We start from the raw sequence: 198,078 nt of genomic DNA, 5'->3' as shown, positions 1-198,078 counted from the left end.
CCCAATTACGTATTATGTATTTAGTTACAATTTTAAGACTGCTAGTACCCCCACTTTTTGTTGTATATAAAAAGTGGGGGTTGTGCTCATTTATATTTATCCTTCCTTATATTCAAATACAGGAACTTCAATAATTTTTTCTGGTACTGCTTCATAAAAATATTCATCAAGCTTTAGCATAGTTTCTGCATCAAAATATTTTTCTCCACATTCTTTACACACCCATGCTGGAACATTTTCTACAACAATAAGTTTTCCATTAATCCATTTTTCGAGTGTAACTTTTGTTTTTATTAGTTCTTCACAACCACACTTAAAACATTTATTCATAATACTTGCCTCCTCTCGTTCTCTCGTCTATCCATATCCAGAAGTATCAAAAAAGATTTTTGAATGGGTATAAGAAAAGCGAATGCAAAATACCCCACTTTTGTATTAATTATAAAGTGGGGTTACAACTTAAACGTTAAAGAAATATTTTACACATTAAGTTCTTCTGGCTTACGTTTTAATATAAATTTTAATATGATGTAGTAAATTATTCCTATCAAAATCCATGCAGCTCCAAGGATTTTGGCATGTACATTAAGGCTTATCCATACATAGAAAATAACTAAAAAACCTAAAATTGGAGATATTAAGTGTTTCCATATATTGCTAGAATGATTCTTTATCATAAAATATGTTATAACAGTGATGTGAAGAACTAAAAACGAAGTTAAAGCTCCATTCTATAATGATGTATCATTCTTGTTTTCCATAGATTTTCCTCCCTTAGAACACTATGTTATAGCTATCCAATACCCAGTTTGGCAAACTAAAGCGTGCAGTTTTAAGTGGATCTACTACTTGTGAAATCTGTACATTTCCTGCTATGCTAAAAAGTGTAGCTATCTCCTCTATTGATAATTTGGTAAAACTTTGAAATAGATTTGCCATATCGTGAACTGCTATTTTTACTGCTTTATCCAAAGATTCATCTGATGCTATTGTTGCTGTTACCTCTGGTGTTTTTACGAGTGGATTTACAAGTTTTAAATTTTTTACAACTCTAACTTCTACTGTAACTGAGCCAGCTACTTCTACGCCTGATACACCTACTTCTCCATCTCCCATTACAGCGTGTAAGTCTCCCAAAGCTAACAACGCACCTTCTACAAATACGGGTAAATAAAGTTTTGAACCTTCACCAATAAGTGAAGTGTCCATATTTCCACCATGAGAACCAGGTGTTCCACAGTTTATATTGCCTTCTCTTGGTGAAACGCCAATTACTCCTATCATAGGTTTAATTGGAATAGAAATTTTTTCATCAAAAATAATTTTCCCATCTTTTATATTAACCACTCGGGAATACAGTCCATCCATTAAATCACCCAATACTCCTAGGTCTTTACCTGTTGCCACTACACCTTTATCAGCTATTTCAATATTTTTAATTGTGACTTCCAAAACATCTCCTTCTTTAGCTCCTTCAACATAAATAGGGCCTGTTGCAGGGTTTACTTTGTTCCAATCCATTTGTTCTAATTTATCCTCATTTGTTTGGATTTGATTTGAAAAGCAATCCAAAGTCTCAATTTCTATTTCGTCTCCATCTTTTACAAAAAGTGCAGTTTTATAGTCTTTTGAAAAACTAAATATGTGGTTTTCTTTAGATAATTTGTGTATCATATTCTCAATCCCCTTTTTTTAAATAAATCGTAAGAACATTATACTATCTGTGAAAACTCTTGCTCAAGTTATAACTTTTTATTTATTAAAAGCTTTTAGTATAATTACAAAAAATTTACATTTAAATACTAAGATAGATTTATTTTTTTGTGATATAATTTTAGTAAAATAAAAAGATAAAGTATTTTTTAAAGCTATCATGTAGGAGATGATGCTGTTGGATAATAAAGAAAAAGTGAAGAATATTCTAAATAAGCTGAATGAAATAGTAATTTACAGGAATGTTATTAATAACAGTTTGATAAGAAAAGCAATTAAAATTTTTCAAGAGCTATTAAAAGAAAAACCCTCTATTGAGCTTATTTATGCTGAATATAGCAGTTTTTACAAAGATATTACTGAATATGCTTTTAAAAAGAGAATTTATAAAAACATTTGGCCTACTTTTTTAGCAGAAGAAATTGCTTACGATGAAAACCCCTTTAGCCGTATTTCAGAAAAATATGGTTTTGATGCCGTAAGCGATTTAATGATTGAGGCTGTCGAAAAAGAAATAGGGATTTTAAAGGAATTTTGCTCTATAAACATAGCGGGAAGTGTAAATAATTTATTAAATACCGAATTGCCTGACTTTGAAAGGTATGTTGATGGGAGCTTTTTCAAGTCAAAGATTAGTTTCACGGAAAATGTCAACACTAGTCATACATTAGAGGATTTATGGGAACTGAAAAAAGATAAATTTGCTGAATATCTATCTGATTATTACCATTCAAACGGCTGTGGCATTTTTGGAAAGTATAAAGCTTTTCGATGGGTTACAGAAAATGGGTCAGGACAATTAAAAGGAATAGAAAATGTTGACCCTATAACCTTTGAGGATTTGATAGGATATGAAGAAGAACACAAAATAGTTATAGAAAATACGAAAGCTCTCTTAAAAGGTTTTCCTGCAAATAATGTGCTTTTATACGGCGATAAAGGTACTGGAAAGTCTTCTACTGTTAAGGCTTTGCTCAATGAATTTTACAAAGAAGGCTTGAGGCTTATTGAAATTAACAAAAATGATGTAAAAGATTTGTCATACATAATTGATATAATTAAAGACAGGGGAATGAAATTTATATTGTTTTTTGATGATTTATCTTTTGATGAAAGTGAAGTGGAATATAAAGAACTTAAGTCAGTATTAGAAGGTGGAGTAGAGATTTTACCTTCAAATGTAGTAATTTATGCGACGTCAAATAGGAGGCATATTGTCACAGAGAATATAGAAGACAATGAACTTCATAATACAGATGCAAGAGAAGAGAAACTTTCTTTAAGTGATAGATTTGGAATAACTGTTACGTTTGTTTCACCCAGCCAAGAAGAGTATTTAAAAATTGTTAAAGGATTAGCTCAAAAGCACAATATAGAAATAGAATGGAATCTATTAAAAGAAAAAGCATTACAATGGGCTATATGGCATAATGGAAGGTCTCCAAGAAGTGCAAAACAATTTATAGACCATTTAAGGTATGAAATATACAAGAAAAATACTGTTTGAGTTTTTGAAGGCTTGCTTTACAGATAAAATAAAATTGCATAACTATAAAGCATGGCTTTTAATTTTTTAAAGTTAGATATATAATAAAGGTAAATAAATTTGATAACGGAGGGATGAAGTGATGAAATTTTTTCTTGACACTGCAAATGTTGACGAAATAAGAGAAGCTAATGCATTAGGTGTAATATCAGGTGTTACTACAAACCCATCTCTTATTGCCAAAGAAGGAAGAGATTTTATTGAGGTAGTAAAAGAAATTACTCAAATTGTAGATGGTCCTATAAGTGCAGAAGTTATAAGCGATGACCATGAGGGTATGATTAAGGAAGCAAGAGAATTGGCAAAGATACATAAAAATATAGTAATAAAAATTCCTATGACGGCTGAAGGGTTGAAAGCAGTAAATGTTCTTTCCAAAGAAGGAATTAAAACAAATGTGACGCTAATATTTACAGCAAATCAAGCATTACTCGCAGCTCGTGCAGGTGCAACATATGTAAGTCCTTTTGTAGGAAGGCTTGATGATATAAATACAGATGGCTTGCAGATTATTGAGGATATTGTTACGATATTCAATAATTACGACATAGATACAGAGATAATAACTGCAAGTGTAAGACATCCTATACATGTTTTACAGGCGGCAAAACTAGGGGCACATATAGCGACAGTACCATATAAAGTGCTCATGCAGATGGTAAAACATCCGTTGACAGATGCGGGAATAGAAAGATTTAAAGAGGATTGGAGAAAAGCAGGGCTTAAAATATAAATTGATAAAAAAGCAGGGTAGAATTAGGAAATCTATCCTGCTTTTTAAGTTATTTAAGAGTAATTTTGAGAATATAGATAGTAAGAGGTGGTTAATGTGAGAAAGCCTTTTACTATTTTGTTATATTTGTTAGTGATATTTTTTCTTATATATTGGCCTTACTATATGAATCTTTATGAAAAAGAACAAATACAAGAAAAAAATCAGGTAGAAGAGGAGTTTAGAGGAATAATTACATTTTGGGATTTCCCTCATCCTTCAATTAAAGACCCAGGAGGATTTGAATTTATAAAAAAGAAAATAGAATTATTTCAGTACAAATACCCGGGTGTGGTAATAGATTTTGAACCTCTTTCATATAAAGACGGATATGAAAAAATGATTAACTCTTCTAAAGATGGCTCTTTGCCAGATATTTTACCTGTTGGGGCAGATTTTTATTTTATTTCAAATGATTATTTAAGCCCTATTAATAAATATGTAGATGAAGAGTTTAAGAAACAATACAAGGAAGGCGTTATTGATGCTATAAGTTATAAAGGCAATATTTATGGAATGCCTTTAGGAATGTATACTAATGTTCTTTTTTTAAATGTTGATATGTTTGCCGAAAAAGAAATTCAATTGCCTGAAAATGGGGAATGGAATTACGAAGAATTTGTTGATAGTATGACAAAACTCACCTACACTGAAGGAAAAAAGGATAAAAAATATTTTTATGGATTAGGTCTTTCTCTCGCGCTTGATAGCTATAATTTATGGGGATTTTTACTTTTAGATGGTGCGAAGGCTTTTGACAAAGAAAAGTATTCTTTTTTTGGCCCTCAAGCAGTTTCAGGGGTGCAAAAAGTTTTGGATTTATTCAATAAATATAAGGTGGTAAATCCTGTTTCACTTGAGGGGGACAGAGAAAAATTATGGCAAGACTTTATTACTACTAAAAACACTGCTGTATTAATAGAAGAAAGCTATAAAATAGCACAGCTTAAAAATTTACAATCAAAAGGAAAGCTGTTTGAGTTTGATGTAGCTATGTACCCTGAAGGTGAAAGTGGCATACCACTGACATTATCACCTAAAATATATGCCTATGGCATAAAGAAGGAAAAAGATGAAAAAAAGCTTGAGATGGAGTATAAATTTATAAGGTTTATTACAGAAGACCAACAAAAGGTGATTGAATTAGGTTATGTACCAGTTAAAAAACACAAAATTATTGAAGACGATAAAATGAAAAGAATTGAATTAGCTATTAATTATACAAATATCATCCCACAATTTGGCGGATGGAGAAAAATAAACAACACAGTGATGGCAAAAATAAAAGAAGGAATAAAAAATAGCAAAAATGCCTTTGATATAACAGAGGAAATAAAAAATAGTGTAAGTCAGTTGGTGCAGTACAAATAACGGGTATTATTATTTTTTACTTTTTTACTGTGTCATAATACCTAAGAGTATCTCTTAATATTTCCTGGGCTATTGGTGCGGCTACTTCTCCTCCCATATGACCATTTTGCGTTGGATTTTTAACAAGAACTAATACGGCAATTTTTGGGTTTTCAACTGGTGCAAATCCAGCAAATGATGCTACGTATTTTCCTGGAGCATAATTTTCCGTTGTACCTGTTTTTCCACCTACTGTATATCCAGGTACTTGTGCCGCTTGGCCGGTACCCTCTGTTACTGTTTTTTCAAGTATATACTTCATTGTATCGGAAGTTTTTTTAGAGATAACTTGTCTAACTATTTGAGGCTTATATTCTTTAATTATTTTATCGCCGTTTTCGATGTATTTTACAATATGTGGGACCATAAGGTTTCCACCATTTATCACGGCAGAAAAAGCCGTAATCATTTGGAGTGGAGTTACAGCGATTCCTTGTCCAAAGGACATAGTAGCGAGGTCGACAGGATATATCTTTGACTTTGGCAAAATCATTCCACTGGCTTCTCCAGGAAGCTCAATTCCTGTTGGAGTGCCGAAACCAAAAGCTTGTATGTATTTATAAAAGGCATCGACACCTAATCGTTCTACTACCTGCATAAAAACTGTGTCACTAGATTTTTCTATAGCTTCTTCGAAGTTTATCTTACCTAATTTTGTCCAGCTATTAATTCTATGCCCCGATACAATATAATAACCGGGGTCATCAAATTGCTCATCAGGTGTTACTACCGCTGATTCTAAAGCAGCAGAAGCAGTAATTACTTTAAAGACGGAACCAGGCTCATAAATGCTAGAGACTGCCGGGTTTGACCAATAGTCTTGTGAGGATATTTTTTGAGGATTATTAGGATCAAAATCAGGTATATTTGCCATTGCTAGAATTTCACCTGTTTTGGGATTCATGACTATTGCTGTTATACCATCTTGCGGTTTATACTTTTCATAGCCATTTTTTATGGCTTTTTCTGTATAACTTTGTATTACAGAATCAATTGTAAGGACAATATTATTACCATTTGTAGGTTTGTAAAGCTTGCTTGGGACTCCTACTTTTCTACCTTCTGCATCAACAAGAGAGATTTCACGACCAGGTACACCACTTAAGTATTTATCTAAAGAATATTCAAGGCCATACAAACCGTTGCCATCAATTCCTGCAAAACCTAATACTTGTGATAGCATTTTGCCGTTGGGATAGTTTCTCATAAAAGTATCTTCTACATATATGCCTGGTATGTTAAGACTTTTTATTTTGTTTATATTTTCTAGAGGAATGGACCTGCCAAGTACAGCCCATTCTGAGTTTTTATTTGAAAGAATTTTATAAAGTGAGTCTTTGTCCATATTTAAGTATTTATAGAGTTCTTCTGAAGCTTTTTCTGGATTTTTTATAAATTTAGGAGCCGCAAATACATCTCCTGCTGGAACATTACAGGCAAGGATATTCCCGTTTACATCATAAATATTGCCCCGTTGAGGCTTTAATATGATATCAGCAGTACTTTGCCTTTCGACTGCCATGGCAAGTTTTTCAGAGTTTATACCCTGTATCCATATAAGCCTTACGATAAGGGCGAAAATCATAATAGTAAAAAAGATAAATATAATAAAGGTTCGTTTTTTTACATATGATGTCAATTTTATTCTAACCCCTTTTTATAAAGATTTTGTTTATCCAATATAATTATACCATAGATATTTTGTGGGATAATTAGATAAAAAGATAAAAATAATTAAGATTTATTAAATGTTAAGCAAAAATCATAAATCCAAACCGAAAAACAGTCTTTAATATGTAGCCTTTTCACTTGTATTTTTGTTTAAAAAATGTATAATATTATTATAGAGAAAAGTTAAATAACGGTGATGAAGCTCACCTTATTGCCGTGAAGGCTAATGGCTTCTACGCGCTTTCGTAGAAGCCATTTTTGTTTATTTGACAAAAAAGAGAGGATGAGAATCTGCATGAAGTTAGAATTTATTCCATTGTATGAGGTTTTTGAAAAATATAAGGGAGGTTGTCCAATATGCAAGGTTATAAAAGACGAAGAAAAAGCCTATTGTGAGCATTTGTTTGAAGATGAGGTTTTAAAAGACCCTGAAATGTATGTCAAAATAAGAGAGACAAATTTTTGCCATTATCATTTGGAATTATTGAATAACTCATATGATAAATTAGGTTTGGCAATTGCATTAAAAGCAAATATCAGTTATAAATTGCAGCAGATTACAGACAAACGTAAGTCTTTAAAGAAAAAAAGAGGGAAAGAAACAAAAAACAAATGCCTTATTTGTGATTATTTAAGTGAAAGAGATAAATACCAGATGCATATATTGATAGATATTTTACATGCTGATAAAGATTTTGTTGAAAGGCACATTGAAGGCTTGTCTAGATTATGTTTCCACCACTTAAATATGCTTATGGAAAGTGCAAAGGATGTTACACCACAAATTGAGAAAATATTTAAAATAAATGAAGCTGCAATTGAAAAAAATATTAATGACCTCGAATGGTTTATAACAAAATTTGATTATAGATTTCATGATGAACCATGGTATGACTCTAAGGATTCGATTGAAAGAGCATTGAAACTATTGCGAGGTGGCTATTATGATTAGGATTTCTTTTGAAATTACTGATGAAAGCTTTGAAGAAATCAAAGAGTTAGTTGCTGATTTTGAAAAAGATGGTTTTACAGAAGAAGACGCATATAGAGCTATTTTTGAAATGGGGATTAAAGCATATCAAATAGAACGGGATAATCCTAATGAAGATGATTTAAGAAGACAGCTTATTTCTATGGCGTCTAAATACTCTGCAATGAAATTTAAAAATTTTCAGTTGATGCGTGACAACCAAACACTTGAAATAAGATTAAAAGGTTATGAGTCTGAAAATAGATATCTTAAAAAAACTTTAGGTATAAGGGTTGATGAATGATGAGATATATATGTCCTGTGTGTTTTAAAATAGCTGAAATTGGAGAAGAAAAGTGCTCAAATTGCGGATATGATTTTAAAAATATATCAGATGATGATTACAGTGAAAAACTTATAAAAGCCATAAATCATCCGGATTATAATGTCGCTTATATGGCAGCAAAAATAATTGGAGAACTTAAAATAAAGAAAGCAGAAAAAGTATTGATAGAACATTTACGCAATAATGGGGATAAAAAGGACCCATATATTGAACAGATTATTGTTTGGGCTCTTGGAGAGATTGGCGGAGAAGAGTCTCACAGGTTTCTTTTAGAAAACAAAGATAAATTCTCAATTTTAACAAAAAATATCATTGAAAATTCTTTGGAGAAAATTAAAACAAGAGTGGCAAATAAGGAAGGTGAGTCAATTGGAAAATAAAGAAATAAAAACAATGAGAATAATAACATTAAAGTCTTGGGTTGGGTTGCATTTTTTGGTGGATTAAGTCAGGATATGATTGTACCTATTTTGCCTACTTTTTATACGCAGATTCTAGGACTGAGTAAAGAAATGGTAGGTTTAATAGAGGGAAGTGTCACTACAGTTGTAAGCCTTATGAGAATAATATCCGGAATAATTTCAGATAAAATTGGAAAAAGGAAATCTATTGTGTTTATTGGATATCTATTCTCTGCCATTGGAAGAGTATTACTGCCATTGACGAATGGTGCTGCAATGGTTTTTGGGTTGAGACTGGTTGATGGTATTGGGAAAGGTACAAAAGATGCGCCGAGAGATGCACTTGTTGCAAAATCTTCTAAAATGAAAAATATGGGCTTTTCGTTTGGATTTCAAAGAATGCTTGACACATTAGGTTCTTTCCTTGGGCCATTGATTACTGCTGGTTTGATGCTCTTGTTTGCCAAATATACAGATTCTATAAAGTACAGATTAATATTTTTGATTGCTGGCCTTGTAGCTTTTATCACAATAATCCTCATAGGTTTATTTGTAGTGGAGCAAAAGGGCGAAAGAGTAAGTTCATCTTTCAAATTAGATTTGTCTGCTTTTAAGGGAAAATTTCTGCTGTTTTTCATTGTAATGCTGATATTTACGCTTGGCAACAGTAGTGATGCATTTTTGATTTTAAGAGCACGCAGTGTTGGTGTAAAAGATTCAACGATACCGATAATTATAGCTATGTTTAATCTGTTTTATGCTTTATTATCAGTACCAAGTGGAGTATTGTCTGACAAAATAGGAAGAGTTAATGTAATAAGGTTAGGTTGGATTATTTATGCAGTTACATATCTCGGTTTTGCATTAGCAAAATTGCCGTGGCATATTTGGGTTTTGTACGCGATATATGGGGTTTACTATTCAACAACGGAAGGTGTTGCAAAGTCTCTTGTTGCACATATAGTCGATGATAGTAATAGAGGAACTGCATTTGGGCTGTATAATGCATCGATGGGACTACTCGCACTTCCCGCAAGTTTTATTGCTGGATATTTGTGGGATAAAGTATCTCCTGCTGCACCCTTTTACTTTGGAGCATTATGTTCCATAATGGCAGTTGTTTTAATAACACTGTTTAAAATTGAAAAAAGTTAAAAGGGGGGTGAGAGAAATGCCGTCTGATATAGATTCCTGGGCAAGAAATGTGAAAGACTACAGTGAAATTCCAGAAATATTTAAATTTTACTATGATGAGAACTTTAAAGATTCAACCCAGTTTTTAAATGCTATATATGCTCCTGCTGATAGCTGGGGTAGAAGAAAGACAAACGATAAACTCATGTTCTTGTATGAAAATAATGTGGTTTTTCTCGAAAAAATGAAAAATAGTATTAATGCTGTTTCGTATCCTATTGAAAATATTAATTACATTGAAAATGGGTCTATATTGTTATATTCATGGCTAAAAATAAATGGGAACATAGAAGGTGAAACGAGGTCATTTGTGCTTGAGTACAACACTGTTGTCGAAAATATATTTAAGCCTATAATTGAAAAATTACGTATATTATTATGTGACATAGAAACGTCTGATAAGGAAAAAGAAATAGATGACTTTGATTGTTTGAGGGATATAAATTACAAATGCAAAAAAAGCTGTATTAAATGGCGAAAAAGTAATAGATTTTTTATATCAAGCTGATATAAAAGTTCCTTACTTTAAATTCTTCAAAAAATTAAAATCAACTTCTCATATGATTATATTTACAAATAAAGAATTAATAATATTACAAGAAGAAAATGCAAAGTCTATAAAAGATGTAAAATATGGTGGTATATGGATTTACATTCCTGTACATAAGATTTTAAATGCGTACATTGATGAGGAAGAAACTGGGTTTTTAAATTTATCTATTAATGTATCTGGCTCTAATGTTTTTAAGTCACGATTTGAATTTTCACAAAAGGAAAAGGTAGAACGATTAGTTGAACAAATTAACAAAATAGCAAGATACAATCTATTATAATATTAATAAGTTTCAAAAATGTCAACCGTATTATAAACGGTTGACATTTTATCAAAAAATTTATGTCAAACGGTTGACATATAAAAATTAATCAAGTATAATAAGAGTAAATCTAAAAAATTTAAAGAAAGGGGATTGTCATGAAGAGAAAAATTTTATCCATTATGTTGACGTTTGCATTGGTTTTTTCGCTCATGGCAGGCTGTGGTACAAAAAGCAGCGATAATGGAGAAAGTAATAGTACTGCCACGGCAACAAAGACTGTAAAAATTACTTTGCTAAATTCTAAGGGGGAAATTCAGGCTCAATTAGAAGATGCAGCTAAAGCTTTTACAAAAGAAAATCCGAATATTACTGTAGAAGTCATTCCTGCAGCAGCCGGTCAGTCACCTTTTGAAAAGGTTACCTCCATGTATGCATCTGGTAATGCACCGACAATGGCAATGTTAGATCCAGGTGATATAGCAAAATTCAAAGATAAATTCTTAGATTTAAGCAGTGAAAAGTGGGTTTCAGATGCAATAGATGGTGCTTTAAATGCAGCTACAGTGGATGGAAAGGTTATAGCGTTTCCGTTTGCTGTTGAAGGATATGGACTTATTTACAACAAGGCTGTACTGGACAAGGCTTATGGTGGAAACTTTGATCCGAGTTCTATAAAGACGAGAGATGCTTTAGAAGAAGCATTTAAAAAAGTAGAAGCAACAGGTGCTAAAGCACTAGAAATTTCTCCAATGGATTGGTCTTTAGGCGCACATTTCCTTTCAATAGCGTATGCGGATCAATCTAAAGATCCTGCTCAAGTAGCTCAATTTTTATCAGACTTAAAAGCGGGAAAAGTTGATTTAGCAAATAATAAAGTGTTTAATGGCTTAATGGATACTTTTGACATGATGAAAAAGTACAACATAGATAAAAATGATCCATTATCTCCGACTTATGATAGAGGACCAGAGCTTATTGGTAAAGGTGAAGTTGGATTTTGGTTTATGGGAAATTGGGCATGGCCACAGATAAAAGAATTTGATACTGCAAATGGACAATACGGCTTTATACCTGTACCAATCAGCAATAACCCAGATGACTATGGTAATTCAGGTATACCTGTAGGTGTAACAAAATTTATCGGCATAGATAAAACACAAAATAGTGCTGAGCAGCAAGATGCAGCTAAGAAATTTTTAGATTGGTTGGTATACAGCTCTACAGGTCAAGACATGCTTGTGAACAAACTTAACATTATACCTGCATTTAAAAATATAACTTTACAACCGCAAGATCCCCTTGCTAAATCTATTTTGCAGTATGTTAAGAGTGGTAATACTTTAGAGTTTATGACTACATTGCCACCTGACCACTGGTCAAAGTTAGGAGCTTCAATGCAAAAGTATTTGGCAGGGAAAATTGACAGAAAAGGATTGATTGATGAAATAGAAAATTATTGGAAAAATGTTCAATAATACGTAAGATTTGATTGAATAACGGATAGAATGTTATTGTCTATCCGTTATTCAATATAAAAGTGAAGGAGGATATGAGTGTGGAACAAGAAAAAACTTTGTTGGCTAAACTCAAAACGTACTTGATATTTGCAGGACCTACTACCTTTGCTTTTCTCACAGTAATAATACTACCGTTTTTATATGGAATATATTTAACTTTTACTGATTGGAATGGTATTTCTGCTACACATGCTTTTGTAGGTTTTTCAAATTATTTACAAGTATTTAAAGATAAAGTATTTTGGACATCTTTTTTATTGACACTAAAATATGTATTTTTCACAGTAATATTAATTAATGTCATAGCTTTTTTCTTGGCTTATATGTTAACGAGTGGCGTAAAAGGCCAAAATTTCTTTAGAGCAGGGTTTTTTACTCCCAATTTGATAGGCGGAATATTGTTAGGTTTTATATGGCAATTTATTTTTTCAAACATTTTAGTATATTTAGGAAAATCATATAATATACCAATTTTGTCAGGCTCTTGGTTGTCAGATCCTGACAAAGCTTTTTGGGCTTTGGTGATTGTGACAGTCTGGCAGTATACTGGTTATATGATGGTGATATATATTTCAGGTTTTATGAATATACCGAGAGATTTGTTAGAAGCAGCAAGTATAGACGGAGCAAATACTTATCAAAGACTAAAAAATGTGATACTTCCATTAATGGTGCCTTCTTTTACTATAAGTGTTTTTTTGACTTTACAAAGAGGGTTTATGGTTTACGATATAAACTTGGCTTTGACAAATGGAGGACCATATAAAAGCACCGAACTCATATCACTTCACATATATAACACTGCTTTTTTAAGTCAGCAGTATGGTATTGGTCAAGCAGAGGCGTTTTTTCTCTTTTTTGTGGTAGCGGCTGTCACGTTGCTTCAAGTGTATTTTAGCAAAAAGCTGGAGGTGGAAAATTGATGGAAAAGAATAATCGCCTACTTGGTGGAATAAAATTTTTTGCTTTAAGTATTTTTTTGGTACTTTATATATTTCCATTTTTTATAGTTTTAATTAATTCCTTTAAAGAGAGAAAGGAAATACTAGAAAACCCACTCAAGCTTCCGTCGGTGCTGAATTTAAGCAATTACATTGATGCTTTTACAAAAATGAATTATCTACATGCTTTTTTGAATTCTTTGATTATAACTGCTTTTAGTGTATTTTTGATTACATTGCTGTCATCAATGACTGCTTATATTTTTGTAAGAAAAAAGTGGAAATTCAATCAGTTTATGTTCTTTTTTATGGTGGCATCTATGATTATTCCTTTCCAAGGGATAATGATACCCCTTGTAAAAATATATGGTTCTATCGGCATGATGAATAGCAAATGGGCATTGATTTATATGTATGTAGGTTTTGGTGCATCTTTGGCCGTATTTATGTATCACGGTTTTATAAAGAGTATACCATTGGAATTAGAAGAGGCTGCTACTATTGATGGGTGCAGCCAGCTTCAGACTTTCTTTAAAATTGTTTTTCCGCTTTTGAAGCCAGTAACAACAACAATAGCTATATTGGATATTTTGTGGATATGGAATGACTTTCTATTGCCATATTTAGTACTCATGGCGCCAGAGCAGAGAACTTTACCGCTTTCTGTTTTCTATTTTTATGGAACTTACACGATTGAATATGGGCCTGCTATGGCAGCTCTTATGTTAGCTACAATTCCTGTAATAATTGCATATTTACTAATGCAAAAGCAGATTATAGAAGGCGTTTTAAAGGGTTCAATAAAATAAAGGTCTGGAGGTAGTAGAATTGGAATTGAGAAATATAAATGATGCAAATAAGTATATTCAAGCAAATAAGAGTAGATTAAATTTACAGTATAGATTGAAATACCATCTAATGGGTGAATATGGTTGGATTAATGACCCTAATGGATTTATATATTACAAAGGTAAATACCATTTGTTTTATCAGCACAACCCTTATGAAGCAGTTTGGGGTCCAATGCATTGGGGGCATGCGATTAGTAAGGATTTGGTTAAATGGACTTATCTTCCAATAGCGTTAGTGCCGGGAGATGATTTTGACAAAGATGGGTGTTTTTCAGGTAGTGCCATTGAAAAAGACGATATGTTATGTTTACTGTATACTGGACACATATATACAGGACCTGATAAGAGTAAAGATTATAAGCAGGTTCAAAATTTGGCTTACTCGAAAGATGGCATTAATTTCATAAAATACAGTAAAAATCCTGTAATTGGAGAAAAACAAATTCCAGAAGAAGCAAGTAAAAAGGATTTTAGAGACCCTAAAGTTTTTAAAAACGGACAATATTATTACATGATGTTAGGTTCAAATGATGGAAATGGACACGGGCAGGTATTATTGTATAAATCAACAAATTTAAAATATTGGAATTTTGTAAATATACTTGCAAGAGGGAATGAAAACACAGGTTACAATTGGGAATGTCCTGATTTATTTGAATTACAAGGTAAGTATGTACTGATGATATCTACAGAACATATAAAGACTAGAGGGAATGATTTCAATGGTATTCACTCATCTATATATTTTATTGGAGATTTAGACATAAACAAAGGGATATTTAAGTTTGATATTGATGGTTATCAACAGATTGACTATGGATTTGACTTTTATGCTCCACAAACTACTAGTGATAAATTGGGAAGAAGGCTTATGGTTGCATGGATGGATATGTGGGGGGAAGTTATGCCAACACAGGAAAGAGGCCATAATTGGGCTGGAGCCATGACATTACCAAGGGAAATTTTAATGGCTAATGGTAAATTATATTTTAGGCCGATTAAAGAAATAGAAAACTACAGAAAAAATCATTATAAGCTTACAAACTTAATGATAGATGGAGAAAAAAAGTTAGACACATATGGTGACTGTTATGAACTTGAAGTTGAATTTGAGGGGGGTAAAGCAGAGGAATTTGGTTTAAAAATAAGAAAAGGAGACAATGAAGAAACTATTTTATCATATAAAAGAGATGAATCATTATTTATATTTGACCGCAATAAATCAGGTATAGGACCTAAAGGAGAAAGGAAAATAAATGTAGCTTTAAAAAATAATAAACTTAAACTCAGAGTATTTGTAGATGTAAGTTCGGTTGAGATATTTATTAATGATGGGGAAAAAGTAATGAGTGGAAGGATATATCCTAGCAAAGATTCGGTAAATATATCTGTATATTCCAAAGGGGAATGCAAAATTAATTATTTAAATAAATGGGATATTGTTGTAGATTAAATTTACTGATAAATTTAAAGTGAGCGTTACCACAGTGTAAAGTAAAATCTGTGTGGGGTGATTATAATGTATGATGTTATAGCTTTAGGTGAGTTGCTGATTGATTTTACTCCTACAGGGTTTTCTGATAATGGAAATACACTATTTGAAATGAATCCTGGGGGAGCACCTGCAAATGTGTTAACTGCTGTTACAAAATTAGGAGGAAAAGGTGCTTTTATAGGTAAAGTAGGTGATGACCAATTTGGATATTTTTTAAAAAAAGTACTTGAAAATAATCAAATTAACACAGATGGTTTAAAATTTACTAAAAAAGCAAATACAACTCTTGCTTTTGTACATCTTGATGACAAAGGAGACAGAAGTTTTACTTTTTATCGAAATCCGGGAGCTGACACAATGTTGGAAGAAGAGGATATTGAACTGGATTTAATAGAAAAAGGAAAAATATTTCATTTTGGGTCTTTATCTATGACAGATGAACCCTCAAAAAGTGCCACATTGAAAGCTATTGAATATGCAAAACAAAATAAAAAAATTATTTCATATGACCCTAATTGGAGACCACCTTTATGGAAAAATGAAACTGTTGCGAAAAAAGAAATGGCTTTGGGATTACAATATGCAGATATAGTGAAATTATCTGAAGACGAACTACAATTTCTGACGGGAGAATCAAGCTTGGAATATGGCAGTAAAATATTATTTGATATGGGGATAAAACTAGTTTTAGTAACTTTAGGAGCAAAAGGTTGCTATTATAGACATGCATCGGGTACAGGACATATACCTGCATATCGTGTAAATGTGGTAGATACAACAGGAGCTGGAGATGCTTTTTTAGGAGGAGTTCTTTATAATATATCAAAAATAAATTATCCTTTAGAAAAAATAAAAACTCAAGAACTCGAAAAAATTATTGACTTTGCTAATGCTACCGGTGGACTATGCACAACTAAAAGAGGAGCAATTCCTGCAATGCCAACGTTAGAAGAGGTAAAATATTTACTAGTACATGGTGTAAAATCGTTGTAAAATATGCCATTATGAAGACTTTAATTGTAATTACGATAAAGGTATAATAGAAGAGGAGACAAAAAGTAGTAATAGAAGGTGATAGACATGCCAACTATAAAAGACGTAGCGAAAAAAGCAGGAGTTACAGTTACGACTGTATCGAGGGTTTTAAATAACAGAGGCTATATAAGCGAGGTAACGAGAAAAAAAGTTTATGAGGCGATGAAAGAGTTAAATTACCAGCCTAACGAGTTAGCAAGGTCCTTATACAGAAAAAAATCCTATTTAATAGGTTTATTAATTCCCAATGTAGCGCACCCTTTTTTTGCAGAATTGACCGGTTATATAGAATATTATGCTTATCAAGAAGGTTATAAAATTTTGTTGTGCAATTCTGGGCAAGATAGTAGCAAGGAAAAAGAGTATATAGATATGCTGAAAAGGCATCAAGTTGATGGTATAATTATTGGCAGTCATACCTTAGAAGCAGAGCAATATTTAAATGTGAAACTTCCTATTGTGGCAATTGATAGATATTATTCCAATATACCTTATGTAGCTTCAGACAATTATAAAGGTGGAATTTTGGCTACAAAACTTTTAATACAAAAGGGATGTAAAAAAATTGCTCACATAAGCGGCCCATTGATTTTGAATACACCGGCAAATAATCGTTATAAAGCGTTCAAAGAGGTAGCAACACAAGAGAATGTTGAGTATTTTGTTGTAGAAACAAAGTTAAACAGGTTTGAGATAGAAGAATATAAAAAAATAGTAAGAGGCCTTTTTAAAGAACATCCAGACATTGACGGTATATTTGCCAGTGGCGATTTAATCGCTGCTTCTGTAATAAGTGTGGCTAAAGAGTTAAATAAAAAAATACCTCAAGATTTGAAAATTGTAGGTTATGATGATATAAATGTCGCTAATTTGGTAGTTCCATCTTTAACAACCGTAAGACAACCAATTAAAGAAATAGCAAGAAAAGCTATTGAACTGATATTACGCCAAATAGATGGTGAAAAGGTGGAAAAAGAAAATATTTTGCCTATAACTCTGATAGAGAGGGAGACTACGTAATTTTGACCTCTCTTGACTTTTTTATTCAATTAAATGTATAATTTTATGTGCTGGCCTAAATATTGGCTTAAATGGAATATACCCCTGTATGGTATTTTGAAGGTGTAAAAAGCTTGTAGAAATACTATTATGGGGGTGAGAAGATGGAAAGTCTACAAGATATAGCGCACCAAATCTACCAAAGAACAGGGGTTATGACTTCCTCTAAGGATGTGGAAAAAATATTGTCAGCTGCTGCAGCAACTCCGCATTTTTGGGAGATTATAACTCTTTCACAAAAACCTTTTTCAGTTGTAGCAGAAATAATTGAGTTACTACGTCAAAAAAATTTGTTGGAAGTTGATAAAAATGGAGATATAAAATTTAATTCTAAAGGTTTAGAATATCTTGTGAGTCTTAAAATAGCTCCAAAAAGAACATATACTTGTCACGCGTGTGAAGGACGAGGGATAAACTTTTCTAAATTAGAAGACTTGATCAAAAAATTTGACCAAGTGACAGTAAATCGCCCAAAAGCTATTAGCGATTATGACCAAGGTTTTGTTACGACACAAACAGTGGTGGGCAGAATAGCTCTCCTGGCTGAAAGAGGAGATTTAGAGGGGAAAAAGCTTTTAGTTTTAGGTGATGATGACCTTGTAAGTATAGCAGCAGGACTTTCAGGTATGCCAACGGAAATTGTTGTGATGGAAATAGACGATAGACTAGTGGAATACATCAATGAGGTGGCAAATAAATATAATCTGCCTATAAAAGCCATGAAATACGATTTTAGAGACAAACTACCAGAGGAATATGTAGGGTATTTTGATACTTTTATTACTGACCCGCCAGAGACTATAGAAGCTTTGGAAATTTGCATAGGAAGAGGGATTTCTGCTCTTTCCAAAGAAGGGTGTGCGGGGTATTTTGGACTGACGTCGATAGAGGCCTCATTGGAAAAGTGGAATGTTTTCCAGCAAATTTTAGCAAGTAAATTTAAAGTGGTAGTGACAGATATTATCCATAACTTTAATCATTATGTAAATTGGGACTATCTTTTAAATACAGTAGGTAAACAATATGAATTTGTGCAAGTAGAGCCAAAACTTAATTGGTACCGGTCTTCTATGTATCGTATAGAGACCTTAAAAGATTCAAAAGGAATTGAAAATGAATATAAACCTTGTGAATTATACGTAGACGAAGAAGCTTTAATATACAGAGGAGACAAAGCATAGGCTTCCATACTAATGTGGAGGCCTATATTTATTATTCAGTACAAGCACAAGACAAACTATAAAATCATATGTAAAAATGAGTATATAAAATTTTATGAAAAGAGTGATCGCTATGAAAGAAGAAAAAGAAGGATTAAATGCTTATTTGCTTGTAATTGTACTTTCGTTGATTCTCTATTTCGGTTTGGGTTATGCAAAACCTGAAGAGCCAGCGATAATAATTTTTCCACTGCCAATAAGATGACATAAAAGTTATAGGGGGAGAAAATACATGTTTTCATCGGATAATTTAGAATCCCAATTGAAAGATTTGCTATTAAAGCTAGGATTAAGGGAAAATAGCGAAGAGAATGGTCAAAAAGAAAATAAGGAGGAGGATAAAGATGAAGAAGGTGGAGAACATCCTGATGTAGATGGAGGGAATGGTGATAAAGGGAATGGGGAAAATGGTGAAAAAGATAATACAGGTGGAAAAGGAGGAGATGAAAAAAAGAAGGGAGTCTTAACCCCTTCACAGATAATGGTTATTTTAGGTATACTTAGCGGAGCTTTGGAACCTATCTCAATAATTGTGGATAGAAATCAAAATGTGCAAATTGTTTTATCAGGTACATTGATAGAAAAAATAGAATCAAAAGAGGATACGCAACCCAAAGAAGGGGATTTTTTAGACAACGTAATAAAAGCTTTGTTTAAAAAGTGTAGTTCAAATATCATTTTTTAGCGCTTATTACTATGAAGGAGCCTTTGCCAAAGCCATATCTTACAGGTTCTTTTTCTTTTATTTCATCAAGTTTTTTAAAAATGGTCTGTGAGAAATTGAAATTTTTAAATCCTGCTTCGTAAAGCAATTCAACTATTTCACTTGTAGAATAAAACGTTGCTTCTTTGTAAAATAGACTTTTTTCTTTATTTGCTTGATATATTTTGCCAATTGTGCTCTCTCTATCTACAAAGCCTATTAAAATTGTACCGCTATTTTTAAGTACTCTAAAACATTCTTTGAAGGATTTTAGCACATCGTCTACAAAACATACAGTCGTCACCATTAAAACAAGGTCAAAAGAGTTGTCTTCAAACGGAAGATTTTCTGCTACTCCATCTACCACATTAAGACCCCGTTCTAAAGCAATTTTTCTCATTTGATAAGAAGGTTCTACTCCGCTTTTTATACCTAGAGGTACTGCAAACTTTCCAGTTCCGATTCCTACTTCCAACCCTTTTTCAAATTTCGGCATAAGCAATTTTACAGCATCTAATTCCGATTGATAGGCGTATTCATTTTTTTCAAACCATTCTTCATATCTGTCAAAATGTTTTTCAAAAGCAGATATTTTAGGCATAATTTTTCATCCTTTCTAAAACTTAAATTTTTATCCACTTTCCTATGCTTATTCTTTGAAAGTCACAGTTTAAAAGTCAAACACACTCTTTAATAAACCTCCCCTTGCTTTCATTATATCATATAACAAAAAATATAATGCACGCATATCTTTAGCTTTTACTATCTTGCAAAGTTTTTACATTTTGGGTATAATGATATTGACAATTGTATAAAAAGTGATGGAACTCACTTCAACCGCCGAAAGGCTGATAGTTCCTACTTGGTGTAAAAGCCAGTAGGAACTATTTTGCTTTTTAGGGGGTGATGGTAAGGTAAAAAATGTCACTCCATATCTGAATTTCGATTATACTGTTGATATGAGGTGAGCTAATGAAGGAGCAATATAACCAGATGAAAAGAAGCTTAGATGTGATATTTGAAAAAATAGAAAGAATATCAAAAGATATCAATATTAAAGCAGTAGGAGAAGCTGTTTCAGAAGTTAAAAATAAATTTTGCAATAATATTTTTTATCTTGTGATATTAGGACAATTTAAAAGAGGAAAATCAACATTTACTAATTATATGTTAGGAGCTGATATACTTCCAACAGGTGTTGTTCCTTTAACATCTGTTATAACAAAAATCCAATATAGCACTGATATATGGGCAAAAGTTCTATATGATGATGGCAGAAGTGAAAATATTGACATTAAAGAATTGGATTTGTATTGCACAGAAAAAAACAACCCTAAAAACATAAAAGGAGTCAAGGAAATACATATAGGATATCCTTTTGAGTTTATAAGTAATGACGTAGTAATCATAGATACACCGGGAATTGGTTCAGTCTATAAACATAATACAGATGTTGCATATAGTTATATAAATAAAGCTGATGCTGTGATTTTTTTGCTTTCAGTAGACCCTCCTATAAGTGAACTGGAAAAGGAGTTTTTGTCTAAAATATCTGAAAATGTTAATAAAATATTTTTGTTTTAAATAAAATTGACTATGTAAATGAAATGGAGTTAAAGGAAATAATCAATTTTAATGAAAATATTGTAAGAGAAATTACAAAGAATAATAACATTTCTATTTATCCAATTTCTGCTAAATTGGCATTAGAAGGCAAAATATCAAAAGATAATAAAGCAATTGAAAAGAGTGGAACTCAAAAGCTGGAAAATGATTTGCAGAATTTTTTAATAAAAGAAAAAGAAAAAGTGTTGCTTGAAAGCTATGCCAAAAATATTGAAAGAATTATTTCGATGTGCCAAACTTTTTTTGAAAGCAGTATAAAATTGAAACAAATTCCATTAGAGCGTCTTGAATCTAATATAAAATCTTTTGAGAACTTTATTAAAGAAGTTGAAAAAAGCAAAAAAGAAATATCCTTATTGTTTCAAGGTGATATGAAAAATATTTTACAGAATTTTGATAAAAAGATGGAAGAATATAAACAGTTTATCAGTATAAGAGTATCAGAAAAGATAAAAGGATATTACCACGGTATTCGTGACTTTAGTCGAATTAATCAGAAAAAAGAGCTTGAAAAGTACCTCGAAAGAGCTATTATAGAAGAATTTGAAAAATTAAAAGGTCATATTGAAAGGGATATTGAAGAACAATATAGTAAAGCTTTGTCTAATTATCTTTTAAGGCTCAATGCAGTCATTGATGAAGTAAAAACAGTAGCAAACGAATTGTTCGGCATAAATCTGGAATATTTTAAAAGCGTAGGTGGTATTACGGCAGAGAGTAAATTTACATACAAGATAGGATATGATGTTGGTGCATTGGAAATAGACCCTGTGTATTTTACCTATTTTTTGCCTAAAAAATTTGCTGGAAAAATTATTTTAAAAAGGATTTTAGATAGAGTAGACATTGATGTTGACAGAAACATAGGTCGCATTCGTTATGATTTATTAACAAGGATTGAAGAAAGTTTTAGTGAATTTGAAAAAGATATGAATTTTAAATTACAAACGATGTATGATACTGTAAAAGAACTACTTGCTAAGTCAATAAAGGATTATAAATTTGATAGAGATAGCTTCGAAAGAGAAAAAGCTTGTTATCAGACATTGCTAAAAGATATTGAAAAAATACGTGAAGAATTAGAGCATGTTTTAAATATGTTGAAATAATATAGTGAAGTATATAAGTGAAAGAATTTAAAAATTCAACAATAAAAAATATTTTTTTGGGTAAAATATTATTGACATAAGTCCATAACAGTGATATTATATAACTAGGTAATGGTCATATGACCAAAATAAAAGAGGAGGGATTGATATGCCAAGAGGAGATGGAACAGGTCCAATGGGTTTAGGCCCAAGAACAGGAAGAGGCTTAGGATATTGTTCAGGATATAATGTACCTGGTTATTTAAATCCTGTAGGAGCATACTGGGGATTTGGCAGAGGCTTCGGTTGGTTCGGCAGAGGAAGAGGATTTAGACATATGTACTATTTAACAGGACTTCCTGGTTGGGCAAGAGGATGGTATGGTTATGGGTATCCTCAATATCCTGGCTACAATATAAATGAAAAAGATGTTTTAAGTGCTGAAGCAAAATATTTGGAAGACCAATTAAAATATATAAAAGAAAGATTGGACCAATTAGAGAAAAAAGACGATAAAAAAGAGGAATAATTAGTTTTAAAAGTCGCAGTCACGCAAGTGGCTGCTTATTTTTATGCTTTAATTTGATATAATTTGGCTAAAGTGTTATAGTAAAACAGATTAAGTGCGCTTTTTGTTTAATAAATTTATTGACATATGACAAAAATAATAATATATTAATAAATGTAAGTAACATATGTCAATAATGAAATGGAGGATGCAATATGAAAATAGCTATTTCCTCAGAAGGAAAAACTCTTGAAGCTAAGGTGGATTCAAGATTTGGACGAGCTCAATATTTTATTATAGTTGATAGTGAGACGATGGATTATAAAGTTATTGACAACGCTGCAGTAGCCCAAAGCAGTGGTGCGGGCACTAAAGCGGCACAGACTCTTATAGATGAAGGCGTACAAGTTCTCATCTCAAGCAGTGTAGGACCAAACGCTATGGAAGTATTTAAAGCAGCAGAAATTCCAGTTTATAAAGCAATAGAAGGAGATGTAAAAACAAACATAGAGCTTTTTAAAAATGGAAGCCTTGAAAAGATAACAGAAGCGACAAATCAAGGACATCACCATCATTAAAAGGAGCATTGAAGATGAGAAGAGTCAAGATTTCTGTATTGAGTGGTAAAGGTGGGACAGGAAAAACAACTGTTTCTGTTAACCTTGCCAAAACTTTTAATAATAGCCTGTATGTTGATTGCGATGTAGAAGAGCCTAATGGCTATTTATTTTTAAATCCTCAAATAGAAGATGAAAAAACGGTTGAAGTCATAATACCTGAAATAAACTCCGACAAATGCACATTATGTGGTGAGTGTGTAAAAGCGTGTAGATTTGGAGCTTTAACAAAATTAATCAAAAAAATTCTCGTGTTTGACCACTTATGTCATTCCTGCGGAGCTTGTTTTGAGATGTGTCCTTATGATGCCATAGTAGAAAAATACAAACCTATTGGTACGATAAGGAAGGGCAAAGCCCAAAGCGTGGATTTTATAGACGGAAAATTAAATTATGGAGAAGCGACTGGAGTGCCTATTTTAAAAGAGATTAATAAATTGATTGAGAATGTAGATAAACCTGTAATAGTGGATAGCCCGCCAGGGACTTCTTGCCCAGTTATACATTCTATTGAAGGAAGTGATTTGTGCATTCTGGTTACAGAACCTACTCCTTATGGTTTGCACGACTTTGATTTAGCGGTACAGCTTGTAAAACAGATGGGCATTCCTATGGCCGCTGTCATTAATAAAGCTGGGGAAGGGGACAATATTATCGAGGAATACTGCGAAAAAGAAGGCATAAAAGTTTTAGCGAAGATTCCTTTTAAAAAAGAGTTTGCAGAGGCTTATTCAAAAGGGAAATTGTTGATTGAGGTTAATGAAGAGGTAAAAGGAATATTTGAGAAGTTGACGATTGATGCATTGGAGTTGATAAAAAAATGAAGCAGTTAGCAATTTTAAGCGGGAAAGGTGGTACAGGGAAGACAACAGTTGCCACTACTTTGAGCACCATTATTAAAAATAAGATTATGGCGGATTGTGACGTAGAAGCTCCTAACCTAAATATAGTTTTGCAAGGAGAAATAATAGAAAAGCAAGACTTTTACGGCAAAGAGACAGCAGTAATTGACAAAGACAAGTGTATTGAATGCGGACTTTGTGAAAGACTTTGCAGGTTTGATGCTATTTCAAATTTTGAGGTAAATCCTTATTATTGTGAAGGTTGTGGCCTTTGCATGTATAAATGCCCTGTTGAAGCGATTAAATTGGTAGAGGAAAAAACAGGCCATGTAGTATATGCCAAGACAAAGTCTGGAGAAAAAGTAGTATATGCAGAGCTTTTTCCTGGAGCAGATGGTTCAGGGAAATTGGTGACAGAGGTGAGAAAGAAGGCGAAGGAAGTAAGTGACGATAACGATGAGTATTTGATAATTGATGGCACTCCAGGAATAGGATGTCCTGTCCTTGCTTCTGCTACGGGTGCTGATTTGGTATTAATTGTTACAGAACCTACACTTTCTGGTTTTGCTGACATGAAGAGAGTGTTGTCAGCGATAGAAAGCTTTAAAGTTCCTTCCGTGGTGTGTGTCAATAAATGGGATTTAAATAAAGAAGTATCACAACAAATAGAAAAATATTGTGAGGAAAACAACATTGTGGTTGTTGGGAAAATAGATTTTGATGAAACAGTTGTAAAAGCTCTAAAAAATTTACAAAGCTTAAGTAGTTATCCTGACAGCACTGCTTACCAGCAAATTTATAAAATGTGGCTTAGGATTAAAGAAATTTTAGATGAAGGGGTGGAAAGTAAATGAAAATTGCTGTTGCTTCAGAAGGCGAAGAAGTTTCAATGCATTTTGGACATTGTGAAGGTTTTTGGATTTTTGATGTGGAGAATGGTAAAATAAAAGACTCTACTTTTTTACCTAATCCCGGTCATAGGCCAGGATTTCCCCCAGGGTTTTTAAAAGACAAAGGAGTTGATTGTATAATTTCTGGAGGTATGGGTACCAGTGCTATTGAGCTTTTTAATAGTTACGGAATAGATATAATAACTGGTGCTGAAGGAGATGCAAAAGAAGCAGTAGAGAAGTACATCAATGGTACTTTGACATCTTCTAACAGCCCTTGTGAAAAACACGAACATCATCACTAAAGAGGGGAGGAGAGAGTAATTGGAAATACAGGTGCTTATAGAAAATGTGGTGTTTAATAAAAATTTTGTAGCAGAACATGGATTATCAATTTTAGTAAAAAAAGATGATAAAGAAGTTTTGGTGGATACCGGCCAGAGTGAAAACTTTATGAAAAACTGTGGTTTAATGGGGATAGAAGTGGAAAGATTACAAAAAGTAGTGCTTACTCATGGACATTATGACCACATCGGAGGACTAAAAGGGTTACTTGAAAAGAATCCCAATGTAAAAATATATGCTCATAAGCGGATTTTAGATAAAAAATATGCATTGAGGGAAAATGGAAATATAGATGAGATAGGTTTTAACTTAGCAATTTACAATAAATACAAAAATAATTTTGTGCTAATAGAGGAAGATACAGAAGTAGAAAAAGATTTTTTTGTGATCACAAGCACTGACATAGTTTATGACAATGAATTCACTACTAAGAATTTTTTAATTGAAGAAAAAGGAGAAAAAATAAAGGATAATTTTTTAGATGAGGTTTTTGTGGTAGTAAAAGAGGAAGATGGAATTAATGTAATTACGGGATGTTCCCATGCAGGTATATTAAATATTTTGGGAACGGCAAAAAGGCGTTTTGAAGGAAGTTCTCTCAAGTCATTAATTGGAGGTTTTCATTTAAGAGGTATGCCAGAAGAAGAAATCATAGAAATAGCCAAAAAAATAGATAGCTATGGAATAGAGAAAATATATACAGGTCATTGCACGGGAATAGACGAATATGGAATCCTAAAATCTGTTTTAAAAGACAAACTATCTTATTTGACTACCAGTTCATCAATTATTGTTTAACAGATGAGGAGGACTTTTTGTGATAAAAGTAGCAATAGGCTCTAACGACAAGATACATTTATCAGATAAGCATTTTGGCATGAGCAAGTATTTTATAATCTTTGAAGTAGATGAAAATAATAGCTACAAAAAAGTTGAAGGAAGGGAAAATCCCTATGGGGGAGATAAACATAAACATGCTGAGACAGATGAGATAATGGAAGTTTTAAAGGACTGTCAAGTTTTTATTGGCAAGGCAATGGGTAAAGAGAGCCAAAGGAGAATAAAAGAAGAATGGAATAAAACTCCTATAGTAGCGAAAGATGTAGACACTGTTGAGGAAGCTATAGAACTTTATTCTAAAAAATTTTTGTAAAGAAAGGAACGATTGTTATTTAATATTTTTTTACGATAGCCTTTATCTTTTCCAATTGTCCTATTTTGGGATAAAATAAGCTTTTTGATATTTTCAAGGCTATTTACAGCTTCAGAGGGATTGTCAGGTACTTTTCCAGGATAAAGTTTATATAAATTTTTATACTCATCTATACCTATATTTGGCATTATTACATTAGCTCCACACTTTAGTCCTTTAATATAACCTGCTTTGTCTTTAACAGCCAAAGCAGTAGTAGCAGGTATGTTAATGTCAGGCAATAGTAGTCTTGATAAAGCCAACATTTTTAATACAATTTCCACATTGCCGCCTTTTTCCCTTTCTAAAGGTGTGTTTTCGCAAGGTATAAAAGGACCTATTCCTAGCATATCTGCATCTATTTTTTTAAAGAATATGAGGTCTTGTGCCAGCATTTCTAAAGTATAAAACAATTGTTAATAAAAAATCAATAAAATTGTTAAACTATTTTCTTAACAAATTTTTGATATTTTATTGACATAAGTTTATTATAATCCTATAATTTACGTAGAGGTACCCTACAGGGTAGGGGGTAGTTTCTAGCAAAATGCAAAATATAGGAGGTAATAGAAGTGATGGAAACTGATGTTTTGGTCATTGGAGGAAGCGCAGGTGGAATTTTAGCAGCTTTATCTGCTAAAAAAACTTACAAAGATAAGAAAGTTACTGTTGTAAGAATGGGAGAACGGGTAATGGTTCCTTGCGGTATTCCGTACATTTTTGGAACATTAAAAGACACATCTAAAAATGTTATACCCGATGCAATGCTTACCAATGCTGGTATTGATTTAATAATAGATGAAGTTCTTTCAATTGATAGGGAAAACAAAAAGTTAATGCTAAAAAGAGTGGAGAAATTTCCTACAAAAAACTAATTTTAGCGACAGGTTCTTTGCCAATAGTTCCTACTTTTATACCAGGGCATGACTTAGAAAATGTATTTACAATAAAAAAGACGAAGAATACTTAAAATTTGTTCAGCAAAAGATTAACGAGGCTCAGGATGTTGTAGTAATTGGCGGTGGATTTATTGGTGTTGAAATGGCAGAGCAGGTGCAACTTCTTGGCAAAAATGTAACAATAATTGAGGTTGCTGACAAGCTTTTGTGGCAAGCCTTTGACCCTGAATATAGTGATATGGCAGAAGCTACATTAAAAGAACATGGTATAACAATAAAAACAAATACAAAAGTTACAAAACTTATAGGGGATACAAAAGTAAAAGAAGTAGAACTGCATACAGGTGAAAGAATAAAAGCTGACGTTGTCATATTAGCTATGGGAGTGAAACCAAATACTAAGTTAGCTGAAGCTGCAGGTATAAAACTCAATGAAAGAGGAGCAATAACAGTTGATGAATACATGAGAACTAACGATCCAGATATATTTGCTGTTGGTGACTGTGCAGAAAAGAAGTGTTTCTTTACAAGAAAGAATGTTCCTATACTTCTTGCCTCTACTGCGGCTAATGAGGCAAAAATTGCAGGTGTAAATGTATTTCAATTAAGATTGGTTAGGGAAAATAAAGGTACAATAAGTGCTTTTTCTACAAAGATATACAATACTGCTTTTGCTGCTGCAGGTCTTACAGAAACGCAAGCAAAAGCTGAAGGCTTTGATATAGTAATCGGAGAATTTAGCACAATGGACAAACATCCTGGAACTTTGCCTAATGCAAAGAGTGTGAAGATAAAATTGATTTTCTCAAGATATTCTGGAGTCATATTAGGAGCTCAAATAGCAGGAGGAGAAAATGTTGGTGAAATGATTAATATTTTAAGTCTTGCAATACAAAAAGGAACAACAGCGTCAGAATTAAATACCTTCCAAGTGGCGACACATCCACTACTCACATCTTCTCCTGTGTCATACCCAATAAATTCAGCTGCTTTAGATGCTATGTCAAAGATATGAGAATTTTAAGAATTAAAAAACAGGCCAAATTTGGTCTGTTTTTTTAATGCCTATTGTTTTCGCTATTTTTTCGTGTTATAATTTTTAAAAAAGTAACACCGTATTATACTACTCGTATACATTATACATGGACCGATAATAGTAAAAATTTATTAATGGAGGGGTAATTAGTGTCAAAACAATTAAAAAAATTTAATGGAATAGTTGCTATTTTGTTAGTGATTGTCATTTCTTTGACAGCTTGTAGTAAAGCTTCACAAAATCAATCTCAAACTTCTCAAACTTCCAAGGAAACAGTTCAAACAGTTACAGATTTAGTTGGAAGACAGGTAGAGATAAAGACCCCAGTACATAAAGTTGTAGGGATAGGTCCAGGAGCTTTAAGACTTATAACCTATATAGATGGGATTGATAGAGTCGTAGGAGTAGAAAACATAGATAAAAAAGTTGTAAATGGTAGAACCTACAATATGATTTTTCAAGAGAAATTAGCTCAACTTCCTACTATTGGACAAGGTGGTCCTGATTCTACAGCAGATGCAGAGAAATTAGTTGAAGTAAATCCTGACGTTATTTTTGTGATATCTTTGCTTGATAAAGCCAAAGCTGATGACTTGCAGGCCAAAACAGGAATTCCTGTGGTAGTTTTAAGCTATGGCAAACTCGGGACTTTTGAAGAGGATGTATATACCTCATTAGAGATTATAGGAAAGATTATGGGAAAAGAGGATAGAGCTAAAGAAGTAGTTGACTACATCAAAGGAATTCAAAAAGATTTACAGGACAGGACAAAGGATATACCAGAGAATAAAAAGCCATCTGTCTATATAGGTGCGTTAGGATTTAAAGGTGCCCATGGCATAGAGAGTACACAAAGTAATTATCCTCCTTTTATGGCTGTAAATGCAAAAAATGTAGCTGATACTTTAGGGCAAAAAGGAAGCGTTATGATAGAAAGAGAGAAATTATTGGCTTGGAATCCTGATATAATGTTCATTGATGAAGGAAATTTTGACTTGGTAAAACAGGATTATCAGAAGAATCCTATCTTTTATAAAAGCTTAAAGGCAGTAAAAAATGGCAATGTATACGGCATTTTGCCGTACAATCAGTATAATACAAATATTGATACAGCTTTAGCAGATTCTTATTGGGTAGGAAAAGTCCTTTATCCTGAACAATTTAAAGATATTGACCCTGTAGAAAAGGCTAAGGAAATTTACACCTTATTTTTTGGAGAAGCTGGAAACGGCGTTTATGACAAGATGAAAGAAGTGTACGGTGGCTTTGAAAAAATTAAGTTTTAGTGGATAATAAAATTCCCCCACTAAAAGTGGGAGGAATTACAAAGATAAGGGGATGAAGCCTTGAGACAGTCATTTGTAGATACTGTACCGGATAGTTATAACAAATATATAAAAAGAAAAATATTGATTATATCTTTAACAGCTTTGGTTATACTTGTACTTGTAATATATGCTATAAATGCAGGCTCTGCTGGTATTGGTACTTATGATGTCATAAAAGCGTTATTAGGTAAGGGAGAAGAGAGATTTCATATCATAGTTTGGAACATTAGGATGCCAAGAATTTTATCAGCAATTGTGGCGGGAATTGGTTTATCTGTTGCAGGATGTGTAACCCAAAGCATTCTGAGAAACCCTTTAGCTTCTCCTTTTACTTTAGGTATTTCACAAGGGGCTGCTTTTGGAGCGGCAGTAGCTATCATTGTATTTGGAGCAGGTAGTACTACAAACCCTGATACTGTGATTATAAATAATCCATATTTGGTAGTTTTTTTTGCTTTTTTGGGTTCAATGGGTTCGACAATAGTCGTATTGATGTTGGCAAAAAGCTTTAGAGTAACTCCTGAAGCGATGGTTTTGGCAGGAGTAGCTTTAGGGTCTTTGTTTTCAGCTGTTACTATGATTTTGCAGTATTTTGCTGATGATGTAAAAGTGGCTTCTGTAGTTTTTTGGACATTTGGAGATATAGGAAGGGCATCATGGAAGGATTTGGGCATAATGTCTGTAGTTGTAGGTATTTCTCTGATACATTTTATGTTTAACAGATGGAACTATAATGCTTTAGACAGTGGAGAAGAAACGGCAAAAGGTCTTGGAGTTGACGTGGAAAGAGTAAGATTATTAGGCATGTTTGTCTCTTCTTTAATTGCTGCCGTTATTACCTCTTTTGTAGGAATTATAGGCTTTATTGGACTTGTTGGACCTCACATAATGAGGAGATTAATTGGAGGAGACCATAGATTTTTGATTCCTGCTTCTTCTGTAATGGGAGGTTTAATACTTTTAGCATCAGACACTTTAGGCAGAACTATTATTTCACCGGTAGTATTACCTGTGGGCGCTATAACCTCCTTTTTGGGAGCACCGGTTTTCCTCTATGTGCTTTCAAGGGGGTATAAGAGATGATTTTAGATATAGATGGTATTGAATTCAGTTATACCAGTGTACCCGTTTTAAAAGATGTTAAATTTACTCTTCAAAGAGGAGAGTTACTTTCTATTTTAGGAAACAATGGGGCGGGGAAATCTACTCTTTTGAAGTGTATAAATAAAATTCTAAAACCTCACAAAGGAGCAATATATATCGAAAAAGATGAAATTTCAAAATTAAGTAGAATAGAGGTAGCTAAAAGAATAGGATATGTGGCGCAAAGGAATGAGAATGGTCGATTTACTGTATTTGATGCGGTACTTTTAGGAAGAAAACCTCATATAAAGTGGGATGTGACTGAAAGGGATATAAAGATTGTAAATGAGGTATTAAAAAAATTTGACTTAGAAAAGTTATCACTGCGTTATTTAAGTGAGTTAAGTGGAGGAGAATTGCAAAAAGTGGTCATAGCAAGGGCATTGGCACAGCAACCTATTGTAATGCTTTTGGATGAGCCGACAAATAATTTGGATTTAAAAAACCAAATCGAGGTTTTAAGAATTGTGAAAGAGACAGTGAAAGAGCAAAATATAGCAGCAATTGTTATAATCCATGATTTAAATTTGGCACTTAGATTTTCTGATAAATTTTTACTTTTAAAAGATAATACCATTTTTGCCTATGGTGGGATAGAAGTCATGACTGAGGAAAATATAGAAGCTGTTTATGGTATACCTGTTGCAGTAGAAAAATGCCGTAATATACCAATAGTTATACCACTCTAAATTGTAGAAAAGAGTAGTTTAGATTGGATTTAATGCCAATACAGACAATACAGACAAGGGGGACGGTTCCTTCCGTCTGAGTTTTCGGACATGGGGAACCGTCCCTTCCGTCTGAACTTTCATTCCACTTTAACGGAAAGGAAGGGATAATTGCCGTGGAATTGATACCTATAGGTGTGATACACAGTCCCTATAAAAAGAGAGGGGAAGCGCCTCATCAAGGAAGGGTGAGCGATAAGGAAGCAGTGTTGGAAATATATCCTGAGTTTCAAGAAGGGCTTCAGGATATAGAGAGTAAAAAGCACATAATAGTTCTTTACTGGTGCCATTTAGGGAAAAGAGATGTCATAAAAACTGCCACTCCATGGGGGCCAGAGATAAAAGGAGTATTTGCCACTCGTTCTCCTTCAAGGCCAAACCCTATAGCTTTTTGTGTGGCTGACCTTGTAAAAATTGAAGGAAATAAACTTTATGTAAAAGGTGTGGATGCCTTAGATGGAAGTCCTATACTGGATATAAAGCCTTATGTTTATGAACTTGACAGCATAAAAGGTCCAGAGGATACATTGTAATATACCCTTCAATACAGTTAAAATATGTGGCAATACGCTGCGGAGAATGAGATAAGATTTAAAGACGGGAAAAAGGTCTGTATAGATTGCTTTGAAGAATAATCCCCTTGCACAGGGGAGAGGGATATGCTATAATTTTTTTAGCGAATATTGTATACAGTATACAAGAGGTGAATAAAATGAAGTCAATTTATACCTGTGGAGTATGTCCAAAAAAGCCTTGTGCTAAAGGGGAGGGGAATTTTCCCAAAAATTGTCCTACTATTGAAAAAAGAGATATTGTAGAACAGTCAGTTGCGATATACAAACAAGATGAAATGGTTCATAAGATAATGAACTTCGCCAATACTCTTCCTAAGAAGGAAAATGGAGAATTGAGAAGTAGGGCAGAAGAAATAATAGAGTTTATTAAGCAGATGGGATTTAAAACTATTGGCGTTGCATTTTGTTATTCTACGAGTAAAGAAGCGAAACAATTTGTAAAATTATTAGAACAATATGATTTAAAAATTGTTCCTGTTTGCTGTAAAGTCGGTTCTATTGATATAGAAGATATAGACATTCAAAAAGATAAAGAGGGATTTGTTGCTACTTGCAATCCTATAACACAGGCAGAGATAATGAACCAAGAAAATACAGAACTCAATGTAGTAATAGGTCTTTGCGTAGGCCATGACATACTTTTTAATAAATATTCTAAAGGGTTAGTCACAACACTGGTGGCAAAGGACAGAAAATACGCTCACTGTCCTGTAAAAGGATTAGAACTTGTTAATGTGTAATTTGGTATAAAGAGGCATTATACTTTTTGTATGAAGCCTCTTTTTTATTGACATATGAATTAGAAAAATAAAAATAGGTAATTTTCAATAAAGGAATGCAATTTAACTCGGTATTGGTGGATGAGATAAACAATGCCTTGTGGAATAAATGGGAAAAAATGTACTAATAATTATTGACATATGTCAATAAAATGTGTATATTTAAATTGAACATATGTTAAAAATATGGTGGTCTATGATGGATAAAAACAAAAACGATTTGATGTCATTAATAATAAAAACATTGAAAGCAAATGGCTTAAAGATAACTGAGAAACGCCAAATTTTAATAGAGGTATTTTTGAAGAGCCCTAATATTCACTTTGATTTTGATACACTCCTTGAGGAAGTTAGGAAAGAATGGCCCCATTATGGTGTAGCAACTCTTTATAGGAATTTAAGAATTTTTGTAGATAAGGGAATATTATCAGAAAATATAATAGGAAACAAAAAATACTATGAACTTAAAATGTTTAACAAAAAAAAGATTCACGCTCATTTAATTTGCAAATATTGTGGTAGTATAGACGAATATTATAGCCCAAATTTGGTAAAGTATATAAAAATGATAGATAAAAAATATGACTTTGATGTGTATTATGGAGAATTGAATTTTTATGGAATATGCAGTAATTGTAAAAGGGCTATAAAAAATGATTTAAAATAGGCAAAAATAATGGCCTATTTTATTTTTTATATTGACAATGCAAGAAAGCAGTGGTATACTACATGTTGATGATATTAATAAATAATATACTAGATTTTGTGCAAAATAGAATATACACAGATACAGGTGCCCAATTTCAAAGGGAAATTGGGTTAAAAGGGAAGCAGGTGAGAATCCTGCACGGTCCCGCCACTGTGATGGTGAGCTCTTTACAATATGCCACTGTCTGTTCAAACAAAAGGAACCGTCCCCGATGTTTGAAAGGTGGGAAGGCGTAAAGAGCGATGAACCTAAGTCAGGAGACCTGCCTGTATTTGGATTACACTTGCTCTACGGTCGATAGAGGAGGTGAGGTACTTTGCACACCTCTTAACTTGCCGTAGAAGTTAAGGGGTTTAATTATTTTTACAAAAGAATGGAGGTTTAAAATCATGAGAATTGCTATGAAGGTTATAAAAAGAGATGGAAGGGAAGTTGAGTTTGATAAGATAAAGATTGCAAATGCTATATACAAAGCTTTTAAGGCAGTGGAAGAAGGGGAATACAAAGATGCCCTTGAAATAGCAGATGAAGTGACAGAGTACGTAGAAAATAATTTAGAAGGAATAGCCAGTGTAGAGCAGATTCAAGATATTGTAGAGCAATACTTAATAAAGCATGGTCATGCTAAAGCGGCAAAGGCCTATATTTTGTACAGAAAACAGCATCAAGAGATAAGAGAATTTAAAAAAATGTTTATGGACATTGAAAAAATGGTGGATGAATACATAGGGAAACAAGATTGGAGAGTAAATGAAAATAGCAATATGAGTTATTCACTTCAAGGTTTAAATAATCATATCTCCAGTACGATAACAGCTCATTACTGGTTAAACAAAATATATCCTCCAGAAGTTAGAGATGCCCATGTAAATGGAGATTTGCACATTCATGACTTAGGCCTTTTATCTGTGTATTGCTGTGGATGGGATTTAAGGGATTTACTGCTTTCTGGATTTACAGGGGTAGAGGGGAAAGTTCAAAGCAAACCTCCAAAGCACTTTAGGTCCGCTCTTGGACAGATTGTCAATTTTTTCTATACACTTCAAGGGGAAGCAGCCGGTGCACAAGCTTTTTCTAATTTTGATACCTATTTGGCACCTTTTATATATTACGATAATCTTTCTTACAAAGAGGTTAAGCAAGCTTTACAGGAGTTTATATTTAACATAAATGTTCCAACTAGAGTGGGATTTCAAACTCCTTTTACAAACATAACTATGGATCTTGTGGTACCGGAGATTATGGCAGATGAACCTGTTATAATTGGTGGTCAATTGATGGATAAAACATATAAAGAATTTCAAAAAGAAATGGACATGTTAAATATAGCATTTGCAGAAGTTATGATGGAAGGAGATGCCAGCGGGAGGATATTTACTTTTCCAATACCTACTTATAATATAACTAAAAATTTTGACTGGAATAGTCCTGTCATAAATAAAATAATGGAAATGACTGCGAAGTATGGTTTACCCTATTTTAGCAATTTTGTAAATAGTGATTTAGATCCCAATGATGTGCGTAGTATGTGCTGTCGGCTAAGGTTGGACAACAGAGAATTAAGAAAGCGTGGAGGAGGGCTTTTTGGAGCGAATCCTCTTACAGGTTCAATAGGAGTTGTAACAATAAATATTCCAAGAATTGGATATTTATCTAAATCAAAAGAAGAGTTTTTCCAAAGGTTAGAAAGGCTTATGGATATTGCAAAAACAAGCCTTGAAATAAAGAGAGAAGTTTTAGAGAAAATGACTGAAATGGGATTGTATCCTTATTCAAAATTTTACTTAAGAGATATAAAAAAGAGATTTGGATTTTACTGGAAAAATCATTTTAACACGATAGGACTCATTGGAATGAATGAAGCACTATTAAATTTCATGGGAGTAAGCATAGCCAGTGAAGAGGGAAGGAAATTTGCACTTGAAGTATTAGATTTTATGAGGCATAAATTAGAACAATATCAATTAGAATCTAATTTCATGTACAATTTAGAAGCCTCCCCTGCAGAAGGAGCTTCCTATAGATTGGCTAAAAAAGATAAAGAATTATTCCCCGACATAATAACTGCAGGTAGCGATGTGCCTTACTATACTAATTCAACACAGCTTCCTGTAGACTTTACGGAAGATATATTTACTGCTTTAGACTTACAAGAAGAGTTACAAACAAAATACACAGGAGGTACAGTATTTCACGGATTTATTGGAGAGAGTATAAACGATGTGAACACCTGCAAAGCTCTAGTCAAAAAAATAGCTTATAATTATAGAATTCCTTATTACACTATAACTCCAACTTTTTCAATCTGTGAAGACCATGGGTATATTTCTGGGGAACATTTTGAATGTCCTTACTGTGGGAAAGAATGTGAGGTTTACAGCCGCGTAGTTGGATATTATAGGCCAGTAAAGAATTGGAATGAAGGGAAGAAAAAAGAGTTTAAGGACAGAAAGGAATTTGTTGTATGATGTACGATTTTATGCCTGTTTCTTTTGCTGATTTCCCAGGAAAAATTGCAGCCACTGTTTTTGTAAGTGGCTGCAATTTTAAGTGTCCTTACTGCCATAACTCTTATTTAATTCAAATAAGGGAAGGTATACGGAGTGAAAAGGAGTTTTTTGATTACCTTAAAAAGAGAGCAAATTTAATAGAAGGAGTGTGTATTACAGGCGGAGAACCTACTCTTTGGAAAGGATTAAAAGATTTTATAAAAAATATAAAGGATTTAAATTTTAGTGTTAAGCTTGACACTAATGGATCAAGGCCACAAGTGTTAGAAGATCTATTAGATGAAGGATTGCTCGATTATATAGCTATGGATATAAAAGCGCCAATAGAAAAATATGGCATATTTTTAAAAACAAAAAGATATAGATAATATTCAAAAAAGTGTAGAGATAGTTAAAAATTCTAATATAGATTACGAATTTAGAACTACTGTAAATGACAAACTACTTACTTTAGAAGATTTTGAGGCTTTAGCTGATTGGATTTCTCCTGCAAAAAGGTATGTTTTACAAAGGTACAAGTATGCTGAAGGAGTATTAGATAAGGAGAAAAGTGAAATTCAAGATTGTGATATTAGCTTTTTAAAAAAATAAAAGAAAAACTGAATGGAAATTTTGGCGAAATATTAATAAGAGAATGAGAGAGGCACCTCTCTCTTTTTATTTTTCGGAAAAATGAACTTGATAATGGACATAAATTAAAAATGGATTTATAATGTATTTAGAAACATTTGTTTTTCTAGGGAGAGAGGGAATAGGATGGCTAGCAATATACATATTTCAATAAATTACCAGATATTAATTTTGTTGATTTTAGCAATATTTTATTTATTAGTGCATAATGCAGGAAAGGAAAAATATATTCTATTTTGGGGAAGTGCATGGGGACTTGATTTAATAAGATACGCCATGGAATATGCAATAGAATATGGGGATATGCCTAATACATTTTTGATACAGGTGATAGTATATGGTTTGCTTGTAATAAGTTCTATATTGTTTACTTATGGTTTTCAATCTTTTTTTGAAGTAAATTTTTTGCAAAAGGGTTTATGGATTATTTCACTAAGTTTATGGTGGTATGCAGTAAATAAAATTTTAGGAAGTAGTAATTATATAGCTGTGATTCCAATGTATATTTTTTTAGGGGTTATGAGTATATTTTCTGGTACATTGATATTTAAAAATTTCAAATCCTCAAAAGTGATTTCTAGTTTAGTCATAGGAATATTACTTATTTTAATGGGCATTCGTGAGATTACATTTCCCATTATAAAACACTTTAATTTGATAAATTATTTAGTTGATTTTGACCTTTTGTATTCCTTAAAAGTTATATTAGCGATTGCTTTACTGATGCATTTCTATGAAATTGCAAGCAATATATTAGCTATTATTTTTCACAAACAAGAAGAACTTATGAAATCTTTGAATAAAGAAAAAGAATGGCTTCGTGTTACATTAAAGAGCATTGGAGACGGAGTTATTGCTACGGATGCAAACGGCAATATAGAGTTTATGAATCCTACTGCAGAAAAGCTTACAGGGTATAAAGAAGGAGAGGTATTAGGAAAGAGAATTGATGAGGTTTTTAATATAATCAATGAAGATACAAAAGAGAAGGTAGAAATTCCAATAGAAAAAGTTTTAAAAACTGGTGAAATTACAGGGCTTGCAAATCATACTGCTTTGATATCAAAAGATGCTCGTGTGATATCCATTGCCGATTCTGCTGCTCCCATAAAAGACTCAGAGGGAAATGTAATTGGGACAGTTATGGTTTTTAGAGACATAAGCGATAAAAGAGAGTATGAAAAGCTATTGAAACAGTATGAATTTATTGTAGAATCTTCTAATGAAGGAATTGGGAGTTTTGACCTTGAAGGCATTATTCAAACTTGGAATAAAGGATGTGAAAAAATATACGGCTATAAAGCTGATGAAATGATAGGCAAGAGCATATACACTTTGATGCCAGATTTTGAAAAAGAAAAAGTCAAAAATATTTTACAAAGATTGTTAAAAGGAGAAGAAATAAAAAGTTATGAAGGAATGCGGATTACAAAAGAGGGAAAAACTATACATGTGCTTGTTTCACTTGCTGGTTTAAAAGATGAGTTAGGTAGATATATTGGTATATCTTTTATTTCCCGTGATATTACAAAAAACAAAAAACCGAACAAATTTTAAGAAGATATAAACTGCTTTTTGACAATATAAATGACATAATTTTATTTGCAAGATATGAAGATGGCAAGATTATAGAGGTGAATAAAGCTGCAATAAAGGCTTATGGCTATGAAATGGAAGAACTTTTAAAGATGGATATTTTTGAGCTTTGTAATTGTGAGAAAGAGGAGTTGACTCAATTGTTAGATGTTGAAGCTGAAAGGGGTGTTTTGCTGAACTTACAACATAAGAGAAAAGACGGTAGCGAGTTTTATGTGGAGGCCAATGTAGTAAGTGTTGATTTTGAAAATGAAAAGCTTATTATGACGATAATAAGAGATATAACAGAAAGGAAGTTAGCGCAAGAGAAGCTTGAGCACTTGGGCACCCATGATATACTTACTGGCCTTTACAATAGAAACTTCTTTGAAGAAAAATTAGCTTTTGTTGATAAACAGAATATAGTGCCGACTGGTTTGATAATTTGTGATGTAGACGGATTAAAACTTATCAATGATACAATAGGACATAAGGCAGGAGACATGCTTTTAAAAACAGCGGCGGATGTGCTGAGAAAATGTTTTAGAGGACAGGACATTATCGCCCGAATAGGAGGAGATGAATTTGCTGTAATACTGCCTAACGCTAGCATTGAGATTGTAGAAGAAGCGGTTGATAGAATAAGAAAAATGGTTGAAAATAGTAAATTTACTTTTGAAAAAGAAAACATACCTTTAAGTATGTCAATAGGCTATGCAGTGAAGAATAATAGTTTTAAAAAAATTGAGGAAGTTTTTAAAGAAGCAGATAATAACATGTATAGAGAGAAGCTATTTCATAAAAGAAGCAGTTATAGAAAAGTATTAGATTCTATCTTAAAGATGTTTGAAATACGACAGCCTAAGCTACAAAAGCATCTAAATGCAGTCAAAGAAATTTTAGCAAACTTTGCCGAATATTTAAAACTTTCTCAAGTGCGGATAAAAAATTTAGAGCTTCTGGCTGAGTTTCATGATATTGGAATGATAGGAATTTCAGATAAAATACTAGATAAGGTAGATAACTTAAATGAAGAAGAAAAATTGGAATTTCAAAAACATTGTGAAATAGGTTATAGAATCGCCATGTCTTCCCCTGATTTAGCTCACCTTGCGGATATGATTTTAATGCATCATGAATGGTGGAATGGACAAGGTTATCCACTTGCTGTAAAAGGAGAGGATATTCCTTACGAATGTAGAATTTTGGCTATAGTAGATGCTTATGTGCAGATGATAGATGAAGAAGGGAAGGGGCTTTCTAAAGAGCAAGCGCTAAAAGAGATTAGAAAGATGGCGGGGATACAATTTGACCCTATTCTTGTTGAAAAATTTTTAGCCTTTATGAAGGATTGATATTTTTCTTTAAAAAGTATAAAATATTAAAGTAATCGTCATTTATTAAACAATAGGGTGTGATAAAATGCCAAGACCTCCAAAATGCAGATGGGTTAGAAGTGAACCAAATGTAACTCATTTTAAACCAGTAGGTGTGCCTATGTCTATGTTAGATGAAGTTATACTAACAGTAGAGGAATTAGAGGCTATAAGGCTTAAGGATTTGGAAGGTTTAGAGCAAGAAGAATGTGCTGATATGATGAAGGTGTCGAGACCCACCTTTTTTAGAATAATCAATTCAGCTAGACAAAAGGTAGCGGATGCTTTAGTCAATGGTAAAGCGATAAGAGTGGAAGGTGGAAATTACAGAGTTTATGAAGAAGAACAAAGAGGTCATAGAGGTATGCGACATAGACATGGCCACTGGGGTGGAGAAGATTAAAATTCTATTAAATTTTCATATTTTTTTACAAAACCTTTCATATATATAGTATAATTAATGCTGTGAATAAGAGTTACTATATATATGAAAGGATGAAGTAAATGGACCTTATAAAAAACTTCATTGATATTGTATTGCATCTTGATAAGTATTTAGGCAGTGTTATTCAAACTTATGGCACATATACTTACAGCATTTTGTTTTTTATTATTTTCCTTGAGACTGGCTTTGTGGTGACGCCTTTTTTGCCTGGAGATTCTCTTCTCTTTGCAGCAGGGACTTTTGCAGCAATTGGCAGTTTAAATATATTTTATGTCGTTATACTTTTGGCCTTTGCTGCCATATTAGGAGATACAATAAACTATCATATAGGGAAATTTGTGGGGGGAAAAATTTATGAAAGAGAAAACCTACGGTTAATAAAAAGAGAGCATTTGCTGGAAGCTCGTGACTTTTATGAAAAGTATGGTTCTATTACTATTGTTGTAGGAAGATTTATACCAATTATTAGAACTTTTGTCCCTTTTGTAGCGGGTATTGGACAAATGAGATATTTTAAGTTTTTATTTTACAATGCATTAGGAGGAACGCTGTGGGTTTTACTTTTTACTTTAGGTGGGTACTATTTTGGGAATTTGCAAATAGTGAGAGACCATTTTGGATTGGTGACAATTGCGATAATTGTCATATCGTTAATACCCGCAATTATAAGCTTTTTAAAAAGGAAAAAACGTTGATGCAGGAAGTTTTTTGATAAAATGTGTGCTGCTTCGATATAATATATTTAATATATTTTAAATTTTATGAAAGGGGAATATGGATTATGGGCCTGTTTGGAACTAAAGGTGAGACTATCGTTATAAATGTTAAAGGAATGTCATGCAATCATTGCAAAATGTCTGTCGAAACTGCACTAAAGAAATTAAATGGGGTATCGAAAGCTATTGTTGACCTTGACAAAGGTAATGTTACGGTAACATATGATCCTGCTAAAGTTTCTGTAGATGATATGAAAAAAGCAATTATTGATACCGGATATGAAGTGTAATACCTATTAAAAAATTTAAATGAAAGAAAAGCATTGAATGAAATATCAATGCTTCAGTTTGTTGACAAAGTCAATAAATTTTAAAATAGGATATTTTGCATCGTCACTCCGATGTTCCAAAGCGACAAAACTAAACTCGACCTTCGGGTTCCGGCAGGGTACCGGGCACATTCGACATCCCTGTCTTAGTGCCCGCCTCCGCCATCCGTGGCTACGGCCCTGCCTCCACCCTCGGTCTTGTTAAGTTTTGTTGACGCTTTGTCACAAGTCGTTCCTTATGCAAAATATCCTATTTTCGAAAGTTTGTCTACAGTCTGAAGCATTGAATGAAATATCAATGCTTTTCTTTGCGTTATCTTGGTTTAAATGTTGTGCATTCTGTTTCTGCACTAGTTTTTGCAGACATTACTTTTGAATTTATTTCAATCGATGGAGCATGACATTTCATATCTTTCCAGTAACTACAAGTATTTACTGAACATTTAACTACATTTTCTGCTGACATGTGACACACCTCGCTTTTTATTATCAAAAATAGTATTTGCATATATTATTTTATTATACCTTTCTGAAAACAAAATAACAGGGTGTTTTGCGCAGCTTAATGGCAATTCTTAAGAAAGAAAAAACATTAAAAATTAATGGTAATATTTATAAGAGTATTAAAACAAAAATAGCAAAAAGTTTATAAGCTTTTAAAAAATACATGAAAGTGCATAAAAAGACCCCGCATCAAATGGGGTCTTTATAAATATTAGAAATAATGATAATGCTAAACTAATTTTAAAAGGTTTGTTTAGCAGTATCAATGGTTATTTCTAGAATAGTTCTAAACCATGGAAATTTCTCTTTCCTCATGTCAAATGGGAACGTTCTTTTATGAATTTTGTAGTTCCAGTGTTCAAAAAACTTATTCCTTTGTATATTTTTCGCTGAACTATTCGATTCCAAATTGTCGATTTAACCCGATTGCTCATTTCTATCTTTTTTTCCGCCTTGTTCATTTACCGACAGGAATTAACGCCCAAGTGTAACATTGACATAGCTATTCCATGCATTAACAACATGAGGTTCATCTTCGCATTGGGTTACGATAAAATATCTATCTGGCCTTTCTAAATTACTCATGGAAGACTTTTGTATTAAAATGTTTTAGCAACTTCCTGAGCTCGTTTGGTTGCCTCTGACACTATTTTTTCTACATCTTCTCCTATTATATCCAGTCTTTCTGCTACTATAGTTTCTACTACTTCAATTCCCATAAAGGTAAGTATTGCCTTTATATATCTGTTTGCCATTTCAAATCCTGAAAAAGGTCCATGAGTGTATTCCCCGCCAGTGGCCATGATGTGGACAGCTTTTTTGCCCTTCATCAGCCCCACGGCCCCTTGCTCTGTATATTTGAATGTTATACCTGATACTGTTATATAGTCGATGTAGGCTTTTAAAATGGAGGGAATACCTAAGTTCCACATAGGAGCAGCTATGACGTACTTGTCAGCTTCTGCAAATTGATAAGCATATTTTAATATTGGATGATCCTTTGAGCTATCAGTTTTGGGTCCAAAAATGCTGTTGATGTCATCCAGTGTCAAAAAATGTATTTTTCTTTGTATAGATCCAAAGTGATTATCTCATCTTGAGGATTATATTCTTTATAGGTCTTTATAAATTGTTCAGATATCCTGAAAGTCCTTGATGCATCATCATTTTTGGGATTTGCTTTAATATACAATAATTTGCTCATATTTAGTCTCCTTTCGTGCGAAAAATTTTTGGTTAAAAAATTGACTTTTGAGCACTTGAATATGTATGCTGAATAAAAATCTTTTGCTATGCTCTATATAAAATACCTCAGAAAATGAATTGTCTACTGATTTATAATTATGTCGCTGGGCGTCTTTGAAATTCTGCATGGAGTTTTATACATTTTTAGTATTGAATGTTCACAAACAAAATATGTCTCCTTGTTCAGATGGAAGCTACTGTGGCTTTATCCAGTGCTTTCTATTAAGAAATTAAATATGTTTCTTATATTCCACCTCCAGGCATTGATGTTTTTTTGACGTTCGGGTAAAATAATATCAAATAAAATTTCTTTTCGCAAGTACAACAATTTTTCATACGTAGTATAAAAAAACGTACTAAAGGGGTGTAAAGATGGAATTAAGAAAAGGATTGTTAAATGTAAAATGTCCTATAGCTGTTACTCAATACGTGGTAGCTGGCAAATGGAAGCTGGTCATAATATGGCAGCTACGAGAAGGGCCTAAGCGTTTTAATGAGCTGAAAAGGCTTTTGCCTGATATAAGGCAGGGATACTTGACGCAGCAGCTAAGGGAATTAGAGAGGGATGGCCTTGTACACAGAGAAGTGTATAATGTGGTACCACCCAAAGTGGAATATTCACTGACTGAAATAGGTATTAAATTTCTAGAAGTCATGGATAAAATGCATGAATGGGGTAGTGAATACATTAAATTTTTAGAAGGGAAGATCGACTCGCAGCAAAATGCTACAGAATAACAGCATAACGTGAATATATCCATTGACATTAATTTAAGATTGTGATACTGTAGAAAAGAGAAAAATTATAAATTCATATCGAAATACTCGGAATTAAAAGGAGGCAAAAAGCTATGCCTGAAAGAGAAGACAAAATTTATGAGGATATAACCCAGCTTATAGGGAATACACCTATTGTTAGATTAAATAAAATTGTTCCAAAAGATGCAGCGGAGGTCATAGTAAAATTAGAGTCTTTTAACCCAGGTGGAAGTGTTAAGGACAGAATTGCATTAAATATGATAAAAAGAGCTGAGGAAGAAGGAAGATTAAAACCTGGTGGGACAATTGTTGAACCTACCAGTGGAAATACAGGCATTGGTCTTGCGATGGTTAGTGCTGTAAAAGGGTATAAGTTGATTCTTGTAATGCCTGATACGATGAGTATAGAACGACGAAATTTACTTTTGTCATATGGAGCAGAGCTTGTTTTAACACCCGGTGCAGAGGGCATGAAAGGAGCCATAAAAAAGGCACAAGAAATTTTGGAATTAAATCCTGATTATATAATTTTAGATCAGTTTAAAAATTCTGCGAATCCAGAAATACATGAGCTTACAACGGCAAAAGAAATATTAAAAGATACAAATGGAATAGTAGATGCATTTGTAGCAGGTGTAGGCACAGGGGGAACAATATCCGGAGTAGGGAAAGTTTTAAAGCAATATAACAAAAATATAAAGATTTTTGCAGTTGAACCGGAAGAATCTCCTGTATTGTCAGGCGGCAAACCTGGACCTCATAAGATACAAGGAATAGGAGCTGGATTTATTCCCGACACATTAAATCTTGACGTTATCGATGAAATTATAAAGGTAAAAGAGAGAGATGCTTTTGAGATGTCAATGAAACTTGCAAAACAAGAAGGAATTCTTTGTGGTATTTCTTCAGGCGCAAATGTTTTTGCGGCAATTGAAGTTGCAAATCGCCTCGGGAAAGGAAAACGGGTTGTAACTGTGTTGCCTGATACTGGGGAAAGATATTTAAGTATGCACAAAGTTTTTGAATAAAAAAAGCAGAATATGAACAGATACTAAGAAATAGAAAATAATAGAGAGAGGCGATTTTTGTGGATAGAATTTATTTAGACAATGCAGCGACTACTCCAGTTGATAAAAGGGTATTAGAGGCGATGTTACCATATTATAGTGATGTTTTTGGTAATCCATCTTCCACGTATTCACATGGTCAAGAGGCGAAAAAAGCTATTGAAGAAGCGAGGGAAAAAGTAGCAAAAGCGCTGGGGGCAGATGCTGAGGAAATATATTTTACTAGTGGAGGATCTGAGTCTGATAATTGGGCATTAAAAGGTGTAGCATATGCGTTAAAAAATAAGGGGAATCATATTATTACAACAGAAATTGAACATCATGCAGTGCTCCATACTTGCCGATATCTTGAAAAAGAAGGATTCAAAGTAACATATCTTCCAGTTGACGAATATGGACTTGTAAAACCTGAAGATTTAAAAAAGGCGATTACAGATAAAACAATCCTTGTTTCTATAATGTTTGCTAATAATGAGATAGGTACGATAGAGCCAATTGAGGAGCTTGTCAAAATAGCTCATGAGAAAAACATATATTTTCATACTGATGCTGTGCAAGCAGTTGGAAATGTACCGATAGATGTAAAAAAATTAGATGTTGATTTGTTATCTCTATCTGCCCATAAAATATATGGACCTAAAGGCGTGGGAGCATTATATATAAAGAAGGGTGTAAAGATTCATTCGCTTATACAGGGAGGAACACAGGAAAAAAATAGAAGAGCAGGTACTGAAAATGTTCCAGGAATAGTAGGACTGGGGGAAGCGATAGAGCTTATCACGAAAAATTTGGATTCTCATATAAATAAACTTACATTTTTAAGAGATAAACTTATAAATGGAATATTAGAAAAAATACCTTATACGAGGTTAAACGGGCATCCAACAAAAAGGCTTCCAGGCAATGTTAATGTATCATTTGAATTTATAGATGGCGAATCCCTTATTTTAAACTTAGATATGGCAGGAATATGTGCTTCAAGTGGTTCAGCATGCACTTCTGGTTCACTTGAGCCATCTCATGTGCTTCTGGCAATTGGGCTCTCAAAAGAATTAGCTCGAGGGTCTTTGAGACTTACAATAGGTAAAGATAACACTGAAGAAGATATAGATAAGGTTTTAGAAGTACTTCCACAAATTGTTAAAAGATTAAGGTCAATATCACAGATTGTATGAGAGAATCTACAAGGAGGTCAGAAAATTTTTTTATGAAAAAGAATAACAGAGTAGTTGTGGGAATGAGCGGAGGTGTTGATAGCTCTGTTTCAGCGTATCTTTTAAAAGAGCAGGGATTTGATGTTATAGGTGTTACGATGCAAATATGGCAGGACAAAGATGAGGAAGCCGTAAGAGTTGAAGGCGGCTGTTGTTCATTAAGTGCTGTTAATGACGCCAGAAGAGTAGCGAATAAGATTGGCATTAAATATTATGTAATGAATTTTAAGGATGTTTTTAAAGAAAAAGTAATAGATTACTTTGTAGATGAATATTTAAAAGGTAGGACTCCTAATCCATGTATTGCTTGCAATAAATATATAAAATTTGAAGAACTTTTAAAAAGAGCCTGGATGATAGATGCATATTATGTAGCAACAGGCCATTATGCGATTAAAGAGTACGATGAAGAAAGAAGAAGGTATTTATTAAAGAAATCTGTAGATACTTCAAAAGACCAGACTTATGTACTATATAATCTTACTCAAACTCAGCTTGAGCATATTTTGTTTCCACTGGGTAAATATAAAAAAGATGAGGTCAGAGAGTTAGCTAAAAATTTAGGCCTGCCTGTTGCATCAAAGCCAGACAGTCAAGAAATTTGTTTTGTAACTGATAATGATTATGGAAAATTTATTAGAGAAAATGCCAAAGAAGAGATAAAACCAGGAGAATTCCGCGATACGAGAGGTAGATTTTTGGGTTATCATAAGGGAATTATACATTATACAATAGGACAACGGAAAGGTTTAGGAATTTCTGTTGGCAAACCCCTCTATGTTGTCGATATTGATGCAGAAAATAATGTGGTAGTATTAGGATACGGTGACGAAGTATTTGGGGATGAACTCATTTCCTATAATAACAACTTTATTTCAATTGACAAACTTGAAGGAGAGATGAGAGTAAAAGCAAAGATACGGTACACTGCAAAAGAGCAGGATGCAGTAATACGACCACTTGAAGATGGGAGGGTTTTTGTGAAATTTGACAATCCACAAAGGGCTATTACACCAGGGCAGTCAGTAGTTTTTTATGATGGAGATATTGTTGTAGGAGGGGGAACAATAGAAAGAAAAGTTAGATAAAATTTCTGAATCTCCTTTTATGTGGAAGAATTTCCTATAAAAATACTGAGAGATGAAGAGGAGATGAAAATATGGCCGAAAAAGCTAATTTAAAAATAACAGGGATGTCTTGTGCAGCTTGTGCAACAAAAATAGAAAAAGGGCTTAAAAGCTTAGATGGAGTTTTAGATGCAAATGTAAATCTTGCGATTGAAAAAGCAACGGTTATATATGATCCAGATAAAATTAACATATGCGATATTGAGAAAAAATAGAAGATATAGGATATGGTGTAATAAAAGATAAAGCAGAGCTTGCACTTGTGGGTATGTCCTGCGCATCATGCGCTGCCAAAATCGAAAAAACCTTAAAAAACCTGCCTGGTGTAAGCAATGCATCAGTTAATTTTGCGACTGAGACAGCAATTGTCGAATATGATTCAAATGAAGTTGATACAGAAAAAATGATTAAAGCGATAAAAGATATAGGATATGATGCAAAGGAAAAAACTGGAGTAGGTATTGATACAGGAAAAGAGATAAAGGAGAGAGAAATAAATACATTAAGGAAACTTGTAATATATTCAGCGATTTTAACTGTGCCGTTAGTAATATCAATGGTTTTTAGAATGTTTAAAATTTCAGGAGGAATACTTGATAATCCGTGGTTACAGGTATTTTTATCTTCACCTGTTCAGTTTATCGTAGGTTTTAGATATTATAAGGGTGCGTGGAACAATTTAAAAAATATGACGGCAAATATGGATACTTTGGTAGCTATGGGAACATCTGCAGCGTATTTTTATAGTTTGTACAATGTATTTACCAAACCCTCTCATGAGATACACAATTACTTGTATTTTGAGGCATCAGCAGTTATTATAACGCTTGTAACATTGGGTAAACTGCTTGAAGCTACAGCCAAGGGGAAAACATCTGAAGCAATAAAAAACCTTATGGGACTACAAGCAAAGACCGCAAGAGTGATAAGGGATGGGCAAGAATTAGATATACCTATTGAAGAAGTCAAAGTTGGGGATATCGTTGTTGTAAGGCCGGGTGAAAAAATACCAGTTGACGGAAAAATAGTTGAGGGTAGTTCCACAATAGATGAATCTATGATAACTGGTGAATCTATTCCTGTAGAAAAAGGCGTTGGTGATGAAGTAATTGGTGCTACGATAAATAAAACAGGAACGTTTAAATTTGAAGCGACAAAAGTGGGTAAAGATACGGTACTATCGCAAATTATTAAAATGGTGGAAGACGCCCAAGGTTCCAAAGCGCCAATTCAACAAATTGCTGATAAAATCTCTGGTATTTTTGTACCCACAGTTATGGGTATAGCTGCTACCACCTTTTTAATTTGGTATTTTGGGTATGGAGATTTTAATGCGGGCATAATAAATGCAGTATCAGTACTTGTAATTGCCTGCCCGTGTGCCCTTGGACTTGCAGTTCCGACCTCTGTGATGGTAGGGACAGGAAAAGGAGCAGAAAATGGTATACTCATAAAAGGAGGAGAACAACTGCAGAAAGCAGGAAAAATAACGACAATAGTGCTTGATAAGACTGGGACGATAACAAAAGGAGAACCGGAAGTTACAGACATAGAAGCTTTTGGAGATTTCACCGAAGATGAGATACTAAAAATAGCGGGAATTGCAGAAAAAAATTCTGAGCACCCATTGGGCCAAGCAATTGTTAATAAAGCAAAAGAAAAATTCAAAATATTGGAAGATCCTGAAAAATTTGAGGCTATACCAGGCTACGGTATATGCATTACGATAAATGAAAAAGAATTTTATATTGGCAATAGAAGGCTCATGGACAGACAAAATATTGATATAACGTCAATTGAAGATAAGGTCACAGAACTAGAATCACAAGGTAAAACAGCAATGATATTGGCATCTCACGACAGAGTTTATGGCATTATAGCTGTTGCAGATACCGTAAAGAGTGACTCGGCAAAAGCTATTAAAGAGTTACAAGCTATGGGTATCGAAGTATACATGATTACGGGAGATAATAAAAGGACTGCTGAGGCAATAGCAAAACAAGTTGGTATAAAAAATGTGGTGGCAGAAGTATTGCCAGAACATAAAGCTGAAGAGGTTATGAAGCTTCAAAAAATGGGAAAAGTAGTTGCAATGGTGGGAGATGGTATTAATGATGCTCCTGCTTTAGCTACTGCGGATGTTGGCATAGCGATAGGTACAGGTACAGATGTGGCGATAGAAACCTCAGATATAACGTTGATAAGTGGAAATCTTATGGGTATTGTGACCGCCATAAAATTAAGCAAAGCTACCATGAGAAATATATATCAAAATTTATTCTGGGCTTTTGTATACAATACAATCGGCATACCATTTGCCGCAATGGGCCTTTTAACTCCAGCTATAGCAGGAGGGGCAATGGCATTTAGCTCAGTATCAGTTGTATCAAATGCCTTGAGATTGAGAAGATTTAGGGAATGAGTTTGGAATTGTCCAAACTCATTTTTTCGCTTATTTCTGTTGCTACTTCAGTCATATGACTGATTGGGTTTAATGCTTTGTTTGAGATGATTATTCCTCCTAAAATTGCAATTGCAATTAAAATTGGAAGCATAATAGTTTAATGGATCATCCGGTTATGAGTTATGAGATTATAAATAAGATGAAGGTTATGGAAAATATCGCAAAGATAATTCGTCATCATCACGAAAAATATGATGGCAAAGGATATCCTGATGGATTAAAAGGTGAGAAGATACCTTTAGGTTCACGAATAATAGCCGTGGCTGATGCTTTTGATGCCATGACTTCTAAGAGGCCTTACAGAGATTCATTTACAATGGCTCAAGCTATTGAAGAATTGAAGAAAAATGCGGGAACACAGTTTGATCCTAAAATTGTTGATGCGTTTATATCTGTAATAGAAGATTTAGGTATTGACTATTAATTTTACATTAATACATAATCAATTATAATTTTTTAATTTCTTTTTAATGAAAATCTAATTTTCCTTTAAGACTTCACCTCTATAATATTTTGTGAGGTGAAGAAACATGAATTTAACACTTTTTCACATGATAAATGGCTTAGCAGGCCATAATATTTTTTTGGACAAGATTATGACTTTTATTGCTGTGTATTCTCCAATTTTGTATGAGATGCTTATGTTGGTTCAGTGGTTTATAGGCGGTGATAAGGGTAAAAAGACTTCTATGAACGCCTTTTTTGCAGCTATTATTGCATTGGGGTTAAATTTAATAATTTCTACCGTCTATTTTGAACCCAGACCTTTTGTGCATCACAAAGTCAATCTTTTGGTAAAACATCCTGCAGATGCTTCTTTTCCGAGTGACCATGCGTCAGGAGGTTCTGCTTTATCTTTTACAGAGCTTATGTATGACAAAATTATTGGCAGTATAATGATGGTTTTAACTCTATTACTTTTATTTGCAAGAATATATGTGGGAGTACATTATCCACTGGATGTCATAGCCGGCTTTATAATAGGATTTATAAGCAGTAAAATTTTAAGAGGACTTGAAGGAATACTTAGTCCTGTTGAAGGGTATATTATAAAAATATGGCATAAAATATTTGCATAAACACAGGAGAAGTCCTGTGTTTTTTATGCTATAATAATAACAACTTATGAGGAGGGCGGGAAGGTGAAAGCAATAAATGGTGGAATAGATGAAAAACTTTTTGAAGAGCTTTTAAAAATAAATAGGAGTACTAATTTTCATCAATTAATAGGGGTGCATGTAGCAGAATTAGGGAAGGGTTATGCTGTTACAAAAATGGAAATTGAAGAAAAACACTTAAATCCTTTTGGCATTGCTCACGGAGGCGTGCTTTTTTCTTTGATGGATATTACAATGGGTATGGCAGCTCGCACAGTTGGAAAGCAAGTGGTGACTCTTGAAATGAATATAAATTATGTTTCACCTGCAAATTTGGTCGACAAAGTAAAGGCGATTGGAAAAATAGTACATGCTGGCAATAAAACTACTGTTGCAGTTTGTGAGGCTTACACAGAAGAGGGGAGACTTTTGGCTGTAGCTAGAGAAACTTTTTTCAATATGTAATACATTATGTTTAAGAATTGTTTTTATGGTATAATTTTGGTAAAAATAAACATATAAAGGGGTGTTTTTTATGAATTTTGACAGTTTTTTGTATAACACAAGGCCATTTTTAAATTACCTTTTTGATTTTTATAGCAACCTGGAAGAAAAAAGTTTAAGCAGTGTGATATACAATGCTGGTGGAGGGGATAAGGTTTCAGTTTTGGTTGTGGATATGCTAAACGGTTTTTGTAAAAGCGGTCCATTAGCTAGTCCAAGAGTGGCAGGCATAATAGAACCTATAAAGAATTTATTAAAGGCCTGCTACAGAATGGGGATAAAAAATGTGTTCTTTTTAAATGACGCTCATCCTTCAGATGCAGTTGAATTTGGAGAATTTCCACCTCACTGTGTAAAAGGCACCTATGAGGGTGAAATTGTTGACGAACTGAAGGAAGTAATTGAAGGGGAACCTGTGATTGTGGAGAAAAATTCGTTGAATGTGTTTTTTGGAGGGGAATTAGAAGGCTGGAATGAGTTTTTGAAGAAAGTTGTTGAAATGATAAAGGAAGGAAAATCTACTTTTATTGTAGTGGGAGATTGCACTGACTTATGCGTTTACCAGACGGCTATGTCTATAAAAATGATTGCAAATGCCAATAATCTTAAAGTAAATGTAATTGTACCGGAAAATTGCGTTGAAACCTATGATACATCTGTAAAAACTGCCGAGTCCCTCAAGATAATGCCTCATGATGGCAATTTGATACATACCATGTTTTTGTATCACATGAAATTAAACGGTATAGAAGTTGTAAAAGAGCTTCTTGAGGAGTGACAAAATGCAGTACTTGGTAAGGGCATATTTACCACCTAAATTATTCTTTACGAGAGAATAAAAGCCCCATAAGGTCTAAAAAAATTCCAAGTGTCTTGCTGTTTTTGAGCCCTTGTAATAAACTTTTATTTTACAACGCTTCGCGTGAGTCATTAAAAAGTACTCATCATTTACTCTATGTGAATTTTCAATTACTTCCGTAAGATACTCGATTTTAGGGGAATAGGAGAGAATTACCTCAAAGTGAGATAACGTGTGGTTTAAATATGTTTATATCCCTTCGGGAAATTTTTATTTATAAAATCTTGACACTGTTCCTTTATTTGTAATATAATTGGAATTGAGCAAATAAATTTTCTAAAATATTTCAAAGATGTATGTGTGACGTAATATGAAAGTTTGTGACTAAAATTTAATAAATAGTTACTAAATTTAAAAATTAGGGGAGAGATGAGTAATGATGAAGAATAAGAGAATTAAAAAATTTATTGGTTTAGTCTTATTAGCTTGCTTATTGTCTGCTTCAGTGGTTTTTGCTGAAGGTAAGAATGATTTGCAAATCAATGAGCAATACGTTAAGCCCAGTGCCGAAATGGATAAGAAGGCTATTGAAAAATTAAATATGTTTAAAGAAAGACTAAGAATGGCAGAAAATACGAAAACAAATAATGATAATTTAATTATACAGAGTTATCCTGATATTCCTTCATCTAAACAGCTAAGTACTAATGGTTATGTAGGTCAACCTAATAAATATACATGTGGTCCTACATCTGCACACAATTTATTACTTACTTTGGGGAAGAATGTTTCAATAGATACATTAAGTAATGAATTGGGAACAACTCAGGATGTACACCTTTTGATACAAACAGATGGTCAAATGTATTAAATGGACATATAGGAAGAAGTTGGTACGTAGGAATGTGGAGTCCTAATATTGATAGTTTATGGACAGCGTTTGTAGGGGATATAATAGATGGATATCCATTGATTTTAGATACACATATTTCTTCAAGTACGGCTATATTACCTGGTTATGAGGGAGATCCTAATATCAATGTATGGCATTATGTTACTGGTGTAGGCTATAGTGGTTATTATAATGCTATGCATTACGTTACATATTTTGATCCTAATGTATTTCGTCAGGGTGCTTATGGATTGCATACAGTTGAAGTGAGTGTTATGCAAGCAGCGGTTAGAGACAGAGGGATTATTTATTAATAATTCTGCATTTTTTGATGATTTAGTAGTATAAATAAGAAAGAGATGTTGTGCATCTCTTTTATTTTTTGAAATACAAAATTTTTAAATTATTGTTTAAAATTATCTTACAATCGTATTGTACGAAATTGTCGTCTTATTTTAGCCTTTGTTCATGAATGACATTAAAATGGGATGAATTCAGCGAGAAAGTGGGATTTAAAAACTTAATTAACTTAATTATAATTGTAAGATATTTGAGGAGGAAGTGAGTTTTATGAAGAAAATTACAATAATTTCATTAATTTTATTTTCAATTTTATTATCTTCCTGCTATGTAAAGACTAGTGAATTAGCGTCCAATAGTCTTGATATTAAAAAGGCTGTCTCTCTCCCACAAAACACAGTCCCCGTGGGATTTGATAAATATGAAAAGAGAGTGTTGCTGATGATAGAAGATAAAAATCAAAAAATAGAACTGGGTTTTTATGACCTTAAAAACGGCAAAATTGAAGCTCTGGTAAAGCCTGTTGATTCTAATAAAAACATACATAATGCCGTTACAGACGGAAAGTACGTCGCATGGGTAGAGGCATCGGATAATTTAATAAGAAATGATTGGTCAATATATGTAAAGGATTTAGCAAGTAGATCTGTTACGAAAATTGATTATGGGAAATTGGATAATGAAATAAGTTCAAAAATACCTTTCAGTCAGGAGCCCAAGCTATCGCTAAATGAATCAAAACTTGTGTGGTCTACTTATGAATTGGAAAATGATAAAATTCTATGTTCCCTGATTCTGTATGATTTGAAAAAAAACAAAAAGACACGATAAGAAGCATAGACGGATTGGGGAAAAGCTATATTGGGCATCCAAAAGTTTTTGGCGATTTTATAGTATGGCATGAAGGAAAAATTGAAGGGCAATCTGAGGTCGGAGAAGTCTATCTTTATAATATTGCGAACGGCCAGATTGTAAAAATAAGCGATAATGGAGTTACTCCAAATATTTACGGAGAAAATATAGTGTGGGTATCGGATAAATCCCGTATAATGCTCTACAATATAAAAAAGAAAAATATTGTAGAGATTACAAGGGGAGGTGGTATTGAAGAGAGATGGTTACCGTCGCTGAATGATGAGTATGTTACATGGTATGATAGTATGGGCAAAGTGGAGTTATATAACATTAAGTTGGCTAAAATTCAAATCCTTCCTGTCAAAACTAATAATGCATCTAGGATATTTGATAATATACTAACATGGATTAAATGGGAAAATGATAAAACTACACCGCAATTTCTTGTACTCCCTACTTAATGTCTTGCACTTTTGAACTCAATTTTATGTCGCTAAGATGTCTATTTCCCCAAAAGGGGCTTTTTTTATTTCTATGATTATGCCTATTTGTGAGAGTAATAAAATTCCATATTGACTTTAGGAAATTTTAGTATATAATATTAGCAGAGATATTAGGACGGATGTCCGAATTAATTTTGAAAGGGGTTATATATATGACAAGTTTGCTTGAAAAATCTATCAATTTTGGTTTGGGATTATTTGCATTATCGCGAGAGAAAATAGAAAAAATAGTAGAAGAACTTGTAGATAGAGGAGAAGTTGCAAGAGAAGATGCACAAAAAATGGTAAAAGACTTGGTAAAAAAAGGTGAAGAACAGAAGGAAGAATTGAGAAAAATGATTAAAGACGCAGTTGCTGAAACGTTAGGCTACATGAATATTGCCAAAAAGGAAGATATTGTTAGCAAAGAAGATATAAGAAATATTGTTCGCGAAGAAGTTAAAAAAGTGCTGGAGGAAATGCAAAACACAGAAAAATAAGTAACTATAAAATTTTGATGACAGGTGTGAAATAATGCAACATTTAAGAAGATATAGAGAAATAATTTTTGTATTCATCAAATACGGGTTTGGTGCTATAATTGACAATATTGGAATTTTAAAACATATAAATGTAAGAAGAAAAATCTTGAAGCAAACAAATGATGAAAATATTGCGAAACTTTCCCGTGGAGAAAGATTAAGACTTGCTCTTGAAGAATTAGGACCTACTTTTATAAAAATGGGGCAGATTTTAAGCACAAGGTCTGATATTTTGCCAAAAGATATAATAAAAGAATTGGAAAAATTACAGGACAAAGTTCCTGCTTTTTCTTTTGATGAGGTGAAATCAGTTATACAAAATGAATTTGGCGAAAGTTTGGAGGAAGCCTATGCTGAATTTGAACCTACTCCTCTAGCGGCGGCTTCTATAGCACAAGTTCACAAGGCTTTGTTGTGGTCAGGCAAAACTGTTGTTGTCAAGGTTCAAAGGCCAGGGATAGAAAAAATCATAGCCCAAGATATGAGGATATTAGAAGATATTGCCAAATTTGTTGATAATCATACAAAATATGGAAAAATATACAATTTTACAAAAATGGTAGAAGACTTCAAAAAGAGATTGGAAGAGGAATTAGATTTTAGAATAGAGGGGGAAAACGCAGAAAAGTTCAAAAAGAATTTTTTAAAAGACAAAAAAGTCAAAATTCCTTCTATAATCTGGACCCATACGACAAGACGTGTATTGACGATGGAATACATTGGTGGCATTCCGTTAAATGATTTTAATGCAATTGATGAGGCTGGATTAGACCGCGGTGCAATTGCAAGAAACCTTGCAAAATCTGTATTGAATCAGATTTTAAGGGATGGTTTTTTTCATGGAGACCCTCATCCGGGAAATATTATGGTGCTAGGGGATGGGACAATAGCATTTTTAGATTTTGGAATGGTAGGTAGCTTAAGCCCAGAAAGAAAAAGGCAGTTTTCTAAAATGTTGTTGGGGATTGTTTACAAAAATAGCAGGATGATTACTGAAAGCATTATAGATTTAAATGCTGTGACTCTAAATGTTAATATGAAAAAGCTAGAAAAAGACATAAATAATTTGCGAGATAGATATGTTGAAATACCATTAGAAAAGCTCAAAGTTGGGGAAGTCCTCAATGGGATATTTGACCTTGTATTTTCGTATAATATTGTAATTCCCAATGAATTTAATATGCTGGCTAAAAGCCTTATAACGTTAGAGGGAATAGTAGAAAAGTTAGATCCTAAAATTAGCGTTTTAGAAGTGGCAAAACCAATTGCAAAGCAGTTGATACCTAAAATGTTTTCTACTCAACATATGAAAGAAGAGACAATAAATGCCACAATGGATTATAGCAGATTGATAAAAGAGTTGCCATCATTTTTATTGAATTTTTTAAGGAAAACAGAAGAAGAAAATTATGCTGTAGAATTGAAAATAAGAGACTTTGAAAATTTAGAGAAACGGGTTGATAAGGTATTTAATCGACTTTCCACCAGTATTATACTTTTGGCTTTAAGTATTGTTATTGCAGGGATTTTAATAGGGTCAGGAATGAGTGCTAATGCTGGTGCAGAAATGTATAAGCTTAATGTGATAATTTTAAAGATTGGTTTAGCAATAGCTTTTGTCATAGTTTTAGGTTTAGCAATTTCTATTTTCCGATCTGGGCGGCTTTGATAAATAAACTTCAAAAGGGGAAATCCAAGATGGAAGAAAGAAACCAATCGCAAAGAATATTAAATGCTGCATATAAGTGTATTTCAACTAAAGGATATGCTAATGTTTCCTTAAGAGACATTGCAGAGGAAGCTGGTGTTGTATTAAGCCAATTGCATTATTATTTTGGCAGTAAGGAAGGACTTTTTACGGAGGTAATAAAGATGATGATAGATAAATATTTAAAAGAAATAAATGAAGCTTTGAGTGTTGGAGAAACTGCAAAGGATAAGATGCTATCCTTAGTGAAATTTTTTAAAGACCTGCTTAAAAATAATCCGGGACTTTTTAAACTGTTGTACGACTTTACAGGTTTAGCCATGTGGTCCTCTTCTTTTAACAGTTTATTAAAAGATTTATTTAATGACTTATCTAAAATGATTGAGGAAAAAATTCTAAGTAACAGTGCTTTAGGAGAGAATTTTAGAAATTATTCTCCACGAGCAGTGGCGAGAATGATACTTGGTGCAATGTTTGGTACGGGAATTCAAGTGATTTTAGATTCTAATGAAAATGAAATTTTGGATGCGTTAAATGCCATACAAATTATCTTTGAGTAAAAATGGTGATGGGAAATGAGACCAAAAGTAGGACTTATACTGGGCGGTGGAGCAGCAAGAGGATATGCGCACTTAGGTATACTAAAAAGATTTGAAGAAGAAAATATTCCTATTGATTTTATAATAGGCATAAGTATGGGAGCGATAATAGGAGCAATCTATGCTTCAGGACATAATGTAGACAAACTTATAAGTGATGCAAAAAAGATTAATATGTTAAAATTTATAAGTTTATTGGATTTTAAAGCATCTAGAACCGGCTTAGTAAAGGGTGAAAAAATAGAGAAATATTTGCGGGGTTATGTGAAAGAAAGTTTTGAGGAACTTAATGTCCCTCTGTATATTGTGGCTACTGATATTCAAACAGGAAAGGGAGTAGTATTTAAAGAGGGAGACTTGATAAAAGCTATAAGGGCAAGCATTTCTATCCCTGTCTTTTTTGAACCTGTGGAGTACAATGGAACCAAGTTAGTTGATGGATCAATCATTGATTCTGAGGCAATAGAATTAGCAGCTAGCTTGGGAGCAGACATAATTATAAATTGCGATGTAAGCTCAAGCATTGATATGGGCTTTTTCGAAAGGTTTTTTTATTCTTTAGCTAATAGTGAGAAAGTGCTGCCAATAAAAAAGTATTTCAATTTAAAAAGGACAGCGCCTGAAATTATATCCATTACAGCTACAACTATGAAGTTATTAAAAGACAGCTCTAACAAAAATTCCGAAAAAACAGAGAGGGGTAAAAGAGTCTATACAATAAAACCTAATGTTAATAATATTCGCTGGTATAGGTTTGACCAGGCGGGAAAATGCATAAATATGGGATTTGAAGCTGCCGATTCTATTGTTTGGAGAATAAAGAGAGAACTGGAAGTATAGAATAAACAACCCCCATTGATGTGAAAAAAGGAACGGAAAATACTTTTATAGCTTTAAAAATCATATTGAACATCTCATATAATTATGCTCTAAGTTTTAGCAAAAAACATAGAAAAACGGATATTTTTTTTGATAAAGGGAGAAATATTGAATAAATATAAGGAAAAATTCAAAATATTAGAAGATATAAGGGAATTTCAAGCTATATCCGATTTCTTTCCTTGTGGTATAATAAAAATTGGAATAGAAAAAATCTTGACGGGTACATAAAATATTCAAAATTTTGAGATTATTTAATGCACAAATCAAAAGCTGCTTAGACTGGAATAAAACTAATTACAGGAGGTGTAATGTTTCCTTTTGATAGTTTTAGAGTGTAAGCAGCTAATGAAGAGGTGATTGCCGTGGAATGCCCAAATTGCAAAAGTACGAATGTGGGCAAAATAGGGAATAACCTGTATTTTTGCAGGGATTGCAATTGCGAGATAAAGATAAAAAAAGTGTACAGCTGTTGTGAGCATGTATGATTCGGAGGGTTGCATAAGCAAGAGATTTAAAGTTTGTTACAATGCATAAAGGAGGGGTAGTCCCCTCTATTTATTTTGTGAAAAAAAAGTGATATTATAAAATTGCATATAAAGTTTCATTTTGGAATGAAAACAATATATTATTGATAGACTATAGATGGAATAATTAATTAACTTTAAATTTTAAGGAGTGGTACAGTGATTGAGATAGTTGACAAATTGAAGGATATCCTTAGAGAAGGGAAATTGTATTTAAACGAGCCCATGAAAAGACACACTTCTTTTAAAATAGGTGGACCTGCAGATGTGTTAGTTGTGCCAAATAATCGAAAAGAATTATTGGAAGCCATATCTTTGTTGAAACGAGAAAACATACCTTTTTTATACTAGGAAATGGCACTAATCTATTAGTAAGTGAAAAAGGTATAAGAGGAGTTGTAATAAAATTATCCTCTTTGAGAAATGTAATTGTAGAGGGTAATAGGATAATCGCTGAAGCAGGAGCGCCTCTTTCCTATATTGCCAATGTGGCACTTGTACATGAACTTGCGGGATTTGAATTTGCTAGCGGGATTCCTGGCACTTTAGGTGGAGCAATAGTGATGAACGCAGGAGCTTATGGGCCTGAAATGAAGGACGTGGTAGAAAAAGTAGAGGTTTTAGATGGAGAAGGCAATATATTGATTTTATCAAATGAAGAAATGAATTTTTCCTATAGACATAGCATTATTCAAGAAAAGGATTGGATTGTTTTAAGAGCGTGGCTTAGTTTAACAAAAGGGAAATACGAAGAGATAAAAAGCAAAATGGAAGAACTAAATGCAAAAAGGAAGGAAAAACAACCTTTAGAGTATCCCAGTGCCGGAAGTACTTTTAAAAGGCCACCTGGATATTATGCTGGAAAATTGATTGAGGAAGCAGGACTTAAAGGTTATTCAATTGGAGGAGCTAAAGTTTCTGAAAAGCATTCGGGATTTATTATAAATACTGGCAATGCAACTTTTTACGATGTTTTAAATTTGATTGAGCATATACAAAAAGTAGTAAAAGAAAAGTTTGGAGTGGAACTTGTACCAGAAATAAGAATAATAGGAGAGAAATAGGTGATTTGACAAATGAAAATTTTTGCTGATTATCACACCCATACGGTATACAGTCATGGGAAAGGCACAATAGAAGATAATGTAAAAAGGGCGATAGAAATTGGGCTTGAGGAGATTGCAATCACTGACCATGGACCAGCTCATGTATTTTATGGCTTAAGAAAAGGGGATTTCAAAAAAATGAGAGAAGAAATAGATAAGATTAATGAAAAATATCCCCAAATTAAAGTGCTGATGGGAGTAGAAGCTAATTTAATCAGTTTAGAAGGGGATATTGATGTTCCAGATGAACTTATGAAATATTTAGATATTTTGCTTATGGGATATCATGAAGGAGTTATGCCTAAAGACTTTAGAAGTGCTTTACAGCTTTTTGGCAAGAACATAGCAAGTAAATATTTTATTTCCTTGCGGGAAGAGATGAGAGAAAAAAATACTCAAGCGATGATTAATGCTATAAAAAAGTACAAAATTGACATAATAACACACCCAGGGGCTAAAGTAGACATTGATACACAAAAGCTTGCAAAGGCAGCAAAAGAGAAAGGAACGGCTCTTGAAATTAATTCTAGTCACGGTTATATGACAGTTGAATATGTAAAGATAGCTAAAAAAGAGAGGTGCAAATTTGTAATAAACAGCGATGCCCATACGCCTCATAAAGTAGGAGACTTTGAAAGAGGAATAGAAATTGCAAAAGAGGCGGGACTAACAGAAGAAGATATAATAAACGCAAAGGGGTGATATTTTTATGAGGTTTGTAATAATAACAGGCCTTTCTGGTGCTGGAAAAACACAGGCATTGAAGGCTATGGAGGATATGGGCTTTTTTTGTATAGACAATTTTCCACCTGCTCTTCTTCCAAAACTTGCTGACCTTTTTTATCACTCAAAAAATGTTGATAAGGTAGCCCTTGGCATGGATTTAAGAGGTGGCCAGTTTTTTGAGGACATCTATTCTAGCCTTGAGTTTTTGAAAAAAAACAACTACGATTACGAAATAGTTTTTTTGGAAGCTTCTGACGAGGTTTTGATAAAGAGGTTTAAAGAAACCAGAAGAAAACATCCTCTCTCTGAGGAAGGTAGAATAGTTGATGGAATAAATGAGGAAAGAAAGAGACTTGCAGAAATAAGGAAAATTGCCAATAGCATAATAGATACTTCTAATTTAACTTCTTCTCAGTTAAAAGAGGAATTGTCTAATATCTTTTTAAAAGGGAAAAAGTTTAAAGGAATCATAATAGATATTATGTCTTTTGGATATAAATATGGAATACCTCTTGATGCTGACCTTGTATTTGATGTGAGGTTTTTGCCCAATCCTTTTTATATTGAAGAATTAAGACCTTTAACAGGAAATGATGATAAGGTAAAAGAGTACGTGATGAAGTGGGAGGAAGCAAAGGAGTTTTTAAAGAAATTAGGGGACATGATTAAATTTTTAATCCCGTATTATATAAGAGAAGGTAAATCTCAACTTGTTATAGCTATTGGATGCACAGGAGGAAAGCATAGGTCTGTTACTATTGCAAATGCCCTTTATGAGTTTCTAAAAAAAGAAGATTATTCTGTTATTTTGCACCATAGAGATATAGGAGAGGAGTAATATGATTATGAAAAATAATTCTAAAGGGGGACTTCATATTGTTGCTATTGGTGGAGGTACAGGGCTTTCTACTATGCTAAGAGGATTAAAACTTTATACAACCAATATTACTGCGGTAGTTACAGTAGCAGATGATGGCGGCGGCTCGGGAATCCTAAGACAGGATTTAGGGATACTGCCGCCTGGAGATATAAGAAATTGTATACTGGCTTTAGCAAATACAGAGCCTACAATGGAACAACTTTTGCAGTACAGGTTTACTGAGGGAATGTTAAAAGGCCAAAATTTTGGGAATTTGTTTTTGGCAGCCATGATAGGTATTTCTAAAAATTTTGAAGAAGCTGTAAAAAAGATGAGTGATGTGCTTGCTGTATCAGGAAAAGTTATTCCTGTAACTCTTGATGATGTAAGGCTTGTAGCAGAGCTTGAAAACGGAACTATCATTAAAGGGGAATCGCAAATTCCTGTTGTACAGCAAAAAGAAAACAGTAAGATAAAGAGAATATATATTGAACCTTCTCATGCAGAGCCTTTTGAAGAAGTGTTAGTGGATATATTAAATGCTGATGCCATTGTATTAGGTCCTGGAAGTTTATATACGAGTGTAATTCCTAATCTTTTGGTAGATGGAGTGTGTGACGCCATTGAAGCTTCCAAAGCGGTTAAAGTTTATGTTTGCAATATCATGACACAGCCAGGAGAGACTTTGGGCTATACTGCTTGTGACCATGTGAAGGCTCTTTTTGAACATGGGCTTAAATCTCTAGATTACATTATTGTCAACAATGGCGAAATTCCCCATGATTATATGAAGCGCTATATAAAAGACATGTCACAACCTGTTGAATACGATAAAAATCAGTTAGAAAGTATGGGAATTAAAGTGGTAGAGGAAAATTTAGTAGCTTTAAAAAAGGAATTTATAAGGCACGATGAGCAAAAGCTTGCAGAAGTAATTGTAAGCCTGCTTAAGTAAACGAGGAATTTTAGTCTATGTTGTACAAAAAAAACATATTGACATTTGTTAAATTAAGATATACAATAATATTAAAAGCAAGCGCAAGCGATTGCAACACTGTTGCAATTGGGCGCTTTTAAAAAATACATTTCAAGAAAGCGATTGCTGTAATATATTAGCAATTATTTGTAAGGGGGAAAGTGATGAGAAAGAATGTAAAACTATTTGCGGCAATAATTTTATTCTTTTCTTTATTGCTGACCAGTTGTGGTAGTAAAGATACCAGTTCTAATATTACTTCTAAGTCAGATGTAATATATCAGGTTATGATAGATAAGTTTTACAATGGGGATAAGTCTAATGATGATCCAAAAATAAGTAAAGGTATGTTTGATCCAACCTATACCAATTGGAGGATGTATTGGGGTGGAGATTTAAAAGGTTTGACAGAAAAAATTCCTTATATAAAAGGGATGGGAGTAACAGCTATTTGGATTTCTCCTGTTGTAGACAACATCAACAAACCAGCAATATATAATGGCGAAATAAATGCACCTTATCACGGATATTGGGCAAGGGACTTTAAAAGAGTAGAAGAACATTTTGGCTCATGGGAGGACTTTGACAATTTTGTAGAGGCTGCTCATGCTAATGGGATAAAAGTTATACTAGATTTTGCTCCCAACCATACAAGTCCGGCAGATGAAAACAATCCTGACTTTGCTGAAAACGGTGCACTTTATGACAATGGGAAATTATTGGGAACTTATAGCAATGATGTCAATAAACTTTTTCATCATAATGGTGGAATTACCAACTGGAATAATTTAAAGGACTTGCAGGACAAAAATTTGTTTGACCTTGCAGACCTTGACCAAAGCAATCCTATTGTTGACAAGTATTTAAAGGATTCTATCAAGTTATGGTTTAGTCATGGAGTTGATGGGGTAAGGCTAGATGCAGCAAAGCATATGCCTATGGAATGGGTAAAAAGTTTTGCTGATACCATATACGGTGTTAAAAAAGATGCTATTCTTTTCGGCGAGTGGATGTTAAACGGTCCCACTGATCCTTTGTACGGTTATAATATTCAATTTGCTAATACAAGTGGTTTTTCTGTATTAGATTTTATGCTTAACAGTGCGATAAAAGATGTTTTTGAAAAAGGTTATGGCTTTGACAGATTGAATGATACTATTGAAGAGACAAATAAAGATTATAACAACCCTTATAAGTTGGTTACTTTTGTGGACAATCACGATATGCCGAGGTTTTTATCAGTCAATGACGATAAGGACAAATTGCATGAGGCTATTGCTTTTATAATGACATCACGAGGAATACCTGCAATATATTATGGCACAGAGCAGTATCTACACAATGACACAAATGGTGGAAATGACCCTTACAATAGGCCATTGATGGAAAAGTTTGATGAGAATACTAAGGCTTATGTTTTAATTAAAGAACTGTCAAATTTGCGTAAGGTTACACCGGCATTACAGTATGGTAAGACAATAGCAAGATATGTTAGTAATGATGTTTATATCTATGAGAGGCAATATGGTAAAGATATAGTTGCAGTTGCAATAAATAAAGGAGAAGAGACTACTATAAAAAATATAGAGACTTCTCTTCGAAAAGGCAAATACAGTGATTATTTAAAGGGTTTATTAGAAGGAGTTAATTTAAAAGTTGAAAGAGGAAATAGTGAAAACAACATTTTAAGTATAACTTTACCTAAAGACAGTGTAAGCATATGGACAAATGTAAAAGCGAAATAAGATTTTGGGTTTTTCCCAAAATTATAATAAAATTAAAAATTAAGAGGAGGATTTGTATGAAGAAGTACACAAAAATAATTGCATTGCTGACTGTGATGGTATTCGTTTTGTCAGCTGCTTTAACAGGTTGTGGCGGCAGCAAGACAAGTGACAATACTTCATCACAAGGTCAGACAGAACAAAAGAAAGAGCCTGTAGAACTTGTAGTATGGTCACACTTAACAGATCCTGAAATAGCAAAGGTTCAAGAGATTGCAAATAAGTGGGCAGAGCAAACTGGCAACAAAGTAAAAGTTTTGGCAGACCAGAGTGACTTCCAAGCTTTCTCAACAGCTGCTCAAAGTGGTAAAGGCCCAGACATCATGTTTGGTTTACCACACGATAACTTGGGTACTTTCCAAAAGGCAGGACTTTTAGCTGAAGTACCAGACGGAGTTATAAACAAAGACGACTATGTTCCAATGAGCATAAGTGCTGTATCTTACGATGGAAAAATGTATGCTGTACCAATTTCAATGGAGACTTATGCACTTTTCTACAATACAGATAAAGTTCCAACACCACCAGCAACACTTGATGATTTAATTAAGCTGGGCAAAGAAGTAGGATTCCAATACGATGTAAATAACTTCTATTTTAGCTTTGCCTTTATATCTGCTTATGGCGGTTATGTGTTCAAGGATACAGGCGGTGGACTTGATCCAAACGATATAGGATTGAATAACGATGGTGCAAAGAAAGGCTTAGAACTTATAAAAGACTTTGTGACAAAGTATAAATTCATGCCTGCAGATATAAATGGAGATATGGCAAAAGGTAACTTCCAAAGTGGAAAGACTGGTTTGTATATAAGTGGTCCATGGGATGTGGATGGCTTCAAGAAAGCTAATGTTCCATTCAAAGTTGCTCCACTACCACAGGTTGATGGTAAACCAATGCCTTCCTTTGCAGGTGTGCAAGCTGCTTTTGTAAGTGCAAATTCAAAACATCAACAAGAAGCATGGGATTTAATGAAGTATCTTGCTGAAAATACAGGATTGCCATTATTTGAAACAGGTAACAGGATACCAGCTCTTAAATCCCTCTTAGACAATCCAGAAGTTAAGAATAATGAGATTTTGAATGCATTTGCTGAGCAAGCTACACATGCTATTCCAATGCCTAATATACCGCAAATGGCAGCAGTCTGGACTCCTGCAGGCAATGCGTTACAGCTTATTACATCTGGAAAAGTTCCGGTTGACAAAGCTGCTGACGATATGGTGAATCAAATCAAGCAAGGCATTGCAACACAGCAATAACAAAAAGGGGCTTTTAGCCCCTTTTTTTAGAGAAGGAGGTTGCTAGATGAAAACAAACAAAACTATGCGGGATAAATTAAGACCTTATGCTTATTTGTCTCCTGCTATACTATCTATGACTGTATTAAGTTTTGCCCCTATTTTGTATACTATTTATATTGCTTTTACAAACTTTAATTTATATCATTTTAAAAATTATCAATTTGTAGGATTTAAAAATTTTGTTGATATACTTGCCGGCCCTTTCAAAGTAGTTTTTGCTCCTGTATTTGTGTGGACAGTTATTTTTGCTCTCTCAGCTACATTATTGAGTTATATTATCGGTCTTCTTTTAGCAGTTATTTTGAATAACAAAAATATGTGGGAAACAAATTTATATAGAGCAATATTGATTATTCCATGGGGACTTCCTGGCACAATTGCCGCACTTACCTGGACAGGACTTTTAAATCAGCAGTATGGGGGTATAAATCTGATACTGCAAAAGTTGCACCTTCCCATGATACCATGGCTTCTTGATCCTTTTTGGGCAAGAGTTGCGATTATAATTGTCAGTGTGTGGATGGGTTATCCTTTTATGATGAATGCCTCATTAGGAGCTTTGCAGGCTATTCCACCTGAACTTTATGAAGTTGCAGATATTGATGGTGCTACATGGTTTCAAAAGTTTAGAATGATAACAGTACCAATGTTGACATCTTCTACTTTGCCACTTATTATTTCATCTTTTGCTTATAATTTCAACAATTTTGGCGCAGCGTTTTTAATTACAGGAGGAGGACCTCCAAGGACAGATACTTCTTTTGCAGGTCATACTGATTTGCTTGTAAGTTCAGCTTATAAAATGACAATGCAGTTTAATAGGTATGACTTGGCGGCAGCTTTGTCTATAATTATATTCTTGATAATTGGCACATTGAGCCTTGTCAATATGAAGATGACTCGTGCTTTCGAGGAGGTGGATTAAGGTGGAATATGCAAGTGTTAAAATTGGTGACAAAAAAACGACTAAAAAGATTTATTATAGGGAAAAATTAAAACCTCATGAAAAAGTATCTCTATGGATTAGCCGACTTATTATATGGGCTGTAATTGCAATAATGATGTTTCCTGTAGCTTGGGTAGTAGGAGCGTCTATGGCGCCTGGAGATGCCTTTTTCTCCGGTTCAATTTTTCCACAACATATGACATTTCAAAATTATAAGGATGTGCTTGTTAAGACTAATTTTTTACTTTGGGTAAAAAATAGTATGATTTTAAGCGTTGGTGTAGCAATTATTCAATTATTTTTGACTGCTACGTCAGCTTATGCTTTCAGTAGAATGAAGTTTGCTGGAAGAAAAAATGGCTTAAAGACTCTCTTAATACTTCAGATGTTTCCTACGTTTATGGCATTACCTGCTATATTTGGTATAATGGCAAAATTAAACCTTCTGGATAATCTCTATGCCCTTATGCTGGTCATGGCAGGTAGCAGCGCTTTTAGTATATGGCTTTTAAAAGGCTATATTGATAGTCTTCCAAAAGAGTTGGACGAAGCTGCTTTAGTTGATGGAGCTACTCATTGGCAAATTTTCACGAAAATAATTCTTCCTTTGGCGACTCCCATGCTTGTAGTTATATTCTTATTTAGCTTTATGGGAGTATACAGTGAATTTATTTTGTCCAGTGCGGTACTAAAGTCACCTGAAAATTACACAATAGCGTTAGGGCTTCAAAGGTTTATTCAAAACCAATTTTCGGCCCACTGGACTCAATTTGCGGCAGCCTCTGTTATGGCATCTTTGCCTCTTGTAATACTCTTTATGGTATTGCAGAGGTATTTGCAAGCTGGTCTTGCAGCAGGTGCAGTAAAAGGATAAAAAATTGTTACACATGGAACAATTTGTAAATACCGGATTATTTCCGGTATTTAAGACTGTAGACAAACTTTCGTAAAGGAGATATTTTGCATAAGGAGCGACTTGTTACAAAGCGATAACAAAACTTAGCAAGACCGAGGGTGGAGGCAGGGCCGAAGCCAGGGATGGCGGAGGCGGGCACATTAAGCCATGGATGCCACCTGACGTAGGTACCCTGCCGGAGCCTGAAGGTCGAGCTTTAGTTTTGTCGCTTTGGAACATCGGAGCGACGATGCAAAATATCTCCTTTGAATATTTTTTAACTTTGTCAACAAACTGAAATACCGGATTATTTCCGGTATTTTTATTTTTGTATATAAATAAAAACTTATGGCAAAAATAAATATGTATTTGCTTTTAAAGGAGGTTAAAAATGAGCAAGACTGTAGGAATACCTAAAGGACTTTTATATTACGATTTTTATCCAATGTGGAAGACTTTTTTTGAAGGTGTGGGAGCAAAAGTAGTGGTTTCCCAGGATACAAATAAAAAAATTCTTGATGAAGGAGTAAAAAACTGTGTTGAAGATGCTTGTCTTCCTGTTAAAACTTATGTAGGACATGTGATAAATTTAAAAGAAAAAGATGTTGATTATATATTTATTCCGAGGATTGTAAGTGTAGAAAGAAAAAAATACCTTTGTTCAAAGTTTTTAGGACTGCCAGATTTTATAAAAAGCTTAATTGGTGATTTACCACCTATTATAGATGTTGAGATTAATTATTATAAAAATAACGATGAATTTACTCAAAATGAATTTATAAAAGTTGGTAGGATGTTTGGGAAGACTAAAGACCAATCTTTAAAAGCCTATTTTGAGGCTACCCACCAACAAAAAAAGTTCGAGAGCTTGTTGAAAGAAGGTCTTACCAATTTAGAAGCTTTAAAAGTTTGGGAAGGAAAGAATTTGGTAAAAGAAGAAAGTAATTATGACCTTAAAATAGCCGTCATTGCTCATCCTTATGATATTATGGATGAATACATAAGTATGGGGATTATTGAGAAGCTAAAAAACATGGGAGCACAAGTTTATACCATGGAAATGCTACAGAAAGATCTAATATTAGAAGGAGCATCAATGCTTTCAAAAGAAATGTTTTGGAACTATGAAAGAGATATTTTGGGAGCGGGATTGTATTTTTTAAAACAAAAGAATGTAGATGGGGTAATTATGGTTTCTGCTTTTGGATGTGGACCTAATTCTATGACAGAAGAACTGTTGGAGAGGATTTTTAAAAGAGAGAAGGAGGTACCCTTTATGTTGATTACAATTGATGAACATTCTGGAGAGGCTGGCATTATGACGAGGTTGGAGGCCTTTACAGACCTTTTAAGATTTAATAAAAAGGCGGTGATGGTATGAAAATTACTTATCCCCACATGGGTTCTTTGAATATGATTTTAAAAACGATGTTTGAAGGAATCGGGGTAGAAGTGATAGACCCACCACCTTCTACTAATAAAACCTTGACATTAGGAGTTAGAAATTCTCATGAATTTGCATGTTTACCCTTTAAAATCAATGTCGGAAATTTTATTGAGGCTCTTGATAGGGGAGCAGATACGATTATAATGTTAGGTGGAATTGGGCCCTGCAGATTTGGGTATTACGGTCAGGTGCAAAGAGAGATATTAAAAGATTTGGGCTATGACTTTAAAATGATAATTGTTGATCCACCCCATGGCAGGTTAATAGACTTTTTAAAAGAATTAGCTTCATATTTTCCTAATGTAGATGGAAAAACGGCTTTAAAATCTTTTGTATTTGCAGTGAAAAAAATGATAGCGGCTGATAAATTAGAAAAGTTTTTATTAAAATACAGAGCCCATGAAGATAAACCAGGTGTAACTACAAAAATATATGAAGAATATATGAAAAAGCTAGAAAAAGCTCAAAAATGGCAAAGAAGTGGACAAAATAGTATCAGAGGCTATGAAAAAAATAAAGGAAAATGCAAATGTACGGAGGAAAATACAGCTTAAAGTAGCACTAGTGGGAGAAATTTATATGCTATTAGAACCCTTTACTAATATGGATATTAGCAAATCTTTAAATGAATTGGGAGTGGAAGTTACAAAAACAGAATATCTTTCAGACTATCTAATTAACAGCGCTTTTAAATTGCCTCAAAGGATGGAGTTTAAGAAAAACGCAAGAGGATATTTAGAAAGAGATATAGGAGGACATGGTCTCAACACTGTTGCAAATACCGTAAAATATGCTAAACTAAATTATGATGGTGTGATTCACATACTTCCCTTTACCTGCACCCCTGAAATAGTAGCTCAAGGAATAATTGCAAAAATTAGCCGAGATTACAATATTCCAGTAATGTCTTTAGTATATGATGAAAACACTGGGCAAGCAGGTTACCAAACCCGTTTGGAAGCTTTTGTGGATCTTTTGTATAGAAAAAGGATGGAGGTAATTTGCTGAAATCATCCTTTTAATTTTATTTTTCCGAAAATAATGAAGGAAAAATGTATTTTGTGTGGAATATATAATAAGTGGATGGTTAGTAAGGGGTGATAGGTATGAATGAATTGGGAGAATTTTTAAAAAGTGAAAGAATTAAGAAGGGATTGACTCTTGAAGAAATTCAAGAAATAACTAAAATACGGACACGCTATTTGAAAGCTATTGAAGATGGAGATTTTAGCGTAATGCCTGCCATTGTATATGCCAAGGGCTTTGTGAAAAGTTACGCTGAGGCTTTAGGGTTAGATGGCAATGAGTTAGTGAAAAAGTATGAATATTTGTTTCAGGAGAAAGAGGAGGAAGCCATACCTAATATAGAGACCACATCTTACAAAAAAGAGAGGAGAGATTTTTCACAATTTTTTTTGACTTTAAAAAAAGCAATAATTATTGTTTTAATAATAGGTATTATAGGATACGGTTTTTACTATTTTCTAAATCAAGTTAAAAAAGGACTTGCACCAATTCCACAACAAAATCAAAGTGAAGCTTCAACAATTTCGGAAGACAAAACAAATCCTTCACAGGAAAGCAATGTTTCTCAATCTACAGCAAAGACGTCGATTGAAAAAATAGCAGAGACTTCTAAAAAAATAGAATATAAAGTTGTTCCCTTTGGAGAAAGTTATAAAGTAGAAATAAGCGTACCTGGTGAAAAATGTTGGTTTAGTGTAAAAGTAGATGGAAATGTCGTTTATGAAGGCCTTATGACAAAGGATATGTCTAAAATTTTTGATGTAAAAGATAGTATTACTATCTTGATGGGTTATCCGCCAGCTGTTAAAATAACTGTAGATGGTGAGGAGTTACCAACAGTGCAAACACCGTCACCAGTTACAATAAATATACATACATAGAAAGGGGAAAGAGATGATAAAAGAAGCTATATTTCATAAAAGTGATATACCTTTCGCATATCCACTGAATGAAAATCAATTAAAAATAGTACTAAGGACTGCTGTATTTGATGTAGATAGGGTGTATGTTTTATACAAAGACAGATACGATTGGCTGGGAAAATTCAAAATAAAACCAATGGTATTAGCTCATACCAACGAGTTATTTGATTATTATGAGACTACTTTAGAGCTTAATAAAAAATTTGTGTATTTTTTCTATTTGGTAGCTGAGGGGGGCGAGAAGTTATATTATACAGAAGCAGGATTTTACAAAAAAAGGCCAGAAAATCAGTTTTGGGGATTTTTCCATTACCCGTATATAGGAGAAAAGGATGTTTTTTTTGCTCCAGAGTGGACAAGCGATTGCATGGTGTATCAGATATTTCCTGAAAGGTTTAATAACGGTGATAAATCAAATGACCCTGAAAATGTAAAGCCCTGGGGTGAAAAACCTACTGCAGATTCTTTTTTTGGAGGAGATTTGCAAGGAATAATAGATAAAATAGATTATTTAAAGGATTTGGGTATAAATGCCATTTATTTAACCCCCATATTTTTATCGCATTCCACCCACAAATATGATACTACTGATTATTATACAATTGACCCCCACTTTGGTGATACGCAAAAAGCGAGAGAACTTGTGCAAAAATGTCATGACAATGGCATAAAAGTTATATTTGATGCCGTTTTTAATCACTGCGGATATGACTTTTTTGCATTTCAGGATGTTATTAAAAATGGTAAAAAATCAAAATACTGGGATTGGTTTAATATATACGAATGGCCAATTAAAACTCATCCAAAACCTTCCTATGAAGCTTTTGCAGATACTGTATGGAGAATGCCAAAACTTATGACAAAAAATCCAGAAGTACAGAAGTATTTATTGGAAGTAGCGGAATATTGGATTAAAGAAGTGGACATAGACGGCTGGAGGCTGGATGTTGCTAATGAGATAGACCACCATTTTTGGAGAAAGTTTAGAGAAGTTGTAAAGGCAGCTAAACCGGAGGCCATAATTGTAGGAGAGGTTTGGCATGATGCTTCTCCTTGGCTTAGAGGGGATCAGTTTGACAGTGTAATGAACTATCCTTTTAGAAATGCGGTTGTGGACTTTTTTGCAAAAAGGAAAATAAGTGCTTCTCGCTTTAATACAATGATTACAGAGCAACTTATGAGGCATATGGATAGTGTAAATAGGGTTATGTTTAATTTAATAGGAAGTCATGATACTGAGAGGTTTTTGACTTTAGCTAATGGCATGGTTGCGAGAATGAAGTTAGCATTAGTGTTTCAATTTACCTTTGTTGGAATCCCATATATTTACTATGGGGACGAGGTAGGAATGGTGGGAGATTATGACCCTGATTGCAGAAGATGCATGATATGGGAGGAGGAAAAGCAAAATAAAAGTATTTTTAATTTCTATAAAAAGTTGATTTCTATAAGGAGAGAAAATGAGGAGCTCAAATACGGAAGTTTCTGTACTTTATATGCTATAGGAAGGGTGTTTGCTTTTAAGAGGGAATACAAAGGTAAATCAATAATTGTTCTACTAAATAACAGTAGCAAGCAGGAAGTGATATTTTTGAATGAAGCAGAAGGGAAAGAAGATATTTTAAAGATGAAGGAATTAAAAAGAAGTGGAAATCTCCTTTATTTGCAACCTAACTCTGCCTATATTTTAAAGTAACCAATCTGAGTTTAAGTGAATAATATGAAGATAGAAAAATAAAGGGGAATGAAAATTCCCCTATATTTTTTAAAAAACAGGGGTGATGGTATGAAAGATACATCCCGCTATGGCAGAGATTATCAATACTATAAGGATTATGAGAGATTGTATGGAAGTTACGACATTACAAAGCTTATCACATTAAAAAAATTAGTTGAAGCAAGTGAATATGAAGAGTGGAAAGATTACAAAGAGTTCAAGGAATGGTGTAATTCTGAAGAAAGACATAATTGGAAAAATTCACCTAAATATATTGAATGGGAAAAGAAAAAATTATTGTAGTTTGTTATAGAAGTGTAAAAACCCCTTTTATTCATTTGTTTTTGAAAGGGGTTTTTTTTTGAAATAATGTAGTATAATAAAGATAAGCCTGTTGAGGTGATGCTTTATGTCATTTTCTTCAGATACAAAAGACGAATTAGCAAGGATTTATCCTGAAGATGAAGAAAGTAAAATAGCAGAGTTAGCTGCTTTGATTAGGACGATAGGCAGCATTTCGATATATGGCAATAGGAAAATTTCTTTAACCTTTACTACAGAAAATGCCTCTGTGGCGAGATTAGTTTTTAAGTTAATAAAAGATTTATTTGGGATAATTCCTGAGACAATGGTAAGAAGAGGTAAGTATCTTAAAAAAACCTTAACCTATCTCATATTTGTACCTGATACAAAAATTGTTGAAGAAATTTTGGGTAAAGTTAAGATATTGAATTATGAAAAAGGTCATATAAAATTAAATTATGGGATAGACCAAAAGATTGTAAAAAACAGTAAAGCAAAAAAAGCTTATTTAAGAGGAGCTTTTTTAGGGGGTGGTTCAATAAGCGATCCTGAAAAAGCTTATCATATGGAGTTTATTACTCATAATTTAGAACACGGAAAAGATTTAAGCAAATTGATAAATTCTTTTGACTTAAATTCAAAGGTTATTGCAAGAAAAAATAATTATGTAGTATACTTAAAAGAAGGAGAGCAAATTGTTGATGTTTTAAATATAATGGGGGCCCACAGTGCTCTTTTGAACTTGGAAAATATACGAGTATACAAAGAAATGAGAAACAATGTAAATAGAATTGTAAATTGTGAAACTGCAAATTTGACAAAAACTATTAATGCATCTTTAAGGCAAATAGAGAGTATAAATTACATTAAAGAGACAGTAGGACTTGATTATTTGCCGCCTAATTTGAAAGAGGTGGCGGAACTCAGGATTAATTATCCTGATCTGAGCTTAAAAGAATTAGGACAAATGCTAGTTCCTCCTGTCGGTAAGTCAGGAGTGAATCATAGACTTAGGAAAATTGAAGAAATTTCAAAGAAATTGAAAGAGAGGAGAGTTCAATAATGAAAGAAGTTACGATTGAAATTAAAAATAAGACGGGGCTTCATGCAAGACCTGCAGCATTATTTGTACAAACTGCCAGCAAATTTTCCTCACAAATATGGGTAGAGAAGGATAACAAAAAAGTAAATGCCAAAAGTATAATGGGAATTATGTCTCTTGGAGTTTCACAAGGCAATGTTGTCAAATTGAGTGCCGAAGGAGACGACGAAGAGGCTGCTATAAAAGCATTGGTCGACCTCATTGAATCAAAATTCGGTGAGGAGTAAACAAAAAAGGTTTCTTTTTAGAAACCTTTTTTGTATAAAGGATGATAGTTATGAAAAAAATGAAATTGTATTGGAATATATAAAAAATTTACCTGAAGGTACAAAAATTTCAGTAAGAGGTCTTGCACAGGCTTTACATATAAGTGAAGGTACTGCTTACAAAGCTATAAAGGATGCAGAAAATTTAATGCTTGTGACTACGATTCCAAGAGTGGGAACTATAAGAAGGAAACAAAAAGATCCATTTTTTGACCGTCTTACTTATGAGGTTATTACAGATGTAGTAGAAGGGACAGTATTAGGCGGCCATGGTGGAATGGGGATGGAACTTCACAAATTTCTAATTGGAGCCATGACCATTGATGAAATGGTGAAGTACATAACTCCAGGGGACCTTGTAATTTTGGGAAATAGAGAAGATGCGCAGGAAGCGGCTTTGAAAGCAGGGGCAGCAGTGATGATTACAGGAGGTTTTGATACGTTACCTCACATAAAAGAACTGGCGGATAAGCTTTCATTGCCGCTTATATCTACTTCTTATGACACTTTTACTGTAGCGACTCTTATAAACAAGGCGATCAATGAAAGTATGACACGAAAAAAGATTTTGTACGTCAGCGACGTAATGACATATAATCCAATCTATATGACGCCTCAACAAACAGTAAAAGATTGGAAAAAATTATATACAGAGACTAAACATACCAGATATCCCGTTGTTGATTCTAAAGGGATGTTAGTCGGTATGGTAACTTCAAGAGATGTTGCCACTGCATCGGATGATGATAAAATTGGGAGTATTATGACTCCTAACCCTGTATTTGTAACGGATACTACTACGCTCTCTTATGCAGCCCATCTGATGATATGGTGGAATGTAGAGATACTACCTGTGACTCGTGGCAGAGAATTGATAGGACTCATAAGCAGGGAAGATGTAATTAAGGCCCTACATTATACGACAAAACAGCCCCAGATTAGTGAAGCTATTCAAGATACAATTTTTAAAGATTTTGATATGGAAAAAATAGAAAATGGAGTAAAATTTAAAGGTAAGATTCCTTCGATGATGATTAACCAATTTGGTACAGTAAGTAGCAGTGCCTTGATGATGTTAATGTGTGAATCTGGTATTTTTGCTATAACGCAGAATAAAAGATATGATGCAGTTTTGGATAATTTCTCAATTTATTTTATAAAACCCATGCGCACAGAAGAAGTAATAGAAGTTTTCGCAAAAATAATAGAGGTTAGTAATAATTTTAGTAAGTTGGAAATTCAAATCATTCATGAAAAAGAAGAAATTGCAAAGGCGTTGATGTCTGTCAGGCTTTCTAAAAGAATAAAGATGGCTTAGGTGATATATTATGTTTGTCCATTTACACGTTCATTCTGAATACAGTTTACTTGACGGTTCTTGCAGAATCAAGGATTTAATTGCTAAAACTAAAGAGTTAAACATGAAAGCCATAGCTATTACAGACCATGGAGTGATGTATGGCGTAATAGATTTTTATAAAGAAGCCGTAGCACAAGGAATAAAACCTATTATAGGCTGTGAAATTTATGTAGCCCCTCGAAGCATGCAGGATAGAGAATATGGGATTGATAATGAAAATTATCACTTGGTGTTACTGGCAAAAGATATGACAGGGTATAAAAATTTAATGAAGATAGTGACTGTGGCTTCAATTGAGGGCTTTTATTATAAACCGCGAGTTGACAGAGAGTTTTTAAAAGAGCACAGTGAGGGGCTAATCGCTTTAAGTGCTTGCCTTGCAGGAGAAGTTCCTTCTTATATCTTAAGAGGTGAGTATGAAAAAGCGAAAGAGGCAGCACTTTTTTACGACTCTATTTTTGGACGAGGGAATTTTTATTTAGAACTGCAGGACCATGGAATTTTAGAACAGCAAAAGGTAAATAAAGAGCTTATAAGACTATCCAAAGAGACAGGAATACCTTTAGTTGCTACTAATGATGTACACTATCTTGAAAAAAAAGACGCAAAAGCTCATGAAGTGCTTTTGTGCATTCAAACAGGGAAGACAATTGATGATGAAGATCGCATGTCTTTTCCAACTGATGAATTTTATTTAAAATCTCCAGAAGAGATGGAGAATCTTTTTTCTTGTTGTAAAGAGGCCATTGAAAATACTGAGAAGATTGCAGACATGTGCAATGTAGAATTTGAGTTTAATAAGACGAAATTGCCCAAATACGATTTGCCAGAAGGCGTTGATTCCTATGAATATTTGAGAAATTTATGTTATGAAGGATTGTACAAGAGGTACAAAAATCCAGGCAAAGAAGTGATTGAAAGATTAGATTACGAACTTTCTGTGATAAAGCAAATGGGATATGTGGATTATTTCCTCATAGTGTGGGACTTTATAAAGTTTGCAAAAGACAACGGGATTATGACGGGACCAGGAAGAGGTTCTGCGGCAGGTAGTTTGGTAGCCTATACGTTGGGAATAACCAACATAGATCCTATAAAATACAACCTTCTTTTTGAGAGGTTTTTAAACCCTGAGAGGGTCAGCATGCCTGATATTGATTCAGACTTTTGTTATGAGAGAAGACAAGAAGTAATTGATTACGTTGTAAAAAAATATGGTAAGGACAATGTGGCTCAAATTATAACTTTTGGTACAATGGCGGCGAGAGCGGTTATAAGGGATGTAGGAAGGGCTTTAAATTATCCCTATGCAGAGGTAGATACAATAGCTAAAATGATTCCTTTTGAATTGGGAATGACTATTGATAAAGCTTTATCTTTAAACCCTGAACTTAAAGCGCGATACGAAAATGAAGAAAAAGTAAAACAGCTTATTGATATTTCCAGGTCTTTAGAAGGCCTTCCTAGACATGCCTCTACTCATGCTGCGGGAGTAGTAATATCAAAAGAACCCCTTGTCAACTACGTGCCACTGCAAAAAAATGAGGATTCCATAGTGACCCAATTTCCGATGACCACCCTTGAAGAGTTAGGACTTTTGAAGATGGACTTTTTGGGACTGAGAACTTTGACGGTTATAAGGGATACAATTGAAATGGTAAAAAAGAACAAGGGTGTGATTATAGACTTTGATTCTATGGAGTACGATGACCTTAAAGTTTATGAACTTATATCAAAAGGGGAAACAGAAGGAGTTTTTCAATTAGAGTCTTCTGGCATGAAACAGTTTATGGCAGAATTAAAGCCTAAAAACCTTGAGGACATAATAGCAGGAATTTCTCTCTATCGCCCCGGACCTATGGACCAAATTCCAAGATATCTTGCAAATAGAAATCACCCAGAGAGTATAGTCTATGACCATCCTCTTTTAAAGCCAATTTTAGACGTAACTTATGGCTGCATGGTGTATCAGGAGCAAGTTATGCAAATTGTAAGAGATGTCGCTGGTTACTCTTTAGGCAGGTCTGACTTGGTAAGACGAGCTATGGCTAAAAAGAAAATGGATGTAATGGAACAAGAAAGAAAGAATTTTATCTATGGGATAGTTGATGAAGAGGGAAATGTGATAGTTCCAGGGGCTTTAAGAAATGGATTAGACGAGGCAACTGCTAATAAACTTTTTGACGAAATGCTAGATTTTGCAAACTATGCTTTTAATAAATCTCATGCTGCGGCTTATGCTGTTATAGCTTATCAGACTGCATATTTGAAAAGGTATTATCCTGTAGAATTTATGGCAGCTCTTTTAAACAGTTTTGTAGATAACTTGGACAAGATTGCTTTTTATGTTCAGGTGTGTAAAAAAATGGGTATAAAAGTGCTACCGCCAGATATAAATGAGAGTGATTCATATTTTACAGTGGTAGAGGATAAAATAAGGTTTGGCCTTAGTGCAGTAAAAAATGTTGGTTTAAATATGACAATGGAAATCGTAAGTGAAAGAGAAAGAAATGGGAAATTTAAATCTGTAGTCGACTTTTTTGAGAGGATGCAGGACAGTCAATTAAATAAAAAAGCAGTGGAAAGCTTAATTAAAGCAGGAGCTTTTAGTTCTTTTGGAGTGCGGCGTTCTCAACTTCTATCAGTATATGACAAATTAATGGAAAATATAAAGAAAAATAGAAATAATAATTTAAATGGGCAGATTTCTTTATTTGGAGAAGTAGAACAAAGTCATGGGGTGGAATTTGAATTTCCTGATTTAGAAGAATTTCCTAAAAACAGATTGTTGTCCATGGAAAAAGAAACTTTAGGCCTTTATATAAGTGGGCATCCTCTAGAAGAATACATGGAGGATATTCCTAAAATTACTAATGCCACTACTTTGGATTTTAAAGTTAGCGAAGAGGAAATGTTTCAGCCTAAATTGCAAGATAACCAAGAAGTAGTGATAGCAGGAGTTATAGCTACAAAAAAAATTAAATTTACCAAAAATAACAATATGATGGCTTTTGTCACAATTGAGGACTTATATGGTACTATAGAAGTAATAGTATTTCCAACTGTATATGAAAAGTATTCCAGTATAATAAAAGAAGACAACCCGGTTGTAGTGAGAGGAAAGGTTAGTTTAAAGGAAGAGGAAGAGCCTAAGATTTTATGCGATGAAATTAAGCTGTTGTCACAAGCGATAGTGAAAAAACTTTATCTTAATTTGCAGGATTCTACAAAGATTGAGATTGTTAAACAAATATTACGTAAAAATCCTGGTAATATGCCAGTAGTTTTAAAGCTTAATAGTAAAAAATTATTGGCGGCTAATAGAGACTTGTGGGTAAATGGAAGTAAGGAATTAATTAAACAACTGTATGTTGTTTTAGGAGAGGAAAATGTCAAAGTAATTTGAAATAAGCATTTGCAAATTTTTGAGTTGATAACTGCAAAAAAATAGATTAAAATATAATTTAGAAATACTAAGGAGGCCGTTTTATGTGGACGGTAATATACATGGCACAAGATATGGAGACAGCAGAAAAGGTCAAAGACGTTTTAACAAAAGAAGGTTTTTTGGTAAAATTGCGTCCACTTAATAAAAAAATAGACAAAAAAGGTTCTTATTGTGAGGTTTTAGTTCCAAAAGCAGAAGCTCAAGATGCGCAAAGCATTATTATTGAGTATGGCTTATAATTTTTTGCCCGAAAGGGCTGCTTTAACGAAAATGGGACAAGTAAAGTCCATGTGGGATAAAATGAGGAGGTAAAGTATGAAAACAATTGGTATACTTACGAGTGGTGGAGATGCACCAGGGATGAACGCAGCTATAAGGGCTGTGGTGAGGACAGGAATTTATTATGGGCTTAAAGTAAAAGGTATTATGAGGGGATATGCAGGCTTAGTAGAGGACGAAGTTATTGACTTAAATCTTTCTTCAGTAGGAGATATATTGCAAAAAGGCGGTACTATTTTGAGAACTGCTAGATGTGAAGAATTTAAGAAAAAAGAGGTGCGCAAAAAAGCTTACGAAACCCTTCAAAAACATGGAATAGAAGGTCTCGTTGTAATTGGAGGAGATGGCTCTTTTAGAGGAGCACAGCTTTTGAGTGAAGAATGGAATGTAAATACAATTGGAATTCCAGGTACAATTGACAATGACATACCTTGTACAGATTATACAATAGGTTTTGATACAGCTTGTAATACTGTTATTGATGCAATAAATAAAATAAGGGATACTGCTACTTCCCATGAGAGAGCAAATATAATAGAAGTGATGGGAAGAAATGCGGGTTACATTGCTTTGTATGCTGGTCTAGCTGGTGGAGCGGAGATGATTATACTTCCTGAAGTGGAATGGAGCATCGATGAACTTTGCGATAAAATTACTTACGGGATAAAGAGAGGAAAGCTTCATCATATAATTGTCCTTGCAGAAGGAGTTATGAGCGCTCCAGAACTAGCGAAAATGATTAAAGAAAGGCTACCAAAATTAGACTTAAGGTATACTATTTTGGGGCACATTCAAAGAGGTGGAGCTCCTACAGTGATGGATAGGGTATTGGCAAGCCAAATGGGAGCAAGAGCAGTGGAGTTGCTTTTGGAAAATAAAACTAAGAGGATAATAAGTATACGAAACAATCAAATTGTAGACGATGATATAGATGAAGCCCTTTCCATGAAAAAGGAGTTTAACAGAAAACTTTATGAGCTCAGCAAGATATTGTCTATATAAATAAATTTTAGGGAGTGAAGGTATGCGCAGAACAAAAATAGTGTGTACAATAGGACCTGCCAGCGAAGACTATAATATACTGAGAAAATTAATTGAGAAAGGCATGAACGTTGCTCGATTGAATTTTTCTCATGGAGATTTTGAAGAGCATGGGGCAAGAATTGACAATATTAAAAAGATAAGAGAAGAATTAGGGTTACCTGTTGCTATTTTGTTGGATACTAAAGGTCCAGAGATAAGGACAGGAAAGTTTAAAAATGGCGGAGTGGAATTAAAAGAAGGACAAACTTTTGTCATTACGACAAGAGATGTATTAGGAGACGAAACTATATGCAGTGTATCCTATAAAGGGTTGCCTCAAGATGTGGAAAGAGGTAGCCGCATACTAATTGACGATGGGTTAATTTCTCTAAAGGTTACTGATGTTAAAGGAGAAGATATAGTTTGTATTGTAGAAAATTCTGGTCCTGTAAAAGACCATAAAGGAGTAAATGTTCCAGGAGTAAAACTCAATCTTCCTGCTTTGACTCAAAAAGACGTAGATGATATAGAGTTTGGAATTCAAAAGGGCATTGATATAATTGCGGCTTCTTTTGTTAGAAAAGCAGCTGATGTTTTGGCAATAAGAAGACTTTTAGAAGAAAATAAGGCAGAGCATATTTTAATTATTGCTAAAATAGAAAATCGCGAAGGAGTAGAAAATATAGACGAAATTATAAAGGTTTCAGATGGAATAATGGTAGCCAGAGGAGATTTAGGGGTTGAGATTCCTCTTGAAGAAATACCAATCGTTCAAAAAATGATTATACAAAAATGTAATAAAGCAGGGAAACCGGTAATTACTGCAACTCAAATGTTAGACTCTATGATGAGAAATCCAAGGCCTACAAGAGCAGAAGTTACAGATGTAGCAAATGCTATTCTTGATGGAACAGATGCTATAATGCTATCAGGGGAGACAGCTCAAGGTAAATACCCAATAGAGGCCTTTGAGACAATGGCAAAGATTGCAGAGAAGACAGAGGCTTATGTGGGATATAGAGATATCATTGATAGAAATATTGATACAAATGTTTCTATTACAAACGCTATAAGCCATGCAACTTGTACTACTGCAAGAGATATAGGAGCAGCTGCTATAATAACTTGTACTAAATCTGGTTATACAGCGAGAATGGTATCGAGGTACAGACCTCAAGCTCCAATTATTGCTACTACTCCAAGCGAAAGTGTTGCGAGGAAGCTCTCTATAGTCTGGGGAGTATATCCTTTAGTTACAGAAGAGGTTTCTACTACAGATGAAATGATAGATGTTGCAATACAAAGTGCTTTAACTGCTGGACTTATAAGAAATGGCGATATCGTAGTAATTTCTGCAGGAATTCCTGTAGCTATGACAGGTACCACCAACATGTTGAAGGTACATATAGTAGGAGATGTTTTGTTGAGAGGAATAGGTATAGGTTCTAAGGCTACTACAGGTGTTGTATGTGTTATTAATGATATCAGCAAAGACAAAGATAAATTTAGAGAAGGCGATATAATAGTAACTGCAAAGACAGAAAGAGATTTTATGCCTCTTATAGAGAAAGCTTCTGCTATAATCACAGAAGAAGGAGGGCTTACTTCTCACGCAGCTATTGTGGGATTAAACTTAGGAATTCCTGTAGTTGTAGGTTGTGAAGGAGCGACTTCTAAATTAAAAGATGGCATGACTGTAACGGTTGACACAGTTAGAGGATTTGTGTATAAAGGAATTGTAAATATTAAATAAATAAGACAAGATTTTCTCTTGTCTTTGTTTTTTTAAGGAGTGATTTAAATTATGCATGTATGGGATGCCGAGGTAAGGGTTCGATACGGAGAAACGGACAAAATGGGTATAGTTTACTATTCCAATTATTTTAATTGGTTTGAAATTGGCAGGACGGAGTTTTTTCGCTCTTTGGGAATGTCCTACAGAAGCTTAGAAGAAAAAAATGTAATGCTACCTGTAATTGACGCTCAGTGTAAATATTTTTCTTCTGCTTTGTACGATGACCTCATAATAATACGAACACGATTAGAATTTGTGAAAGGAACTCGTCTTAAATTTTTATATGATATAATACGAAAAGAGGATAACAAACTTTTAGCACAAGGTTATACAGAGCATCCCTTTACAAATCTTGAAAAAAAGCCTATCAATTTAAAAAAAGTAATGCCAGAGGTTTATGAAATGCTTGCAAAATGCTGTGATTAAAATTTATAAAAAATGGTATAAAATACTATGAAAATGAGTTATAATAAATAATAGGGTAACCGATTTTTTCTCAATACACTTTCTAGGTGTATTTTTCTTTTTTATTCATAACAAACGTTTGCACAAAGTTATGATTTGAGATAAAATAGAGATATAAGACGGAGGTGTTATTAGATGAATAGAAAAATTGTAGCGATATTATTTTTAATAATTTTTTCAATAACTATTTTTTCAGGATGTTCTTCTGATGTTTCTTATGTAAAAATTCAGCACTTAACTGCTAATGAAGCACCACAGGCACCTGGCAAAGAGGACACTTGGGCATCTGCTCAAAAACAAGGCATTGGAACTGCAAATAATGATGTTTCAAAGGTATGGTTTACTTTGACTCATGGTGCAATATCAGAAGTTTACTATCCCACGATTGATATGGCTAATAGCAAATTTTTAAAATTTTTAGTAACTGACGGAAAAAGTTTTGTTTCTGATGAGACAAAAGATACAGTGAGCAAAGTGGAGAAACTCAACACTAGGTCTTTAGCATTTAAACTAATAAATACTGACAAACAAGGAAGATATAAGATTACAAAAGAGATATTCACTGATCCTAGAAGGAATTCTGTTATTATGAAGACAACATTTGAAGCATTGAAAGGGAATGTAAAAGATTATAAACTTTATCTTGCTTATGACCCTCATATTGCTAATCAAGGTAAATACAATGAGGGGTATGTTATAAAGGCAAATGATAAGGAAATTCTTATAGTACATAGAGAAAAAATATATTCAGCTTTGACAACTGATGTAAAATGGAAAGGGTATTCTATAGGATATAATCAGGTGAATGACCCAATATCAGATTTAGAAAAAACAAAACTATGACACAACATTTTGATAAGGCAAGAGGGAATATTATTGAAGGAATAGAGATAGATTTAAGCGATAAGACAGAGTTTAAAACAGTGCTTTCTTTTGGAGAAAGTGAAGAGGAGGCAGCAAAAACTGCCCTGAGTACATTAAAGGACAATTATGATAAAATGCTTGGCATATACATTGCTGAGTGGAATAAATACTGTGATGGGCTTAAAGATTTTAAAGGAAAAGCTAATGAGTTATACTACACGAGTATGATGATTTTAAAAGCTAGTGAAGATAAGACTAATAAAGGTGCCTACATTGCTTCTCTTTCAATTCCATGGGGTGAAGGTCAAGGAGATGAAAATAAAGGGGGATACCACTTAGTTTGGGCAAGGGACTTATATCACATTGCGAATGCTTTTATTGCAGCTGGAGACAAAGATTCTGCTAATAGAGCTTTAGACTTTTTAACTATGGTAGTAGAGAAAAATGGGTTTATTCCACAAAATACCTGGATAAATGGGGGGCCTTATTGGAATGGCATTCAAATGGATGAGCAAGCAGACCCTATAATACTGGCATATCAGCTAAAGCGGTATGATTTGTACGAAAAATTGGTAAAACCTCTTGCGGACTTTATTATAAAAATTGGCCCCAAAACAGGGCAAGAAAGATGGGAAGAAGCAGGGGGATATTCACCTGCTACAATGGCAGCTGAAGTTGCGGGACTTGTATGTGCTGCGGACATAGCAAAACAAAATAAAGATATGGAAAGTGCACAAAAATATTTGGATAAGGCTGATAAATGGCAAAAATTAATTGATGAGCTGACTTATACAACAAAAGGACCTTATGGAAACGGGCAGTATTATATAAGAATAGCAGGACTACCGGATCCAAATGCAGACTTTTTAATAAGCATCGCTAACGGCGGTGGAGTCTATGACCAAAAGGAAATTGTAGACCCAAGTTTTCTTGAATTGGTGCGGTTGGGAGTAAAACCTGCCAATGACCCTAAGATATTAACCACTATTTATGTAGTAGACAACCTCATAAAAGTTAATACTCCAAAAGGTCCTTGTTGGTATAGGTATAATCATGATGGCTATGGAGAGCCCTCTAAAACAGAACTATATCATGGCACAGGTAAAGGAAGATTATGGCCTCTTCTTACTGGTGAAAGAGGTATGTATGAAATAGCGGCAGGTAAAAGTGCTGATGAATACCTTAAGGCAATGGAGAATTTTGCAAATCAAGGCTATGTGTTGTCTGAGCAAGTTTGGGAAGATACAGGACTTCCTACAGATTCTGCATCGCCTCTTAACTGGGCCCATGCAGAGTATGTAGTATTGTTCGTTTCAAATATAGAGCATAAAGTTGTAGATATGCCTCAAACAGTTTATGATAGATATGTGTTAGGGAAAAAATAATGGGGATGTATTATCCTCTATATTTTTTTGCTATATAAAGGTATAATAATTGTGAAGGAGGCGTTTTTGAATTGCACGACATAAAAGTAGGGGAAAAATACGAGGTATATATTGACAATATGGCCCATGAAGGCCAAGGAGTTGGAAGAATTAAAGGAGTGGCTGTCTTTGTAGAAGGAGCATTGACAGGAGAGAGGGTCGTTGCACAAATAGATAAAATTTCCAAAAATTACGTTATAGGTCATGTAGTAGAAATATTAGAAAAGTCCCGTGATAGAGTAGAACCTTTATGTCCTTATGCAGATAAGTGCGGTGGCTGTTCTTTACAGCATTTAAGCTACGAAGGGCAGTTAAAATATAAAACACAAAAAGTCAAAGACAATTTAGAGAGAATAGGCAAAGTGTATACTAGAGTCCACGATACCATAGGGATGGAAAAGCCTCAGCGGTATAGAAATAAAGCACAATTTCCAGTTGGAATGGTTGAAGGGAAAGCTGCTGTTACAGGTTTTTACGCTCCTCGTTCTCATGACATTGTGCCTGTGGAAAGTTGTATGATACAGCATGAGATCAGTGATGAGATTGCTAGGATTGTAAGGAATTGGATTAGAAAATACAACATATCTGTATATGACGAAAAAACAGGAAAAGGTCTGATAAGGCATATTGTCACAAGAGTTGCTTTTAAAACTGGGGAAGTTATGGCTGTTATTGTGATTAATGGAAAGGACATACCATATAAAAAACAACTGATTGATGCTTTAAAAGAAGAGATAAGGGGGCTTAAAAGTGTAGTAATAAATATTAATACCAAAAAAACTAATGTGATTATGGGGGAGGAAAATATAACTATTTACGGAAGCGATAATATTATTGACTATATAAAAGACATAAAATTTGAAATATCCCCTTTGTCATTTTTTCAGGTAAATCCTGTTCAAACAGAAGTCTTATACGGAAAAGCCCTTGAATATGCTGATTTAAAAGGTGAGGAGACTGTAATAGATGTGTATTGTGGTATAGGGACTATATCTTTGTTTGCAGCACAAAAGGCAGCCTTTGTCTATGGTATTGAGGCTGTCTACCAAGCAGTGGAAGACGCAAAGAGAAATGCTTACATAAATGGCATTAAAAACGTGGAATTTATTTCGGGGGATGCGGAAAAAGTAATGCCTGAGTTGGCTGATAAAGGAGTCAAAGCAGATGTAGTTATAATGGATCCTCCAAGAAAGGGCTGTGATACATCTGTTTTAGAAGCAGTTATAAAAATGAATCCGAAAAAAATTGTATACGTCTCTTGCAACCCTTCCACATTAGCACGGGATTTAAGATACCTTGAGGACAATGGATACAAAACGATGGAAGTTCAGCCTGTTGATATGTTCCCTTATACGCACCATGTGGAAAGTGTGGCATTGGTGTTGCCTTCAATTTTTTAAAGATATATCAAATTAATGGAGGGTATTAAACCCTCACATTAATTTGATAAAAAATTATTACATCATTAACTGATTTAAAATTTAAAACTAAGATATTACATAAAGAAAATTTTTATTTTTTGTTGAACATGTATTAATGCCAAATAAGGCATATAATGGGCAGAAACCAAAAGCAGCTGTTAATATTGGCACAAGTCCTATTAATCCCAAAAATCTTATGTTACTATGAACTAAAAACAACAGACTCAACAAAGCTATTCCTATTATATATCTGATTATTTTATCAATTTTTCCAATATTTTTCATTTTTATAACCTCCTCAATTTATTTTTCCTATCTTGATATCTATTATACAAGACTATACAATTTAATTCAGTGACAAAGTCACATTAGAGTTATTTCCTTTCCTTCAGGAGAAAGTTTATATACTCTTACTACTCCATTTATAACAAAAACTATGTCGGTACAGTAATCTCCTTCTTCTAAAAGTTTTTCTCCATTTTTCAACTTGATAATTTTGATGATTCTCATAAAATTGTCTAACTTATTTTTATCCTTTAGGTTTTTAATAAAAGGGAATTTATTTTTGATTTCATGGATTAAGCCATCATCAATCATTTCCTTACCTCCCAGTTAATTTTATAATGCTTAAATGGTGATAAAAAGGTGCAGTAAAGCGTATTAAAAATCTTTTACTGCACTTTTTAATTTATTTATTTCTTTTCTAAAGTATAAATACATTGTAGTTCCTTCAAAAGCCCATTGGATAGCTGTTACAAACCATACATATACAACTCCTAATTTTAAGATGTAAATGACTACGTACATAAGAGGAAGTCTTATAAACCAGCTGGATATTGTAGAGATAATAAAGGGAGTCTTTGTATTTCCACTTCCTTTAAGGCCTCCTCCATAAACCATACCAACTGCCATAAAAGGCTGTTCAATGGAGGCTACCATAAGGCAAAGGATGCCGACAGCTATTACGTCAGCATCTTTTATAAAAGCTCTTATAAAGAGATGGGGTATTGTCAGAAATAGTATAGACATTGTACCCATAATTGCTACAGCAAATAATGCCGAAATATTTGTATACCTTTTTGCACTGTCATATTTTTTAGCTCCTACCATTTGACCTGCCATTGTGGTTGCAGCGACTGCAAAACCCCATCCTGGCATAAAGGATATAGATTCAATCGTAGTTGCAATTTGATTTGCTGCAAAAGCTACTGTCCCAAGGTGCATTATCATGAATATTGAAATAAGTCGACTTATGTCAAAGGCAGCTTCTTGAAGAGAAGCAGGGAAGGCAAGTTTCAGTATATCTACAATTATTTGCCTGTCAAAGTTCACTATATCACGAAGCTCGATATTTAATATTTTTTGGTTGAAGTAATATAACATTATAAATATAAAGCCAGTAATTTGTGCTATAGTAGTAGCAATTGCAGACCCTTTTGCACCTAAAGGAGGAAAGGCTAATTTTCCAAATATTAAAATCCAATCCAATAAAATATTAATAAATATGACTATACTTGCTCCTATCATAGGCGTTTTTGTATTTCCTTGAGCTCTTAAAATTGCGTTTAATACATTCATAAGCATATTAAAGAAAATACCTATTGATGCAATTTTTATAAATATCCTTCCTAAGACAAGCACATTACCAGTAGCGCCAGCTATTATTAAAAAATTTTCTGCAAAGGTAAAAAGTATTAAAGAAATGAAAATAGCAAAAATAAATCCTAAAAAAATTCCTTGAGATGCGTATTTTTCGGCAGCTTCAAAATCTTTCGCTCCTATACTGCGGGCGACATAAGAAGTTACTCCTATGGAGATTCCCATTGCAATAAAAATGTTAGAGAAGGTATATATAATTTCTGATGCAAGGCCTACAGCGCTGACACTGTCTTTACCGCCAAATTGTCCCACCATCATCGTATCTACTACCCACACTACCATGTATAGTAGCATTTCTCCAACTGCAGGTAGTGCTAAATTAAGTATTTCTTTTATTTCTTTTTTAGTTGCCATATAACACCTCCTGTTTGTTGAGGAATTGGCGGAGTTTATACATCCATTATTTTACGTTAGTTCCTTTTTAAATTCATATATTGTATTCTTCAAAAATTCCACTTTTTAATTGCTAATAGTATTATAGCACAAAAGGGAAAATTTACAGTAACTAAGACTTGTGTTAATAAGAACTTCTTATTAGATGATAGTATGGAGCATCTGAGAGAAATTTTCATTGAGTTTTTAAATGAAAATAGTATAATAATATAGCAGGAATAAAATAAAAACAAGAAGTTTAAAATTAACTATAATTTTTAAGAGATGAGATGGAGGCACATTTTTATGTCTGAAATCGTAAGGCCTAGATATGAGTACATTGCTTTTGATATTGCTAAAAGAATTGTAGAGGGCGAGTTTAATGAGGATGAGAGATTGTATGGCAGGTCAAATCTTGCAGGACTTTACAAAGTTTCACCTGAGACGATACGGCGTGCTATTTCCCTTTTACAAGACATGGGAGTAGTTGTTTCAGAACAAGGTAAAGGAGTAATTGTTAAATCGAAAGAAGCGGCACAAAGATATATAAATCAATTTAATGAAAAGCAAACCTTAGAGGTCTTAAAAAATGAATTGCTTAAAATCGCTGAAGAAAGAAAAAAACTTGATGAAAGGCTGGAAACTATTTTACTAAAATTTATAGAATACGCTAATAGATTAAAAAATATTAGTGACTTTAATCCTGTTGAAATTCGCGTCAATGAGAAAAGCACTGCTGTAGGTAAGACTTTGGCTGAGTTAAAATTTTGGGATGTTACAGGTGCTACCGTAATAGCTATAAGGAGAGGAGAAGATGTAATTATTTCTCCTGGTCCCAATGAGCAAATTAAAGGTGGAGATTATTTAGTTCTTGTAGGAAGTAAGGAGGCTTTCAAAAAAAGTATATCTCTAGTCGATAACTATACTGTTATTAGTTTTCCCTAGCAACAACATTAGTTGCTAGGTTATTTTTTGTAATCCCTTTTATTGACACAGTGACAACTTTATTATATAATATAGGTTGTTACTTGTAAAGGAGGTGTGGTAGCATTGATAAGATTTGAAAATATAGTTAAAACATATGGAGAAACTGAAATATTAAAAGGAATAAATTTAGAAATAAAAGATAATGAATTGGTGGTTTTGATAGGACCGAGTGGTTGTGGGAAAACCACTTCGTTGAAAATGATAAATCGCTTAATTGAACCAACCTCTGGCAAAATATATATAAACGGACAAGACATTTCTCAGATAGACCCAATCCAACTTCGCAGGAATATTGGATACGTGATTCAGCAAATTGGTTTACTTCCACACATGACAGTAGAACAGAATATAGAATTAGTCCCTTTGCTTAAAAATTGGCCAAAAAAGAAGAGAATTGAAAGAGCAAAGGAATTAATGCATCTTGTAGGAATGCCTCCAGAAGAATATATGAACAGATATCCAAAAGAATTATCTGGGGGGCAACAACAGAGGATAGGAGTTGCGCGGGCCTTAGCTGCTGATCCAGATATTATTTTAATGGATGAACCCTTTAGTGCACTGGATCCTATTACAAGATCTCAGCTACAAGAGGAACTTTTTGAATTGCAGCAAAAGTTGCAAAAAACCATTGTATTTGTAACTCACGATATGGATGAGGCATTGAAATTAGGTGATAGGATCTGCATAATGAAAGATGGAAAAGTAGTGCAATTTGATACTCCCGAAGAAATATTAAAAAATCCAGCAGATGAATTTGTGGAAAATTTTATTGGTAAAAAACGAATGTGGATGCAGCCGGAATATGTTTTAGCAAGAGATATTATGATTACCAATCCTATAAAGGCTTTTCCTTCCAGGACTCTTACACAAGCGATAGAAATTATGAGTAATAGCGGTGTTGATAGTATTTTAATTGTTAACAAAGAAAATCAACTTTTAGGCATAGTAACTGCTGAGGATATAAGGGCTAATAAAAACAATGCAAAACGGATAGAAGAGATTTATACTCGAAATGTTTTTACAGTAAAGCCTAATGATTCAATTTTAGATGTTCTTAAATTAATGGCTCAAAAAAATATAGGTTATGTACCAGTAGTGGATGAAAACAATTTGCTTAAAGGTCTGATCACGCGGAGTGCTCTAGTAAATTATTTAGGTACAAATTATGCAGAATAGGAAGGAGGACTTTTAATAGTGCTGGCAGAATATATAAATTTTATGAAAGATAGAGTTAATGATATTTTAATTTTAACAACTCAGCATATTCAATTATCGGTTATTGCTCTGATTATAGCTATAGCTATAGGAGTACCATTGGGTATATTGATTGCAAAATTTCCTTCAACTTCTTCATTTGTTATTGGATTAGCCAATGCTGTACAAGCAATTCCAAGTTTAGCCTTGCTGGGATTTTTGGTTCCCTTTTTAGGTATAGGTTCAACTCCTTCAATAGTTATGATAATTGTGTATTCACTACTACCTATTATAAAAAATACGTATACCGGTCTTGTCAATGTAGATAAAGCTATTCTCGAGGCAGGTAAAGGTATGGGAATGACGGAAATACAATTAATGAGGATGGTACAATTGCCACTAGCTTTACCTTTTATAATGGCGGGCGTGCGAATAGCGGCTGTGACGGCCGTTGGATTTACTACTTTAGCGGCGTTGATTGGAGCTGGTGGTTTAGGTCAATTGATTTACAGAGGCATATCTATGGTGAATAACCAGATGATACTAGCAGGTGCAATACCAGCAATGATTTTAGCGTTGTTAATAGACTATATTTTACTCTTACTAGAAAAGATGGTGACCCCAAAGGGAATAAAATAAAGGAGGAGATTTTAAATGAAAAGAATTTTGCTATTAAGTTTGGTTTTTATTTTAACTGTTACTTTCGCGACATCTTGCGGTATTGGAAGTTCTCAAAGGAATGCAAGTGATACTGTGGTTGTAGGATCGAAAAATTTTACAGAGCAAATTATAGTAGCTAATATGGTTGCCGACATGATTGAAGCACATACTAACCTCAAAGTAGAGCGAAAACTAAACCTTGGCGGTACAAATGTAAACTTTGAAGGGATAAAAAGAGGAGGTACGAATAATGGAATAGATATTTATGTTGAATATACAGGAACGGGTTTGGTAGACATATTACAGATGAAACCTACTACTGATCCAGAAAAAGCTTATGAAACAGTGAAGAAAGAATTTAAAGACAAATGGAATATAGTATGGTTGAAGCCCCTGGGATTCAATAATACTTATACTTTAGCTGTAAAGGATGAATTGGCAAAGCAATATAATTTGAAAACTTTTTCGGATTTAGCTAAAATTAGCAACAAATTAATTCTGGGAGCTACAATGGAATTTTTGGAAAGACCGGATGGCTATCCTGGTCTGCAAAAAGTGTATAATTTTAAGTTTAAAGATACAAAATCCATGGATATGGGTATAAGATATACAGCGATAGATAATAATGAAGTTCAGGTCATTGATGCTTTTGCTACTGATGGATTGCTAGTATCTCATAAACTAAAAATACTTGAAGATGATAAACATTTTTTCCCACCTTATTATGCTGCACCAATTATTAGGCAAGATGTGCTAGACAAACACCCTGAATTAAAAGATGTTCTCAACAAATTGGCAAATCAAATTTCTGATGACGAAATGCAAAAACTTAATTACAAGGTCGATGGTGAAGGACAAGATCCAGCAAAGGTAGCAAAAGAATTTCTAAAAGAAAAGGGGTTAATTTAAATATAGATACTATGAAGTATAAACTCAATAAATCAAATTCTATAAATTAAATTTAACATATATAGTAAAAAAGACTTCCAAGACTATATATATTCTTGGGAGTCTTTTTTGTTTATAAAATAAAAACTCTATTGAACAAAATAAAATCCAATTATGATATAATTGAAATTAAAAAGATAAAATAAATAAAGTCAAAAGAGTAAATTAAGTCTATGCTAGAACACAATATTATCATAGATTCTGAATTTTTGTATTCTTTTAAGAACGGTTAAATGAGAAAATTCAAATAAGAGGAAATCTTCTGTTATAAAGCATAAGCAATTTTAGGGAGAAATTCATTCTAAATTTAGAAAGGAGGAAAAGCCATGCATAAATATAAAAGAAAAGAGAAAATATACAAAAAACTAAAAGAACTGACAGAAAGTATGGATTTCAATAAATCTAATGAAAAAATAGGCTTTGATGCTGATTATATAAGCAAACAACTTGGAATTGATAGAACCAATGTAAGTCGCGAATTAAACGCTCTAGTAAGAGAAGGGAAAGTAATAAAAATTAAAGGTAAACCTGTACTTTATCTTGATAGGCTGTGCTTAGAGCATAAATGGAATTTCGTGGTGTCAAATCCGGTAATAGATGATTTTAAAATCATAGAAAAATTACAAAAAAACTTTAAACTACAAAATAAAAATATAACTATTGAAAGTAAGAGCAAGGAGAATAATAAAGTGTCTTCTGAAAATATTTTAGATAATATAATAGGTGCACATGATAGTTTAAAAGATCAGATAATAAAGGCGAAAGCTGCTATATTATATCCGCCTAAAGGACTTCACACCTTAATTGTAGGGCCAACAGGTGTAGGGAAAAGTACATTAGCAGAAGCTATGTATAAATATGGTGTTGAAGTAGGAGTATTTGGTGAAAAAACTCCGTTTGTAACTTTTAATTGTGCTGATTATTCTGATAATCCACAGCTTTTGTTATCGCAATTGTTTGGACATGCTAAAGGTGCTTTTACTGGTGCAATCAACGAAAAAAAGGGTTTAATAGATGAAGCAAATGGAGGTATTTTATTTCTTGATGAAGTTCATCGCTTGCCACCGGAAGGACAAGAAATGCTTTTTACTTTAATAGATAAGGGAATATATCGTAGACTAGGAGAATCGGAAAACACAAGGAAAGCAGAAATACTTATAATTGCTGCAACTACAGAAAATCCTCAATCTGTTTTATTGGATACTTTTTTAAGAAGAATACCTGTTGTTATTACACTTCCAAGTCTTGAAGAAAGAACGCTAAAAGAACGTCTTGCTTTTATTTATCAATTTTTTTATGAAGAAGCAATACGTATAAAAAAGCCTATAAAAGTGATGAAAGAAGTAATAAAAGCATTATTATTATATGATTGCCCTGGCAACATAGGACAGTTAAAAGCAGATATACAATTATTATGTGCTAGGGCATTTCTCGATAGTGTTATATCTAAAAATGAAATTGTAGAAATAAAACTCTCTATAATTTCACAAAAAATTCAGGATGGTTTATTTAGAATAAGAGAGAAAAGAGAAGAACCAATAATTAAAGAAATTGAAAAAAAGGACTTTATCATTTTTGAGGGTAGCAATACAGAATATATAAAAGAGATTAACAAAATAAATTTTTTAAATAATAATATAAGGAAAGATAACCTTTATGAACGTATTGCAACTAACTGGGAAAAATATTATGAAGATGGATTACCAACGAAGGAAATTAAGGAAAAAATAGAACATCAAATAAATAAATATTTTGATAATCTTTTTTCAGCAGCAGAACCAGCTGTTACTGATAGAGAAGTTTTGTTAAAATTTGTTAATATTGATATTTTGGAAGCTGTTGAATATGCGCTAAGTAAAGTTAAAGAGCAATTTAAAAAGGACTTTATAAGCAAGAAAGTTATATATAGTCTCGCACTTCATGTTGCTACACTTATGGAAAGAATAAAATTAGGGATTAACATCTTGCAATCTGATAAAATAAATGTTTTAATAGATTACCCGGATGAATATGGTGCTGCAAAAAAAATAAAAGAAGCATTAGAAAAAAAGCTTTCCGTGGAGATACCAGAAGATGAAGTTAGATTTTTAGCTATGTTTCTACATGCATTAAAAGTAGGAAAATTTAATAAAACAATTGGAATCTTAGTTATAACACATGGAAATTCTGCAGCAAGTACAATGGCTAGTGTTGCTAATACTTTGCTTGGTGTAAATCATGCTAAGGCTTTAGATATGCCTTTAGAAGAAAAAGTTGATGTGATATTAAATAAAGCAATTGATGAGGTTAGACGAATTGATAGAGGGAAAGGTGTTCTTTTGTTAGTAGATATGGGGTCTCTTATAACATTTGCTGATATAATTTCTGAAAAAACAGGAATATGTGTTAAAGCAATTGATATGGTTAGTACACCCATGGTGATAGAAGCTACACGAAAAGCTCTGATGCCTGAAATGACTCTGGATAAACTTATAGATGATGTAAGAAATTTGAGCCCCATTTTAGGAAGAGCAAAAGAAACAAAAAATTCCGGCCATGATGAAGAAAAAAATGAAATATTCTTTGAAAAAAATATTATAAACGTACTAAATAATACTTTAACTTTTTTAAATCCACAAAAAACTTATAAGGTATTATTAGAAGTACTCAACAATATTGCAAAAGCATATAAGTTTTATGTTGACGAAGAAATAATTGTTAAATTTATGTTGCATTGTTCTTGTATGATCGAGAGAGTAATAAAAGGTGTAAGTTTACCTTACAAAAACTTGTATAATATAAAAACTAACTATGGTGGCATGCTTAAAATTATTAAGGAGAATTTCGAAATAGTAAATGAAGTGTTTGGAATAGAGATACCTGACACAGAATATGCTTATATAGTCGAAATGATTGACACACATTATAACACTCTTTTGATGAATTAAAGAAATTTTGACACACATTCAATGTTGTGTTCTTAAAAAAATTTTTTAAATAGGATTGTAGAATAAAATAAGTGCCCTAATTAATTAGGAAATAGCGGCACTTATTTTATTATTTTTTTATTAAAGCATTAATGTTGTAATATTTTTGGCATGGAATTTGCAACAAAATATATAAGCGATTAAACAATTAGCTACACATTTCACTCTATAACTTTTGATAATATATGAAACAGCATTAGAAGGGAGAGATATAATGAAAGCCGCAAGATTTTATGGTGTTAGAGACATTAGAATAGAACATGTACCTCAGCCTAAAATTGAATCAAATAACGACGTAATTATAAAAGTCAAAGCTGCAGGTATATGTGGGTCTGATTTATCTAAATATGGTAGAACTGGGCCCCACAAACAAGGTGAAATAATGGGACATGAGTTTTCAGGCATTGTTCATGAAATTGGTGAAAATGTAAAAAACTTAAAGGTTGGTGACCATGTTACAGTTTGCCCTGTCTTACCGTGTTTTAAATGTGATTATTGTTTGCAAGGTAAATTTTCACAATGTGAAAATATTACTATTTTAGGCAATAATGATAATGACGGAGGCTTTGCAGAATATGTAAAAGTAAATAGGAACAATGTAATAAAAATTCCAGAAAGTTTGGATTTTGAGACTGCTGCAACAGTAGAACCAGCAGCCGTTGCGGCTCATGGATTATATAGAACAAATTTAAAAGTGGGAGACGTTGTAGCAATATTAGGGGCTGGACCAATAGGATTATTTCTAATTCAGTGGGCTAAGATTTTTGGAGCATCTCAAGTCATTGCAATAGATATATTTGAAGAAAAACTAGCTATAGCAAAAGAAGTTGGTGCTGATATTTGTATAAATTCAAAAAATGTAGACATAATTAAAGAAATCCAAAGGTTAACTAATTTCAAAGGTGTTGATGTAGCGATAGAGTCTGCTGGTACAGCTTTCACTTGTTCACAAATATTGACATTAGCTAAGAAAGGTGGAACTGTCTTGTTTGCAGGTGTTCCATATAGTGATGTTTCAATCTCAAGGGAACATTTTGAAAAAATAATACGAAATGAGTTAAAAGTTGTTGGTACATGGTTTTCAAATTCATTTCCATTTCCAGGACGAGAATGGTTTGTTACTATTCAAAAAATGGAGGAAGGTGTACTTAGGGCAAAACCCATTATTACGCATCGAATTACTTTGGATGAGTTACCAGCAATTTTTGAAAAAATGTACAAACGTGATGAATTTTTCGGAAAAGTTATAGTAAATATGTAAAATATTTTTGATTTTACATCTGTGAACTTATTATACTTGAAAAGGGGTTATTGAAATGGTTGGAATATTAGTCGTCACACATGGAAACTTTGGAGTGGAACTTGTTAAAAGTGCAGAGTTGATAGTGGGCGAACAAAAAAATTGTAAAGCTATTGGATTATTTCCAGGCAATACCATAGAAGAATTTAAATTAAATATCCTAAATGAAGCTAAATCTCTTGATGAAGGTGATGGAGTGCTAATATTTGCAGATTTGTACGGAGGGACACCTTTTAATTCTGTAGTTTTAAATATGAATGAATTTGAGCAAGCTAATGTTTCTATTGAATGTATTATAGGTGTTAACTTACCAATGATATTAGAAGCTTTTTCATCACGATCTTTTTTACAACTTGAGGAGCTTAAAGCTCAATGTTTAAATGTTGGATTAGAAAGTATTAAAGATTTAAAGCAGCAATTAAGTAATTATAAATATTAAGAATTTACAATATATCTAAATTTTATTAATTAAATCAAAGAAAGGAGAGAATACTAATGTCAACCATAATGCTTGTTAGAATTGATGATCGTTTAATACATGGTCAGGTAGTTACAGCATGGGTAAAATTTACAGGAGCTAACAGAATTGTAATAGTTGATGATGGTGTTACTCAGGACGAATTTATGATAAATGTTTTAAAAATGGCAGCTCCACCTTCTGTAAAAATTGAAATTTATAATGTAGAAAAAGCTTCTCAAGTATTAAAAGAAGGAGGTGATGACAAAGATAGAGTAATAATCTTAGCAAAAACGCCGACCACAATTTTTTCACTTATTAACAAGGGGGTTGAAATAAAAGAAGTTAACATAGGTGGAATAGGAGCGGCACCTGGTAGAAAACAATTCTATAAAAACATTTCTGTGTCAGAGGAGGAAAAAAATATACTTAAAGAAATGATAAACTTAGGGGTAAGTGTATACATCCAAATAGTTCCTGATGATAAAAAAATTTCTGTTGACAAATTACTAAACAAATAGGGTATAAGGAGGTAAACTATTATGCACATTACTTTTTGGCAAGCAGCATTAATAGGATTTTTCTATTATCTCTCTTGGAGTCCATTTTTAACTTATCTTGGATTTTTTACATGGAATAGACCATTATTAGCTGGATTTGTCACAGGTATAATTTTAGGCAAGCCATTAGAAGGTGCAATGATTGGCGCTGCGATAAATGTAATATATCTCGGTTTTATCTCTGCCGGTGGTGCACAAATGGGAGATCCGGCGTTTGCAGGATATGTCGGCACAGCACTTGCACTTGCATCAAATTTAGATGCAAATACGGCAATGGCGATATCTGTCCCTTTAGGTACTATTGCCACAGTTTTATGGATAACAAAAATGACCATAAACTCACTTTTCGTGCACTGGATTGATAGAGAAGTAGAAAAAGGTAATTTAAAGGCTATAGCAATCATCAACGTAATTCCGCCGCAAATACTGCTTTTCCTGTTAAGTTTTATCCCTGCAACGTTAGTAGTATATTATGGTCCAAATGCTGTTTCTGATTTCTTAGCTTTAATGGGACCAAAAGTAATGCATGTCTTTAATGTAATCGGCGCTATGTTACCTGCCCTCGGAATTGCAATGAACTTAAAAATGATTGGCAACAAATTTACTTTACCATTTTTTGTATTAGGTACATTGTTATCAGTACATTACAAAATGGATATAGTTCTTATAGCAATAGTTGGAATAATTATAGCTCTTACGATCGTACAACTAAAGGAACAAACTGCTAAAGTGGACAATAATGCTTAATTTTATTTGCCAAAAGGAGGTATACAAATATGAATAATAAACTCACAAGGAAAGACATAATAAAAGCTTGGATAAGATGGTTCTTTTTTGCTCAATCAAATTATAACTATGAAAGACTCCAAGCTACTGCATTTGCGCATTCGATGCTTCCAGTTATACAAAAACTTTATACAAAAAAAGATGAAGCAATTGCTGCTGCAAAAAGACATTTAGCCTTTTTTAATACAGAGCCAGTAGTTGGATCAGTTATACATGGAATAACAATTGCAATGGAGGAGGAAAAAGCTAATGGTGAACCAATAAGTGATGAGGCTATTAACGGTATTAAAGTAGGATTAATGGGGCCGTTAGCGGGTATAGGTGATACTCTAACTCAAGGTATTATTACTCCTCTTATGCTTGCTATAACTATTGGTATTACTATGAATAAAAACATATTGGGACCTATTCTATTTGTTGTAGGACAATATGTGATTTTAACCAGTATATCTTTTGGAATGTGGATGAATGGATACAAATATGGAAGAAAAGCTGTAGAAGATATTTTAAAGGGCGGTATTATTAACAAAGTTGTTGAGGGAGCTTCTATTTTAGGAACGTTTGTAATGGGAGGATTAGTAGGAAGGTTTGTTACTCTTACAACTCCAATAGCGTTTAAAATTAATAAAGTAAGCTTTTCTTTACAAAAAGATTTATTTGACAAAATTATGCCTGGATTATTACCACTAGCATTGACTTTCTCTGTTTTCTATCTTGTTAAAAAAGGAATATCTCCTATAAAAATAATGGGGTATTTATTAATAATTGCTGTAGCAGGAGGTATCTTGGGAATATTTTAAAAAAGTTATTCCAGGTTTATTGCGCATATGCAATAAACCTGGAAAATTTTAATAAAAATATTGTTTGCCTAAATTTATATGAGGGGTGACCATAAATGTCCAAAGACTACTTAAAACAAAAAGCGAAAGAAATTAGAAAAGACATAATAGCTATGATCGCAGAAGCGGGGTCTGGCCATCCAGGAGGATCGCTATCCTGTACTGATATTCTTACTATTTTGTATTTTGATAAAATGAACATAGATCCTGAAAATCCAAAATGGGAAGAAAGAGATAGGCTAGTATTATCGAAAGGCCATGCAGCCCCAGCATTGTATGCGGTACTAAGCGAAAGAGGATATTTTCCAAAAGAAGAATTAAAAACGTTAAGACAACTACATTCGATATTGCAGGGACATCCAGATATGAAATCCACACCAGGAGTTGATATGACGACAGGTTCTCTTGGTCAAGGTTTGTCAGCGGCAAATGGTATGGCGCTTGCAGGTAAACTTGATCACAAGAACTATAGAGTATATGTAATACTAGGTGATGGAGAAATACAAGAAGGACAGATATGGGAAGCTGCAATGACTGCTGCTCACTATAAATTAGACAACTTAACCGCAATATTAGATTACAATGGGTTACAAATTGATGGCAAGAACGAAGATGTAATGAATATAGCACCAGTAAAAGAAAATTTAAAGCATTTGGATGGAATGTAATTGAAGCAGATGGTCATAACTTTGAAGAACTTGATAGAGCAATAGAAGAAGCAAAAGCCACAAAGGGGAAACCTACAATAATAATAGCAAAAACTATAAAAGGAAAAGGAGTATCATTTATGGAGAACAGGGTTGAATGGCATGGAGTTGCACCTAAAAAAGAAGAAGCAGAAAAAGCACTAGCTGAATTGGAGAGGAGTGAAGCATAATGAACAAAGCAACGAGAGAAGCGTATGGTGAAGCACTAGTAGAACTAAGCAAAAGAAATAACAATGTAGTTGTACTTGACGCAGATTTATCAAAATCAACAAAAACGGCAGAATTTCAGAAGGTATGCCCCGAAAGGTTCTTTAATATAGGAATAGCAGAAGCAGACATGATAGGGACAGCAGCAGGACTTGCTACATGCGGCAAAATACCATTTGTAAGTACATTTGCCATATTTGCGGCAGGGAGGGCATATGAACAAATTAGAAACTCAGTAGCATATCCAAAACTAAATGTAAAAATAGCAGCTACACACGCGGGGATAACAGTAGGAGAGGATGGCGCAACACATCAATCAATAGAAGACATTTCTCTGATGAGGTCAATACCCAATATGGTTGTAATAAATCCATCTGACGATGTGGAAACCAAATACGCAATATTACAGGCAGCTGAGTACGAAGGTCCGGTTTATATCAGATTAGGGAGGATGACTGTACCCACAATACACGATGAACATTGCAAATTTCAGATTGGAAAAGGCGAAATATTAAAAAGCGGGAATGATGTAACAATAATAGCTACAGGGATAATGGTTGCTATGGCATTAGAAGCAGCGGAAGAATTAAAAAAATATGGAATAGATGCAGAAGTAATCAACATTCATACAATAAAGCCAATAGACAAAGAATTAATAATTAGCTCTGCAAAAAAGACCGGCAAAATTGTGACAGCAGAAGAACACAGCATAATAGGCGGATTAGGGTCGGCGGTATGTGAAGTCTTATCGCAAGAATATCCTACAAAAGTAAAGATGATAGGAATAAATGACAGATTTGGGCAATCAGGAAAACCAAAAGATTTATTAAAAGAATATGGACTAACAACCCAAAACATCATAGAGACCGTAAAATCCTTCAAATAAAATATTAAGAATAGATGGGAGGAGAGAGACATGAAATTTTTTATTGATACTGCAAATGTTAATGAAATTAGGGAAGCAAATGAATTAGGAGTAATAGCAGGAGTTACAACAAATCCATCATTAATAGCAAAGGAAGGAAGAGATTTCATTGAAATTGTTAAAGAAATAACAGCAATAGTAGATGGTCCGATTAGTGTTGAAGTAATAAGCACAGAGCATGAAGGAATGATAAAAGAGGCAAAGGAACTTGCGAACATTCATGAAAACATAGTAATCAAGATACCCATGACTGTAGAAGGCCTAAAAGCTGTTAAAGTATTATCAAAAGAAGGTATAAAGACAAATGTGACGCTGATATTTTCAGCAACACAGGCGTTGCTTGCAGCTCGTGCAGGTGCAACATATGTAAGCCCTTTTGTAGGAAGACTGGATGATATAAGCACAGATGGAATGTCACTAATATCCCAGATTGTACAAATATTTAAGAACTATGGAATAAAAACAGAAATAATAGTAGCAAGCGTAAGGAACCCAGTGCACGTACTAGAAGCAGCAAAACTTGGAGCGGACATAGCGACTGTACCATATAAAGTAATAATGCAAATGGTAAAACATCCGTTAACAGATATAGGGATAGAAAAATTTATGAAAGACTGGGAAAGCGCAAAAATGAAAATATGAATAAGGGCACAAATTTGTGCAAAAAGGCTCATATTAGAAAATTTAAGCAAATTATAGACTGAAGGGATGATAATATGAGAATAGCATTAGGATGTGACCATGGAGGATTCGAGCTAAAGGAAGTAATAAAAAAGCATCTTGAAGAGAGGAACATAGAATATATGGACTATGGAACATATTCTAAAGAATCAGTAGATTATCCTAAATATGCGTTAAAAGTGGCAGAAAGCATTATAAATGGAGAAAGTGACTGCGGAATACTGTGCTGTGGGACAGGGATAGGCATATCGATAGCTGCAAACAAAGTTCCGGGTATAAGGGCTGCTGTAGTTGGAGATGTATTTTCGGCAAGATTATGTAAACAACATAATAATGCAAATATAATATGCCTTGGAGGAAGGGTAATAGGACCTGGTCTTGCGACAATGATTGTAGATGAATGGCTTGATGCCGAATTTCAAGGAGGAAGACATCAGAAAAGAATAGATAAGGTGATAGAAATAGAAAAGAAATATAGTAAAAAATAAAACCAGGAGGTACCAGAAATTGAAAATAGCTCCTTCAATATTATCAGCTAATTTTGCGAATTTATTAGAAGACATAAAAAGAGTAGAAAAAGGTGCTGACCTTTTACATATTGACGTAATGGATGGACACTTTGTTCCAAATATAACTATAGGACCAGCTGTTGTAAAATCTTTAAGGAAATTTTCATCTCTTCCTTTTGATGTGCATTTGATGATTGAAAACCCTGATTTGTACATAGAAGATTTTGTGAGTTCTGGTGCAGATAATATAACGGTCCATCAAGAAGCTTGTCTTCACCTTCACAGGACGATACAAAAAAATAAAGGGGTATGGAATAAAGGCTGGTGTTTCTCTAAATCCTGCTACTCCTCTAGAGACTATAAGGTATGTTTTGCAAGACGTAGATGTTGTTTTGATAATGACAGTAGATCCAGGTTTTGGAGGACAAAAGTTTGTAGATATTATGCTTAAAAAAATTGAGGATTTACGCTTATTGAGAGAAAATTTGGGATTAAAATTTGAAATTGAAGTGGACGGGGGTATTAATTTATCTAATGTAGCGGAGGTAGTAAAGGTAGGTGCTGACATTATAGTCGCTGGTTCTGCAATTTTTGAGTCACAAAATCCAATGGAAACCATAGAGATATTTAAAAAAGCAGGTAAAAGATGAAAGTTTTAATTATTCCGAATGGGAGGTTATAAAGTGGAATTATATTTAGATACTGCTGATATAGATGAGATAAAATCAGCTTTCAATATAGGAATAGTAAAAGGGGTAACAACAAATCCAACAATACTTTTGAAAACAAGAAAATCAAGAGAGAATTCGATAAGAGATATTTTAAAATATAGTAAGGGAATGGTATATGTACAAACAGTTTCTGAAAAATATGAAGATATTATGTCAGAGGTACAAAGTTTATTAGAATTCGATAATAAGAGGATAGGAATAAAAATACCTGTAACACCAGATGGTATTAAAGCAATAAAAGAGCTTAGCGATAAATCAATAAAAACAATAGCTACTGCGGTATTTACTACAAGTCAGGCAGTTGTTTCAGCTCTTGCAGGAGCTGATTATATTGCTCCATATATAAATAGAATGGAACAGAATGAGATTGATGCAATTAATATAATAAAAGAAATAAGAAATATATACGAAATGAATAATATTGAAACAAAAATTTTAGCCGCAAGCTTTAGAAATATGGAACAAATAATGCGTGTAATAAAAGCGGGCGCACAGGCCGTTACTATTTCATATGAACTTTTTTGTGAAATGTTTAATAATTATTTGACAGAGAAAAGTATTAATAAGTTTAAGGAAGATTGGGACGAACTTAATGATAAGCTGAAGAATAGTTTTTAAGGGGATGAGCGTTATGGTTAAGTTTGCCGCGTCAATAATTTGTGCTAATCAGTTAGAACTAAAGCAAGAGTTACAAAAATTAGAAAATGCTCATATTGATATGCTTCACTGCGATATAATGGATGGGGTTTTTGTAAATAATCTAGGTATGGGGCCATATGTAATTGAGCAGATTAAAGAATACACAAAAATTCCCCTTGATTTACATTTCGCGACTGTTGATCCTGAAAAATTTATTAAATTATTTCTTTACATTAAGCCAGAATACATTTCATTTCATGCAGAAACTACAGAAGATTATTATAAAATTATAAATTTAATTAAGGGTTCAGGAATTAAAGCATCAATTGCAATAAGTCCCGAAACTTCAGTCAATGTTATAAAAGATGTATTAAAGGATATAGATATGATTTTGATGATGACAGTTAATCCCGGGTTTGCAGGTCAAGTTTTTAGAAAAGATGTTCTTGGCAAAATCAGACAGGTTAAGGAGATATGTAAAAATAATAATAATAATCCACTAATAGAAGTTGATGGCAACATTAATGAGAAAACAATTCCTGATGTTATAAATGCTGGTGCAGACGTCTTAGTCTTAGGTACTTCTTCGATTTTTAATAACAAGATTAATGATTATTCTCATTATGTTAAAAAATAAAGGATAGTATCAATCAAATACTGCAAACCCAGGCAGCTGACAAATAGAAGCAGAATTTTATTAAAGGATCAAAAAAAGACAAACTTCCATTTAGTTTGGCTTAAATTCACATGTTGCAAGTATATATTGATTTCTAAGACATCGACTGAATTAAAGTATCCACCTGATTTTATTCTAATTTTTAGATGGGTCTGTTGCAGCAAAATTTTCAAATAGAATAAAAGAAATATTAGAAGATCCGCTACAATTTGTGCTATAATTATGAAAAAATTAGGAAGTGATAAATATGTACACTTATATGAATGCAATACTTTATTGCCTTCATTGCAAAGAAGAGACAGAACATACTATAACATATGAAGATGGTATGATAAGGAGTATAACATGTGAGAAGTGCGGTACTGAACTAGAGATAAATAAAGAAAACCTTAAAAAGAACTATGCAGAGGATTTTATAGAAAGGATATTGACAAAACCACAAAGAATGACAAAAGAATTAGAAGAAGATATTGGCTCCTTCCTATTTTCGCTGCCTGTAAGAATAATTACAAAACCTTATAGGATCTTAGAAGAAGTAAAAGAAGATATAAAAAAATCTAAGACAAAAGACCGTGATACCAAGTAAAATTTGTTTTTCCTCCCTTGTTTCCTGTATAATTATTATACACAGTAAAAACAAGGGAGGTATTTTTATTGAACAAAAATACATACACAATCGTTATAATTTACCTTTTGATGATGCTCATAGGAATAATAGAAAATGTCAAAGGACCCATTATACTGAGCATTAAAACCTTTTATAGTGTCGACTATACAATGATGGGTTTGTTTTTATCTGTAGGAAGTTTAGGGTTTATTTTGTCAACTTTTTTTGGAGGGTTTTTAACAGAGAAGATAGGGAGAAAATTAGTTCTTTTAAGTGGTTTATTACTTATACTACTAGGTATAATTGGAATTTCAATGGCACCCAATTTTATTTTATTCCTTCTTTTTGCCTTTATTATGAATATGGGGATGGGTTCTGTGGAAATAGGCATAAATGCCATTGCTGCATTGGTATTTATAATGAATCAGGCAATAATGATGAATTTGCTTCATTTTTTTTATGGAGTGGGAGCTATTATATCCCCTAATATAACTGTGAAATTGCTTCATTTTAACTTTACGTGGCAGTTGGTGTATTTGAGTGTAGCGGCTTTAGCTTTTATACTTATACTGGCTACTTTGGCTATTAAAATACAAGAGGGACAACATATAATAAAAGAAAAATAAATTATGGCGAAATATTAGGGAATAAAAGAATGTGGCTTTTTGCAATTATGTTAGGTTTTTATGTTGCTTCTGAACTTGGTGTAGGGAATTGGGCTGTTACATTTTTAAGGGAATGGTATAAGATGGATAACACAATAAGTTCTCTATACCTTTCCATTTTCTTTGCAACTTTCACATTAGGGAGATTATTTGGCGGTTTTATTGTCGAAAAGGTTGGATATCTTAGAAGCCTTTCAGTTTCTTCCCTTTGTGCTGCAGTGTTTATTGCAATAGGCATGTTGTCGAAAAGCTTAGCCTTTTCAATTTCTATTTCAGGTTTTTTTATTCAATAATTTTTCCAACCGTCATTGCCACAATTATGAAAGAATTTAAAAAGCACGTCAGTGCTATAATTGGTATTACTGTAACCATAGCCTCAACCATAAATATGTTTGCAAATTTTTTGATTGGCAAACTAAACGACCTCTTTGGCGTTTTTGTAGGTTTTTCTGCAATATTGGTATTTATGATTGTAGTAGTTTTTATGTCGTTGATTTTATCTCAAACAATTAAAAAAGAAGTTAGTGAGTAATTACCTCTAAAAATTTTCATTTTTATGTGATATACTTTTAATAAGATTAATTAGTGTGATAATTACAAAAGTTTTAAAGATCTTAAAGGGGAGACCATCCTTGACAAACAAAGAGAGGGTTTTTAATTTAATAAAGGATTTGTCAAAAGATATAAATATTAAAGAAAAGAAGGGATTGACTGCCCAAGAAATTGCCAAAAAATTGAATTTGAGAAGGAATGTAGCAAGCCATTTATTAAATGAACTTTATAAAGAAGGCAAAATAATAAAGATAAACACAAGGCCTGTCTATTTTTTAGACAAAGAAGTTTATGAAAAGAAAGCAAGAGAATTCAAAGAAACGGCTAAAACCTTGGATTCAACTGTAAAGGTTTCAAACGATGACCCTTTTACAAAGCTTATAGGATATAACGGCAGTCTTAAAACACAAGTGAAATTATGTAAATCAGCGGCTTCTTATCCTCCCAATGGACTACCTATTTTGCTAATTGGAAATACAGGAGTAGGTAAAAGCTATATTGCGCAGCTTATTTACGAATATGCTAAATCTATTGGTGCTATAGATGAAAATGCTCCCTATGTAATATTTAATTGTGCTGAATACGCCAATAATCCTGAACTATTGTCAGCAAATCTTTTTGGCTATGTGAAAGGGGCATTTACAGGGGCGGATAGAGATAAGCCGGGCCTTTTAGAGGAAGCAGACGGCGGGTATTTATTTTTGGATGAGGTTCACAGGCTTCCGCCAGAAGGGCAGGAAAAACTGTTTCTATTTTTGGACAAAGGCATATTTAGAAGGCTTGGTGAGACAGGCAATTGGAGGACAGCAAAAGTAAGGTTTATCTTTGCCACAACTGAAGACCCTGAGCAAACTCTTACAAAGACTTTTTTAAGAAGGATACCATTAGTTGTAAACATCCCCTCTCTCTATGATAGGCCTTTACATGAAAGGTTACAACTTATCTATAACTTTTACAAAAATGAGGCCAAAAATCTGGGAATGGATATTTTAATAAGCAAACAAGTCCTTAATGTACTTCTTAAAACCAAAATTTCTGGCAACATTGGCAAACTTATAAATGTCATAAAATACAGCTGTGCTCAAGCCTATAACCATGTCATAAGAGAGAAAACAAATATATTGCGAATCCATCTATATGACCTGCCAAGAGAAATGCAGGCCGATTTAGATATAATAAAAAGTAATTTTCATTTTAACGGAATGTTAATTTCTCATAATAGAAAAGATGAAGATTTGATATGGGACAAAGAAGACAATAAAGATGTATATGAAGTAGTAAGCAAAATATTTGTGCTATTTGAGAAATATAGTAGTAGGGAAATAAATGCTGACAGTTTTAAAAAAGATGCTTTGATTTATTTAAATGAGTTTACAGATAAAATAATTTTTAAAAACGATAACACGTATATAGATTCAATAGTTTTCAATGCTATCAAAAACATAGTAGAAAATGTGTTAAATATAATACAAAACATGTACGGAATTAAATATTATGGTAATTCAGTTTTGGTGTTGACCCATTTTATTAATTATTTATTAAGCGATGCAACTTATGAAAAGTATCCTGAAAATATAACAATGGTATTAAGAGTCTTAAAAAATGTTTTCCCAAAAGAATTTATAATAGCTAACAAAATGGTAGAACTTATTGAAGTTAACTTGGACGTAAAACTCAACCAAATTGCTGTAATTTATTTTACACTTTATATTAAAAGCTTAACTAAAAGTGACAATACAAATCTCATAAATTCCATAATAATAGCCCATGGTTATTCAACTGCCAGTAGCATAGCTAGTGTCGCCAATAGGCTTTTGGGACAGTTTGTTTTTGAAGCTTTTGATATGCCAATTGAGATGTCGACACAAGAGATTATGCTAAAAGTTCAAGATTATTTAAAAAATATAGATACCTCCAAAGGGATTATTATATTAGTGGACATGGGTTCTTTAGAGGAGATATACAAGTCTTTAACTGACATTGTAGAGGGAGACATAGCAATTATTAATAATATTACTACTCAATTGGCTTTAGACGTTGGGAATAGAATATTGCAAAATCAACCTTTAGAGCAAATTGTAACAGAGGCAATACAGAAAAATAGCAGCAGTTATAGATTCATTAAATCTCAAAAAAATAGAGAAAATGCCATTCTAACAACTTGTGTAACAGGAATCGGTACAGCAGTGAAAATAAAAGACCTTTTAAAAGAATGTTTTACAAATGAAGATATTGAGATTATTCCATATGATTACAGCAGGTTAAAAGGAAATGGGATAAAAGATGAGATATTCAAAAATTTTAATGTTAAGCTAATCATTGGAACAGCAGACCCTGGAATAAAAGAGATACCCTATTTGTCTTTAGAAGATTTAATTGCTGGCAAAGGAGATGTCTTGTTAAGTAAAATATTAAGAGGCATTGTTGATGACGAAACTATACAGCAGATTAATCAGACAATAGTCAGACTTTTCTCTTTACAAAATGTATTACAACATTTGACCATATTGAATCCTGATAAAATAATTGTCCAGGTTGAAAAAGCTATTTCGGATTTAGAAAGATTTATTGGAGTTAGATTTTCCAATGATTTGAAAATTAGTTTGTATATACATGTCAGTGTAATGATTGAAAGACTAGTAATGAAAGAACCAATAACATCTTACAGTAATTTAGAGGAATTTGAACAGTGTCATAGACAGTTCATAGATTTTATTAAAGCTTCTTTTAGTGTCATAGAAGAAACTTATAAAGTGGATATACCGACGACGGAAATAGGGTTTATATATGACTTGATAGTTACAAAAATAAAAGATTTACCAGTATAAAATAACCTTGCAAGAACTTTTAAAATAAACGAAATTATATTTGATTTCTAGGCATTCCTTCGATAGGAATGCTTTTTTGTATATCAATGCTGTTAAAATTAATTACACTCTTTGGCATGCTTTTTGCTAAAGAAATATAGTGAAAACAAATTCAAACTGAAAGGAGGGGAGTTATTGTCAGTTCCTAATATTTTATTAACACGTATAGATAATCGTTTAGTTCATGGGCAAGTAGGAGTTACTTGGGTAAAATCTTTAGGAGCAAATTTGATCGTTGTTGTAGATGATGAAGTAGCTAATGATCCTTTACAGCAGCAGCTGATGAAGATGACAGCAGAAATGGCAGGTGTAGGGATTCGTTTTTTTACCATAGAACACACTATAAATATAATTCATAAAGCTTCTCCATCTCAGAAAATTTTTATAGTGTGCAAAACTCCGCAAGTTGTTAGAAAATTAGTAGATGGGGGAGTACCTATAAAAGAAGTGAATGTTGGTAACATGCATTTTTCACCAGGTAAAAAACAGCTAAGTAAAAAAGTATATGTAGATGACAATGATTTAGAAGATTTGCACTATATTAGTTCGAAAGGGGTGGAAGTGTATATACAAGATACTCCTGACGATAAAAAAGAATATTTACAATGAGGAGGTTTGATTGAATGCATAGCATTACATTGACGCAAGCTTTGCTTTTAACTTTAATGGCGATAATAGTAGGTGTGGATTTTTGGCTTGAAGCATTTTTCCTTTTTAGACCGATAATTGTTGGAACTTTAACAGGATTGATACTTGGTGACGTACACACAGGCTTAATTGCTGGTGGGTTAACCGAATTGGCATTTGCAGGATTAACACCCGCTGGAGGAACGCAACCACCCAATCCAATTTTAGCAGGATTAATGACAACAGTTATTGCTTTTACAACAGGTGCAGATCCTAAGACAGCAATAGGATTAGCATTACCTTTTAGTTTTCTAATGCAGTATATTATTTTATTCTATTACTCTAGCTTTTCGTTTTTCATGGCAAAAGCTGATAAGTATGCAGAAGAAGCAAACGTAAAAGGACTTGCCAAAATAAATATTTTAACTACTTCTATTGTTGCTCTAAGCTATGGAATAATCGTCTTTTTAAGTGTATATGTTGCACAGGATTTGATGAAAACAGTTGTGCAATCAATGCCAGCTTGGTTGGCTCATGGATTCCAAATAGCAGGCGGAATATTACCAGCGGTAGGATTTGGTATGTTGCTTAGAGTTATGATGAAAGCAGAATACACGCCATATTTTATAATAGGGTTTTTTGTAGCTTCTTTCCTACCTTTTTCAAATTTATTACCTGTTGCGGTAATAGGCGCAGCTTTAGCACTTTACGAGTATTTCCGTACAAAAGATCAGCCTGTTTTAAATAATGTAGTAGCAACGAAGGGAGATGATTATAGTGACGGAATCTAATAAAAAAGTGTTGACAAAAAAAGATATAACAAAACTAGCAATTTTTTCTTCACTTTTACAAGCCAGTTTTAACTATGAAAGAATGCAGGCAGGAGGGTTCACTTTAGCACAATTACCATTTTTGAGAAAGATATATAAAGATGATAAAAAAGGCCTTTCAGAGGCTATGAAGGACAACTTAGAATTTATAAACACTCATCCTAATTTAGTAGGATTTTTAATGGGACTGTTGCTTTCTTTGGAAGAAAATCATGAGGATAGAGGAGTAATTAGAGGATTAAAAGTAGCCTTGTTTGGTCCTTTAGCGGGTATTGGCGATGCTATTTTTTGGTTTACTTTACTTCCGATAATGGTAGGTATTAGTGCTTCTTTTGCTATGCAAGGAAGCTTAATTGGACCAATTTTGTTTTTTGCAGTGTATCTAAGCATCTGGTTATTACGCATTCCTTTAACTCATCTTGGCTATACTTTAGGTGTAAACGCTATAGACCTCATTAAAGAGCAATCAAAAATATTTTCTAAAGCAGCTTCTATACTTGGTGTTACTGTTATTGGAGGATTAATAGCCACATATGTGCATATTGAAGTATTAACTAAGATTCCAATAAATAAAGATCATGTTATCTCATTACAAACAGAATTTTTTGACAAAATTTTCCCTAATATTTTACCTTTAGGGTATACTTTATTGATGTTTTACCTATTAAAGAAGAAAAAAGTAAGCCCAGTTATATTGATATTAATAACATTCTTTATGGCGATATTCTTCTCATATTTAGGGGTTTTGTGATATGCACAGATCTGTAATTATTATTACAGGACATGGGAGTTATGCAACTGGGCTAAAAAGTTCGATCGAGCTTATAGCTGGAGTCAATAATGAATTATATGCAGTAGATTTTAGAGAAAATGATTCGGATTTAAGTTTAAAATACAAGATAAAGAAAATTCTTGAAAAGCATACTGATTTACCAATTTTAATAGTGTGCGATATTGTAGGAGGTACACCGTTTAAAGTAGCTGCTGAATTTGCTGTTTCGGGTGATAAAAAAATAGAATTGGTAGCAGGGTGTAATTTAAGCGCTTTATTAGAAATAGTTTTGCAAAAGGATAAATTGTCAATTTCTGAGTTGGCTAATCTTGCTGTGAAAACTACTAAAAATAGTGTATTAAATTTTACACAGTATAATGAACATCATAAAGATGATGAAGGAACAGAGAAAATGAGGGAGGGTATTTAAGAGAGATTATTATTCTGCACTAGGGTGCTTTAAATGCCTGGTGCAGAATAGTTTTTTAGAACAGTTAAATAGGTTCAATATTTAAAATATATTTAGTGGTTTTATACTGAGTTTGAATAGGTGGTGAACAAAGTGTCATTAGTCAATACAAAAAAGATGCTTGAAGATGCTAAAAAAACAAATATGCTGTAGGAGCCTTTAACGTGCACAACCTTGAAACTTTAAAAGCTGTTGCAAAAGCTGCATATGAAATGAGGTCACCTTTAATTTTACAGACAACACCGGGTACAATAAAACATGCAGGAGAAGACTATATAGCTGCAATGGCAAAAGTTGCATCAGAAAAATATGACATACCAATAGCACTACATTTAGACCACGGAAATTCCTTTGACCTCGTTGTAAAATGCATAAGGGCAGGTTACACTTCAGTAATGATTGACGGCTCAATGCTTTCCTATGAACAAAATGTCGAACTGACAAAAAAAGTTGTAGAAGTAGCTCATGCAGCGGGGGTAACTGTAGAGGCAGAACTTGGGAGTATAGTAGGCGTTGAAGACGATATGTACGTAAAAGAAGATAAAAGTGCATTTACAGATCCTGAAATGGCAGCAGATTTTGTAGAGAAAACAGGCATTGATTCATTAGCTATAGCAATTGGCACGGCTCACGGAATGTATAAAGGAGAAGTAAAACTTGACTTTGAAAGGCTAAAAGAAATAGCAAATTTAGTAGACATTCCATTGGTACTTCATGGTGCATCAGGAGTTCCTGATGAGTTAATAAAAAAAGCTATAGAACTGGGTATATGCAAATTAAACATTGCCACAGAATTAAAAATTCCTTTTGCAAATGCAATAAAAGAAGTATTTAAAAATAACCCAGATGAGAGCGATCCAAGGAAATTCCTTGCATCTGGAGAAAAAGCAATAGAAGAAGTCGTAAAAGAAAAATAAAACTTTTTGGCTGTGGTGAAAGAGCATGATATTGACAGTCACTTTAAATCCCTCAGTTGACAGAAGTTACAGAGTGGACAATTTTCAAGTAGGAAAAATTTTCAGAGCACAGGAAGAAAACAGCGTGGCAGGTGGCAAGGGAATCAATGTAACAAAGGTTATAAAAACCTTAGGAGAAGATGTAACAGCAACAGGATTTTTAGGCGGTAAATCGGGAGAATTCATAGAAGAAGAGCTTAACAAAATAGGTGTCAAATGTAGTTTTATCAAAATAGAGGGAGAGACTCGTACATGTATAGCAATTTTAGACCCTGTATCAAATACCCAGACGGAGATCTTAGAAAAAGGACCTTATGTATCTCAAGACTATATAGAAAAGTTTTTGGACAGTTTTAATGAACTATCAAAGAGCTGTCATATCATAACAGCCTCTGGAAGTGCACCTTCTGGTGTTCCTGAAGATATCTATGTAGAACTAATAAATATCTCAAAGCAAAATGGTGCCAAATTAATTTTGGATACGAGCGGTGCATACCTATCAAAAGCCATTAGAGCAAAACCATTTATGATTAAACCTAACAAAGAAGAAGTAGAAAAACTACTCAATAAAGAATTGGGAGATACTGAAGAAATCAAAAAAGCGGCTTTAGAGCTCAAACAGTTTGGAATAACTATTGTGTCAATATCTTTAGGCAGTGAAGGTTCTATCGTTGCATGTGAGGAAGGAGTATTTAGACTTATACCACCTCAGATAAAAGTAGCAAGTCCTGTGGGCTCAGGGGACTCATATGTTGCAGGTATGGCAGTAGGCATAAAAAGAGGATTTGATATTGTTGATGCTGCGATATTAGCAACTGCATGTGGAACGGCAAATGCCATGTATTACAAGACAGGATATGTTACATTAGAGGATGTTGAGCATTTAAAAAATAATGTAAAGGTCGAAAAACTTTAAAAAACAAGGAGGTATAAAAATATGATATTAGGTTACAGTGAAGAACAATTAAAAGAAAAGAAAGGCTATGCTACAGCGAAAGAAATAAATCAGCAGCCGCGATTATGGAGAGAACTTTTTAATATTCTTTTAAATCAAAAAAGAGAAATCACTGAATTTTTAAATCCAATATTCCAACTAAAAGATTTAAAAATTATACTAACTGGTGCAGGAACATCTGCTTTTGTAGGCTATAGCAGTGAAGGTTATTTGAGGAGAATGCTTGGCTTAGACGTTGAAGCAATTGATACTACAGATATTGTTGCATCACCAGAGAACTTTTTCTTTAAAGACAAACCTACTCTTTTAATTTCCCATGGAAGGTCTGGTGACAGTCCAGAAAGTTTAGCTACAATAGAGTTAGCAGAAAAAATTATAAAAGATGTTTATTTTTTAAACATCACCTGCAATAAAGATGGCAAAATGGCAAAAAGCACAGTTGGCAAGAAAAATTCTTTAAACATATTTATGCCGGAAGAATCAAATGATGAAGGCTTTGCAATGACAAGCAGTTTTACATGTATGCTTTTAACAGATTTAATGCTGCCACACATAGAAGAAATTGAAAGCCAAAAAGACTTATTTGAAAAATTAGCAAAAGAAGCAGAGAGAATAATAGAAGAAGATGCAAGGTTAGTAGAAGAAATATCAAAAAATGACTATGACAGATTGATATACTTGGGCAGTGGCAACTTAAAAGGATGTGCTGCAGAAGCTGCATTAAAATCTTTAGAATTATCACGAGGAGAAGTCAATACTAATTTTAACACCCCTTTAGGATTTAGACATGGCCCTAAATCTGTGATAAATGATAAAACACTTTTAGGATTTTTTGTATCAAACAATCCTTATACACAAAAATACGATTTAGACCTCATAAAAGAGATAGCAAACGAAGCAGGACAAAGAAAATTAATGGCTTTTCTGCCGGAAGATTTACAAATAGATGGAATAGATTATATATTCAAATTGAGACAAGATTTTACCAATGTAGAAGAAGCTTTTTTAACGCCTTTGTACATTATTTATGCACAAATGCTAGCTTTTTATAAATCTTTGAATTTAGGAATAACACCTGACAATCCAAACCCTGAAGGAAGAGTAAATAGAGTTGTTAAAGGTGTAATAATTTATGAATATGTTTAATATAAAATTTTATTAAAGCCATGGAGTAACTTCTCCATGGCTTTATAACTAAAAGGAATACTAAATCAAAAGAAGTAGAATGATTGACTCGATGACAGTAATTTGTTATAATTTAGACGTTAAAAATTTTTTGTTTTAGGCATTTTATCAGTGAAACCGATTATAAAGACCTCAATGGTTTTTTTTCTCTATAGGAAGGTGATTTTTTATAATAAAAATAAAACTGACACCTACTCAAGTACTTGCTTTAGGATTTGCGGCTATTATATTAATTGGGACTTTATTACTGATGCTACCTGTGGCAACTAAAAGTGGAGAAGGGGCAGATTTTTTAACTGCGCTTTTTACGGCTACCTCAGCTACATGTGTTACTGGCCTTGTGGTTGTTGACACAAAAACATATTGGTCTACTTTTGGGCAAATAGTGATAATGTTGCTGATACAAGTTGGTGGTCTAGGTATTATGACCATGTCAACGCTTTTCGCATTGATCCTTGGTAGGAGAATTACCTTTAAAGAGAGATTGGTGATGCAAGAAGCTTTCAATACAAATAGTCTTGGAGGCATTGTGAAATTTGCCAAGTATATACTAATGGTTTCTTTTTATTTGAAAGCATTGGCGCAATTATATTGACTTTGAGATTTTTACCGCAGATGGGATTAAAAAAAGCAGTGTATTACGGCTTGTTCCATTCTATTTCTGCATTTAATAATGCTGGCTTTGATCTTATGGGTAATTTTAGGAGTCTAACGGGTTATGTTTCTGACTGGGTGGTAAACCTGGTCATAATGGGTTTGATAATATTTGGCGGGTTAGGATTTTACGTTTTGCTTGATATATACGAACATAGACATTTTAACAAATTTACACTGCATTCAAAAATTGTTATAACTATTACATTGTTTTTAATTGCTATCGGCACACTGCTTATATTTTTATTTGAATACAATAATCCAAAAACATTAAAACCACTGGATTTTCCTACAAAGATACTTGCAGCATTATTTCAAGCTGTGACACCCAGAACAGCTGGTTTTAATACGTTATCGCTTTCTGACATGACTATAGCGTCTAAATTTTTGACAATAATACTTATGTTTATTGGAGCTTCTCCAGCTGGAACAGGTGGAGGTATCAAGACAACTACTTTTGCGGTTATACTATATACTGTGTTATCAGTTATAAAAGGTGAAGAAGAGACAGTACTTTATAAGCGCACTATTAGCAGAAACATAGTCTATAAAGCTGTAGCTATATCTTTTATAAGCGTTTTTATTATTTTCTCCGTGACTATGGTTTTATCTATTACTGAAACATCCGACTTTTTGACTATATTGTACGAGACAATCTCAGCTTTTGGAACTGTAGGACTATCACTCGGGCTTACCCCTGAATTGACTACAGTTGGCAGAATTATTATAATATTTACAATGTATACTGGCAGAGTTGGTCCTTTAACATTGGCGTTGGCATTGGCAAAAAGGCAGAGAAGGCCTAAACCTATAATAAAATATGCTGAAGAAAAAATTATGGTAGGCTAAAACAGAGGTGAGAATGTGAAACAGTTTATTGTTATCGGATTAGGAAGCTTTGGCATAAGTTTGGCTAAGACTTTATATGAAATGGGCAATGACGTACTGGTTATAGATGAAGATGAAGAATTGGTGCAATCTATGAATGGCTTGGTAACACATGCAGTGCGTGCTGATGCTACTGATGAAAATGTACTTAAGTCTCTAGGTGTGAAAAATTTTGATGTGGCCATAGTCGCTATAGGAAAGAATATGGAATCAAGTATTATGGTAACAATGCTTGTGAAAGAATTGGGGGTAAAATACGTAATAGCAAAAGCTCACAATGAATTACACGCGAGGGTTCTTTACAAGGTTGGAGCAGACAGGGTTGTTATGCCCGAAAAAGATATGGGTATAAGGGTCGCCAGAAATGTTTTTTCAAGCAATTTATTAGATCTTATTGAGTTTTCTAAGGAATACAGCATAGCAGAAATTCTTCCAATTGAAGAGTGGTTTCATAAAACATTAAGGGATATAAACATGAGAGAAAAATATGGATTAAATGTCATAGCGGCAAAAAAGTTGAATGATGAGATTATACTATCACCAGGACCGGACTATGTGGTTGATGAAGGTGATGTATTGGCTGTTTGCGGCAAAAATACAGACATTAAGAAATTCGAGATAAAAATGTAGATTCTAAGAAAGTGAGATGAATAAAGCCATTGGAGATTTATATAACACTCCATGGCTTTATTTTTTACAATAGCTCAATAAATTACCAATTATTTTTTAAAATTTTTTGGTCAAAAAAGAAGGATTTTTTGAATCAGTGTAGAATATATATAATATAAGTTTGTTGAGCCAATAAACTATAGGAGTGGTTATATAAATGAAAAGAAAATTAAAAAACAGTGTTGGAATATGGGCATTTGGCCCTGCTGCTACAAGATTCGTTCCTGCAGGATACCACACGGAGCTTTCAAATGAGACAATGGAAGCAAGGACAGAAAGAGTTCTCAAGGGATTAGGGGATTTTATTGACGGATATGAATACCATTACCCAAATGAGATAAATGAGGATAATGTAGACAGTATAAAAGAAATATTAGCCAGCGAAGGAAAGGACATATATTGCATAGCACTTGGTCATCATACAAATCCTAAATATTCTTTAGGTTCTTTAGTAAATCCTTTTCCTGAAATACGCAAGGAAGCTATAAACATTGCTAAAGATGGTATAGACTTAGCGTCTTCAGCTGGTGCCAATTTTATAATTTGGCCTGGTGGTGAAGGATATAATTATCCTTTTCAGGCAGATTATGAAAAGATGTGGAATGACTTCATAGATGCAATTGCCATTCTTACAGAACATGCAAATAAAAAAGGAGTTACTATATTTCTTGAGCATAAAAACAGTGAACCTGCCATGAAAGTGGCTATGAGAAGCATAGGTATGACACTATATGTTATCAATAAAGTTAAAGAAAGGGGAGTAGATACCAGCAATTTAAAAGTCAACATGGATTGGCAACATCTTATCATGAATGGCGAAAATTTAGCCGAATATGCAAGGCTGCTTGCAATGGAAAATAAATTAGGCCATCAGCATGCAAACAGTGGATGGGGAACATTTGACGACGATAATATGGTTGGTGCCTTACGATTTATGGAGACATTAGAACTTGCTAAAGAATTACAACTTATTGGTTATGGCAAAAATGGCGAGAGAATAGGTTTTGACCTTTTACCCTATACAGAAGATGCGATAGAAGCTGTTAAAGAAAGTGTGATACACTGGGAATTTATATATGATTTAGCTTCCAAAATAAATACAGAGCGTCTATATGAAGCGAAAAAAACTAAAGATGCTGTAAAGGCTTATAAAGAAGTATATAAAGCACTTGGAGCAAAGTTTTAAGTAATTATATTTTCAAAAAGGAGGAAAATGACATGGAATACTTCAAAAATGTACCACAAATAAAATACGAAGGACCAAAGTCAAACAACCCATATGCATTTAAATTTTACAATCCTGATGAAATAATAGATGGAAAACCTTTAAAAGAGCACTTGCGTTTTTCAGTAGCGTACTGGCACACATTCACAGCCAATGGGACAGATCCATTTGGAGCACCTACAATGCAAAGACCATGGAATCATCTAAGTGATCCTATGGATATTGCTAAGGCGCGGGTAGAGGCAGCTTTTGAATTTTTTGAAAAACTTGACGTACCGTTTTTCTGTTTTCATGACAGAGATATAGCTCCAGAAGGGGAGAATTTAAGAGAGACGAACAAAAATTTAGATACAATAGTTGCAATGATTAAAGATTATTTAAAGACGAGCAAAACAAAAGTATTATGGGGTACAGCAAATCTTTTTTCAAATCCGAGATTTGTACATGGAGCAGCAACTTCCTGTAATGCAGATGTATTTGCATATGCAGCAGCCCAAGTAAAAAAAGCACTTGAAATAACAAAAGAACTTGGAGGACAGAACTATGTATTTTGGGGCGGAAGAGAAGGATATGAAACACTACTCAATACAGATATGGAATTGGAACTTGATAACCTCGCAAGATTTTTGCACATGGCAGTAGAATATGCAAAAGAGATAGGATTTGAAGGGCAGCTTTTAATTGAGCCAAAACCAAAGGAACCGACAAAACACCAATATGATTTTGACGCAGCGAACGTATATGCATTTTTGAAGAAATATGACCTTGATAAATACTTCAAATTAAACATAGAAGCAAACCATGCGACACTTGCAGGACATGACTTTCAACATGAATTAAGATATGCAAGAATTAACAATATGTTAGGCTCTATAGATGCAAATATGGGAGATATGCTTTTAGGATGGGATACAGACCAATTTCCGACAGACATACGAATGACAACCCTTGCAATGTATGAAGTCATTAAGATGGGTGGTTTTGACAAAGGAGGACTTAACTTTGATGCAAAAGTAAGACGTGCTTCATTTGAACCAGAAGACCTATTTTTAGGACATATTGCAGGAATGGATGCTTTTGCAAAAGGATTTAAAGTAGCGTATAAGCTTGTTAAAGATGGAGTATTTGATAAATTTATAGAAGAAAGATACAAAAGTTATCGAGAAGGCATAGGAGCAGAAATAGTAAATGGAAAAGCGAACTTTAAAATTCTTGAAGAATATGCATTAAACAATCCAAAGATTGAGAACAAATCAGGCAAGCAAGAGTTGTTAGAGTCAATATTAAATCAGTATTTATTTAGTGAATGACGGAGGGCTAAAATATGTATTTTCTTGGGATAGATTTGGGTACATCAGCTGTAAAGATAATTTTAATAGAGGAAAAGGGAAATGTAATAGGAAGCACATCAAAAGAATATCCAGTATATTACCCTCAGCCAGGCTGGTCAGAACAAAATCCTGAAGACTGGTGGAATGCCACAAAAGATGGCATACGTGAGTTAATAATTAAAACTGGTGTAAAAAATGATGATATAAAAGGCATAGGTTTAAGTGGACAAATGCATGGGCTTGTACTTTTAGATGAGAACAACAATGTACTGATGCCTGCTATACTTTGGAATGACCAAAGGACGCAAGAGGAATGTGATTATATTACCCAAACATTAGGCAAAGAAAGATTGACAAAATATACAGGGAACAAAGCATTAACAGGATTTACAGCGCCAAAGATATTATGGGTAAAAAAACATCGCACTGATATATATAAAAAGATTCATCATATACTTTTGCCTAAAGATTACATCAGATTCAAACTTACAGGTGAATATGCAACAGATGTATCAGATGCATCAGGTACATTATTGTTTGATGTAGAAAATAGAAGATGGTCAAAAGAAATGCTAGATGCGTTAGAGATACCCTATAATTGGATGCCAAAATGTTATGAATCTACGGAGGTAACTGGATATGTCACAAAAGAGGCAGCAGATTTGACAGGATTAAAAGAAGGGACAATAGTTGTAGGCGGAGGAGGAGATCAAGCAAGTGGAGCAGTAGGGACAGGAACAGTAAAAAGTGGCATAGTATCAGTTGCACTTGGCACTTCAGGAGTTGTATTTGCAAGTCAAGAGAAATATGTAGTAGATGAAGAAAACAGATTACACTCTTTCTGTCATGCTAATGGCAAATGGCATGTAATGGGAGTAATGCTCTCAGCAGCCGCTTGTTTAAAATGGTGGGTGGATGAAATAAATAATTTTGGCAAAGCATCTCTTACATATGATGACCTTTTGGAAGAGGCAGCAAGAGTCAAAGCTGGAAGTGGTGGGTTAATATTCTTGCCTTACCTTATGGGGGAGAGGACTCCGCACAGTGACCCTTATGCAAGAGGGTGCTTTATAGGGCTTAATATGACTCACAATAGAGGGCATATGACAAGAGCAATACTTGAAGGTGTAGCATTTGGGCTTAGAGATTCACTTGAGATAATAAAAGAACTTAATATACCAGTAAATGAAGTCAGAGTAAGTGGTGGCGGTGCGAAGAGTAAATTATGGAGGCAGATACTTGCTGATGTTTTTGGTGTGAGAGTAGACATGGTAAACGCGACTGAAGGCCCAGCTTTTGGTGCAGCAATAATGGCAGCAGTGGGATATGGAATATTTAAAGATGTTGAGGAGGCATGTAGTACACTCATCAAAGTGACTGACAGTGTTTATCCGATTGAGGAAAATAAAGATAAATATAATGAGGTTTATACTGTATATAAGGACTTGTATTACTTACTAAAAAATACATTTAAAAGAACTGTTGAAATTAGCTAAGGAGGTGGTATGAGGGCTTTGTTTGATTTACAAAATATGGATTTACAAATAATAATTCAAACAAAATTTTAGGAAGGAGAATAGAGTATGTTTAAAAAAGTCTCTAAGAAACTTGCTTTGTTAATTGTAGCAATGTTTACATTGGGGATTATTCTTTCTGGGTGTGCTACTACACAGAATAATCAACCAAATAGTTCTTCTACAACTCCATCTTCTAACGAATCGACAAAAGCCCCGGAAAAAATAAAAATAGGATTCAGCATGGACAATTTGGCGTTAGAAAGATGGCAAAAAGATAGAGATTTGTTTGTTAAAAAAGCACAGGAATTAGGGGCAGAAGTGTTAGTTCAATCGGCTAATAGTGATCCACAATTACAATATTCACAGTGTCAAAACTTGCTTGCTCAAGGAATACAAGTTTTGGTTATATTACCTACAGATGGGAGTGCAATAGCGCCTATAGTGGAAGAAGCCCATAAAGCAGGTGTAAAGGTTTTAGCGTATGATAGATTAATAATGAATTCTGATTTAGATTATTATGTATCTTTTGATAATGTTAAAGTTGGAGAATTACAAGCTGAAGCAATTACTAAATTAGTACCTAAGGGTAGGTATTTCTTGCTTGAAGGTTCTCCGACAGATAATAATGCAAAACTATTTTATGAAGGGCAGATGAAAGTATTAAAACCACTGGTTGACAAGGGAGATATTAAGATTGTAGGAGAACAATGGGCTAAAAATTGGGATACTAATGAGGCTTATAAAATTATGCAGAATGCTTTAGTTGCTAATAATAATAAGATTGATGCAGTAGTTGATGCAAATGATAGTACTGCATTAGGGGCAATTAGGGCTTTAGAAGAGCAAGGATTAGCTGGTAAAGTTCCAATTTCCGGTCAGGATGCCGATTTAGCTAATTGCCAATTGATTGTAGAAGGAAAACAGACAATGACTGTATACAAACCAATTGTATTGGAAGCTACAAAAGCAGCTGAAATGGCAGTTTCTATTGCAAAAGGGGAAAAAGTAGAAACTAATGGTACAGTGAATAATGGGAAAATAGATGTACCTTCCATGTTGTTAACTCCTATTGCAGTAGATAAGAGTAATATGGTAGATACAGTTATAAAAGACGGATTCCAGAAATTAGAAGATGTTTACAAAAATGTTCCCAAAGATCAATGGCCAAAACAGTAAATAAATTAAGTAGGGGAAGAATCTCTTCCCCTACTTATTCCAAGATTTAAAGGAAAACTGCAATTGGAGGGTTTTTATGAGTGAATATATATTGGAAATGTACAATATTACAAAAGAATTTCCAGGAATTAGAGCATTGGATAATGTTTCTTTCAAGGTAAAAAGAGGTGAAATCCATGCTCTTTGTGGAGAAAACGGTGCTGGTAAATCTACATTGATGAAAATATTAAGTGGTGTGTATCCTTATGGCACCTATTCTGGAGACATATTTTTTAATGGAGAGAAATTAATTCTACATTCAATCAAAGACGCAGAAAAGAAAGGAATTGCTATTATACATCAGGAATTGGCGTTAATAAAAGAACTTTCAGTAAAGGAGAATATTTTTATAGGCAATGAGCCGAATAAAAATGGAATAGTAGATTTTGACCAAATGTACCTTAATGCTAAAAAAATCTTACAACAATTTAATTTAGATATTGATCCTAACACGTTAGTGAAAAATTTAGGAGTTGGGCAACAACAATTAGTGGAAATTGCAAAAGCATTATCTAAGAGTGCAAGCTTATTGATCTTGGATGAACCTACATCTTCTCTAACAGAAGCAGATGTTGAAATTCTACTAAAAATATTAAAGAAATTAAAAGAAAATGGAGTTACATGTATCTATATTTCCCATAAATTAGATGAAGTAATGGAAATTGCGGATACTGTAACTGTGATTAGGGATGGTAAAACTATAGGGACTGATTCTGCAAAAAATTTAACAAAAGAAAAGATTATAAGTATGATGGTAGGGCGAGAATTATCTCAACTTTATCCAAGAGAAAAACACTTTATAGGAGAGGTATTTTTTGAAGTAAGAGATTTCAATGTTTATGACACAAAAATTCAAAACAGAAGAATAGTAAAAAATGTGAGTTTTAAACTTAGGAAAGGAGAAATTTTAGGAATTGCAGGTCTGATTGGTGCAGGACGTACAGAGCTTGTTTCGAGTATTTTTGGTTCTTATCCTGGAAAATGGACAGGAGATGTATATTTGGAAGGGAAGAAGATTATTATCAAAAATCCAAGTGATGCATTAAAATATGGTATTGCAATGGTACCGGAAGACAGGAAAAAAGAGGGGCTTATTAGTTTAATGTCAGTAAAAGAAAATATGACTATATCAAATTTAGAAAATTATAAAAAAATCGGATAGGTACAATAAATGAGAACAGGGAACTATTAGATGTAAAAGACTATATAAAGAAGATAAATATAAAAACATCGCATTTTAGTACACAAGTAAAAAACTTAAGCGGTGGAAATCAACAAAAAGTGGTATTGGCAAAAAACCTATTAAGTAAACCTAAAATATTAATTTTAGATGAGCCTACAAGAGGTATTGATGTTGGAGCAAAATATGAGATTTATAAATTAATGTTTTCGCTTGCTAAAGAAGGTATTTCAATAATAATGATTTCTTCAGAATTGCCGGAAATACTAGGTATAAGCGACAGAATAATTGTAATGCATGAGGGTGAAAAGAAGGGAGAATTTGAAAACAAAAATGTAACTCAAGAAATGATAATGCAATGTGCAATAGGAGGTAGAAGTAATAATGATTAAAAGCGACAAAACAGAAAAAGATATCATAAAGAGATTTAGTGGTTTAAATTTAAATATAAAATTGTATACAATGGTATTAGCTTTAGTAGCGATATGGATTATATTTTCTGTTGCTACCGATGGGAATTTTATTACACCCAGAAACATATCTAATCTTTTGAGACAAACAACTGTTACTGGTATATTAGCGATTGGAATGGTTTTTGTAATTATCGCAGGACAAATCGATTTGTCGGTTGGTTCTTTGTTGGGATTGACAGGTGGAATAGCTGCTATACTAAATGTATGGTATAACTTAAATGGGTTAGTTTCTATTTTTGTAGCTTTGATAATAGGAATATTATTAGGCTTATGGAATGGATGGTGGGTAGCATATAGAAATGTTCCGGCTTTTATTGTTACCCTTGCAGGCTTGCTTGTTTTCAGGGGAATTTTAATTGGTATAAGTAAAGGGTATACTATTGCTCCTTTAAGTACAGATTTTCAATTTATTGGACAAGCTTATTTAACACCTAGCAGTGGATATATATTAGGAGTTATAGCAGTTTTTTTAGTAATTTATTTGGTATTAAATAGTAGAAAAACGAAAGCTAAGTATAATTTGGAATTACCTCCTTTGTGGATTGATATGCTAAAGATAGCGATTTTAATATTTTTTATAGGTTTATTCATCTTCATTTTAAACTTATATAGAGGGGTGCCACTATCTGTACTAATTCTACTGATATTAATGTTAGTTTTTTCATATATTTCATCAAAAACGGTATTTGGAAGAAGAGTGTATGCTATTGGTGGCAATGTAGAGGCTGCTAAATTATCAGGAATTGATGTTAAGAAAATTACATTGATTTTATTTGCTTTGAATGGCTTACTTGCTGCATTTGCTGGGGTACTATTGACATCAACCTTAAATGCTGCATCTGTGTCAGCAGGGCAAAATGCAGAGTTAGATGCTATCGCTGCAAGTGTTATTGGAGGCGCTAGTTTAAGCGGAGGTGTAGGAACTGTATTTGGAGCAGTAATAGGTGCACTGGTTATGGCTAGTATAGACAATGGAATGAGCATGCTTAACTCACCACCATTTTGGCAATTTGTAGTAAAAGGGCTGATTCTACTTATAGCTGTATGGGTAGATGTAATCTCTAAAAACAAATAACAGTTTAAATAAATTTTGAACCCATACAAAATTTAGAGGAGAGATTATATGATTTTAGAAATGTTTATTTTACCCCCACCTTTTATTATTCCTCTTTACATGAAAGAGGATCATAAGGAAAATAAATGGTTTGTTTCAAATGTGCTTGCAATTAACACATTTTCAGCAATTGTTTTGTATATAATTATTGTTAGTATATACGTATGATTTTTGTTTGTTTTTGAGCAAGAGAATTTGTCTTGAATGCAAAATCAAAAAGATAAATTTAAAATAAAAAATTATAAAAAATTATTTTAATTTTTTCTCGAGAGTTTAATATGGTATAATTTACACTAGAAAATAATAATGGCAATAGAAGGGTGAAGAAATGATAACAGCGGATCAATTATTAGTTAAGCAAATAAATAAATCAATAGTACTAAATACTATTCGTAAGAAGGGTAACATTTCTAGGGCAGAAATTGCAGGTATAACAGGTTTAAACAAGTCAACTGTATCTTTCCTTGTTGATGAACTTATAAACGAGGGGTTTGTGAAAGAAGAGGGGCCAGGAGAATCAAAAGGTGGCAGGAAGCCAATCATATTAAGCATAAATAACAAAGCTGGATGCATAATAGGCATTGACTTAGATGTAAATTATATACTAATTGTCTTGACTGATTTGATGGCAAATGTTATTTGGGAAAAGAAAATAGATATAAAAATTGGCGAGAACCAGCAAACGATTATTGAACGTTTGATAGAATTGATTGATGAAGCAATCTCAAATGCTCCTGAAACAATAAGAGGAATTTTAGGAATTGGGATTGGTGTTCCTGGCATTGTGGATTACAAGAAAGGCAGTATATTATTAGCGCCAAATTTAAAATGGGAAAATGTACCTCTTAAACAAATTATAGAAGATAAATTCAAAATTAAGGTACACATAGATAATGAAGCAAATGTAGGAGCTATAGGAGAAAAGTGGTTTGGAGCAGGGATTAAATATAACAATCTTGTTTATGTGAGTGCTGGAATTGGTATTGGTACAGGAATAATAATTAATGGAGAGTTATACAGAGGCACAGTAGGTCTTGCTGGAGAAATGGGACATATGACAATTGATATTTATGACCATCAGTGCAGGTGTGGCAATACAGGATGTTGGGAAAATTATGCTTCAGAAAAAGCATTGCTTGAATACATAAATACACAATTGCTGATGGGAAAGTCTGATGAGTATATAAACAAAAATAACTTTTATACACTGAGTGCTATTGATATTATCGATTATGCGCGAAAAGGGAACAAAATAGCGGTAGAAGCTTTAAAAGAAATAGGAAGAAAATTAGGAGTAGGTGTAGTCAATATTATAAATACTTTTAATCCTGAACTTGTAATTATTGGAAATACTTTGTCTTTAGCTGGTGACTTAGTTTTAAATGAAGTTTTAAAAGAAGTAGAGGATAAAAGTCTTGTTTATAGATATTATAAAGTAAAAATAAAAACTTCCAAACTTAAATTCCATGCAGGAGCAATTGGCGCAGTATCTTTAGTTATTTCTGAATTGTTTGCGTATCCAGGGCTTTAATTATAATGAGGTGTTGACATGGAAAAATTAAAAACAATTATTATAGGGCCAGGGAATATTTTTAATAAAGCATATTTTCCTTTTATTTTTAATTTAGAGGAACTAAATATTGTAGGTATTGTTGGAAGAAGTGAAGAAAAGCTTATAAAATATAAAGAAAAATATGGTTGTGATGTTTATACACATCTAGAGGAAGCGATTAAATTAAAGCCAGATTGCGCTTTTGTGCATGCATCCACAGAAAGCCATTATGAAATAGTAAAAGAACTACTAAAAAGCGGTATTCACGTATATGTTGATAAGCCTATAACTGAAGAGATAGATAAGACAAAAGAACTTATAGATTTGACGATGGACAAATCTCTTATTTTGAAGGTGGGTTTTAACAGAAGATATGCGCCTATGTATCAAAAAGCTTTAGCTTTGTTTGAAGGCTTAAAACCTGAATTGTGCATTATGATGAAAAATAGGAATAATGACGTCAAAAATAGTGTTAAGTTTACACTTTATGACGATTTCATTCATGTAATAGACACTTTATGCTATATAGTTAAAGATGTTGATGACATAGATGTAAATATTTCAAAAGAAGGAGATTCATTGAAATCCATAGAAGTAGTATTAAAATCTAATAGTTCTACAGCGATAGGAGTCATGCATAGAAATGGTGGAAAAGATTATGAAAGGTTAGAAATACACGGGCATGGCAAAAGTGCAGTTGTGGAAGACATGGAAAGTATAAGAATAATGGAAAATGGCAAAATATATGTGCATAATTTTGGAAGCTGGGATACTATATCTTATAGAAGGGGTTTTGAGACTGCTGTAAAAAGCTTTTTAAAGGACGTATTAGAAGGGAATTATGCAAATGACGGATTAAAATGTACTTTAAAATCTCACGAGATTATAGACGAAATATTAAAAAAGACAGTATAACATCAGGGCACAAAAAGCCCTGATTTTATGTGCGCCCGGCATGGGCGATAACTAGGCGGTGAAAGTCCGCTGTGGGCTTGGTAGTGGGAACCACTAGCCAAGAGCAAGGGTGTCCATCGTGAGGTGGAATCTGAAGGAAGCTTAAGGCAAAATCTCGGTCTGATGAACAAGAACCAGATAAGAGGCTGAATTGGGATGGATGAGTTTGCGTAACAAAACGAAGTCCAACACTACCCGAATCCCATACAGTAAATCTGGCAGATATATGAGATGAAAGTTATCGTTCTTACCCGGGGAGGTCTCAAGGATAAGTCATGGAAGTAAAATCTGAAGTGACAACCCATACAGTGATGTATGGTTGAACCTTGAGAAGTCAGCAGAGGTCATAGTACTTATCTAGACATGAATAGATAAGGAAGGACCGAACGTTAGGAGGTTTTGGAAATCTTATGGACTCGAAAGATATGCAGAGACTGCAGACAACTCAACAAAGAGGCTATCCGTTGAATAGAGAAATGGAATTTCAAAAGACAACGGAAGTGCATAGTATATCATCGGCGTCGGAAGATGGAAGAAACGAGGTACAAAGATATACCGGCAAGATGCTTGAAATGATAGTAGAACGAGGGAACATGGAAGCAGCATACAAGCGCGTTGTTGCAAATAAAGGAAGCCATGGAGTCGATGGGATGGAAGTAGATGAACTTCTACCGTATCTCAAAGAAAACTGGCCAACCATAAAACAACAACTGCTGGAGGGGAAATACAAACCACAACCAGTGCGAAGAGTAGAAATTCCCAAACCAGATGGAGGAGTAAGACTACTAGGAATACCTACAGCACTAGATAGACTAATACAACAAGCAATAGCCCAAATACTGAATAAAGTCTACAACCATACATTTTCAGATAGCAGTTATGGATTCAGACCAGGACGCAGTGCAAAAGACGCAATAAAAGCCGCAGAAGCATACATAAATGAAGGATACACATGGGTTGTAGATATGGACTTAGAAAAGTTCTTTGACAGAGTAAACCACGACATAATAATGTCCAAACTAGAAAAGCGGATAGGGGACAAAAGAGTACTAAAGTTAATACGAAGATACCTAGAATCAGGAGTAATGATAAACGGAATCAAAATATCAACAGAAGAAGGGACACCCCAAGGAGGGCCATTAAGTCCCCTATTAGCAAACATAATGTTGGACGAACTAGACAAAGAACTTGAAAGGAGAGGGCACAAATTCTGCCGATATGCAGATGACTGCAACATATATGTAAAAAGCAGGTCTGCAGGAAACAGAGTAATGAAGAGCATAAAGAAATTCATAGAAAGCAAATTAAAACTAAAAGTCAACGAAGCAAAAAGTGCTGTAGATAGACCATGGAGAAGAAAATTTCTTGGATTTTCATTCTATACAAAAGAAAACGAAGTAAGAATAAGAATCCATGAAAAATCCATCAAAAGGTTTAAGGAAAAAGTAAGAGAAATAACCAATCGGAACAAGGGAATAAGCATGGAAAACAGAATAAAAAGACTAAATCAAATAACAACAGGATGGGTCAACTATTTTGGATTAGCAGACGCGAAAAGCATAATGAAAACCCTTGACGAATGGATAAGGCGAAGACTAAGGGCATGTATATGGAAACAATGGAAGAAGATAAAAACGAAGCATGATAACTTAGTAAAACTAGGAGTAGAAGAACAAAAAGCCTGGGAATACGCCAATACAAGGAAAGGCTACTGGAGAATATCCAATAGCCCAATCCTAAATAAGACTCTTACAAATAAATACTTTGAAAGCATAGGTTATAAGAGTTTATCCCAAAGATATCTAATTGTACACAATTCCTAATGAACCGCCGTATACCGAACGGTACGTACGGTGGTGTGAGAGGACGCTGAATAAAATAATTATTCAGCTCCTACTCGATAATAATTAAATCACGTGAAAAGTTATAAAAAATTTTTATTTTTATTATTGACAAAATGTCATTTTTATTTTATTATATAGTTAAGCGTTTTACTAAAACGTTAAACTAAAATTTAATAGGTGATGAATTTATGGCTGTAACAATAAAAGATATTGCAAAACTAGCGAATGTATCAATTACAACAGTATCGAGAGTTATAAACAATAAAAGTGAAGGGGTTAGTGAAGAAACTAGAAATAGGATTCTTCAATTAGTGAAAGAATTGGGTTATCAACCTAATGCAATAGCACGAGGATTAGTTACTAAAAAAACTAAAACTATCGGTCTTATAATTCCCGATATTTCCAACCCATTCTTTCCTGATATTGCCCGTGGTGTAGAGGATAGTGCTCACATTTACGGTTACAACGTCTTCTTGTGCAATACAGATGACAATTTGGAGAAAGAAAGCGAGTATATAAATGCACTAAAAGAAAAATATGTCGATGGTATAATATTTACCAGCAGTTCTATTCCTAAACATGAACATATTACAGACCTTATAAAAAGTGGTATTCCAGTTGTCATAATGGATAGGCGCATTGATTCTGAAGATATTTATGGTGTGTTTCTTGATAACTACGAAGGTGGTTACATTGCAACAAAGTACCTTATAGATTTAGGGCATAAAAGGATTGGTTGTATAACAGGACCACTGTATATTAGTAATGCTATTGAAAGATTGGAGGGGTATAAAAGAGCTTTGGTAGATAATGAAATAGAAGTCGATAATAGGCTCATATTTGAAGGAGATTATAAGATAAATAGCGGCATAATTGGGGCGGAAAAATTGTTAGAGCATGAAGTAACAGCTATTTTTGCCTCTAATGATTTAATGGCATATGGAGCGTATAAAGCCATACGCTCATATGGTTATAAGATTCCTGACGATATCTCAGTTGTAGGATTTGATGATATACAGCTTTCACAAATACTAGAACCACAGCTTACAACTATAAGGCAACCTGCTTATGATATGGGCTTAACTGCTGCAAGAATGTTAATTAAACTTATCGAAGGGAAAAAAATGAATAAGAAGATTGCTAATTTTAGGCCTCAACTGATAATACGGCAAAGTACAAAAGATATTGTTTAAATAATTTTAGCGAAGCGTAGTATGTGATGTAATGGAAGGATTTTTGCAATAACTACAAAACAAATATTCTTTAAAAACATTGTGAAGTTAGAAATGGTTAGTAAATTCGAAGTAAAAATATATGAAATAAATACATGTAGGTTGTTTTATTTGTGTTATCAATTACCAATTTATTCTTATAAATGTTTTTAAAGGATTATAGGTTAAAAGCTCTTACTAAAACCATGTAATCCTTTAAAATAGATTGTAAAATCCTATAATATATAAATTTAAAAACTTGTGAGGATTTTACAAAAATTGACTCAAAAATTTTAAAAATGGAGGGAAATAAAAATGAAAAAATTTTTGACAATTTTGACACTATTGTTATTAGTTTTGGCAATGACTTTAACAGCCTGCGGAAAAGCTAATAATGCACCTGAAAAACAAAATACAACTTCGACTAATGCAGAAAAGCCCCTTAAAGTTGTTCTTCTTATAAATGGAACATTAGGTGACAAATCATTTTTTGATTCGGCTAATCATGGAATGGAATTAATCAAACAAGAATATGGTGACAAAGTGGTAACTAAGACAATTGAAATGTCATATGACCAATCAAAATGGGAACCAACTCTCCAAGATGTGTCCGAACAAGATTGGGATATTATAATTGTTGGTACCTGGCAGATGACTGAATATCTCGAGAAGATAGCTCCACAGTATCCGGATAAAAAATATATAATATTTGATACGTCGGTTGATTATTCAAAGGGTAATTTATCAAATGTGTATTCAATATTGTATAAACAAAATGAGGGTTCCTTCCTTGCAGGAGCGCTTGCCGCAAAAATTGCAGATTCAAATATGCCTCTTGTAACTGGTAAAAAATTAATAGGATTTTTAGGCGGAATGGATATACCTGTTATAAATGATTTTCTTGTGGGATATATTCAAGGTGCTAAATATGTGGATAAGGATATAAAAGTAGCCATTTCTTATATAGGAGACTTTTCTGATTCGGCAAAAGGTAAAGAATTAGCACTTGCACAATATGATCAAGGAGTAACCATAGGATTTAATGTTGCAGGACAGGCTGGACTTGGCCAACTTGATGCTGCAAAAGAAAAAAATAGATACGTTATAGGTGTTGATTCAGATCAGGCATTGTTGTTTTCCTCAGACCCCGCTAAAGCAAATTTAATTGTTACTTCAGTTTTAAAAAGAGTTGATAATTCTCTTTTAAGAGCAATAAAAATGTATAAAGAAGGCACATTAAAATTCGGAGAATCTGAATCACTAGGACTTAAAGAACAAGCCGTAGGTTTAGCGGATAATGAATATTACAGGAAAATAGTACCAGAAGAGTTTAGAAAATTTGTAGAAGACCTAAAAGTTAAAATAATTAATGGAGAAATAAAAGTAGATTCTGCATTAGGAATGGATACAAATAAACTTAATGAAATAAGAAATTCTGTTAAGCCTTAAAACTATAAAGGTTGGGTATATGCATTAATTGTTTGTTAATGCATATACCTATCTTGATAAATAGGAGGAACTGGGATGAAATTTGAAGTATTAAAGATGGAAAATATTACTAAAGTTTATCCAAATGGAATAGTAGCAAATAAGGGAGTAAATTTTTCAGTAAAAGGCGGGGAAATACATGCTTTAGTTGGGGAAAATGGAGCGGGAAAAACGACATTAATGAAAATACTTTTTGGGCTTGAACATCCAGAAGAAGGAGCAATATATATAAATGGTAATAGAGTGAGTATAAATTCCCCGATAGATGCGATAAAAAATGGTGTAGGGATGGTTCACCAACATTTTATGCTTGTTCCTTCACTTACTGTTGCAGAAAATATAATTTTAGGAGTAGAGCCACAAAAAAATGGGTTTATTAATTTTAAAAAAGCGTTAGAAATTACTCAAGCATTATCAGAAAAATATAATTTAAATGTGGATCCTAAAGCTGTAGTTGAAGATCTTCCTGTTGGGATGAAACAAAAAGTGGAAATATTAAAAGCTCTTTTGAGAGGCGCTAAAATATTAATACTCGATGAACCTACTGCTGTTTTAACGCCACAAGAAACAGAGGAATTGTTTAACCAGCTTATCCAGTTAAGGAATAACGGTCATACGATTATATTTATTTCCCATAAATTAAATGAAGTAAAGCAAATATCTGAGAGAGTTACAATAATGAGAAATGGCAGAAATGTAGGTGTGTTTAATACAGTAGATATTAGTGAACAAGACATATCAAAACTCATGGTAGGAAGAGATGTAATTTTGAAAATTGAAAAAACTAAAAGCAAACCAGAAGATGTAATATTAAGTGTAAAGAATTTAAGTTATATAAATGAGGCAGGCAAAGTAGTTTTAAAAAATATAAATTTTAATGTTAGAAAAGGGGAAATATTAGGTGTTGCTGGAGTAGAAGGGAATGGCCAAAGAGAACTTGTTGAAATTATTACTGGACTTAGAAAGCCTGATAAAGGAGAAGTAAAAATAAATGGTCATCAAATAAATTATTTGACAATCAAAAAAATAAGGGAGCTAGGGACTTCACATATACCAGAAGATAGGATGACTTATGGAGTTGCAGCGGATGCTTCAATAATGGAAAATTTAGTATCTGATAGATTCGAAAAAAGAGAGTTTAATAGAGGAGTTTTCATGGATATAAAAAAATAAATAATTTATCTAACCAATTAGTAAAAGAGTTTGGAATTAATTGTAGTTCCCCCAATCAAAAGGTAAAAATGCTATCAGGAGGCAATATCCAGAAAGTTGTGGTGGCAAGAGAATTTTCTTCGAATCCAAAACTTTTAATTGCTAATCAACCTACAAGAGGTATTGATGTTGGCGCTACTGAATTTATACACAAAAGAATTGTTGAATTGAGAGATAAAGGAGTAGCAATTTTGCTTATATCTGCAGATTTAAATGAAGTAATGGAGTTAAGTGATAGCCTTATAGTTATGTTTGGTGGTGAAATTGTAGCTTATTTTGAGGATGCTTCTAAAGTTACTGAAGAGGAACTTGGAGCTTATATGTTGGGTCTAAAAAAACAATCTTTAGAAGAGATAAGGAGAGTTTTATATGCGTAAAGAAGCAATATTCGAGATAGCAAGAACTTTAATCGCTATACTTATTTCGCTTTTACTTGCTTTTGTAATTATATTATTTATAAGCAAACAACCGGGAGAAGCACTATCAAAATTTTTGGTGGGACCCCTATCAAAGGTTAGATATTTTAGTAATGTTCTTGAAATGGCTATACCATTAACCTTTACTGGCCTTGCAATAAGTGTTATGTTTCAGGCAAAGCAATTTAATCTTGGAGCAGAAGGTGCATTTTTTGTAGGTGCTGTAACAGCCGCGGTTATTGGAATTACCTTTAGTTTTCCCAATGGAATACATCCACTTGTTGCAATAATTTGTGGCGGATTAGTTGGAGGTACCTTTCTTTTTATACCAGCAATTTTAAAGGTAAAATGGAATGCTAATGAGCTCGTCTCTTCCCTTATGCTAAACTATATACTGTTTTATCTTGGGATATTTATTATAAATTATTATTTCAGGGATTCAATGGCTGGTGCAATGGTATCGTATAAACTTAAGACTACAGCACTGATACCTAATCTTATACCTCGGACGAGATTACATTATGGACTGTTACTTGTAATAACAATGATTGTAATTGTATATTACTTTATGTACAGAACAAAATGGGGCTATGCTATAAGAATGACAGGATTAAATCAGAAGTTTGCAGAGTATTCAGGAATAAATATAAAATTAGTTATGCTTTATGCTCAGATAATAGGTGGTATAATTGCAGGAATGGGAGGAGCTACTGAATTACTTGGAATGTATACAAGGTTTGAATGGCAAATGTTACCTGGATATGGATGGGATGGTGTAATAGTTGCAATACTTGCAAGAAATAATCCTTTGTTAGTACCAGTGGCGGCAATTTTTCTTTCTTATTTGCGAATAGGTGCTGATTTAATGGCTAGGATGACCGATATCCCAAGTGAAGTTGTATCTATCATACAAGCACTGGTAATAATGCTTGTTGCAGCTGAAAGCTTTCTTGCAAGTTGGAGACATAAAATTGTTGTGAAAAAAGCAAAAGAAGAAATGGCTATTAGTAATGGAGGTAAATCTAAATGAATATTATAGAAATCATTTTTTCAGCCAATTTTGTTTATGCAATTTTGAGAGTTACGACTCCTATATTATTCGCGGCTCTTGGAGCTATTGTATCGGATAGAGCTGGAGTTATAAATATAGCTTTGGAAGGTACCATGTTAGCAGCTGCTTTATCTGGAGTAATTATAAGTGCGCTTACACATAGTGCCTGGCTAGGTCTTTTAGCAGCTTTAATAACGGGTGTTATGATGTCAATACTCCTTGCATATTTTTCTATAAATTTGAAAACGGACATAGTATTAGCAGGGATAGCCTTAAACCTCCTTGCTAGTGGAGGAACCATATTTGTTCTTTATTTAGTTGCTCATGACAAGGGAATTTCTTCTTCTTTAAAGAGTGAAGTGTTACCCAAAGTAACTATTCCTTTAATAGAAAAAATACCTTTCTTAGGGTCAATATTATCAGGACACAATATTTTAACATACGTCGCTTTAGGGACAGTTTTTTTAGTATATATATTATTATACAAAACACCACTTGGTTTAAGAATAAGAGCTGTTGGCGAAAATGCTGATGCAGCTGATTCAGTAGGGGTAGGTGTTAATAAAGTTAGATATATTGCACTTATACTAAGTGGTTTACTTGCTAGTTTTGGTGGTGCTTATATGTCAATGGGATATGTATCATGGTTCTCAACTAATATGACTGCGGGAAGAGGATTTATTGCTCTTGCAGCAGAAGCTATGGGAAAAGGAACACCTATTGGGACTTTCCTTGCATCACTTTTGTTTGGTTTTGCAGGAGCATTAGCTAGTAATCTACAATCTTTTAGAATACCTTCGGAATTTGTACAAATGATTCCTTATATAGTAACAATAATAGGTCTTGTTATATATTCATCGAGTCAAGCAAATAAAATTATTAAAAAATAGGTGACTGCAAAATGAGATAAATATTAGAGTAAAAAAGTTACATTACAAGGAACAAAATAAAGAAATTACATTTTAAAGTCATGCTCAAGACGGAAAAAGAGAAATGGAAGAAAGATACAAATTCAAAAAAGACAATACTTAACACACCTTTTTAATGTAAAAAGGTGACAAACAAATCAAACCATAAGAACAAGTTATCAAGCCAAAAGTTTTTTCAAAGATAAAGGATGTTCAAAAGTACCAAGCTTTGCAGTAATAATTAAACCAATATGCTGAGTGATAGCCCCAAGAAAAACATCAGCTTTGATTGACCTGGTATTTATGAGTTTAAAGCTATCAACAGCGATAGAACTTTTTAAAAGAGAAATAGATTTTTCAATAATAGGGCGTTTTTCATAAAGTTTGGACCACTTTTTAGAGTTACGAGGGACAACAGTATTTTTTCTAAAATCAATATCAAGGGTAGTATAGAATATTCTGCCACATTTAGAAGAGGTACAAGGGTTATCACATTCAAGAATATAAGTAGTTTTACCATTTAGTCTAACTTTTTTGGACATAGGGCAAAGCCATTTAATTCTGGTAGTTCTACCTTTTTCCCGAACGATACCATCATAGGACATTTTAAGAGAAGGGTCACGGGGACAGGTAGGGATACCATCAGAGTTAAAAGTAGGTTGAGGTAAGTTTTTAGAATTTCGAGGGTTAATAGGGATAATAGGGATTATGCCATGCTCTGAGAGCAAGTATTTGTAATTATCAAAAGAATCAAACCCGGCGTCACCTAAGAAGTATCTATAAGAGAAATTAGGATGTAAATTAAAGAATTCATTAAGAGAAGGGATTAAAGTTTTAGAATCATATAAATCTTTAGACTCGGCAGCAGATTTAGCATCATTGACATCTAAAGAATCATCGTCATAGAAACTAATATGCTGAATAATGCCTAAGCCATTAGTGAGGATGGTAACTTTGATAGAGTAACAATAATGGCCATTAATATAAGAGAATTTAGCATCAGGATTAGAGTGAGCGAACTTAGGCATTTTAGAACAAGCATAAGAGTGGGCATTAAAATCAGGATTAGATTTAGAAAGCTTTTTAACATTTCTAAATAAAGAATCAAAGAACTTAGGATTATTTTCTCTGACATAAGGTTGAAAGCCAGTAGTATCAGCGATGAGGATATTAGAAAGTGAAGGATTAATAGCCTTACAAATAGGCTCAGTTAAATTAACAAGATTATTGAAGAAATTCTCCAAATCTTTGAGGAAAATGGATTTAAATCTAGAGAATTGAGAAGGATGAGGGACTCTTTTAAAGCCACAAAGCTCTCTTAATTCTTTAGATAGCTTAAGAACATGGACAAGGAGTTGAACAGTAGGGATAGAGAGAATTTTTTGGATAAACAAAGCAGTGAGCATAGACTCAAGGGAAAAATCTCTATGACGCCCGAAGTGAGAATAATAATGGGCGTAAAAAGAAGGCGGAATAAGTTCAGATAAATCAATAAAGGAATCAAAGAGTTTAATAAACTTGGGTTTATCTTCCTCAAAGAAAGATTGAACATCAACGTAAATATCGGCGAGATAAAGTTGTTTAGCTTTGGTTTTCATAGGAGTTCCCCCCTTTCTTTCCGTGATTCGGCCTTTTATATAAATTCGACGAAAGCGGGGGAATTCCTTTGAAAATATACAGCAGAATCCCTTAATCCATAAGGATTTTGGGATTCTGCAAAGACCTAATTATTAAAAAAGCAAAGGGGGAATAAAAAGTATGAGAAAACCTGTGATTATTGACTGTGATCCTGGGCATGATGATGCTATAGCTCTTCTTTTGGCGTTTGCAAATGATAAACTTGATGTCAAAGCAGTTACTACTGTTGCAGGGAATCAGACAATTGAAAAAACTTTTAATAATGCCCTTAAAGTTCTTAGTTTTGCCGGAATAAATACTGTTGTAAGTAAAGGTGCAGAAAAACCTCTTTTAAGAGATTTAATAACAGCGCCAGAAGTTCACGGAGATAGTGGCTTAGATGGTCCTGAACTTCCACCCCCTAATTTTAAACCTAGTAGTAAAAATGCTGTTGAAACTATTATGGAAGTAATAAATGAAAGCAATGAAAAAATCACTATAATACCTACAGGACCTCTTACTAATATAGCCACAGTACTACTTTCTAATCCTGAAATAAAAGCTAAAATAGAGAGAATTGTATTAATGGGAGGATCAATGATAGGTGGTAATTGGACTCCTGCAGCGGAATTCAACATACTTGTTGATCCTGAAGCTGCGAGTATTGTATTTAATTCTGGGGTACCTATTACTATGTGCGGCCTTGATGTTACGCATAAGGCACAAATATATAAAGAGGAGGTTGAAGAAATTAGGAATATTGGGAATAAAGTTGCTATTATGGTTGCAGAGCTTCTTGATTTTTATGGAAAATTTCATGAACGTTTTGGTTTTAAGGGAATGCCATTACATGATCCAGTAGCTGTAGCATATGTTATTGATCCCACGATAGTAACAACTCAATCTTTTTATGTTGAGATAGAAATAAAAGGAGAATTTACTAATGGATGTACTGTTGTAGATTACTATTATGTACTCAAAAAACCCAAGAATGTTGAAGTAGTGCTTGATATTGATAGAGAGCGATTTATTAAAATGTTGTACGATGCTATGAGGAAATACAATTGAGGAGGGATCGAAATTGAAAAAAAGTGTAATTATAGATTGTGATCCTGGAGTTGATGATGCAATAGCGCTTTTTATGGCATTTGCTAGTGAAAAACTTGATATAAAAGCAATAACAACTGTTGCAGGAAATGTAAGGTTAGAAAAAACATCTAAAAATGCTTTAAAATTAACTGAATATGTTGGCTATGATGTAAAAGTCGCAAAAGGTGCTTCAAAGCCAATAATTAGGGAGCTTGTGACGGCAGAATTTGTCCATGGACAGTCAGGACTGGGGAATATGGTGTTACCTGAGCCTGATGGTGCTTTTTACACTAAAAATGCCTATGATACGATATATGAAGAAGCAACGAATTGCGAAAATGGGTTAGAAATAATAGCACTTGGACCATTAACAAATATTGCAATTACTCTACTTAAATATCCAGAAATAAAAGAAAAACTAAAACACATCACTATAATGGGAGGATCTACGGAATTAGGGAATCATACTCCTGCAGCAGAATTTAACATTTATGTTGATCCTGAAGCAGCAAAGATTGTGTTTGAATCGGGGATTCCTATCACTATGGTAGGACTTAATGTTACAAATAAGGCATATATTACAGCAAAAGATCTAGAAGAGATATTATCGTATAACAATAGACCTGCTGAACTTGTGGGTAAAAGTTTGATGTCTCTTGTGGATTTTTTTAAAAACCTAGATTTTAAAGGAGTGCCTCTCCATGACCCGGCAGCAATGGCAACAGCTATTGATGAAGGTCTTTTAGAAACAAAATTATTGCATGTTGATATAGAGACTAAAGGTAATATTACAAGAGGGAAGACAGTTGTTGATATTTACGGAGTTACTGGTAAAAAACCCAATGCAAATGTTGCTGTTGATATAGATCGTGAAAAATTTATAAATCTTTTTAAAAGGTTGTTGAAAAGTTATGGTATATGACTTAATTTTGAAAAATAGTAATATAATTGATAAAAAAGGTGAAATAAAAAAGAATTTAAATATATATATAAATCAAGGAGAAATTGTAAGAATATCGGGAGAGTCCAAAGAGGTAGCTAGTGCAAAAGAAATAATTGATTGTGGTAATTTATTTATAACTCCTGGTTTAGTTAATCTCCATACTCATTCTCCAATGAATATTTTTAAGGGTATTGCAGAAGACGTAGATATTGAGGATTGGTTTAACAAAGAAATATGGCCTTATGAAAGTAAGATGAAGGAGGTGGATGTGTATTATGGTGCACTTCTAGCAATTGTTGAAATGATTGAAAATGGAGTTACTGCGTTTGCTGACCATTATTTTTATGCCGAAAAAGTTTGTGATGCAGTTTTGGAAACAGGGATAAGAGGGGATATTGCGCCTACTTTATTTGGGGTTTCTGAAAATTTTGATGAAGAATTAAAAAAAGTTTCTCACCTTATTGAAGAAAAGAATGGCATAAATGATCGACTTAGCCTAAGATATGGTCCCCATTCACCTTATACCTGTCCACCTAAAACGTTAAAAAAATTATTGATGCTGCTAAATATTATAAAGTAGGATTGCATATACATATGGCGGAAACAGCAAAGCAGGTAGAAGATAGCATCAATACTTATAGGAAGACGCATTTTGAGATATTTTATGATGCTGGTGGTTTTGATATTCCAACAATAATTGCCCATGGTTTATGGGTGAATGAAGAAGATTTAAAATATTTAAGCAACAGTAGTTATTTTGCAGTAACTCCAAAAACATATATGAAACTTAACATGGGATTAGGGAATATATGGAAATATTATAAGCAGTTAAACATTGGTTTTGGTACAGATGGTGCTGCAAGTTCAAACTCTCTTAGTCCCATTGAACAAGCTCGTTTATTTGCACTTTTAGGGAAACTTAATTATAAAGCAACTGAATATAGATTAGAAGAAATATGGGCAATGATAATGAAAGGACACGAGGTATTAAATTTTAATATTGGAGATATTAAAGTAGGGTGTAAAGCGGACCTAATATTTTGGGACTTAAATAGAGTTAATACTATGCCGGTGTATAATCCCCTTGCTTCAATTATATATAGTGCTGATTCGCAAAATATTATTCATGTTATGGTAAATGGCATTTTTTTAAAGAAGAATAGTAAATTGATGATTGATACTACTGAAATTATAAAAGAAGCTCGTGAACATGCAAAAAAAATTCTTGAAAGGGGAAAAGGGTACTCAAAGATATATTTTTAAAACTTAGGGGTCGATAAAATGAAAGCATGGGAATATGCAAAAAAACTGATACAAAAAGGCAAACCAACAGTTTTGTCAGAAGAGGAGCAGACATGGGATATTATAGAGATACTTGAGCTTCGAGAGGATGAAAGGCTTAAAATGTTATGGCGTAGCAGAGTTCCGGGGTCTGGGGCGGAAGAAAGTCTCGCTATCGCTGCAGTTCAAAGTATGGATAATCGAGGAATGGAGGTTTCGAAAGCTGAGGAATTAATTCCACTGGGGCTTGAGGCTCTTGAAAGGGATGATATGATCGAACTTAATAAAATAACCAGTAGAATATTTCATGAATTATATAAAGCTAAAAAGAATACAAATTCAGAATACTGGAAATTTAAAGAGTATAGATGTTGGGAAGAGTATAAAAATAGTGTTGAATTTATTCCATCGTCCTCTTATGATGTTTTTTCTGATGAGTATAAAACAAAAATAGCAGGAGGTTGGATAGCGCAAATATGTGGAGGAGCTTTGGGAACAGCATTAGAAGGTTATACAACAGATAATTTAAGGGAAGTTTTTGGTGAAATTAGAGGATATGTCAGAAAGCCAAACACTTATAATGATGATATAACATATGAGCTTGCATTTTTAAAAGCTTTTGAAAAAAAAGGTTATAATGTAACTTCAGAAGATATTGCTATGGAGTGGGTTGCGCTTATCCCTTTTGGTTGGTCTGCAGAGGATGTTGCTCTTAAAAATTTGAAACAAGGTATATTTCCTCCTGAAAGTGGTTATTTTAATAATCCATTCTATGAATGGATAGGTGCTCAAATGAGGGGAGCAATTTGTGGTATGGTAGCACCAAGCAACCCTGAAGAAGCTGCACGACTTGCATGGATAGATGGTGTAATAAGCCATTACAATAATGGAGTAATAGGAGAAGTATTTAATGCTATTATGGTATCGCTTTCATTTGTCGAAAATGATGTAAGAAAAATTGTAGAGAGTTCTATAAATATGCTTCCAAAAGATAGTGAATACTATTCTGTTATAAAGTATGCATTAGATATGTGCTTGAAAAGCGATAGTTGGGAAAAGGCATGGAGAAATTGTGAAAAAAGATTAGAGAGATATAATTGGGTTCATGCCTATCCTAATGCCGCTGCAGAAGTAATAGCATTGTGGTTTGGTAATGGAGATTTTGATGAGACAATGCACATTGTAGCTATGGAAGGACAAGATGTTGATTGTAATGCAGCGCAAATAGCAACAATAATAGGGATAATTAAAGGGATAAATGAAATCGGGGATAAATGGATTACTCCTATAGGAGATAAATTAACTACATACATGAGAAATATGAAACGAATGAAAATAAGTGATTTAATAGAATGGACAATTGAGAGTGTTATTGCGGCAAATAAGAAAAAATAAATTTTGGTTGAGATATGATTTTTTAATATTCTCTCAATTAAAATCGTACTGTTAGAACTTATAGTTATACGAGGTGATTGGCTTGAAAATAGTAATAATAGGCAGTATTAATAGGGATTATACCGCGCAAGTTAAGAAATTGCCTGAAAAAGGAGAAACAGTGATTGCATCAAGTTACAAAATTTCTATTGGAGGTAAAGGAGCAAATCAAGCAGTAGCAGCTAAAAGGCTTGGAGCACAAGTATATATGATAGGGGCTGTTGGCAATTCTGATGGAGGGAGAGACATAATTAAAAAGCTTGAATCAGAAGGAATAGATGTTTCAGGGGTATTATTTACTGAAGAAGTTACTGGGAATGCAATGATTACAATTGACGAATTAGGATTTAATACTATAGTGGTATATCCAGGTGCTAATGCCAAACTAGACTCTTCCTGGATTGAAAGACATAGTAAAATTATTGAAGAGGCGGACTTTGTGATTTTACAGTTAGAAATTCCTTTAGAAACTGTCGAAACAGCTGTTAAGCTTTCAAAAAAGTACAATGTAAAAGTCATTTTAAATCCAGCGCCGGCTAAGGAAATACCTGATGAGGTTTATAAATATATAGATATAATTACTCCAAATGAAGTAGAACTTACACAATTGACAGGTACAACGGATATAAAAGATGGGGCAAATATGTTAATTGAAAAAGGTGTTAGTGAAGTTATAGTTACTCTCGGAGAAAAGGGAAGTTATTATACAAATGGTCAAGAAGAAATTTTTTCAGAGGCAGTACCTGTAAATACTATTGATAGTACGGCGGCTGGAGATTCTTTTAATGCAGCAATTGCTGTAGCATTGTGTGAAAATATGAATATAAAATCAGCACTTAATTTTGCGAATATTGTTGGAGCGTTAACTACTACCAAAATGGGGGCGCAAGATTCTTTGCCCTACAGAGATGAAGTGGAAAGTTTCAGAATTAAGCTACAGAAATAATTATTTTAGTTATAAAAAAACAGAAAAGTTTATTAAAATAACATCAAAAATAGTTAAAGAGCCAAAAATGCTGGCTCTTTTTATATAGATTTTTTGATAGGTTGAGTTACTTCTAAAACATTTTATGAAACCAAATTACAAAACCATAAAAAATACTTGAAATATTATTTCATAAGTAGTATAATATAAACTAGAAAGGAGTGTAAACATTAACATGCCAGGAGATATAGAGAAAATTAGAGCAGTTATTAATAATTTAAAACCATCAGAAAGAAAAATTGCTGAGTATATAATTGAAAATGCTGATAAGATTTCAGATTTATCTGTAGCTGAACTTGCAAAAAACAGCAATACCAGTGAAGCAAGTGTTGTGAGATTTTGCAAAAGTCTCGGATACAAAGGATATCAAGATTTAAAAATAAAAATTGCTGCAGACTACACATATAAGACAAAAAGTATTCAAGGTTTTGTTAATATAGATGATGATATTAATACCATAATTGTGAAAATATCTAAAAATAATATGGACTCAATAGAAAAAACAATGGATATGTTAGATAGAAACGAAGTAGAAAGAGCTGTTATTGCTATTTTAAATGCCAATAAAATAGACATTTATGGAGTTGGAGCATCTGCTATTGTTGCACAAGATATGTTGCAAAAATTTATGAGGATAAATAAATCTTGTACGGCATACAGTGATTCTCACATGCAACTTGCATCTGCGGCTAATCTTCGCCAAGGAGATGTGGCAATTGGTATTTCGTATTCAGGTCAAACAGCAGATACTGTTGACGCTTTAAGGATAGCTAAAAATTCGGGTGCCACAACAATTTGTATAACAAGGTTTGGTAATTCACCTATAACAGAAGTTTCAGATATAAAACTTTTTGTATATTCTACTGAAGCAATCTTTAGAAGTGGTGCAATGGCATCAAGGATGGCACAACTTAATGTAGTAGATATATTGTTTTCTATAATAGCCTGCAGGAAATACGATGAGGTAATAAAATATTTAGAAAATACAAGTGAAGCGGTCTCATCAAGAAAATACTGAAGGAGAGGTTTGTATGTTTAATATATTAAAAAAAAGACTGATAAACTATTAATTAAAGCACCTGTTGATGGAGATGTGGTAGAAATAGTAGATGTTCCAGATGAAGTGTTTGCTCAAAAACTTATAGGAGATGGTGTTGCTGTGATACCTGAAGCCGATATATTTGTTTCTCCTGTTGATGGTATTGTAACAGCTGTTTTCCCTACAAAACATGCAATAGGTATTAGGACAAAAGAAGGAATTGAGGTAATGATTCATGTAGGAATTGATACTGTAAAACTAAATGGTGAAGGATTTGTTACGTTTGTAACTGAAGGTGATAAAGTAAAAGTTGGCGATAAACTATTAAAGGTAGAAAGAACTTTAATAAAATCAAAAGCTAAATCACTCGTTTCCCCTATAGTAGTAACTAATATGGATAGGATAAAAGAATTTAAAAAAATGACAGGTAAAGCGACTGCTGGGCAGACCGTTGTAATTGAGGCGGTTATTTAATTTGGTTCAATGTGAAATAAATTTTCATAAATACTTCATATTTATGAAACAATACAACATATAAGGAGGTGGGAGGTAAATATATAAGATTCATATGTTTAATTATCATTACCATTTAAATACTAAATTGAAGATAGGGGGATTAAGAATGTCAAGAGAAAAAGAAATAGCCCAAGGAATTATTAAAGAGTTGGGCGGAAAAGAAAATGTCATATCAATCACCAATTGCATGACAAGATTGAGAGTGCTTGTCAAAGATTATGACAAGGTTAACAGAGAAGCTTTGGGGAAAATTGACGGTGTTATTAAAGTCAATGAAGAGGGTGGAGAGTTACAAGTTATTGTAGGACCTGGTCTTGCTAACAAGGTAGAAAGTGAGGCATCAAAAATACTAGGTGGTACTAAAGTTGGAAAAGCAGAAGAAGTTAAAGCAGCAATTAGTGCCAAAAACCAAACACCTTTTAAACTTCTCTTGAGAAGAATTGCTAGTATATTTATTCCTTTGATTCCAGGTTTAATTGGTGGTGGTTTAATACTTGGCATTACCAATGTTGCGACAAAATTTAATTGGATTGCGGACAAAAATTTATTGGCTATGTTAAGTTTGTTAGGCAGTACTATTTTTACGTATATGGGTATTATGGTAGGTATGAATACTGCTAAAGAATTTGGAGGTTCTCCTACAATTGGAGGTATTCTTGCTGGTATTATTTATAACCCTGCATTAGCTAATATTACAATTGGGGGGAAAGCTTTAGTCGTAGGTAGAGGCGGAATTATTTCTGTTTTAATTGCAGCAGCATTTGCAAGTTGGCTTGAGAAAAACATTAGGAAAAGAATGCCTAACAGTATAGAATTGCTTGCAACTCCGTTGCTTACAATTTTGATAGCAGGTTTTGCGACTTTGTATGTATTACAACCTTTAGGCGGATATATAGCTGATGGTATTGGCAAAGCAGTAACTGTTGCAATTGCAGGAAAAGCTGGTGTATTTACAGGATTTATACTTGCTGGTACATTTTTACCATTAGTTATGACAGGTTTGCATCAGGGTTTGACACCTATCCATGTGCAGTTAATTGAGTCGACAGGAGTTACTATATTACTTCCTATTTTAGCGATGGCGGGAGCAGGTCAAGTTGGAGCTGCATTAGCAGTATATGTGAAGACCAAGAGCAAACAACTTAAAAAAATTATAGAAGGTTCAATACTTGTTGGTATTCTTGGCATTGGAGAGCCATTGATTTACGGTGTTACATTACCACTTGGTAGGCCTTTTATAGGGGCATGTATAGGAGGTGCTTTTGGCGGAGCTTTTGAAGCCCTTAAAGTAGTTGGTGCAAGAGGATTGGGTATCTCCGGTGTACCATTAGCTGCATTAATTGAGCCAAATAAAATTATTTATTATGTTTTAGGATTATTGATATCGTATACTGCAGGATTTATAGCTACCTACCTGTTAGGATTTGAAGATCCAGTTGATGAAGAAATAGAAAATTCACAACCATTTACTTTTAATGTTTAACGTAACTTAAAAAGGGGCAATTTGCCCCTTTTTAAGGGGAGGTGATAAGGTGGCTGTTGGTATTTCAGTTTATACTACAGAAGACTTTGCACAGCAAAAGAACAAGGAATATATAAAAATGGCAAAAGACAATGGGATAAATATGGTTTTTACGTCGATGCATGTGCCTGAGGTTGAATATGATAAAAAATTAAATGAATTTGAAGATTTAATTAAATATATTAAATTACTAGATATGAAATTAACTATTGATATTTCACCTGTAACAATGAATATATTAAATTCCTCAATAACAGATTTAAAACCTTTTTATGATTTGGGAGTAGATTGTTTAAGACTTGATTATGGTTTTACTGCAGAGGAAATAGCTGAAATGACAAACAACAAATACGGAATTAAAATAGAGTTAAATGCCAGCACAATAACAAAAGAAGAAATAGAGAAATTGATAAAGCTAAAAGCTAATATAGATAATTTGACAACTTGCCACAATTATTATCCTAAACCGTATACAGGTCTTTCCTATAAGTTTTTTAAAGAAAAGACAATGATGATAAAAAATTACGGACTTAACGTATCGGCATTTATTCCTTCTTTGAAAGGTAGGAGAGGGCCAATATATGAGGGATTGCCGACGCTTGAAATGCATAGAAACATAAAACCTTACACAGCAGCGAGACATTTAATTTATTCTGGGTTGATAGATGACATATATTTTGGGGATGCATATGCATCTATAAATGAAATAAGAGATGTTATCTCAATAAATAAAGATGTGATTGAATTGAATATCAATCTTATTATGGATATAACAGATTATGAGAAAGACATAATTTTTGCTGGTATTCATACAAATAGGTCTGATGCTTCTGAATACATTATAAGATCAGAGGAATCAAGGGGTTATGCAAAGATAGGGAAAGCAATAAAGCCGCATAATTGCATTGAAAGAAAGAAATACAGTGTTACAATTGATAATTACGGTTTTAAAAGATATTCGGGAGAGCTTAATATTTGTTTGATTGATATGCCTCAAGATGAAAGAGTAAATGTGGTAGGACATATACCTGAAGAAGAACATATATTGGTAGATTTAATTAAACCGGGGACAAAATTTAAATTTAGAAAGGGTTGATATAATGGATTTAGATAAACTTATAACAGAAGGAAGAAACCCTGATACACTTGATATTGATAGATTAAGTACAGAAGATATGTTAAAAAAAATAAATAATGAAGATAAAAAAGTTCCAATAGCTGTTGAAAAAGAAATACCTAATATAGCAAAAGCTGTTGATATTATAGCAGAAAAATTAAAACAAGGAGGAAGGCTTATATACATTGGTGCTGGTACAAGTGGAAGGCTTGGAATTCTCGATGCGTCCGAATGTCCACCAACTTTTGGAGTAGATCCAGAAATGGTGCAAGGGATTATTGCGGGTGGAGATGTTGCAATAAGAAGGTCAGTAGAAGATGCGGAGGACAAAGAAGATCTTGGCAAAGAAGATTTAAAGAAAAAGAATTTGTCAAGTAAGGATGTTGTGGTAGGCATTGCAGCTAGTGGCCGAACGCCTTATGTTTTAGGAGCGCTTAGATATGCTAAAGAGGTTGGCGCACATACAATAGGGATATCCTGCAATCCGGATAGTGAGATGAAAAAAATAGTTGATATAATGATAGCGCCTGTTGTAGGGCCAGAAGTAATTATGGGTTCTACCAGAATGAAAGCAGGAACTGCACAAAAATTAGTATTAAATATGCTATCTACAGGTGCTATGATAAAACTTGGCAAAGTTTACAGCAATTTAATGGTGGACGTAAAAGCTACAAATGAAAAATTAATTAACAGAGCAAAACGCATTGTAAAATTAGCAACGGATGCAGATGAAAAAGTAATTGAAAAAATACTTAAGGAAACTAATTACAATGTTAAATTAACAATTTTAATGATATTAACGGGACTTAACCAAAATAAAGCAAAAGAATTTTTAGATAGGTCTAATGGTTATATTGCAAAGGCATTAATGCTTAATGAGAATAAGTCTTAAGAATAAATTTGAAGAGAAATTGAATTTATTAGAAAGTTTTGTCTAAACTGAAAGGCGGATTAGTTTCCGCCTTTTATAAAAAATTTTTCGAAATCATATTGACACTGATGAATAAAAATGCTATATTATAAATGTACAAAATATTGTATATTGTCCGGGTGATTGAATGATTAAGGATCTATTAACTAAAAATGGAATTGCCGTTACGATGTTGGCACGAGAAATGCTTTCTTTAAAATGTGGAGATAGAATTGAAACGATAGGAGAATATGCCAAAAAATTTGACCTCGGGCGTGGGACAATACAAACTGCTTTAAAGTATTTAGAAGATAATGAAGCAATTGAATTAGAGCCACGAGGGCATTTAGGTACGTATATAAACAATATTGACTACAAAAAATTATGGGAATATGCGGGACTTACTATTGTTTCAGGGGTAATGCCTCTTCCGTATTCAAAAAGATATGAAGGGTTAGCTACAGGTTTATATAAAGTATTTGAAAAGGGGAAAATACCTTTTAATATGGCATATATGAGAGGAAGCGAAAGAAGGTTAGAGGCACTATTAAATGGAAAATATGATTTTGCCATAATGTCGATGTTGGCAGCAAAATTGTATATTGAATCTGGTAAAAATTTAAAAATAGTAGTTGATTTTGGACCAAATACAAACGTAAGCACTCATCGTATAATATTTTCAAATAATGCGAAAAATGCGATTGAAGATGGGATGAAGATTGCTATAGATCCAACTTCATTAGACCAATTTATATTGACTTACTATGAATGTGAGGGAAAGAATGTAGAGTTTATAGAATTACCGTATAATCAAATTATACCCCATATAATTGAAGGAAAAATAGATGCAGCTGTATGGAACTATGATGAAATAGTTGACAGAGGACTGTCTATTAAAAATGAACCGCTTAAAAGCGAAAAATCGAAAAAAATTAGTGAAGATAATACACGTGCTGTTTTAGTAGTTAAAAGAGATAATTGGGGTGTTGATAAAATAATAAATAGAATTGTTGATAAAGAAGAAGTTATAAAGATTCAGGAACAAGTGTTGTTGAATAAAATATTTCCAGAATATTGATTTATAATTATTCAGATGTTATTTTAGAAGGATTCCGATAAATAGTTTCATGTAATAGTACAAAATACTGTATAATGTTTGGAAGGTTCTACATGAAAGATAAGGTTGTATTTATAACGACATACGCATATATATTATTAAGAATATTTAGATATTTAATATTAAGTTTGAAAATATAAAATAAACGAGAAGGGGATGTATAATGAAACTGTACCCTTTAGAAGCTTTAACTTTAGATGAAGCAAAGAAACTTCAGTTTAAACTTGTAGATATAATTACATATTATTTTCGATGAACAGATTTTTTATCCATGTGAGATTTAGGAGTCATACCTGGATTAGGAAGACCTAGAGCTACAGCCAAGGTAGAAAAGGTAATAGCACAATTTTTTGATGCAATTTTTACTGACGAAAATTACACTGTTTTTAGAACTTATTATATTGGGATTCAAGAAGGTGCTAGTGCTTTATGTTTTTCATTGTTTAAATTTTTAGGCCCTGAAGGGATTGGTAGTGTAGTAGGCAGCAGAAAAATTATTAAAAAAATTCATGAAATGAATTACTCTGGTGGTGGACAAGTACAGGGATTTGAAGCAATAGAAGTTCTTAGAGCTATGGTATGTGTTCCTGTTCAATTGGCAATTCAGAATAGATAAATTGGGTATAAAAATAAATTGCAAGGTGTTAATAATTTTATTAAAAGTTTTATTATTATACTTTGTTGATGAAAACTTTAAATTTTATCTTTCAGAGAGGATGCTTATAATGGATAGAGAGATATTTGAAAGATTAGACATTCTATGTTTATCAAATCAGGTAAGCCAAATTGATAAAGAAAAAACGATCAAAGCTTTGGAATATTTAGAAAAGAAATTAAATGTCAAAATAGAAAAAGAAATTGGTGGTATGTTTGCTACACACTTAGCTAAAGCATTATCGCGTATCAATAATAAAGAAGCTATAGAAAAAACTCCTGAACAAGTGGAAAAAGCTATAGAAAACTGTCCAGAATTATTAGAAGAGGCTGAAAATCTTTTCAAGAATATTCTGGGCATAGAAAAAGTTCCAACGGGTGAAATAAGTTTTATAGCTATGTATATCTGCTTGCTGCTAAATGCTGATTTTGAAAAGGAGGTGAAAAAGACTTTGTGAAATGATAATTTTTGTTATAGGAAATTAAGAAAAAGGAGGATGAGAAAATGAATGAGAAAATACCTATTCGTATAGTGGTAGGAGGCCTTAATAAAGATGCTATAGCGAGAGTTGCAAAATTGGTTGGAGGAGAGAATGTCATAGTAGAAGTAATGTCAGATTTTGAAGCTGCAAAAAAAATAAAAGAAGGAGGTGCAGATTATTATTTTGGTGCTTGTAATAGTGGAGGAGGTGCTGCTTTATCAATTCCGATAGGTATATTAGGATATACTAAATGTGCTACTGTAGCAAAAGCTGGTGGTCGTCCTAAAGCGGATGAAATTGAAAAACTTGTACGAGATGGAAAAATTGCTTTTGGTATGTCGGTGGAAACTATTGATGAAGCAGTACCAATGCTGGTAAAAAGCATTCTTAAGAAACATGGGATTTAGAAAATTATAGAGGGGAGAGAAAAAAATGCTTGTTAAGTTAGTTATTGTTGGAGTGCTATGTGCTTTAACATCTTTAGCTTCTCATTTTGGGCGCGCAGTTTTTCATGATGGTATACGTCCAATAATGCCAGAGTATTATCAAGGACGAATGAAGAGGTCAGAAATGACCGCAGTAGCATTTGGTTTAAGTGCAGGGTTTGTGGTATCAATGGGAATAGCTTTTACACTTTCTTCAAAACTTTTGAATCCTTGGTTGCTTTTTTTACCAACAGATATTTTAGGAGTTTTAGCTCCTTATTCCTGGCTTGCAGCAATATTAGGTGCTGGATGGGGAATAGGAGTAACAGCATTTTTTGATATATTAGTGGTTCTGTTTAAAGCAATGCCGGTAAATATATTAGATCCTTTTAGTGCATTGTCATCACCAGTTATAGCTGGGTTCGCTTTGTTTCCTGTTTTAGCTATCTTTTTACAGTTTGGATGGAGAAAAGGCCTAATTACTTTAGTACTTGAACTTATAGCACGTCAACTGGCAGCATTAAAGATAATTACTGTCGGAGGAACTCCAATATATGCGGAAGCCTTAGAAATGTTTATCGGTGTTATTATGCTGGTGGTTTTTGCAATACTCAAAGATATAAAAGCTAATAAAGATAACACTTCAAATATTTCAGGTGAAAATATCTTTGCGGTTAATACTAAACGTATTTTCGATTCATTGCCCTTATTGATGATTATAGGTGGTTTAGTGTCGCTTATTAGTAATATGAAATGGTTTGCTGGTTCAGAAGTTGACTTTCAATTATTAAGTCAGATTTATGCTACAGGGAATAATCAACAGCTTATTAGTGTGGCTGCTGCTGATTTTGTTCGTGGGTTAGCGTTTCTGCCTTTAATTGTTACTACATCATTGGCATCGGGTGTCTATGGTGTTGTAGGATTAACTTTTGTTTATCCAGTTGGTTATTGGTTAGCACCTGCATTATTTGGGGATGGTGTCTTTGGACATATTATGGCTTTTGTATTAGGAGCTCTAACGATATTAGTAGAGGTGTCTGCTTTACGATTAATAGGGGTAGGATTAGAAAAATTTCCATCTATTCGTGAGGCCTCGGATAATATAAGGACTGCTATGAATAATGTATTGGAAATTGCTCTTCTTATAGGTTCTGCTATGGCTGTGCTTAACATGAATCCTGCAGGAGTTGAAGGGCAAAACTGGCTTGCATTTGCCATATTTGTAGCACTTTATATGATAAATGAAGCGCTTGGTCGTCCTATTATAAGGCTCGCTTCACCTCCGCTTGCTGCAATTATTACAGGTATTTTAGTAAATGTATTCTATTTATTACATTTAATGTAGTACGCTTCTATAAATATCCAAATTTCAATTATGGAGGGAAGATATAATTTGAAGAAGAAAATTCAAACTGTAACCGGCGAAATTTTGTGTGACAAAATTAAAGGTACAATGGTACATGAACATATTGTAATGGATCTTTCCCATGTAAGAGGAGAAAATACTTCGATTCTAGGTGATCAAGAAACATTGCCAGGTATTGTTGAAGAGCTGAAAAGTTTAAAAGAACTAGGGGTCAACACAATAGTTGAATTAACAAATATTGGAATGGGGAGAGGGCCTAAACTTTTAAAGAAATTATCTGAAGAAAATGAATTCTATATAATAGTAGGAACTGGTTATTACAAAGAAGGATATTATCCTCCAGAAATTGATGAATTATCAATAGAAGAATTAGAGGAGAAATTGACAAAAGAAGTATTAGATGGTATTGAAAATACATGTATTAAAGCGGGGATATATGGTGAAATAGGGAGCAGTTATAATTTAATGACTGCAAGAGAAGAGAAGGTTTTTCGTGCCGTAGCAAAGTCTCATAAAGTCACTGGTGCACCTATAAGTACTCATTGCGAGCTGGGGACTATGGGGTTAGAACAAAGAAAAATCTTTGATAAAGAAGGTATTCCTCCCGAGAAAGTATCTTTTGGCCATCAAGATTTAAATGAAAATATACATGAACAAATTGAACTTTTAAAATGGGGTGCTTTTATTCAGTTTGATACTATAGGGAAAACAAGATATCGTTCTGATGAAGCGAGAATGCTGAATTTACTTGAACTGATTGATAGAGGATTTGAGAATCAGATTATGCTTTCTTGCGATATTTCAAGAAAAACGTATTTACAAAAATTTGGTGGCCATGGATATGTATATTTATATAGTTCATTTCTGAAAGGACTTAAAGACCAAGGAGTAAGTGATGATATTATAGAAAAATTGACTATCAAAAATCCATGTCGGTTTTTATCCTTTAGAGAAGAAGAGTAGTTTGATTATTTTAAACTTGCCTATTTTAGAAGAACAAACAAAAAATTAGACTTTGAACTCATTAATATAAAGATAGAGGAGAAATTATATGTTTTCACCAATTTCTGTTCAAAAATCAAATGAAATACTTAAATTAACTGGAGCTATTTTGAGAGCTCAGAAGTACATTGGTGCTTCCGTGGTTTCTTTAGTTGAAAATATTGAAGAACAGATAAAAAGTTATTTAAAAAATGATGTTACTCCACCCCTGTGTCTTGTAGGTATAAAAGAAAAAGGAGTACCTATTTGGATCAAAAGTCGCCTTACTCCAGAGAAAGGTTACATTAATATTACGGTAGATAAGATGGCCCCGGGAGGAAGGGCTGTTGATCCCGGGCTTCTAAATCCTCTTACAGGGAAAATGATGACTGGTTCTACGAGTGGTGGAGCTTTCAACCTACTAAATGGAATAATCGATATTGCTATTGGAACGGATGGAGGAGGTTCTGTACTTGGTCCTGCTTTGGCTACACAGTTATTTGCAATGATGGGAAAAGGGCTTGGGTTGGGAACAGGCGAGAGCTACAAGGCCACTGATGGGAGATGGTTTGAGCCTTCAATAGGAGTATTGGGGCGAAATCTTAAAGAAGTGCTTAAAGCAATGGAGGATTTAATTGATATGCCAGGCGCATTTCTAAACGAAACTCAAAGTAAAGATTTATCTGAGATTACCATAGGATATCCAAGTTATGGCATTACATTGCCAAATGGTGAAGATATGTGTGATGTTATGAAATTTAGTATTGAATATCTTAAACGGAATGGAGCTAAAACTATAGAATTGAAAGTTCCTGATAATTTATGGGATAGACAACAATCATTGAAATGGCTTCATTCAATATTTAACCAAAGAAGAAAAAATATTTGTGATGTAATTATAACAAGAGAAGGACCTATAGATTTTTTTGGTGTTGGCGACTCAGTAATAGGACATTTAGGGAAAACTGGAGAAATTTTGCAAAAATCTTCCGGGAAATACGTCTTAAGGTCAGCAAATATGGCTGGATGTACAGCTCTTGCGGTACCTAGTAGAGAACTTGCAACGGGGTATATTATCGTTTGTTCTTCCGGTGTAGAAGCTGCAAAAAAAGCGGTTAGAGTTGCTGCATGTCTTGCTGAATACGACAAACGCCCTCCAATTTTTACAGAATATTTTGAAAATAATTTGTTTCATATTATATCTTAAATTTTAAGGGTGAATAGAATGATTGATTTACACATACACACGACAATCTCCGATGGGAGTTTAACGCCAGCAGAGATTGTGGATGAAGCTCAAAAATTAGGATTAAAAGTTATAGCTATTACCGATCATGAGTCGGTAGATGGTGTGGCTGAAGCTATGAAAGTTGCAGAGGCTACAGATTTAAAAATTATACCTGGAGTTGAAATAGAGGCATTTATTAATAGAGGGCAAGAAAAAACAATAGTTCATATACTTGGTTATAACATAAATTGGAAAGATTCTGGGCTGATAGATATATTAAATAAAATGACGGCGAACAGGACCAATGTGACCAAAAAGATGGTAGAGTTACTCAAAAATGAAGGTTTTAATATAGAGTGGGACGAAGTAGCTGCTATAGCGGAAAATAGACAATGGATTGGGATAAATCATATTCTTGAATGTATGCTAAAAAAAGGTTATTTTACTTCTCGAAAGCAGGCTATGAAAGGCTATTTACAATATTTTATATATGGGAAAAAAGCTTATGTTCCTTTTTCTGCTGCAACTGTGCAGAGAGCTATCAATATTATAAAAAATGCGGGTGGGATTCCGATTTTAGCTCATCCTGGCATCTATAACAAAGATTATTTGATTCCGAAACTTATTAAATATGGTATAGAAGGTATAGAAGTATATTATCCAGGTCATACTTCAGAAAAAGTGAAAAAGTATGAAGAATTAGTACAAAAATATGGTTTAATTGCAACAGGAGGGTCCGATTATCATGGAATTTACCATGAATGGGAGAAAGGACTAGGTGAAATTGAAATTCCGGAACACATTGTAAATAGGATAATGACTAGTTTTGGGATCAAATCTATTGGATGAATAGTTGAACAACGAGGTATCCGTTGGTAGTTGTTAAGGTAAATTCTTATTTTAATTAATTCTTGTTTTTATTTATTAAAAACAAAGTTGTACAGAAATCCATTGGACTTGATTGGAGGATAAAGAATGATTACGTATCCTATTAAACAGATTAGCTTAGAGGAAGCAATTAATTTGCAGTTTAAATTGGTAGATATCATCCAATCAGTTTTTCGAGGGCATGAATTACTCGAAGCTGGTGATTATGGTGTATCATTAGAGCTTGGACGACCTAAAACCACCGCGAAAGTTGAGAGAGTTCTTGCTAAATTTTTTGATGCAGAAGACTCTGCTTTAGTGATAGGTGCTGGTACGGGGGCTATGAGACTCGTTTTTAATAGCTTATTAAAACCTCTTAATACATTACTTGTGCATGACGCACCTGTATATCCTACAACACAAAACCTTATGGATATGATGGGCCTTAAGCTTTTAAAAGTAAACATGAATAATTTAGATTCATTTGAGATATTAAAAAATACAAAAGTTGATGCTGTGTTAATACAACATTCAAGACAAAAACCTGATGACAGTTATGAACTTGAAAAAGTAATAAAAGTTATTAAATCTATAACTAATGTTCCTATTATTACTGATGAAAATTATGTAGTTATGAAAGCTCCATATATAGGTGTTCAGTTGGGAGCAGATGTTTCAGTATTTTCTATGTTTAAATTGTTGGCACCGGAAGGAATTGGATGTGTAGTAGGCAAAAAATATATTATAGACGAAATTCGAAAATTAACTTATTCAGGTGGGAGCCAAGTGCAAGGACCTGAGGCAATGGAAGCTTTAAGGTCACTTGTATATACACCTGTTTCATTAGCAATACAAGCAATGCAGGTTGATGAAATAGTAAAGAGGCTTAACACTGGAGAAATAAAAGGGGTAAAAAAGGCATATGTAGCAAATGCACAATCAAGAGTTGTATTAGTAGAATTTAAAGAACCAATTGCGGAAAAAGTATTAAAATACGCTGAAGAGATGGGAGCAGTACCTTATCCTGTAGGTTCTGAATCAAGATATGAAATTGGCGCTATGTTTTATAGAGTTTCAGGGACTTTTATTAAAGATAATCCTGAAATAAAAAATTATGTAATTCGCATTAATCCAATGAGGGCAGGTGCTGATACTGTTATTAGAATTTTAAAAGAAGCTGTAAAGAAAAGTCTGGCTTAGGAGATGATGCAATGTTTCTTAATATGGTTATTGAAAGAAATCCACAACTTATTATAGAAGCTGCCAAATTACACAGAGACGGTGTTATTGAACCAAATACTTATGTGTTGGATGTTGATAGTATTTATGAGAATGCAAAATTAATAAATGATACTGCTTTAAAATATAATGTTAATTTATATTATATGACAAAACAGTTTGGAAGAAATCCTATTATTTCAAAAATCATTGAAAAGGCAGGAATTGATAAAGCCGTAGCTGTAGATTTTGATGAGGCAAAGGTGTTGTACGACAACGGCCTTAATATAGGTCATATAGGACATTTAGTGCAAGTTCCAAAAAACAATATTAAGTTATCTTTGCTTATGAAACCAGAGGTTATAACATGTTTTTCATATGAAAAAGCAAAAGAAATATCAGATAGCGCAAAAGAGCTTGGAATTACACAAGATATATTATTAAGAGTAATAGATGAAAATGATGTAATATATCCCGGTCAAGAAGGTGGTATATATCTTGGAAAATTAAAAGAAACAGTTCATCATATATTAAAATTAGAGAATATAAAAATTGCTGGTATTACATCATTTCCATGTTTTCTTTATGACTACGAAAAGAAAGAAATTACACCAACGCACAATGTATATACCCTCTTAAAAGCAAAAGAAATATTGCATGAAATGGATATTGAAATCTGGCAGGTAAATGGGCCAAGCGCCACATGTTGCAGTTCAATACCTCTTTTAAACAAGTATGGTATTACTCATGGAGAACCGGGGCATGCTTTATTGGGGACGACTCCTTTACATGCCTATACAAAACAGCCTGAAAAGCCAGCCATAGTATATGTGTCAGAAATATCTCATGTAAATAATGGGAAAGCTTATTGCTATGGTGGTGGATTTTACCCGAGGTCGAATGTTAAATATGCGTTAGTATCAAATAATCCTGAAGATATTTTAGATAGAATATTTGATGTTGAAGAATTACCACCGGAATCAATAGACTATTATGGAACTATACTTTTAAACAATAGAAAGGTTAACGTCGGGGATACTGTAATATATTCATTTAGAACACAAATATTTGTAACAAGAGCAAAAGTAGCTCTTCTTGAAGGGTTATCTTCAGGGAAACCAAAATTAACGTATATATTTGATTCAAAAGGTAATCTTTTAAAGGATTTAAGAAAGAAGGATAATAAATGAGAGCCATAATTCTTGTAATAGATAGTCTTGGGGTTGGTGAAATGGCTGATGTCCCTGAGGTACGTCCGCAAGATATAGGAGCAAATACTTTAAAACATGTTTCTGAATATAATGATAATTACAGATTAAATAATTTAGAATTAATGGGAGCAGGTCTTATAGTTGAGAGTAAGAATATAAAAAAGGTTAGTAATCCCATTGCAAGCTATGGATGTTCAAACTTAGAGCATGAAGGAGCAGATACTTTTCAAGGGCATCAAGAGATTGTTGGTTCAAAGCCTAGAAAAGCTTTGGTACAGCCTTTTAAAGAGTGTATGGACAAAGTAAAAACTGAGTTAGAGAAAGCAGGCTTTGATGTTACTATACCAGATTCTAAACACCCATTTTTATTGGTAAATGGTGTTGTAACAATAGCAGACAATATTGAAGCGGATATAGGTTTAAACTACAATGTTACTGCTCCTTTGGATTATATTTCATTTGAAGAAGAATTGAAAATCGGACAAATAGTAAGAGATAACGTTAAAGTTGGAAGAGTTATCGTATTGGGAGGAAAAGTGATCACAATAAATGATATATTAAATGCGGTAGAAGAAAAATCGGATAATATCGTTGGAATAAACTGTACAAAAGCTGGTGTGTATAATAAAGGTTATATGGTGAGACATCTTGGATATGGAATAGACCCAAATGTCCAAGTGACAACTATTTTGAAGAAGCATGGTTTTGATGTATCTCTTATTGGAAAGGCTGCAGATGTTATAAACTGTGATGGTGCAGATTATAATCCATGTGTTGATACAGAAACTGTATTAAGTATATTATTGAATAAGTTAGACAACATATCTGATGGTTTAATAATGGCAAATGTACAAGAAACAGACCTTGCAGGGCATTCACAGGACGTAGAAAAATACGCCGAAAAATTAAAACTTGTAGATGATTATCTACCTAAAATTATTGATAAAATGAAGGGGGATGATATTTTATTTATAACTGGTGATCACGGTAATGACCCCACAATAGGGCATAATCATCACACAAGAGAAAAAGCGCTTCTATTGGTTTACGGTAAAAAATTAAGACCGGTAAAGTTAGGGGAAAGAAAGACTTTATCAGATATAGGAGCTACTATAGCAGATTATTTTGGTGTTGAAAAACCAGAGAATGGAGAGAGCTTTCTAAAAATGTTAATATAATTATTTTTGACGAGCATTTGAGCCTTGGAAATAAGGGGTAAGAAATCCTTTATAACGAAAGATTTCTTACCCCTTTCAATAATAATCGTTAAGCATTTTCTCGGTATATAGTATATAGAATAAAATACCAATATCGCGAAAATATATTTGCTTTTAATGTAGAAAGGGGAGGTTCTATAGTAATTGTATCACAATTGCGAAAGTTATTTATTAACATCGTGGGAAAAATAAAAAGGATTTATTAAAAAAATGTAGAATTAATTATTGAAAGCATAGAATAGAATTGATGCGTAAAGAAAATGAAAGTCCTTTTAAAAATATCATCTGAAAGGATTGAAGATTATGGGGGTTAAGAATATGACACTGGAAGAAAAAATAGGACAAATGTTAATGGTTGGTTTTCCTTCTACAACTTATGATGACCATATTGAAGAATTAGTCAGTAAATATAAGATTGGCAATGTGATTTTATTTACACGAAATGTTAAGAACAAAGAGCAACTTCAACAGCTATGTGCCAATATACAAAAGAATACAATAAAACACACAGGTATTCCTGCGTTGATTTCTATTGACCAAGAAGGTGGAATGGTTACGAGAATTTATAAAGATGCTACTTATTTACCAGGTAATATGGCTATAGCAGCTACAAACAATCCTGAAAATGCATATAAAATAGGGGAGATAGCAGGTAAAGAGCTTAGAGCATTGGGTATAAATATTAATTTTGCTCCTGTACTTGATGTTAATAATAATCCGTCTAATCCGGTAATAGGGGTTAGGTCTTATGGAGAAAATCCAGAAAAAGTAGCGGAGTTCGGAATTAATTATATAAAAGGTTTACAAAAAGAAAATGTTATAGCGACAGCGAAGCATTTTCCTGGTCATGGGGATACTTCAGTAGATTCTCATCTTGATTTACCATTGGTATCTCACAATAAAGAGCGATTATACAGAATTGAGTTATATCCTTTTAAAAAAGCAATAGAAAATGGTGTGGAAGCCATAATGACAGCCCATATTCTCTTTTCAGCTCTTGATGAAAATAAATTGCCTGCAACATTATCCCATAATATTCTCACCAATATACTGAGAAAGGAACTTAGATTTAATGGAGTAATTATAACTGATTGTATGGAAATGAATGCAATTGCAAAATATTTTGGTACGGCCAAAGCAGCTGCGATGGCCATAAAAGGAGGAGCAGATATAGTCCTTGTTTCCCATACGAAAAAGCTGCAGATAGAGGCATTTAATGAAATCAAAGAGGCAGTTTTACGACGTGAAATATCAATTGAAAGAATAGATGAATCTGTTGAAAGAATAATCCAATTAAAAGAGAAATACAAACTTTTTGAAAATCCATATCCAGATGAAAATAAAATTAAAATTATTGTGGGGTGCAAAGAACATCACGAAATTGCAAAAAGCATAAGTTTAAATAGCATCACTATTGTTAAAGACGAAAGTAACCTTTTACCAATAAGGAAACAAAAAATATTGGTAGTTTCTCCTGAAACAGTCCCCATTTCAGGTGTGGATGATACTTTAATGGAAAAAGTATCTTTTGCAAAAGCTTTTGTACGAAAATTTGGAGGGGTTGAAAAAACTATTTCTGTAAATCCTGATGAAGACCTTGTAAATACTATCATAGAAGAGGCTAAAGATAAAGAAATTATTGTAGTAGGCACTTATAATGCTAGTTTAAATGAAGGCCAAGTAAGGCTTGTAAACTCATTGTTGGAAGTAAATAAAAATATCATCGTTGTTGCCTTTAGAAATCCATATGATTTATTAAAGTTTAAAGATGTGCCTACATATGTTTGTGCTTATGAATATACTCCACTTTCTGTAGAAAGTGTGTTAGAGGTTTTAAGTGGCAATTATGGAGCAAAAGGGAAATTACCAGTTTCTTTACAAAGCAAAATTAAAATAAAATAGCAAAAGGGGAGTTGACATGGATATTCAATATATTAATTTGACAGAGGGAAGGGCAGAAGAAATATTGTTTCTTTGGAATAAAGAAATAGGCGATAATTTTCCCATGAGAAAAGAGTTATTACGACAAAATACTTTTGAAGATATAAATGTCCTTTTAGAAGGGTCATGGATTGCCATTGATACAAAAAACGACAAGACAGTAGGCTTTATAGTATCAAAAATATGGAAAGAAGATATGGAATGTTTAAAAATCCAAAAAGGTGTTGGACATATTCAAGTTATTTTGGTTGATCATGACTACAGAAATAAAGGAATTGGCAGTGAATTATTAAAGAGGGCAGAAAAAGCTTTAAATGAAGCAGCTGTTAAAACTGTATTATTAGGCCAAGATCCATGGCATTACTTTCCTGGCATACCTTCTGAGTTTAAAAAAACGAGGGAATGGTTTGAAAGACGAGGATACGTTAATTATGGGGAAGAGTACGATATGTATTGTGATTTATCTAAGAAAAATGAAGTGATATTACCGGATTTACTAGATGTTAAATTTAAACTGTTAGATTTAGCAGAAAAAGACAAATTTCTTTCATTTTTAAAAAAGAGTTTTCCAGGTCGGTGGGAATATGAGGCTATACATTATTTCAAACGAGGAGGTGAAGGACGGGATTTTGTTGTGGCTGAGAAAAACGGCGAAATAATAGGTTTTTGTAGAATTAATGACATTAATTCTCCTTTTATTGCACAAAATGTGTATTGGGCTCCTTTATTTAACAAAGAGCTAGGAGGTATAGGGCCTTTAGGTATTGATGAAAAGGAGAGAGGAAAAGGATTGGGGTTGGCAATTGTTCAGGCTGGCATGTACTTTTTGTATAATAGAGGAATTAAAAATGTGGTGATAGATTGGACTGAATTGGTGGATTTTTATTCAAGACTAGGGTGCAAAATTTGGAAAAAATACACAGTATATAAAAAAGAATTGAAATAAGAGGCAAGATTTTATTGAAAGGAAGTGATTTGTATGAAAAACCTTTTATTAAAACATGGTGAAATATATACACAGAATGAGATAATATATAATGGGGATTTGTTAATTTCTGAGGGGAAAATTTCAAATATAGGTAAAAATTTAAGTACTATTGATGCGGAAATTATTGATGTAGAAGGCAAAAAAATAGTTCCTGGCTTTATAGATATACATATTCATGGCGGTGTTGGATATGATACAATGGATGCTACTTATGAAGCATTAAATGCTATTTCAATTCATCTTGCAAAACATGGAGTGACTTCTTTTTGTCCTACTACTATGACAATGGATGTACCCTATATCCTAAATGCTCTTAAAAACATAAATGAGACGATGAAAAAAGGAACACGTGGAGCACAAATTTTAGGGACATATGTGGAAGGACCATTTATAAGCAAAGAACACAAAGGGGCACAGGATGAAAAATATATAATACAACCTGATAGAGAGTTATTTGACAAATTTTTAGAAATTTCAGGAGGTAACATAAAAGTAATAGCATTAGCACCTGAAAAGGACCCGGATGGAAGTTTTGCAGAACATGTCACGAAAAAGGGTGTAAAAGTATCCTTGGGGCATACAAATGCCACTTATGAGGAGATGAGAAATGGAGTAGATCATGGTGCTACAATTGCAGTCCATACATATAACGGCATGAAAGGGTTACATCACAGAGAACCAGGTGCTTTAGGAGAAGTTTTTTTGGATGACAGATTATACAGCGAGTTGATATGCGACTTTATACATTCACATCCTGCGGCAGTAAAAATACTTTTAAAAATAAAAGGGACAGATAGAGTAGTATTAATTTCTGATGCTATGGCAGCTTGTGGTTTAGGAGATGGAGAATACAGTCTTGGAGGGCAAAAAGTTTATGTGAAAAATGGAGAGGCTAGATTAGAAAATGGCACTTTGGCAGGAAGTACTTTGACATTGGATAAAGCTGTAGCAAATATAACGTCTCTTGGAATACCACTTTTTGAAGCTTGCAAGATGGTTTCTTTAAACCCTGCAAAAGTAATTGGCATAGCTGACAGAAAAGGCAGTATAGCTATAGGAAAAGATGCTGATATAACCATTCTAAACAGTGATTTGACTGTAGATATGACAATGGTTAATGGGAAAATTGTGTATAAAGTAGCAAATAATAACCGCTGATTAAGTGTCAGCGGCTATTATTTTTTTAGCTACAATATCCTTACAGCGAAGTGTTTTATTCTTTCGAGTGCTCTTGCTATTTTATCTATAGAATATGCGTATGATACACGAATAAATCCTTCACCGCTTGGGCCAAATGCGTCTCCTGGTACTACAGCTACTTTTTCTTCTTTTAAGAGTTTTTCACAAAATTCCTGTGAAGTCATACCCGTCTTTTTTATTGACGGGAAAATATAGAAAGCTCCTTTTGGCTCAAAGCAGTCAAAACCTATTTCGCGAAATCCGTTTACAATAAATTTCCTTCTCTTATCATATGTTTCTCTCATTTTTACTATGTCTTCTTCACATTGATATATACCCTTTATAGCTGCATATTGTGCTGTTATTGGAGCGCATATAGTTGTGTACTGATGGATTTTATTCATCGCTTCAATGAATCCGTGTTCTGCTGCAATATATCCAAGTCTCCAACCTGTCATGGCAAAAGCTTTAGAAAAACCGTTTATAAGTATTGTCCTTTCTTTCATGCCCGGAAGTGAGGCTATGCTTATGTGTCTTCCTTCATAAGTCAATTCACTATATATTTCATCAGAAATTACTATTAAATCATGCTCGATTATTATGTTTACAATTTCTTCTAATTCTTCTTTTTTCATGATAGCACCTGTAGGGTTATTGGGGTAAGGAAGAATTAATACCTTTGTTTTTGGGGTTATTTTTGATTTTAGGTCATCAGGGGTTAGTATAAAATTGTTTTTTTCATCAGTAGGAACAAATACAGGGATGCCTCTTGTCAAAGTTACACATGGTGCGTATGATACGTAACTTGGTTCAGGTACTAAAACCTCGTCACCGTCATTTAAAAGAGCTCGCAGAGCAAGGTCAATGGCTTCACTAGCACCAATAGTTACCATTATTTCTTTTTCAGGGTCATAGGTTAAATTATAATGAGTCTTTAAAAAATAGGATATGGCGATTCTAAGTTCGGGCAAGCCTAAGTTTGAGGTGTATGTTGTGCTACCTCTATCTAGTGCGTCTATGCCTTCTTTTCTTATTTCCCATGGAGTTACAAAATCTGGTTCGCCAACTCCCAGTGATATTATGTCTTTTGAATTTGTCACAAGGTCAAAAAATTTTCTAATTCCGGACGGTGGTATGCTTTTTACTGCATTAGATATATATTTGTCTGTGTTCATGGTGTTACCACCAGTCTTTTGTCATTTTGTCCTTCTTCGTAAAAAACGCCGTCCTTTTTATATCTTTTTAATACAAAATGGGTTGTAGTGCTTAAGACTCCTTCAATAGGGGCAAGTCTTTCAGCTACAAATAATGCTATTTCTTTCATGGTTTTGCCTTCTACTTCCACAGAAAGGTCATAAGTTCCGGAAATTAAGGAAACTGATTTTACTTCTTCGTACTGGCATATTCTGTGGGCTACTCTGTTAAATCCATGTCCTTGCTGGGGTGCTACTCTCACATCTATGAGGGCAGTTATGACTTCCCGGTCAGTCTTTTCCCAATCCACTAAAGTAGTGTATTTTAACAACACTTTTTTGTCCTCAAGATTTTTTATTGTGTTTTTGACTTCTTCTTCACTAAGCCCTGTAATTGTTGCAATTTGTTTTTCTGTAAGACGACTGTTTTCGCACAAAAGGTCAATGATTTCCATAGATTTATCCATATTTCATCCACCCTCCTAAAAAGATATTTTATGCACATTATAATACAAAGATAGGCGTAATTCAATAATTTAATAAATTGAAGTATAAAATTTTAAATAAAAAAGTTTGAAATTGAAGTAATACAAGATTGTTGGGTTGACAGATACATGTAAAGAATGTTACAATTTTTATAGGGATATTGATAATTATTTTCAATTATGGAGGCTGCATATAAATGGGAGAAAATACTATTATAAATCTTATAGAATTAAAGGAAAATCATGAAGGAGAGATTGTATTAATAAAAGCAGGAAGAGCAGCTACGCAAAGGTTAAATGAAATGGGACTTGTCCCGGGGACAAAAGTTAAGCTGGTTAGAAAAGGTCCTTTAAGGGGCCCTGTGGAATTGGAGGTCAGGAATTCTCACCTTGTGATTGGATATGGTCTTGCTTCAAAAATATATGTAAAAATCGTCTGACAGAAAGGGCGATATGCGATGAAAAAAGAAATAATTATAGCCTTAGCAGGAAATGCTAATGTGGGTAAAAGTGTCATATTTAATCAATTAACAGGATTGACACAGATAATTGGTAACTGGCCGGGAAAAACAGTCGAGAGGGCAGAAGGGGTACTGCGGTTTAAAGGCCGGACTATAAAAATTGTTGACCTTCCTGGTATTTATTCACTTTCTGCTTATTCTCAAGAGGAAATTGTTTCCCGTGAGTTTATAGCTTTTGAAAAACCGGATGTTGTAATAAACGTAGTGGATGCCTCTAATCTTGAGAGAAATTTGTTTTTTACAGTGCAACTTTTAGAGCTTCATGTGCCTATGGTTATGGCTTTAAACCAAGTGGATTATGCCCTTAAAAAGGGTATAGATATAGATGTAAAGAAGTTAGAAGAGCTTTTAGGTATTCCAGTTGTAGAAACCGTTGCTACAAAAGGCAAAGGGCTTCAGGAATTAATAAATAAAGCTTTAGAAGTTGTTGATTCACATAAAGAAGTGGATGTAAAAAGGTATGATATAAAAGAGGAAAAAGTTCTCAAATACAGAAATGAAGTAAGTGAATCTGTAATGAAAATTTACAACATCCTTTTGAAACACAATGTAGACCTTATAAATTTGTTTCATCCTCTGTGGATTTCACTAAAACTGATAGAAGAGGATAGCGATATAGTAGAAAAGTTAAAAAAAGAGCCTAATGGAGAAAAAGCTTATGAAGAAATTCAAAAAGAATTAGAAGGTTTAAAGGCGAAGACAGATAGTCCTCTTGCAACTTTAGTTACAGCAGACAGATATGATATTGCTTCTTTTATCGCAAGCCAAACTGTATCAGAGATTCACCATAGAATTACTTGGACTGATTTAATTGACAATGTAGCTCTTCATAAGATATGGGGCTATATATCAATGCTCATTATTGTATTTATATCTTTTTATGGAATATTTAAATTTGGAGAGTATTTCTCAGGTGTGCTGGAGGACTTTTTTGACGGTTTTAAGCCTTTAGTGTACAATTTGAATATTCCAAATATGTATAAAGATTTTCTCTGGAATGGGCTTGCTGAAGGGATTATTTCTGCTATAACTATAGTGCTTCCCTATATATTTCCTTTTTATGTGTTTTTATCAATACTTGAAAACACTGGTTATCTTGCAAGAATTGCATTTTTAATGGATGAGGTTATGCACAAAGTTGGGCTTCACGGTAAAGCTCTTATTCCAGTATTGATGGGGTTTGGGTGCAATGTCCCTGCAGTATTAGGCACCAAAATTTTAGAAACGGATAGAGAAATATTTATTGCGTCTTTTATGTCTACTCTTGTGCCTTGTTCTGCAAGAATTGTAATAATTTTGGGAACAATAGGGGTCTTCATGGGGCCACAATATGCACTTGCTGTTTTTGCCTTAGACGTTTTGGTAGTTTATATAGCGGCGTATTTTGCAAATAAAATAGCACCTGGAAAGCCTTATGATTTGATAATGGAACTTCCTGGCTACAGGATGCCTGCTTTAAAGCCTACATTGAAGCAGATATGGTTTAGAATAAAAGACTTTTTGTATGTAGCTCTTCCAATAATTGTAGTTGGCAGCTTGGTTCTGGAAATATTGAAGTACTCTGGCATATTTAAATATGTGACTTATATAATGGATCCTATTGTTGTAAAATGGTTGGGATTGCCGTCAATAGTTGGGATAGTATTGATTTTTGGGATACTCAGAAAAGAATTGACACTTATAATGCTTTTAACACTGTCTGGGACAAGTCACATAACACAGATTTTGACGCCGCGGCAGATGATTGTCTTTGGTGTTGTTACAATGCTTTATATTCCTTGTATTGCTACAATTGCGGCATTAAAAAGGACAATTGGCTGGAGAAAGACATGGTGGGTAGTTTTTGCTAATATTTTTATTGCGATACTAATAGGAGGAATATTAAATGGAATTCTTACTTTTGTATAATTGTGCTATAATGTTAATGGGTGAAAAACAATAGAATTTATAGAAAAAAATAAATTGAAAATAGAGTAGGACACTAGACCTACTCTATTTTTTTATCAAATCAGATTGGTTTTTAGCAAAAGCTCCTCATTATTAAGAATTTCCTCAGGTTTACCTATAGCTTCTATTCTATGGTCTTCGTTTAGCACTATTATCCTGTCTGAAAGTATTGCTGCCATGTCAAGGTCGTGAGTTGCAATGACTATCGTGGTGCCTTTTTTGTTTAATTCTTGTAGTTTTCCCAAAAGCCACTTTTTTGACCGTGGGTCAAGGCCATTTGTAGGTTCGTCAAGAAGCAAAACTTCAGGATTTATTACCATGACTGACGCTAATGCGACTTTTTTCTTTTCTCCGCCGCTTAACCTGTGAGGGGGCCTATCTTTTAATTTTTCAATTCCAAAAGAAATAAGAGTTTCTTCCACTATTTTTTGGACTTCATTGCCTTTTAAGCCCATTTGAAGTGGTACAAAGGCTACTTCGTCAAAAACGGTAGTGTTAAAAAGTTGTACATCAGAATCCTGAAACACAAAGCCTACTTTTTTTCTAAATTCGTATTCATCAAAAGTTTTTTTATCCCCCAGCAATTTGCCAAATGCCCATATTTCACCGCTGTCAGGAGAAATTAATTTGTCCATCAATTTTAAAAGAGTGGATTTTCCACTGCCATTTGCACCTAGAAGAATTAACTTTTCTTCTTTTTTTACTTCAAAACTTATGTCAATTAAAGCAGGAACTGATTTATTGTAAGAGTAATAGACATTTTTTAATTCAAATACTATGTTCAATTTACACCTCCTTATGGGTGGATATACCACAAGATGGATAAAAAAGTTATATTAAAACCTATCCATATATAATCATAAAAAGTTATTTTAAAAGTAGTTATTGTTTTGTATTCTCCTTTGTAACCCCGCGAAACCATAGCATTGTAAACATCATCACTCAGTTGTTGAGACCTTATCAAAACATTTGCCATAGCAGAAGCGACAAATTTTCTTCCTTCACTACTATCACTTTTCCCGACATTTCTGCTTTTTCTTGCGAGAAACATGTTTATAGCAATTTCTAAAAGCAAAAAGATGTAACGTAAGGCCATTTCAAGTGTAGCAGTAAAAATGTGGGGAAGCTTAAAAACTCTCAATGCTTTTAATATTTCTACCCATTTTGTTGATAGAGCTAATATATACACAAAAGATAAAGATATAAATGACCTCATCATAAAAACAATAGCACTTTCTAATCCCTCTTTTGTTATATAAAAATTTTTTGTGAAATATACTAAAGGCTGTCCTTCTTTTACTACATTAAAAAGTGAAGGTATCAGGACAATACCTGTAAAAAATATTGAGACTGCTGATACCCTCACAACATATGCTTTTAAAGGTATTTTAGAAAAATAAGCCAACAAAAATGTATAAATAAGAAATATGGTCATAAAAGGTATTGTCTTTCCAAAATTAACTATAATGAGTAATACAAAAATAGAAATAAGTTTTATCCTCGTATCAAGAGACTGCATAATACCTTTTTTAACAGAAATTGCATCAGAATAAAACATGTCTTCAAATACACTTTGTATACTTAAGATTGTCTTTTCTAAAAAGCTATCCATTTTTTTCTGGGGTTTTCCCATAATCCTCCCTAATATTGCAAATATCAATACAATAGCTGCAATTCCTACAACTGCTGAAAAAATATAACCTAAAGCTTGTTGAAAGAAATTAGCATCAAATCCTGGTATACTGTAATCGGGTAATATTGCTTTTATAACTTCTGAAAATCGGTTCATTCCCTCAGGTATATATCCTATCATGCTCTTTATTTCATCTAAGCCCCATTCTCCCCATGCCGAACCAGGAGCTAAAAGTCCGAGAGGAGTGAGAAGTATTATAACTATAGCTGCAATGTAGAACTTTTTCATCTATTATCACCTCTAAGCTTATATGAGAATTTATATAATATATTTTCTTCGTCTACTTTTTGTAAATAATATACTACAAGACCTGTTATAACAGCTTCTACAATACCAGCTACCGTAAGATGAGCAAACATCATTGCAGGTATTGCTACGTTTAATCCATAAGGAAAATATAGTGGTGTTCCATTTGCTGTATGGAAAAGCAATGGCTGAAGCCCAAGTTCTATTGCTGTAGCAAGAGCTGCAGCATTTATTCCTACATATCCCCCTATAGCAGATGATATGACTTTATTTAACTTAAGTGACAACATAAGTTTATAAATTCCGTATCCCACAAAAGGAGCTATAAATGCTATGTTAAAGCTATTTGCTCCGAGAGCCAAAATTCCTCCATCTCCAAAAAGCAATGCTTGAATAAATAAGGCTATCGTAAGAGATATACTTGCCGCCCAAGGTCCTAAAGTTATTGCAAGCAGTGTGGCGCCAATTGCGTGGGCAGTTGTACCTCCTGGTATTGGCACGTTAAACATCATTATTGTAAAGGCAAAAGCTGACCCTATTGCCATAGCAGGAACGTCCTTTTTGTCAAAACTTTCGTTGACTTTTTTTGCTGCAACTGTCAACACTGGTACCATAGCAGCACCCATAACGGCGCAGGTTTGAGGACTTAAATATCCTTCTGGTATGTGCATAAAAATTCCCCCTTACAAATTTTCCCCTGTTGTTGTCATTACTAATTTTCCATGTTTTACCCCTTTTGTGCTTATTATTTCATCTGCAATTTTTGTAATTTCCTTTGCAGTGCCTTTTACTACCATTACTTCGAGGCAATTATGCTTATCCAAGTGTACGTGCATTGTTGAGATTATGTTTTGATAATGTTTGTGTTGCATATCTGTCAGTTTGTCACTTATTTCTCTCACTTCATGATTAAAAACATATGTAATTGTTCCAATGGTCTCTGCATCTTCTGCTTCCCACTGATTTTCCACTATAAAATCTCTTATTAAATCTCTTATGGCTTCGGACCTGTTGTTGTAGTTTTTTTTCTTTATAAGCTCGTCAAATTGATAAAGAAGTTTTGATTCCATTGAAACTCCAAAACGTATTATTTCTTCCAGACTTATCACTCCCCTAAAATGGTGTCATCTTCTTAAAAATAATAGCACTATTTTATGGCGGAGTCAATTTAAAAATTAATTTTAGTTTAATTTTCAATTAATATTGCTTTAATGTTGAGGTTATAAAATGAACTTGAAAGTTGATTGTGATAACGATTTAATATATAATAAAATAAATAAAGGGGAGTAGCTTGCCACACATTGTGGTTTGACCTGCCGTCAGCACGAGAGATTTTCTCCGGCAGGTCAAAAACTCCATGCGGAGTTTGAGCAAGACCTTTATAGTGTTTACCACTATAAGGGTCTTTTTTGTTTATATTTACAAAAGAAGGGAGTATAGATAATGAACACTTTTATAGAAGGTATATTAAATCTTACACCAGGCCATATTATAATGTTTATCATTGGAGGTATCCTTATATATCTTGCGATAAAAAAGAATACGAGCCAATGTTACTTTTGCCTATAGGGTTTGGCATAATACTAGCCAATATTCCGTTTTCATCTGCTATAGGTGAAAATGGTTTTCTTACAATTCTATACAACGCTGGAATAAGTACAGAACTTTTTCCTATTCTTATTTTTATTGCAGTTGGGGCAATGGTAGATTTTTCACCACTTCTTAAGCAACCGTTAATGATATTTTTTGGCGCAGCAGCGCAGTTAGGAATATTTTTAACTATAATTTTTGCGCATATGCTGGGCTTTAATTTAAAAGAAGCAGCTGCTATAGGCATAATTGGCGCTGCAGATGGCCCTACATCTATTTATGTAGCTAATTTGTTTGCACCAAAGCTTTTGGGTCCTATATCAGTTGCAGCTTATTCGTATATGGCATTAGTTCCAATAATCCAGCCCTTTGTGATAAAAATGCTTACCAGTGAAGAAGAACGAAAAATTAGAATGGATTTGCGCATGAATGAAGTTTCAAAAACAGCTAAAATACTTTTTCCAATAGCAGTGACATTTGTTGCAGGAATTTTAGTACCAACTAGTGTTCCTCTTGTAGGTTCTTTGATGTTTGGCAACCTCATAAGAGAAAGTGGGGTAGTAGAACGGCTTTCAAAAGCTGCACAAAATGAACTTGCCAATCTTGTGACACTTTTACTTGGGATAACAATAGGTTCTACTATGACTGCCGACAAATTTTTGACACCTACAACTCTTTTGATATTTGGAATGGGACTTATAGCATTTATATTTGATACAGCAGGAGGAGTATTGTTTGCAAAGTTTTTAAATTTGTTTTTAAAAAATAAAGTCAATCCAATGGTAGGAGCTGCTGGAATATCAGCTTTTCCAATGTCGTCTCGTGTGATACAGAAAATGGCCCAAAAAGAAGACCCTACAAATTTTATTTTAATGCAGGCTGTAGGAGCAAATGTTGCAGGTCAGTTAGGTTCTATCATAGCAGGAGGTATTGTAATAGCACTTGTAAGTTCTATTATGTAATAGGGATGTGCAAAATTAATTAAAATAATCATAATCAAAAACCAAAATATGTATTACATACAATATATAGTAATCAACACTGACAATCAAACATAAAGGAAGTGGTAAGGGAAAAGAAAAGACAAAAAGAGGAGCTAAAAAAGGGCATAAATATCCTGTAGAAGTCAAATGTTAAAAAATGGCATGAAATAGATTCAATAAAAATTAGGCCGATTGCATCAAAGCAACAAGAGATCTAAACTCATCATATTTGCCCAATTTAATAGCTACAATAGCGACAGTAAGCAAAGTAATATGGCCAAAAGTATTAAGGTTGCTCACAGAATTAATATTTCTAACATAAGCCTTTTCAAAATCCAGAGCTTTAAAGCGGGAATTATATCTTTCTGATTCAATTCTCAATTTGTAGACGGCCTTAAAATATAGGGAGTCTCTATTAATAGAGGACCTATAATCAGAAGATATAATAGCATACTTAGTACAGCCTCTATGCTTTTTGCCATTAAAATATTTAGGATGCTTTATAGGGCAGGCAGAATCATCCTTAGAATTACAGAACTTGCAAACAAATTTTTGCTTAATAAAACCATCAAAATACTGCTTGCCATCTTTAAGCATTTTAATACCCGCTTCACAGACCATATAACCATCATCAGTCAGAGGGGGATTTTTAGAATTACGCTTGTTAAGAGGAATAAAGCAATGACCGTGGAGAATATTTCTAACATAATTATAAAGTTTCTTAACATCATAGCCTTTATCAGCAATAAAATTAACATACTTAAGGTTAAACCACTTATTAGTCTTCTCAAGCAAAGATAAAGCGACTTCAAAATCAGGGGCATCAGCGGGGGTAGTAGTTTCAGCGATGGGTAAACCAGAGATAGCATCAACAATAATGTGATTTTTATAGCCCCAATAAAACTTATAGCGTTTATTAGAAGAATCGTTAGAAGCAGAATAAACGCCTAATTTACAATCCTTATCAGACTTAGGCTGATTATCTTTAGAGAATTTATTTTTAGAAAAAGACTTAGGGTTATTTAACTTAGTGTTAGCTTTAATAGGGGTAGAGTCCATGGAAATAAACTCACCGGAGATAATACCCATATTTTTGAGGATATTGACCTGATTTTGAAAAATAGAGGTCAAATAATCATGAGAGAAGTCATTAATAAAACGGCGAAAAGTCCAATAAGAAGGAAGAGGTTTAGAAATGTCGAAGCCACAAAGATGAGCAATGATAAGATTATTGCGGAGATAATCTAAAAGGTCAGAAATTGTGCCGAATCTTTCAGCTTTCATGACAATAAAAGCTCTAAAAAGTGCATGATGAGAGTAACCCTTACGGCCAGGACTAGAGGAAGGGAATTCAGGTATTGAAGACAGGTCAAGATTTTCAAACATAGAAGAATAGAAATCAATTTTAGACTGAGAGGTAAAGAGTTCAGGTATATTTAAAAGTAATTGAAGCTGGTACATGTAGGATTTCCTCCTTCTTAAAAAATTTTTTATAGTGTATATATAATAATTCGACAAATGGGAGGGGAAATCCTACATAAAAGATAAAAAATTCAAGAGTGATAGGAAAAAAGTATGTCTGTAGAATGGCTTAAATTAAGGCTTCTGAATTTTGCACAAGTCTATTATGTAATTTTAAAGAGGTGAACAAAATGAACTTGTTTAATTTAATTAAAATTGCCACTGTTGGGTTTGGCGTGACTTTTTTGATGTTAGTCATATTTTTTGTGTTGATTAAAGTTTTAGTGAAAATATTTAATGAGTAGATAAGCAATAAAAATTTTGTTCGTGTAAAATTTAAGTAGGGAATGCTGCTGACATTTTGCACAAGAGAAGCGACTTGACAGCCCGGCACTCAACCGAAAATGTTAAAAAAGGAGAATAAGAGAAAGGACCAGCCCGTTCAGTTGAGTGCCGGGAAACTTAGCGAGACCGAAAGACGGAAGCGGGGCCGAAGCCAAGAATGGCGGAGGCGGGACATGAGGCAAGGATGCCACCTGACGTAGGAACCCCGCTGGAGTCTGAGGTCGAGCGTTAGTTTAGCCTGCGATATCACTGGAGCGAACTGTGCAAAATGTCAGCATATTATTCACCTATTAATTTTTTACACACACAAAACTTTTGCTAATTTTTTAATTATATACTCCTTGTGATATAATAAAATTGTAAAGTTGTTACTGCATGGAGGTTTTGGTGATGCCACTTAATGTAGTACTTGTTGAACCTGAAATACCACAAAACACAGGGAATATTGCAAGAACTTGTGTGCTTACAGGCAGCAGGCTTCATCTTGTAAAACCTTTAGGTTTCAGTATAGACGAAAAATACGTAAAAAGAGCTGGCTTAGATTACTGGCCTCTTTTAGACCTTACTGTTTACGATAATCTCGAACAATTTCTTGAACAAAACAAAGGGAAAAAGTTTTATCTTGCTACCACAAAGGCTAAAAAGTATTATCATGAAGTAAAATATGAAGACAATTCTTATATACTTTTTGGGAAAGAAACTGCAGGACTTCCTAAGTGGTTGATTGAAAAATACTACGAAGACTGTATACGGATACCAATGCATGAAGTGATATCTACAAGGTCTCTAAATTTGTCCAACTCTGTAGCTATAGTACTATATGAGGCCTTGAGACAACTGGGTTTTCCTAATATGAAATAAAAAAATTGAGGGATGATTATGAAGAGGAAGATTATCCATGTTGATATGGATGCTTTTTTTGCATCTGTAGAACAACATGATAATCCAGAATATAGAGGAAAACCTGTTATTATAGGCGGCTTGTCGGAACGAGGAGTAGTTTCAACTTGCTCCTATGAGGCAAGAAAGTACGGAATACATTCTGCAATGCCGATGTACATGGCGAGGAAGCTATGTCCACACGGTATTTTTCTTTCTGTAAGGAGAAAAAGATATGAAGAGGTTTCAGCTCAAATTTTTAATATCCTGTACAGTATAACTCCTCTAGTGGAACCTGTTTCTATAGATGAAGCCTATCTTGATGTTACATATATTGACAAAAATCCAGAGATTATTGCCCTGGAAATAAAAAGAAAGTGAAGGAAACGACAGGACTTACTATTTCTGCAGGAGTTTCCTATAATAAATTTCTTGCAAAACTTGCCTCAGATTGGAATAAACCAGATGGGTTTATGGTCATAACAGAAGATATGATTCCCGACATTTTAAAACCACTTCCCGTTTCCAAAGTTTATGGGATAGGAGAAAAATCCGAGCAAAAACTTAAAGCTATGGGAATAAATACAATAGATGACCTCTTGAAACTATCACAGGAAAGTCTTATTGAGATTTTTGGGAAATTGGGTTTAGAGATATATAATAGAATTAGGGGCATTGATGAGAGGCCTGTAGAAACTATGAGAGAGATTAAGTCTATAGGGAAGGAAAAAACACTGGAAAAGGATACAAAGGACAAAAAGCTTTTACTTCATTATGTGAAATTATTTTCCGACATAATATCGGAAGAATTAGTTAGAGAGAGACTTTATGCCAGAACGGTTACTGTTAAGATAAAGACACCAGATTTTGCAGTTCACACCAAAAGCAAGACATTAAATAAATATATACGATTAGGTGAGGACATATACGATGTAGCCTACGAAATTATTGAAAGTCTAAAATTAGACCAATATATAAGGCTTATTGGTCTATCTGTTTCTAACTTGAGTGCAGTAAAATATGAGCAATTGTCCTTTTTGGATAAAAGGGTTATTAAATTTATTAAGGCAGAAAATGTAGTTAGAGAAATAAATAAAAAGATGGGGCAGGAAGTAGTGAAAAAAGCAAGTGAACTTTTAAATGAGGAAACGAAGCAACGGAGGGATTAAATTGGAAGCAAAAGAGAGGCATAAGCGCAATGTTGCTAAAGAAATTATAGAATTGGCTTGGCCTTCTATAACAGAACAAATGCTTATAATGACAGTTGGAATGGTGTCAACTATATTTGTAGGTCGAATAAGTGCCAGTGCAATTGCGGCTGTTGGGATGATTAATTCCCTTATTTTTTCTTTCAAGCAATTTTTTCAGGGCTTGCCACTGGTTCCACAGTAATTGTAGCGAGGCTTATTGGTGAAGAAGACGAAGAAGGGGCTCGCCTTGCAGTTATGCAGTCACTTATTATGAGTATTGCTATTTTTATAGGACTCACTACTTTGGGCTATATTTTTGCAGTACCTATTGTTAAAACCTTCTTTGGAAGTGTATCCACTGATGTTTTTAAATTGGCTTTAATGTACTATAGAATAGTGCTTTTTGGGCTACCTTTTGTGATAATTGATATCATCATAGGCGGGGCTTTAAGAGGTGCAGGGGATACCAAAACCCCAATGTACATAACTGCTACAGTAAATGTGATAAATCTTTTGTTAAATAGCACACTTGTATTTGGAGTGACTTATCACGGTAGATATTTAATACCTCCTTTAGGAGTAAAAGGTTCTGCACTTTCTGCTACAATTTCAAGAATAATAGGAGGTTTTTTGCAATTATATGTTTTATATTTTGGCAAAAGGCGAATTAATCTTGATATAAAAGAAAAGATTCGACTTGACTTTAACATGATGATGAGGATTATACGAGTAGGAATACCAGCTTCTTTAGAGCAGGTAATAATGCAAGGTGGTTTCCTTGTAATGCAAGTTATCGTTTCCACAATGGGGACTATTGCAATTGCTGTATATCAAATAGGTATGAATGCTAATAGTCTTGCTTTTATGCCTATATTTGGATTTTCAATAGCGGCAACCAGTTTAGTGGGACAGAGTCTTGGTGCAAAACATTTTATGTTAGCGGAAATATACGCAAAAGTTTCAAGAAACATTGCTGTTATTGTAATTTCTGTTATAGGTGTTTTTATGTTTATATTTTCAAAGCAGCTTGCAGCGCTTTATACTACTGATCCTATTGTAATAAAAATAGCTTCTGATATTATAAAGATTTTTGCTGTTGTGGAACCTTTGCTTGCTATATTAAATGTCATGGCAGGAGTATTAAGGGCTGCAGGCGATATTCCTTATATTGTTCTCACGGCTTTTATTGGATTATGGCTCTTTAGAGTGACTATTGGATATATTCTTGGTAAAGTGTTTGGTATGGGAGTATATGGAATATGGATTGGTATATGTATCGACTTTGTTGTAAGGTCAGTAATGTATAGCTATAGATTTAAAGCGGGCAGGTGGAAATATATTAAAGTGTAAACTACATAAATTCATCACATATTCTTAATTTTTGTATAACATTTTTCTGCTATTTTAATTATAACATCAATTTTTAGAAGAGGTGGATTTATGAAGAGGAAATATTTATATGTGATTGTTGCAGTATTAATCATTGGAATTGTCACTTTTTACTTTGTAAACAGGGCAAAATCATCACAATCCCAGCAGCTTTCGTATGTTACAGTTACTCGCGGTAATATTTCTATGAAAGTCACTGGGACAGGAAACTTAAGTGGTGATGTAAGAGCAATTACGCTAAAAGGCAGTGGAACAGTAAAGAAAGTGCATTTTAAGGTAGGAGACACTGTAAAGAAAGGAGACCTATTATACGAAATTGAAGATGACGATTTAAACAATCAGCTGGAACAAGCAAAAATAAACCTTAACTTAGCTGAGCAGCAACTAAATCAAGACACACAGAACTACAATAGTAGCATTGCAAATTTAAACATAACTTCTCCTTCTGGCGGAATTATAGACAGTATACTTGTAAAAGAAGGACAGAATGTCACACCTGGGACACCTGTTGCAACCATTGCAGATTACTCCCATGTTACTGTAAAAGTTCCTTTCAATGGTGTTCAAATAAAGAATATAAAAGTTGGGCAAAAGGCGGATATTTTTTTATACGACTCATTTACAACTGTAACAGGTACTGTTGAATACGTTTCAGAGCAGCCGGTTCCTAATAATACAGTGCAATACTACTATGTAACAGTAGGGCTTGACAATCCGGGGGCATTAAGCGATGGAATGAGGGTACAAGTATCAATACACACAGATAACGGAATAGAAACAGCATTAGAAGATGGCACGTTAACTGCCAAAAACACAGTCAATGTCACAGCGCAAACATCAGGTACGGTAGATAAAATATATATTTCTCAAGGGCAAAGTGTAAAGAAAGGACAGCTTTTAATAAAACTTTCATCAGACAACATAAGCAATCTGCAGATGCAGATAGAAAATGACAAATTAAAAGTTATGGAAGCACAAAACAACTACAATCAGATTTTACAGCAAATCAGCGACTTAAAAATTTATTCTCCTATAGATGGGAAGATCATTAGCCAGAACATAAACGAAGGAGATATATTAGGTACTTCTGTAGCGAGCACTAACATAAGCAATACAAATAGCCAATCACAGCAATCGAGTTTTGTGCCCGTTTTAGATATAACGCAATTATCTACTTATGAGAGTCAACCAGAAACTGCGGTAATAGCAAACAACAACAAATACATCATTAACCTTTCAGTGGACGAAACAGACATAAAGCACATAAAAGTAGGGCAACAAGCACAAATTACAACAGATGACTTACCAGACAAAACATTTACAGGTACTGTTTCAGAAGTGTCACAACTTCCAACAATACAAAATGGAGTTTCTTCTTACAACGTAATTATTGAAGTCGATCCAAGCGAAGGATTAATGTTAGGCATGTCAATGAATGTTTCAATAATTGTTGCAGAAAAACAAAATGCTTTAATACTTCCAATACAAGCCGTTCAGACAAACGGAAATAGAAAATACGTAATACTCTATACAGACGATTTAAAAAATCAAAATATCAATAGCACTAACAATAGCACTAATAACGGGAACTTTTTCAGGAACAACATAAGATTTGTGGAAACAGGTATTTACAACGACAACTTTATAGAAATTGTGAGCGGTTTACAGGAGGGAGACAAAGTATTAATTCCAACACTTAATTCCTCAACAAACGCAAATAACCGCAATCCAAGTGCTTTTGGTATAATGGGTGGCTTTAGGCCAGAAGGCAATTTCAACAGGAATATGACTAATCAAGGTGGTAGTTACCAAGGCAGAAGCTTTAATGGGACAGGGCAAAATAACACTTCCACAGGGAGGTAAATGATGGATAACATTTTAATAAAAATAAGGAATTTAACAAAGATTTACAAAATGGGAGAAAATGAAGTAAGAGCGTTAGATGGTATAAACCTTGACATTGAAAAAGGAGAATTTGTATCAATTGTCGGTCAATCAGGTTCAGGTAAAACTACTTTAATGAATATAATAGGGTGCTTAGATGTAAAAACTTCTGGAGAATACTTTTTAAATGGCATAGACACAAGCAAACTTTCTGACAATCAATTAGCAGATTTAAGATGTAGCGAAATAGGGTTTGTTTTTCAAAATTTCAATTTGCTTCAAAAAATGACGGCTTTAGAAAACGTGGAATTGCCTATGATATACAAAGGTGTACCTACGAAAGAAAGGCGGCAAAGAGCAGAGATGCTTTTAGAGATGGTAGGACTTAAGGAAAGGATGCACCATAGACCTAATGAATTATCAGGAGGTCAGCAGCAAAGAGTAGCAATAGCAAGGGCGCTAGCAAACAATCCCCATCTCATATTGGCAGATGAGCCGACGGGAAACTTAGACTCAAAAAGTGGTAGTGAGATAATGAAAATAATAAAAGAGTTAAACGAGAGAGGGAATACAGTAGTACTCATAACTCATGACCCTAATATAGCTGCACAAGCCAAAAGAATAGTAAGAATAAAAGATGGGCGTATTTTAGAAAACGAGGTGGTAACACCGTGAGATATGTAGAAGCTTTGAAAATAGCTATACGCAGTATTTTAAGCAATAAAATGAGGTCTTTTCTCACCATGTTGGGGATTATAATAGGTGTCACAGCTGTTATAGCCTTAGTAAGTATAGGCCAGGGCTCTACAAGAAGTGTTACTTCTCAGATACAGAGTATGGGTTCAAACCTCATAATGGTAAACGTAATGGGGAGAGGGGGAGAAAGCTCTTTAACTTATGACCAAGCCATTGTTTTAAAAGACTCAAACTTTATAGCTGCTATCTCTCCGGTCATATCTACCAGTGTAACGGCTATGTACGGAAATAATTCAGTGGACAACACAACGGTAAATGGAGTAAATGGAGATTATCAATCAATACGCGATATACAAGTAGCAGCTGGCAGATTCATTTTGCCAATGGATGATGAAGGAAGGAACAGGGTAGCAGTTCTTGGCAGCAATGTAGCGAGAGAGCTTTTTGGCTTTACTGATCCTATTGGCAAGACTATAAAATTAAATGGCCAAAACTTCACGGTAGTAGGTATTTTGTCACAAAAAGGTTCTTCAATTGCAGGTTCTGATGATGATTCAATATTTATACCCCTTAAAACAATGTTCTACTTTGCGAAAAATAGAGACATAAGACAAATATATATAGAAGCTACAAGCCCAGATACCGTTGAACTCGCTAAAAACGAAATAAACAGCAAACTGCTAACTATATTTAAAGGCGATACAAATGCCTTTAGAATAATTGATCAATCACAAATTTTATCTACAGTAAATAGTGTTACTGCTACATTGAGCTTGCTCCTTGGAGGAATTGCAGGAATATCCCTTTTAGTCGGTGGAATAGGCATAATGAACATAATGCTTGTATCTGTTACTGAAAGGACGAGAGAGATAGGGATAAGAAAAGCATTAGGAGCCAAAAAGAAAGATGTATTACTTCAGTTTATAATTGAATCATTAACTTTAAGCGGATTAGGAGGAATAGTGGGAATTATAGTAGGATACGTATTGTCGATGGTACTAGGCTCAGCTATGAATATAAATGCTAAGCCTTCTCTCTCTACAGTATTAATATCCTTTTCCTTCTCAGTAATTGTAGGATTGTTCTTTGGCGTATATCCTGCAAATAAAGCTGCCAATTTAAATCCAATTGAAGCTCTAAGGTACGAGTAAAATACAAAAAAGGACAAATTTCTTAGTTTTACTTAAGAGTTTGTCCTTTTTAATATTGCTTTTTTGTCGATAAAAGTTTACAATGTAGTTAATGATAAAATCGGGAGGAGAGAGTAATTGAAGTGGACTGAATCTTTATCAGTTGGAAATGAACTCATTGACAGCCAACATAAAGAGTTAATAAAAAAAGTAAATGATGTTTTGGAGGCTTGCAACCAGAAAAAAGGTAAAGAAAAGATTGAAGAAGTGATGAAATTTTTAAAAGACTACACAGTTAAACATTTTAACGATGAAGAAGCCCTCATGAAAAAATACCAATATCCTTCCTATGAAGAACATAAAAAAATACATGAGGATTTTGTTAAAAAAGTGGACGAGTTAGACAAAAAAATAAAGAAAGAAGGCATAAACTTATCAATCATAATGCTTGTCAATAAAACGCTGGTGGATTGGCTTATAAATCACATAAGCAAAGTAGATAAAAAGGTGGGCGAACATATAAGAAAAGCAAAGGGGGATTTTTAAAATGAAATGGACAGAGTCTTTGTCTGTAGGAAATGATTATATTGATGAGCAGCACAAAGAGTGGATAAGGAGAATTAATGACCTTTTAGAGTCATACAATCAAAAAAGAGGCAAGGAAAAAGTTGAGGAAGCAATGGAATTTGTAAAAAAGTATACTGTAACACATTTTAGCGCCGAACAAGAGCTGATGAAAAAGTATAAATATCCTGAGTATGAAATACATAAACAAATTCATGACAATTTTATTAAAGAAGTTAATGAACTGGATGAAAAAATAAAAAAGAAGGTCCTACGCTCACTAATTTGATGACTGTTAATAGGACTTTAGTAGATTGGGTGCTAAATCATATAAGCAAAGTAGATAAAAAATTAGGAGAGTACATAAAAAGCCAAATGTAATTGAGCCTGTAAATGCAGGCTGTTTTTTTATCATAGATTATATGATAAAATATTTTTAAATCAAGTTTGAGGGGGTTTTATTGTGAGGCTTGTGAGAATAGATAAAGCGTTGAATGAATATGGAATAATTGAAGGGGATAAAGTTATTGCATTTGGAAGTGAAGGCTTTTATTCTTACAACTTGGAGGAAGTAAAGCTTTTGCCTCCTTGCCTGCCTACAAAAGCTATATGTGTAGGGTTAAATTATAGGGATCATATAGAGGAAATGGGGGACAAAGAGCCGGAGGAACCGACATTATTCATAAAACCTTCAACAGCAGTTATTGGCCCTGATGATTTTATAGTTATTCCTAAGATGTCAGAGAGGGTTGACTATGAGGGGGAATTGGCTGTTGTAATAGGCAAAAGAGCGAAAAATGTGTCTGAAAAAGATGCGTTAGATTATGTCCTTGGCTATACGATAGCTAACGATGTAACTGCGCGGGATTTGCAGGCAAAAGATGGTCAATGGACAAGAGCGAAGTCTTTTGATACCTTTTTGCCCATAGGCCCTTGGATTGTGACAGACTTAGACCCATCTTCTTTGGACATAATTACATATGTAAATGATAAAGTAAAGCAAAAAAGTAACACCAGACATCTCATATTTGGCGTTCCAAAACTTGTGAGTTTTATATCTCACATAATGACGCTAAACCCTGGCGATGTCATATTGACGGGAACACCCTCTGGCGTTGGCCCTTTAAAACCTGGAGACGTTGTAACTATTGAAATAGAGGGAATAGGTAAATTAACAAATAGAGTAAAATAAAATCAGACTACAAAATGAATGATAAAATATATAACTAAACCAATTAAAGATAGAGGAATTCCTACCAAAGCCCATTCACGGCTTTTTATATTCAGCTTTCCTGCTGATATGATATTAGGTATGTTTCCTGGAATCAACATGCCGCCACTTATTAGAAGCCCCATCAATATTGCTTGGATTTGTTCTGTTGTCATAGCAGGGCTTATTTCGGCTGCTGCCAGTGTTGCGTTGTCAAGAACTGCTGAGGTCATGTTTATCCAGTATAAAAGTCGGCTATCAAGATGAATTATATAATTATCAATAATAGGTTTGAATCCTGCACCTAAAAGTTCCAATGCCAGAATAAAAACAAAATTTTAAATGCTTGAATAAAGATAAATTGAAATCTTTCAATTTTTTTAATTTCTTCTGCTTCTTCCACATAATTTTCTTCCATAATGAGACTACTTTTCTCTAATTTATTAATATAAAGTAAACCCAAAAAGCCCAAAGCCAATACAGCTGGTATGATGTAAATGCCTAAGGTAGTAAAAAGGTAAAGGAAGCTTTCATTTAATTTTGAGGTTACTATTGTGGCTAAGGGCTCGCCAATTGGTGTTAGTGCAGCACCCATGCCTATTGAAAGAGAGGCAATGACAGTAATCACCACTTTGTCTTTGTGTTTTAAGGGCAACAAGTGAATTATTTCTACTAATATTATTGAGGCTATTATGGCTGTAATTATACTGGCTGTCAAGCCAAGGATAATAATTACTAAAAATACAAATATTTTAAGCGGAATATGAGTTACTACTGTTCCTATAAATTTTTTAAATTTATCTTTAAATATCTCAAATAAAAGTCCTGATAAAAATACGGCTGCTGTTATTAAATACAAAAGATGATTTTTAAATATGTGAGCTATCAGGTCATAAGAAAATACTCCTGATACAAATGCTGCAGCAACTCCCATTGCAAAAAGAAAATATTCGATGTTGTGTTCTATATGCCTATTTACAAGAGGCAAAATTAGGATCATTAATAATATTACTAAGAGTGCAACAATGACCACAATCCATCCTCCTTTTACATTATTATTTGTATTATTTTGTAAAATAAAAGGTGGAAAAACTCACCTTTAAGATGAGCTTCCCACCCAAGAAGCCGAAAGTTCTTGAACAAGTCATAAGACTTGCCAACCGTAAAAACTTTATTTACTTTATTAAAATTATAACATACAGGTATTTATATAAGCAACAGAGATGAAGATATAAATTAATGGAGTACAGTGATTAAAAATATTCCGTATAATACTCCTCCAAACATCAACACAAAAGGATTAACTGACTTTCTAATATTTATCCACATTAAATTTAAAATAGCTGAAGTTAAAGCTAACATGGCACTTAAAAAAGCTATTCCTGTGATGTTCCATGGCGTAAACAGTATACCAATAGTAACTGGTATGGAAGACTGAAACACCATCGCCCCCGTTATATTTCCAAGTGCAAGAGTATCCTTTTTTTGTCCTACCCACACAATAGAATTGAGCTTTTCAGGCAGTTCTGTTGCAATAGGCGTTATGACAATTGAGAGTATTAAAGGTGAAATTCCCATCATGTGAGACAAATCTTTTACATATCCTACAAACAAGTGAGCGCCAAAAATTATTCCTAAAAGAGATAGAATTAATTGACTGGTTATCCAGAGTAAATTAGTTTTTACTCCTAAAAACTTTGAAAAGTATAGAGTTCCTATATTTTCATCCAATTGCTGTTCATCTGAAAAAGTACGTTTTACATAAAAAGCGTATGCTAAAAGTACCAATATAACTGCAGATATTCTAATTTCGTTAACTTGATTAAAGATAGAAGCGAAAATTGCTATTGCGTATACTAAGATAAAATATGTCAAATCTCTTTGAAACACTTTTTTATTTGCATTCATTTTCAACGTTCTTTTTCCAAAAAGGGAATAAATTATGATGGCAGCACCTGTTATCAAAAATCCTAAGGTAGAAAGCATAAAGGGAGCTCCTAAAATAGCACCTGTGGCTATTTGACTTGCCTCTCTTCCTCCATAAAAAAGTATAGCGATAATTGGTATAATTGTTTCAGGAAGTGCGGTGCCTACAGCAGCTAAAATACTTCCCACTACTCCCTGACTTAAGTTTAACTTTTTTCCAAACCATTCTACTGAGTTTGTAAATAAGATACAGGAAAGAAGTATAAAGGCGAGACTAAAAAGCAACATCACTATATCTTGTGTCAACTTCTACAACTCCTTTGTGGGTAGTGTTTTAGGTCATTTACAGTAATGTATTGTACCACAAAACGAGAAAATAATTCAATAGTTTGAGTCTCTTCACCAAACATCAATAATGTGGTAACATTTATATTAGATGTCCTTTCGCTTAAAGGAGTGGACGATATGAGCATAAGATTTATATATGGAAGAGCAGGTACAGGCAAGACTGCCTTTTGCCTTAATGATATAAAGAGAAAATTGAATGATGGAAAATCCCACCCTCTTATACTACTTGTCCCCGAACAATTTACCTTTGAGGCAGAAAAATATCTTTTAAATACAATTGAAAAAGATGAAAAGATAAGGGCACAAGTTTTGAGTTTTAAGACTTTGGCAAATAGGGTATTTACAGAAGTTGGAGGCCTTACCCGTCAGCACATGAAATCCTGCGGGAGGTCAATGCTTATTTATAAAATAATAGAAGACATACAAAAAGACCTTAAGGTTTATTCTAAAGCCTCCAGGCAGCAGGGTTTTATCAAAAAAGTTTCAGAAGTTATAACAGAGCTTAAAAGATTTGAAGTGACTCCTGAAAAGTTATTAGAGATAACTGAAACAATAGATAATTTAGGATTAAGAGAAAAACTAAAAGACATAAGTTTAATATATTCTAAATTTGAAGAGAGCTTACACCAAAATTATATAGACCAAGAGGATGAGTTGACTCTTTTGGCAGAGAAAATCGAATATTCTTCTCAATTTGAAGGAGCGGAATTTTGGATAGACGGCTTTACGGGTTTTACGCCAAAGCAGTACAGGGTAATAGAAAAGCTTTTAAAAAAAGCATCAAGAGTAAATATTACTCTCTGTATGGACACTTCTAATATCTCTGCTGAAATTGATACTACAGACCTTTTTTACACCACTAAAAAGACAGAAAGCAAACTTTTAGAGATTTGTCAAAGAAATAATATATCCTATGAAAAACCAGTAAATTTGAATATAGGGATTCCACAGAGATTTAAAGAAAGTGAAGAACTAAGTTTTATAGAAAAACATCTCTTTTCCTACCCTTACAAAGTATATCTAAAAGAAACAGAGGATATAAGCATATTTAAGGCTGTCAATGTCTATAGCGAAGTTGAAGAGACTGCAAGAGATATCATAAGATTAGTGAGAGATGAGGGGTTTAGGTATTCTGACATTGTGGTAGCTACTCGCGATTTAAATAGATATCATAAACTCATAAAAGCTATATTTTCTCAATATGGAATTCCCTATTTTATAGACCTAAAGATAGAAATAAAAACAACCCCATCATCGTTTTTATAACCTCTCTTTTTGACATTCATTTAAAAAGATGGTCTTATGAGTCTGTTTTTAGATACCTAAAGACAGGTTTTGCAGATTTAGAAAAAGAGGACATAAACCTTATTGAGAATTATGTTTTAGCTAACGGTATAAAGGGAGATAAATGGAAAGAGGAAGTTTGGAATTACAGGTTAAATTACAGATTTGATAGACTTTCAATAGAGGAAGATGAAAAAGAGATAATAGAGAGAGTGAATGAGATAAAAGGAAAAATCGCAACTCCCTTACAGGATTTTTATAAAAAATTTTCTAAATCAAAGAATATTAAAGAAGCTTGTGGCACTTTGTATGACTTTTTAGTTGAAATGAAATTGCCTCAAAAGATTGAAAAATTAATTGAAAAATTCAAAGAAGAGAAGGAATTTGACACGGCAAATCAATACGCACAGGTTTGGGATATTGTTGTAGATGTTTTAGACCAAATGGTAGAAGTGATGGGGGAGGAAAAAGTTACAGCAGAGCAGTTTGCGAAGATACTCAGCATAGGATTTGATGAATATCAAATTGGAAGTATTCCTCCTACTCTTGATGAAGTTTTGGTTACCAGTGTTGATAGGATGAAAAGTCACAATGCAAAAGCCCTTTACATAATCGGCGTAAATGATGGTATATTTCCTGCTTCTCTTTTTGAGGAAGGAATTTTGACAGATGGGGATAGGGAAATTTTAGCTTCCCACAATGTGGAGTTAGACAGAGATACAAAGACTAAAATATTTGAAGAGCAATTTTTAGTCTACACTGCTCTGACTTCCACAAGTAAATTTTTAAAGATAAGCTATCCCATTGCTGACCATGAAGGGAAAAGCTTAAGACCTTCTATAATAATTTCCCGCTTGAAAAAGATTTTTCCTAAAATAAAGCAGTTTAGCAACGTGGTAGAGATGGATACAGCAGAGGAAAATTTAAATCGCGTATCAACACCTTCACCTACTTTTAATGAAATGGTAAGTGCAGTTAAAAAATGGGATATTACAAATAAAATGCATCCTCTGTGGTTGGATGTGTATAAATGGTATGCTAAAAGTGAATCATGGAAGCCGAAATTGACAAGGGCTTTAGAAGGACTTTATTACACTAATCAGGTTGAAAAAGTACCTGCCCACAAGGTAAAAAAGTTGTATGGGGATGAAATGTATTTTAGCGTATCCAGACTTGAAAAATACGCAGCTTGTCCTTTTGCTTATTTTGTCCAATACGGGCTTAAAGCGAAAGAAAGGAAAATATTTAGTTTCGAGCCTCCTGATTTAGGGACCTTTATGCACAATGTCCTTGACAGATTTTCAAAGGCATTGGAGGAAGAAGGACTTACTTGGCAGGATATTGACAGAGAGTGGTGCGATGAGGCTGTGGCTATTATTGTGGATGACATGATACAAAAAATACCAGGATATATTTTAAACAGCAGTCCCAGATACAAATATCTTGCTGAAAGGTTAAAAAGAGTGCTTTCTAATGCGGTATGGGTGGTATCTGAGCATATAAAGAGAAGTTCTTTTGTGCCTTTAGACCATGAGGTTGCTTTTGGCGATAACCAAAAGTATCCTCCTATAAAGATTGTGCTGTCAAACGGTGAGGAGATAAATCTCATAGGGAGGATAGACAGGGTTGATATATTTGAAAAAGAGGATGAAGCCTATATAAGGATAATAGATTACAAGTCTGGCAACAAAACTTTAGACCTTTCAGATGTGTTTTATGGTTTAGAACTTCAGCTTTTGATATATTTAGATGCTATATTAGAAAGTGCAATAAACGGAAACACAAATTTAAATCCGGCTGGCATATTCTACTTAAAAATAGATGACCCGATTATAAAGGCAGATAAAGATATATCAGATGAAGAGTTGCAAATGCAAATTTTTAAAAAGTTGAGATTGGAAGGGCTTGTTTTAAATGATGCTCAAATCATAAAAGAGATGGACAAATCAATTGAAGGTACTTCTTATATAATTCCAGCAACAATCAATAAAGACGGGAGTGTAGGCAAAAACACCAAAGGAGCCACAAAAGAGCAGTTTGAATTGTTGAGAAGGCACGTCAAAAAGACCATACAACGTCTCAGCGAACAGATGTTAGAGGGAAACATTTCAATTTCTCCATATAAAAAAGATAAAGAAACTCCTTGTAAATATTGCCCTTACTCTTCTGTCTGCCAATTTGAAACGAATTTTAAAGGGAATGAGTACAGGGTTATAAAGAGTAAAGATGTTGAGGAGATATGGAGTATATTGGAACAGGAAGTGAAGTCAGATGGAAACCAAATGGACTTATGAACAACAGCTGGCTATAAATACAAGGGGCAGTAATCTCTTGGTGGCAGCAGGTGCAGGCTCTGGCAAAACGGCTGTCTTAGTTGAAAGAATCATAAAACTTGTCACGGATGACAAAAATCCTGTAGATATTGATAAACTTTTAGTTGTTACTTTTACAAATGCTGCCGCTTCTGAGATGAGAGAAAGGATAGCAGAAGCGTTGATTTCTAAGTTAGACCAAAATCCGGAAGACAGGCGGCTTAGCAATCAGCTAACATTACTTAACAAAGCTACAATCACCACAATTCACTCCTTCTGCTTGGAAGTAGTGAGAAATAACTTTTTTCTCATAGATTTAGACCCGAACTTTAGAATAGGGGATGATACAGAAACTTTACTTTTAAAATTAGAGGCGGCAGAGGAGCTTTTTGAGGAATTATATCAAAAAGAGGATAATGAAGATTTTTTGACATTGGTTGAAAGTTATGGAGGCACAAGGGACGATAAACCCCTTGTAGATATTCTTTTAAAATTGTACGATTTTGTAAAATCACTTCCCTGGCCTGAAAAATGGCTAAGAGATGTGTTATTAAGCTTTGAAGTTAAAGAGGATTTTCATTTTGAGAATTCACAATGGGCGGCAGTAATATTAGACAGTTTAAAAGTAGAAATGTCAGGGCTTTTAAATGGAATGTATGTGGCAATTGATAAACTTCATGGTGAAAATGGTTTACAAAGTTATCTTGATAATTTTGAAATAGAGGCGGAAAGCTTGGAAAAACTTCTAGATTGTGAAAATTGGGAGGAATTTAGAAAACAGATAAATGCCATAGAGTTTGATAGACTTCCCAGAGCAGGTAAAGATGCAGACCCTAAAGTAAAAGATGAAGTGACAAAAATAAGAAATGAGGTTAAAGCTAAAATTAAGGAGATAAGAAATAAGTTTTTTTCAGATGACATAGAAAAGATTGAAAAAGAAATTAAAGCTTTGTACCCTATCATGAAGGCTTTAGTGGATTTGATTTTACTTTTTGATAAAAAATATACTGATAAAAAAAGGGAAAAAGGCATTATAGACTTTAATGACATTGAACATTTTGCACTGCAAATTTTGACACAAGTCGATGAAAACGGGAATGTGAAGCCTTCAGAGGCAGCTTTGATGTATAGAGAAAAATTCCAAGAAATTTTTGTGGATGAATATCAAGATTCTAATTTAATACAGGAAGTTATACTAAGCACTATAGCCCGAGAAGACACACCTAACAGGTTTATGGTAGGAGATGTAAAACAGAGCATATACAGGTTTAGGCAGGCAAATCCTTATATATTTTTTGAAAAGTACAATACTTATTCTTCAAAAGAGGAAGATAAAAATAAAAAGATACTGCTTTATAAAAATTTCAGAAGCAGACCCCAAATCATAGATGCGGTAAATTTCATTTTCAAAAAAATAATGTCTAAGAATGTAGGGGAGATAGATTATACAGAGGAAGAGAAGTTAAATTGTGGAGCAGATTTTGGAACACCTCCTCTTGATGCCATTGTAGGTGGACCTGTGGAAATACATTTGATAGAGAAAAATGATGAAACTCCTGAAGAGGAAGAATTAGAGGTTTATGGGGAAGAAGAGGAAGAGATTATTGACAACATACAAGTAGAAGCAAGGGTGGTAGCTCAAAGGATAAAGGAATTAGTTACACAAAATGAGAAAAATACCTTTATGGTTTATGATAAAAACCTCAAAAATTATAGGCCTGTTGAGTATAGGGATATAGTAATACTTTTGAGGGCTACAGAAAGATGGGCACCTGTATTTTTAGAAGAATTTATAAATGTCGGTATTCCTGCTTTTGCGGACACAGGAACGGGATACTTTGAAACAACGGAGATAAAGACTATAATATCCCTCCTTCAGGTGATAGACAACCCAATGCAAGATATTCCGTTGTTGGCAGTTTTGAGGTCTCCTATTTTTTCCTTTATCCCAGAAGAATTAATTGACATAAGGTTAGAAGAGCCTAATAGAGCTATATATGAAGCACTTAAAAAGGTATCACAAAGGGAGGATGAATTAGGGCAAAAAGCTAAAAGTTTCTTAGAATCATTGAAAAAGTGGCAAGAGAAAGCCATTTATATGCCGGTGGATGAGTTTTTGTGGTATTTATATCAAGACACTGGTTATTATGCCTATGTGGGGGCAATGCCTCAAGGAGTGCAGAGGCAGGCAAACTTGAGGATTTTGTTTGAAAGGGCAAAGCAGTACGAGGAAACAAGTTTTAAAGGGCTGTTTAACTTTATCAATTTTATAAACCGCCTCAAAGTCAGCAGTGGCGATATGGGAAGTGCTAAAATAGTAGGAGAAAATGAAAATGTGGTCAGGATAATGAGTATACACAAAAGTAAAGGTCTTGAATTTCCAGTAGTTATAGTGGCAGGGTTAGGTAAACAGTTTAATTTAAAGGATTTAAGTCAAAGCGTATTGTACCATCATTTATTAGGATTAGGCCCTGAGTTTGTGGACTTCAAAAGAAGAATTTCTTATCCCAGCATTGTGAAAGAGGCAATAAAAAACAAAATAAAGTTAGAAAGCCTTTCTGAAGAGATGAGAGTTTTGTACGTTGCTTTGACAAGGGCAAAAGAAAAGTTAATATTAGTTGGAAGTGTTAAAGACATAAAGGAAAAAGTGAAAAAATGGTGCAATATTGCTATGTTGGAGAGTAAGGTGCCTGAGTATGAAATTTTAAAAGGTAAAAGTTATATAGATTGGATAGGTCCTGCTGTTATAAAGCATGCGGATTTAAAACCTTTAAGGGATTTTGCACAGGTACAATATGTGGCTGTGGAAGAGGATAGCTCACAGTGGCAGGTAAGGATTTGGAATAAAAAAGATGTGATTTTTGATAAAAAACAGGTTGAGGAAGAGACAAACTTATTGCAAAGGCTTGAAAACTTAGATTTAGATAGCCCTAGCAGTGAATTTTATGATGAAGTGACAAGGCGTTTAAATTATGTATATCTTTATGAAAAAGCCTGCCATTTGCCTGCGAAACTTTCTGTTACAGAAATTAAAAGAATTTTAAACGAAGAAGTAATAGATGAGGACACTACTTCAATATTTGAAAAAACAGTCCTTAAAATCCCTGCCTTTTTAGAAAAGAAAAAAGGACTTACTGCAGCCGAAAAAGGTATAGCTATGCACCTTGTCATGCAAAAATTAGATTTAAATGGGGATTTGAGTGTAGAAGGCATAAAGAAGCAAATTAAGAATATGGTGGATAGAGAGATTTTGACAGAAGCACAGTCTAAAGAGATAGACATAAGAAGAATTGAAGAATTTTTTAGAGCTTCTCTTGGAAGGAGAATGTTAAGTTCTCAAAATGTAAAAAGGGAAGTGCCTTTCCATATAAAAATTAAAAGTACAGAAGTTTACAAAGATTTGCCTGAAGAATACGAAAATGAATTTATAGCTGTGCAAGGCATTATTGACTGCTTTTTTGAAGAAGAGGGAGAAATAATCCTTATTGATTACAAGACGGATTATGTGACAGAGGAAATGATGGAGGAAATAAAAGAAAAATATAAAGTGCAGATAGATCTTTATGCAAAGGCTTTAGAAAAGATTACTGGCAAAAGAGTCAAAGAAAAATATATTTACCTCTTCTTTAATGGAATGATTCTGGAATATTAAGGGTGATAAAATGAGGATTTTACATACTTCAGACTGGCATTTGGGAAAAAGCCTTGAAAATTTTTCAAGGATTGAAGAGCAGGAGAAATTTTTAGAGGATTTTGTGCAGATGGTTGAGGAAAATAATGTAGATCTGGTCATAATTGCCGGGGATATATACGATTCTTCAAACCCTCCTGCAAGGGCGGAAATGCTTTTTTACACAACTTTAAAAAAACTTTCCAACGGGGAAAGAGTGATTTTGGTCATAGCAGGAAATCATGATAATCCAGAGAGGCTTTCAGCTGCAAGCCCCCTTGCATATGAACATGGAGTGATACTTTTAGGTACTCCTAAAAGTATTGCTCCTAAAGGAGATTTTGGAAAGTTTAAAATTTTAGATTCGGGAGAAGGTTTTTTAGAAATTGAGATAAAAGGTGAAAAAGCTGTAATTATAGCTCTTCCTTATCCCAGTGAAAAAAGGCTAAATGAAATTTTTACATCAGAATTGGAGGAAGAGAAAAGGCAGAAAAGTTACTCTGAAAGAGTTGGTGAAATTTTTAATGACCTTTCGAAAAAATACAGAAATGACACTATAAACATTGCGGTATCTCATATTTTTGTTGCAGGAGGAGAGGAGTCAGGTTCAGAAAGGCCTATTCAGTTAGGAGGAAGTTTTACAGTAGAAATAAGGCACCTGCCACAAAAGGCGCAGTACATAGCTCTCGGACACCTTCACAAACCTCAGAGAATTTCTTCTACTCTTCCTGCTTATTATTCTGGTTCCCCTCTTCAGTACAGCAAAAGTGAGATGAACCATTCTAAATGTGCTTATTTAGTAGATTTAAAGGTAGGAGAACCTGCACTTGTGAAGGAAATATATTTTAAAAATTACAAGCCTATTGAAGTGTTTAGGTGCAATGGTATAGAGGAAGCTTTAGAGATTTGCAATGAATACAGGGATAAAGATATATGGGCATATTTCGAGATTAAAACTGAGTCTCCACTGCCTTCTTCAAAGATAAAAGAAATGAAGAGCATATTACCGGATATAGTTGAAATAAAGCCAATTTTGCCAGAGGATGAGATGGAAATTGAAGACTATGAGATAGATGATAAAAGTGTAAAGGAACTTTTTGAAGAATTTTATTTAAAGGAAAACAAAGTTCCTCCAACAGAGGAGGTTTTAGAACTTTTTATGAGTATAGTAAAGGAAGAGGATGAGGAAGATGAGACCTCTGAAGCTTAAAATTGCTGGGCTTAATAGTTTTGTAGAAGAACAAATTATTGATTTTGAAGTCCTAACAGAAAAAGGACTTTTTGGCATATTTGGTCCCACAGGAAGTGGAAAATCCACTATTATAGATGCAATTACTCTTTCAATGTACGGGAAAATTCCCAGAAATAGCAAGGATTTTATAAATACTCAATCTACATCTATGTCTTTGACATACCAGTTTGAAATAGGTGTTGATGGGGCAAGAAAAAGGTATATAGTTGAGAGAAATGTAAAAAGGGACGCAAAAAGCGGCGGTTATAAAACTACATTAGCAAGACTGCGGGAAATAGGGGAAAGTGGAGAAAGAGTTTTGGCAGAAAAAGATAGGGAAGTTCAGCAAAAAATAGTGGATTTAATTGGACTTACAGCAGAGGATTTTACTCGTTCTGTAGTGCTTCCACAAGGGAAATTTAGTGAATTTTTAAAGCTAACAGGCAAAGAAAGAAGGGACATGTTAGAGAGGATTTTTGGCTTAGAAAAGTATGGAAGCAAATTACTTGTTAGAATAAGAGATGTAAAGAGAGAAAAAAGTAATTTATTGAATGAGGTAAATGCGAAGTTAAGTCAGCACGAAGGTGTTACTAAAGAAGCATTGGAAGATTTAAAGAAAAAGTTTGAGATTTTAAAAGAAGAAGAGAAAACTTTAAAAGAACAAAAGGATAAATTAGATAAAGAAAGGGAAAAACTTAAAGGGATATGGGAAAAACAGCAGGAGTTAAATCAATTTTTGCATAAGAAGGAAGTCTTAGACCAGCAATTAAAAGAAATAGAAGATAAAAAGGAAAAGTTAAAAAAAGCGGAAAAGGCATTATCAGTAAAACCGTATATAGACTCTTTAGTGGAGACAGAGAAAAAACTCATTTTAAATCAAAAGGATGTGGAAAAGTATTCTAAAGAGTTGGAGGAGGCTGAAAAATTACTTGAGAAGGTAGAAAAAGAATATGAGGCTTCATTAAAAGAAAAGGAAGAAAAAATTCCTCTCATAATTGAAAAGGAAGAAAGGCTTAAAAAGGGCTTTTAAACTGAGAGATGAGATAAAAAAGATTAATAGTGAAAGGGAGAAACTTGTAAAGGAGTATAAAGATTTAAAAAAGCAGATAGATGGGATAGAAAGAGAAATAAAAGCCCTGTCCGATTCTATAGATATAGCAAAAAGACAGTTGGGTGAGAAGGAAAAAAGAATTAATGAAATTAAAGTTGATTCGAATAAAAGGGAAAAAATTTTTGCTGCTTTTGAGATTCAGAAAGAGTTTGAAAGGGCAGACAAAGAGAAAAAAGAAAAGGAGAAAAGAATTTTAGAATTAAAAGAGCTAATAGGTAAGCAGCAGAAAGATATTGAAAAAATAGATAATTTATTGAAACGAAAAGAAAAAGAAATACAAGAGGTTGACAATAATATAAAAAAACTTGAAATGCAAAAGCCTCCCACAAATGAAGACCTTTTGGACCTGCAAAAAAGTTTAGAAAGAAAAAGAGTAGAAATTTTAGAATTGAAAGAAAAAGAAAAGTTAAAAAATGAGGCGGAAAATAATTTAAAAGAAATTTTAAAAATAAAAGAAGAAATAAATAATGAGATAAAAGAGATTGAAGAGAAATTAAAAAATAAAAATAATAGTTTGGAAGAAGTAAAAAAAGATATAGAGGAACTTGTAAAAAACAACATGGCAGGTGAACTGGCAGAGGGATTAAAAGAAGGTGTTCCCTGTCCTGTCTGTGGTTCGATTCATCATGTAAGATTGGCACAAAAGGTAGAGGAAGACTTAATAAAAGAAAAGCAGGAAATAAAGGCAAACTTAGAAAAGGATATAATGGACTATCAAAGTAAGCTTTTTAAATTAAAAGGTGAATTATCAGGAATAGAAGTCAAAGAAGAGATGTATAAAAAAGAATATGATAAACTGTGGGATATATTAAAAGACATTAACCTTTTAAAGTTAGAAGAAGAATTAAATAAGATGGAGTCTGATTTTATACAGTGGAAAAAAAATTAGAAAAATGGAATAAGAGTAAGGAAGAATTAGAGACCTTAATTAAAAATTAAAGGAGGAAAAAGCAAGTTTAGATTTAGAACATACAAGATTAAAAGAAGGTATAAATAAAGATATTAGCCTTTTGAAAGAGTTTGAGTCTTCTCTTGAGGCTATTAGTATAACTTACAGTGAATTAGAAGGTCAGTTAAGAATATCAAGGGAAGAATTGGGGATTTCAGATTTTAAAGAAAAAGTGGAGGAAATAAATCAAAAAGAGAGGGAAATAGAAGGGCTGAGGAATGAAATAGAGAATTTTAAAAATACGATTGAAGAATTGACAAATAAAAAGGAAACCCTTTCAAACAATCTCAATGCTCTTTCAATAAGGAAAGGACAGATAGAGGAAATAGGTAAGGAAAAAAGTAAAAACCTTCGGGAGAGGCAGCAGGAGTTTGATTCTTTATCAGAAGGTAGAGACATAGAAGAATATTTAAAAGAGATTCAGTATAATAAAGAAAAAATTACAAAAATGGAGAGTGCTTTAAAAGAAACTTTAGAAAAGGCAAGAAAGGATAAACAAAATATAGAGAGTAAAAAGATATCTGCCTGTAAGAGTCGGGACCTTTTAAATAATATGTTTAGGGAACAAAGTGAAAAATTAGAAAATGCTCTATTAGAAAAGGGATTTAAGGATAAAAAAGAGGCTTTGGAGTATTTATTAGACAGTGAAAATATTAAAAAAATTGAGGAAGAAATTAAGAATTTTGAAAATGAATATGTATCTGTAAACAAAAGTATAGACAGACTGATGGAGATACTGCAAGGGCAGAAAATTAATGAAGAAGAATGGAATCAATTAGAAGAAAGCATTAAAGGGTTGGAACAGGTCTTAAACGAAAAAAGGAAGGAAATAGGCGCTACAGAAAAGGCTATTTCAGATATGCAAGAGAATTTGCAAAAAGTAGAAGAATTTACAAAGCAGAAAAAGGAATTAGAGCGTGTAGTGGATATATTAAATGAATTGGACAATCTTTTTCAGGGAAATAAATTTGTAGATTTTATTGCCGCAAGACAGCTTAAATATATAACCTTTTTTGCATCAAAAAGGCTTAAGGAAATAAGTAGGGGAAGGTATGCCCTTGAGATTGATTCAGACAACAATTTTGTAATGAGAGATGACTTCAATGGCGGAGTAAGAAGGTCTGTAGATACTTTATCTGGCGGTGAAACTTTTTTGACATCCCTTTCTTTGGCTTTGGCTCTTTCTTCTCATATACAATTAAAGGGAAGAGCACCTTTAGAATTCTTTTTCTTAGATGAAGGTTTTGGAAGTCTTGACGCGGAACTTTTGGATATAGTGATGACCTCTTTAGAAAGGCTTAAAAAAGACAAAATGGTAGTGGGTATAATAAGCCATGTAGAAGAATTAAAAAACAGAGTACCTGTAAAACTAATTGTTACACCACCTGCCGTCTCTGGCGAAGGGAGTAAGGTGAGAATAGAATATACATAGAGAGAAGGGGATACCTTCTCTCTAAAACTGTCTTACAATTTTCTCAATTGCATCGAGAGTTTTTTCAATGTCTTTTTTACTTATGTAATAATGAGTTACAAATCTTACTGCAAAATCATTTCCGCCATTTATTAAAATTCCCTGCTCTTTTAATTTTAGAGCAAATTCTTTGCCAGTCATTCCTGTTTTTGATATGTCGGTCATTACTATATTTGTTTGTACCGTTTCCAGGTCGAGGTTTATTCCCGGTATATTTTTTAATCCTTCTGCTAAAAATCTTGCATTGTCATGGTCTTCCTGTAGCCTTTTTGTCATTTTTTCAAGTGCTACAATGCCAGCAGCTGCAATAAAACCTGCTTGTCTCATTCCACCACCTAACATTTTGCGGTATTTTCTTGCTTTTTCAATGAAATCTTTTGTGCCGACGACTACCGACCCAATAGGGGCGCATAAGCCTTTGGAGAGGCAAAACATTACACTATCTGCATATTTGGCTATTTCTCTTACATCTACTTTAAGATAAGTAGCGGCATTGAATATTCTCGCACCATCTAAATGAACAGGTATATTGTGTTTTTGAGCTATTTCGTATATTTCCTTCATAATTTCAATTGGAGTTACAGTGCCACCAGCTCTGTTATGAGTATTTTCAAGGCAGATAAGACTTGTGACGGGGTAATGTATGTCCTTTGGCCTTATGGCCTTTTCTACATCGGCAGGATTTAAGACACCTTTGTTGCTTTTCAAAGCTTTTGTCTGTACGCCTGCAAGGTATCCCACTCCTCCAACTTCATAAGTTATGATATGGCAGTTTTCTTCTACAATAATTTCTTCTCCTGGATGAGTGTGAGTCATTATTGAGACTTGGTTACCTTGTGTACCGCTTGTTACTAGCATTGCTGCTTCTTTTCCCAACATTTCTGCTGCCATTTCTTCAAGTTTTCTCACTGTAGGGTCTTCGCCGTAGACGTCATCACCTACTTCAGCCTTGTACATGGCTTCCCTCATTTCTTCAGTGGGCACTGTTACAGTGTCACTTCTTAAATCAATATATTGCATTTGTAATCCCCTCTCGCCAATATGATTCATAAAAATTTCTTTTGTTCTCATTATACCATATAATACCTGAAATTTTTAATAATTTATTCTCATTTATAGTATGGTATCAAAATATTTTAAACAAAGAAATTTAGTATAGAAATAAAACGTTTAACATGATAAAATATATGTGTGTGGTAGACATTAAGTTAAAAGGTAGGAGAGTTGATATGAAATACAATTTTGATGAAATAGTAGATAGGAGAAATACAGATTCAATTAA

The 198,078-nt window shown here is 33.5% G+C and carries 174 protein-coding genes, 21 pseudogenes, 3 riboswitches and 1 other annotated feature (1 of these 199 only partly in view); of the genes and pseudogenes, 171 read left to right on the top strand and 24 right to left on the bottom strand.

Features of this window, described 5'->3' with window-relative positions:
• Positions 1-96 precede the first annotated feature (96 nt).
• Positions 97-330 carry a type II toxin-antitoxin system MqsA family antitoxin gene (locus tag THESIDRAFT1_RS02460; protein ID WP_004403501.1) on the bottom strand — a complete coding sequence of 78 codons (234 nt, stop codon included), beginning with the start codon at positions 328-330 and terminating at the stop codon, positions 97-99.
• Between the two features lie 444 nt (positions 331-774).
• Positions 775-1,674, bottom strand: a complete 900-nt coding sequence (locus THESIDRAFT1_RS02455) for an acetamidase/formamidase family protein (protein ID WP_006569430.1) — start codon at positions 1,672-1,674, stop codon at positions 775-777.
• Between the two features lie 217 nt (positions 1,675-1,891).
• On the opposite strand from THESIDRAFT1_RS02455, the gene THESIDRAFT1_RS02450 reads away from it, so the two are divergent.
• The 3 genes from THESIDRAFT1_RS02450 (at position 1,892) to THESIDRAFT1_RS02440 (ending at position 5,402) form a co-directional block, all read left to right on the top strand.
• Complete coding sequence (locus THESIDRAFT1_RS02450; RefSeq protein ID WP_006569429.1) at positions 1,892-3,220, top strand: ATP-binding protein; 1,329 nt, start codon at positions 1,892-1,894, stop codon at positions 3,218-3,220.
• A 121-nt stretch (positions 3,221-3,341) separates the two neighbouring features.
• Positions 3,342-3,992 (top strand): fructose-6-phosphate aldolase, encoded by a 651-nt coding sequence (gene fsa, locus THESIDRAFT1_RS02445; protein ID WP_003869360.1) that lies wholly within the window; start codon positions 3,342-3,344, stop codon positions 3,990-3,992.
• Between the two features lie 96 nt (positions 3,993-4,088).
• Positions 4,089-5,402, top strand: a complete 1,314-nt coding sequence (locus THESIDRAFT1_RS02440) for an ABC transporter substrate-binding protein (RefSeq protein ID WP_006569428.1) — start codon at positions 4,089-4,091, stop codon at positions 5,400-5,402.
• Positions 5,403-5,418: 16 nt separating this feature from the next.
• On the opposite strand, the gene THESIDRAFT1_RS02435 is transcribed toward THESIDRAFT1_RS02440, so the two are convergent.
• On the bottom strand, positions 5,419-7,080 hold the full coding sequence (locus THESIDRAFT1_RS02435; RefSeq protein WP_006569427.1) for a peptidoglycan D,D-transpeptidase FtsI family protein: 1,662 nt from the start codon (positions 7,078-7,080) through the stop codon (positions 5,419-5,421).
• Between the two features lie 215 nt (positions 7,081-7,295).
• Positions 7,296-7,355, top strand: a riboswitch (Fluoride riboswitch).
• A 52-nt stretch (positions 7,356-7,407) separates the two neighbouring features.
• Between THESIDRAFT1_RS02435 and THESIDRAFT1_RS02430 the strand changes: the two genes are divergently transcribed.
• The 15 genes from THESIDRAFT1_RS02430 (at position 7,408) to THESIDRAFT1_RS02370 (ending at position 19,644) form a co-directional block, all read left to right on the top strand.
• Entirely contained in the window at positions 7,408-8,064 is a 657-nt protein-coding gene (locus THESIDRAFT1_RS02430) for a DUF6062 family protein (RefSeq protein ID WP_006569426.1), read from the top strand.
• Positions 8,057-8,386 carry a hypothetical protein gene (locus THESIDRAFT1_RS02425; RefSeq protein WP_003870821.1) on the top strand — a complete coding sequence of 110 codons (330 nt, stop codon included), beginning with the start codon at positions 8,057-8,059 and terminating at the stop codon, positions 8,384-8,386. The genes THESIDRAFT1_RS02430 and THESIDRAFT1_RS02425 overlap by 8 nt, the downstream gene beginning before the upstream one ends.
• Positions 8,383-8,808 (top strand): HEAT repeat domain-containing protein, encoded by a 426-nt coding sequence (locus THESIDRAFT1_RS02420; protein ID WP_006569425.1) that lies wholly within the window; start codon positions 8,383-8,385, stop codon positions 8,806-8,808. Before THESIDRAFT1_RS02425 ends, THESIDRAFT1_RS02420 begins: the two co-directional genes overlap by 4 nt.
• Positions 8,809-8,883: 75 nt before the next feature.
• Positions 8,884-9,984 (top strand): MFS transporter, encoded by a 1,101-nt coding sequence (locus THESIDRAFT1_RS02415; RefSeq protein ID WP_244262724.1) that lies wholly within the window; start codon positions 8,884-8,886, stop codon positions 9,982-9,984.
• A 16-nt stretch (positions 9,985-10,000) separates the two neighbouring features.
• Positions 10,001-10,531, top strand: a complete 531-nt coding sequence (locus THESIDRAFT1_RS13760) for a hypothetical protein (protein ID WP_244262723.1) — start codon at positions 10,001-10,003, stop codon at positions 10,529-10,531.
• A 52-nt stretch (positions 10,532-10,583) separates the two neighbouring features.
• A complete protein-coding gene (locus THESIDRAFT1_RS13755; protein WP_244262722.1) occupies positions 10,584-10,856 on the top strand; it encodes a hypothetical protein in 273 nt (90 codons plus the stop codon).
• Between the two features lie 140 nt (positions 10,857-10,996).
• Positions 10,997-12,316: an ABC transporter substrate-binding protein gene (locus THESIDRAFT1_RS02405; RefSeq protein WP_003870825.1), complete on the top strand. Its 1,320-nt coding sequence runs from the start codon at positions 10,997-10,999 to the stop codon at positions 12,314-12,316.
• 80 nt (positions 12,317-12,396) lie between these two features.
• Positions 12,397-13,281: a carbohydrate ABC transporter permease gene (locus tag THESIDRAFT1_RS02400; RefSeq protein WP_003870826.1), complete on the top strand. Its 885-nt coding sequence runs from the start codon at positions 12,397-12,399 to the stop codon at positions 13,279-13,281.
• Positions 13,281-14,108: a carbohydrate ABC transporter permease gene (locus tag THESIDRAFT1_RS02395; protein WP_003870827.1), complete on the top strand. Its 828-nt coding sequence runs from the start codon at positions 13,281-13,283 to the stop codon at positions 14,106-14,108. The genes THESIDRAFT1_RS02400 and THESIDRAFT1_RS02395 overlap by 1 nt, the downstream gene beginning before the upstream one ends.
• 19 nt (positions 14,109-14,127) lie before the next feature.
• Positions 14,128-15,603, top strand: a complete 1,476-nt coding sequence (locus THESIDRAFT1_RS02390) for a glycoside hydrolase family 32 protein (RefSeq protein WP_006569422.1) — start codon at positions 14,128-14,130, stop codon at positions 15,601-15,603.
• Between the two features lie 66 nt (positions 15,604-15,669).
• Positions 15,670-16,638, top strand: coding sequence for a carbohydrate kinase family protein (locus tag THESIDRAFT1_RS02385; RefSeq protein ID WP_006569421.1), 969 nt, complete (start codon positions 15,670-15,672; stop codon positions 16,636-16,638).
• Between the two features lie 87 nt (positions 16,639-16,725).
• Positions 16,726-17,700: a LacI family DNA-binding transcriptional regulator gene (locus THESIDRAFT1_RS02380; protein WP_003870830.1), complete on the top strand. Its 975-nt coding sequence runs from the start codon at positions 16,726-16,728 to the stop codon at positions 17,698-17,700.
• 143 nt (positions 17,701-17,843) lie between these two features.
• Positions 17,844-18,920: a bis-aminopropyl spermidine synthase family protein gene (locus THESIDRAFT1_RS02375; RefSeq protein ID WP_006569420.1), complete on the top strand. Its 1,077-nt coding sequence runs from the start codon at positions 17,844-17,846 to the stop codon at positions 18,918-18,920.
• A gap of 94 nt (positions 18,921-19,014) precedes the next feature.
• Complete coding sequence (locus tag THESIDRAFT1_RS13180; protein ID WP_156770930.1) at positions 19,015-19,164, top strand: hypothetical protein; 150 nt, start codon at positions 19,015-19,017, stop codon at positions 19,162-19,164.
• Between the two features lie 27 nt (positions 19,165-19,191).
• Positions 19,192-19,644 (top strand): hypothetical protein, encoded by a 453-nt coding sequence (locus tag THESIDRAFT1_RS02370; protein WP_006569419.1) that lies wholly within the window; start codon positions 19,192-19,194, stop codon positions 19,642-19,644.
• On the opposite strand, the gene THESIDRAFT1_RS02365 is transcribed toward THESIDRAFT1_RS02370, so the two are convergent.
• Complete coding sequence (locus tag THESIDRAFT1_RS02365; RefSeq protein WP_003870832.1) at positions 19,634-20,263, bottom strand: class I SAM-dependent methyltransferase; 630 nt, start codon at positions 20,261-20,263, stop codon at positions 19,634-19,636. The genes THESIDRAFT1_RS02370 and THESIDRAFT1_RS02365 overlap by 11 nt on opposite strands.
• A 207-nt stretch (positions 20,264-20,470) precedes the next feature.
• Positions 20,471-20,530, top strand: a riboswitch (Fluoride riboswitch).
• A gap of 104 nt (positions 20,531-20,634) precedes the next feature.
• Between THESIDRAFT1_RS02365 and THESIDRAFT1_RS15060 the strand changes: the two genes are divergently transcribed.
• The 9 genes from THESIDRAFT1_RS15060 to THESIDRAFT1_RS02325 all read left to right on the top strand — a co-directional run bounded on the left by THESIDRAFT1_RS15060 (position 20,635) and on the right by THESIDRAFT1_RS02325 (position 26,731).
• A complete protein-coding gene (locus tag THESIDRAFT1_RS15060) occupies positions 20,635-21,246 on the top strand; it encodes a dynamin family protein (protein WP_244262721.1) in 612 nt (203 codons plus the stop codon).
• A gap of 23 nt (positions 21,247-21,269) precedes the next feature.
• Positions 21,270-22,397 carry a P-loop NTPase family protein gene (locus THESIDRAFT1_RS15055; RefSeq protein WP_244262720.1) on the top strand — a complete coding sequence of 376 codons (1,128 nt, stop codon included), beginning with the start codon at positions 21,270-21,272 and terminating at the stop codon, positions 22,395-22,397.
• Positions 22,398-22,545: 148 nt separating this feature from the next.
• A complete protein-coding gene (locus tag THESIDRAFT1_RS02355) occupies positions 22,546-22,905 on the top strand; it encodes a DUF5320 domain-containing protein (protein ID WP_003870834.1) in 360 nt (119 codons plus the stop codon).
• Between the two features lie 194 nt (positions 22,906-23,099).
• Positions 23,100-23,462 carry a NifB/NifX family molybdenum-iron cluster-binding protein gene (locus tag THESIDRAFT1_RS02350; protein WP_003870835.1) on the top strand — a complete coding sequence of 121 codons (363 nt, stop codon included), beginning with the start codon at positions 23,100-23,102 and terminating at the stop codon, positions 23,460-23,462.
• 14 nt (positions 23,463-23,476) lie between these two features.
• Positions 23,477-24,325 carry an ATP-binding protein gene (locus THESIDRAFT1_RS02345; protein WP_003870836.1) on the top strand — a complete coding sequence of 283 codons (849 nt, stop codon included), beginning with the start codon at positions 23,477-23,479 and terminating at the stop codon, positions 24,323-24,325.
• Complete coding sequence (locus THESIDRAFT1_RS02340; protein WP_003870837.1) at positions 24,322-25,197, top strand: ATP-binding protein; 876 nt, start codon at positions 24,322-24,324, stop codon at positions 25,195-25,197. The genes THESIDRAFT1_RS02345 and THESIDRAFT1_RS02340 overlap by 4 nt, the downstream gene beginning before the upstream one ends.
• Positions 25,194-25,538, top strand: a complete 345-nt coding sequence (locus tag THESIDRAFT1_RS02335; protein WP_006569417.1) for a NifB/NifX family molybdenum-iron cluster-binding protein — start codon at positions 25,194-25,196, stop codon at positions 25,536-25,538. The genes THESIDRAFT1_RS02340 and THESIDRAFT1_RS02335 overlap by 4 nt, the downstream gene beginning before the upstream one ends.
• Positions 25,539-25,557: 19 nt before the next feature.
• A complete protein-coding gene (locus THESIDRAFT1_RS02330; RefSeq protein ID WP_006569416.1) occupies positions 25,558-26,376 on the top strand; it encodes an MBL fold metallo-hydrolase in 819 nt (272 codons plus the stop codon).
• A gap of 19 nt (positions 26,377-26,395) precedes the next feature.
• A complete protein-coding gene (locus tag THESIDRAFT1_RS02325) occupies positions 26,396-26,731 on the top strand; it encodes a NifB/NifX family molybdenum-iron cluster-binding protein (RefSeq protein WP_003870840.1) in 336 nt (111 codons plus the stop codon).
• Here the strand turns inward: THESIDRAFT1_RS02325 and THESIDRAFT1_RS02320 are convergent.
• Positions 26,710-27,174, bottom strand: a pseudogene (locus THESIDRAFT1_RS02320) ([FeFe] hydrogenase H-cluster radical SAM maturase HydE); the annotation flags it as partial. The gene THESIDRAFT1_RS02325 and the pseudogene THESIDRAFT1_RS02320 overlap by 22 nt on opposite strands.
• Positions 27,175-27,345: 171 nt before the next feature.
• Between THESIDRAFT1_RS02320 and THESIDRAFT1_RS14525 the strand changes: the two are divergent.
• The 14 genes and pseudogenes from THESIDRAFT1_RS14525 to copZ all read left to right on the top strand — a co-directional run bounded on the left by THESIDRAFT1_RS14525 (position 27,346) and on the right by copZ (position 41,509).
• Positions 27,346-28,684: pseudogene (locus THESIDRAFT1_RS14525) on the top strand (FAD-dependent oxidoreductase).
• 170 nt (positions 28,685-28,854) lie between these two features.
• A complete protein-coding gene (locus THESIDRAFT1_RS02310; protein ID WP_006569414.1) occupies positions 28,855-29,991 on the top strand; it encodes an iron ABC transporter substrate-binding protein in 1,137 nt (378 codons plus the stop codon).
• A gap of 60 nt (positions 29,992-30,051) precedes the next feature.
• Positions 30,052-31,116 carry a FecCD family ABC transporter permease gene (locus tag THESIDRAFT1_RS02305; RefSeq protein WP_006569413.1) on the top strand — a complete coding sequence of 355 codons (1,065 nt, stop codon included), beginning with the start codon at positions 30,052-30,054 and terminating at the stop codon, positions 31,114-31,116.
• A complete protein-coding gene (locus tag THESIDRAFT1_RS02300; protein WP_006569412.1) occupies positions 31,113-31,865 on the top strand; it encodes an ABC transporter ATP-binding protein in 753 nt (250 codons plus the stop codon). Before THESIDRAFT1_RS02305 ends, THESIDRAFT1_RS02300 begins: the two co-directional genes overlap by 4 nt.
• Before the next feature lie 155 nt (positions 31,866-32,020).
• Positions 32,021-32,437 (top strand): tRNA (N6-threonylcarbamoyladenosine(37)-N6)-methyltransferase TrmO, encoded by a 417-nt coding sequence (gene tsaA / locus THESIDRAFT1_RS02295; protein ID WP_004401627.1) that lies wholly within the window; start codon positions 32,021-32,023, stop codon positions 32,435-32,437.
• Between the two features lie 179 nt (positions 32,438-32,616).
• A complete protein-coding gene (locus tag THESIDRAFT1_RS02290) occupies positions 32,617-33,219 on the top strand; it encodes a DUF1847 domain-containing protein (protein WP_004401626.1) in 603 nt (200 codons plus the stop codon).
• Positions 33,220-33,457: 238 nt separating this feature from the next.
• The gene (locus tag THESIDRAFT1_RS02285) at positions 33,458-33,925 is read left to right on the top strand and encodes a Fur family transcriptional regulator (protein WP_006569411.1); all 468 of its coding nucleotides are present in this window, start codon (positions 33,458-33,460) and stop codon (positions 33,923-33,925) included.
• Between the two features lie 107 nt (positions 33,926-34,032).
• Positions 34,033-34,251, top strand: a riboswitch (cobalamin riboswitch).
• A 105-nt stretch (positions 34,252-34,356) separates the two neighbouring features.
• Complete coding sequence (locus tag THESIDRAFT1_RS02275; protein ID WP_003870556.1) at positions 34,357-36,435, top strand: ribonucleoside triphosphate reductase; 2,079 nt, start codon at positions 34,357-34,359, stop codon at positions 36,433-36,435.
• Positions 36,432-37,115 (top strand): annotated as a pseudogene (locus THESIDRAFT1_RS14715) (anaerobic ribonucleoside-triphosphate reductase activating protein). Before THESIDRAFT1_RS02275 ends, THESIDRAFT1_RS14715 begins: the two are co-directional and overlap by 4 nt.
• A gap of 118 nt (positions 37,116-37,233) precedes the next feature.
• Positions 37,234-38,664, top strand: a complete 1,431-nt coding sequence (locus THESIDRAFT1_RS13725; protein WP_244262718.1) for a PAS domain-containing protein — start codon at positions 37,234-37,236, stop codon at positions 38,662-38,664.
• Complete coding sequence (locus tag THESIDRAFT1_RS13720; protein ID WP_341853121.1) at positions 38,658-40,037, top strand: diguanylate cyclase; 1,380 nt, start codon at positions 38,658-38,660, stop codon at positions 40,035-40,037. Before THESIDRAFT1_RS13725 ends, THESIDRAFT1_RS13720 begins: the two co-directional genes overlap by 7 nt.
• A gap of 67 nt (positions 40,038-40,104) precedes the next feature.
• A complete protein-coding gene (locus tag THESIDRAFT1_RS02260; protein ID WP_003868064.1) occupies positions 40,105-40,461 on the top strand; it encodes a DUF134 domain-containing protein in 357 nt (118 codons plus the stop codon).
• A 101-nt stretch (positions 40,462-40,562) separates the two neighbouring features.
• Positions 40,563-41,198 carry a VTT domain-containing protein gene (locus tag THESIDRAFT1_RS02255; RefSeq protein WP_003870553.1) on the top strand — a complete coding sequence of 212 codons (636 nt, stop codon included), beginning with the start codon at positions 40,563-40,565 and terminating at the stop codon, positions 41,196-41,198.
• A gap of 86 nt (positions 41,199-41,284) precedes the next feature.
• Positions 41,285-41,509 carry a copper chaperone CopZ gene (copZ, locus tag THESIDRAFT1_RS02250; RefSeq protein WP_003868066.1) on the top strand — a complete coding sequence of 75 codons (225 nt, stop codon included), beginning with the start codon at positions 41,285-41,287 and terminating at the stop codon, positions 41,507-41,509.
• 352 nt (positions 41,510-41,861) lie between these two features.
• Here copZ and THESIDRAFT1_RS12835 read toward each other — a convergent pair whose 3' ends face one another.
• From THESIDRAFT1_RS12835 to THESIDRAFT1_RS15050, 3 genes are all read right to left on the bottom strand, one after another.
• Positions 41,862-42,014, bottom strand: a complete 153-nt coding sequence (locus THESIDRAFT1_RS12835) for a DUF1540 domain-containing protein (protein ID WP_003870552.1) — start codon at positions 42,012-42,014, stop codon at positions 41,862-41,864.
• A 637-nt stretch (positions 42,015-42,651) separates the two neighbouring features.
• Complete coding sequence (locus THESIDRAFT1_RS02245) at positions 42,652-43,104, bottom strand: FMN-dependent NADH-azoreductase (protein ID WP_279625016.1); 453 nt, start codon at positions 43,102-43,104, stop codon at positions 42,652-42,654.
• The gene (locus THESIDRAFT1_RS15050) at positions 43,101-43,256 is read right to left on the bottom strand and encodes an NAD(P)H-dependent oxidoreductase (RefSeq protein ID WP_279625015.1); all 156 of its coding nucleotides are present in this window, start codon (positions 43,254-43,256) and stop codon (positions 43,101-43,103) included. The genes THESIDRAFT1_RS02245 and THESIDRAFT1_RS15050 overlap by 4 nt, the downstream gene beginning before the upstream one ends.
• A gap of 413 nt (positions 43,257-43,669) precedes the next feature.
• On the opposite strand from THESIDRAFT1_RS15050, the gene THESIDRAFT1_RS02240 reads away from it, so the two are divergent.
• The 9 genes and pseudogenes from THESIDRAFT1_RS02240 to THESIDRAFT1_RS02195 all read left to right on the top strand — a co-directional run bounded on the left by THESIDRAFT1_RS02240 (position 43,670) and on the right by THESIDRAFT1_RS02195 (position 52,307).
• Positions 43,670-44,035, top strand: coding sequence for a winged helix-turn-helix transcriptional regulator (locus THESIDRAFT1_RS02240; protein WP_003868069.1), 366 nt, complete (start codon positions 43,670-43,672; stop codon positions 44,033-44,035).
• Between the two features lie 113 nt (positions 44,036-44,148).
• A complete protein-coding gene (gene cysK / locus THESIDRAFT1_RS02235; RefSeq protein WP_006569408.1) occupies positions 44,149-45,084 on the top strand; it encodes a cysteine synthase A in 936 nt (311 codons plus the stop codon).
• Positions 45,085-45,143: 59 nt separating this feature from the next.
• A complete protein-coding gene (nifS, locus tag THESIDRAFT1_RS02230) occupies positions 45,144-46,298 on the top strand; it encodes a cysteine desulfurase NifS (RefSeq protein WP_006569407.1) in 1,155 nt (384 codons plus the stop codon).
• On the top strand, positions 46,295-47,425 hold the full coding sequence (gene mnmA, locus THESIDRAFT1_RS02225; RefSeq protein ID WP_006569406.1) for a tRNA 2-thiouridine(34) synthase MnmA: 1,131 nt from the start codon (positions 46,295-46,297) through the stop codon (positions 47,423-47,425). Before nifS ends, mnmA begins: the two co-directional genes overlap by 4 nt.
• A 71-nt stretch (positions 47,426-47,496) precedes the next feature.
• A pseudogene (locus tag THESIDRAFT1_RS02215) lies at positions 47,497-49,886 on the top strand (heavy metal translocating P-type ATPase).
• 157 nt (positions 49,887-50,043) lie between these two features.
• Complete coding sequence (locus THESIDRAFT1_RS02210) at positions 50,044-50,352, top strand: HD-GYP domain-containing protein (protein ID WP_244262717.1); 309 nt, start codon at positions 50,044-50,046, stop codon at positions 50,350-50,352.
• 106 nt (positions 50,353-50,458) lie between these two features.
• Positions 50,459-51,007, top strand: coding sequence for an undecaprenyl-diphosphatase (locus THESIDRAFT1_RS02205; protein WP_006569403.1), 549 nt, complete (start codon positions 50,459-50,461; stop codon positions 51,005-51,007).
• 63 nt (positions 51,008-51,070) lie between these two features.
• Positions 51,071-51,490, top strand: a complete 420-nt coding sequence (locus THESIDRAFT1_RS02200) for a PaaI family thioesterase (protein WP_003870545.1) — start codon at positions 51,071-51,073, stop codon at positions 51,488-51,490.
• Positions 51,491-51,560: 70 nt separating this feature from the next.
• Positions 51,561-52,307: a cysteine hydrolase family protein gene (locus THESIDRAFT1_RS02195; protein ID WP_006569402.1), complete on the top strand. Its 747-nt coding sequence runs from the start codon at positions 51,561-51,563 to the stop codon at positions 52,305-52,307.
• 68 nt (positions 52,308-52,375) lie between these two features.
• Here the strand turns inward: THESIDRAFT1_RS02195 and THESIDRAFT1_RS13175 are convergent.
• Positions 52,376-52,511 (bottom strand): annotated as a pseudogene (locus tag THESIDRAFT1_RS13175) (IS481 family transposase); the annotation flags it as partial.
• Between the two features lie 253 nt (positions 52,512-52,764).
• On the opposite strand from THESIDRAFT1_RS13175, the gene THESIDRAFT1_RS13715 reads away from it, so the two are divergent.
• From THESIDRAFT1_RS13715 to rlmD, 33 genes and pseudogenes are all read left to right on the top strand, one after another.
• On the top strand, positions 52,765-53,199 hold the full coding sequence (locus tag THESIDRAFT1_RS13715; protein WP_244262716.1) for a C39 family peptidase: 435 nt from the start codon (positions 52,765-52,767) through the stop codon (positions 53,197-53,199).
• Positions 53,200-53,231: 32 nt separating this feature from the next.
• Positions 53,232-53,534 carry a hypothetical protein gene (locus THESIDRAFT1_RS13710; RefSeq protein WP_244262715.1) on the top strand — a complete coding sequence of 101 codons (303 nt, stop codon included), beginning with the start codon at positions 53,232-53,234 and terminating at the stop codon, positions 53,532-53,534.
• 256 nt (positions 53,535-53,790) lie between these two features.
• On the top strand, positions 53,791-54,351 hold the full coding sequence (locus THESIDRAFT1_RS13705; protein WP_006569400.1) for a hypothetical protein: 561 nt from the start codon (positions 53,791-53,793) through the stop codon (positions 54,349-54,351).
• A gap of 14 nt (positions 54,352-54,365) precedes the next feature.
• Positions 54,366-54,836 carry a hypothetical protein gene (locus THESIDRAFT1_RS13700; protein WP_006569399.1) on the top strand — a complete coding sequence of 157 codons (471 nt, stop codon included), beginning with the start codon at positions 54,366-54,368 and terminating at the stop codon, positions 54,834-54,836.
• A gap of 161 nt (positions 54,837-54,997) precedes the next feature.
• Positions 54,998-55,357 (top strand): phasin family protein, encoded by a 360-nt coding sequence (locus THESIDRAFT1_RS02175; RefSeq protein WP_003868722.1) that lies wholly within the window; start codon positions 54,998-55,000, stop codon positions 55,355-55,357.
• 34 nt (positions 55,358-55,391) lie between these two features.
• Positions 55,392-57,068 (top strand): 2-polyprenylphenol 6-hydroxylase, encoded by a 1,677-nt coding sequence (gene ubiB, locus THESIDRAFT1_RS02170; RefSeq protein ID WP_006569398.1) that lies wholly within the window; start codon positions 55,392-55,394, stop codon positions 57,066-57,068.
• 29 nt (positions 57,069-57,097) lie between these two features.
• A complete protein-coding gene (locus THESIDRAFT1_RS02165; RefSeq protein WP_003868724.1) occupies positions 57,098-57,667 on the top strand; it encodes a TetR/AcrR family transcriptional regulator in 570 nt (189 codons plus the stop codon).
• A 15-nt stretch (positions 57,668-57,682) separates the two neighbouring features.
• Complete coding sequence (locus tag THESIDRAFT1_RS02160) at positions 57,683-58,546, top strand: patatin family protein (RefSeq protein WP_006569397.1); 864 nt, start codon at positions 57,683-57,685, stop codon at positions 58,544-58,546.
• 147 nt (positions 58,547-58,693) lie between these two features.
• A complete protein-coding gene (locus THESIDRAFT1_RS14515; protein WP_019907862.1) occupies positions 58,694-58,816 on the top strand; it encodes a hypothetical protein in 123 nt (40 codons plus the stop codon).
• Positions 58,817-59,271: 455 nt separating this feature from the next.
• Positions 59,272-60,176: pseudogene (murB, locus tag THESIDRAFT1_RS02155) on the top strand (UDP-N-acetylmuramate dehydrogenase).
• A 12-nt stretch (positions 60,177-60,188) separates the two neighbouring features.
• Positions 60,189-60,920, top strand: a complete 732-nt coding sequence (locus THESIDRAFT1_RS02150; protein WP_006569396.1) for a PHP domain-containing protein — start codon at positions 60,189-60,191, stop codon at positions 60,918-60,920.
• 7 nt (positions 60,921-60,927) lie between these two features.
• Entirely contained in the window at positions 60,928-61,782 is an 855-nt protein-coding gene (rapZ, locus tag THESIDRAFT1_RS02145) for an RNase adapter RapZ (RefSeq protein WP_003870534.1), read from the top strand.
• 1 nt (position 61,783) lies between these two features.
• The gene (locus THESIDRAFT1_RS02140; protein WP_004401595.1) at positions 61,784-62,758 is read left to right on the top strand and encodes a gluconeogenesis factor YvcK family protein; all 975 of its coding nucleotides are present in this window, start codon (positions 61,784-61,786) and stop codon (positions 62,756-62,758) included.
• A gap of 185 nt (positions 62,759-62,943) precedes the next feature.
• The gene (locus THESIDRAFT1_RS02135; protein ID WP_004401594.1) at positions 62,944-64,524 is read left to right on the top strand and encodes an alpha-amylase family glycosyl hydrolase; all 1,581 of its coding nucleotides are present in this window, start codon (positions 62,944-62,946) and stop codon (positions 64,522-64,524) included.
• A gap of 56 nt (positions 64,525-64,580) precedes the next feature.
• Positions 64,581-65,825: a sugar ABC transporter substrate-binding protein gene (locus THESIDRAFT1_RS02130; RefSeq protein ID WP_003870531.1), complete on the top strand. Its 1,245-nt coding sequence runs from the start codon at positions 64,581-64,583 to the stop codon at positions 65,823-65,825.
• Between the two features lie 46 nt (positions 65,826-65,871).
• On the top strand, positions 65,872-66,792 hold the full coding sequence (locus THESIDRAFT1_RS02125) for a carbohydrate ABC transporter permease (protein WP_006569394.1): 921 nt from the start codon (positions 65,872-65,874) through the stop codon (positions 66,790-66,792).
• Position 66,793: 1 nt separating this feature from the next.
• The gene (locus THESIDRAFT1_RS14510) at positions 66,794-67,687 is read left to right on the top strand and encodes a sugar ABC transporter permease (protein ID WP_006569393.1); all 894 of its coding nucleotides are present in this window, start codon (positions 66,794-66,796) and stop codon (positions 67,685-67,687) included.
• 412 nt (positions 67,688-68,099) lie between these two features.
• On the top strand, positions 68,100-69,089 hold the full coding sequence (locus tag THESIDRAFT1_RS02115) for an acyl-CoA dehydratase activase-related protein (RefSeq protein WP_006569392.1): 990 nt from the start codon (positions 68,100-68,102) through the stop codon (positions 69,087-69,089).
• A pseudogene (locus THESIDRAFT1_RS02110) lies at positions 69,086-70,163 on the top strand (2-hydroxyacyl-CoA dehydratase). The gene THESIDRAFT1_RS02115 and the pseudogene THESIDRAFT1_RS02110 overlap by 4 nt, the downstream one beginning before the upstream one ends.
• 98 nt (positions 70,164-70,261) lie before the next feature.
• Positions 70,262-71,062, top strand: coding sequence for a helix-turn-helix domain-containing protein (locus THESIDRAFT1_RS02105; protein ID WP_006569390.1), 801 nt, complete (start codon positions 70,262-70,264; stop codon positions 71,060-71,062).
• Positions 71,063-71,075: 13 nt separating this feature from the next.
• Entirely contained in the window at positions 71,076-72,800 is a 1,725-nt protein-coding gene (locus THESIDRAFT1_RS02100; RefSeq protein ID WP_006569389.1) for a glycoside hydrolase family 13 protein, read from the top strand.
• 90 nt (positions 72,801-72,890) lie between these two features.
• Positions 72,891-73,124 (top strand): hypothetical protein, encoded by a 234-nt coding sequence (locus THESIDRAFT1_RS02095; protein ID WP_003868318.1) that lies wholly within the window; start codon positions 72,891-72,893, stop codon positions 73,122-73,124.
• A gap of 106 nt (positions 73,125-73,230) precedes the next feature.
• A complete protein-coding gene (gene whiA / locus THESIDRAFT1_RS02090; protein ID WP_004401581.1) occupies positions 73,231-74,187 on the top strand; it encodes a DNA-binding protein WhiA in 957 nt (318 codons plus the stop codon).
• Positions 74,187-74,453 (top strand): HPr family phosphocarrier protein, encoded by a 267-nt coding sequence (locus THESIDRAFT1_RS02085; protein ID WP_003870522.1) that lies wholly within the window; start codon positions 74,187-74,189, stop codon positions 74,451-74,453. The genes whiA and THESIDRAFT1_RS02085 overlap by 1 nt, the downstream gene beginning before the upstream one ends.
• Positions 74,454-74,487: 34 nt before the next feature.
• Positions 74,488-75,810, top strand: coding sequence for a DRTGG domain-containing protein (locus THESIDRAFT1_RS02080; RefSeq protein ID WP_039929467.1), 1,323 nt, complete (start codon positions 74,488-74,490; stop codon positions 75,808-75,810).
• 10 nt (positions 75,811-75,820) lie between these two features.
• Positions 75,821-79,258, top strand: coding sequence for a DNA polymerase III subunit alpha (locus THESIDRAFT1_RS02075; RefSeq protein WP_006569387.1), 3,438 nt, complete (start codon positions 75,821-75,823; stop codon positions 79,256-79,258).
• Between the two features lie 83 nt (positions 79,259-79,341).
• Entirely contained in the window at positions 79,342-79,539 is a 198-nt protein-coding gene (locus THESIDRAFT1_RS02070) for a hypothetical protein (RefSeq protein ID WP_003868324.1), read from the top strand.
• Between the two features lie 76 nt (positions 79,540-79,615).
• Positions 79,616-80,581: a 6-phosphofructokinase gene (pfkA, locus tag THESIDRAFT1_RS02065; RefSeq protein ID WP_003868325.1), complete on the top strand. Its 966-nt coding sequence runs from the start codon at positions 79,616-79,618 to the stop codon at positions 80,579-80,581.
• 22 nt (positions 80,582-80,603) lie between these two features.
• Positions 80,604-82,355, top strand: coding sequence for a pyruvate kinase (pyk, locus tag THESIDRAFT1_RS02060; RefSeq protein WP_003870519.1), 1,752 nt, complete (start codon positions 80,604-80,606; stop codon positions 82,353-82,355).
• Between the two features lie 51 nt (positions 82,356-82,406).
• On the top strand, positions 82,407-82,823 hold the full coding sequence (locus tag THESIDRAFT1_RS02055) for an acyl-CoA thioesterase (protein WP_003868327.1): 417 nt from the start codon (positions 82,407-82,409) through the stop codon (positions 82,821-82,823).
• A gap of 174 nt (positions 82,824-82,997) precedes the next feature.
• Positions 82,998-83,839, top strand: a pseudogene (locus THESIDRAFT1_RS15045) (glucan 1,4-alpha-glucosidase); the annotation flags it as partial.
• Positions 83,840-83,860: 21 nt separating this feature from the next.
• Positions 83,861-85,111 carry a glycoside hydrolase family 15 protein gene (locus THESIDRAFT1_RS15040; RefSeq protein WP_483027938.1) on the top strand — a complete coding sequence of 417 codons (1,251 nt, stop codon included), beginning with the start codon at positions 83,861-83,863 and terminating at the stop codon, positions 85,109-85,111.
• A 71-nt stretch (positions 85,112-85,182) separates the two neighbouring features.
• Positions 85,183-86,550, top strand: a complete 1,368-nt coding sequence (rlmD, locus tag THESIDRAFT1_RS02045; RefSeq protein WP_006569385.1) for a 23S rRNA (uracil(1939)-C(5))-methyltransferase RlmD — start codon at positions 85,183-85,185, stop codon at positions 86,548-86,550.
• A gap of 87 nt (positions 86,551-86,637) precedes the next feature.
• On the opposite strand, the gene THESIDRAFT1_RS02040 is transcribed toward rlmD, so the two are convergent.
• From THESIDRAFT1_RS02040 to THESIDRAFT1_RS02030, 3 genes are all read right to left on the bottom strand, one after another.
• Complete coding sequence (locus tag THESIDRAFT1_RS02040; RefSeq protein ID WP_006569384.1) at positions 86,638-86,856, bottom strand: YgaP family membrane protein; 219 nt, start codon at positions 86,854-86,856, stop codon at positions 86,638-86,640.
• A 78-nt stretch (positions 86,857-86,934) separates the two neighbouring features.
• Complete coding sequence (locus THESIDRAFT1_RS02035) at positions 86,935-87,168, bottom strand: cyclic nucleotide-binding domain-containing protein (protein ID WP_006569383.1); 234 nt, start codon at positions 87,166-87,168, stop codon at positions 86,935-86,937.
• A 63-nt stretch (positions 87,169-87,231) separates the two neighbouring features.
• The gene (locus THESIDRAFT1_RS02030; protein WP_006569382.1) at positions 87,232-88,584 is read right to left on the bottom strand and encodes an MATE family efflux transporter; all 1,353 of its coding nucleotides are present in this window, start codon (positions 88,582-88,584) and stop codon (positions 87,232-87,234) included.
• Between the two features lie 324 nt (positions 88,585-88,908).
• On the opposite strand from THESIDRAFT1_RS02030, the gene THESIDRAFT1_RS02025 reads away from it, so the two are divergent.
• From THESIDRAFT1_RS02025 to THESIDRAFT1_RS01815, 47 genes and pseudogenes are all read left to right on the top strand, one after another.
• Positions 88,909-89,547 carry a GntR family transcriptional regulator gene (locus THESIDRAFT1_RS02025; protein ID WP_006569381.1) on the top strand — a complete coding sequence of 213 codons (639 nt, stop codon included), beginning with the start codon at positions 88,909-88,911 and terminating at the stop codon, positions 89,545-89,547.
• Between the two features lie 96 nt (positions 89,548-89,643).
• Positions 89,644-90,765, top strand: a complete 1,122-nt coding sequence (locus THESIDRAFT1_RS02020) for a betaine/proline/choline family ABC transporter ATP-binding protein (RefSeq protein ID WP_279625014.1) — start codon at positions 89,644-89,646, stop codon at positions 90,763-90,765.
• Positions 90,766-90,783: 18 nt separating this feature from the next.
• Positions 90,784-91,422: an ABC transporter permease gene (locus THESIDRAFT1_RS13470; protein ID WP_006569379.1), complete on the top strand. Its 639-nt coding sequence runs from the start codon at positions 90,784-90,786 to the stop codon at positions 91,420-91,422.
• Positions 91,423-91,437: 15 nt separating this feature from the next.
• Positions 91,438-92,352: an ABC transporter substrate-binding protein gene (locus THESIDRAFT1_RS13465; RefSeq protein WP_006569378.1), complete on the top strand. Its 915-nt coding sequence runs from the start codon at positions 91,438-91,440 to the stop codon at positions 92,350-92,352.
• A 365-nt stretch (positions 92,353-92,717) separates the two neighbouring features.
• Positions 92,718-95,318, top strand: a complete 2,601-nt coding sequence (locus tag THESIDRAFT1_RS02005; protein ID WP_006569377.1) for a sigma-54-dependent transcriptional regulator — start codon at positions 92,718-92,720, stop codon at positions 95,316-95,318.
• A gap of 253 nt (positions 95,319-95,571) precedes the next feature.
• On the top strand, positions 95,572-96,618 hold the full coding sequence (locus THESIDRAFT1_RS02000) for a galactitol-1-phosphate 5-dehydrogenase (protein ID WP_006569376.1): 1,047 nt from the start codon (positions 95,572-95,574) through the stop codon (positions 96,616-96,618).
• Between the two features lie 55 nt (positions 96,619-96,673).
• On the top strand, positions 96,674-97,096 hold the full coding sequence (locus THESIDRAFT1_RS01995) for a PTS sugar transporter subunit IIA (protein ID WP_006569375.1): 423 nt from the start codon (positions 96,674-96,676) through the stop codon (positions 97,094-97,096).
• Between the two features lie 56 nt (positions 97,097-97,152).
• A complete protein-coding gene (locus THESIDRAFT1_RS01990; RefSeq protein ID WP_006569374.1) occupies positions 97,153-97,635 on the top strand; it encodes a PTS sugar transporter subunit IIB in 483 nt (160 codons plus the stop codon).
• A gap of 21 nt (positions 97,636-97,656) precedes the next feature.
• Complete coding sequence (locus THESIDRAFT1_RS01985) at positions 97,657-98,421, top strand: PTS mannose/fructose/sorbose/N-acetylgalactosamine transporter subunit IIC (protein ID WP_006569373.1); 765 nt, start codon at positions 97,657-97,659, stop codon at positions 98,419-98,421.
• A 29-nt stretch (positions 98,422-98,450) separates the two neighbouring features.
• Positions 98,451-99,260, top strand: a complete 810-nt coding sequence (locus THESIDRAFT1_RS01980; protein ID WP_006569372.1) for a PTS system mannose/fructose/sorbose family transporter subunit IID — start codon at positions 98,451-98,453, stop codon at positions 99,258-99,260.
• Positions 99,261-99,355: 95 nt separating this feature from the next.
• Positions 99,356-100,176 (top strand): annotated as a pseudogene (locus THESIDRAFT1_RS01975) (transketolase).
• On the top strand, positions 100,176-101,099 hold the full coding sequence (locus THESIDRAFT1_RS01970) for a transketolase family protein (RefSeq protein ID WP_006569370.1): 924 nt from the start codon (positions 100,176-100,178) through the stop codon (positions 101,097-101,099). Before THESIDRAFT1_RS01975 ends, THESIDRAFT1_RS01970 begins: the two are co-directional and overlap by 1 nt.
• A 30-nt stretch (positions 101,100-101,129) precedes the next feature.
• Positions 101,130-101,780: a fructose-6-phosphate aldolase gene (gene fsa, locus THESIDRAFT1_RS01965; protein WP_006569369.1), complete on the top strand. Its 651-nt coding sequence runs from the start codon at positions 101,130-101,132 to the stop codon at positions 101,778-101,780.
• A gap of 74 nt (positions 101,781-101,854) precedes the next feature.
• The gene (gene rpiB / locus THESIDRAFT1_RS01960; protein WP_006569368.1) at positions 101,855-102,307 is read left to right on the top strand and encodes a ribose 5-phosphate isomerase B; all 453 of its coding nucleotides are present in this window, start codon (positions 101,855-101,857) and stop codon (positions 102,305-102,307) included.
• A gap of 19 nt (positions 102,308-102,326) precedes the next feature.
• A pseudogene (rpe, locus tag THESIDRAFT1_RS01955) lies at positions 102,327-102,978 on the top strand (ribulose-phosphate 3-epimerase).
• A gap of 33 nt (positions 102,979-103,011) precedes the next feature.
• Positions 103,012-103,677: a transaldolase family protein gene (locus THESIDRAFT1_RS01950; RefSeq protein ID WP_006569366.1), complete on the top strand. Its 666-nt coding sequence runs from the start codon at positions 103,012-103,014 to the stop codon at positions 103,675-103,677.
• Between the two features lie 13 nt (positions 103,678-103,690).
• Entirely contained in the window at positions 103,691-104,335 is a 645-nt protein-coding gene (gene rpe, locus THESIDRAFT1_RS01945) for a ribulose-phosphate 3-epimerase (RefSeq protein ID WP_006569365.1), read from the top strand.
• Positions 104,336-104,621: 286 nt separating this feature from the next.
• Positions 104,622-104,960 (top strand): hypothetical protein, encoded by a 339-nt coding sequence (locus THESIDRAFT1_RS01940; protein WP_006569364.1) that lies wholly within the window; start codon positions 104,622-104,624, stop codon positions 104,958-104,960.
• Positions 104,961-105,028: 68 nt separating this feature from the next.
• The gene (locus THESIDRAFT1_RS13685; protein WP_244262711.1) at positions 105,029-105,607 is read left to right on the top strand and encodes an MFS transporter; all 579 of its coding nucleotides are present in this window, start codon (positions 105,029-105,031) and stop codon (positions 105,605-105,607) included.
• Between the two features lie 29 nt (positions 105,608-105,636).
• Entirely contained in the window at positions 105,637-105,939 is a 303-nt protein-coding gene (locus THESIDRAFT1_RS13680) for an MFS transporter (protein ID WP_244262710.1), read from the top strand.
• Between the two features lie 26 nt (positions 105,940-105,965).
• Positions 105,966-106,178, top strand: coding sequence for a hypothetical protein (locus THESIDRAFT1_RS13675; RefSeq protein WP_244262709.1), 213 nt, complete (start codon positions 105,966-105,968; stop codon positions 106,176-106,178).
• A 100-nt stretch (positions 106,179-106,278) separates the two neighbouring features.
• Positions 106,279-109,026, top strand: a complete 2,748-nt coding sequence (locus THESIDRAFT1_RS01930) for a sigma-54-dependent transcriptional regulator (protein ID WP_006569362.1) — start codon at positions 106,279-106,281, stop codon at positions 109,024-109,026.
• Between the two features lie 174 nt (positions 109,027-109,200).
• Positions 109,201-109,674 (top strand): PTS galactosamine transporter subunit IIB, encoded by a 474-nt coding sequence (gene agaB / locus THESIDRAFT1_RS01925; RefSeq protein WP_003869002.1) that lies wholly within the window; start codon positions 109,201-109,203, stop codon positions 109,672-109,674.
• A 14-nt stretch (positions 109,675-109,688) separates the two neighbouring features.
• Positions 109,689-110,483: a PTS galactosamine transporter subunit IIC gene (gene agaC / locus THESIDRAFT1_RS01920; RefSeq protein WP_003869003.1), complete on the top strand. Its 795-nt coding sequence runs from the start codon at positions 109,689-109,691 to the stop codon at positions 110,481-110,483.
• Positions 110,461-111,273 (top strand): PTS galactosamine transporter subunit IID, encoded by an 813-nt coding sequence (gene agaD, locus THESIDRAFT1_RS01915; RefSeq protein WP_033426647.1) that lies wholly within the window; start codon positions 110,461-110,463, stop codon positions 111,271-111,273. The genes agaC and agaD overlap by 23 nt, the downstream gene beginning before the upstream one ends.
• A 1-nt stretch (position 111,274) precedes the next feature.
• Entirely contained in the window at positions 111,275-111,724 is a 450-nt protein-coding gene (locus THESIDRAFT1_RS01910; RefSeq protein ID WP_006569361.1) for a PTS sugar transporter subunit IIA domain-containing protein, read from the top strand.
• Positions 111,725-111,856: 132 nt separating this feature from the next.
• Positions 111,857-112,709, top strand: a pseudogene (gene fba, locus THESIDRAFT1_RS01905) (class II fructose-1,6-bisphosphate aldolase).
• A complete protein-coding gene (pfkB, locus tag THESIDRAFT1_RS01900) occupies positions 112,706-113,635 on the top strand; it encodes a 1-phosphofructokinase (protein ID WP_006569359.1) in 930 nt (309 codons plus the stop codon). The pseudogene fba and the gene pfkB overlap by 4 nt, the downstream one beginning before the upstream one ends.
• Before the next feature lie 21 nt (positions 113,636-113,656).
• Positions 113,657-114,820, top strand: coding sequence for an SIS domain-containing protein (locus THESIDRAFT1_RS01895; RefSeq protein WP_006569358.1), 1,164 nt, complete (start codon positions 113,657-113,659; stop codon positions 114,818-114,820).
• A gap of 289 nt (positions 114,821-115,109) precedes the next feature.
• Positions 115,110-116,362, top strand: a pseudogene (locus tag THESIDRAFT1_RS01890) (TrkH family potassium uptake protein).
• 15 nt (positions 116,363-116,377) lie between these two features.
• Positions 116,378-117,031 carry a potassium channel family protein gene (locus tag THESIDRAFT1_RS01885; protein WP_003869011.1) on the top strand — a complete coding sequence of 218 codons (654 nt, stop codon included), beginning with the start codon at positions 116,378-116,380 and terminating at the stop codon, positions 117,029-117,031.
• Between the two features lie 196 nt (positions 117,032-117,227).
• Entirely contained in the window at positions 117,228-118,256 is a 1,029-nt protein-coding gene (locus tag THESIDRAFT1_RS01880) for a TIM barrel protein (protein WP_006569356.1), read from the top strand.
• 32 nt (positions 118,257-118,288) lie between these two features.
• Positions 118,289-119,605: a xylose isomerase gene (xylA, locus tag THESIDRAFT1_RS01875; RefSeq protein ID WP_006569355.1), complete on the top strand. Its 1,317-nt coding sequence runs from the start codon at positions 118,289-118,291 to the stop codon at positions 119,603-119,605.
• A 14-nt stretch (positions 119,606-119,619) separates the two neighbouring features.
• A complete protein-coding gene (gene xylB / locus THESIDRAFT1_RS01870) occupies positions 119,620-121,122 on the top strand; it encodes a xylulokinase (protein ID WP_006569354.1) in 1,503 nt (500 codons plus the stop codon).
• Positions 121,123-121,209: 87 nt separating this feature from the next.
• On the top strand, positions 121,210-122,319 hold the full coding sequence (xylF, locus tag THESIDRAFT1_RS01865) for a D-xylose ABC transporter substrate-binding protein (protein ID WP_006569353.1): 1,110 nt from the start codon (positions 121,210-121,212) through the stop codon (positions 122,317-122,319).
• Positions 122,320-122,395: 76 nt separating this feature from the next.
• Positions 122,396-123,930, top strand: a pseudogene (locus THESIDRAFT1_RS01860) (xylose ABC transporter ATP-binding protein).
• Complete coding sequence (locus THESIDRAFT1_RS01855; RefSeq protein WP_006569351.1) at positions 123,923-125,086, top strand: sugar ABC transporter permease; 1,164 nt, start codon at positions 123,923-123,925, stop codon at positions 125,084-125,086. The pseudogene THESIDRAFT1_RS01860 and the gene THESIDRAFT1_RS01855 overlap by 8 nt, the downstream one beginning before the upstream one ends.
• A 48-nt stretch (positions 125,087-125,134) precedes the next feature.
• Positions 125,135-125,293, top strand: a complete 159-nt coding sequence (locus THESIDRAFT1_RS13160; RefSeq protein ID WP_006569350.1) for a hypothetical protein — start codon at positions 125,135-125,137, stop codon at positions 125,291-125,293.
• Between the two features lie 160 nt (positions 125,294-125,453).
• Positions 125,454-126,656 (top strand): ROK family transcriptional regulator, encoded by a 1,203-nt coding sequence (locus tag THESIDRAFT1_RS01850; RefSeq protein ID WP_006569349.1) that lies wholly within the window; start codon positions 125,454-125,456, stop codon positions 126,654-126,656.
• A gap of 18 nt (positions 126,657-126,674) precedes the next feature.
• Positions 126,675-127,592, top strand: a complete 918-nt coding sequence (locus tag THESIDRAFT1_RS01845) for a Gfo/Idh/MocA family protein (protein WP_006569348.1) — start codon at positions 126,675-126,677, stop codon at positions 127,590-127,592.
• Positions 127,593-128,041: 449 nt separating this feature from the next.
• On the top strand, positions 128,042-129,454 hold the full coding sequence (ltrA, locus tag THESIDRAFT1_RS01840; RefSeq protein ID WP_006569145.1) for a group II intron reverse transcriptase/maturase: 1,413 nt from the start codon (positions 128,042-128,044) through the stop codon (positions 129,452-129,454).
• 209 nt (positions 129,455-129,663) lie between these two features.
• Positions 129,664-130,668: a LacI family DNA-binding transcriptional regulator gene (locus THESIDRAFT1_RS01835; protein ID WP_006569347.1), complete on the top strand. Its 1,005-nt coding sequence runs from the start codon at positions 129,664-129,666 to the stop codon at positions 130,666-130,668.
• Positions 130,669-131,001: 333 nt separating this feature from the next.
• A complete protein-coding gene (locus THESIDRAFT1_RS01830) occupies positions 131,002-132,135 on the top strand; it encodes a BMP family ABC transporter substrate-binding protein (RefSeq protein WP_006569346.1) in 1,134 nt (377 codons plus the stop codon).
• Positions 132,136-132,210: 75 nt separating this feature from the next.
• On the top strand, positions 132,211-133,347 hold the full coding sequence (locus THESIDRAFT1_RS01825; protein WP_244262708.1) for an ABC transporter ATP-binding protein: 1,137 nt from the start codon (positions 132,211-132,213) through the stop codon (positions 133,345-133,347).
• Positions 133,348-133,415: 68 nt separating this feature from the next.
• Positions 133,416-133,763, top strand: a complete 348-nt coding sequence (locus THESIDRAFT1_RS15035) for an ATP-binding cassette domain-containing protein (RefSeq protein ID WP_244262707.1) — start codon at positions 133,416-133,418, stop codon at positions 133,761-133,763.
• Positions 133,756-134,832, top strand: coding sequence for an ABC transporter permease (locus tag THESIDRAFT1_RS01820; RefSeq protein WP_006569344.1), 1,077 nt, complete (start codon positions 133,756-133,758; stop codon positions 134,830-134,832). The genes THESIDRAFT1_RS15035 and THESIDRAFT1_RS01820 overlap by 8 nt, the downstream gene beginning before the upstream one ends.
• Positions 134,829-135,743 carry an ABC transporter permease gene (locus THESIDRAFT1_RS01815; RefSeq protein WP_006569343.1) on the top strand — a complete coding sequence of 305 codons (915 nt, stop codon included), beginning with the start codon at positions 134,829-134,831 and terminating at the stop codon, positions 135,741-135,743. The genes THESIDRAFT1_RS01820 and THESIDRAFT1_RS01815 overlap by 4 nt, the downstream gene beginning before the upstream one ends.
• 197 nt (positions 135,744-135,940) lie before the next feature.
• Here the strand turns inward: THESIDRAFT1_RS01815 and THESIDRAFT1_RS01810 are convergent, their stop codons facing one another.
• Positions 135,941-137,359 (bottom strand): transposase, encoded by a 1,419-nt coding sequence (locus THESIDRAFT1_RS01810; RefSeq protein WP_006569342.1) that lies wholly within the window; start codon positions 137,357-137,359, stop codon positions 135,941-135,943.
• A 160-nt stretch (positions 137,360-137,519) separates the two neighbouring features.
• Between THESIDRAFT1_RS01810 and rihA the strand changes: the two genes are divergently transcribed.
• From rihA to nagA, 23 genes and pseudogenes are all read left to right on the top strand, one after another.
• Positions 137,520-138,446, top strand: coding sequence for a pyrimidine-specific ribonucleoside hydrolase RihA (rihA, locus tag THESIDRAFT1_RS01805; RefSeq protein WP_006569341.1), 927 nt, complete (start codon positions 137,520-137,522; stop codon positions 138,444-138,446).
• Between the two features lie 13 nt (positions 138,447-138,459).
• A complete protein-coding gene (locus tag THESIDRAFT1_RS01800; protein ID WP_006569340.1) occupies positions 138,460-139,389 on the top strand; it encodes a nucleoside hydrolase in 930 nt (309 codons plus the stop codon).
• A pseudogene (locus THESIDRAFT1_RS14870) lies at positions 139,379-140,673 on the top strand (amidohydrolase family protein). Before THESIDRAFT1_RS01800 ends, THESIDRAFT1_RS14870 begins: the two are co-directional and overlap by 11 nt.
• An 18-nt stretch (positions 140,674-140,691) precedes the next feature.
• Complete coding sequence (locus tag THESIDRAFT1_RS01785) at positions 140,692-142,086, top strand: ADP-ribosylglycohydrolase family protein (RefSeq protein WP_006569338.1); 1,395 nt, start codon at positions 140,692-140,694, stop codon at positions 142,084-142,086.
• A gap of 82 nt (positions 142,087-142,168) precedes the next feature.
• Positions 142,169-143,071 (top strand): ribokinase, encoded by a 903-nt coding sequence (rbsK, locus tag THESIDRAFT1_RS01780; RefSeq protein ID WP_006569337.1) that lies wholly within the window; start codon positions 142,169-142,171, stop codon positions 143,069-143,071.
• Between the two features lie 214 nt (positions 143,072-143,285).
• Positions 143,286-144,128: a MurR/RpiR family transcriptional regulator gene (locus tag THESIDRAFT1_RS01775; RefSeq protein ID WP_004400353.1), complete on the top strand. Its 843-nt coding sequence runs from the start codon at positions 143,286-143,288 to the stop codon at positions 144,126-144,128.
• Positions 144,129-144,203: 75 nt separating this feature from the next.
• Positions 144,204-144,623, top strand: coding sequence for a PTS sugar transporter subunit IIA (locus tag THESIDRAFT1_RS01770; RefSeq protein WP_006569336.1), 420 nt, complete (start codon positions 144,204-144,206; stop codon positions 144,621-144,623).
• A gap of 148 nt (positions 144,624-144,771) precedes the next feature.
• Positions 144,772-146,148: a PTS transporter subunit EIIC gene (locus THESIDRAFT1_RS01765; RefSeq protein ID WP_006569335.1), complete on the top strand. Its 1,377-nt coding sequence runs from the start codon at positions 144,772-144,774 to the stop codon at positions 146,146-146,148.
• 49 nt (positions 146,149-146,197) lie between these two features.
• Entirely contained in the window at positions 146,198-147,283 is a 1,086-nt protein-coding gene (locus tag THESIDRAFT1_RS01760; RefSeq protein ID WP_006569334.1) for a DUF871 domain-containing protein, read from the top strand.
• Positions 147,284-147,287: 4 nt separating this feature from the next.
• On the top strand, positions 147,288-148,196 hold the full coding sequence (gene murQ / locus THESIDRAFT1_RS01755) for an N-acetylmuramic acid 6-phosphate etherase (RefSeq protein ID WP_006569333.1): 909 nt from the start codon (positions 147,288-147,290) through the stop codon (positions 148,194-148,196).
• A 166-nt stretch (positions 148,197-148,362) separates the two neighbouring features.
• Entirely contained in the window at positions 148,363-149,292 is a 930-nt protein-coding gene (gene yhfZ / locus THESIDRAFT1_RS01750) for a GntR family transcriptional regulator YhfZ (RefSeq protein ID WP_006569332.1), read from the top strand.
• Positions 149,293-150,056: 764 nt separating this feature from the next.
• Positions 150,057-150,443, top strand: coding sequence for a PRD domain-containing protein (locus THESIDRAFT1_RS12665; protein ID WP_167317669.1), 387 nt, complete (start codon positions 150,057-150,059; stop codon positions 150,441-150,443).
• A 47-nt stretch (positions 150,444-150,490) separates the two neighbouring features.
• A complete protein-coding gene (locus THESIDRAFT1_RS01735; RefSeq protein ID WP_006569330.1) occupies positions 150,491-150,874 on the top strand; it encodes a DUF2620 domain-containing protein in 384 nt (127 codons plus the stop codon).
• A gap of 25 nt (positions 150,875-150,899) precedes the next feature.
• Positions 150,900-152,237 (top strand): YhfT family protein, encoded by a 1,338-nt coding sequence (locus tag THESIDRAFT1_RS01730; RefSeq protein WP_006569329.1) that lies wholly within the window; start codon positions 150,900-150,902, stop codon positions 152,235-152,237.
• Between the two features lie 48 nt (positions 152,238-152,285).
• A complete protein-coding gene (locus tag THESIDRAFT1_RS01725) occupies positions 152,286-153,221 on the top strand; it encodes a phosphotriesterase family protein (protein ID WP_006569328.1) in 936 nt (311 codons plus the stop codon).
• A gap of 88 nt (positions 153,222-153,309) precedes the next feature.
• Positions 153,310-154,446, top strand: coding sequence for an amidase (locus THESIDRAFT1_RS12660; RefSeq protein WP_006569327.1), 1,137 nt, complete (start codon positions 153,310-153,312; stop codon positions 154,444-154,446).
• Positions 154,447-154,464: 18 nt separating this feature from the next.
• Positions 154,465-155,316, top strand: a complete 852-nt coding sequence (locus tag THESIDRAFT1_RS01715; protein WP_006569326.1) for a PHP domain-containing protein — start codon at positions 154,465-154,467, stop codon at positions 155,314-155,316.
• A 126-nt stretch (positions 155,317-155,442) separates the two neighbouring features.
• Positions 155,443-156,534, top strand: a complete 1,092-nt coding sequence (locus THESIDRAFT1_RS01710) for an aminotransferase class V-fold PLP-dependent enzyme (protein WP_006569325.1) — start codon at positions 155,443-155,445, stop codon at positions 156,532-156,534.
• 11 nt (positions 156,535-156,545) lie between these two features.
• A complete protein-coding gene (locus THESIDRAFT1_RS01705) occupies positions 156,546-157,742 on the top strand; it encodes a YhfX family PLP-dependent enzyme (RefSeq protein ID WP_006569324.1) in 1,197 nt (398 codons plus the stop codon).
• Complete coding sequence (locus tag THESIDRAFT1_RS01700; protein ID WP_006569323.1) at positions 157,739-158,941, top strand: phosphopentomutase; 1,203 nt, start codon at positions 157,739-157,741, stop codon at positions 158,939-158,941. The genes THESIDRAFT1_RS01705 and THESIDRAFT1_RS01700 overlap by 4 nt, the downstream gene beginning before the upstream one ends.
• 342 nt (positions 158,942-159,283) lie before the next feature.
• On the top strand, positions 159,284-160,882 hold the full coding sequence (nagZ, locus tag THESIDRAFT1_RS01695) for a beta-N-acetylhexosaminidase (protein ID WP_039929084.1): 1,599 nt from the start codon (positions 159,284-159,286) through the stop codon (positions 160,880-160,882).
• A 16-nt stretch (positions 160,883-160,898) separates the two neighbouring features.
• The gene (locus tag THESIDRAFT1_RS01690; protein ID WP_006569321.1) at positions 160,899-161,867 is read left to right on the top strand and encodes a GNAT family N-acetyltransferase; all 969 of its coding nucleotides are present in this window, start codon (positions 160,899-160,901) and stop codon (positions 161,865-161,867) included.
• A gap of 33 nt (positions 161,868-161,900) precedes the next feature.
• Positions 161,901-163,067, top strand: a complete 1,167-nt coding sequence (gene nagA / locus THESIDRAFT1_RS01685) for an N-acetylglucosamine-6-phosphate deacetylase (RefSeq protein ID WP_006569320.1) — start codon at positions 161,901-161,903, stop codon at positions 163,065-163,067.
• A 29-nt stretch (positions 163,068-163,096) separates the two neighbouring features.
• Here nagA and THESIDRAFT1_RS01680 read toward each other — a convergent pair whose 3' ends face one another.
• Both THESIDRAFT1_RS01680 and THESIDRAFT1_RS01675 read right to left on the bottom strand, forming a co-directional pair.
• Positions 163,097-164,263, bottom strand: a complete 1,167-nt coding sequence (locus tag THESIDRAFT1_RS01680; RefSeq protein WP_006569319.1) for an aminotransferase class I/II-fold pyridoxal phosphate-dependent enzyme — start codon at positions 164,261-164,263, stop codon at positions 163,097-163,099.
• Positions 164,260-164,748, bottom strand: coding sequence for an Lrp/AsnC family transcriptional regulator (locus THESIDRAFT1_RS01675; RefSeq protein WP_003869051.1), 489 nt, complete (start codon positions 164,746-164,748; stop codon positions 164,260-164,262). Before THESIDRAFT1_RS01675 ends, THESIDRAFT1_RS01680 begins: the two co-directional genes overlap by 4 nt.
• A 215-nt stretch (positions 164,749-164,963) precedes the next feature.
• Here THESIDRAFT1_RS01675 and THESIDRAFT1_RS01670 point away from each other — a divergent pair, with 215 nt between their 5' ends.
• Both THESIDRAFT1_RS01670 and feoB read left to right on the top strand, forming a co-directional pair.
• Entirely contained in the window at positions 164,964-165,206 is a 243-nt protein-coding gene (locus tag THESIDRAFT1_RS01670) for a FeoA family protein (RefSeq protein WP_003869052.1), read from the top strand.
• Between the two features lie 18 nt (positions 165,207-165,224).
• The gene (feoB, locus tag THESIDRAFT1_RS01665) at positions 165,225-167,195 is read left to right on the top strand and encodes a ferrous iron transport protein B (protein ID WP_006569318.1); all 1,971 of its coding nucleotides are present in this window, start codon (positions 165,225-165,227) and stop codon (positions 167,193-167,195) included.
• A gap of 95 nt (positions 167,196-167,290) precedes the next feature.
• On the opposite strand, the gene THESIDRAFT1_RS01660 is transcribed toward feoB, so the two are convergent.
• The 5 genes and pseudogenes from THESIDRAFT1_RS01660 to nikR form a co-directional block, all read right to left on the bottom strand.
• Positions 167,291-168,019, bottom strand: a complete 729-nt coding sequence (locus THESIDRAFT1_RS01660; RefSeq protein WP_006569317.1) for an energy-coupling factor ABC transporter ATP-binding protein — start codon at positions 168,017-168,019, stop codon at positions 167,291-167,293.
• Positions 168,020-168,030: 11 nt separating this feature from the next.
• Complete coding sequence (cbiQ, locus tag THESIDRAFT1_RS01655) at positions 168,031-168,846, bottom strand: cobalt ECF transporter T component CbiQ (RefSeq protein ID WP_039929460.1); 816 nt, start codon at positions 168,844-168,846, stop codon at positions 168,031-168,033.
• Positions 168,847-169,155, bottom strand: a pseudogene (locus tag THESIDRAFT1_RS13155) (PDGLE domain-containing protein); the annotation flags it as partial. It lies immediately after the preceding gene.
• On the bottom strand, positions 169,152-169,844 hold the full coding sequence (gene cbiM / locus THESIDRAFT1_RS01645) for a cobalt transporter CbiM (RefSeq protein ID WP_006569315.1): 693 nt from the start codon (positions 169,842-169,844) through the stop codon (positions 169,152-169,154). The gene cbiM and the pseudogene THESIDRAFT1_RS13155, both read right to left, overlap by 4 nt.
• Positions 169,845-169,856: 12 nt before the next feature.
• Positions 169,857-170,282: a nickel-responsive transcriptional regulator NikR gene (gene nikR / locus THESIDRAFT1_RS01640; protein ID WP_004400304.1), complete on the bottom strand. Its 426-nt coding sequence runs from the start codon at positions 170,280-170,282 to the stop codon at positions 169,857-169,859.
• Positions 170,283-170,616: 334 nt separating this feature from the next.
• Here nikR and THESIDRAFT1_RS01635 point away from each other — a divergent pair.
• Positions 170,617-171,725, top strand: a pseudogene (locus THESIDRAFT1_RS01635) (sodium ion-translocating decarboxylase subunit beta).
• Positions 171,726-171,929: 204 nt separating this feature from the next.
• Here the strand turns inward: THESIDRAFT1_RS01635 and THESIDRAFT1_RS01630 are convergent.
• Positions 171,930-173,207 carry a transposase gene (locus THESIDRAFT1_RS01630; protein WP_006569313.1) on the bottom strand — a complete coding sequence of 426 codons (1,278 nt, stop codon included), beginning with the start codon at positions 173,205-173,207 and terminating at the stop codon, positions 171,930-171,932.
• 191 nt (positions 173,208-173,398) lie between these two features.
• Here THESIDRAFT1_RS01630 and THESIDRAFT1_RS14505 point away from each other — a divergent pair, with 191 nt between their 5' ends.
• The 10 genes and pseudogenes from THESIDRAFT1_RS14505 (at position 173,399) to THESIDRAFT1_RS01585 (ending at position 182,476) form a co-directional block, all read left to right on the top strand.
• Positions 173,399-173,512, top strand: coding sequence for an OadG-related small transporter subunit (locus THESIDRAFT1_RS14505; protein WP_003869070.1), 114 nt, complete (start codon positions 173,399-173,401; stop codon positions 173,510-173,512).
• Between the two features lie 430 nt (positions 173,513-173,942).
• Complete coding sequence (gene trmL, locus THESIDRAFT1_RS01625; protein WP_003869071.1) at positions 173,943-174,413, top strand: tRNA (uridine(34)/cytosine(34)/5-carboxymethylaminomethyluridine(34)-2'-O)-methyltransferase TrmL; 471 nt, start codon at positions 173,943-173,945, stop codon at positions 174,411-174,413.
• An 18-nt stretch (positions 174,414-174,431) separates the two neighbouring features.
• A pseudogene (locus THESIDRAFT1_RS01620) lies at positions 174,432-175,600 on the top strand (DNA polymerase IV).
• A gap of 1 nt (position 175,601) precedes the next feature.
• A pseudogene (locus tag THESIDRAFT1_RS01615) lies at positions 175,602-176,971 on the top strand (MATE family efflux transporter).
• A gap of 90 nt (positions 176,972-177,061) precedes the next feature.
• A complete protein-coding gene (locus THESIDRAFT1_RS01610) occupies positions 177,062-178,873 on the top strand; it encodes an efflux RND transporter periplasmic adaptor subunit (RefSeq protein ID WP_006569311.1) in 1,812 nt (603 codons plus the stop codon).
• Positions 178,874-178,876: 3 nt separating this feature from the next.
• Positions 178,877-179,569, top strand: coding sequence for an ABC transporter ATP-binding protein (locus tag THESIDRAFT1_RS01605; RefSeq protein ID WP_003869075.1), 693 nt, complete (start codon positions 178,877-178,879; stop codon positions 179,567-179,569).
• Positions 179,566-180,741 (top strand): ABC transporter permease, encoded by a 1,176-nt coding sequence (locus THESIDRAFT1_RS01600; RefSeq protein ID WP_006569310.1) that lies wholly within the window; start codon positions 179,566-179,568, stop codon positions 180,739-180,741. Before THESIDRAFT1_RS01605 ends, THESIDRAFT1_RS01600 begins: the two co-directional genes overlap by 4 nt.
• A gap of 117 nt (positions 180,742-180,858) precedes the next feature.
• Positions 180,859-181,266, top strand: a complete 408-nt coding sequence (locus THESIDRAFT1_RS01595; protein ID WP_006569309.1) for a bacteriohemerythrin — start codon at positions 180,859-180,861, stop codon at positions 181,264-181,266.
• A 1-nt stretch (position 181,267) separates the two neighbouring features.
• Positions 181,268-181,573 (top strand): bacteriohemerythrin, encoded by a 306-nt coding sequence (locus THESIDRAFT1_RS01590; protein ID WP_425274148.1) that lies wholly within the window; start codon positions 181,268-181,270, stop codon positions 181,571-181,573.
• Between the two features lie 174 nt (positions 181,574-181,747).
• On the top strand, positions 181,748-182,476 hold the full coding sequence (locus THESIDRAFT1_RS01585) for a fumarylacetoacetate hydrolase family protein (RefSeq protein ID WP_006569307.1): 729 nt from the start codon (positions 181,748-181,750) through the stop codon (positions 182,474-182,476).
• A gap of 2 nt (positions 182,477-182,478) precedes the next feature.
• Here the strand turns inward: THESIDRAFT1_RS01585 and THESIDRAFT1_RS01580 are convergent.
• Positions 182,479-183,527 (bottom strand): annotated as a pseudogene (locus THESIDRAFT1_RS01580) (DUF1646 family protein).
• Between the two features lie 74 nt (positions 183,528-183,601).
• Positions 183,602-183,656 (bottom strand) — a sequence feature (sodium ion sensor (DUF1646 type); this cis-regulatory element may regulate processes involved in with the transportation of sodium ions).
• Between the two features lie 74 nt (positions 183,657-183,730).
• Positions 183,731-184,726, bottom strand: coding sequence for a sodium:calcium antiporter (locus THESIDRAFT1_RS01575; RefSeq protein WP_006569305.1), 996 nt, complete (start codon positions 184,724-184,726; stop codon positions 183,731-183,733).
• A 159-nt stretch (positions 184,727-184,885) separates the two neighbouring features.
• Between THESIDRAFT1_RS01575 and addB the strand changes: the two are divergent.
• The 4 genes and pseudogenes from addB (at position 184,886) to THESIDRAFT1_RS14710 (ending at position 196,757) form a co-directional block, all read left to right on the top strand.
• A pseudogene (addB, locus tag THESIDRAFT1_RS01570) lies at positions 184,886-188,346 on the top strand (helicase-exonuclease AddAB subunit AddB).
• Positions 188,324-192,016, top strand: a complete 3,693-nt coding sequence (gene addA / locus THESIDRAFT1_RS01565) for a helicase-exonuclease AddAB subunit AddA (protein ID WP_006569303.1) — start codon at positions 188,324-188,326, stop codon at positions 192,014-192,016. Before addB ends, addA begins: the two are co-directional and overlap by 23 nt.
• Before the next feature lie 10 nt (positions 192,017-192,026).
• A complete protein-coding gene (locus tag THESIDRAFT1_RS01560; RefSeq protein ID WP_006569302.1) occupies positions 192,027-193,244 on the top strand; it encodes an exonuclease SbcCD subunit D in 1,218 nt (405 codons plus the stop codon).
• Positions 193,225-196,757: pseudogene (locus THESIDRAFT1_RS14710) on the top strand (AAA family ATPase). The gene THESIDRAFT1_RS01560 and the pseudogene THESIDRAFT1_RS14710 overlap by 20 nt, the downstream one beginning before the upstream one ends.
• Positions 196,758-196,778: 21 nt before the next feature.
• On the opposite strand, the gene ltaE reads toward THESIDRAFT1_RS14710, so the two are convergent.
• Positions 196,779-197,816 carry a low-specificity L-threonine aldolase gene (gene ltaE / locus THESIDRAFT1_RS01550; protein WP_039929082.1) on the bottom strand — a complete coding sequence of 346 codons (1,038 nt, stop codon included), beginning with the start codon at positions 197,814-197,816 and terminating at the stop codon, positions 196,779-196,781.
• Between the two features lie 209 nt (positions 197,817-198,025).
• Between ltaE and THESIDRAFT1_RS01545 the strand changes: the two genes are divergently transcribed.
• Positions 198,026-198,078, top strand: the beginning of a protein-coding gene (locus THESIDRAFT1_RS01545) for a MalY/PatB family protein (RefSeq protein WP_006569297.1). The gene runs 1,120 nt beyond the window's last position; the window shows 53 of its 1,173 coding nt (coding positions 1-53); its start codon is at positions 198,026-198,028; the stop codon falls past the right edge of the window.

Source organism: Thermoanaerobacter siderophilus SR4 (genome assembly GCF_000262445.1).
Lineage (GTDB): Bacteria > Bacillota > Thermoanaerobacteria > Thermoanaerobacterales > Thermoanaerobacteraceae > Thermoanaerobacter > Thermoanaerobacter ethanolicus.
This window is presented reverse-complemented; position numbering and strand designations above follow the sequence as displayed.

Excerpts from the sequence above, each read along its gene's own strand:
- THESIDRAFT1_RS02460 (WP_004403501.1), bottom strand. The coding sequence starts at position 330 with ATGAATAAATGTTTTAAGTGTGGTTGTGAAGAACTAATAAAAACAAAA.
- THESIDRAFT1_RS02455 (WP_006569430.1), bottom strand. The coding sequence starts at position 1,674 with ATGATACACAAATTATCTAAAGAAAACCACATATTTAGTTTTTCAAAA.
- fsa (WP_003869360.1), top strand. The coding sequence starts at position 3,342 with ATGAAATTTTTTCTTGACACTGCAAATGTTGACGAAATAAGAGAAGCT.
- THESIDRAFT1_RS02430 (WP_006569426.1), top strand. The coding sequence starts at position 7,408 with ATGAAGTTAGAATTTATTCCATTGTATGAGGTTTTTGAAAAATATAAG.
- THESIDRAFT1_RS02425 (WP_003870821.1), top strand. The coding sequence starts at position 8,057 with ATGATTAGGATTTCTTTTGAAATTACTGATGAAAGCTTTGAAGAAATC.
- THESIDRAFT1_RS02420 (WP_006569425.1), top strand. The coding sequence starts at position 8,383 with ATGATGAGATATATATGTCCTGTGTGTTTTAAAATAGCTGAAATTGGA.
- THESIDRAFT1_RS02415 (WP_244262724.1), top strand. The coding sequence starts at position 8,884 with ATGATTGTACCTATTTTGCCTACTTTTTATACGCAGATTCTAGGACTG.
- THESIDRAFT1_RS13760 (WP_244262723.1), top strand. The coding sequence starts at position 10,001 with ATGCCGTCTGATATAGATTCCTGGGCAAGAAATGTGAAAGACTACAGT.
- THESIDRAFT1_RS13755 (WP_244262722.1), top strand. The coding sequence starts at position 10,584 with ATGATTATATTTACAAATAAAGAATTAATAATATTACAAGAAGAAAAT.
- THESIDRAFT1_RS02405 (WP_003870825.1), top strand. The coding sequence starts at position 10,997 with ATGAAGAGAAAAATTTTATCCATTATGTTGACGTTTGCATTGGTTTTT.
- THESIDRAFT1_RS02395 (WP_003870827.1), top strand. The coding sequence starts at position 13,281 with ATGGAAAAGAATAATCGCCTACTTGGTGGAATAAAATTTTTTGCTTTA.
- THESIDRAFT1_RS02385 (WP_006569421.1), top strand. The coding sequence starts at position 15,670 with ATGTATGATGTTATAGCTTTAGGTGAGTTGCTGATTGATTTTACTCCT.
- THESIDRAFT1_RS02380 (WP_003870830.1), top strand. The coding sequence starts at position 16,726 with ATGCCAACTATAAAAGACGTAGCGAAAAAAGCAGGAGTTACAGTTACG.
- THESIDRAFT1_RS02375 (WP_006569420.1), top strand. The coding sequence starts at position 17,844 with ATGGAAAGTCTACAAGATATAGCGCACCAAATCTACCAAAGAACAGGG.
- THESIDRAFT1_RS13180 (WP_156770930.1), top strand. The coding sequence starts at position 19,015 with ATGAAAAGAGTGATCGCTATGAAAGAAGAAAAAGAAGGATTAAATGCT.
- THESIDRAFT1_RS02370 (WP_006569419.1), top strand. The coding sequence starts at position 19,192 with ATGTTTTCATCGGATAATTTAGAATCCCAATTGAAAGATTTGCTATTA.
- THESIDRAFT1_RS02365 (WP_003870832.1), bottom strand. The coding sequence starts at position 20,263 with ATGCCTAAAATATCTGCTTTTGAAAAACATTTTGACAGATATGAAGAA.
- THESIDRAFT1_RS15060 (WP_244262721.1), top strand. The coding sequence starts at position 20,635 with ATGAAGGAGCAATATAACCAGATGAAAAGAAGCTTAGATGTGATATTT.
- THESIDRAFT1_RS15055 (WP_244262720.1), top strand. The coding sequence starts at position 21,270 with ATGGAGTTAAAGGAAATAATCAATTTTAATGAAAATATTGTAAGAGAA.
- THESIDRAFT1_RS02355 (WP_003870834.1), top strand. The coding sequence starts at position 22,546 with ATGCCAAGAGGAGATGGAACAGGTCCAATGGGTTTAGGCCCAAGAACA.
- THESIDRAFT1_RS02350 (WP_003870835.1), top strand. The coding sequence starts at position 23,100 with ATGAAAATAGCTATTTCCTCAGAAGGAAAAACTCTTGAAGCTAAGGTG.
- THESIDRAFT1_RS02345 (WP_003870836.1), top strand. The coding sequence starts at position 23,477 with ATGAGAAGAGTCAAGATTTCTGTATTGAGTGGTAAAGGTGGGACAGGA.
- THESIDRAFT1_RS02340 (WP_003870837.1), top strand. The coding sequence starts at position 24,322 with ATGAAGCAGTTAGCAATTTTAAGCGGGAAAGGTGGTACAGGGAAGACA.
- THESIDRAFT1_RS02335 (WP_006569417.1), top strand. The coding sequence starts at position 25,194 with ATGAAAATTGCTGTTGCTTCAGAAGGCGAAGAAGTTTCAATGCATTTT.
- THESIDRAFT1_RS02300 (WP_006569412.1), top strand. The coding sequence starts at position 31,113 with ATGATTTTAGATATAGATGGTATTGAATTCAGTTATACCAGTGTACCC.
- THESIDRAFT1_RS02290 (WP_004401626.1), top strand. The coding sequence starts at position 32,617 with ATGAAGTCAATTTATACCTGTGGAGTATGTCCAAAAAAGCCTTGTGCT.
- THESIDRAFT1_RS02285 (WP_006569411.1), top strand. The coding sequence starts at position 33,458 with ATGGATAAAAACAAAAACGATTTGATGTCATTAATAATAAAAACATTG.
- THESIDRAFT1_RS02275 (WP_003870556.1), top strand. The coding sequence starts at position 34,357 with ATGAGAATTGCTATGAAGGTTATAAAAAGAGATGGAAGGGAAGTTGAG.
- THESIDRAFT1_RS13725 (WP_244262718.1), top strand. The coding sequence starts at position 37,234 with ATGGCTAGCAATATACATATTTCAATAAATTACCAGATATTAATTTTG.
- THESIDRAFT1_RS02260 (WP_003868064.1), top strand. The coding sequence starts at position 40,105 with ATGCCAAGACCTCCAAAATGCAGATGGGTTAGAAGTGAACCAAATGTA.
- THESIDRAFT1_RS02255 (WP_003870553.1), top strand. The coding sequence starts at position 40,563 with ATGGACCTTATAAAAAACTTCATTGATATTGTATTGCATCTTGATAAG.
- copZ (WP_003868066.1), top strand. The coding sequence starts at position 41,285 with ATGGGCCTGTTTGGAACTAAAGGTGAGACTATCGTTATAAATGTTAAA.
- THESIDRAFT1_RS12835 (WP_003870552.1), bottom strand. The coding sequence starts at position 42,014 with ATGTCAGCAGAAAATGTAGTTAAATGTTCAGTAAATACTTGTAGTTAC.
- THESIDRAFT1_RS15050 (WP_279625015.1), bottom strand. The coding sequence starts at position 43,256 with ATGAGCAAATTATTGTATATTAAAGCAAATCCCAAAAATGATGATGCA.
- THESIDRAFT1_RS02240 (WP_003868069.1), top strand. The coding sequence starts at position 43,670 with ATGGAATTAAGAAAAGGATTGTTAAATGTAAAATGTCCTATAGCTGTT.
- cysK (WP_006569408.1), top strand. The coding sequence starts at position 44,149 with ATGCCTGAAAGAGAAGACAAAATTTATGAGGATATAACCCAGCTTATA.
- mnmA (WP_006569406.1), top strand. The coding sequence starts at position 46,295 with ATGAGAGAATCTACAAGGAGGTCAGAAAATTTTTTTATGAAAAAGAAT.
- THESIDRAFT1_RS02210 (WP_244262717.1), top strand. The coding sequence starts at position 50,044 with ATGAGTTATGAGATTATAAATAAGATGAAGGTTATGGAAAATATCGCA.
- THESIDRAFT1_RS02205 (WP_006569403.1), top strand. The coding sequence starts at position 50,459 with ATGAATTTAACACTTTTTCACATGATAAATGGCTTAGCAGGCCATAAT.
- THESIDRAFT1_RS02195 (WP_006569402.1), top strand. The coding sequence starts at position 51,561 with ATGAATTTTGACAGTTTTTTGTATAACACAAGGCCATTTTTAAATTAC.
- THESIDRAFT1_RS13715 (WP_244262716.1), top strand. The coding sequence starts at position 52,765 with ATGATGAAGAATAAGAGAATTAAAAAATTTATTGGTTTAGTCTTATTA.
- THESIDRAFT1_RS13710 (WP_244262715.1), top strand. The coding sequence starts at position 53,232 with ATGTGGAGTCCTAATATTGATAGTTTATGGACAGCGTTTGTAGGGGAT.
- THESIDRAFT1_RS13705 (WP_006569400.1), top strand. The coding sequence starts at position 53,791 with ATGAAGAAAATTACAATAATTTCATTAATTTTATTTTCAATTTTATTA.
- THESIDRAFT1_RS02175 (WP_003868722.1), top strand. The coding sequence starts at position 54,998 with ATGTCCGAATTAATTTTGAAAGGGGTTATATATATGACAAGTTTGCTT.
- ubiB (WP_006569398.1), top strand. The coding sequence starts at position 55,392 with ATGCAACATTTAAGAAGATATAGAGAAATAATTTTTGTATTCATCAAA.
- THESIDRAFT1_RS02165 (WP_003868724.1), top strand. The coding sequence starts at position 57,098 with ATGGAAGAAAGAAACCAATCGCAAAGAATATTAAATGCTGCATATAAG.
- THESIDRAFT1_RS02160 (WP_006569397.1), top strand. The coding sequence starts at position 57,683 with ATGAGACCAAAAGTAGGACTTATACTGGGCGGTGGAGCAGCAAGAGGA.
- THESIDRAFT1_RS02150 (WP_006569396.1), top strand. The coding sequence starts at position 60,189 with ATGAAAATTTTTGCTGATTATCACACCCATACGGTATACAGTCATGGG.
- rapZ (WP_003870534.1), top strand. The coding sequence starts at position 60,928 with ATGAGGTTTGTAATAATAACAGGCCTTTCTGGTGCTGGAAAAACACAG.
- THESIDRAFT1_RS02140 (WP_004401595.1), top strand. The coding sequence starts at position 61,784 with ATGATTATGAAAAATAATTCTAAAGGGGGACTTCATATTGTTGCTATT.
- THESIDRAFT1_RS02135 (WP_004401594.1), top strand. The coding sequence starts at position 62,944 with ATGAGAAAGAATGTAAAACTATTTGCGGCAATAATTTTATTCTTTTCT.
- THESIDRAFT1_RS02130 (WP_003870531.1), top strand. The coding sequence starts at position 64,581 with ATGAAGAAGTACACAAAAATAATTGCATTGCTGACTGTGATGGTATTC.
- THESIDRAFT1_RS02125 (WP_006569394.1), top strand. The coding sequence starts at position 65,872 with ATGAAAACAAACAAAACTATGCGGGATAAATTAAGACCTTATGCTTAT.
- THESIDRAFT1_RS02115 (WP_006569392.1), top strand. The coding sequence starts at position 68,100 with ATGAGCAAGACTGTAGGAATACCTAAAGGACTTTTATATTACGATTTT.
- THESIDRAFT1_RS02105 (WP_006569390.1), top strand. The coding sequence starts at position 70,262 with ATGAATGAATTGGGAGAATTTTTAAAAAGTGAAAGAATTAAGAAGGGA.
- THESIDRAFT1_RS02100 (WP_006569389.1), top strand. The coding sequence starts at position 71,076 with ATGATAAAAGAAGCTATATTTCATAAAAGTGATATACCTTTCGCATAT.
- THESIDRAFT1_RS02095 (WP_003868318.1), top strand. The coding sequence starts at position 72,891 with ATGAAAGATACATCCCGCTATGGCAGAGATTATCAATACTATAAGGAT.
- whiA (WP_004401581.1), top strand. The coding sequence starts at position 73,231 with ATGTCATTTTCTTCAGATACAAAAGACGAATTAGCAAGGATTTATCCT.
- THESIDRAFT1_RS02085 (WP_003870522.1), top strand. The coding sequence starts at position 74,187 with ATGAAAGAAGTTACGATTGAAATTAAAAATAAGACGGGGCTTCATGCA.
- THESIDRAFT1_RS02075 (WP_006569387.1), top strand. The coding sequence starts at position 75,821 with ATGTTTGTCCATTTACACGTTCATTCTGAATACAGTTTACTTGACGGT.
- THESIDRAFT1_RS02070 (WP_003868324.1), top strand. The coding sequence starts at position 79,342 with ATGTGGACGGTAATATACATGGCACAAGATATGGAGACAGCAGAAAAG.
- pfkA (WP_003868325.1), top strand. The coding sequence starts at position 79,616 with ATGAAAACAATTGGTATACTTACGAGTGGTGGAGATGCACCAGGGATG.
- pyk (WP_003870519.1), top strand. The coding sequence starts at position 80,604 with ATGCGCAGAACAAAAATAGTGTGTACAATAGGACCTGCCAGCGAAGAC.
- THESIDRAFT1_RS02055 (WP_003868327.1), top strand. The coding sequence starts at position 82,407 with ATGCATGTATGGGATGCCGAGGTAAGGGTTCGATACGGAGAAACGGAC.
- THESIDRAFT1_RS15040 (WP_483027938.1), top strand. The coding sequence starts at position 83,861 with ATGCTTGGCATATACATTGCTGAGTGGAATAAATACTGTGATGGGCTT.
- THESIDRAFT1_RS02040 (WP_006569384.1), bottom strand. The coding sequence starts at position 86,856 with ATGAAAAATATTGGAAAAATTGATAAAATAATCAGATATATAATAGGA.
- THESIDRAFT1_RS02035 (WP_006569383.1), bottom strand. The coding sequence starts at position 87,168 with ATGATTGATGATGGCTTAATCCATGAAATCAAAAATAAATTCCCTTTT.
- THESIDRAFT1_RS02030 (WP_006569382.1), bottom strand. The coding sequence starts at position 88,584 with ATGGCAACTAAAAAAGAAATAAAAGAAATACTTAATTTAGCACTACCT.
- THESIDRAFT1_RS02025 (WP_006569381.1), top strand. The coding sequence starts at position 88,909 with ATGTCTGAAATCGTAAGGCCTAGATATGAGTACATTGCTTTTGATATT.
- THESIDRAFT1_RS13465 (WP_006569378.1), top strand. The coding sequence starts at position 91,438 with ATGAAAAGAATTTTGCTATTAAGTTTGGTTTTTATTTTAACTGTTACT.
- THESIDRAFT1_RS02005 (WP_006569377.1), top strand. The coding sequence starts at position 92,718 with ATGCATAAATATAAAAGAAAAGAGAAAATATACAAAAAACTAAAAGAA.
- THESIDRAFT1_RS02000 (WP_006569376.1), top strand. The coding sequence starts at position 95,572 with ATGAAAGCCGCAAGATTTTATGGTGTTAGAGACATTAGAATAGAACAT.
- THESIDRAFT1_RS01995 (WP_006569375.1), top strand. The coding sequence starts at position 96,674 with ATGGTTGGAATATTAGTCGTCACACATGGAAACTTTGGAGTGGAACTT.
- THESIDRAFT1_RS01990 (WP_006569374.1), top strand. The coding sequence starts at position 97,153 with ATGTCAACCATAATGCTTGTTAGAATTGATGATCGTTTAATACATGGT.
- THESIDRAFT1_RS01985 (WP_006569373.1), top strand. The coding sequence starts at position 97,657 with ATGCACATTACTTTTTGGCAAGCAGCATTAATAGGATTTTTCTATTAT.
- THESIDRAFT1_RS01980 (WP_006569372.1), top strand. The coding sequence starts at position 98,451 with ATGAATAATAAACTCACAAGGAAAGACATAATAAAAGCTTGGATAAGA.
- THESIDRAFT1_RS01970 (WP_006569370.1), top strand. The coding sequence starts at position 100,176 with ATGAACAAAGCAACGAGAGAAGCGTATGGTGAAGCACTAGTAGAACTA.
- fsa (WP_006569369.1), top strand. The coding sequence starts at position 101,130 with ATGAAATTTTTTATTGATACTGCAAATGTTAATGAAATTAGGGAAGCA.
- rpiB (WP_006569368.1), top strand. The coding sequence starts at position 101,855 with ATGAGAATAGCATTAGGATGTGACCATGGAGGATTCGAGCTAAAGGAA.
- rpe (WP_006569365.1), top strand. The coding sequence starts at position 103,691 with ATGGTTAAGTTTGCCGCGTCAATAATTTGTGCTAATCAGTTAGAACTA.
- THESIDRAFT1_RS01940 (WP_006569364.1), top strand. The coding sequence starts at position 104,622 with ATGTACACTTATATGAATGCAATACTTTATTGCCTTCATTGCAAAGAA.
- THESIDRAFT1_RS13680 (WP_244262710.1), top strand. The coding sequence starts at position 105,637 with ATGTGGCTTTTTGCAATTATGTTAGGTTTTTATGTTGCTTCTGAACTT.
- THESIDRAFT1_RS13675 (WP_244262709.1), top strand. The coding sequence starts at position 105,966 with ATGAAAGAATTTAAAAAGCACGTCAGTGCTATAATTGGTATTACTGTA.
- agaC (WP_003869003.1), top strand. The coding sequence starts at position 109,689 with ATGCATAGCATTACATTGACGCAAGCTTTGCTTTTAACTTTAATGGCG.
- agaD (WP_033426647.1), top strand. The coding sequence starts at position 110,461 with ATGATTATAGTGACGGAATCTAATAAAAAAGTGTTGACAAAAAAAGAT.
- THESIDRAFT1_RS01910 (WP_006569361.1), top strand. The coding sequence starts at position 111,275 with ATGCACAGATCTGTAATTATTATTACAGGACATGGGAGTTATGCAACT.
- pfkB (WP_006569359.1), top strand. The coding sequence starts at position 112,706 with ATGATATTGACAGTCACTTTAAATCCCTCAGTTGACAGAAGTTACAGA.
- THESIDRAFT1_RS01895 (WP_006569358.1), top strand. The coding sequence starts at position 113,657 with ATGATATTAGGTTACAGTGAAGAACAATTAAAAGAAAAGAAAGGCTAT.
- THESIDRAFT1_RS01880 (WP_006569356.1), top strand. The coding sequence starts at position 117,228 with ATGAAAAGAAAATTAAAAAACAGTGTTGGAATATGGGCATTTGGCCCT.
- xylA (WP_006569355.1), top strand. The coding sequence starts at position 118,289 with ATGGAATACTTCAAAAATGTACCACAAATAAAATACGAAGGACCAAAG.
- xylB (WP_006569354.1), top strand. The coding sequence starts at position 119,620 with ATGTATTTTCTTGGGATAGATTTGGGTACATCAGCTGTAAAGATAATT.
- xylF (WP_006569353.1), top strand. The coding sequence starts at position 121,210 with ATGTTTAAAAAAGTCTCTAAGAAACTTGCTTTGTTAATTGTAGCAATG.
- THESIDRAFT1_RS01855 (WP_006569351.1), top strand. The coding sequence starts at position 123,923 with ATGATTAAAAGCGACAAAACAGAAAAAGATATCATAAAGAGATTTAGT.
- THESIDRAFT1_RS13160 (WP_006569350.1), top strand. The coding sequence starts at position 125,135 with ATGATTTTAGAAATGTTTATTTTACCCCCACCTTTTATTATTCCTCTT.
- THESIDRAFT1_RS01850 (WP_006569349.1), top strand. The coding sequence starts at position 125,454 with ATGATAACAGCGGATCAATTATTAGTTAAGCAAATAAATAAATCAATA.
- THESIDRAFT1_RS01845 (WP_006569348.1), top strand. The coding sequence starts at position 126,675 with ATGGAAAAATTAAAAACAATTATTATAGGGCCAGGGAATATTTTTAAT.
- ltrA (WP_006569145.1), top strand. The coding sequence starts at position 128,042 with ATGGACTCGAAAGATATGCAGAGACTGCAGACAACTCAACAAAGAGGC.
- THESIDRAFT1_RS01835 (WP_006569347.1), top strand. The coding sequence starts at position 129,664 with ATGGCTGTAACAATAAAAGATATTGCAAAACTAGCGAATGTATCAATT.
- THESIDRAFT1_RS01830 (WP_006569346.1), top strand. The coding sequence starts at position 131,002 with ATGAAAAAATTTTTGACAATTTTGACACTATTGTTATTAGTTTTGGCA.
- THESIDRAFT1_RS01825 (WP_244262708.1), top strand. The coding sequence starts at position 132,211 with ATGAAATTTGAAGTATTAAAGATGGAAAATATTACTAAAGTTTATCCA.
- THESIDRAFT1_RS15035 (WP_244262707.1), top strand. The coding sequence starts at position 133,416 with ATGCTATCAGGAGGCAATATCCAGAAAGTTGTGGTGGCAAGAGAATTT.
- THESIDRAFT1_RS01820 (WP_006569344.1), top strand. The coding sequence starts at position 133,756 with ATGCGTAAAGAAGCAATATTCGAGATAGCAAGAACTTTAATCGCTATA.
- THESIDRAFT1_RS01815 (WP_006569343.1), top strand. The coding sequence starts at position 134,829 with ATGAATATTATAGAAATCATTTTTTCAGCCAATTTTGTTTATGCAATT.
- THESIDRAFT1_RS01810 (WP_006569342.1), bottom strand. The coding sequence starts at position 137,359 with ATGAAAACCAAAGCTAAACAACTTTATCTCGCCGATATTTACGTTGAT.
- rihA (WP_006569341.1), top strand. The coding sequence starts at position 137,520 with ATGAGAAAACCTGTGATTATTGACTGTGATCCTGGGCATGATGATGCT.
- THESIDRAFT1_RS01785 (WP_006569338.1), top strand. The coding sequence starts at position 140,692 with ATGAAAGCATGGGAATATGCAAAAAAACTGATACAAAAAGGCAAACCA.
- THESIDRAFT1_RS01775 (WP_004400353.1), top strand. The coding sequence starts at position 143,286 with ATGCCAGGAGATATAGAGAAAATTAGAGCAGTTATTAATAATTTAAAA.
- THESIDRAFT1_RS01765 (WP_006569335.1), top strand. The coding sequence starts at position 144,772 with ATGTCAAGAGAAAAAGAAATAGCCCAAGGAATTATTAAAGAGTTGGGC.
- murQ (WP_006569333.1), top strand. The coding sequence starts at position 147,288 with ATGGATTTAGATAAACTTATAACAGAAGGAAGAAACCCTGATACACTT.
- yhfZ (WP_006569332.1), top strand. The coding sequence starts at position 148,363 with ATGATTAAGGATCTATTAACTAAAAATGGAATTGCCGTTACGATGTTG.
- THESIDRAFT1_RS12665 (WP_167317669.1), top strand. The coding sequence starts at position 150,057 with ATGGATAGAGAGATATTTGAAAGATTAGACATTCTATGTTTATCAAAT.
- THESIDRAFT1_RS01735 (WP_006569330.1), top strand. The coding sequence starts at position 150,491 with ATGAATGAGAAAATACCTATTCGTATAGTGGTAGGAGGCCTTAATAAA.
- THESIDRAFT1_RS01730 (WP_006569329.1), top strand. The coding sequence starts at position 150,900 with ATGCTTGTTAAGTTAGTTATTGTTGGAGTGCTATGTGCTTTAACATCT.
- THESIDRAFT1_RS12660 (WP_006569327.1), top strand. The coding sequence starts at position 153,310 with ATGTTTTCACCAATTTCTGTTCAAAAATCAAATGAAATACTTAAATTA.
- THESIDRAFT1_RS01715 (WP_006569326.1), top strand. The coding sequence starts at position 154,465 with ATGATTGATTTACACATACACACGACAATCTCCGATGGGAGTTTAACG.
- THESIDRAFT1_RS01710 (WP_006569325.1), top strand. The coding sequence starts at position 155,443 with ATGATTACGTATCCTATTAAACAGATTAGCTTAGAGGAAGCAATTAAT.
- THESIDRAFT1_RS01705 (WP_006569324.1), top strand. The coding sequence starts at position 156,546 with ATGTTTCTTAATATGGTTATTGAAAGAAATCCACAACTTATTATAGAA.
- THESIDRAFT1_RS01700 (WP_006569323.1), top strand. The coding sequence starts at position 157,739 with ATGAGAGCCATAATTCTTGTAATAGATAGTCTTGGGGTTGGTGAAATG.
- nagZ (WP_039929084.1), top strand. The coding sequence starts at position 159,284 with ATGGGGGTTAAGAATATGACACTGGAAGAAAAAATAGGACAAATGTTA.
- THESIDRAFT1_RS01690 (WP_006569321.1), top strand. The coding sequence starts at position 160,899 with ATGGATATTCAATATATTAATTTGACAGAGGGAAGGGCAGAAGAAATA.
- nagA (WP_006569320.1), top strand. The coding sequence starts at position 161,901 with ATGAAAAACCTTTTATTAAAACATGGTGAAATATATACACAGAATGAG.
- THESIDRAFT1_RS01680 (WP_006569319.1), bottom strand. The coding sequence starts at position 164,263 with ATGAACACAGACAAATATATATCTAATGCAGTAAAAAGCATACCACCG.
- THESIDRAFT1_RS01675 (WP_003869051.1), bottom strand. The coding sequence starts at position 164,748 with ATGGATAAATCTATGGAAATCATTGACCTTTTGTGCGAAAACAGTCGT.
- THESIDRAFT1_RS01670 (WP_003869052.1), top strand. The coding sequence starts at position 164,964 with ATGGGAGAAAATACTATTATAAATCTTATAGAATTAAAGGAAAATCAT.
- feoB (WP_006569318.1), top strand. The coding sequence starts at position 165,225 with ATGAAAAAAGAAATAATTATAGCCTTAGCAGGAAATGCTAATGTGGGT.
- cbiQ (WP_039929460.1), bottom strand. The coding sequence starts at position 168,846 with ATGGATAGCTTTTTAGAAAAGACAATCTTAAGTATACAAAGTGTATTT.
- cbiM (WP_006569315.1), bottom strand. The coding sequence starts at position 169,844 with ATGCACATACCAGAAGGATATTTAAGTCCTCAAACCTGCGCCGTTATG.
- THESIDRAFT1_RS01630 (WP_006569313.1), bottom strand. The coding sequence starts at position 173,207 with ATGTACCAGCTTCAATTACTTTTAAATATACCTGAACTCTTTACCTCT.
- THESIDRAFT1_RS14505 (WP_003869070.1), top strand. The coding sequence starts at position 173,399 with ATGAACTTGTTTAATTTAATTAAAATTGCCACTGTTGGGTTTGGCGTG.
- trmL (WP_003869071.1), top strand. The coding sequence starts at position 173,943 with ATGCCACTTAATGTAGTACTTGTTGAACCTGAAATACCACAAAACACA.
- THESIDRAFT1_RS01610 (WP_006569311.1), top strand. The coding sequence starts at position 177,062 with ATGAAGAGGAAATATTTATATGTGATTGTTGCAGTATTAATCATTGGA.
- THESIDRAFT1_RS01605 (WP_003869075.1), top strand. The coding sequence starts at position 178,877 with ATGGATAACATTTTAATAAAAATAAGGAATTTAACAAAGATTTACAAA.
- THESIDRAFT1_RS01590 (WP_425274148.1), top strand. The coding sequence starts at position 181,268 with ATGAAATGGACAGAGTCTTTGTCTGTAGGAAATGATTATATTGATGAG.
- addA (WP_006569303.1), top strand. The coding sequence starts at position 188,324 with ATGGAAACCAAATGGACTTATGAACAACAGCTGGCTATAAATACAAGG.
- THESIDRAFT1_RS01560 (WP_006569302.1), top strand. The coding sequence starts at position 192,027 with ATGAGGATTTTACATACTTCAGACTGGCATTTGGGAAAAAGCCTTGAA.
- ltaE (WP_039929082.1), bottom strand. The coding sequence starts at position 197,816 with ATGCAATATATTGATTTAAGAAGTGACACTGTAACAGTGCCCACTGAA.